Genomic DNA, 230,686 nt, shown 5'->3' on the forward strand with positions numbered 1-230,686 from the left:
GGTGGCTGCGTTGGTCACGCCGGGGCCGGTGATGACGAAGCACACACCAGGTTTGCCGCTGACCCGGGCATAGCCGTCGGCCATGAAACTGGCGCCCTGCTCATGGCGGGTCAAGACGTGGCGGATGCCGCTGCCGGGCAAGCCGCGATACAGCTCCAGGGTATGTACGCCGGGGATGCCGAACACAGTATCGACGCCGTAGTTGGCCAACAGGCGCACCAGGGCCTGGCCACCGGTCAATGTTTTGCTTTGCATTTTCATGTCCTCACTCCTGACCGAGGCGAATCAACGCATCGACCGCCGTCGTGCCATGGGCACCAACCAACAATGGGTTCACATCGAGTTCCAGCAGGTGTGCGGCGTTCTCGCAGGCGTAGTCGGCCACGGCGCGGATGGCGATCACCAAGGCGTCCAGGTCCGCAGACTCGCGACCACGGAAACCTTGCAGCAACGGCGCGCTGCGCAGGCTGAGCAAGGCGTTGCGAATCGCGCCGTCAGTGGTCGGCAGCAACAGGCTGCGACTGTCCTTGAGCAACTCCACCAGAATGCCGCCGGCACCGATCACCAGGGCGAGGCCGAAATCGTTTTCGCGCTTGATGCCGACAATCAGCTCAGCCAGTGGCGGTTTGGCCATGGGTTCGAGCAGCAGTTGATCGAAGGGTACGCCCGGGGCGTAAGCGGCGATGCTGCTGCGCATCTTCTCCAACGCAGCGCTCAATGCCGCGCCGTCCTTGAGGTTCAGCGCCACGGCGCCAGCCTCGGTCTTGTGTGGCAGTTGAGCGCTGACCGCTTTGAGTACCAGCGGATAGCCCAACGCTTCGGCGTCCTTCAGGGCCTTGTCCGGGGTGCTCAATACGCCGTTGGGCGTCGGCAAGCCAAAGGCTTTTAACGCCTGTTTGGAATCCCACTCATTGAGCAAACGCCCCTCGCCTTCCAGCGCATGCGGGCACAACGGCACCAGCGCCGATTCGCCCAGCGCCAACAAGGCCTGGCGGTTGCGCTGATAACCGGCGATGCGCCCCCACGCGGCCAACCCGTCTTCAACGCCCTGCAAGGCCGCGACGCCTTGGGCGTGCAGACGCTCACGGGCATGGGCCGGCAGCAACTCGGGGAAGGCCGAGGTGACAAAACCGGTCTTGCCGTGGCGTTGCAGTGCCGCGCAGTACAACTCCAGCAGCAGGTCGCATTCCTTGCGCTCGCCGGTGAACTCCGACGGGTAGTCGAGCACCAGCATCGCCGCGTCGGCTTCGGTGCGCAGCGCGCTGTCGAGCATGCGGTTCAAGGCTTCGCCGTCGCCCCAGATCGCCGTGGTGAAATCCAGCGGGTTGACCAGGTTGGCGTAGGTCGGCAGCACTTGCGCGAGTTCGCCGACCTGCCCTTGATCGAGTTTCGGCAGGCCCAGGTCGTTGCGTTCGGCGTAGTCGGCAATCAGCCCGGCATCGCCACCGGAACAGGCCAGCGCGATCAGGCTGTTGCCCGCCGGCAGGTTGCCGCAGGCGGCGGCCTTGAGGGTTTCGACAAAACTCACCGGGCCGCTGACGCGAATCACCCCGAGACGGTCGAACAATGCGTCATACAGCGCATCGGAGCCGGACAGCGAACTGGTGTGACTCAAGGCCAGTTCGGCACCGATCTGCGACACACCGGTTTTCAGGGCGATGATCGGGATGCCCTTCTCCAGCGCCTTGTGCGCGGCGCGGGCAAAACCCGGCACGTTCTTCAGGCCTTCCAGGTGCAGGCCGATGGCTGTGACGCGCGGCTCGTCGAGCAACACGTCCATCAGTTCAGCCACGCCCAGTTGCGCCTGATTGCCCACCGACGCCATGTAGGCCACCGGCAGCGAGCGGTCGCTCATGGACAGGTTGTAGGCGAAGTTGCCGCTCTGGGTCAGCACCGCCACGCCCTTCTCCACCGCTTTGCCGCCATGGGCCACCGGCCACAGCGCGGAACTGTGCAGGTAGTCGAGCAGGCCGTAGCAGTTGGGGCCGAGCAAGGCCATGTCGCCAGCGGCCTTGAGCAGTTGCTGTTGCAGGGCCTGGCCTTCGGCGCCGGTCTCGGCGAAGCCGGAGGCGTAGCAGATGGCCCCGCCCGCGCCGATGGCGGCCAGTTCGGCGACGCAGGTCAGCGTCAGTTCGCGGTTGGTGGCGATGAATACCGCGTCCGGGCCGCAAGGCAGCTCGGCAACGCTGCGCACGCACGGCACGCCCTCAAGGCTGTCGTGCTGCGGATTGACCAGCCACATTTGCCCTTGGTAGCCGCCTTCGGCACAGCGCTTGAGGGCGCGGGCCATGCTGCGGCCGCCGACGAACGCCACATGTTGCGGCGCGAGCATGCGTTTGAGGTTGTCACGAATGGTTTGGGACATGGGAATTCTCCGGGCCGATCAGCGCAGCAGCGGCCGCAGCAGCTCGCGGGAAATGATGTGGCGCTGGATTTCCGAAGTACCTTCCCAGATCCGTTCGATCCGCGCGTTGCGCCAGATGCGCTCCACCGGACCTTCGTCCATCAGGCCCATGCCGCCGAAGATCTGTACCGCCTCATCGGCAGTACGCCCGAGCACTTCACTGGCGAACAGCTTGGCCATGCCGGCCTCGCCATCGGTCATGGTGCCCTGGTCCATTTTCCAGGCGGTGTGCAGGGTCAGCAGTTCAGCTGCACGAATCTGTGTGGCCATGTCGGCCAATTTGAACGACACGCCCTGGTAGGTGCCGATCGGCTGGCCGAACTGCTTGCGATCCGCCGCCCATTGCAGCGACACGTCCAGTGCGCGCTGGGCCTGACCGACGCAGTTGGCCGCGACCATCACCCGGCCGGCGGTCAGCCAGGCGTTGGCCACCTCCCAACCCTTGCCGACTTCGCCCAGCACTTTGCTGGCCGGCACACGGCAGTCGTCGAAGAACATTTCAAAGGTGTGGTAACCACGGTTGCTCACGCACTTCGGTCCACGGCGAATGGTCATGCCCGGGGTGTTGCGGTCGACCAGGAACGAGGTCACGGCGTTACGCTTTTTGCCGTTGTGTTCATAGGTGTCGGTCACGGCGAAGACAATGGCGAAATCGGCATGGCCAGCGTGGCTGATGAAATGCTTGCTGCCGTTGAGAATGAAGTCGTCGCCTTCACGCACGGCGCGGGTCTTGATCGCATTGGCGTCGGAGCCGGCACCCGGCTCGGTCAGGGCGAAGCAATCGATTTTTTCGCCCTGGATGCTCGGCAACAGGTAGTCGTTGATCTGGTCGCCGGTGCAGGCCATGAGGATCTTCGACGGCCGCGCGACGAACACGTGCAGCGCCCAGGACACCTTGGACAGCTCACGTTCGATCAGCGCCTGGGACAGGTAGTCCAGGCCGCCACCGCCCACTTCTTCGGGCATGTTGAAGGCGTAGAAGCCGGCGGCAATCGCCTTGCCGCGAATCTGCGCCGCCAGTTCCGGGGAGACCTCGTCGGCGCGGTCGACTTGCTCTTCATAGGGCAGCAGTTCCTTCTCGACGAAGCTGCGTACCGAGTCCACCAACATTTCTTGTTCTTGGGTCAGTTGGAAATTCATGCTGCTACCTGTTGTTCGTGTTCTGGGAGATGGAGAGGAATCAACGACCGATGTAGCGTGCCGGGCGTTTTTCCATGGCGGCGCGCAGGGCTTCGGTGCCGTCTTCGCTGCGACCGCAGAGCAGGCCGGCGGCGAGTTCGGCTTGCAGTTGTTCGGCCAAGCTGCGCTCGGCGCCTTCGCGCATGAGTTTTTTGGTCTGGGCGAAGGCGAAGGTCGGGCCCGCGGCCAGGCGTGCGGCCAATTCGCTGGTGACCGTCAGCAGTTGATCGTCGGCGCAGACATCGCCAACCAGACCGGCGTCGAGGGCACGGTCAGCGCCCCACAATTCATCGAGGAACAGCAGGCGCTTGGCCTGTTCGCTGCCGATCAGACGCGGCAGGTGCCAACTGGCGCCGGCATCCGGCGAGTACGCCATGCTGGTGTAGCCGGCCTTGAAGCGTGCCGATTGCCCGGCGATGCGCAGGTCGCAGCACAGGGTCAGGTCCATCCCGGCGCCGACGGCGGTGCCGTTGATGGCGGCGATGGTGGGTTTTTCCAGGCTGTGCAGACGGGTCATCAAGGCGTGGGCGGTTTCGGTCCAGCCGTAGGTTTCCAGCGCGCCACGGGCTTCGGCGTCGGCCCATTCATCGAGGTCAGCGCCGGCGCAGAAGCTGCGGCCGCTGCCGGTAAGCACCACCACGCGCACCGCTGGATCGGCGTTGAAAGCGTCGAGCAAGCCGTGCAGGTTTTTCAGCGTCGGAATGTCCAGCGCATTGCGCTGGGCAGTGCGATTGAGGGTGATCCAGGCAACGCCTGCTTCGACCTGGCTGAGCAGCGACGATTGAGTGGTCATGGGAATCCTCGAATTATTGTGATTGGTCTGAGGTGATGCGATTTGAGGCCATACTAAACGAGTGTTCAGCAAGGCGGCAATCGGCTTGGAAATTGGCTGTAACAAGCCAAAAAACTTCGCAACAGATTGTTTTTATTGAATTATTTCAAGAATGGCGAGCAACGGCTGTTGGCGCTGTTACAACTTCGAACAACTGCCTACGCCCAGCACAAAACAACTGTAGGAGCGAGCCTGCTCGCGATGAGGGAATCACATTCAACATTTCTGTTGACTGATCCACCGCTATCGCGAGCAGGCTCGCTCCTACAGGGGAAACGGTTAGCTGGAGGTGTTATGCAGTCGGCAAGCTCGGCGCCAACACGCCCTGGCGCTTGCGATGAATCAGGAAGTACGCGCCATAGCACAGCGCAATGAATCCAAAACCCCAATACAGCGACGGACGCTGGGTTTCATCCAGGGCCAGGAATACGAACAGCGAGCAGCACAGCGCGATGCACATCAGCGGCAATACCGGAAACCACGGCGCGCGGTATTTCAGGTCGCTGAGTTTGCCGCCGTCACGCAAGTACGCCTTGCGGAACTTGTACTGAGCCAGCGCGATGACAATCCAGGTCACGGTGCCGGACATGCCGCTCACCGCCATCAGCACCATGAACAAGGTGTCGGCGGCGACGAAGCTGGTCATCAGCGACACCAGTGCGAAGCACAGGGTGATGCTCAAGGCGCGCAATGGCACGCCACGCTTGCTCAATGGCGACAGGCTTTTCGGCGCCATGCCGGTTTTCGACATCGCCCACAGGATGCGCGTCGAGGCATACAGGCCGGAGTTGCCCACCGACAGGATCGCGGTGAGGATCACGAAGTTCATCAGGTCGGCGGCGTAGGGAATGCCGACCATGTCGAACACCTGCACGAACGGGCTTTCCATCAGGCCGGCCTGCTGCCACGGCACGATGGCCGACAGCACGATGATCGCCAGCACGTAGAAAATCAGCACGCGGAACACCACGTTGCGTACGGCCCGGGGAATGCTTTTTTCCGGCTGATCGGTTTCACCGGCGGCCACGCCCATGATTTCGCAACCCTGGAATGCGTAGACCACGGTCATCATCACCGCGAACACGGCTGACAGGCCGTTGGGGAACAACGTATCGCCGATCAGGTTGGTCGCCATCGGTGCCGGTGCGCCACTGCTCAGGGGCATCACGCCGAAGATCACCAGCACGCCGACCACGATGAAACCGAGAATCGCCGCGACCTTGATCCCCGAGAACCAGTATTCGGCTTCACCAAAGGCGCGGGTTGCCATGGCATTGATAGCGAACAGCACCACCACGAACAGCGCCGACCAGTACCAGATCGGCACCGTCGGGAACCAGCGGGTCATCAGCATGCCGGCGGCGGTGAACTCCAAACCGACGGTGGTGGCCCAGCTCATCCAGTACACCCAGCCGATCATGAACCCGGTGGCCGGGCCAATGAATTTGGTGGCGTGGGTCTGGAACGAACCGGACACCGGCATCTGCACCGACAGTTCACCCAGGCAGACCATCACCAGGTACATCAGGAAACCGGCGAACAGGTAAGCCAGGATCGCCCCCACCGGGCCACCTTGATTGATGGTCACGCCGGAGCCCATGAACAGCCCGGTGCCGATGACGCCGCCCAGGGACAGCATGAAAATGTGCCGGCTCTTCAGGGCGCGGGTCAGCTGTATGCCTTTACGATCAGTATTTTCGTTCATGTCGACACCTCAGCAGTCAGTGAGGTGTGCAGCGCGCGACAGGACGTCACGGCGCAGGGAGGGATCAGCTTTACGGCAATTCATTATTATTATCTCCAATAAGCTTCGAAGACCGCGCTGCGGCGGTTGCGTCGATTATTGGAAAGCCATGTAAGTTCGCGTTGACCGTAAAGATCGAAGTTGTACAAAGTCGTAACAAACTTGTACGTCAGCTCTGCAACAGGCCTTCGAGGGTATCGAGCGAGTGCTGCAATTGCTCATCCAGCACCGGCCCCATGCGCTGGATCGCCGATTCATCGTTTGCCAGCGCCAAGGTCTCCAGCGCCCTCAACGTGCTGGCCAAGGCCCGAAAACCCAGGGAATCACAGCTACCGGCCAGGCGGTGAGCCAGTTGCGCGACCTCTGTGCAGTCGTCGGCGGCCATGGCTTCATGCAGCGCGTCGCGGTGTTGAAGGATCGAGTCACGCAGCACCGCCAGCAGGCCCTGGACCTTTTGCACGCCGAGCAGGCTGCGATGGGTCTGCAACAGCGGCCAGTCCATTGCCTCATCGCTCGGCAGCGACTCGGCCACAGGTGCATGCCCTTCCAGCACCTGGCGCAGGTTTTCCAGCTTCAAGGGCTTGGCCAGGACACCGTCCATCCCGGCCTCCAGATAACCGCGCAACAGTGCCGGTTGCACGCTGGCGGTCAGGGCGAAAATGCGCGTATGGCGGTTCGGCCCGTCGCTGTGGCGGATCTGCCGGCACAGCTCGACACCGCTGATGCCCGGCAGATGCACGTCCAGCAGCATCAGGTCGAACACCTGCGCCGCGCATTGTTGCAGCGCCTGATCCGCTTCTTCGGCCAGCCACACCCGGTGGCCGTCCCGTTGCAGCAATCCTTTGGCCACTTCGCGATTGAGTTCCACGTCTTCGACCACCAGGATGTTCAGTGCCGGCCCCGCCGCGCGAACCGGCGCGACTTCAACCACAGCACTGGCCGGCTGCAAGGACAGCTCGAACCAGAAGCAACTTCCGCGCCCCTCTTCACTGTCCACGCCGATGCAACCGCCCATCTGCTCCACCAGATGTTTGCAGATCGCCAACCCCAACCCCGTACCGCCAAAACGTTGCGCGACTTCTTCGCTGGCCTGGGTGAACCGCTCGAAAATCTTCGCCTGCATCAAAGGGGCAATGCCGATGCCGTCGTCCGTGACACTGACCCGCAGGCGCTGCCCGGTCTGTTCTCCGGTTTCGCTGAGCAGCGCCACCTCGACGCTGACTTCGCCGCCTTCGGTGAACTTGATCGCGTTGGCCAGCAGGTTGCTCAGCACCTGACGCAGGAACTGCTCGGCGCCGTGGTGATGCTCGGCAATCCGCTGATCGATGCGGCAACTGAGGATCGTGTCGTTGTTCAGCGCTCTCGGTTCCAACAGTGTCAGCACCTCATCGAGCAACTGGCGCAGCGAGAAATCCACCGGTTCGGGATGACTGACGCCCTCCTCCAGCTTGGCGAAATACAGCACTTCGTTGAGGATCGTCAGCAAGCCTTCGCCAGCCTTGTGCAAAGCATCCAGGCGTTTACCGTCCTGGGCATCCAGACGCGCGCCGCGCAGCAATTCGGCCATGCCGAGGATGCCATTGAGGGGCGTGCGCAGTTCGTGGCTCATGGTCGCCAGGAAGCGCGACTTGGCAAGGTTGGCCGCTTCCGCCTCGTCTTTGGCGCGCATCAGGCTGGCGGTGCGGCGCTCAACCATTTTCAGCAGCTCGTCACGGTTGTCCTGCAAGGCCAGGCGATCGGTTTCCCGGCGCTCGATGTCCCGCAGGATCGCCCGGCGCATGTCGTCCAGCGCATGGGCCACGGTGTCGATTTCGTCGCTGCCACGACGCTTGTCCAGGTGCAGGGGCTCGTGCCATTCACCGGCGGCGATGCGCCGGGCAAACTCGGCCATGACCTTCAAATGCCGGGTTACCAGTCGATAAAACAAGCCCGACAAGGCAACGGCCAGACCGCAGAGGAACACCGCCATCCACAACAGGCTGGTCAAACCGGTGGCGTAGAGACGCTGGTACACCGCCCCCAGATCCGTACTGACCTCCAGCTCGCCAAGGTTGCGCAACGGGCCGGAGGGCGGCTGATAGTCCAGGGCAAAGCGCTCGATGCGCAGCGGTCCCGTGGGGTGCGGATTACCCTGTACCAGGTCGAAATCGGCGCTGGTCAAGTGCACGCGCGCGACGTCGGAGAAGTCCACCAGCCCGCGCAACTGCACGTTCAGCTGTTCCTGGTTCAAGTCCCAGAGGCTGCGTTCCAGGCTGGCCAGGTAACCAGCGCGGATCAGCTCCATGCGCGACTCGATGTCGCGCATTTCCCGTCGATACTCGATGTACAGTTGCACGCTGCTGGCCAGCACGGTGAAGCACAGGCTGAACAACAGGATGAACAGCAACAGGCGCCGCAACAGTCCACCGGGACGGGCGCGAATCATTGCGCATCCGCCGGCAGGTTGATCATGTCGCGGTAGGTCACTTCGCTTTCGTTGAGCCAGCGCTCGATGTCACCGGTATCGACCATGCGCTGCAACTGCGCATTGATCTCGGGCATGCGAGCGGCCAACGGCGAGCGCCGTGACACGGCAACCCGCAGATAATCCACGCTCAAGGCTTTGGGCAAGGCAACGATGTCCTGGCCGCCGGGCAGGTTTTCCACGTACAGCTGGCCGGTGCGTCGCTCCTGGGTGATGAAATCGATGCGCCCGCGAATCAGCTTGCCGAAGTTCTGGTGGCTGTCGGAAACCCATTCGATATTGTTATTGCGCGCGACCATGCGATCGAACTCCACGCCGTAGCTCTCGCCGAACAACAGGCCGCCACGGTAACGGGCCAAGTCGTCCAGCTGTTCGAATTTCACCGGATGTTGGCGGTTGATGAACAACGCCACCTCTTCACGCAAGACCGGCACCGTCGAGAACAGCATGCTTTGCTCCCGCTGCGCAGTGCTGTAGGCCAGCACCACATCGACCCGGCCTTCGGCGGCGTCCAGCAGGCAGCGTTTCCAGTTGCCCAGCACCACCATCTCGACCTCGTAACCCAACTGGCCAAACAGGTTTTTCACCACGTTCGGCGCCAGGCCGCGCACCTGCTTGCCATCGCTCCAGGACACTGGCGGGTACACCGGGTAATCGCAATAGCGAACCTTGTCCGCCGCGACGGCATGGCCGGCCACCAGCAGCGCCAGCAGGCAAAGCCATCGCGCCATCAGCTTCAGGCCGCCACGCTGGCGGTGAACAGGTAACCGGCGCCGTGAATGGTGATGATCAACTGCGGTTCGGCCGGATCGTCATGCAACTTGCGGCGCAGGCGCCCGACCAGCACGTCGATGGAACGGTCGTTGGGCACCCATTCGCGGTTGCGGATCTGGTCCATCAACTGATCGCGGCTGAGAGTGTGGCCGCTGTTGCGCAGGAATACGCTGAGCAACTGGTATTCGCCGTGGGTCAGCAGGGTTTCGCTGCCGGACGGATCGATCAGGCGACGACGGTCGGTGTCCAGTGACCAGTCGGCGAACTGCTTGACCGGCTTGGCCACCGCGACCGCAGGCGCTGGCGTTTGCGCATGACGTACCCGGCGAATCAGGTTTTTCGCCCGGGACACCAGTTCCCGTGGATTGAGGGGTTTGATCACGTAGTCATCGGCGCCGCATTCGAGGCCGACGATGCGGTCGATTTCGTCGTTGCGCCCGGTGATCAGGATGATCCCGACTTCCGAACGCACCCGCAGCTCGCGGGTCAGGGTCAGGCCGTCCTTGCCCGGCAGGCGGATGTCGAGCATCACCAGGTCGACGCTCTGGCTGGCCAGGAAGGTTTCCGCCAGTTCCGCCGTGGCGGCGCAATGGACGTCGTAGCCTTCCTGGGACAGGTAGGCGTGCAGCAGATCGCGAATCAGCGGATCGTCATCGACGATCAATACCCGAGGAGTCATCGCTTGGTGTCCGGCATAGGCCCGAAGGCCAGTTTCTTATTAGAGTGTTTTCCTGCATCGGCGCCAGAGAGTATCGATTGCTGAACGACTGATCAACAGTCGCTCGTCTGCACGCAGAAACGCCGTCTTCCGCCGGCCTGCAAACCGTCGACCCAGGCCTCGCAAATCTGGATGCCCTGCTCCGGGGTGAAGGTGCCGGGGTTCAGCCCGGACTCCAGCCACAAGCCGTCGAGCAAGGCGCTGAGGCTGATGGCGGCCAGGTCGGCGTCGAAGTTTTCCCAGCCTTCCTCCCGGGCCAGTTCCGCCAGCACCTTGCGCAGGATGCCGCGATACTCGCCATAGGAATGATCGTGGGCCTGGTTGATGGCCTCGGCGGTTTTCACCGCGCCCCAGAACGCCAGCCACGCATCGATCAGTTGCGGATCGAGCAGTTCGGCGGAAAACGATCCGCGGAAAAACGCCGACAAACGCTCCCGGGCATTCGGCGCGGCTTGCTCCATGGCGTCGCGCAGCAAGGTCATGACCCGCCCGGTGATCGCCATGTAGGCCTCGGCCACCAGTTCGTCCTTGCCGGAATAGTGATGGCTGATCAGCCCCACCGAGACTCCGGCCTCGGCGGAAATCTTGCGGATTGACGCGCCCTGAAAGCCGTGACGTTTGAGGCACACCAGCGTCGCCTCGATCAGGTTGGCTTTGCGCAACTCCGGTTCCATGCGGGAAAAACGGGCTTCCTGATTCATGGGCGACACGCTCCTTGGTTCAATCGTTTAGGCCTGCGCGGGTAAACGCTGGGCTGAACGACTGTACAGCAAGAGCGGGCCATGTCTCTAGTCACTCGCCGGTCTGATAGACCGCGGCGGGCCCATCGCGAGCAGGCTCACTCCTACAGTATTTGGGTAGTTCACAGATTTTGCGTACACCCTCTTCTCCTGTAGGAGTGAGCCTGCTCGCGATGACGGTAGCCCAAACAACCGGGAGCCTGGATCAGCCCCGATACCCCGGCGCCACCCGCTCCAGCATCCGCAACAACGCCGCCCAGGCCAGTTGCATCGCATCCGGGTCACTCAGTTCCCCCTCCTCCAACGGTCGCCCCGGATCATTGAATTGCCGTTCGGTGTGCGCGCAGACCTCGTGCGACGGCAGCACAACTTCACCGGCGGCTTGGGCGGCCAACTGGATTTCACAGGCCTTTTCCAGGTAGTACATGCGCAGGAACGCCTGGCTCACGGTCTCGCCAACGGTGAGCAACCCATGGTTGCGCAGCATCAGTACCGATTTGTCGCCCAGGTCCGCCACCAGCCGTTGTTGCTCGCTCAGGTCCAGCGCCACGCCCTCGTAGTCGTGGTAGGCAACCCGGCCATAGAACTCCATGGAGATCTGGTTCACCGGCAATAGCCCGCACTTCAACGCCGCCACCGCGCACCCGGATTTGGTGTGGGTGTGCAGCACGCATTGCGCATCTTCACGGGCGCCGTGGATGGCGCTGTGGATCACGAAACCGGCCGGGTTGACCGGGTACGGCGACGGCTCCACGGCATGGCCATCGTGGTCGATCTTCACCAGATTGGACGCGGTGATTTCATCGAACATCAGCCCGTAAGGGTTGATCAGGAAGTGATGCTCCGGCCCCGGAATGCGCACCGAGATGTGGGTGAAGATCAAATCGGTCATGCGAAAGTGCGCAATCAAGCGGTAACAGGCCGCCAGTTCCTCACGCAGGCGCTGCTCGGTGGCGCTGCGTTCGGGTGCCAGGTGGGTGGCGATGTTGTTCATTCTTGTGGTTCTCCAGGCTGATCGGCTGGGGCAGACAGTAAGGCTGGTCGCTGCGAACGTCCAGCCGCCCCTTGCTTTAAAGTAAAATTATCTGTTGATTTTTTACTGAAGGTAAATTTCTATAGCACAATAATAACAACGCCGAAACTCGGCCTTTCGGCCTCAGCCTGCCAGGAGTACCCGCACCATGCCGACCTCGACACCTGCCTTCGCGCACCTGTTCGAACCCCTGGAGATCCGTGGCAAGCGCCTGAAGAATCGCATCATGTCCAGCGGACACGACACCTCGATGCCCACCGACAACCTGGTCAATGAACAATTGATCGCCTATCACCGAGCGCGTGCCGAAGGCGGTGCCGGACTGATCGTGCTGCAAGTGGCCGGCGTGCACGACAGTGCGCGCTACACCTCCCACGTGCTGATGGCCACCGACGATGCTTGCATCGAGGGCTACCGCAAACTGGCGCAAACCTGCCATGCCCACGGCACCGTGGTGTTGTCCCAGGTGTTCCATCCGGGGCGGGAAATCATGGAGTCCAGCGATGGCCTGCTGGCGGTGGCCTACTCCGCATCCTCGGTGCCCAACGAACGCTTCCGGGTGATGCCCCGCGCGCTGGACCAGGCCATGATCGACGAAATCGTCGCCGGTTACGCCGCTGCCGCCCGCCGCCTGCACCAGGCAGGCATCGACGGCGTTGAGGTCGTGGCCAGCCATGGTTACTTGCCGGCGCAATTCATCAATCCGCGGGTCAACCGGCGTACCGATGGCTACAACGGTGAGCTGGAACAGCGTTTGCGTTTTCTACGCGAAGTCATTGCCGCCGTGCGCGCGGCGACCGACGAGCAGTTCATCGTCGGCCTGCGCATCTCCGCCGACGAGCGCGACCCGGAAGGCCTGACCGAGGACGAATCCCTGGCCGCCGTGCAGTCACTGCAAGCGCAGCTCGATTACGTGCATATCGTCGCCGGCACTTCGGCGTCCCTGGGTGGCGCGGTGCATATCGTGCCGCCCATGGCGATCGAAGCGGCGTACCTGGCCAAAGAAGCCGGAACGTTCAAAGCCGGTTTGAACATTCCGCTGTTCGTCACCGGGCGCATCAACCAGCCTCAGGAAGCCGAGCTGATCCTGGCTCGCGGCCAGGCCGATGTGTGCGGCATGACCCGGGCACTGATCTGCGATCCGCAAATGCCCAACAAGACCGACACCGGCCGCGTCGAAGACGTGCGGGCGTGCATTGCCTGCAATCAGGCGTGCATTGGCCACTTCCACAAGGGCTTGCCGATTTCCTGCATCCAGCACCCGGAAACCGGGCGCGAACTGATCTTCGGTGAACGCCGACAAGCGCCACAGCGCAAACGCATCATGATCGCCGGCGGTGGTCCGGCCGGGATGAAAGCCGCCACCGTCGCGGCCCAGCGCGGGCATGAGGTGACGTTGTACGAAGCCAGTTCACAACTGGGCGGTCAGGTGTTGCTCGCGCAGTTGCTGCCACGGCGCAGCGAGTTCGGCGGTGCCAGCACCAACCTGCAGCGGGAAATGGAGCTGGCCGGCGTGCGCGTGGTGCGCAATACCCGAGTCGACCGGGCACTGGTGGAGCAGGAAAAACCGCACGTGGTGATCGTCGCTACCGGTGCCGAGCCCTACTGGCCGCCCTTTGAGCGCGGTGGTGAGTTGCAGGTGGTGGACGCCTGGCAAGTGCTGCGCGATGAGGTGCAGATCGGCCGTTCGGTGGTGGTGGTCGACTGGCGCTGCGACTGGATCGGACCCGGCATCGCCGAACGTCTGGTCCGCGCCGGGCACCAGGTGCAACTGGCGGTCAACGGCACCCATTGCGGGGAAAACCTGCCGCTGTACGTGCGCGATCAACTGGCCGGCGAACTGCATAAGCTGGGCGTGCCGATCACGCCGTATGCGCGGCTGTATGGCTGCGATGACAACACGGTGTACCTGCAGCACACCGCCAGTGGCGAACCGATGCTGATGGAAAACATCGATACGCTGGTGCTGTGCCAGGGCCATCAGCCGGTGGATACCCTGGGTGCGGAGTTGCAAGGGCTGGTGGAGTTTCGCAGGATCGGCGACTGCCTGGCGCCGCGTACCGCCGAAGAGGCGATTTATGAAGGCCTGAAAGTCGCGTGGGAGCTTTAAGGCTGTTTATACTCCGGGGCTTTAACGGCTCACACCGCCCCTGTAGGAGTGAGCCTGCTCGCGATAGCGTCAGTGCATTCAACATCAATGTTGGCTGACCCACCGCATCGCGAGCAGGCTCGCTCCTACAGGGGATGCGATCCTCTTCCCGGTTCGGAATTTTCCATGAGCAACAACAGCAAGACCCCGCCCGCATCAGGCCGCGCCGAACCGCATTTTCTCGGCACGCGCATTCGCGGCCTGCGCAAGCGCCGGGGCATGACCCTGGCGGAACTGGCGCAACAGAGCGAACTCACCGCCGGCTACATCAGCCAGCTGGAACGCAACCTCGCCTACCCGTCGATTCCGGCGCTGTTCAACATTGCCCGCAGCCTCGGCGTCACCATCCAGTGGTTCTTCGCCAGTGAAGCGGTCACCGCGCCCGAAGACGATGGTGTCGTGGTGCGCAAGAACAGCCGCCTGAACGTGCATTACGAAGACGGCATCGTCGACCAGTTGCTGACGCCGCAGGCCAACCGCCAACTGGAAATGCTCCACTCGCGTTTCCCGCCCGGCACCTACAGCCAACAGAGCTACAGCCACGACGGTGAAGAAGCCGGCTACTTGCTCTCGGGGAGTTTCGAGTTGTGGGTCGGCGAACGCCATTTCCAGCTCAATGAAGGCGACAGCTTCAGTTTTTCCAGCCAGGAACCGCACCGCTACGGCAACCCCGGCGATGTCGATGCAGTGGTGATCTGGGTGATTACACCGCCGACGTTCTAACGTCGGCGGCGACCGCTTGCCTGACTGGTACTCGCACGCTTGAGCGTGTCACTCGGCAGCTCGTTGAACAACGCGCGGTAGCTGCTGGAAAACCGCCCCAGATGCCAGAACGACCAATGCATCGCCACCTCGGCCACGGTGGTTTGAGTGGGCGTGCGGCTGAGCAGTTCGCGTCGGGCGCTATTAAGGCGGCGCAGGCGCAGCCACTGGGTCGGCGACATGCCGGTGTAGGTCTTGAACGCATGCTGCAACTGGCGCAGTGAAACCCCCGCGACCTGGGACAACTCCAGCAGATTGAGGTGTTCTTCCGGGGTGTCCGCGGCCCATTCCCCTACCCGCTTCATGATCGACCGCTCCCCGGCCCGACGCTGCAGGGACCCCTGGTCGAGGCCGACACAGGCGTTGTCGAGGATGAACAGGCAATCTTCCAGCAGTTGCTGGGTCAGCGCTTCGCGGCTCGGTGGATCGAAGGTCTGCGACAGCCGCGTCAGGGTCCCGCTGAGCCAACGGCAGAACAGCGCGTTCTGCTGGGAGTTGAGCGGTGCCATGAACAGCCCTTCGAGCCTGGAGATGTCGAGGCTGTGGCGCTTTACAAACTCCGGCCCGAACACCACGGCGATTTCCTGATAGTTCTCCGGGGTGATCCAGATGTTGCGGCTTTCGCCATTCAACACGTACAGCGCGTTGTCGCCGCGATCGAAACAGAACGACAACGAACCCTGGGGCGCGCTGAAATTCTGCTCGACCCGGGTGTTCATCGACTCTTCGTAAATCTCCACGCCCTGCAGATCCAGATAGCGCACCAAGCCCGCGAAATGCCCCGGCGACATCTGCTGGTATTGCTGCACCCAGCCCGGCGTGGCGCGGATTTGCTCGGCGACATCGGCGGTGTTGAACGCTTGGACCTGGAGGGAATTGGAACCTGTCATGGGGCGACCTTACGCACTCTTTTGGTGCGCTTTGTGCTGCTTAAAGTGGATAGATGGAACTGCAAGGCTCGCACAAGATAGTCGTCAACGCGCTACAGGGGAAGTGTCCGGCGGATGAAACCGGTCTCTCCTGGCGTTAATAAAACCAATAACGAGGTCTTTATGAATGTCCCTTTCGATCAGCTGTTCACTTGGCTGAAAGATCACAAGATTACCGAAGTCGAGTGCGTCGTCAGCGATCTGACCGGCATTGCACGCGGCAAAATTGCACCGACCAACAAGTTCCTGCATGAGCGAGGCATGCGCCTGCCGGAAAGTGTCCTTCTGCAAACGGTAACCGGGGACTTTGTCGACGACGACATCTACTACGACCTGCTCGACCCGGCCGATATCGACATGGTCTGCAAGCCGGACGCCGACGCCGTCTACGTGGTGCCATGGGCCATCGAGCCGACCGCCATCGTGATCCACGACACCTTCGACAAGTTCGGCAACCCGATCGAACTGTCGCCGCGCAACGTGCTGAAGAAAGTGCTGCAGTTGTACACCGACAAAGGCTGGCGGCCGATTGTCGCGCCGGAAATGGAGTTCTACCTGACCCAGCGCTGCGAAGACCCGGACCTGCCACTCAAGGCGCCGATGGGCCGTTCGGGCCGTGCCGAAAGCGGTCGTCAGTCGTTCTCCATCGACGCGGCCAACGAATTCGACCCGCTGTTCGAAGACGTCTACGACTGGTGCGAACTGCAAGGTCTGGACCTCGACACGCTGATCCACGAAGACGGCCCGGCGCAGATGGAAATCAACTTCCGTCACGGCAACGCCCTGGACCTGGCCGACCAGATCACCGTGTTCAAACGCACCATGCGTGAAGCGGCGCTCAAGCACAACGTGGCGGCAACCTTCATGGCCAAACCGGTCGGCGACGAGCCTGGCAGCGCCATGCACATTCACCAGAGCGTGGTGGACATCGCCACCGGCCAGCCGATCTTTGCCGATGCCGATGGCAACATGAGCGAGTTGTTCCTGCACCACATTGGCGGCCTGCAGAAGTACATCCCGAAAGTGCTGCCGATGTTCGCGCCGAACGTCAACTCGTTCCGCCGCTTCCTGCCGGACACCTCGGCACCGGTGAACGTCGAATGGGGCGAAGAAAACCGCACCGTCGGCCTGCGCGTACCGACCTCCAGCCCCGACGCCATGCGCGTCGAGAACCGTCTGCCGGGCGCCGACGCCAACCCGTACCTGGCCATCGCCGCCAGCCTGCTGTGTGGTTACCTGGGCATGGTCGAGCGTATCGAGCCGAGCGCTGCGGTACAGGGCCGCGCCTATGAGCGTCGCAACCTGCGCCTGCCGATCACCATCGAGGACGCCCTGACCCAGATGGAAGAGTGCGACACCATCAGCTGCTACCTGGGCAGCAAGTTCGTGCGGGGCTATGTCGCGGTCAAACGCGCCGAGCACGAGAACTTCAAACGGGTGATCAGTTCGTGGGAGCGTGAGTTCCTGATGCTCAGCGTCTGAAATCTTCGCTGCCCATAACGACCTCATCGCGAGCAGGCTCGCTCCTACAGGGGAATGCATGTAGGAGTGAGCCTGCTCGCGAAGACGGCCGCCAGAACACCAAAGAAACATCGGTATAACCCAATAATTCCAAGAGGTATCGACATGCGTCTTTTGAAATCCGTGGTCCCGGCCGCACTGGCGGTTCTGTTCAGTGCCGTTGCCCAGGCTCAGCCACAGGTCAGTGTCTACAACTGGACTGACTACATCGGCGAAACCACCCTCGTCGACTTCCAGGCCAAAACCGGGATCAAGGTGATCTACGACGTATTCGATTCCAACGAAACCCTGGAAGGCAAACTGCTTGCCGGTCGTACCGGGTATGACGTGGTGGTGCCGTCCAACCACTTCCTCGCCCGCCAGGTAAAGGCCGGCGCGTTCCTCAAGCTCGATCGCGAGCAACTGCCGAACTTCAAGAACCTCGACCCGAAACTGCTGGCGCTACTGGAGAAAAACGATCCGGGCAACTCGCACTCGGTGCCGTACCTGTGGGGAACCAACGGCATCGGCTATAACGTCGACAAGGTCAAGCAAGTGCTGGGCATCGATCACATCGACTCCTGGGCCGTGCTGTTCGAACCGGAAAACATCAAGAAGCTCAGCGCCTGCGGCGTGTCGATGATGGACTCGGCGGACGAAGTGTTCCCGGCGATGCTCAATTACATGGGCATGGACCCGCGCAGCGAAAGTGTCGAGGACTACAAAAAGGCCGAAGCCAAGCTGCTGCAGATCCGCCCCTACATCACTTACTTCCACTCCTCCAAGTACGTCTCGGACCTGGCCAACGGCGACATCTGCGTGGCGTTCGGTTACTCGGGCGACGTGTTTCAGGCCGCCAACCGCGCCAAGGAAGCCAAGAACGGCGTGAACATCGCCTACGCCATTCCCAAGGAAGGCGCCAACCTGTGGTTCGACCTGCTGGCCATCCCCGCCGACGCCAGCAACCCGAAAGAAGCCCACGCCTTCGTCAACTACCTGTTGGACCCGCAAGTGATTGCCAAGGTCAGCGCTTCGGTCGGCTACGCCAACCCGAACCCGGCCGCCAAGCAGTACATGGACCCTGAGCTGGTCAGCAACCCCGAGGTTTATCCGTCCCAGGAAGTCCTCGACAAACTCTACATCTCCACCACGCCGCCGCAGTCGATCATGCGCCTGATGACCCGTTCGTGGAGCAAAGTGAAGTCCAACAAATGAATCAGTACACCAAGGAACACACCCACTCCTATTACGCGGCGTCCGCCAAGGGCATGAGGCAGCGTCCCGCGCTGGCCTCGGACCTTACGGCCGATGTCTGCGTGGTCGGCGCGGGTTTCACCGGCATCAACACCGCCATCGAGCTGGCCCAGCGTGGGCTCTCGGTGGTCCTGCTGGAAGCCCGGCGAATTGGCTGGGGCGCCAGCGGGCGCAACGGTGGCCAGTTGATTCGTGGTATCGGCCATGACGTCAGTGGGTTCGCCAAGCACATCGGCGCCGATGGCGTGCAATACCTGGAACACGCCGGGAACGAGTCGGTGCAAGTCGTGGCCAATCGCATCCGCGAGCACGGCATCGATTGCGACCTGAGCTGGGGCTTTTGCGAACTGGCCAATACCCCGGCCCAGTTCAAAGCGTTCAAGGCCGAGCAGGCGGAACTGATCGACTCCGGTTATGCCTTTGAAACCCGACTGGTCGCGCCGCAGCAAATCCGCGAACAGGTGGTGAACTCCGGTGTGTATGCCGGTGGCCTGGTGGACATGGGCTCGGGGCATTTGCATCCGCTGAACCTGGTCCTTGGCGAGGCGCAAGTTGCCGAGTCCCTAGGGGTGCAAATTTTCGAGCAGAGCCCGGTGCTGGAGTTGATCCATGGCAGTACGGTGCAAGTGCGCTGTGCCGGTGGCACTGTGAATGCAGGCACGCTGGTGCTGGCTTGCAATGCCCATCTGGAAGAGCTCGAACCGAAGCTCAGTGGCAAGGTGCTCCCGGCAGGCAGCTACATCATCGCCACCGAACCGTTGTCGGAAGACGCCGCTGCAAAACTGATCCCGCACAACGTCGCGCTGTGCGACCAGAAGGTCGGCCTGGATTACTACCGGCTCTCGGCTGACCGGCGTTTGCTGTTCGGCGGTGCCTGCCATTACTCCGGGCGCGATCCTTCGGACATCAGCGCCTACATGCGTCCGCAAATGCTCAAGGTGTTCCCGCAACTGGCCGATGTGCGCATCGACTATCAGTGGGGCGGCAAGATCGGCATTTCGGCCAACCGCTTCCCCCAGGTCGGGCGCCTGAGCCAGCACCCGAACGTGTTCTACGCCCAGGGCTATTCCGGCCATGGCCTGAACGTGACCCACTGGTGCGCGAAGTTGTTGGGCGAAGCGATCCATGCTGGCCACAGCAAAGGCTTCGACGTGTTCAGTGCCGTGCCGCACATGACCTTCCCCGGCGGACGCGCCCTGCGTTCACCGTTGCTGGCCCTTGGCATGTTCTGGTATCGGATGCGGGAAGTGCTGGGTTGACCATCGGGCGCCTGAGACGAGTTGTCTCTCGCTTCAGGCATCCCGGCAGGTCAGGTGGGGTGGCGGCGACCTCAAGAGATCGCCGCGGCACCTCTATTGAGGCATCTGAATGTTAATGCCTTCCTTCTGCAGATCCTCCCGTACCGACTGGAATTTCTGGTACTTGGACAACTCGATCGGCCCGTCATAGCCCATGCTTTGCAGCTTGCGTGGCGGGTATTTGATGTAGGTCTGCATCAGCTTGTTGATCGCCTGGCTGATCGGCACCATGGTCCAGGTGCGCTCGGTGACGTTACTCATGAAGATGTCGTAGCGCTCCTGTGGATCTTGCAGCAAGTCAAAGACTTGCGGTACGACCGCCACGTACTTCGACTCCCCTTTCCAGCCCAGGTTGGTGTCCACGGCCAGGCCGCCGGTCGGCACACCGTTGTCGCCACGCAGGTTGAACACGGCCTTGTAGTTGCCTACGCGGGCGGCCCCCGGCGACAACTCGTTTTCGGTGAAGTAGAACCACTCTTTACGTGGGTCGGGACCAGTGCCGGTTATCACCGGGGTCATGTCGTAGCTGTCGAAATAGATCGGCTGACCTTCGCGATCCTTCTCCGGCAACTTGATACCGGCCACCGAGGCGAAGGTCGCCATCAAATCGAGCCCGCCGAGAATGTCGTGATTCTTGGCGTTCGGCTTGATTTTTCCGGGCCAGGTCATGATTGCAGGGACCCGGTTACCGCCCTCGCGCACGGTGCCCTTGGTACCACGGAACGGCGTGTAGCCGGCATCCGGATAAACATCCTGCCAGGCGCCGTTGTCGGTGGTGTAAACCACCAGCGTGTTCTTATCCAGGCCCAGCGCCTTGAGCTTGTCCATGATATGGCCGATGCGCGTATCCAGTTCGACCACCGAGTCGGCGTACTTGGACTTGGAGATCGACTTGTGAACGAACTCCGGTGCTGGCAGGTTCGGCTGGTGCACTTTCATGAAGTTGACGTTGATGAAGAACGGCTTGTCGGATTTGGCGGCAGTGTCGAGGAATTCCAGTGCGGCTTTTTCCACATAACCGTCAAAGTAGGGAATTCCGACTACACCGGGTTTGCCATCGATGACCGGCGTATCAACATACTGGCCGTTGATCTTGAACTCTTCGACGGCCTTTTCTCCCGCCTTGCCCGAGAGTGCGCCCTTGGTCACCTGGGCAAACATCGCACGGGTTTCCGGGTCCATGTCGGGGAACCATGTCGGGTCAGCGTAGGTGTAGGCATTGAGGTGATAGAGGCCGACGTATTTCATCACGTCATACCCCTGGGCATTGGGCAGCGCATAGTCGGCTTCACCCAGGTGCCACTTGCCGGTGAAGTAGGTCTCGTAACCGCCGGTCTTGAGCACCGAGGCCAGCGTCCACTCGGCGGCGGGCAAACCACCGCCCTGGCCCTGGAAGGCCACGGTGGTCATGCCGCTGCGATTGGGGATGCGCCCGGTCTGCATGGCGGCTCGCCCGGGCGTGCAGCTCGGTTGCGCGTAGAACGAGTAAAAAGTTGTGCCCTCAGCGGCCAGTTCGTCGATGCTGGGTGTCGGCATGCCGCGGCCGACGCCGCCACCATACGGACCCAGATCGCCGTAGCCGGTATCGTCGGACACGATGAACAGGATATTGGGCTTTTCTGTTTGTGCAGCCTGGGCCATACCGTTAAGCGCTATCAGTAATGAACCTGCAATGTAGAACCTTGAGCGATGCGAGAGTCTTTTCATGGCGACCTTCCTTTTTCGGGACGGATCCTTGTGGCCGGCACTTGTTTTCAAGTAATCCGTGACCGGACCCTGGTGAGTTACCCCCAAACCATGCCCTCTTGTTAGTTCCAGGTGTTCAACTGACCAGGCAATTGAATTCCTGTAGCTACTCAAGGCACCCGAGTCAGCCTAGTACGGTTATTTTAAAAACGCGCATTACAGGAAGTGGAATTCGAAGTCGTTCGTCGCTTGCTTCCCGTGAAATACCTGGGTCGAGTCATCCCCCGGCAGCGGATAGTGTTCAGGTTGCGACTTTCGATTTGCTCAATTGCGAGTCACTTCTATATTGAGGGGGTGCTCTGAACTTCCTGCCTTCTGTTGAGCTTGACCCATGGCAACTACTGATCAGCTGATCATCTGCGAGCACTGCGACAGCGTGTACCAAAAAGTAACGCTCGCCAAACATCAAAAAACCCTGTGTACGCGCTGTGGCGGCGTGCTTCAGCGCTATAACGGCCTCACGGTGGAACAGCGTCTTGCGTTGACCTTCACCGCGTTGATGCTCTGGATATTCGCCAATTTCTATCCGGTGATGAGCATCAGCCTCAAAGGCGTGAAGAACAGCGCAACGCTCTGGGACTCGGTGCTGGCCCTGAGCCTTGGGCCTATCACCTTCATCGCCATGGTGGCGGCAATCGCCATGATCATCGCGCCGATTTTCCAGTTAATGCTGCTGATCTGGGTACTGGGCTTCGCCCTCAGCGGGCGACGCTCGCCCGGATTCAAATTCTGCATGCGCTGGCTGGAAACCCTGAGGCCCTGGAGCATGCTCGAAGTCTGCCTGCTGGGTGCCATGGTCGCGGTGATCAAGCTCGCCGGACTGCTCGATGTGCTGCCCGGCATCGGGTTGTTCGCCCTGGCTGCGCTGAGCCTGATGATGATCCGCATCGCCGGGCGCGACATCCGCGAACTATGGGACCTTGTATGAGCACGCCTCCTTACGCCGACGAGCTCAACCTGTGCCTGTGCCACACCTGCGGGCTGGCCTGCGACATGACCTTCAAGCCCCACGAATGCGAGCGTTGCGGTGCGCCGCTGCACCGGCGCAAAACCAATTCGCTGACCCGCACCTGGGCCTTCATGATCGCGTCCCTGGTGTTCTACATCCCGGCCAACCTGTTGCCGGTAATGAACACCGAAATGGTCGGCCATGGCGCCGACAGCACGATCATGAGCGGCGTGCTGGAGTTCTGGGAAGCCGGGGCCTGGGACATCGCCCTGATCATTTTCATTGCCAGTATCGCGGTGCCGGGCATCAAGTTCGTGGCCATCACATTGCTGCTGGTCACCGTGCAACGCGACAGCGAGTGGGCACGTAAAGAACGGTCGACGCTGTACCGCTTCGTCGAGGTCATCGGTTACTGGTCGATGCTCGATGTGATCGTGGTCGCCCTGGTGGCCTCGCTGGTCAAGTTCCAGGCCCTGGCCGATATCGAACCGCGCCCGGGCATTCTGTTTTTTGGACTGGTGGTGGTGTTCACCATGCTGTCGGCAATGAGTTTCGATCCACGCATGATCTGGGATAAAGAACGGGAAAACCCACACAATGAGGAGGTCACGGATGAAGTCACAAGCCACTGACGGGCCGCAAGCCCCCGGGCCGGCGCCGATCAAGACCCGCCGCTTCAGCGTTTCGCTGGTCTGGATCGTCCCGATCGTAGCGGTGCTGGTGGGTATTTCGCTGGTGGTTCACAGCATTCTGCAGCAAGGTCCGACCATCATTATCACGTTCAAGACCGGGGACGGCCTGACCGCGAACAAGACCGAGGTCAAATACCGCAATGTCGTGATTGGTCATGTGTCCGATGTGGAGCTGGCCAATGACCAGAAGAGCGTCAACGCCACCATCAAGCTGGCCAAGCAGGCCGAAAGCTTTACCCGCGAAGATTCGCAGTTCTGGGTCGTGCGCCCGCGCATTGGCGCGGGCGGTGTATCCGGTATCGATACGTTGCTGTCGGGCGATTACATCGGTGCCGATATCGGCCAGGCCAACGGCCGGGCAAAGCACTTCACAGGGCTGGAGAACCCGCCGCCCATCACCTACGGCGAGCCGGGCAAGCGTTTCACCCTGTTCACCCAGGACCTGGGATCGCTGGATATCGGCTCGCCCGTCTACTACCGAAAGATCCCCGTAGGCCAGGTAGTGGCCTACGCGCTGGACCCGGATGGCAAGGGCGTGAACATAGAACTGTTCATCCATGCCCCCAATGACAAGTACGTCACCGAAAACACCCGTTTCTGGAACGCCAGCGGCATTGACGTGAACGTCGGCGCCAATGGTTTTGCGGTCAAGACCGAATCCTTGTCTGCTTTGCTCGTGGGCGGCATTGCCTTCCGCGCGCCCGACTACAGCCCCAACGATAAGCCTGCTGCCGCGGAGTACGCCTACGAACTGTTCGAAGACCAACAAACCGCCCTCGCCCCGCCAAACGGCAAGCCGCAGTACCTGGCCATGCGCTTCGACCAGGCACTGCGCGGGCTCAAGGTCGACGCCCCGGTGGAATTCCTCGGTGTTGAAATCGGCAAGGTGGTGGCGGTCAATCTGGATTACGACGAGAAAAAACGCTCCTTTCCAATCAACGTCGGTATCGTGATTTACCCGCAGCGCCTGGGCCAGGCCCACATCAAAATGCTCAAGGCGCTCAATCATGACCCTAATAACGAAGCCGCTGGCGTACGCTTGATCGGCACCTTCATCGAAAACGGCCTGCGTGCCCAGGCCCGCACCGGCAACTTCCTGACCGGCCAGTTGTACATTGCCCTGGACTTCTACCCCAAGGCCGACAAAGTCGCCTTCGATGCAAACGCACGCCCGGTCGTGATTCCGACCATTCCCGGCAGCCTCGAGCAATTGCAGGAAAAACTCGAATCCATGGTCGACAAGATCAACAAGCTGCCGATCGAGCGTATCGCCGGCAATCTCGATGGCAACCTCGTCGAACTGCGCAAAGGCATGATGCAATTTAATGGCAAAATCCTGCCTGGCGTGCAAACCACCCTGTCGGATGTCAGCAAGACCCTGGAAACCGCCAATTCGACCCTGCAATCGGCCAGTTCGACCTTGGCCGAGGATTCGCCGCAACGGGAAAAACTGGGGCAAACCCTGGATGAACTGGGACGCACGTCGAGATCCTTGCGTGATCTTTCGGATTACCTGGGACGGCATCCGGAGTCGCTGCTTCGCGGCCGTCCGAACAATGCCGCGCCCGTGGATCTGCAAGGGCCACCGCGCAATTGAACACAGGAGCAACACCCATGGCTTTACCGCTGAAGTTCACCCTGGTCACCGCGATGTTGCTGCTCGCCGCCTGCCGCAGCGATCCGATTCAATTCCATACCCTGACCCCGACCCAGCAGGGCAATCACTCAAGGACCACCATCGGGGTGATCCAGATCGAGACGATCAGTGTGCCGCCCCAGGTCGATCGTGCGCAGATCGTCATTCGCGAAGGCAACAGTGGCCTGGCGATCCTGGAAACCCAATGGTGGGGCGCCACCCTCGTGGACGAATTGCGCAGTGCGCTGGTCGATCAACTGAGCAACAGTCCTGTACAAGGTCGACATTCGGTGCGTATCGATGTGCAGCGTTTTGACTCGGTGCCCGGCCAGTACGCCTTGATGGACGTGGAATGGCGCCTTCGCAGTGCCAGCAGCGGCGACACGGCGCGGTTGATTTGCCGCAGCACATTGCAAACGCCCTCGGGCGCGAGCATCGATGACCTGGTGCTTGCCCAGCAAAACAACGTCAAACGCCTGGCCGCGCTGATCAGCCAGGCGGCCGTCAGACCACAGGCGAGTTGCCCTGCGCCCTGAACACCTTCGCCCCCGGATTAACGGCGACAAATTTGCCGTTGATCCGGCCCTTCTGTTTTTCGCTGTAATTCTCAGCAACAGAAAAAGATAACAATTCCCAGTTACCGACTAATACTAGAGGTACCCTCTCCTGCAATTTTTTCACATTCCTTTCACTGCTCTGACACTTGCAGAGATGTAGCTTTCGCTGCAGTTAATTCGCCGCACTTAGTCTCGGTGGATTTTTTTGTGCTGTTTCCGGCTTTGTCGACAGCACTTCCCTGGCGCTCCAATGGTGGAAAAACTTGGTCAACTCTGTCTCGCGTAAACCGTCTTCGCGCCTGTCCAGATCGGTCGTGGCCATTGGTGCACTGACCATCGCCGTGCTGGCCACAGGTTTTTTCCTGTGGCCCAAATCCCCGACCAACCTGGCCCAGGAGGACGCACAAGCCCGGGCTCGATTGCTGCAACACTGGAGTGCCGGCGAGATCGCGGTGCTGGTTCGTCATGCCGAACGTTGCGACCGTTCCAGCAACCCATGCCTGGGCCCGGCTGACGGCATTACCCGTGTCGGCAGTGAAGCGGCGGCCGGTGTTGGCCAGGGCCTGGCGCGCCTGGGCCTGGCACAGACCGATATCCTGACCAGCCCCGTTACACGCACGGTACAAACCGCGCATTACATGTTCAATAGCGACCCACGGACCCAGGAGTGGCTGGCGACCTGCGGCACGACTCTGCGTAACGATGTCGTGGCACACAAGGTGGCCCATCGCAACCTGGTGCTGGTGACCCACAGCGGTTGCATCGCTGACTTTGAAAAGCAGACCGGCCTCAAGCATTCGGCGAAGGACGCCGAGTACGGCAGCGCGTTGTTTGTCCAAATCGATGGCAATGGTCAATTGCAAGTACTCGGCATTGTGAATGCCGAAGACTGGAACACTCTGTTACAAGAAAAAAACTGAAGTCACTACCGATCGAGAACTTTGGTTCTAAGGTATTTCAAGCCGGACTGAATGAAACCTGAACAGAACAGCGAGAAGTCTGTTTGAACTTCTCGCCGTTCAATATCATTCCGGTTTTCTCTCTGACAAGTTGCATACCACTCTTCAAGCAGCCTTTCTCAGCGCAAGGTCGAGTCATGACGTCAAATCAGCCATTGCCAGATTTTGTTGGCCATTCTTCCCGCCTGCACGCCCCAACGGCGCCTGCCAACGAGCGCTGGATGCTGTTCGCCCTGGTACTGGCGTTCATCGTGTTCTACTTGCTGCCGCTGATGAGCCACGGCCTGTGGATTCCCGATGAAACCCGTTATGCCCAGATCAGCCAGGAAATGCTGCAGGGCGGGAACTGGGTCTCGCCGCACTTCATGGGCCTTCGTTACTTCGAGAAACCGATTGCCGGGTACTGGATGATTGCCATCGGCCAAGCGGTGTTTGGTGACAATCTGTTCGGGGTGCGCATCGCGTCAGCGCTGAGTACCGGGCTGAGCGTGTGGCTGACCTACCTGATTGCCCGCCGGTTCTGGGGCGACCCACGTAAAAGCTTCGCCTGCGCGCTGCTCTACATGAGCTTCGGGTTGATTGCCGGTCAGGCCGGGTACGCCAACCTCGATCCGCAGTTCACCCTCTGGGTCAACCTGAGCCTGGTTTCCCTGTGGTTTGCCATCGACAGCCGCACCACGCGTGCCCGCCTCGGTGCCTGGGCGGTCCTGGGCATCGCCTGCGGCATGGGCTTCATGACCAAGGGCTTTCTGGCCTGGCTGCTGCCGGCGGTGATCGCCCTGCCCTATATGGTCTGGCAGCGCCGCATTGGCGAGCTGTTGCGTTACGGGCCATTGGCTGTTGTGGTCGCCGCGGCCGTCTGCCTGCCCTGGGCGCTGGCCATCCATCATCAGGAACCGGATTTCTGGAATTTCTTCTTCTGGAACGAGCACGTACGCCGCTTTGCCGCCGACAATGCGCAACACGCCCGTCCGTGGTGGTTCTACTTGCCGATGCTGGTGGTTTGCGCCCTGCCCTGGACTGTGTTGTTGCCGACGACGTTCATCCAGGCCTGGAAAAACAAGCGCCAACCCGTCAGCGGTTTTCTCCTGCTCTGGTTGTTGCTGCCGCTGGCGATTTTCAGCATGAGCAGCGGCAAGCTGCCGACCTACATCATGCCTTGCCTGTTGCCCCTGGCGCTGCTGATGGGTCACGCGCTGACCGGTCTTTTGGAACAATCCAAATCACGGACAATTCGTTTCAACGGTTGGCTCAACGTCATCATTGCCACGACGGCCATGATTGCGTTGCTTTACCTGCAATTGAGCAAAGAGATTTTCGAAAATACCGAGATGTTCAGCCTGTCCCTGGCGTTCATCGTGCTGCTGGGCTGGATCATCGCCAACGCCCTGCAAATCCTGCGGCCATTGACGTTATGGGCGATGCCGGCCCTCGGCATCTGGCTGCTGGTGGCGCTGCTTCCTGCCGCTATGCCGAGCCAGATCGTCGACAGCAAGATGCCCGACCGGTTTATCTCCGAACACCTGGACAGCCTGAACCAGACCACCACGCTGCTGAGCAACGACCTGGGGGCGGCCTCGGCCCTGTCGTGGCTGACCAGGCGACCGGAAGTAACGCTCTACAACGTCATCGGCGAGATGAAGTACGGCCTTTCGGATCCAGCTGCGGCCTCGCGCAAAGTGACACAGCACGATGTCGGCCAATGGATGACCGAGGCGCGTAAGAAGGGCTCGGTCGGGGTGGTGATGAGGGTCAACAGCGTCGCCGAGATTCAGGAAGTCGAGGCGCTGCCCACCGACGGCAAACGCTATCAGCGCGGCGATATGCAGGTCCTGATCTTCCCGCCAATCCAGCCCTGACTGGCAGGACACAAAAAATCGCCGGCAAGGCATCCGCTATATCTCCCCCGGTTGGGCCGTTGACGACGAGCTGAACTGGGTGGACCAGTTCCTCGGCGCACCGGCAATCGCCGAGCTGTCCTTTCGCAACCCTGGTGAACCCAGCGGGGGCCAGCAGCAACTGGCACCGTCAGGTGCGTCGAAGACACGACAAAAGGCAGCCGGGGCAGCGCCATATTCAGATCGACGACATCGTTTTATGGACGAGTCGATCCACTGTGGGCACAGTGCTGCTAATCTGAATGAAAATTACATGTATTAACGGTTTTTTTGACGTTATTTTCTCATTTGGATCTCTACATTCCCTGCCATTCAAAACATGCAAATGATTCGCATTGGTTTACAAGCGTTTCAATGCGTATGACTTTCAAAAAAATGCACCAGGAGCAGCCCGCAGAATGATTCCCCACATCCCTTCGTTCTTGAAAAAAGCCCTGCTGGCCACCGCTTTGCTGAGCGCTGGTCAGATCTATGCCGCTGACTCCGTCGGCATCGTGGTGTACAACGCGCAACACGAAGGCCTGACCAAGGCCTGGGTCGAGGGTTTTACCCAGGAGACCGGTATTCCTGTCACCCTGCGCAACGGTGATGACACCGAGATGGGCAACCAGATCGTGCAGGAAGGCGCGGCTTCTCCGGCGGACGTGTTCCTGACCGAAAACTCCCCGGCCATGGTCCTGGTCGACAACGCCGGGCTGTTTACGCCAGTCGACAAAAACACTCTGGAACAGATTGACTCCGCCTACCGCCCGGCCCACGGCAAATGGGTCGGGATTGCCGCGCGCTCCACGGTATTTGTTTACAACCCAAGCAAACTGTCGGAATCCAATCTGCCGAAATCGATCATGGACCTGGCCGATCCAAGCTGGAAAGGACGCTGGGCCGCGTCGCCAGGCGGTGCTGACTTCCAGGCCATCGTCGCTGCCATCCTGGAACAAAAGGGTGAAGCCGCCACGCTGGAATGGCTGAAAGCGATGAAAACCAATTACGCCAACTACCGTGGCAACAGTTCGGTACTCAAAGCGGTGAATGCCGGGCAGATCGACAGCGGCGTGATCTACCACTATTACAGCCTGGTCGATCAGTCCAAGACCGGCGAAAACAGCAAGAACACTGCCCTGTACTATTTCAAGCACAAAGACCCGGGCGCTTTTGTTAGCATCTCCGGCGGCGGCGTCCTCGCTTCCAGCAAACACAAAGAACAAGCCCAGGCGTTCCTCAAATACATTACCGGCAAGGATGGCCAGGCTGTCCTGAAGAACGGCAAGTCGTTTGAGTACGCCGTGGGCAAGAACGCTGAATCCAACCCTAAACTGGTGCCTCTGAATCAACTCGATGCGCCGACTGTCGATGCTTCCAAGCTCGACAGCAAAAAAGCCGTAGAGCTGATGACACAGGCCGGACTGCTCTAAATTGATGCCAGAAACCCTGCCTGCGGAGGTCGCTGAGGCGACACCCGCACATTTGCGTCGACGATCCCGCGGAGTCTTTGCGGGACGTGGCGGTGTATGGGTGATCGGTTTGTCGGTGCTGGTTTCATTACTGGCACTGCTACCGATCGCTTACGTTATTGGCGTGTCCCTGCAGACAGGCTGGTCAACCGTTGTGGCCCTGGTGTTCCGCCCTCGTGTCGGTGAACTGCTGGTCAACACCGTGTTGCTGGTGCTGCTGACGATTCCCTTGTGCGTCGCACTGGGGGTGACGCTGGCGTGGCTCACGGAACGCACGAATCTGCCGGGGCGGCGCTGGTGGTCGTTGCTGGCCACCGCGCCGCTGGCGGTGCCTGCGTTCGTTCACAGCTACGCCTGGGTCAGCCTGGTGCCACCGATTCACGGCTTGTTTGCCGGTGTCCTGGTCTCGGTCATCGCCTACTTCCCCTTCCTGTATTTGCCGGTGGCGACCACTTTGCGTCGGCTCGATCCGGCCATCGAAGACGTCGCCGAATCCATGGGGCTCAAGCCCTGGAAAGTGTTTTTCCGTGTGGTATTGCCGCAATTGCGCCTGGCGATCTGCGGCGGCGCCTTGCTGGTCGGCCTGCACCTGCTGGCCGAATATGGCCTGTACGCGATGATCCGCTTTGACACCTTTACCACCGCGATCTTCGATCAGTTCAAATCGACCTTCAACGGTGCGGCTGCACACATGCTGGCCAGTGTGCTGGCGCTGTGTTGCCTCGCAATGCTGACGGCCGAATCCGCCGCACGGGGCTCCGCGCGTTACGCTCGGGTCGGTTCCGGAAGCGCCCGGGAGCAACGGGTCGTGTACCTGAAACCGGTATCCACCCTGTTCTCGCTGACGCTGCAAATCGTGACCTGCGCCCTGGCCCTGGGCGTACCCTTGATCACTCTGGGTAAATGGCTCATTGCCGGCGGTGTGGAAGTCTGGGACATGGCCGAATTGTTGCCCGCGCTGGAGCAAACCCTGTTGCTCGGCATCGCGGGCGCGGCGCTGACCACCTGCGCGGCGATCCCGATTGCCTGGCTGTCGATCCGTTACCCGGGCCGAATGCAACGGGTACTGGAAAGCTGCAACTACATCACCAGTTCCTTGCCGGGCATTATCGTGGCGCTGGCACTGGTGACCGTCACGATCCATTTTGCCCGGCCAATCTACCAGACCACCTTCACCGTCCTGCTGGCGTACCTGTTGATGTTCCTGCCCCGCGCCCTGGTGAGCCTGCGCGCAGGCATTGCCCAGGCCCCGGTGGAACTGGAAAACATTGCCCGCAGCCTTGGCCGCTCGCCGGCCCGGGCACTGTGGCTGATCACCTTGCGCCTGGCCGCACCGGGGGCAGCCGCCGGCGCGGCGCTGGTGTTCCTGGCGATCACCAACGAATTGACCGCCACCCTGCTGCTGGCCCCGAATGGTACGCGCACCCTGGCGACCGGATTCTGGGCCATGACCAGCGAAATCGATTACGCGGCCGCTGCGCCATACGCCGTATTGATGGTTGTGCTGTCGCTGCCGTTGACCGGACTTCTTTATCACCAATCGAAAAAAACGGCTGGCCGATGAACACTCTTGAATTGAATGCCCTCTACAAGTCCTATGGCGCCCATTGCGCCCTGGACAACGTCAGCCTGTCGGTGCCGAGCGGCAGTCGCACGGTCATTGTCGGCCCCTCAGGCTCGGGCAAGACCACATTGCTGCGGATGATCGCCGGCTTCGAGTTCCCCGATGCCGGGCGTCTTTCGCTCAATGGCCAGACCCTGGTCGACAGCACCCACGAAGTGCCGGCCCATCAACGCCTGATCGGCTACGTGCCACAGGACGGCGCACTGTTCCCGCACATGACCGTGGCGGCGAACATCGGCTTCGGCCTGGCGACCAAGGGCACTGAAAAACAGCAACGCGTCGCCGAACTGATGGACAGCGTGGCCCTGGACGCGAAGATGGCCGGGCGCTGGCCCCATGAATTGTCCGGCGGCCAGCAACAGCGCGTGGCCCTGGCCCGGGCGTTGGCGCAACAGCCACGACTGATGCTGCTGGACGAACCTTTTTCGGCGCTCGATACCGGATTGCGCGCGGCGATGCGCAAGATGGTTGCGCGACTGCTGGAAGACGCGGGCGTCACCACCATCCTGGTCACCCATGACCAGAGTGAAGCCCTGTCGTTCGCCGACCAGCTGGCGGTGATGCGTCATGGCCGACTGGTACAGTCGGGGCACCCGCTGGACCTTTACCGCTATCCCGAAGACGAACAGACTGCGCTGTTCCTGGGGGATGCCGTGGTCATGCCCGCACGCATCGAGGCCGGTTGGGCCCATTGCGACCTGGGGCGGATCCCGGTCAACAACCACCGCAACAACCGCTCGGCGCAGATCATGCTGCGACCCGAACAGCTGCAACTGGCAAGCGTCCACCCCAGCGACCCGGAAGCCAGCGGTTGCCGGGCCCTGGTCACCGATCGGGATTTCAGCGGCAACACCTGCACGCTGACGGTGGAGCTCCAGCCGTTGGCCCATAGCGAGCAACCGGGTCGATCCATGCTGGTGCGCAGTTCAGGCATGTATGCGCCACCGGCCGGTAGCTCGGTTCAGGTCTCGACCATCGGCCATGCCCATGTACTGAGCGAAATGTGATCGTTCACAGGTCGAATCGATCCACTGCCCGACGCCGCTCGTTGTCATCGCGTACATCGTAGTTGGCCGTGGTCTGGATGTTGCTGTGGTGCGCCAGCTTCTGCGCAATCGACAAGTCATGCTCTTCGATTACCCGGGTGATAAATGAACGCCGGAAGTCGTGGGGCATGATTTTCACCCCGACCTGCGCGCCCCGTTGCCGGGCGATGTAGTAAATCGCGTGTTTGGTGATGCGCTCACGGGTGATATGGCTGCCGCGGCGGATGCGGTTGAACAGGAACGTGTCGTCCGACTCCCCTTCCTTGAGCAGCGAGCGGCGCAGCTCAAGCCAGGCTTCAAGCTTGGCGAAGGCCCAGGCCGGGGCATACTTGATCAACTGCTTGTTGCCCTTGGCCGTCACCCGCAGGCTGCGCTCGGTGAAATCGACCTGGTTCAGCTCCAGGTTCACCGATTCGGACTTGCGCATTCCCGAACCGTACAAAATCCCGATGATCGCCGCATCCCGCAGACCTTGCGGCCGTGGATCGGCGGCGCAGACCGCCATCAGCTCCTGGATCAGCGTGCGCCTGAGATTGCGCCCCTGGGACAGCCGTGTACCGGCCATGCCCTTCACCGAACGCATCTTCAACAGGTGATCCTGAGAGATCAGGCTCATGCGCCACGCTTCGTTCATCACCCCGCGCACCGCGTTGACATAGAGCGAAGACGTGTTCGGCGCATAGCCGTCCGAACGCAAGGTGGCCACCAGCGCAATGACGTCCTCGGGCTGCAGGTTGTGCCAGGGGATTTCCTCGATATCGTGGTCTTCGAAGCCCAGGCGGTCGGCGGCATCCTGCAGCACATAACGCATGGTCAGTTGGCTGGATGGCGCCAGTCGCGCCAGATACAGGGTCAGCGGATTGGTGAGGGGTGAGCGTGAGTCAGTAACAGGTAAGTCAATCAAACGAAACGGCCTTGAATGTAAACAGTTCAATGAAACAACTAAGAAGTGAAATAACCATCAAATAAATGACAATACTTCTGTAGGACTTTTCCTAAAAAACGCGATAACCGGAAGAAGTCTGAACAGCGGCTTAATAGCCTTCAGATAAAACGATTCCCCAACCGTTTTTTCATGTTCCTTTCACAAAATCGGGCATAACCTTCTATAAACTCGGTGCTGCCCATACGGATGCCCAACCTGCCGGCCATCGCGAAAAAAGTCAACTGACGCAGTTTTTTGCTTCCATCCAGTAACTAGTTGATTTGATGCAGATTCTGATTTAGCGTCTATGATGATTTTTGGATCCCTTTTAGCCTCAAAGGCTATTTACGTTTTCAGCCCCTGAGGTGCCCATGAGTCAGGCGTTTCTCCCTTTCTCCCGTCCCAGTATCGGCGACGAAGAAATCGCAGCCGTAGAGCAAGTATTGCGCTCCGGATGGATCACTACCGGGCCGAAGAACCAGGCACTGGAAGAACACTTCGCCAACTACGTCGGTTGTCGACATGCCGTGGCACTTTCCTCGGCCACCGGCGGGATGCATATCACCCTGCTGGCCTTGGGTGTCGGTCCCGGCGATGAAGTCATTACCCCGTCGCAGACCTGGGTTTCCACTGCCAACATGATCACCCTGCTGGGTGCCACACCGGTGTTCGTCGACGTCGACCGCGACACGCTGATGACCGACGTGGCCTCTATCGAAGCCGCGATCACGCCGCGCACCAAAGCCATCATCCCGGTGCATTACGCCGGTGCGGCATTCGACCTCGATCCGCTCTACGCCCTGGCCGACAAACACGGCATTGCCGTGATCGAAGACGCCGCCCATGCCGCTGGCACGCTCTACAAAGGTCGCCATGTCGGTTCCAAAGGCACGGCGATCTTCTCGTTCCACGCGATCAAGAACATGACCTGCGCCGAAGGCGCCATGTTCGTCAGTGACGATGAAGCCCTGGCCTCGCGAGTACGCATGCTCAAGTTTCACGGGCTCGGGGTTGATGCCTACGATCGCCTGACCCACGGCCGCAAGCCCCAGGCCCAAGTGATCGAGCCAGGCTTCAAGTACAACCTGGCCGACATCAACGCGGCCATCGCGCTGGTGCAACTGGAACGCCTGGACGAGATCAACGCCAAGCGCACTCAACTGGCACAGACCTACTTGCAGCGCCTGGAAGGCTTGCCAGTGCAGCCGCTGGCCGTCCCCGCTTACTCGCAAAAGCACGCCTGGCACCTGTTCATCCTGCGTATCGATGCCGAGCGCTGCGGGCTGGATCGCGAAGCGTTCATGAAAGCCCTCCAGGAACAGAATGTCGGCACAGGTATTCACTTCATTGCAACGCACCTGCACACTTACTACCGCCAGCGTTACCCCAACCTGTACCTGCCCAACACCGAATGGAATTCGGCGCGGCTGTGTTCGATCCCGTTGTTCCCCGACATGACCACCGATGATGTCGAGCGTGTCGTCGGCGCCATTGAAAACTGCATGGACAGAAGCCTTTGAGACCTTACCCAATCAACTTCGTGTCGATCGTCATTCCGGTCTACAACGAACAGGAAAGCCTGCCCGAGTTGCTTCGCCGCACCGAAGCAGCGTGTCAGCAACTGACCCATCCCTACGAGATCGTTCTGGTCGACGACGGCAGCCGAGATGACTCCGCACAGATTCTGGAAGATGCCGCCTCCCGCGAAGGCAGCCCTGTGGTGGCGGTCATCCTCAACCGCAACTACGGCCAGCACGCAGCGATCATGGCCGGTTTCGAGCAGTGCAAGGGCGATGTCGTCATCACCCTCGATGCCGACCTGCAAAACCCGCCCGAAGAAATCCCGCGGCTGGTAGCGCAGGCCGAACTTGGCTATGACGTCGTCGCGACCGTGCGCAACAACCGCCAGGACTCGGCCTTGCGCCGCTGGCCATCGAAGCTGATCAACCTCGCCGTGCAACGTTCCACCGGTGTGGCCATGAGCGACTACGGCTGCATGCTGCGGGCCTACCGTCGCACCATTGTCGACGCCATGCTTGCCTGCCGTGAACGCAGCACCTTCATTCCGATCCTGGCCAACAGCTTTGCCCGCCACACCACGGAAATCCTCGTGACCCACGCCGAGCGTGAACACGGCGATTCCAAGTACAGCCCCATGCGCCTGATCAACCTGATGTTCGACCTGGTCACCTGCATGACCACCACGCCCCTGCGACTGCTGAGCATCGTCGGCGTCGGCATGGCGGCCCTGGGCATGCTGTTCGCCATAGCCTTGGTCCTGCTGCGCCTGGTGTTCGGCGCCGGCTGGGCCGGTGGCGGCACCTTCGTACTGTTCGCCGTGCTGTTCGTCTTTACCGGCGGGCAATTCATCGGCATGGGCCTGCTGGGTGAATACCTGGGCCGCATGTACAGCGACGTGCGCGCACGCCCGCGCTTCTTCATTGAAAAGGTGCTGCGTAGCCAGCCCGCCTCCCCAACTTCCGCTGTTACTGTCGACGGCCTAACTTCCACTTCTTCAGATCAGGTTCCTTCATGAGTGCAAAAGCTGTTGTCTTCGCCTATCACGATATTGGCTGCGCCGGCATCGAATCCCTGCTTTCCTCCGGTTTCGAGATCGCTGCGGTGTTCACCCACGCCGACGATCCGAAGGAGAACGCGTTCTACGGCTCCGTCGCGCAACTGTGCGCCCGCCACGGTATTGCCGTGCATGCACCGGAAGATGCCAACCATCCGCTGTGGATCGAGCGTATCGCCAAGCTCGACCCCGACTACATTTTCTCCTTCTACTACCGCAACCTGCTGAGCGAACCACTACTGGCCACGGCGCGTAAAGGCGCGTTCAACCTGCACGGCTCCCTGCTGCCACGCTACCGTGGTCGCGCACCGGCCAACTGGGTGCTGGTCAACGGCGAAACCGAAACCGGTGTGACCCTGCACCGCATGGTCAAGCGTGCCGACGCGGGTGCCATCGTCGCCCAGCAGAAAGTCGCGATCGAGCGTAACGACACGGCGCTGAGCCTGCACGGTAAATTGCGCACAGCGGCCTCTGACCTGCTGCGCGACACTTTGCCAGCGCTGCTGCAAGGCAAAGCCAGTGAAACACCGCAAGACGAATCCAAAGCCACGGTGTTCGGCCGTCGCACCCCGGCCGACGGCAAACTGGTCTGGGCCAAGCCGGCCGAAGAACTGTTCAACCTGGTCCGCGCGGTTACCCAGCCGTACCCGGGCGCCTTCTGCGCGGTGGGTGAGCACAAGCTGATTGTCTGGAGCGCCGAAATCGCCAAGGGCAACGAAGGCCTGGCGCCAGGCCGCGTCATCAGCGTCGACCCGCTGCGCATCGCCTGCGGTCAAGACTCGCTGATCATCAACGCCGGCCAGCGCAACGACAACGGTCTGTACCTGAGCGGCCCGCAACTGGCCAACGAACTCGGCCTGGTGGATGGTTCCGTGCTGCGCGGCGCCGAATCCGGTCGTGCCCCGCGTCGCACCCGCGTACTGATCCTCGGTGTCAACGGCTTCATCGGCAACCACTTGTCCGAGCGCCTGCTGCGCGACGACCGCTACGAAGTCTACGGCCTGGATATCGGTTCGGACGCCATCGAGCGCCTGCGCAGCCACCCGAATTTCCACTTCGTCGAAGGTGACATCAGCATCCACTCCGAGTGGATCGAGTACCACATCAAGAAGTGCGACGTGGTGCTGCCGCTGGTGGCCATCGCCACGCCAATCGAATACACCCGTAACCCGCTGCGTGTATTCGAACTGGACTTCGAAGAGAACCTGAAACTGGTTCGCTACTGCGTCAAGTACAACAAGCGCGTGATCTTCCCTTCGACCTCGGAAGTCTATGGCATGTGCCAGGACAATAATTTCGACGAAGACAACTCCAACCTGGTGGTCGGCCCGATCAACAAGCAGCGCTGGATCTACTCGGTTTCCAAGCAATTGCTGGACCGTGTGATCTGGGCTTACGGCCAGAAGGGTCTGAACTTCACCCTGTTCCGTCCATTCAACTGGATGGGCCCGCGCCTGGACCGTCTGGATTCGGCCCGTATCGGCAGCTCCCGTGCGATTACCCAGCTGATCCTGAACCTGGTGGAAGGTACGCCGATTCGCCTGTTCGACGGTGGCGAGCAAAAACGCTGCTTCACCGACATCGCCGACGGTGTGGAAGCACTGGCGCGAATCATCGACAACGACAACGATGTCTGCAACGGCCAGATCATCAACATCGGCAACCCGGAAAACGAGGCCAGCATCCGTCAGTTGGGCGAAGAGCTGCTGCGTCAGTTCGAAGCTCACCCGCTGCGCGCCAACTTCCCTCCGTTCGCCGGTTTCCGCGACATCGAGAGCAAGGCCTTCTACGGCACCGGCTACCAGGACGTGTCGCACCGCAAGCCAAGCATCGCCAACGCCAAGCGCCTGCTGGACTGGACGCCAACCGTTGAGATGAGCGAAACCATCGGCAACACCCTGGACTTCTTCCTTCGCGAGGCCATGCTCGAAATCGCGGACAAGCGCTGATGCAGGCGGGACTGCGGATCGATGTCGACACCTACCGGGGCACCCGTGAAGGGGTGCCCCGGCTGCTGGAAATCCTTGATGAGGCACAGGTCAAGGCGACGTTCTTCTTCAGTGTCGGGCCGGACAACATGGGGCGCCATTTGTGGCGCCTCATCCGTCCGCAGTTTCTCTGGAAAATGCTCCGTTCCAACGCAGCCGGCCTGTATGGCTGGGACATCCTGCTGGCCGGCACCGCATGGCCCGGAAAACCGATCGGCCGCGACCTGGGGCATTTGATGCGCCAGGCCCGGGATGCCGGGCATGAGGTGGGTTTGCACGCCTGGGATCACCATGGCTGGCAGGCCAATGCCGGGCGTTGGAGCGATGCACAACTGGTCGAACAGATACGCCGTGGCGTGGACACCCTCAGCGACATTCTCGGGGAAAAGATCACCTGCTCGGCGTCCGCCGGCTGGCGTGCCGACGAGCGTGTGATCGAAGCCAAGCAAGGGTTCGGCTTTCGCTACAACAGCGATTGTCGTGGCCAGAGCCTGTTCCAGCCGCAATTGGCCGATGGTCGCCTGGGCGCACCGCAAATCCCGGTGGACCTGCCGACCTTCGACGAAGTGGTCGGGCCGACCGTTGCAGCCAAGGATTTCAACACGTTCATCCTGGACCGGTTCACCCCGGAAAAACTCAATGTCTACACGATCCATGCCGAGGTGGAAGGGATTCTGATGGCCAACGATTTCCGTCAACTGCTGAGCAACGCACATCAGCGGGATATCCGTTTTAAACCCTTGGGCGACTTGTTGCCCCAGACCCCTGACAGCTTGCCGATCGGCCGCGTGGTACGCGGTGCGCTCGAAGGTCGCGAAGGCTGGCTGGGAGTGCAAGGCGCATGAGCAAACGCTGGGCTTTGCCGTTATTGCTGGCCTTGATGGCGCTGGCGTACCTGCTGCCGCTGGGCAGTCATGGCTTATGGATTCCCGACGAAACCCGCTACGCCCAGATCAGCCAGGGCATGCTCCTGAGCGGCAACTGGGTGTCGCCGCATTTCATGGACGTGCGCTATTTCGAAAAACCCGCGGCCGGCTACTGGATGATTGCCATCGGGCAGGCGCTGTTCGGCCAGAACCTCTTCGGAGTGCGCTTCGCCTCGGCACTGAGCACCGGTTTGAGCGTGCTGCTGTGCTACTTGGTCGCCCGCCGGATGTGGAACGAACCACGCAAAAGTTTCGCCTGCGCGCTGCTGTACATGAGCTTCACGGTCATTGCGGCTTCGGCGGGGTATGCCAACCTCGATCCGCAATTCACCTTCTGGGTCAGTCTGAGCCTGGTGGCGCTATGGTTCGCGCTCGACAGCACGAGCCGTGGGCAACGCCTGATCGCGTGGGCGGTGCTGGGTCTGGCTTGCGGCATGGGCTTCATGACCAAGGGCTTCCTGGCCTGGTTGCTGCCGGTGCTGATCGCCCTGCCCTGGATGATCTGGCAAAAACGCTGGCGTGAACTGCTGGTCTACGGCCCCGTAGCGGTGGTGGTCGCCATCGTCGTGAGCCTGCCGTGGGCACTGGCAGTGCACGCCCAGGAGCCCGACTATTGGCGGTTTTTCTTCTGGCACGAACACATTCGCCGTTTTGCCGGGGACGATGCCCAGCATGACGCACCATGGTGGTACTACCTGCCGTTGCTGGTGGCTTTCAGCATGCCGTGGGTTGCATTGTTGCCGCCCGCGCTCAAGCAAGCCTGGCAGACCCGACGCCAGTCCAATATCGCGTTCCTGCTGCTGTGGCTGTGGATGCCGTTGTTTTTCTTCAGCCTGAGCAAGGGCAAGTTGCCGGCCTACATCCTGCCGTGCCTGTTACCCCTGGCATTGTTGCTCGGCCATGCACTGGCTGACCGATTGAAGCTGGAGCAAGGTCGCGTCCCGGGCATCAACGGCCTGCTGAACCTGGTGGTGGGTGTAGTCATCCTGCTGGCCCTGGTTTATCTGCAACTGAAAAAGCCGATTTACGATCATGAACTGCACAACCTGGTGCTGGTGTTCATCGGCTTGATCGGCTGGATCATGGCCAACCTGCTGCAAGCCTTCCGCCCGTTGCAGTGCTGGGCCGCCCCGGCTTTTGGCAGTTTGTTGCTCGTCGGTTTGTTGCCTGCCGGACTGCCCAACTCCGTAGTCGCCAATAAGACGCCTGACCAATTCATCCTCGATCACGCCCAGGAGCTCGGCCAAAGTGCCAAGTTGTTGAGCAACGACCTGGGGGCCGCGTCGGCGTTGTCCTGGCGGGTGAAACGGCCGGAAGTGGCTTTTTTCAACACGATAGGCGAATTGAAATATGGCCTCGCCTATCCTGATTCGCTTAAGCAGCGCGTCAACACCGATCAGGTGCAACAGTGGATGCACGACGCCCGCCAGCAAGGCTCGGTCGGTGTGGTCATGCGGGTCAAGGGCGAAGAAGAGCTGCGCGAACTTGAACAGTTGCCCAAAGAGGGCAAGCGGTATGAACAAGGCAATCTGGTGATTTTGATTATCCCTCAGGCGACACCATGAGCCTGCTTTTGCTACTGGTGGCCTGTCTGCTGACCTGCCTGGGCCAGATCGCCCAGAAATATGCGGTAGAAAGCTGGCGCGGCCAACCTTCCGGGTGGACGGACAAACTGCGTTCGCCCTGGCTTTGGCTGGCCCTGGCTTCTCTAGGGCTGGGCCTGCTGGTGTGGTTGCTGGTGCTGCAACGCCTGGAAGTCGGGATTGCCTATCCGATGCTGAGCCTGAACTTCGTGCTGATCACTCTGGTGGCGCGTTTCGTGTTCCACGAAACCATCGACCGCCGCCACTGGTTGGGTGTGGCGTTGGTGATCGGCGGCGTGGCATTGCTGGGGCAACACGCATGAACCTGAGTCGCGGTATCACCTTCGCTCTGGGCAGCGTGTTGCTGGTCAGCGCCGCCCAACTGGGCATGCGCTGGAGCATGAGTCACCTGCCACAACCCGAACAATGGCTCAGCGCTCACATCGACCTGACAGCGATTGCCGTGGTGCTCCTGGCCATCTTCGCCTACGCCCTGTCGATGCTTTGCTGGCTCGTCGCCCTGCGGGACCTGCCCCTGGGCCGCGCCTACTCGTTGCTGAGTATCAGCTACGCGCTGGTGTACCTGCTGGCCGCCAGCCTGCCGCTGTTCAACGAAACGTTCAGCCTTTCAAAAAGCCTTGGCGTGGCATTTGTCATCCTCGGCGTCATCACCATCAATTCTCGACCTGCTCGTGCGCCCGAATCAAGGAGTGCCCCATGAAAATCAGTGTGTTTGGTAGCGGTTATGTTGGCCTGGTGCAGGCAGCGGTATTGGCGGAAGTCGGCCACGATGTGGTCTGCATGGACGTAGACGAGAAAAAGGTCGAACTGCTCAAGCAGGGCCACGTGAGTATCTTCGAACCCGGGCTGGCCAGTCTGGTACGCGAAGGCCTGGATGCCAAGCGGCTGCAGTTCACCAGCGACGAAAAATTCGCCGTTCAGCATGGTGAGGTGCTGTTCATCGCAGTGGGTACGCCGTCCCGGGAAGATGGATCGGCAGATCTGCGTTACGTCATGTCGGTGGGCGAGGCCGTGGCACGCCATCGCGAAAAACCGGCCATCCTGGTGGAAAAATCCACCGTGCCCGTCGGTACCGGCGACGCCCTGCGCGCGCACATGGACAAATACCTGGCCGAGGCCGGACGCGCGTTGCAGTTCGACATCGTCTCCAACCCGGAATTCTTGAAAGAAGGCTCGGCCGTCTCCGATTGCCGTCGCCCGGACCGTATCGTCGTGGGCTGCGAGCGCGAAGAAGTGCGTGAGGTCATGCGTGACCTGTACTCGCCCTTCAACCGCAACCATGAACGCATCATGTTCATGGACCTGCGCAGCGCCGAGCTGACCAAGTACGCTGCCAACTGCATGCTGGCGACCAAGATCAGCTTCATCAACCAGATCGCCGAACTGGCCGAACACCTGGGTGCCGATATCGAGTCGGTACGCCTGGGCATCGGCGCCGACTCCCGCATCGGTTACCACTTCATCTACCCCGGTTGCGGCTACGGTGGCTCGTGCTTCCCCAAGGACATGCGCGCCCTGATCCACAGCGCCGAAGAGGCCCATTGCTCCAGTGACCTGCTGCAAGCGGTGGAAGCCATCAACGAGCGGCAGAAACACAAGCTGTTCGAGCGCATCAACGCGTTCTACAAGGGCGACTTGCGTGGCAGGACCTTTGCCTTGTGGGGCCTGGCGTTCAAGCCAAACACCGACGACATGCGCGATGCGCCGAGCCGGGTGTTGCTCGAATCCTTGTGGGCCGCCGGGGCGAATGTCCGCGCGTTCGATCCGGAAGCCATGCAGGAAACCCAGAAGCTGTATCCCGATGAATCGAAACTGATGCTCATGGGTACGCCCGAGTCGGTCTTGTCCGGTGCCGATGCACTGATCATCTGCACCGAATGGCAACAGTTCAAGGCGCCGGACTTCGAACTGATCCAGCAGCGGCTCAACGCCCCGGTAATCTTCGACGGCCGCAACCTGTACGACGCGGACCGCCTGGCACGCATCGGTTTCACCTACTTCCCGATCGGCCGTGGCGAATCGCGCAAATTGCCGATTCCTTACCAGCAATGGTCAACCGAAGCCGTGGTCGCCTGAACCCCATGATCCATCACATCCGCCAACAGTCCCTCGCGCTGGGTCTGTTGGCGCTGTTGTTGTTCTGCGCCGGGATGTACCAGCAGTCGGCCATCGGCTTCGATTCGCGCTTCGTGCTGTTCGCCCAGGAGATGCTGCGTAACGGGCCGTCGTTTTTTCCGACGACCTACGGCCAGCCCTACGCAGACTACTCGGGACTTTCAACGCTATTCATCTGGCTGCTTTCACTGCCGTTCGGCCAGGTCACCAGCCTGACCGCATGGCTGCCGAGCGCCATCGCCGCAGCGGTCATAGTCACCTTGATGTACCGCCTGCTGGCACCCTACTCCACGCGTTGGGCGCTGTTGAGCATCGCCTTGATGCTGTTGACCAACACCTTCATCACGGAAACCCGCGCCGTTTCCCTCGACCTGATGCTGGCGGCCGTCGCGTTCAGCGTGTTCTACCTGGGCTATGCGGCCGATCACTTCGCGGCGCCGCGCCGCTGGGTTCTGATCTTTGCCTTGCTGATGCTGGGTTTCTGGATTCGTGGGCCAATCGGCCTGGTCATTCCTACGGGGATGCTGTGCAGCTATTTCCTGGTCAATTGCCAATGGCGACGGCTGATCGTCTTCGGATTGCTGGCAGCGATGCTGCTGGCGGTGTGCGTCGGGCTTTTGTTGTGGCTGGCGGACGTCAGTGGCGGCGCGGCCTTCTTGCAGGACGTGATTCGCATGCAGTTCATGGGGCGCATGGACGGCAGCGAAGGCTCCAACGAGGTGTTGTATTACTTCACCAGTTCGGTAGGCAACTACGCACTGGCCTGGCCACTGGCAGTGCTGGCGCTGGTGGCGGTCGCCGCTTCTGGCCGACAACAGTCAGGCCCGGCATTGCGTCTGACGCTGTACTGCGCAGTTGCTGGATTGATCGTGATGGTGGGCCTTTCCGTCCCGCAGGCGAAAAAGGCCCGTTACCTGCTGCCGATGCTGCCCATGGCGGCGATCATGGCGGCTTATCCGTTTTACGCCGTGCAAGGTCGACTGTTCGGTTGGCTGCGCGTCTTGATGCAAGGCTTATGGCTGCTGATTCCGGGGCTGCTGATCGTGACCTTGCTGGTGATACAGCGAAGATTCCCCGAAGACGTGGCCCATCTCACGTCGTTGTTCATCATTCTAGGCGCGCTGCAAGCGGTCGCCGTCGTAGCGCTCAGGCAGCCCCGCTGGCGCGCGCAGACTCTCGCCCTTTGCGCGGTCCTGGCGCTGTGGTCGGTATATATCCTGCAGTTCGAGCCGATCCAGCGACAGCTTTACGACACCCGGACCTTCAGCCACGAAGCGTTTGAACTCGTGCAAAAAGCCCCCGCACCACTGGTGATGCACGCGATGGGCAAGGATGCCAAAGCCATCAAGTTCATGGTCAACATCAATCAAGGCCTGCAACCGGAGTTCACCGATTCACCCCAGGAGCTTGAGGCCCTCAAGGGCCCGGCGTGGCTGATGATGGACCTGAACGTCTACAAGACTCTGCAAGGCACGGCTATAGGTGCATTGCCACCCGTGCTGAGCGGGCGGTTCGACAAGAATGATTTCGTGCTGCTGCACCTCGATTAAATCCCGTTGCAACGACCGAGTGTCCGACTGCTAGAGTAGCGCTCACGATCGGGCTGATGCCGGCCCGATCGAATAAGGATATTCGCGCCGTGACCCGCTACTCCCCCCTCATTCGCCGCCTGCTGATCTGCTCGCTGACCATCGTCGTCAGCCGCGCCATCACCAGCCCGTTGCTCACACTGTTCGTCAGCGACAAGCTTGGCCTCAACCAACAGGACGTTGGCTTGCTGCTGGGCATTGCGGTGTTCATCGCCACCCTGCTCTCCCTCTACGGCGGCTACATCATCGATCGCTTCGAAAAACGCCGGTTGCTGATTCTCTCGATGGCATCCAGCGCTGTCGGCCTGGTGTTGCTGACCTTTGCTGAAAACCTCTACCTGACCACGATCACCCTGATCGTCACCGAAACCGCCTCATCGCTGTTCCTGATCGGTTCGAAAGCGATCCTCAGCGACAACCTGGCGGTGGGCCAGCGCGCCAAGGCGTTTTCCCTGAGCTATACGCTGACCAACATTGGCTACGCCGTCGGGCCGATGCTCGGTGTGCTGATTGCCGGGGCCTTTGCCAGTGCACCCTTCCTGATCGCTGCGGCCATCGCTTTTTTCAGTATTTTCCTGATGACCGGGATCGCGAAGGACCCGGCGCGCTCGCCTGTCAGTGGCCAGGCGCAGAGTTTTCTCAAGACCCTGATCACCCTGAAAAACGACCGCACCCTGATCCTGTTCACCGGCGGTTGCCTGCTCAGCACCGTGGTGCACGGGCGATTTACCTTTTACCTGTCGCAGTACCTGCTGGTGACCAGCAATCCCCGGCACACCATGGAAATCATGGCCGCCCTGCTCGCCTGCAACGCCATCAGTGTGATCTTGCTGCAATACCAGATCGGGCGTTTTCTCAAGCGTGAGCAACTGCGCCAATGGATCGTTGCCGGCACTGGCCTGTTCATCCTCGGGCTGATCGGCTTCAGCCTGGCGGACAGCCTGGTGAGTTGGTGCGTGGCGATGTTCATCTTCACCCTCGGTGAAATCATCATTTACCCGGCCGAGTTTCTTTTCGTCGACACTCTGGCGCCGGAAGAACTGCGGGGCAGCTACTACGGCGCGCAAAACCTTGCTGCACTTGGCGGTGCGCTGAGCCCGGTGATTTGCGGCTTCATGTTGATGCACACCCCGGCGCCGACGATGTTTTATGCCTTGAGTACACTCGCGGCCCTGGGCGGTTTGCTGTGCTACACAAGCGGCCGACGGGGCAACTTAAAGCAAAATTAATGCACTGAAAGCTCATTAATATGAATTTGTCAGTAGCTGGATTGAACGGCACACTGTGCGCGTTCTTCCCCAACAGTTGGAACACCTTCAAGGGCTTTCTGGGTTCCCCAGTTAAGCCCTTTTTTTACCTCGATTTTTTCTGCCGGAGTTTTCTCGGAATGCTTGCTCGCTGGTTGCCCGCCGCCATCAACACCCGCCCCACCGAATGGAGCCGCGCCGCCATCGGCATGGCCTTGGGGACACTGATGAGCGTGTGGCTCTGTAGCCAGGTATTCGGCATCGAGGTGGCCCAGCACCTGATCGGCCCGCTGGGGGCATCGGCGGTGCTGTTGTTTGCGGTGTCATCGGGCGCGCTCGCCCAACCCTGGTCGATTCTCGGCGGTTACTTGAGCGCCGGGGTGATTGCCTTGCTGGTGGCCCATGTGTTGGGCCGAACCCTCGGTAGCGCTTGCCTGGCGGCGGGCATGGCGTTGATCCTGATGTGCTGGCTGCGATGCCTGCATCCACCGGCCGGTGCATTGGCCCTGACCCTGGTGCTGGCCGATCCGGCAACCATCGCCATGGACTGGAAAGCCATCGGACCGGTGATGCTCAGCGCGGCGACGATGCTGCTCTGCGCCCTGGCCTACAACAACCTGACCCGCGTTCGTTACCCCAAGAGTGCCAGCGAACCGGTGGCCAGGATTCATGCCGATCACCCGCCGGTCGACCGTCAGGCCATCACCGCCGAAGACCTGAAACTGGCGTTGGCCGACATGGAAGCGTTCTACGACGTCACGCCTGAAGACCTCGAACAGTTGATCCAGGCCAGCCAACTGCACGCCAAACGCCGCAGCGTGGGCGAGGTGCTCGCCCCACGACTGTAAGTCGCTGTTTTGGAGGTTCTTTTGCCGTGGCCGGGCGGTTCTGGCATCCTGCGCCTCCATTTTCTGACCCGGCCCGCCTTCTGGCACGCAAACCACCATGACCGCCTCCGAAAAAGCCCCCGCTCCACGCCACAGCGACCTGATCTACGGCCTCGATGACCGCCCGCATCTGACCGCCACCGTCTTCGCCGCCCTGCAACATGTGCTGGCAAGTTTCGTCGGCATCATCACCCCGACGCTGATCATGGGCAGCGCCCTGGGCCTGCAAAGCGAAATTCCCTACCTGATCAGCATGGCGCTGTTCGTCTCCGGCCTGGGCACCTTCGTGCAGGCGCGGCGCTTCGGTCCGGTGGGCTCTGGCCTGTTGTGCCTGCAAGGCACCAGTTTCTCGTTCATCAGTGTGATTCTCAGCGCCGGCTTCATGGTCAAGGCCCGGGGTGGCGGCACCGATGAAATTCTCTCAACCATCTTCGGCGTGTGCTTTTTCGCCGCATTCATTGAAGTGGTGTTGAGCCAGTTCATCGGCAAACTGCGCATGCTGATCACCCCGGTGGTGACCGGGACGATCATCACGCTGATGGGTTTGTCGCTGATCAAGGTGGCGATGACCGACATCGCCGGCGGCTTCGGCGCCCCGGATCTGGGGGCGGCCAGTCACTTGGCCCTGGCGGCGCTGGTGCTGGGCACCATCGTGGTGTTGAACCGGGTGGACGTACCGTTTCTGCGCCTGGGGGCGATTGTCATCGGCCTGACCCTGGGCTACGGGGTGGCATGGCTCCTGGGCCAGGTGGATTTCAACAGCCTGCCCGAAGTGCCGCTGATGAGCGTACCGGTACCCTTCAAGTACGGGTTCTCCTTCGATTGGGTGGCGTTCATTCCGGTGGCGGTGATTTTCCTCGTGTCGCCACTTGAGGCCGCCGGCGACCTCACGGCCAACTCGATGATCTCCCGGCAACCGGTCAAAGGCCCGGTGTACATTCGCCGGATCAAGTCCGGCCTGCTCGCCGATGGCCTCAACTCGGCCATGGCCGCGGTGTTCAACAGCATGCCGATGGTGACCTTCGCCCAGAACAACGGGGTGATCCAGCTCACCGGCGTGGCCAGCCGCTACGTGGCGTTTTTCATTGCCGGATTGCTGGTGGTGCTTGGCCTGTTCCCGATGATCGGCGCGGTACTGCAACTGATGCCGAAACCGGTGCTCGGTGGCGCCGAACTGGTGATGTTCGGCACCGTCGCCGTGGCCGGGATCAAGATTCTCGCCGAGGCCGGCCTGCATCGGCGCAACATGCTGATCGTGGCAATCTCCGTCGGCATGGGCCTGGGCGTGGCCGCCGTGCCGGAAGTCTTGCGTGAGCTGCCCAAGGCATTGCACAACATTTTCGAATCGCCCATCACCGTCGGCGCGCTGTGCGCTATCGTTCTTAATATCTTCCTGCCCGAGGAATTCATCGAACTGGAAGAGGACGAATTCGATCCGGAGGCCTCCGTGCTTCAGGTGATGCAGAACCCCGATGTGACCGCCAGGGATGAACCCGCAAAGCCTGCGATGGTCGCACAGTCGAACCACTAGACGGACTCAAGGGCTGAGCCGCTGGCGGTTCAGCCCTATTCAGATGAGAGCACGTCCATGCGCAGCCTCCACGCAGTCCTGATTTCCCTCCTGCTCTGCCTGAGCGCCTGTTCCTCGCTGCCCAATCGAGACCCGTTGAAAATCAACGTCGTGGGTGTCGAGCCCCTCCAAGGCGAAGGCATGGAAGTGCGCTTTGCCGTGAGAATCCGCGTGCAGAACCCCAATGACACCACCGTCACCTACAGCGGTGTTGCGCTGGACCTGGACATCAACGGCCAGCCCTTCGCCTCTGGCGTCACCGATGAGCGGGGTACGATCGGGCGTTTTTCCGACACCGTCGTCAGCGTGCCGGTCAGCGTTTCGGCGTTTTCGGTGATCCGCCAGACCTATGGCATCAGCCAGATGAAAACCCTCAACAACATGCCTTATGTCCTGCACGGCAAGCTATCGGGTGGGGTGTTCAACACGATGCGTTTCGTGGACAGTGGCACACTCAATCTGCCAGGGCCGATCACTGGCAGCCGTTAAACGCCTGGGAAGAAAGGGTCATTGCGCCGCTGAACTTACTCGGTGTCATTGAGAATCAGGCTGCGGTAATGCCCCGGATTTGACCCCGACCACTTGCGAAATGCCTTGTAGAACGAACTGACGTCAGCGAACCCCAGCCGCGTGGCGATTTCGCTGAAGCTGATCGCCGGCTCGGCCAGCCAGACAATCGCCAGTTCCTTGCGCACGCCGTCCTTGAGGCCTTGGTAGGTTTGCCCTTCTTCGGCCAGTCGGCGGCGCAAGGTTGAAGCCGACATGCACAGGCGTTGCGCCAGGGCTTCGGTTTCCGGCCAGTGTTCGGCCGGCAGGTGGCGCAGGTCGTGTTTGATCCGGCTGGCCAGGCTCTGCGGATCGCGGTACTTCACCAGAATGTTCGCCGGCGCACGGGCCAGGAATCGCTCGAGTTCTTCAGGGCTGCGCTTGATGGGCAGGTCCAGGCAATCGGCGGAGAAAATCATCCGCGTGCGTGGACGGTCGAAACGCAGGTTCTCGGAAAACATCACCTGATAGTCATCGCAGAAATCCGGCTTCGAACAGCGCAGTTCGATGGCCAGGATCGGAATTCGCCGTCCTGCCAGCCAGCAGGCAACACCGTGCACGATCATCCAGTAGGTGAAATAGGTGAAGGCCCGGCGCGGATCCTTGTCGTCCTCCAGCAGGACGATTTCCGCCAGGCTTTGCTGACGCACCAACTGCGCTGGCAGGTGTTCGAGGATCAACGACAGGAACCCCAGGCCGCCGGCCACTCCCGCCGCCACGTTGGGCTGGAGCATGGCGCTGCGACACAGGAACGCAAAGCTGCCGGATTTGAGTTTGCGTGGGTCCATGCCAAAGAACTCATCATCGCCGCGTCGTGCCAGCAACCGCCACAGGCGCGCATAAGCCGTGGCCGGAACACGGGCGTCGGTGCTGCCCAATAGCAGCGGGTCGATGCCGACCTTGCTCAACACCTCATCCGTGGCGGTTCCTGGCGCGCAGCTTTGCAACAGTGCTTCACGCACCAGTTGGATGGAGATGGTGTCTTTTTCCGACATGGATCGCGGCAAGCCCTGTTCTTGTTCGAGTGGGGGCATATTAGCTGAAACCACCCGCTCAACGCTGATCGAATAACCCTGTGGGAGCGAGCTTGCTCGCGATGGCTTTCCTGAGATCCACCGACTTTACAGAATGCGATAGAGCAGCCGCTCGATACGCACACGACTCACGCGCTTGAGGAACTTGGCCACGCCCGCCGGGTACTCGGCCAGGGTTTCCAGGTTCTGGAAGTGCTCGATGCGACGGGTGTGCTGAAAGATCTCTGCCAGCTCTTTGCGACGCGGCTCCAGCAGTTCGCCATGGGGATCATCGATCAACAAGGCGTTTTCCAGATCGAGTCGAAATGCCCGCGGGTTGAGGTTGTTGCCGGTCAGCAAGGTGTAACGCCGGTCGATCCACATGCCCTTGAGGTGATAGGTGTTGTCACCATCACGCCACAGGCGCAGGTTCAACTGCCCGCTGTCGATGTTGCGCTGATGACGCTTGGCAAACCGGCGCAAGCTGATTTCGTACAGGTACGGCAGCGCCGAAATGACCCGAAACGGTTCGCTCGGCGGAATGTAGAAGTCGTTGGCCGTCTTGTCGCCGACCACAATGTCGATCTTCACCCCACGGGCCAGCGCGCGGTTGATCTCGCGGATGATCGCCAGCGGCAGGTTGAAGTACGGGGTGCAAATGGTCAGTTGCTGCTGGGCGCTGGCGATCAGTTCGCAGATCACCCGGTTCAGCGGATTGTTCTTGCCTACGCCGAGCAGCGGGCTGACGGACAAACCGGTCCTGTCGGTGGTGCCCCGCGTGGTGTCGTACGCCGCGTGCTTGAGGCGGCTGCGCAGGTCACCGATGTCATTGCGCAGGCTGCGGGTGGTCGGCAGGTTCGGCAGGTCGAGGCGGTGCACCGCCTTGGACGCCACCAGGCCGTGCTGCACCAGGTGCTGCATCGAATCGGCCAGTTCACGATTGTGCAGCACGTGATAGCGGTCGTAACGGTACTTGTCGAACTTGTGCAGATAGACGTTGTTCAGGCTCGCGCCGCTGTAGATCACGCAGTCATCGATCACGAAGCCTTTAAGGTGCAACACACCGAACAGTTCGCGGGTTTGTACCGGGACGCCGTAGATCGGCACTTCGCTGGCATGGGTGCGGGTCATTTCCTGATACCAGGCGGAGTTGCCCGGTTGCTTGCCGGCACCGATCAGGCCGCGCTGGGCGCGCAGCCAGTCTACGACCACCACCACATCCAGTTCCGGACGCGCCAGTTTGGCCGCGTGCAAGGCATCGAGAATTTCCTGGCCGGCTTCATCCTGTTGCAGGTACAGCGCAACGATGTAAATGCGCCGGGTCGCGCTGGCGATTTTCTCCAGCAGGCAATGACGGAATTCTGCAGCGCCGGAGAGGACGCCAACGGCATCGGCCGCCAGCGGAAAACTGCGCAACTTGGGCAGCAGGGAGCGTTTGAAAAGCGACGGCATAGGGCTCGCAATGGGTCGAATCCGAAGAACCCGAGAGCTTACACCATGCAAAGGTTCGGGTCTTGTTACCGTCTGTAATGTCCCCTTCGCGAGCAGGCTCGCTCCCACAGGAGAATGCATTTAAATGTGGGAGCGAGCCTGCTCGCGAAGACCTTTTGTCAAACACCACAAAAACCGTTTGACCAAGGAGAACGCTCGTTCTACTGTTTGCCACATGAACGAAATCACCAGCAATGACACACGCGACATTATTCTGGGTGTCACCGAAAAGTTGATCTACAAAAGTGGCATAGCCGCCACTGGCATGGATCTTCTGGTGAAAACCGCCGGCGTCTCCAGAAAAAGCATCTACCGCTACTTCGCCAACAAGGACGAACTGGTGGTGGCGGCCCTGCAACGCCGCGACCAGCGCTGGATGGACTGGTACAGAGGCGCAGTCGGCCAGGCAGAAACCCCGGCCGAGCGACTGCTCAACCTGTTTACCGTACTCAAGTCGTGGTTCGCCTCCGATGGCTTCCGCGGCTGCGCCTTCATCAATACCAGCGGTGAAACCGGCGACCCGCAGGACCCGGTGCGCCTGGTCGCCAAAGAGCATAAACAGAAGCTGCTCGACTACGTGTGCGAGCTGTGTACCGAACATGGCGCCGAGGATCCGCAGCTGCTGGCCAGACAGCTGCTGATCCTGATCGACGGTGCCATTACCGTGGCGCTTGTAATGGGTGATCACAGTGCCGCCGATAATGCGCAATGCATGGCGCGAAAGTTATTGGACCTGTAGCAACTCAATCAAGCTCGACAGTTGTTTAAACATTAACTTGATACGGAGACTTGAAATGTCTAATGCCGAAGTTCGTCCGCCATTACCCCCTTTCACCCGTGAATCGGCCATTGAAAAAGTTCGCCTGGCCGAAGACGGCTGGAACTCCCGCGACCCCGAGCGTGTGTCCCTGGCCTATACCCTGGACACCCAATGGCGCAACCGCGCCGAGTTCGCCCACAACCGCGAAGAAGCCAAGGGTTTCCTGACCCGCAAATGGGCCAAGGAACTGGATTATCGGTTGATCAAGGAACTCTGGGCGTTCACCGGCAACCGCATTGCCGTGCGTTATGCCTATGAATGGCACGACGATTCGGGCAACTGGTTCCGCTCCTACGGCAACGAAAACTGGGAGTTCAACGAGGACGGCCTGATGGCCCACCGCTTCGCCAGCATCAACGACATGCCGATCAAGGAAAGCGAGCGCAAGTTCCACTGGCCGCTGGGGCGTCGGCCTGATGATCATCCGGGGCTGTCGGATCTGGGCCTGTAGTTTGAATTCGCACTAATCCCTGTGGGAGCGAGCTTGCTCGCGATGACGACGGCACATTCAACATTGATGTGGCTGACACACCGCCATCGCGAGCAAGCCCGCTCCCACAATGGTTTTGTGTTGTGCAGGTGGTTAAGATGCAGCCCTTCCCCGCAGCCTCTTTCTGCACCCGCCGAATAAGCCGATCCCATGCCTTTCGAACTCAGTGTTGACCTTTCCACCCTGGCCATCCTGGCCCTTGTCGCTTTTGTTGCCGGTTTCATCGACGCCATCGCTGGCGGAGGCGGCCTGTTGACCACCCCGGCCTTGCTGACCGCCGGCCTGCCGCCGCACCTGGTGCTGGGCACCAACAAGCTCAGTTCGACCTTCGGCTCGGCCATTGCCAGCTACACCTTCTATCGCCGCAAGCTGTTCCACCCCGAGCAATGGGTGCACGCCATCGTCGGCACCCTGGTCGGCGCGCTGACCGGTGCCGTGGTCGCCCATTACCTGCCAGCGGAATGGCTGAACAAAATGCTGCCGGTGATCGTTTTCGCTTGCGGTGTCTATCTATTGTTTGGCGGCACGCCGAAAGCGCCACTGGACAGCAACGCACCGATCAAGAAAAAGTGGCAGTCGACCCAAGGCTTCAGCCTCGGCTTCTATGACGGCGTGGCCGGTCCGGGCACGGGCGCGTTCTGGACCGTGAGCAGCCTGCTGCTCTACCCCATCGACCTGGTGAAAGCCAGCGGTGTGGCGCGCAGCATGAACTTTGTCAGCAACGTGGCGGCGCTGTCGATCTTCATCTTTTCCGGTCAGGTGGACTGGATCATCGGCCTGTGCATGGGCTCGTCGTTGATGGTCGGCGCCTTCTTCGGCGCCCGCACCGCCATCAGCGGCGGCGCGAAATTCATTCGTCCGGTGTTCATCACCGTGGTGCTGGGCCTGACCGTGCGCCTAGCCTGGCAGCACTGGTTCAGCGTGGCCTAAACGCCGGGCCACATAGACGTCGATCAGGTAACGGGCAATCGAGCGTGACGCCGGCAACGGCGGCAGCTCGTGCACGTTGAACCACTGGGCGTCCTCGATCTCGTCTTCCTGACAGACAATCTCGCCACCGGCATATTCGGCGTGAAAGCCGAGCATCATCGAGTGCGGGAACGGCCAGCACTGGCTACCCATGTACTGGATATTCCTGACCTCGATGCTCACCTCTTCACGAACCTCGCGAATCAGGCAGTCCTCGGCTGATTCACCCGGCTCGGCAAACCCCGCCAACGTGCTGTAGACACCGCTGACAAAACGCGGTGAGCGTGCCAACAGCACTTCATCACCTCGGGTCACCAGTACGATCATGCTCGGCGAAATCCGTGGATAGCTGCGCAGATCGCACGGCTGGCAATACATCGCCCGTTCGCGTGGCACCTGGGTCATGGCCTGACCGCAGTTACCGCAAAAACGGTGCTCGCGGGCCCAGGTGCCGATCTGTGCGGCGTAACCGAGCACTTTGTAGAGCGTGTGATCGCCTTCGAGCATGAACGCCCGCAGGCCTTTCCAGTTGCAACCCGGCACTTCGCTGTGACTGCGCAGCTCCAGCAGATAGACCGGCTCGCCATCGAGATGACCGATGCCATGTTCGGCAAGAATCGACAGGTCCTGACGTTTTAGCCATTCGCGAGCGAACAGTGCGCCATTGTCATCGAACAGAAAGCCTTCGGGGCTGCGCGCGATAGCCCAGCCGCCGGGTTGATCGGTGTCCAGTACTGCGGTGGTCCAGCGAGGAATCATGGTTAATCAATCCAGAAATTCGGGTTTCTGTTTGCTCATATGGGCGGCCATGGCCACGCGCAGATCGGTGGATTGCAGCATGGCGGCGTTCCAGGTGGCGATGTATTCGAGGCCGTCATCGATGCGATGGTCACGCATGTAGCTGATCATCTCCTTGGTGCCGGTGACGGCAATCGGCGACTTGCTGGCGATTGTGTAGGCAATGCCCATGACGCCGTCGAGCAGGCTGGCGTTGTCGCTGTAGACGCGATTGACCAGGCCCATGCTCCGCGCTTCGTCGGCGCCAAACGTGCGACCAGTGTAAGCCAGTTCACGCAGCATGCCGTCACCGATGATTCGCGGCAAGCGTTGCAGCGTGCCGACGTCGGCGGCCATGCCGATGTCGATTTCCTTGATCGAGAACTGTGCATCCTCGGCGGCATAACGCATGTCGCAGGCTGCAATCAGGTCGATGGCGCCCCCCAGGCAGTAACCCTGAATGGCCGCAAGCACCGGTTTTCGGCAGTTATCGACGGCATTGAACGACGCTTGCAGGGTGAGGATCTTGCGCCGCAACAGGCGCGCATTGCGGCCCACGTCCTTGCCCAGTTCATTGGCCACACCGGCCAGCATCATCAGGTCGATCCCCGAGGAGAAATGCTTGCCTGCGCCGCTGAGGACTGCCACGCGCACTTCATCCGTGTCGTCGATCCACTGGAAGATCTCGACGATCTCGCTCCAGAACGCCGCGTTCATCGAGTTGATCTTCTCCGGGCGGTTGATCTGCACATGGGCGATTTTATCGGCCAGTTCGACGTTGAACGCAGTGTACTGAGACATGCCAGTGATCCTTTAGCGGGCAAAAATGAGGCCCGAACTATAACAAGGCACCAAGGTGGGCAGTAAGGCAGCGGTTCGGCCAAATGCGGGACTCAATGATGCGCACCATAACAGTGCACACCTGATAAATCACGTCGCACATTTATGTGACTGCCCAGTGACTTTTTGAGGCCAAAACGCAAAAAAACATGCACTTCGTCGGGGCGTTTGCACCTCGATCAGGCACGTCCGTACCGCTACAAACCGATTGTCGAACAATTTTGCCATCTGCCCTTTACCGCTCTAAGTTCTGGCCTAGACTCATTTTCTCAAAGCGAAACCGGTCGGTCACAAAATGGAAAAATAGTCGAAACTTTTTCCAATCCCGATCGGTCCTCTGACAAGAAGGTGCGTTGCGACTGGTGCAATCTTTGCAACGGCTGATTCAACCCTTTTGCTTCGACGCATTGGGCAGCGCTTGCTCACTGATGCGCAGCGCGTTTGCGCCGGCCACGGGAATTGGCCATGGAACACCGTTTGCCAGACCTAAGAATTAGATCAACAACACGGGAGATTCATATGATCAGTACGGCTTTGGAAATACAGGGAGAGCGTGCTCATCAGGTCGGCGAATCGAGCGCCGTTACTGCCGCAAACACCCAACCCGTCAGCGTTCCAGGCACCAGGACCCTGACCCCGGCAGCCAACCAGAATCCGAACCGTAAAAAAGTCCTGTTCGTCACCTCGGAAATTGCCGACCTGGTGAAAACCGGTGGCCTGGGCGACGTTTCCGCAGCGCTGCCACGGGCCATGGCCCATCTGCACGATGTACGGGTGTTGATCCCCGGCTACCCGCAGGTGCTGCACAGCGAGAACCCGATTCATATCATCGGCGAGCTTGGCGGTCATGCTGCGCTGCCACCGTGCAAGATCGGGCGCATGGACATGCCCGATGGCCTGGTCATTTACGTACTGATCTGCCCCGAACTCTACGAGCGCGAAGGTTCGCCCTACGGCGCCAACAACGGCCGCGACTGGCCGGACAACCATATCCGTTTTGCCCGCCTGGGCCTGGCGGCTGCCGATATTGCCGCCAACCTCGCGCAGATCCACTGGTGCCCGGACCTGGTGCACGCCCACGACTGGCCCGCCGGACTGGCCCCCGCCTACATGCACTGGCGCGGGCAGCGCACGCCGACGCTGTTCACCATTCACAACCTGGCGTATCAAGGCGTGACCAGCCTGGGCTCGTGCCCCGAACTGGGCATTCCCCATCACGCGCTGCAACAGGAAGGCATGGAGTTCTACGGCAAGATGTCGTTCCTCAAGGCCGGCATGGCCTATTCGAGCCACATCACCACGGTCAGCGCGACCTACGCCCAGGAAATCACCACCCCGGATTTCGGCTGCGGTCTCGACGGTTTTCTTGCAGCCAAGACCCAGCAAGGCCTGCTCAGCGGCATTCCCAACGGCATCGATGAAAGCTGGGATGCAGCGACCGATCCGCACCTGTTCTGCCCGTTCAACATCGGCGACTGGGATGGCAAGGCCGTGAACGCCACCCATGTCCGCGAGCTGTTCGGCCTGGAAGACTCCGAAGGTCCCCTGTTTGCGGTGGTCTCGCGGCTGGTTTATCAGAAAGGCCTGGACCTCACCGAGGCGGTGTCCGAGTACATCGTCAAAAACGGCGGCCAGATCGCGATCATCGGCCGTGGCGAGCCGGAAGAAGAACAGTCCATGCGTGAACTGGCCCTGCGTTTCCCCGGGCAGATCGGCGTGCGCATCGGCTTCAACGAAACCGACGCCCGGCGCATGTTCGCCGGCAGCGACTTCCTGCTGATGCCTTCGCGTTACGAGCCATGCGGCTTGAGCCAGATGTACGCCCAGCGCTTCGGCTCGTTGCCGGTGGCCCGCAATACCGGCGGCCTGGCCGACACCATCGAAAACGGCTTGACCGGTTTCCTGTTCGATGAATCCACGGTGCAGAGCTACCAGGAAGCCCTGAGCCGCGCGTTCAAGGTGTTCGCCTTTCCCGACCTGCTGCACGCCATGCGCTGCCGGGCCATGGCGGCGCCATTCAACTGGTGCAAGGCGGTCGAACCCTACGCCGAGCTCTACGAACAGCTTGTGGCGAAAGCATTGGGGAAATCGAACAAACAGTAAGAGGCTTTCAAGATGCCGTTACGGACCCTTGAGACCTGGCCCCACGGCGCAATCATGCTGGACGCAGAGCACACGCGATTCGCGTTGTGGGCGCCAGATGCGTTCTACGTCAGTGTCGAACTGGAAAATGGACAGTCCTTGCCGTTGCTGCCCCAGGCCGACGGCTGGTTCGTGAGCAACATCCGATGCGCGGCGGGCACGCGTTACCGCTACAGCATCGACGGCGAACTGGAAGTGCCCGACCCGGCCTCCCGTGCTCAGGCCGGCGACATCGACCGGCACAGCGTGGTGGTCGATCCGCTGGCCTATGCGTGGCAACACAGCGCCTGGCTGGGGCGGCCGTGGAACGAGGCGGTGATCTACGAATTGCATGTCGGTGCGCTCGGCGGCTTCAGCGCCGTCGAGCAGCATCTGGCGCGGCTGGTCGAACTGGGTGTCACCGCCATCGAACTGATGCCCGTCGCGCAGTTTCCCGGCGAGCGTAATTGGGGTTATGACGGCGTCCTGCCCTACGCGCCACAGGCGTCATACGGCTCCCCCGAGCACCTCAAGCACTTGATCGACACCGCCCACGGCCACGGCCTGGCGGTAATTCTCGACGTGGTCTACAACCACTTCGGCCCGGACGGCAATTACCTGCATCGTTATGCCAAGGGCTTTTTTCGCGAAGACAAGCACACGCCGTGGGGCGCGGCCATCGACTTGCGCCGTCGCGAAGTGCGGGACTTCTTCATCGAAAACGCCTTGATGTGGCTGCTCGAATACCGCTTCGACGGTTTGCGCCTGGACGCGGTACACGCGATCGAAGACCCGGATTTCCTCCAGGAACTGGCGCGACGGGTGCGCCAGCAGACCGGACCGGCGCGGCATGTCTGGCTGATGGTGGAGAACGAACACAACCAGGCCAGCTTGCTTGAACAGGGTTACGACGCGCAGTGGAACGATGACGGCCACAACGCCCTGCATGTGTTGCTGACCGGCGAAACCGAGGCTTATTACGCCGATTACGCGCAAAACCCCACCGAACAACTGGCGCGCTGCCTGAGCCAGGGCTTCGTGTTCCAGGGCCATCTCAACCGCCATGGTGTGGCGCGGGGTGAACCCAGCGGGCATCTGCCGCCCAGTGCATTCATCCTGTTTTTGCAGAACCACGACCAGATCGGCAACCGGGCCTTCGGCGAGCGCCTGCATCAACTCGCCCACCCGCAAGCGCTGCGGGCCGCCACGGTGTTGCTGCTGTTGTCACCGATGATTCCGCTGCTGTTCATGGGCGACGAGTTTGCCGTCGAGCAACCCTTTCTGTTTTTCACCAGCCATCACGGTGAACTGGCTAAACAGGTTCGCGACGGCCGGCGCAACGAGTTCGCGGCGTTCAGCACCTTTACCGATCCGCTGCAGCGTGAATACATTCCGGACCCGAACGATCCGCAGACGTTTGCAGCGTCCCGCCCGGTCCTGCCATCGACCGGCCATTGCGAGATGTACGACCTGTATCGCCGACTGTTGCAGATCCGTCACCGGCACATCATCCCGCGCCTGCCGGGCGCCCAGGCACTGGGCACCGACGTGCTGGGCGAAGCCGCGATCAGTGCCTCCTGGCGCTTGGGCGATGGCAGCCAACTGCGCATTGACCTGAACCTCGGCGCCAGGCCCGTAGTCCACACCTCACAGACCGGTGCCATGCCCTTGTTCGAATACCCGCCACAGAATCCCGACCTGCCGGCCCCGAACACCCTTGCCCCGTATTGCGCGCTCGTCAGCCTCGCCGCCGCAGCCCCCTTTGCTACCTCGTTTGGAGAGCGTCCATGAGTGATGCGCAACTGGAAATCCTGGCCAGCCGTGCCGGCCTCGCCGTCGACTGGATCGACGCCAACGGCCGCCCGCAAAAAGTCGCGCCGTCCGTGTTGCGCAACGTGCTGACCGGCCTTGGCCACCCGGCCGGCGGCGCTCAGGAAATCGATGCCAGCCTGCTGGAATTGCAAGAGACGCAACAGACCCATCACTTGCCGCCATTGATCACCGCCGATGTCGGGAAGGGCCTGGACCTGGCGCGTTTTTTCGAGCCCGGGACCCCTTGCGAAATCCACCTCGAAGACGGTTCGCGGCTCAACCTGAAACTGGACGCCAACTCGGTGCTGCCAGGGCTGGTACCGGTCGGCTATCAACAGGTCAGCATCGACGGACAAAACTTCACCCTGGCCGTGGCCCCGGCTCGTTGCTACAGCGTGGCCGATGCCGTGAACAACCCCATCCCGCGTGCCTGGGGCCTGAGCGTGCAGTTATATGGATTGCGCCGCGCCGGCGATGGCGGCTTTGGTGACACCCAGGCGCTGGAGGACCTTGCCCGGGTGGCCGGCGAGCGTGGCGCCGAGGCACTGGCGATCAGCCCCTTGCACGCGATGTTTTCCAGTGACACTCAACGCTACAGCCCGTATTCGCCGTCCAGCCGTTTGTTTCTCAACAGCCTTTACTGCGCCCCCGGCACCATTCTTGGCGAGCGCGCGCTGCGTACCGCCATCGATGCAACCGGACTGGCCATTGAACTCCAGGCACTGGAAGAGCGTCCGCTGATTGACTGGCCGGCCGCCGCCGAAGCCAAGCATCGGCTGTTGCAGTCGCTGTACGAAGGTTTCGTCCAGGGCGAACACCCGTTGCACGAAGACTTCAGCAGCTTTCGTCACGCCGCCGGCGAAGCGCTGGAAAATCATTGTCGCTTCGAAGCCATCCAGGAGGCGCGCGCCGCCCGGGGTGAACACCTCGACTGGCGGCAGTGGCCCGAACCCTGGCGCAATCCGCGCAGCGCCGAACTGGCGGCATTCGCCGAAGAGAATGCCGGGCGCATCGGCTTCTTCGCCTTCTGTCAGTGGCTGATCACTCGCTGTCTGGAGCGCGCGCAAACCGCCGCCCGCGCCAGCGGCATGAGTATCGGCCTGATCGCCGACCTGGCCGTTGGCGCCGATGGCGGCGGCAGCCAGGCCTGGAGCCGTCAGGACGAACTGCTCGCCTCCCTCACCGTCGGTGCGCCGCCGGATATTCTCAACCGCACGGGCCAGGGCTGGGGGATTTCCGCGTTCTCCCCTGAAGGCCTGGTGCGCAATGGTTTCCGGGCCTTCATCGAAATGTTGCGGGCCAACTTCGCCCACTCCGGTGGCTTGCGCATCGATCACGTCATGGGCTTGCAACGTTTGTGGGTAATCCCCAATGGCTCGCCGCCGGCCGACGGCGCCTACCTGTACTACCCGGTGGACGATCTGCTGCGTTTGCTGACCCTGGAATCCCATCGTCACCAGGCCATCGTCCTCGGCGAAGACCTCGGCACCGTGCAGGATGGCCTGCGGGAAAAACTCATCGCCCGTTCGATACTCGGCATGCGGGTGTTGCTGTTCGAACAGGACAACACGCACTTCAAGCCAATCCTCGACTGGCCGGACAACGCCCTGGCCACCACCAGCACCCATGACCTGCCCACCCTCAACGGCTGGTGGCATGGTCGCGATATCGACTGGAACGCCCGGCTCGGCATGGTCGATGCCAGCGGTGAAATCGAATGGCGCCAGCACCGCGAACGCGAGCGTGAAGGCCTGCGCCGGGCGTTGAGCCAGGACCCGCAGAACTTTCGCGAAGAGTCCCACGAAACCGACCAGGTGCTCGATGCCAGCGTGCGCTTCCTCGGTCATACCCGGGCCCCCTTGGTGCTGCTGCCGCTGGAGGATGCCCTGGGTGTGGAACAACAGGCCAACCTGCCCGGCACCATCGACACCCACCCCAACTGGTCGCGGCGCTTGCCCGGTTACAGTGAAGCCCTGCTCGACGGAGCGGATGCCGCGCGACGCCTGGAATTGCTCGCCTGTGCGCGACTCCAGGCGGCCGAGCGTGATCGATGACCCAGGTGCCGCCCCGTCCACTGCGCGCCACCTTGCGCCTGCAATTTCACAAAGGCTTCACGCTGGAAGATGCGGTGCCACTGGTGCCGTATTTCGCCCGTCTCGGCATCAGCCATGTCTATGCCTCCCCGCTGCTTCGCGCCCGCGCCGGATCGATGCATGGCTACGACGTGGTGGACCCGACCAGGGTCAACCCGGAGCTGGGCGGTGAGGCGGCGCTGCGCAGCCTGGTCAGTGCCTTGCACGGGCACGACATGGGGCTGATCCTCGACGTCGTCTCCAACCACATGGCGGTCGGCGGCAGTGACAATCCCTGGTGGCTGGATTTGCTGGAGTGGGGACGCCTGAGCCCTTACGGCGAGTTTTTCGATATCCAGTGGCACTCTCCCGATCCGTTGATGGAAGGCCAGCTGCTCCTGCCGTTTCTGGGCAGCGACTACGGCGTCGCGTTGCAGGACGGCACCCTGCCCCTGCGGTTCGATGCCTGGCACGGCGCCTTCCATGTCGAGCACTACGACCACCGCTTTCCGATTTGCCCCAGCGATTACGGGGAACTGCTCAGGACCGATGCGCCGCTCGATACGCAACAGGCCGAGCAACTGAAAAGCCTGGCCGATCGCTTCAGCACCCTGAGCTACCAGACCGACGCCCACAGCCTGGCCCTACCGCTGAAAGCGGAACTTCGCGATCTGGTCAGCGATCCGGCCCTTGCCCAGGCCATTGAGCAGCACCTGAACAACTACGACTCACTGACCGACGAAGGCTTCCAGCGCCTGCACAACCTACTGGAGCGCCAGAGCTATCGTCTCGCCAGTTGGCGCACCGCCGCCGATGACATCAACTGGCGGCGCTTCTTCGATATCAATGAACTCGGCGGACTGCGGGTCGAACGTCCCGCCGTGTTCGAAGCCACCCACGCGAAGATCTTCCAACTGGTGGCTGAAGGGCTGATCGACGGATTGCGCATCGACCACATCGACGGCCTCGCCGACCCGCGAGGTTACTGCCGCAAGCTGCGCCGCCGGGTCGACAGCCTTTCGGCGGGCCGCCACTTGCCCATTTATGTGGAAAAGATCCTCGGCGAAGGCGAAACACTGCATCGCGACTGGTCGGTGGACGGCACCACCGGCTACGAGTTCATGAACCAGTTGTCACTGCTGCAACACGACCCACGGGGTGCGCAGACACTGGCCGAACTCTGGCACCGTCACAGCGAGCGGCCTGCCGACTTCGGCCAGGAAGCCCAACTGGCCCGCCAGCAAATCCTCAGCGGTTCCCTGGCCGGAGATTTCGAAAGCGTTGCCCAGGCCTTGCTGCAAGTGGCCCGGGACAACCTCATGACCCGCGACCTGACCCTCGGCGCCATTCGCCGGGCCTTGCAGGCATTGATCGTGCATTTCCCGGTGTACCGCACCTACATCAGCCCCCTTGGCCGCTCGGCCCAGGACGAGGTGTTTTTCCGCCAGGCCATGGACGGCGCCCGCCAAACCCTCGGCGAAGCGAACTGGCCGGTACTCGACTGCCTGGCCGGCTGGCTCGGCGGTGAACCCTGGCGGCAGCGTCCGGCCGGTCGCGAACGCAAACGCCTCAAGCACGCCTGCGTACGTTTCCAGCAACTGACCTCGCCAGCAGCGGCGAAAGCGGTGGAAGACACCGCGCTCTATCGTTCGGCCGTGCTGCTCTCGCGCAATGACGTTGGCTTCAATACCGAACAGTTCAGCGCACCGCCCGCCGACTTTCATCAGGCCTGCATCGAACGCCTCGAGACCTTCCCGGACAATCTGCTGGCCAGCGCCACCCACGACCACAAACGCGGCGAAGATTCACGGGCGCGGCTGGCGGTACTCAGCGAGCGCAGTAGCTGGCACGCCGACCAGATCGGCCTGTGGCGCGCCCTCGCCCGGCCCTTGCGCAACGACGATCAGATGCCATCGACGGGGGATGAATTGATTCTGTACCAGGCGATCCTCGGCAGTTGGCCGTTGGAGTTGTCTATCGATCATCCGCCGGCCCTCGAGGACTACGCACAACGCCTCTGGCAGTGGCAACACAAGGCCCTGCGCGAAGCCAAATTGCAAAGCAGCTGGAGCGCGCCAAATGACCCTTACGAGCAAGCGACAGAGGACTTCATCCAGCGCCTTTTGCTGAGCCCCGAAGGCGAGCTGTTGCGTACGGCCCTGGCCAAGGCGGCCCGCTCGATTGCCGCCCCCGGAGCACTCAACGGTTTGGCGCAAACCTTGCTGCGCATGACCGTGCCCGGCGTGCCGGACTTGTATCAGGGCAACGATTTCTGGGACTTCAGCCTGGTCGACCCGGACAACCGTCGCCCGGTGGAATACGCCAGCCGTCAGCAGGCATTGCAGCAAACGGTGAACCTGCCGGACTTGTTGCTGAACTGGCGTAACGGGCGCATCAAGCAAGCCTTGATTGCGCGCACCTTGAGCCTGCGCGCCGAGCATGCCGAGCTGTTTCGGCGTGGCACTTACCAGGCTCTGGAAGTGGTGGGCAGCGAGGCCCATCGAGTGCTGGGTTTTGTCCGTGAACAGGAGGGAAACCGCGCCATCGTGATTGTGCCGATACGTTGTGCCGAATTGCTGGAAAACGGTGCTGTACCACAGGTCCACGCGCCGCTGTGGGGCGATACCCGGATCAAACTGCCGTTCACCGTCCCTGACGAACATCTGGAGGGACTTTTTTCCGGCATCACAGTCACAAAACACAGAGAGCTGCTGATCAGCGCCGCGCTGGGGGATTTCCCGGTCAATCTCATTTTTCAAACTGCCCACACTTGAGTTCAGTTCAGGAGCATTACGATGAGTACCGACGATAAACGCATCCGCGAATTCGCCTATCAGATCTGGGAATCCGAAGGAAAACCCGAAGGCCAGGAAGCCCGCCATTGGGAGATGGCGTGCAAACTGGCGGAAGCCGAAGCCCTGGCCCCGAAAAAACCGGCCAAGGCAGCCACTAGCAAAACCCCGGTCAGCAAAACGGCCAATGGCAAGGCTGGCGATGCCAAGGTCGCCGCACCAAAAACCAAGGCCAAACCGGCGGCGGCTTCGAAGGTGATCCCGCCGGGGGAAAAGGCCGTCGAGAAAAAGCCCCGGGCGCCGCGAAAACCGCCAGCGGTTTGAATATGTCTTGAGGCCCCTTCGCGGGCAAGTCGGACCGCCGCACCGCCGCTCCCACAGTGTTTGGTGGTGTAACAGCAATCTGTGGCAACTCACAGGTCCCTGTGGGAGCGGGCTTGCCCGCGAAGAGGCCATCACTTCCAGCATTGATGTTGCCTGACACACCGTTTTCGTCGGAACGCCGCCCGGAGCAAGCTGGCTCCTACAGGTTGCCGCCGCTTAAAGGAATACCTATGACCAGTCCAAAGAAAGCCGCCGCGCCAACCCCTCGTGCCGAAACAACACGAATCCGCGAAGGCCTGCCCTTTCCGCTGGGGGCCACCTGGGATGGCCTGGGCGTCAACTTCGCCCTGTTTTCCGCCCACGCCACCAGGGTTGAACTGTGCCTGTTCGACGACGCCGGCGAAGTGGAACTCGAACGCATTGAACTGCCTGAGTACACCGACGAGATCTACCACGGCTACTTGCCCGACGCCCATCCCGGGTTGATCTACGGCTATCGCGTCTACGGTCCGTACGACCCGGCCAACGGCCATCGCTTCAATCCCAACAAACTGCTGATCGACCCCTACGCCAAACAACTGGTCGGCAAACTGAAATGGTCCGAAGCCCTGTTCGGCTACACCATCGGCCACCCCGACGCCGACCTCAGCTTCGATGAACGGGACAGCGCGCCCTTCGTGCCCAAATGCAAGGTTATCGACCCGGCGCACACCTGGGGCCACGATCATCGTGTCAGCGTGCCGTGGGACAAGACGATCATCTACGAAACCCACGTGCGCGGCTTCAGCATGCGTCACCCTGCCGTCCCCGAAAACCTGCGCGGCACCTTTGCCGGGTTGATGGTCGATGATGTGGTGGAGCACATCCGCAAACTCGGCGTGTCGACCGTGGAGCTGCTGCCGATCCACGCTTTCGTCAACGACCAGCATTTGCTGCACAAGGGCATGACCAATTATTGGGGCTACAACAGCATTGCGTTCTTCGCCCCCGACCCGCGTTACCTGGCCAGCGGCAAGATTGCCGAATTCAAGGAAATGGTCGCGCACCTGCACGAAGCCAATCTGGAGGTGATCCTCGACGTGGTCTACAACCACACCGCCGAGGGCAACGAGCAAGGCCCGACCCTGTCCATGCGCGGCATCGACAACGCGTCCTACTACCGCCTCAAGCCCGATGACAAGCGCTTCTATATCAACGATTCCGGCACTGGCAACACACTGGACCTGAGCCACCCGTGCGTGCTGCAAATGGTCACCGACTCCCTGCGCTACTGGGCCTCGGAAATGCACGTGGACGGCTTCCGCTTCGACCTGGCGACCATTCTGGGGCGTTATCACGACGGATTCGACGAACGCCACAGCTTCCTCGTGGCCTGCCGCCAGGACCCGGTGCTGCGCCAGGTCAAACTGATCGCCGAACCCTGGGACTGCGGCCCCGGCGGTTATCAGGTCGGCAACTTTCCGCCGGGCTGGGTCGAGTGGAACGACAAGTTTCGCGACACCGTGCGCGCCTTCTGGAAAGGCGACGACGGCCAACTGGCGGACTTTGCCAGCCGCCTGACCGCTTCGGGGGAGATGTTCAATCAACGTGGTCGGCGGCCTTACTCATCGGTCAATTTCGTCACCGCCCATGACGGTTTCACCCTCAACGACCTGGTGTCATACAACGACAAGCACAACGAAGCCAACGACGAAGACAATCAGGACGGCAGCAACAACAACCTGTCGTGGAACCACGGCGTCGAAGGCCCGACCGACGATCCCGAGATCAATGCGCTGCGCCATCGGCAGATGCGCAATTTCTTCGCCACCCTGCTGCTGGCCCAAGGCACGCCGATGCTGGTGGCCGGCGACGAGTTCGCCCGCACCCAGGACGGCAACAACAATGCGTACTGCCAGGACAGCGAGATCGGCTGGGTCAACTGGGACTTGAGCGAAGACGGCAAGGCCCTGCTCAAGTTCGTCAAACGCCTGATCAAGTTGCGCCTGACCTACCCAGTCCTGCGGCGAGGGCGTTTCCTGGTGGGTAATTACAACGAGGACATCGGCGTCAAGGACGTGACCTGGTTGGCGCCGGACGGCACGCAAATGACCACCAAGCATTGGCACGATGCGCACAATCGTTGCCTGGGCATGCTGCTCGATGGCCGCGCCCAGGAAACCGGCATTCGCCGCAAAGGCATCGACGCGACGTTGATGCTGGTGGTCAACGCGCATCACGACATCGTCAATTTCCGGCTGCCGGAAGTGCCTGACGGCGGTTTCTGGACGTGCATGATCGACACCAACCAGCCATCGATCCACGGCCAGGAACGCTTCGAGTTTGGCCACGAGTACTCGGTCACCGGCCGCTCATTGCTGCTGTTCGAGTTGCAGCATGAGGAAGAAGAGTAAAAAAACCTACAACCAGTTTTGGCCGCAACACCGCAGAGCGGAAAAATCATTCCGGGCAGGTTCGCGACGCGACGAATAGCGTTACATGAGCAATACTCGATTCGCGGCAATCCAGGGTTTGGCTTGTCGCACCGCTATCAACGAGCCCTCACGGGTCTGCCGGGCTTGTCCGATGCACGACTGAAGGCGACGCAGAACAAGGACGTATCCACCATGAAACCCGTTTCCCTGAGCGAAGCCAGTCTGCCATCACAGATCTGGAACAGCGCCCCGCAACTGGACAGCATTCCGGTCATCAGTACCCAGTCGCTTGTGCCCATCGGCGCACGCGCAGTGCTCATTGCCCCACACCCCGGCGATGAAGTCGTGACCTGCGGTGGCCTGCTGCAGTTGCTCAGCAATCTCGGCCACCCGCTGCAATTGATCTCGATCACCGACGGCAGCGCCAGCCATCCGGGCTCTCGGCAGTGGTCGGAAAAACGCCTCAGCGTATTTCGTCCCCAGGAAAGCGTCGAAGCCATTCGCCGGCTCGGTTTGCCGATGCACAGCCTGAAGTGGATTCGTGGCGGGTTTACCGACAACGCGCTGGTGGAGCACGAAGATCAGATCGCCCAATTCATCACGCGCTACCTGCGCCCCGGTGATGTGGTGTTCAGCACCTGGCGCGAGGACGGCAACGTCGACCACGACACCGTTGGCCGCGCCAGCGCCAGGGCGGCGGCCAATGTAGGGGCAACCTACAACGACGTACCGTTCTGGGCCTGGCACTGGCCGGCACGGGACCGGGAGCTGATTCCCTGGCACCGTGCCCGTAAGGTGCGCCTCGATACCTGGACCGTCGCCCGCAAGAGCCACGCCACCCATGCCTACGCCAGCCAACTGGACGGCGAACCGGCCATCGGCCTCGCGCCGTTGCTGCCCCGGCCGTTGCTGGAGCGTATCCGTTTGCCTTATGAAATCGTGTTGGTATGAAATCATCGATTATCGGTTCGGCTCAGCCCATCGGACTGAACTGACTGCCGTCACATCAGTCGCATACATAAGCAGCCCTGAGTCAGAGGAGTGCAAGTGGCCAGTCATTCAAAACGGCAGGCAGCCGAATCGACACCCTTGAACACGCCCCCGGCGATTCATCGGCTTCGCGTGCTGACGGTTAACACCAATAAGGGTTTTACCGCTCTCAACCGGCGCTTCATCCTTCCTGAATTGCGTGAAGCGGTGCGCAGTACGTCGGCAGACCTGGTGTTTCTGCAAGAAGTCGTCGGCGAGCACGATCGCCACTCCTCCCGCCACAACGATTGGCCACAAACCTCGCAATATGAATTCCTTGCCGACAGTATGTGGAGCGATTTCGCCTATGGGCGCAATGCCGTCTATCCCGACGGTCACCATGGCAATGCCCTGCTGTCGAAATACCCGATCCGCGAGTATCGAAACCTGGATGTTTCCATTACCGGCCCGGAACGCCGCGGCTTGCTGCACTGCGTGCTGGACGTGCCGGGGCATCGCGAAGTGCATGCGATCTGCGTTCACCTCAGCCTGCTGGAAAGTCATCGTCAGCTGCAGTTGCAGTTGCTCTGTCAGCTCCTCGAATCCTTGCCGGATGATGCGCCGGTGATCATTGCCGGCGACTTCAACGACTGGCAGATGCAGGGCAATGCCACCCTTGCCCGCCGCGACTACTTGCACGAAGCCTTCGAACGCCACCTTGGCCGTCCGGCCAAAACCTACCCCGCACGGTTTCCCTTGCTGCGCCTGGACCGCGTCTACCTGCGCAACGCCAGCAGCCACAAACCGCAAATACTGGGAAACAAGCCTTGGACGCACCTGTCTGACCATTTGCCGCTGGCGGTGGAAGTGCATCTCTGAACCACAGGTTTTTTTGACGATTCTTCGAACAAATAAGCACTTATGGGCACGTCATAAATCAATCACTTAAACCGTTACCACTTATCGGCGATCTTCTTGACTCGACCGTTGCGGTCTTCTTGACTTCACCTTACTACCCCCGGAATCAACACCAGGACCAGCCTCAGGCACCCGTAAAAACGGGCAGCCCGTGACGCCCCTAGTCCATTCGGCCGCCCCTCATTCGGGGTAGGAGAGACGCCAGAGCGAGATACCTCATGCGACCGCAAGGTAGATCTCCATGAACATTTCACTCACCCCACAAGAGATCAAAGTCACTTTTTGCACGGTGTCGAGTTCACTCCTGCTGTGTTCCTCCATGGAAATACTGGCCGCCAGCGATGAGCAGGAAACAACCCCGTGGTATCGCCAGGACATCCCGATACTGAGTTTGTCTACCGTCGCCGTAACCTATCCCGGTCAATTCAGTGCTCATCCCGATCTACGCAGCTCCAGCCTGACCACCGAAGACGCCGCACCCACGGCCTGGGACCAACTCTACGGCCAGCCTTCTCGCCAGGCACAAACCGATTATCTTTCCCAAAGTCTGGCCGTCCCCGGCACCAACGCACTCAAAGGCCCGGCGATCCTCACCCTGCAAAGCGCCAGCGGCCATACGCAAAGGGTCGGTCTAATCGGTAGCACGAATCAGTACCAGCTCAACAACCACGGTGCACCGATCACCCCGGCAATGGCCGATCCCGGCAGCGACAGGCTCAACCTCCAGGGGCAAAGCCTCGGCGCCTACTGGAGCCTGACCGGACCACAAGGCTGGTACGTCGACTTGACCGCCAGCGGTGGCCGGGTCAGCGGCTTCAGCCGCAATGAGAAAGGAGCCCGGCAAGCCACCGAGGGCCATGCGGTGACGCTGTCGGTGGAAGGTGGCTTCCCCATCGGCCTGGGCGACAACTGGGTGTTTGAGCCCCAGGCACAGTTGATCAATCAGCGCATCAGCCTTGACGCCCCGTATGCCGGATCCGGCAACGCCTCTTCAACTGACCTGAACTCGTGGAGTGGCCGGGTCGGTGCGCGCTTGCAAGGCAGTTACAATATCAGCGGCTTGCCAGTCGAACCTTATGTGCGGACCAACTTGTGGCACACGGTTTACACCGGCAACACCGTCACCCTCGACCAGGTCGACAAGATCAGCAGCAGCCGCAAATCCTCGACCGTCGAACTGGGTCTGGGCCTGGTGGCCCGGGTGACGCCGTCGGTGAGCCTGTACGTCAGCGCTGACTACAGCAGCGACGTGGACGACAATGACTTGAACGGGTTGATTGGCAGCCTGGGTATACGGATGCGTTGGTGAAGGAACATCGGTCAGGTTGGCCCCTTCGCGAGCAGGCTCGCTCCCACATCCATTCAGTGTGGGAGCGAGCCTGCTCGCGAAAGGCAGCACCGCCGACTTCGGATCAGCCTTGCGGCCTTAACATCAACACCGCCAACGGCGGCAGATTCAGCACCAGCGACAACGCCTGGCCATGGCTCGGCGTCTCCTCGGCAACCGCCCCGCCACTGTTGCCGTAGTTGGAACCGGCATAGATGGACGAGTCGCTGTTGAGCACCTCGTTCCACTGCCCGGCAAACGGCACCCCGACGCGATAAGCTTCCCGTGGCACTGGCGTAAAGTTGGCCACCACCAGCACCGGCTCGCCGTCCTTGCTCCAGCGCAACCACGCATAAACGCTATTGATCGCGTCATCGCCGATCAGCCATTGGAAACCCTGGGGCACATCGTCCTGCTCATGCAGCGCTGGCTCTTCGCGGTACAAGCGGTTGAGGTCGGTCACCAGTTTCTGCACGCCCTTGTGCTCGGGGTATTGCAACAGATACCAGTCCAGTTGCTGGTCATGGTTCCACTCGCGCCACTGGCCGAACTCGCAGCCCATGAACAACAGCTTCTTGCCCGGATGCGCCCACATGAAACTCAGGTAGGCCCGCAGGTTGGCGAATTTCTGCCAGCGGTCACCGGGCATCTTGTCGATCAGCGAGTGTTTGCCGTGTACCACTTCATCGTGGGAGATCGGCAGGATGAAGCGCTCGGACCACGCATACACCAGGCCGAAGCTCAGCTCGTTGTGGTGATGGGCGCGGTACACCGGGTCCTGCTGGATGTAATGCAGCGAATCGTGCATCCAGCCCATGTTCCATTTGTAGGCAAAGCCCAGGCCGCCCTGTTGCGTGCCCTGGCTGACGCCCGGCCATGCGGTGGATTCTTCGGCGATCACCAAGGCACCGGGTGCTTCGAGGGCGACCACGTCATTGAGGTGGCGCAGGAAGTCGATGGCTTCCAGATTCTCCCGCCCGCCATGGCGGTTCGGCACCCACTCGCCGGCCTTGCGCGAGTAGTCGCGGTACAGCATCGAGGCCACCGCATCGACCCGCAGGCCATCGACATGGAAATGCTTGAGCCAGTGCAGCGCCGACGCCAGCATGTAGCCGTGCACTTCGGTGCGCCCCAGGTTGTAGATCAGCGTGTCCCAGTCCTGATGGAAACCTTCCTGGGGGTTGCCGTACTCGTACAGCGCCGTGCCGTCGAACTGGGCCAGGCCGTGGGTATCGGTGGGGAAATGCGCCGGCACCCAATCGAGAATCACCCCGAGTTCGGCCTGGTGGCAGGCGTTGATGAACGCGGCGAACTGGTCCGGCGTGCCATAGCGCGCACTCGGCGCGAATTGCGACAGCAACTGATAGCCCCACGAACCGCCGAACGGATGCTCCATGATCGGCATCAGTTCGATGTGGGTGAAGCCCAGGTCTTTGACATAGGGAATCAGCCGCTCGGTCAATTCGGGCCAGGTGTACTGGCGGGCCACTTCACCCAAGTCGTCCAGCTCGCATTGCCACGAGCCGGCGTGCAATTCGTAGATCGACAACGGCGCCGTCACCCGATGGCGGTCACCCCGGGACATCATCCAGTCCTGGTCCTGCCAGTCGATGTTCAAGGGTGAGGCGACTTTCGAGGCGGTGTCCGGTGGCAGGCTGGTAGCCAGCGCCACGGGATCGGCCTTCAACGGCAGGATGCCGTGGGCGCCGAGAATCTCGTATTTGTAGGTGTCCCCGGCTTGCAGGCCCGGGATGAACAATTCCCAGACTCCGGTGGGATGACGCAGGCGCATCGGATGCCGGCGCCCGTCCCAGACGTTGAAATCACCGACCACCGACACTCGCCGGGCATTCGGTGCCCACACCGCGAAACGCACGCCGTCGACGCCGTCCACGGTTTTCAGTTGCGCCCCCAGGCACCCGCTGAGGTCGCGGTGATTGCCTTCGGCAAACAGGTACAAATCCATTTCGCCCAACAACGGGCCGAAGCTGTAAGGGTCTTCTGCGGTTTGCTCACCGCCGGCCCAACGGGTGCGTAGCAGGTACGCTTGTGCACGCTGGAAATGGCCGACGAACAAACCCGGGGTCTCCGTGGCTTCAAGATGACCCAGCTCTTCGCCGGAGTCCCTGGCCAGTACCTGCACACTCAGGGCGCCCGGCAGATACGCGCGAATGAATTGCCCGCCGGCACCATCAGCGTGGGGACCGAGAATGGCGAAAGGATCAATATGCTCGGCGCGCACCAATGCATCGATATCCCGCGCCCTGGGCAGCAGCGCTTCTTTGTGATGACCCTGTTCCTTGTTCGAGACACTCATGACTACTCTCCACCAAGATCGGAAAAGGGTTTAAGCCCACTCAATAATCCATATAAACCGTGCAACGGCACGGGCAACCAGGTGGGGCGATTTTCCGCCTCATAGGCCACTTCATACGCCGCCTTCTCCAGACCGAACAACGCCAGCGCGGCATCCTCGCCTTCGGGATCTTGCCATGCATGGGCAAGACTAGCTGCCGCCAGCCGATAAGCGTCGACAAATGCTTGCCGCGCCTCGCTCAAGTAGCGATCGGTGACCCGCAAGCGCGCGGCATCGGCCGTCGCTGTGTTGTCGACGCTTTGCACATTGATCGCCATCGCCGCCGCGTAATCGAAAGAGCGCAGCACGCCGCTCACATCCTTATAGGGGCTGTGTTTGCCCCGTCGTTCATGCAATGGCCGGGCCGGTTCGCCTTCGAAGTCGATCAGGTAGGCATCGCCCTTGATCACCAGCACCTGCCCCAGATGCAGGTCGCCGTGCACACGAATGCGCAAACCGCCCGCAGTCTTTTTGCCCAACGCTTGTACATGGCCGAGGATGGCTTTCCTGTTGTCCAGTAAACGGCCGACCAGGGTCTGGTCCGCCGGGTTCAGTTGATTCTTATGCTGCTTGAGCAAGTTCAGCGCGTGCTCGATTTGCGCCGCGACATCCCTGGCCGAGGCCAGCGCCTCTTTCTGCGTGGTGACCTGGGGCAAGAAGTCCGGGTTGGCACTCGGCGCCGCCAGCACCCGGTGCATTTCCCCCAGGCGCTGACCGAGCATAGCGGCGAAATCTTTCAGTTCGCCTAGCGCGTTGTAATGTTGTTCTTGCTCGGACACGGCGTCGGCCAGCTCATCGCGAAGCGCCCGTTCGAGGTTGTTCTGGGTCCATTCCCAAGCATCGCCCTGATTGCTCAGATAGCCTTGGGCGATCATCAGCAAATTGTCTTCACCCGCCCCGTCCCGGCGCACCACGGCCCCCAGCAATGGCGAAATATTGCTGAACCCGGCTGCGGTCAGGTACGCACTCATTTCCAGCTCAGGGTGCACACCGCAGGCGACCTTGCGGATCAGCTTCAGCACCAGGCTGTTGCCGATCACCACCGAGCTGTTGGACTGCTCGGCGGACAGGTAACGTACCGTCGACTCGGCATTGAGGCCGAGTTTTTCCAGCTCCGCGGTGGACTCGAAGCGAATGTCGCCGTCGCTGGAGGCTAATACGGTACCGGCCTGAATGCCCTGCAATACGGCATGCACAAAGGTGTCCAGGCTGAAGGCATCGGTGATCAGGCCGACCTGGCGTCCGCGCCGTACCCGCGACAATGCCAATTGCTGCGGCAACGGAGTACCGACCTGATCCTCCGAGATAAAGCCGAACGGCAACTGATAGCGGCTGCTCTGGCCAGCGCTGGTGACATTGATCTCGCTGAACAACACCGGGTGTTGCGGATCGCCGAACCGCACGCCATAGACCAGATCGACCTGTTCAATGGCGGCGTCCTTGCCGGCGAACCAGCGGCGGTTCTGCAGCCAGTTGGGCAGGATGCTTTGCTCCAGCGTGGTGCGTGACGGCGCTTCAAGCAGTTCTTCCATGCGTTTTTTCAGCACCAGCGTGGTGAAGTCCGGCAGACTCTGTGCGGGCTCCACGTGCCAGCTCGGCATCTGGTTTTCCGCGGCGAGGCCGAACCAGTAGAAGCCGAAAGGCGCCAGCGTCAGGAGGAAATTCAGCTGGCCGATGGGCGGGAACGCGTTACCCCCGAGCATTTCCACCGGCACCATGCCGACGTAGGACGACAGGTCCAGCTCGGCGGCCTGGGCACTGCGCGACACGTTGGCCACGCACAGAATGACTTCGTGCTTGCCGTCCACCCCGGTGAATTCGCGGGTGTAGGCCAGAATCCGCCGATTGCTCGGCGACAGCATCTTCAACGTACCGCGCCCGAAGGCCTTGGATTGCTTGCGCACGGCGAGCAGGCGCCGGGTCCAGTTGAGCAGCGAATGCGGGTCGCCGGCCTGGGTTTCGACGTTGACCGACAGGTAGCCATATTGCGGGTCCATGATCGGCGGCAGCACCAGGCTCGCCGGGTCGGCGCGGGAGAAACCGCCGTTGCGGTCGATGGACCATTGCATCGGCGTACGCACACCGTCGCGGTCGCCGAGGTAGATGTTGTCGCCCATGCCGATCTCATCGCCGTAGTACAGGGTTGGCGTGCCGGGCATGGACAGCAGCAGGCTGTTGAGCAGCTCGACCCGGCGGCGGTCGCGCTCCATCAGCGGCGCCAGACGTCGACGAATCCCCAGGTTGATCCGCGCGCGGCGGTCGGCGGCGTAGTAATTCCATAGGTAGTCGCGTTCCTTATCGGTGACCATCTCCAGGGTCAGCTCATCGTGGTTGCGCAGGAAGATTGCCCATTGGCAGTTGGCGGGTATATCCGGGGTTTGGCGCAGAATGTCGGTAATCGGGAAGCGATCTTCCTGGGCCAGCGCCATGTACATGCGCGGCATCAACGGGAAGTGAAAGGCCATGTGGCATTCGTCGCCGTTCAGGCCTTTCTTGTCGGTGTCGCCGAAGTACAACTGGGTGTCTTCCGGCCACTGATTGGCCTCGGCCAGCAGCATGCGGTCGGGGTAGTTGGCGTCGATTTCGGCGCGTATCTTTTTCAGGACGTCGTGGGTTTCCGGCAGGTTCTCGTTGTTGGTGCCGTCGCGCTCGATCAGGTAGGGAATAGCGTCCAGGCGCAAGCCGTCGATGCCCATGTCGAGCCAGTAACGCATCACCGACAGCACCGCTTTCATGACCTGCGGGTTATCGAAGTTCAGGTCCGGCTGGTGGGAGTAGAAACGGTGCCAGAAGTATTGGCCGGCGACCGGGTCCCAGGTCCAGTTGGACTTCTCTGTATCGAGGAAAATGATGCGGGTGCCGTCGTATTTCTGATCGTCATCGGACCACACGTAGAAGTCCCGTGCCGCCGATCCGGGTTTGGCCTTGCGCGCCCGCTGGAACCACGGGTGCTGGTCGGAGGTGTGGTTGATGACCAGCTCGGTGATCACCCGCAGGCCGCGTTTGTGCGCCTCGGCAATGAAACGCCTGGCATCGGCCATGGTGCCGTAGTCACTGTGTACGCCGCGGTACTCGGCGATGTCATAACCGTCGTCACGCCGTGGCGAGGGATAGAACGGCAATAGCCAGATGGTGTTGACGCCCAGGTCGGCGATGTAGTCGAGCTTGGCGATGAGGCCGGGAAAGTCGCCAATCCCGTCGTTGTTGGAGTCGAAATACGATTTGACGTGAACTTGATAGATCACCGCGTCCTTGTACCAGAGCGGGTCCTTGATGAACGTGGCTGCCTTGGGTTTCTTCGCCATGTGAAACTCCTGGTGAATTCATCTTGGCCACAGGCTGAGAATCCCCTGCGGTGTTCTCAAGAGGCGGTAATTCTCCAAATCCCGAACGGCTGATACGCCGGGTCGATCCGCATGAATTGCTGCTTGCCATGCCAGGTCCAGCGATGGCCATTCATCAAGTCTTCGCCCAGGGTGCTGGCGTAGTCCGGCAAGCCCATTTCCCACAACGGCAACTCGAAGTTCGCCTCCTGCACGTTGTGCGGATCGAGACTGACCGCCACCAGAATGAAATTACCTCCATCGGCGCTGCGCTTGCCGAAGTACAGAATGTTGTCGTTCCAGGCGTTGTAGACCTTCAGGCCCAGATGCGTGTGCAACGCCGGGTTCTGCCGACGGATACGGTTGAGTTGGGCGATCTCGGCAATGATGTTGCCCGGCGCATTGAAGTCCCTGGAGCGGATTTCGTACTTCTCGGAATCGAGGTATTCCTCCTTGCCTGGCACTGGTGCTGACTCGCACAACTCGAAACCTGAGTACATGCCCCACAGGCCCGAGCCCATGGTCGCCAGCACGGCGCGGATGAGAAACCCGGGGCGCCCGGATTCGTGGAGGAACGCCGGGTTGATGTCCGGTGTATTGACGAAAAAATTCGGCCGGTAGCATTCGCGCCACGGCGACTCGTTGAGTTCAGTGAAGTAGGTCGCCAGCTCGGCCTTGGTGTTGCGCCAGGTGAAATAGGTATAGCTCTGGGAATAACCGACTTTGCCAAGGCGCGCCATCATGGCTGGGGTGGTAAAGGCTTCGGCGAGGAAGATCACCTCGGGGTACAACGCCCGTACATCGGCGATCAACCATTGCCAGAACGGCAACGGCTTGGTGTGCGGGTTATCGACGCGAAAGATCTTCACGCCCTCTTCTACCCAGCCGACCACGATGTCCCGCAGTTCCACCCACAGGCTCGGAATCGCCTCAGGGGTATAGAAGTCGACGTTGACGATGTCCTGGTATTTCTTCGGTGGGTTCTCCGCGTATTTGATCGTGCCGTCCGGCCGCCAGTTGAACCAGCCCGGGTGTTGCTTGAGCCATGGATGGTCCTGGGAGCACTGGATGGCAAAATCCAGAGCGATTTCCAGGCCATGGGCCGCGGCGGCCGCCACCAGTCGGCGGAAGTCTTCGCGGGTGCCCAATTGCGAGTGAATCGCCTCGTGCCCGCCCTCCTCGCTGCCAATCGCATAGGGGCTGCCCGGATCATCGGGGCCCGCCGTCAGTGAGTTGTTCGGGCCCTTGCGGTAGCTGCGCCCGATCGGGTGGATCGGCGGGAAATACAGCACGTCGAAGCCCATGTCATGGATCATCGCCAGCCGCGAATGCACGTCATTGAAGGTGCCGTGGCGGGCCGGACTGTCGGTGATCGAACGCGGGAACAATTCATACCAACTGGCGAACTGCGCCAGCTCGCGCTCCACATCCACCGGGTACTCCGGGCTCAGACTCAGGTAGGCACGATGATCGACTTGGGCCATGAGGTCGGCGCTACGCGGGTGCAAAAACAGTGCAATCTGCTCGGTTTCAAGCAACCCTGACAGTTCATGGTGCAAGGCTACCAGTTGCTCGCTGAGTTGCCCTTCGCTGCGTTCGGCGGCTTGTTGCACATGAATCCGCCCTTCCTGCAATTCCAGGCTGACGGGCACCGCCGCCGCATGCTTCTTTTCCAGCTCATGGCAAAAACTGGCGAACTGATCGATCCAGGCTTCGATACAGAACAGATAAGGGCCCTGGCTGTCGACACGGAACTGCCCTTGCCAACCGTTGTTGCCCAGGTCGTTCATGCCCGCGCTTTGCCAGACGTCCTGGTCTTCGGCCCGCCAGCGCACACGAACCGCCAGCTTGTCATGCCCGTCGGCGAAGACTTTGGCCGTCACCACCACGTCCTGTCCCACCACGGCCTTGACCGCGAACTGTCCGCCTTCAAGGGTCGGCATGATGTTTTCAATGACGATACGCGGCAGCAACAACGCCTGCGACAGCGGCATGTGCGGGTTGTAGCTCAACTCAGTCGGTTTTTCAGCCGTCATCGAGCCTCTCTCCTTACGCCCCATGGACGCGCTTGTGTCTGGTCGCCACCCCGCCGGGCGATCCGCCCCGGGATGCACTCACTTAGGTTCCGAGCGACAGCCGCCGGGAAAGTTTCATCGACAGTTACCGGAATCAAGTCCTACGCGCTGCGGTCAACCAACCAGTCCACCTACTTAAGCACGACTCACGCCATGTGCCACCGCAGGCTTGAACAATGAACAATCCATTCCCTGCACGACCCAGCCGCCAAGGGAAGAACCGCCAACGACAATGCCTCCGGTGATTGTGAATCCGCAATGAAGACAGTTGATCGTTCCCGCGTCGAAAGCAGGGACGATTATGAAAAATGAATGACTCTTCCCAAGAACGCGTAGTACCGATCCTAAAGCAGCAATCCTGCCCGTCCGACACTTTACGAAACTTACACCCTCCGCCTTATATAGCCATCACTCCGTCAGCCTTGAGCGTGGCCAGCCATGAAAACGATTTTTCCCAGCGTCAACGAATTCGCAGACCGAGCTGGCGCACAGCACCACGCGCTCTACCGTGAACGACCAATCGACGGCTGGCCTTCCTTTGAAAATATTCAACTACGAACTTCTTTGCTTCGAAGCCGAACGCAACCCCTCAAAACAATCAACCAGAAGCTCAATCATCAGGGATCTGGAGAATCATCTGCTGCACGGTGAAATTGACTACAGCCAGCACGAACTCTCGGAAACAAAGAGCAACGAGCCGGAATCAGGCTGTGAAACAACCTCCGCGGACAGGGTGAATACCTGACAGGCAGGCGCGGTGGATGGACGCCGGCATTTGAAAGCCACCGACAGTGGTTCGGTGATTTGACCGGGATTGATCCGCACTTGCCGCCGCTGTTTTGGAAAGGCCCATGGGCCCGGCAGCGGCGGCTGCTTCAAGTTGTCGCAGGCTGAGCAAACACAGCCATCTGATCCGCTTTTTAATGCAATACCTGAGTCTGTTATGCAAACAGATCGCCGCTCATAGTGCTCATGCCTGATGGAGGCTGATGAGCGAAAGACCATGAGCGAGAGAATCCCCGTCCGAACCGTAGAAACATTCGAGCCTTCGCGTCCAAAGATGAAGGTCAAAGCCAGCGACAACCAGATCCACACCCGCAGCTTCACCGGGCTGTTCCGCAACCTGCGCATCAGCGGCGCCGGTTTTCTGTTTGTGCTGTTTTTCGGCACCGTGTGGTTGAACTGGGGCGGCCGCCAGGCGGTGCTCTGGGACCTGTCCGAAAGCAAGTTCCATATCTTCGGCGCGACCTTCTGGCCGCAGGATTTCATCCTGCTCTCGGCGTTGTTGATCATTGCCGCGTTCGGTCTGTTTGCGATCACCGTGTTCGCGGGACGGGTCTGGTGCGGCTACACCTGCCCACAAAGTTCGTGGACCTGGATCTTCATGTGGTGCGAGAAGATCACCGAAGGCGAACGCAACCAGCGGATCAAGTTGCAAGCCGCGCCGTGGGGCCTGAACAAGCTGATGCGTCGCTCGGCCAAGCACACCTTATGGCTGGCCATCAGCCTGATGACCGGCCTGACGTTCGTCGGCTACTTCACGCCGATCCGGCCATTGGCCGAAGAGCTGCTGACCTTCCAGATGAGTGGCGTCAGCCTGTTCTGGGTGCTGTTTTTTACCGGTGCCACGTACATCAATGCCGGTTGGCTGCGTGAAGCGGTGTGCATGCACATGTGCCCCTACGCGCGGTTCCAGAGCGTGATGTTCGACAAGGACACCCTGACCATTTCCTACGACGTGGCCCGAGGCGAAAACCGTGGCCCGCGCAAACGCGAGGTCAAACCCGTCGAGGTCGGTTTGGGCGACTGCATCGATTGCCAACTGTGCGTACAGGTCTGCCCGACCGGCATCGACATTCGCGATGGCCTGCAGATGGAATGCATCGGTTGCGCCGCCTGCATCGACGCCTGCGATTCGATCATGGACAAAATGGGCTACGCCCCAGGATTGATCAGCTACACGTCCGAGCATCAGTTGCAGGGTGGCAAGACACACCTGTTGCGTCCGCGCCTTATCGGCTACACCGCCGTGCTGCTGGTAATGATCGCAGCCCTGGTGATGGCGCTGGTGGAACGGCCGATGGTGTCCCTCGACGTCAGCAAGGACCGGGGCCTGTTCCGCGAGAACAGCCAGGGGCAGATCGAAAACATCTACAGTCTGAAGGTGATCAACAAAACCCAGCAGCGTCAGGACTATCAATTGAGCCTGGTGGATGCCGATGATTTCCAGTTGCAGGGCAGGACCGAATTCAGCCTGGCGCCGGGCGAGATTGTCGATGTGCCGGTGTCGGTGGCGATGCTCACGGAGCGTCCAGCCAGCAGTTCGCAGAGCATCGGTTTCAAGGTGGCCGACAGCGATGAGCCCGGCGTCTACAGCGTAGCGAAGAGCCGGTTTGTTGCGCCGATGAATCGCTGAGCCTTTAAGATGCTGACCTTTGTGAGTTGTGGTCCCCCTCACCACAATTAATCGAACCGACTCCATTGCGGGACACCGATGAAACGCTACGAAAAATTCGCCGACGACATCGCAGAACTGATCCGCTCCGGCGTCCTGGGTCCCGGCCAGCGGGTGCCGTCGGTGCGCTATGCCAGCCAGACCTACGGCGTCAGCCCGTCCACGGTGTTCCAGGCCTACTACCTGCTGGAACGTCGTGGACTGATCCGCGCACGTCCGCGCTCTGGCTATTTCGTCAACGCCCATGCACCCCGACCGTTTTCCGAGCCGGTGATCAGCAATGAGGTCAACGAGTCCACGGAAGTCGACGTCAGCGAACTGGTGTTCTCGGTGCTCGACTCGATCAAGGATCCGAACACCGTGCCCTTCGGCTCGGCGTTCCCCAGCCCGATGCTGTTTCCCCTGCAACGCTTGTCCCGTTCCCTGGCCAGCGCCAGCCGCGAGATGGACCCTCGCATGGTGGTCACCGACATGTCGCCGGGTAACCCGCAACTGCGTCGGCAAATCGCCCTGCGTTACATGGTCGGCGGGCTGATGTTGCCCATGGAAGAGTTGCTGATCACCAACGGTGCCCTGGAGGCCCTCAACCTGTGTCTGCAGGCGGTGACGGAGCCTGGCGATCTGGTGGCCATCGAAGCCCCGGCGTTCTACGCCTGCCTGCAAGTGCTCGAACGCCTGAAACTCAAGGCCGTGGAAATTCCCGTGCACCCGCGAGACGGCATCGACCTCGGCGTGCTCGAACAAACCCTGGAGCGCCATCCGATCAAGGCCTGCTGGTGCATGACCAGTTTCCAGAATCCCATGGGCGCGACCCTGCCCGAGGCCAAGAAACAGCAGCTTGTGGAATTGTTGCGGCGCCATCAGGTGCCGCTAATCGAGGACGATGTCTACGCCGAACTCTATTACGGCCAACAAGCACCGAAACCGGCCAAGGCCTTTGATACCGAAGGCCTGGTGATGCACTGCGGCTCGTTCGCCAAGAGCCTGGCCCCCGGCTACCGCATCGGCTGGGTCGCCGCCGGGCGTTACGCACAGAAAATCGAACGGCTGAAACTCATGACTTCGCTGTGCGCCTCGATGCCGGCCCAGGCCGCCATCGCCGATTACCTGCAACACGGTGGTTACGACCGGCACCTGCGCAAGTTGCGTCACGCGCTGGAAGATCAGCAAAGCGCCATGCTCGCCGCCATCGCCCGGTATTTCCCGGCGCAAACGCGGGTCAGCCAACCGGCGGGCGGGTACTTTCTGTGGCTGGAATTACCGGAGCAGATGGATTCGTTGAAGTTGTTCCAGATGGCATTGGCGCAAGGCATCAGCATTGCACCGGGGCCGATCTTTTCACCGACCCAGCGCTTCAGAAATTGCATTCGGCTGAATTACGGCAGCCCGTGGACCGAGGATTCGGAGAAGGCGATGGAGACGTTGGGGCGGATTGTGCGGTCGTTCTGATGGTTGGATGTTGCCTGCACTATCGCCTTCGCGAGCAAGCCCGCTCCCACAAGGGTTTATTGGTGTACACAATATCTGTGAACACTGGAGATCCACTGTGGGAGCGAGCTTGCTCGCGATGAGGCCAGCGCAAACAACACCTGTCTCAGGAGTTAACGCCCACCACCAAGATCAACAAAAGTCCCGGTCGCATAAGAAGCCTTGTCCGACAGCAACCAGACAATCGCCTCCGCCACTTCATCCGGGCGCCCGCCCCGAGCCATCGGAATCGCCGATTCCAGCTTGCTGACCCGATCCGGATCGCCGCTCAAGGCATGGAAATCGGTATAGATGAAGCCGGGGCGCACGGCGTTGACGCGAATCCCCTCACCCGCCACTTCCTTGGACAGGCCGATGGTGAAGGTGTCCAGCGCACCCTTGGAGGCCGCGTAGTCGACGTACTCGTTGGGTGATCCCAAGCGCGAGGCGACCGATGATACGTTGACGATGCTGCCGCCCTGCCCGCCGTGCCTGGGCGACATGCGCAAGATCGCGTGCTTGGCACAGAGGATCGGCGCCAGGACGTTGGTTTTCATGATTTTGAGAATGCGGAACTCGGACATTTCATCGACCCGGGACTTCTGCCCGACGGTGCCGGCGTTGTTCACCAGTGCGGTGACCCGGCCCAGTTCACTGTCGACCCGATGGAACAGCGCGATGACTTCGTCTTCGATGCTGACATCGGCCCGTACCGCAATGGCTTGCGCTCCCAGGGCGCGGACTTGCTCCAGCACGGCGAGTGCAGACTGTTCGTCCGCCTGATAGTTGATGCAGATCCGATAGCCCTGCGCGGCGGCCAACAGAGCGGTGGCGGCACCAATGCCGCGGCTACCGCCGGTGATGACGATGACTTTGTCCATGCGAGCTTTCCCCCAATCAAAGCTTAAGCGGTCGGGGGCAAGAATAACCGCCATTGACGGTTTTTGCATGGCTTCACATCAGCTGTCATGTCATCGACATCTCGAACTCTGTACTGGCTTTCAACTGCTCGACCAATTGCTCCCCGCGATGGATTTCCACCATGAACCCTGCGGCGGGCAGAGGATGCCCCAGCAGGTAACCCTGCAACGAATCGCAGCCGAGTTGAGTCAGGAAGTCCTGCTGCACTCCCGTCTCCACACCTTCGGCGACAATGCGCAGCCCCAGCGCCTGGCCAAGGGCGACGATGGCCGAAACGATGGCCGCGTCGTCGCTGTCGTGCTCCAGGTCCCGGACAAAACCACGGTCGATCTTAAGCTCGTTGGCCGGCAGGCGCTTGAGGTACATCAAACTCGAATAGCCAGTGCCAAAATCGTCAATGGACAGGTCGACGCCCATTTCCGACAGTTCCTGCAGCACCGTCATGCTCGCGTCGGCATCGCTCATGGCGGTGGTTTCGGTGATTTCCAGGGTCAGGCTGTTGGCCGGAAGATGGTGCGTCGCCAGCGCCTTGGCAACGCTCTGGACCAGCCCGGCATGGCAAAACTGAATGGCCGACAGGTTCACCGCGATGCGCCACTCGGTGTAGCCCAGCACGTACCACTCGCGCATCTGGCGGCACGCTTCGTTGAGCACCCACTCGCCGATCGGAATGATCAGTCCGGTCTTTTCCGCCATTTCGATGAATTTATCCGGCAACAGCATCCCTTGCGTCGGGTGCTCCCAGCGCAACAAAGCCTCGGCGCCCACTGGCCGGCCATTGGCGGCGTCGAACTTGGGCTGGTAATGCAGGCTGAATTCCTGCTGTTCCACGGCATTGCGCAGGTCCTGCAGCAATTGCAGCTGTTTGCGGGCGTTGCTGTTCATCGAGGCATCGAAAAAGCTGTAGCCGTTTTTACCCGCGCCCTTGGCGTGATACATCGCCGCGTCGGCGTTCATCAGCAATTCGTGGGCGGACTGCCCGTTACCCGGGTAGAGCGCGATGCCGACACTGGCGGAAATGTGCAAATCATGTTCGGCAACCCGGAACGCGCGCGCGATCAACCCGACCTGACGGGCCGCGAGGTTCAAGGCGTCGTTCTGTTCGCTCAATTGCACCAGCAACACGAACTCATCGCCGCCGATCCGCGCCAGGGTGTCCTGGCTGCGCAATTCTTCGCGCAGGCGCACGGCCACTTCGCGCAACAGCAGATCACCCATGTGGTGGCCGAAGGCATCGTTGACCGGTTTGAAGCCGTCCAGGTCGATGAACATCAGGGCAAAGCACCCCCCCTGTTCCCGGACCCGCGACATGGCCTGATCGATTCGATCGGCGAGCAACGTCCGGTTCGGCAACCCGGTGAGGGTGTCGTGCAGGGCCAGTTGGGTCAGCTCACGGTTGGCCTCAGTCAGCGACCGGGCCAGGTTCGCGGTACGAGCCTCCAGGCGTGCATCGAGGATCGAGGTCAGCAAGGCGATGCTCAGCACCGCCAACGTGGTGATCAGCACCAGGTTGTCCAGGCCATTGCCGCTCAATCCATTGACCGCTGCGCCACAAAAACTGCCGTCGGCAAAGCGTGCGGCGGCCATCCCGGTGTAGTGCATACCGACGATAGCGATGCCCATGATCACCGCGGCACCGCCACGAATCAGACGGACATAAGGCGTGTGCCGGCGTAGATGGAAAGCGATCCACAATGCCGCGCCCGAAGCACCGACAGCGATCAGCAGCGAGGCGCCGAACAGAGTCGGGTCGTAGTCGATGCCCGGCTGCATGCGCATGGCGGCCATGCCGGTGTAGTGCATCGCGCTGATGCCGGCGCCCATGACCAACGCGCCAAAGGCCAGCTGCCAGGCCGGCAATTGCGGCTGGCTGACCAGCCACAGCGCAAAACCGCTGGAGAGCACGCCGATCAGCAGCGACAACAGGGTGATGGCGCCGTCGTACCCCAGGCCGATCGGCAACTTGAACGCGAGCATGCCGATAAAGTGCATCGACCAGATGCCGATGCCCATGGCAACGGCCCCGCCCGCGGTCCACAAATGCACGGCGCGGCCTTTGGCGGTGGCAATGCGTCCGGTAAGGTCGAGTGCGGTGTATGAGGCGAGAATCGCTACACAGAGCGAAATGATGACCAGAGTAGGGGAATAGCTGCCGATGAGCATGGAGACTTCTCGCGAACGCCCCCCTTATTGGTATTGATTCTCGCTGGGGGGCAAATGCGGCGATTGTACTGATTCCAAATGAGAACGCACTCACAAAATGAGCAAAGGGCCATCAGTCCGATGAAACGCTTGTTTTAAGGTTTTACATTAACTGGCCTCATGGCCTGAAAATGCCGAGCTAAAGCCTTTGTGGGAGTTGTTACACCGCCAATTGTGGCGAGGGGGCTTGCCCCCGCTCGAACGCGAAGCGGTCGCAAAAAAGGCGACCATGATCATTCTGCAGGAATGTGGGTGCCAGAATTCAGGGCCGCTTCGCGACCCAACGGGGGCAAGCCCCCTCGCCACAAGCAAGCTCCCTCGCCACAGTTGCCGCTGTGTTCCTCTGATCCGGGTTACTGGCTATCACTCACCTCAAGCTGCCCATCCCAGCCACCCCCCAACGCGGCAATCAACTGCACGCTGGCTAATAATCGGCTTTGCAGCAGGTCCAGATTACTGCGCTCATTGCTCAGCGCCGCCGCCTGAGTCACCACCACATCGATGTACGCAATCAAGCCGGCCTTGTACTGGTTCTGGGTCAGGCGCAACGATTCCCGGGCGGCGTCCAGTGCCTGTTGGCGCACAACGGCTTCGTCCTGAAGCACCTTGAGCTGTACCAGGAAGTTTTCCACCTCGCGGAAACCGTCCAGCACGGTCTGGCGGTACTTGGCCACCGTTTCGTCATAGGCCGCTTCACTGCGGTCGACTTCCGCCGAGCGCTGGCCGCCGTCGAACAAGGTCATGGCCAATTGCGGTCCGACCGACCAGAAGCGGTTCGGCAGGCTGATCCAGTTGGAATAGGTGCTGCTGCTGTAGCCGCCGTTCATGTTCAATGTCAGGTCGGGGTAATAGGCGGCCTTGGCCACACCAATGTTGGCGTTGGCGGCCATCACCGAGCGCTCGGCGGAAGCAATGTCCGGGCGACGCTCCAGCAACTGCGAAGGCAGCGCCGGCGGCACTTGCGGCAACTGCGGGATGTCCTGGCTTTCCGCCAGGCTGAACTCAGCCGGCGGCAGGCCGATCAGCACGGCGATGGCGTTCTCGAACTGGGCGCGTTGCCAGATCAGGTCGACCATATCGGCTTCGGTGCCTTTGAGCTGTGTCTGGGCCTGGGCCACTGCGTCCTTGCCCGATACGCCTGCGCGGTACTGGTTCTCGGTCATCTTCAACGAACGCTGATAAGCCTCGACCGTGTCCTGGAGCAAGCGCTTCTGGCCATCGATCACTCGCAGTTGCAGGTAATTCTGCACCAGCTCCGACTGTTGACTCAGGCGCATGGCCGCCAAGTCGGCAAAGCTTGCCTGGGCGTTGGCGGTGTCGGCTTCGAGGCCTCGGCGCAGCTTGCCCCACACGTCCGCTTCCCAACTGACGCCCGCCTGGGCCGAATACGTGTCGCGAATACCGCTGGACGAACTGCTCAGGCTGGAGTTGCTGCTGCCGGTGCCCTGGCTAGAACGGTTCTTGCTGACGTTCAGGTCCACCGTCGGGAAAAACGCCCCCCGTGCGCTGCGCACCAAGGCCTGGGCCTGGCGGTACTGCGCTTCGGACTGGGCGACGGTCTGGTTGGCGCTGTTGAGTTTTTCGATCAGGTCGTTGAGCTGCCGGTCGCCATACAACTCCCACCACGCGCCGCGCGCCAGGGCATCGCTGGGGTTGGCCTGACGCCAGCCCTCTGCCGCCTTGTACTGCGCAGGTTCGGCGGTTTGCGGGCGCTGGTAATCCGGGCCGACGGCGCAGGCACTGAGCATCGCCACGCACAGTGACAGGCTCAACAGGCGCGAGCCTCGGGCCATGAGCAGCGGTGCAGCCAGGTTGAAAAGCGAACGGTCAGTCATAGCGGAGTTTCCAGAGCAGCATCGGTACGCACCCCACGCCATTTATTGAAGCGATGGCGCAGTTTGTCGAGATAGAGGTAAACCACCGGGGTGGTGTAAAGCGTCAGCACCTGGCTGAAGATCAGCCCGCCGATGATGGTCAGGCCCAGCGGCTGGCGCATTTCCGCCCCTTCGGCGCGGCTCAGCAGCAACGGCAAGGCACCGAGGATCGCCGCCAGGGTGGTCATCAGGATAGGTCGCAAACGTTGCAGGCAGGCGCTGCGAATCGATTCCAGCGGGGCCATGCCCTGGTTTCGTTCCAGCTGCAACGCCAGGTCAATCATCAGAATCGCGTTTTTCTTCACCACGCCGATCAGCAGAAACAGTCCCAGCAACGAAATCAGGCTGAATTCGCCGCCCAGCGCATAGATCGACAGCAACGCGCCGACCCCGGCCGACGGCAAGGTCGAGAGAATCGTCAGCGGGTGAATGTAGCTTTCATACAACACACCCAAGACCAGATACACCGCCACCAGCGCCCCCAGAATCATCCACGGCTGACTTTTCTGAGTCGCCGCGAAAGCGTCGGCTGTGCCGGCCATTTTCGCGATCACGTCTTCCGGCAGGCCAACCTTGGCAATCGCCCGCTCGATGGCGGCACCGCCCTGCTCCACGGTCACGCCTTCAGCCATGTCGAAGGCAATGCTTTCCGAAGCAAACTGGCCTTCGTGGCTGACCCGGTCATTTTCCAGGCTGTTTTCGTAATGGGCGATGGTCGACAGCGGGATCCGCGCGCCGTCAGCGGTGATCACCTGGACCTGCTTGAGGGTGATCGGGTCCTGGGCGTACTTCGGATTGACCTCCATCACCACCTGATACTGGTTGAGGCTGTCGTAGATGGTCGATATCTGCCGCTGGCTGTAGGCGTTGTTCAGCACCGCCGTGACCATGTCCATGTCGACCCCCAGGCGCTTGGCCTGGTCACGGTCGACGATCAGGGTCACTTGCCGGGCGCCGCGGCCTTCCCGCGCATCGATCGCCGTCAGCTCCGGCAAGGCCTTGAGCGCGGTGACGACTTTCGGATACCACTCGCGCAATGCCCCCAGATCCCCGCTCTGCAGGATGTACGAGTACTGCGAGGTGGTCTGCTCACGACCGCCACCAAATTGCAGGTCCTGGTCCGCCATGAGCATCAGTTGTGCCCCGGGCACCTTGGGCATTTCCTTGCGCAGTCGTTCGATGACTTTCTGCGCGGAAATGCTCCGTTCCTTGATCGGCTTGAGGCGCACCAGCATGAAGGCGTTGTTGGTGCCGTTGTTGCCGCCAATGAACCCGGCGACGCTTTCTACCGCTTCATCCTTCAACACAGCCCGGCGGAAAATCTCCATCTTCGGCTGCATCACACTGAAGGACAGGCCGTCGTCACCGCGCACGAAACCGATCAGCTGACCGGTATCCTGCTGCGGTAAAAATGTTTTAGGAACAATCACATATAGCGCAATGTTAACGCCAATTGTCACGAACAGACTGAGCAGGGTCAGGCGCTTGTGACGCAGCACCCAGTCGAGACTGGTGGCGTATTTGCCGACCATCCAGTCGTTGGTCCGCCGACTCCAGCGTTGCAGGCGGTTCTCCTGCCCCGGCGTGTGCGGCTTGAGCCAGCGGGCGCAGAGCATCGGGGTCAGAGTCAACGACACTACCAGCGAGACCACGATGGCTGCCGCCAGGGTGATGGAGAATTCGCGGAACAGGCTTTCAATGATCCCGCCCATGAACAGGATCGACAGGAACACCGCCACCAGCGATACGTTCATCGACAGCAAGGTAAAACCGACTTCCTGGGCACCCAGGTACGCGGCACGCATCGGCCGCACGCCTTCGTCGATGTGCCGGGAAATGTTCTCCAGCACCACAATGGCATCGTCCACCACCAGCCCGGTGGCCAGGATCAGCGCCATCAGCGACAGGTTGTTCAGCGAAAAGCCGTAGAGGTACATCACGGCAAAGGTGCCGACCAGCGACACCGGCACCGCCAGGGTCGGGATCAGCGAAGCGCGGAAGTTACCGAGGAACAGGAACACCACCAGGATCACCAGCGCCACGGCGATCAGCAGGGTCATTTCCGCTTCGTGCAACGTGGCCTTGATCACCGGCGAGCGGTCCATGGCCAGGTTCAGCTTGACGCTGGCCGGCAGCACCGCCTGCAACGCCGGCAACTGGGCCTTGATCTCGTTGACCGTCTCGATGATGTTGGCGCCGGCCTGCCGGTTGATCACCAGCAGTACCGCCGCGTCGTCGTTGAAGAAACCGCTGTTGTAGCGGTCCTCGACGCCATCGCTGACCTTGGCCACATCCTTCAGGCGCAGGGCCGCGCCGCCGTTGTAGTGGATGATCAGCGACTCGTAGTCCTTGGCTTTTTCCAGCTGGTCGTTGGCCTGGACCTGCCACAGCCGTTGATCGTCTTCCACCGAGCCCTTGGGCCGACGTACGTTGGCATTGGCGATGGTGTTGCGCACATCGTCCAGGGCCACGCCGTACTGGTTCAGCGACTGCGGTTCGAGCTCGATACGTACCGCCGGCAGCGAGCTGCCGCCGATCTGCACCTCGCCAACGCCCTGCACCTGGGACAGGCTCTGAGACAGGATCGTCGAGGCCAGGTCATAGAGCTGGCCTTTTTCCAGCACATCCGACGTCAGCGACAGCACCATGATCGGCGCCTGGGACGGGTTGACCTTCTTGTAGGTCGGCATGCTGCGCATCCCGCTCGGCAGCAGGGTGCGCGAGGCGTTGATGGCCGCCTGCACTTCCCGCGCCGCGCCGTTGATGTCGCGGTCCAGGTCGAATTGCAGGATTACCCGGGTCGAACCCTGGCTGGAGCGGCTGCTCATGGTGTTGACCCCGGCAATGCTGCCGAAGGAGCGTTCCAGAGGCGTGGCCACGGTCGACGCCATCACCTCGGGGCTGGCCCCTGGCAGGCTGGCCTGGACCACGATCACCGGAAAGTCCATTTGCGGCAGCGGCGACACCGGCAGCAAACCGAAGCTGACGCCGCCCAGCAGCATGATCGCCAGGCTCAGCAGCATGGTCGCGACCGGGCGCTTGATGAAAGGTCCGGAAAGGTTCATGGCTGCTCTACCGCTTCCACGGACTCAGGCTTGCGCCCCCAGCGCCGACCGAGACGGTCGAAATACAGGTAAATCACAGGCGTAGTGAACAACGTCAGAATCTGACTCAGCAACAGGCCGCCGACCATCACCAGACCCAGCGGTTGGCGCAGTTCTGCGCCGGAACCGGTGGCCAGCATCAACGGCACGGCACCGAACAGCGCGGCCAGGGTGGTCATCAGGATTGGCCGGAAACGCAGCAAGGCGGCCTGATAGATCGCCGTTTGCGGGTCCATGCCCTGGTTGCGCTCGGCATCGAGGGCGAAGTCGATCATCATGATCGCGTTCTTCTTCACGATGCCGATCAGCAGAATGATGCCGATGATCGCGATCATGCCCAGGTCGTTGCCGCTGAGGATCAACGCCAGCAAGGCGCCCACCGCCGCCGAGGGCAGGGTCGAGAGAATGGTAATCGGGTGGATGTAGCTCTCGTAGAGCACGCCCAGCACGATGTACATGGTCACCACCGCCGCCAGGATCAGCAGCAAGGTGCTCGACAGCGAGGCCTGGAAAGCCTCCGCCGCGCCCTGGAACTGGGTCTGCACGCCAATCGGCATGCCTATGTCCTTCTGCACCTGCTCGATGATCTCGACCGCATGCCCCAGCGCCACGCCGGGCGCCAGGTTGAAGGACATCATCACCGCCGGGAACTGGCCGATGTGGGTGATGGCCAGTTGCGCCTGGCGCTCTTCGATGCGCGCCAGGCTGGACAGGCGCACCTGCCCGCCATCGGTGGTCTTGACGTGAATCTGCTCCAGCGCCTGCGGGCCGATCTTCTCGCCGGACTGCGATTGCAGCACCACGCGGTACTGACTGGCCTGGGTGTAGATCGTGGAAATCTGCCGCTGACCGAAGGCGTCGTACAGCGCATCGGTGATGTTCGACACCGATACACCAACCCGCGACGCCGCATCGCGGTCGATCACCAGGTAGACCTGCAAGCCCTTGTCCTGCAAATCGCTGGCGACGTCGGTCAATTCCGGCCGGTCGGCCAGGGCCTCCACCAAACGCCCGCTCCACAGGCTCAGCAACTCGGAGTCTGGCGATGACATGCTGAACTGGTACTGCGTGCGGCTGACCCGGTCTTCGATGGTCAGGTCCTGCACCGGCTGCATGAACAGGCGGATGCCGACCAGCTTGTCCAGCTCCGGTTGCAGGCGGGCAATCACTTGCGTGGCGCTCAGGTCGCGGTCGTGGTGTGACTTGAGGTTGATCAGCAACCGACCGCTGTTGAGGGTCGAGTTGTCGCCATCCACGCCAATGTAGGAGGACAGGCTCTCGACCGCCGGGTCGGCCAGGATCACCTTGGCCAGTTCCTGCTGGCGCTCGCTCATGGCGGCGAAGGAAATCGATTGCGGCGCTTCGGAAATGCCCTGGATGACGCCGGTGTCCTGCACCGGGAAGAAGCCCTTGGGCACCACCATGTACAGGAATACCGTCAGCGCCAACGTGCCAATGGCCACCATCAGGGTCAGCGGCTGGTGCTTGAGCACCCACTGCAACTTGCGTCCGTAGGCAGCGATCATCCAGTCGATGAACGCACCGCTGGCACGGTAGAAACGGCCCTGCTCTGCTTCCTTGGGTTCACGCTTGAGCAACCGCGCGCACATCATCGGCGTCAGGGTCAGGGAAACCACCAGGGAAATCAGGATCGCCACTGCCAGGGTGATGGCGAACTCGCGGAACAAGCGCCCGACCACGTCCGCCATGAACAGCAGCGGGATCAGCACGGCGATCAGCGACAACGTCAGGGAGATCAGGGTGAAACCGATCTGTTTGGCGCCTTTGAGCGCGGCGTTCAGCGGGCTGTCGCCTTCTTCGATGAATCGGGAAATGTTCTCCAGCATGACGATCGCATCGTCCACCACGAAACCGGTGGCGATGGTCAGGGCCATCAGGGTCAGGTTGTTGACCGAGAAGCCTGCCAGGTACATCACGCCGAACGTACCGATCAGCGACAGCGGCACGGCCACCGACGGAATGATCGTGGCACTGGCGCGACGCAGGAACAGGAAGGTGACCATGACCACCAGGGCGATCGCGATCAGCAATTCATGCTGCACGTCCTTGACCGAGGCGCGGATGGTCTGGGTGCGGTCGGTCAGCACTATCACGTCGAGGCCGGCCGGCAGGTTGTCGGTGATGCTCGGCAGCAGGGCCTTGATCCGGTCCACTACCTCGATCACGTTGGCGCCGGGCTGACGCTGGATGTTCAGCAGCACGGCCTGGTTCTCGTTGGCCCACGCAGCCAGTCGCTCATTCTCGGCGCCGTCGACGATTTCCGCCACGTCCTTGAGTCGCAGCGGTGCGCCATTGGCGTAGGCCAGGATCAGGTTGGCGTAGTCCTTGGGCGACGTCAGTTGATCGTTTGCATCGAGCATCGAGACCCGGGTCGGGCCGTCGAAGTTGCCCTTGGGCTGGTTGACGTTGGACGCTCCGATCAGAGTGCGCACATCCGACAGGTTCAGGCCATTGGCGGCCAGGGCCTCGGGGTTGACCTTGATCCGCACGGCCTGACGCTGGCCGCCGGCAATGCTGACCATGCCGACGCCGCTGATCTGGGCGATTTTCTGCGCCATGCGCGTATCGACCAGATCGTTGAGCTTGGGCAGCAGCATGGTCTTGGAGGTGATGGCCAAGGTCAGCACCGGCGTATCGGCCGGGTTGACCTTGTTGTACACCGGCGGTGCCGGCAGGTCCTTGGGCAACAGGTTGGTCGCGGCGTTGATCGCCGCCTGCACTTGTTGCTCAGCCACGTCCATGTTGATGTCGAGGCTGAAACGCAGGGTCAGCACCGACGCCCCGCCGGAACTGGTAGAGGCCATTTGCGTCAGGCCGGGCATTTGCCCGAATTGCCGCTCAAGCGGCGCGGTCACCGCGCTGGTCATGACATCCGGGCTGGCGCCGGGGTACAGGGTCATGACGCGAATGGTCGGGTAATCGACCTGGGGCAATGCCGACACCGGCAGCAGCCGATAGGCGATGACGCCGGCCAGGATAATGGCCAGCATGCTCAGCGTGGTGGCTACCGGGCGAAGGATGAACAGCCGCGAGAGATTCATGCGCCGCCCTTTTTCTCCTTGTCGGTGGTCGCAGGCTCAGCCGCATTGACCGCCGACTTGCCTTGCAGGTGTTCGGTTGGCGTGGTCGGCACGTCCTGGCTGTCATTGACCACCTCCACGTCGCTGCCTTCCTTCAGGCGGTCAGTGCCTTCCAGCACGACCCGGTCGCCCGCCGACAGGCCTTCTGTGATCACTGTGTTCACGCCGTCACTGGCGCCGACTTTCAACTGACGGATCTTGACTTTCTTGTCACCGTCCATGGCATAGGCAAACGTGCCGTTGGTGCCGAACTGGATCGCGGCGGAAGGCGCCAGTACGACGTCTTTGAGGGTGTCGGCCAGCAGGCGCACATTGACGAACTGGTTGGGAAACAGTGACTGATCGCGGTTCTCGAAACGGGCCTTGAATTTCAGGGTGCCGGTGGTGACGTCGATCTGGTTGTCCAGGCTCTGCAATACGCCAGTGGCTTGCAGTTTGGTATCGCCACGATCCCAGGCTTCAGCCGGCAGTTTGGCCCCGCTGCGATAACGGGCCAGCACGGTGTCGAGGCTGTTTTCCGGGAGGGTGAAGGCCACGCTGATGGGCTGGGTCTGGGTGATGATCGCCAATGCGGTGGTGTCATTGGCCGCTACCAGGTTGCCGACGTCCAGTTGACGCAGGCCGACGCGTCCGGTGATCGGTGCGCGGATCCGGGTGAATTCGAGGTTAAGTTTGGCGTCGTTGACCGCCGCCTGATTGGTCTTGACCGTGCCCTGGAATTGACCGACCAGCGCTTCGGCGGTGTCCAGGGTCTGCTTGGCAATACTGTCTTCACGGTACAGGCCGCGATAGCGCTCGACGTCGACCTGGGCGTTTTTCAGCTGCGCCTGATTCTGCAGCAAGGTGCCCTCGGCCTGAAGCAAGGCATTCTGGTAAGGGCGCGGGTCGATGTCGGCCAGCAGGTCGCCGGCCTTGACCATCTGCCCTTCTTCGAAATAGATCTTGACCAGCTCACCGCCGACGCGACTGCGCACATTGATGGTGTTCAGCGCCGTGACCGTGCCCAGCGCCTTGAAATACAGCGGGAAATCCCCCTTGACCGCGGGCGCCACTCGCACCGGTACCGGCCCGGACGCGCCACCGAATCCAGGGCGCATCCCGCCTGACCTGCCGGTATGCCCGGCGACGGCTTTCTGCCCCGCAGCCTCTTTGGGTGCAGCGCTGCCGGGCCAGAATTTCCAGCACAGGCCAGCGATGACCAACAGGACAAGCAGGCCGAACAGCCAGCGACGAGGACTACGGGAAGCGGAGGATTGCATTGAGTGATCAACCATTGGGCGCGTGGGCTTTTTTACATGAGGCTGAACGATAAGCACTGGCGGGTTTTAAGCAAAGCGCCTTTACCGGCAATTTACCTTTGGCTTACGTAGCAGGAGTTTTGTGTAAGACACTGAAGCACAAATGAAAACGGCCTGGACAGAGCCAGGCCGTTAACAATTGTAATGGAGCTAACTTACTTGAGAACGGCCAGTGCCGCTTCATAGTTCGGCTCGTCAGCGATTTCGCCAACCAGCTCGCTGTGCAGCACGTTGTCGTTTTCGTCCAGAACCACCACGGCACGGGCGGTCAGGCCTTTGAGCGGGCCGTCGGCAATGGCAACGCCGTAGTTCTGGATGAACTCGGCGCCACGCAGGGTCGACAGGTTCTGTACGTTTTCCAGACCTTCGGCGCCGCAGAAACGGGCTTGGGCGAATGGCAGGTCAGCGGAGATGCACAGCACAACGGTGTTGGCCACGTCGCTGGCCTGGGCGTTGAACTTGCGCACCGAGGTGGCGCAGGTCGGGGTATCAACGCTTGGGAAGATGTTCAGCACTTTGCGCTTGCCGGCAAAGTCTTTCAGGGTGACGTCGGACAGATTGCCGGCAACCAGGGAAAAGGCTGGCGCCTTGGAACCGGCTTGTGGCAGTTGGCCGTTGACTTGAACCGGGTTGCCTTTAAGGGTGACTTGAGCCATGAACGGAGTCCTTCTGAACGTTGTGGTGGAGAATTTTGACGAGGCCGAAGTTAACCATGAAATTGTCCTACGACCTATGGCCAAACATAAATTGTCATGTAACAGGGCACAAAACTGGATACAACCTACAAATTTGTGGGAGCGAGCCTGCTCGCGAAAGCGAAATATCATTCAACATCGCTAGTGTCTGATCTGACGCCATCGCGAGCAGGCTCGCTCCTACAGGGTTCGTGTGTGAGCCGAACAAGTCGGCAAAAGTACAGAGTACGCCCTCACCCGCCGCTAACCGATGTTCATGACGAAAGGCACGCGACACGTCATCGACGAAAACTTTTGTTAACACTCTGTCGAATTGCTCCACCGTCGTTCGACTATAAATCGAGCCACTCAACTGCAACGGAGACGAGACCATGCGATTCATGATCATCATCAAGGCCAGCCAGGATTCCGAAGCCGGCGTCATGCCCAGCCAGGAACTGTTGACGGCCATGGGCAACTACAACGAAGAACTGGTCAAGGCCGGTATCATGCTCGCGGGCGAAGGCTTGCACCCGAGCAGCAAAGGCGCACGGGTAAAGTTTTCCGGTGACAGACACACGGTGATCGACGGCCCCTTCATCGAAACCAAGGAGCTGATCGCCGGTTTCTGGTTGTGGAAAGTGAAGTCCAAGGAAGAAGCCATCGAATGGGTCAAACGCTGCCCCAACCCGATGCCGGGCACCGAGGCCGAGATCGAGATTCGTCAGGTGTTTGAAGCCGAAGATTTTGGTGCCGAGTTCACGCCGGAACTGCGCGAGCAGGAAGAGCGGGTTTGGGAGCAAGCGAAGAAGAACTGAGGTTGACTGAACCGGCTATCGCTTCAGTTTCCTGTGGGAGCAAGCCTGCTCGCGAAGTGGTCGTCACATTCAACACCAATATTGACTGACAGACCGCCTTCGCGAGCAGGCTCGCTCCTACATTGGCTAGATAGCCACTTAACTTGTTCGGGCAAGCCCTTGATCCGTATTAACTTTCTAGTACACGAAATTAACGAGAAACCGCACACAAAACCAAAGAATTAATCCATTCAACTGGATAACCCGTGGTTAACTGCTAACTTAATCCGACGAGTCCTACAGGCTTGATCGGAAAGGGATTACGCAGTTATGGCTGAACATAAGGGGCCGTAGGCCCAGTCAGCCACCAGGGAACCGGGGGATTAATGTCTAAGAATTTGGGGAAGTACGCCTTTGTATGGGTGACTTCACTCGCGCCTGCTTTTTGTGCTCTCGCGGATAACGCCGAGACCGCCAACAAAAGCAACAACCCGCTGAACCTGGCACCAGGTGTCAACCTGCAGGATTACTACACCCCCAAGCTGTTCGATACCAACGCTCACACCAACGATGCGCTGCTGCGCGGCGCCCTTCCGATGGCAGCCAATGACGTCATAGGTGTCCCGCAGTTGCTGCGCGTCACGCTCCCCGTCAGCACCCGTCCCGATCCGCACAACGGCTACAGCACCGGCATCGGCGACCTGAATGTGTTCGATATTTTCCTGCTCAAGACCGAAGGCGTGCAGTTGGGCGTCGGCCCGCAAATCACTGCGCCGACCGCCGGGCAGGATGAGTTGGGAACCGGCAAATGGCAGGCTGGACTGTCCGCCATCGCCATCGACTCCTCGCCACGCGGACTGCTCGGCGCACTGGTGCAGTATCAGAGTTCATTCGCCGGTGATCACGACCGTCCTCACGTGGAATCCGCCACCTTCCAGCCGTTCATCATCCACAACCTGGAAAAAGGCTGGTACCTGCGTTCCACAGGCACCTGGACGTTCGACCTGAAGAACAACACCCATTACATCCCACTCGGTTTGGGTGGCGGCAAAGCCTGGAAATCCGGGTCCAATATCCTCAACGCCTTTATCGAGCCGCAGTGGACCGTCGACCGCAAAGGCGACGGCTTGCCACAGTTCACGCTGTACGCCGGGATCAACGTCACCTTCGGTAAATAAGGACTTATATATGCACGGTGCAATTCGCACAGCCGGTTTCAGCCTGATGGCCCTGTTCGCCAGTTGCGGCGTGGGCGCCCAGGAACTTGATACCCGCATCGGCAAAATTGCCATGGACGGCGAACTGCCGGCCCATGAGTCGATTGCCAGGCTTTATGCCGAACTGGACTTCCAGCAGGCCACACAGAGTTATCTGTGGGCCTTGCCACTGGTGTCCTATGCGCAATGGCAGGAAGAGTTTCGCGACAAACTGGGCGCCCACAGCGGCGACCTGATGGTGCTCAACAGTTACGAAGACAAGCTTGGGGTGATCACGGCCAACGCCACCACGCCGTACATCCTCGGGTTTGTCGATCTCAACGAAACCGGGCCGCTGGTGATTGAACTACCACCTGGCCCGACTGCCGGTGGCGTAGGCGATTTCTGGCAGCGGGCGATCATCGACATGGGCCAGACCGGTCCGGACAAAGGCAAGGGCGGCAAGTACCTGGTATTGCCACCGGGTGCCGAGCTGCCGGCGGATGCCCATAAATACTACCTGGCCAAATCCGAAACCATGAACGTGCTGGTGGGCTTTCGCGTGCTGGACCCAGACCCGGCCAAGGGCAAGGCGCTGGTCGAGCAGTTCAAGATGTACCCGTATGCGAAGCGAGCGGAACCTGCCAAAACCAGACTGCTGTCTCCCGGTGGTAAAGCCTGGTCCGGTACCCAGCCTCGTGGCCTGGCGTACTGGGAGCGTTTGCACCAGATCATCCAGAAAGAACCGGTCAATGAACGCGACCGTTTCTACATGGCCATGCTGGCCAGCCTGGGCATCGAGAAGGACAAGCCGTTCAACCCCAACGACAAGCAACGCGCGGCCCTGGAACAGGGTGCGCAGGTCGGTGAACTGATCGCCAAGGCCAACACCTTCGCCAAGCGTTTCCCCAATGCCCGATTCTGGCCGGACCGGCAATGGGACAGCGTGCTGAACATCGCCGATCCGTCCCAGCGCGTGGCCTATTACGACCAGTTGTGGGAACGCAGCGCCTGGTTCTACGAGGCGGTGACCAACACCAAAGGCATGGTCTCGAAAACCCCGGGGCTGGGCCAGACCTACCTCGGCGCCTACACCGACAACAAGGGCAACTGGCTCGACGGCGGCAAAAGCTATCGCCTGCACGTCGGCGCCAACCCGCCTGCCAGGCAGTTCTGGTCGATGACCGTATACGACATCGACAGCCGCTGCCTGATCGATAACCCGCAGCGCAAGGCCGACCTGTCATCCCGTCAGGACTTGAAGAAAAACGCCGACGGCTCGGTGGACCTGTACTTCGGCCCGACCGCGCCAAAAGGTTTCGAAGACAACTGGGTGCAAACCCTGCCGGGCAAACACTGGTTCAGCTATTTCCGCCTGTATGCGCCGACAGAAGCCTATTTCGACAAGAGCTGGAAACTCGACGACATCACGGCTGTGCAATGACGCCGGAAGTTCAATAAGGGATGTATATGAATCACCGCATTTTGTTCACCGGCCTTGCACTGACCCTCAGCACCAGCGCCTGGGCCGACTTCACCGCCACCCCGGAGGAAGCCCGGGCCATCGCCAGGGAAGCCTACCTGTACGGCTTTCCGGTAGTAGAGATGTACAAGACGCTCTATACCCAGGCCGTGGACAAGAAGAGCCCGAACTTCAAGGCTCCGTTCAACCAGATCGGCAACACCGCCAAGGCCTTCACCGCCAGGGACACTGCGTTTGTCACGCCGAACGCCGACACGCCCTACTCCTTCGTCTGGATGGATTTGCGCGCCGAGCCACTGGTACTGACCCTGCCGCCCATCGAAGAGCATCGTTACTACTCGGTGCAACTGATCGATGCCTATACGCAGAACTTTGCCTACCTGGGCACCCGCAGCACCGGCAACAACGGCGGGCATTTCATGATCGCCGGGCCCAACTGGCAGGGCCAGCAACCGCTGAACATCGACCGCTTGCTGCGCAGTGAAAGCAACATCGCCTACGCGCTGTATCGCACACAACTGTTCGATGAGAAAGATCTGGCCAAGGTCAAGCAGATCCAGAAGGGCTACAAGGTTGAACCCCTGAGTCATTACGACAAACATAAGGCGCCGACGGCCGCACCGAAGATCGACTGGCCAAAACCCACGCCGACCATGAGCGAAACCCCGGACCTGTTCCGCTACCTGAATTTCATGCTGGCGTTCGCCCCGGCCCAGGACGTGGAAAAGGAACTGTTGGCACGCTTCGCCAAGATCGGTATCGAGGCAGGCAAGCCTTTCAACGTGAATACACTCAGCGCCGAGCAGCGCAAGGCGCTTGAAGACGGCATCAGCGACGCCAAGGCCGGGTTTGCCGAGTTCAAGAAAACCAAAGTCGATACCCACGAGGTCACCAGCGGTGATTTCTTCGGCACCCGCGATCACCTCAAGGGCAACTACCTGTACCGCTATGCCGGCGCCAACATGGGGATCTTCGGCAATTCCGCCGAAGAGGCGAACTACATCGGTTATTTCGTCGACAAGGACGGCAAACCGGTCGATGCCTCGAAAAATGACTACACCCTGCATTTCGACAAGGGTGCCCTGCCCCCGGCCGATGCGTTCTGGTCCCTGACCATGTACGACGGCAAGAACAAACTGCTGGTAGCCAACCCGCTCAATCGCTACCTGATCAACTCGCGCATGCTGCCTGACCTCAAGCTCGATGCCGATGGCGGCCTGACGCTGTACGTGCAGCACAAGGCGCCAGCCAAAGACCTGCAAAGCAATTGGCTGCCGGCACCGAACGGACCCTTCTACGGGATATTGCGCCTGTATTTGCCAAAACCGGAAGTCAGCAACGGCGAATGGAAAATGCCGCTGTTGAACCCCGTCAATCAAAAACAATAAGTGGAGTCAGTCATGATCAGGCCTTTCGTAGTGCGCCCCCTGTTATTGGCGCTGTGCATGGTCAGCGGCAGCCCGTTGGTACTGGCGGCTGAAGGTGGTGTCGGACGGCCGATTACCGGCCAGCAAGTGTTCTCCAATGCCGGGGTCGTGCCGCCGGAGCCCGGCTGGGTCATGTCCCTGACCAGCATCTGGTACGACGGCGATCTCAAGGGCAACGCCCAAATTCCGTTGGTGGGTGCCGCCAGTACCGCGCTGGACATGAAGGTTTCTTACACCATGGCCAACTTCACCCATGTCTGGGACACCGGCAAGGGTCGCTGGAACTATGCATCGGCCGTCGGCGTTCCGGTGCAGTACACCGACATCTCGGCCAACATCACCGGGCCCCGCGGCCGAACGCTGGGCTCCTCGGACACCGGCACCCAGTTCGCCGACATGCTGGTGACGCCGATTGCCGCCGGCTATCACTTCGACGAACTCAACCACATTGCGTTCTCGCTGCCGATCTACGTGCCCACCGGCGCCTACAACGACGATCGCCTGGCCAACCCCGGGCAGAACAACTACACCTTCATGCCGACCGTGGCCTTCACTCATCTGGACGGCAAGGGCGGCGAATTCACGCTGTCGAGCGGCCTGGAGTTCTACACCGAGAACGACGCCACCGATTATCGCAACGGCAACATCTACACCCTCGATGCGTTGTGGACCCACGGCTTTGGCAACGGTTGGAACGCCGGTATCGCCGCCGGTTACATCCAGCAGATCACCGATGACTCGGGGTCCGGCGCCGACAGCGGCTTCCGCGGACGTTCCGTGGGTGCCGGCCCGACAGTGGGCTGGACCGGCAAGTTCGCCGACGCCCAGGCCAACTTCAATGCGCGCTGGGTGCCGGAGTTCGACACCAAGAACCGCCCTGAAGGTAATGGCATCAGCGTCAACATGACCCTGGCGTTTTTCTAGGAGACCCCATGAGCACACTCGACGACCTCAATGCCCTGCAAGCCAGCATCGCCGAAGCGGTGCTCGGCCAGGACCAGGTGATCCGGCAGATGCTCGTCGGTTTGCTGGCCAACGGACATTTGCTCCTCGAAAGCCTGCCCGGCCTGGCCAAGACCCGCACGGTCAAGTCACTGGCCAGACACCTGGACGCGAAGATGAGCCGCATCCAGTTCACCCCGGACTTGCTGCCGTCGGACATCACCGGCGCCGAGGTGCTGCATCAGGTCGAAGGCAAGAACGAAATGCGCTTCCAGCCAGGTCCCCTGTTCGGCAACCTGATCCTCGCCGACGAAATCAACCGTGCGCCGGCCAAGGTCCAGGCGGCGTTGCTCGAAGCCATGGAAGAGCGCCAGATCACCGTGGCCGGCAACAGCCATGCGCTGCCGGACCTGTTCATCGTGGTCGCTACCCAGAACCCGATCGAACAGGAAGGCACCTATCCGCTGCCGGAAGCGCAGATGGACCGCTTCCTGATGAAAGTGCTGCTCGATTACCCGAGCGCGGAAAACGAAAGCCAGGTGCTGCGTCTGCTGCGCGAAGAAGAACAGGCCCTCGGCGCCAAGACCGCTGCCGTGCAGGGCTTCTCCCTGTCTCAGGACGTGGTATTCGCCGCGCGCCGTGAAGTCAGTGCCGTGCACGTCTCCCCGGCCATCGACCGCTACCTGATCGACCTGATCAACGCCACTCGCCACCCGGCCGATTACGACGCCGACCTCGGGCGCTGGATCAGCATCGGCGCCAGCCCCCGCGGCGGCATTGGCCTGGACCGTTGTGCCCGGGCCGACGCCTGGTTGCAGGGCCAGGATTTCGTTTCTCCGGACAACGTCCGCGCCGTGGTGCACCCGGTGCTGCGCCATCGCCTGCAACTGAGCTACGACGCAGTGGCCGATGGCGTCAGCGCCGATCAAGTGCTCGACCGCCTGCTCGATAAAGTGGCGATTCCTGCCTGATGTCCATGAACAGCGCCGACGGCCTGGTGTATGTCTCTCTGGCGCAGTTGATGGCCTTGGAGTTCAAGGCCCGTGACCTGAGTTTTCTGGCGCGTCAGCCCCAGGGCAGCATCCTGGCCGGCAACCACGCTTCGCGTTTGCGTGGTCGGGGCCTGAACTTCGATGAACTGCGGCGCTATCAGCCGGGAGACGACTTGCGTCACCTCGACTGGCGCGCGTCCCTGCGCACCGGCAAACCGGTGGTACGGACTTTCACCGAAGAGCGCGACCGCCCGGCGTTGATCCTCGTTGATCAGCGCATGTCGATGTTCTTTGGCTCGCAACGCAGCTTCAAATCCGCCATCGCCGCCGAACTCGGCGCCCTGGCGGCGTGGATGGTGTTCAACGCTGGCGACCGCGTCGGTGGACTGGTCTTCAACGATCAACGCATCGACAGCATCGCCCCGCTGCGCAGCCGCAAACGGATCGAAGCGCTGTGCAGCCGCATCGCCCAGCAGAACCAGGCACTCAATGCCGCCAACCCGGACGCCGAAGGCGAAGACCAGCTCGACAAGGTCCTGCAGCACTGCCTGGCCGTGGCCGGTCACGATCACCTGATCTGTATCGTCAGCGACTTCGCCGGGGCCGGCGAACGCACCTTGCAACTGATGCGACAACTGGCGGCCCATAACGATGTGATTGCCATGCAGGTCTACGACCCGCTGGCGCTGAACCTGCCGAAAAACGGACGCGTGCTGGTCACCCAAGGCCAATTGCAGGTGGAGCTGGCGGTGGATCGGCAACAGGTGCATCAGCCGCTCGGGGATTTCCTCAGTGGACGGCTCAAGGACGTCGCGACCTTGCTGCGCCGCAGCCAGGTGCCGTTGATGATGTTCAGCACGGCTACAGAAGCCCACGAACAACTGCGTGCCGAACTGGGCAAGTTTGCCGGAGGGCGCCGATGAACCCCGCTATCCCGAGCATCGACCAACTCAAGGAAATGGCACTGCCAGCACCGGTCAGTTATGCACCGCAAACCTGGGGTTGGTGGGCGTTGCTCGCACTGTTGATCGTTACGCTGCTGGTGCTGGGTGCGCGGCGATACTGGCAATGGCGGCGCGATCGCTATCGGCGCGAGGCGTTGGTACGGCTGGAGGAGTTGCAGCAGCGCAGTAATGACCTGAGCGCGTTGCGCGAGCTTCCCGAATTGCTCAAGCGGGTCGCGATCTCTATGCCGAACGCGAAACCTGTGGGATCTCCTGCGGCGTTGGGGAAAGAGGACTGGCAGGTGTTTTTGCAGCGGCACAGTAAACAGCCCCTACCCGCCGACTTCAGCCAACAACTCTCGCTACTGGCCTACGCCCCCGACGCCGCATTGCGGGCCATGCCCACTGAACAGCGCCAACAGCTGTTCAGCACCTGCAAAACCTGGGTGGAGCGTCATCATGTGGCAGCTTGATTACCCCTGGCTGTTGATCCTGCTGCCGCTGCCGTGGTTCGGCTATCGCTACCTGCCCGATTACCGTGAGGCGCGCAGCGCCGTGCGTGTACCGTTTTTTGCGGCGATGAGCCGTGCTGTCGGCCAGACACCGAGCCAGGCTGGCACCCGCAGCAACCGCTGGCAATTGCTCCTGAACCTGCTGGTCTGGACGCTGCTGCTGGTGGCGGCGAGCCGGCCGGTGCTGGTGGAAAAACCCATCGAACGCCAGCAGCCGGTGCGCGACCTGATGCTGGCCATCGACATTTCCCAGTCGATGGAAACCACCGATTTCACCGACGCCAATGGCCAGAAAATCAATCGCCTGGCCGCGGTCAAGGAAGTGGTGCACGGGTTCATCGACAAACGTAAAGACGATCGAATCGGACTGATTGTGTTCGGCACCGGTGCCTATCCGCAGGCGCCGTTGACCCTCGACCACGCCAGCCTGTCACTGCTGCTGGACGACACCGGCATCGGCATGGCCGGCCCCAACACGGCCATCGGCGACGCCATCGGCCTGAGCCTGAAACTGCTGGACCAGGCCCACGAGCAGGAAAAAGTGCTGATCCTGCTCACCGACGGCAACGACACCAGCAGCGCCATCACCCCGGATCACGCGGCCGCCATGGCCGCGGCCAAAGGCGTGGTGATTCACACCATCGGCATCGGCGACCCGAATGCCGAGGGCGAAGCCAAGGTCAACCTGCAAGGCTTGCAGGACATTGCCCACGCCACGGGCGGACGCTTCTTCCGCGCCGAAGACCGCAACGCCCTGGATCAGGTCTACAGCACCCTCGACAAACTCACCCCGCATCAGGTGAAAACCCTCAGCCACCAGCCCAAACGCGATCTGTTCTGGTGGCCGCTGGGCGCTGCCATTGCCCTATTGGCGATTTATCACCTGGGCGCCCTGCTGCTTCCACGGCTGATGCTTGCCCGTCAACGGCAGGAGGCCTGACATGGACATCAACCTCAGCGACTTCCATTTCCTGCGCCCCCTGTGGCTGTTGCTCGCGGTGTTCGGCGCCTTGCTGCCACTGCTGTGGCGGCGCAACCAGGACCTGCAACGACGCCTGCGCAGCAACATCGCCGCGCACCTGCTGCCGCATCTGCTGATCACCCCACAAGACCGGCAACGCCTGCGTCCGGTGCATCTGGTGTGTGCGCTGCTGGTAATGGGCGCCATCGCCGCCGCAGGACCGACCTGGGAACAGGATCGGCCGGACTTTCTGGAAAACCGTGCGCCGCTGATCATCGCCGTCGACCTGTCGCCCTCCATGGACGCCAGCGACGTTCCCCCCAGTCGCCTGGAAGCGGTCAAGCACAAGCTCCACGACTTGATCCAGCGCCGCGCCGGTTCGCGCAATGCCCTGATTGCCTACGCTGGCAGCGCGCATCTAGTGTTGCCCGCCACCGACGATCCGGCGCTGCTCGATACATTCATTCAGGCCCTGAGCACCGACCTGATCAACAAACCGGGGAAAAACGTCAGCGCGGTCATCGATCAGGCCAAGCGCCTGCTCGCCGCCGAGAAAACACCCGGCACCCTGCTGCTGATCACCGATGGCGCCGACACCTCGGCACTGGCCGGGCTAGGCAAGCAACTGGCGGACAGTGCGCTGCAAGTGCTGATACTGGCGGCTGGCAGCACCGACGGCGGGATCATCCGCGATGCCAGCGGCCAGCCACGCACCGACAGCAACGGTCGCCCGCAAATGGGCAGCTTCGATCAGGACGCCCTCAAGCAGCTTGCCTCAGCGCTGGATGCGCCGCTGGGCAGCCTGACCCTCAACGATGACGATCTGGACTGGATCGAACTGCACGCCGAGCAGCACTTCCAGGCAGCCAGTGACGAACAGCGTGAACTGCACTGGAAGGACGCCGGTTACTGGCTGTGCTGGCCGCTGTTGCTGATCGCCTTCTTCAGCGTACGCAAGGGCTGGAGCCTGAACTGGATGGCCGGCCTACTGCTGGCGGTGGGCCTGGGCCTGCAACCGGCGCCGGCACAGGCCAACGCGCTGACCGATGCTTTCTTCACCCGCGACCAGCAAGGTCGCTGGGCCTTCGAACATGAGCACTACCCTCAGGCCGCGGCGCTGTTTGTCGATCCGTACTGGAAAGGCGTGGCCGCCTACAACTCGGCCGATTTCGACCTGGCACTGGCCAGCTTCGCGCGGCTCGATACACCGCAGGCGTATTTCTACCTGGGCAACATCTACGTGCGTCGATTCAAGTTCGATCAGGCCATCGCTACGTATAACCAGGCGCTGAAGTTGCAACCGCAGTTCCCGCAAGCCACGGCCAATCTGGCCCTGGCCATTGCCTTGCAGAAAGACACCGAAAGCGCCGAGAAAAACACGCCAGAGGTCAAACCCGACGAAATCAAGATGGACAAGGCGCCGGGTAAAGGTCAAAGCAAAAAGGTGGAAACCCAGCAAGCGGCCTCGGATGAGCAATGGCTGCAGAACCTCACCACATCGCCGGCGAAATTCCTCAAGCAGAAATTCAGCTTGCAGGATCAGGCGGGGGCTAAACCATGATCAGCCTGAAAGTCCGAGTCGCCGCCATCGTGGGCAAGCCCGCTCCCACAACACTCGGCGCCCTGCTCATCGGTCTGATCAGCCTCAATACATTCGCCGCCGACCCTCAGCTGAAAGTCCAGGCCAGCCTGCAACCCGCCGACCCCGTCATGGTCGGCAGCCTGGTCGAGTTGCAACTCGATGTCTTCACCGACACCTGGTTCACCAGCGCCCCCACCCTGCCCGACCTGAAACTGCCCGGCGCATTGGTGATGCCACCGGACGGCCATGCCGAGCACATCAACCAGACCTTCGACGGCCAATCCTTCAGCGGCATGCGCTACAGCTACCTGATCACCCCGAACCTGGCCCAGGGCTTCGACATTCCGGCACTGAGGGTACAAGCCACACCGGGTCAGGCCAGCCACGCACTCAGCGCCCAGAGCCAGCCTTTGCATTTCAACGCCGCGCAACCTCCGGGGTTCAAGCCCGGTGAGGCGGTGCTGGTAGCCCAAGGGCTGCGGTTTACCCAGAAGACCATCCATTCGGCCACGCCGCTGAAGGTCGGCGACAGCATCACCCGGGAGCTGACCTTGCAGGCCGACGGTGCCCTGGCCATGTCACTGCCGACACCGACGCTGGACGACATCAAGGGCCTGAGCCGCTACCCGAAAGCACCGCAAATCCGCAATCTGGATGACGGTCGCGGCAACTTCAATGGCGGCCAGCGCATCGACAGCGTGACCTACCGGATCGACCAGGAAGGTAACTACTCCCTGCCCTCCGTCGAACTGAAATGGTGGGATGCCGGCACCCAGCAAACCCGCACGGCCACGGTGCCTGCCGTGACCTTCGACGCGGCCGCCAACAGCGCCTACAAGCCGGTGTTTTCAATCACCGAGGACCTGAAGAAGCTCGGCCAGCAGAATCGCCTGCACCTTTCCGGGCACTGGTTCGGACTATTGGCACTGGTATTGGCGGTGGTGGCACTCGGCTGGTTCAGTCGCCCGCTCGTACACCGCACGCACCTCAACTGGCAAGCCCGACGCCGCGCCCGGCACGCCGCCTGGCTCGAGTCCGCCGACTACGCGTGGCGGCAGATCCCGGCACAAATCGAAGGCAAACCGGCGCAACTCAGTGCCCTGTACCTGTGGACCCGGCGCAGCCGCCACGGCCTGAAACTGACCGGTCTCGGCCCGCGCCTGCAAACCTTCCTGCGCGCCTGTTATGGCCGCGATCCGGACAAAGAACAGGCGCTGCGCCAAATCGGGGAATCCTTGTCTACGCTGCATAGTCAGGCCGAGCGCAACAGAGAATCAGTCTCTTCTGCACTGCATCCGCTCAACCCCGTTCACGAGAAGGATTTCCCATGACGAATTCGATATCGCTACGCCATCATCGCGGATTCAGTTTCCTGCTGACCCTGGCCTTGAGCCTGCCGCTGCTGGTGCAGGCTGCCGAACCGCTGCCCTCGTGGAACGACGGGCCGTCGAAAAAGCAGATCATCGAATTCGTGCAGACGGTCACCGATCAAAGCAGCAAAGACTTCGTCAAGCCCGAGGAGCGCATTGCCGTGTTCGACAACGACGGCACCTTGTGGAGCGAGCAGCCGATGTACTTCGAGTTGCTGTTCGCCCTGGAGGAAGTCAAACGCACCGCTCCGCAGCACCCTGAATGGAAAACCACCCAGCCGTTCCAGGCAGTGCTGGAAAACGATCACAAGGCCCTGGCCGCCACCGGCATGGAGGGCCTGCTGAAGATTTTCGCCGCTACCCACACCGGCATGACCACCGAAGCCTTCGATGACTACGCCAAGACCTGGCTGAGCCAGGCCCGCCATCCGAAAACCGGCAAGCCGTACACCGAAATGATCTTCCAGCCGATGCTGGAAATGCTCGACTACCTGCGCGGCAAGGACTTCAAGACCTACATCGTCTCCGGCGGCGACACCGGGTTCATGCGCGCCTTCGCCGAGAAGGTCTACGGCATCCCGCCTGAGCAGGTTATCGGCACCACATTCGTCACAACGTTTGACTACAAGGATGGCAAGGCATCGATCCTGCGCACGCCGAAACTGGCCCACAACGACGATGGCCCGGGCAAACCGGTCAGCATCGACGCGGTGATCGGTCGTCGGCCAATCCTCGCCTTCGGCAACTCCGACGGCGACTTGCAAATGCTTCAGTGGACCGCCGCCGGTCCTGGCAAACGCTTCATGGGCCTGGTGCATCACACCGACGCCAAACGCGAATGGGCTTACGACCGGCAATCGCAGATCGGTCGCCTGGACAAGGCCCTGGACGAAGCACACAAACGTGGCTGGACAGTCGTCGACATGGCGTCCGAGTGGCGTCGGATCTACCCGTTCGATGCCGCCACACCCGAGCAAGTGCAATAAAAAGACGTAACGCAGGACCGCAATAAACGTTTGTCGCAGTACGCGACGCAAGTGAGCATAAGGAGCCAGTCAGATGACTCGCATACGTAAGTGGATACCGAAACTCGCCCTGGTGGCGACTACGGTCATGGCGTTTTCGGCAACCGCCGGGGCCGCTGAAAAACCCAACATTCTCGTGATCTTCGGCGACGATATCGGCCAGACCAACATCAGCGCCTATTCCATGGGCGTGGTCGGCTACAAGACTCCGAACATCGACCGCATCGCCAAAGAAGGCATGATGTTCACCGACTACTATGCGGAGAACAGCTGCACGGCCGGACGGTCATCGTTTATCACTGGCCAGACACCATTGCGCACCGGCTTGTCGAAAGTCGGCATCCCGGGTGCTCCGGTGGGCTTGCAAAAGCGTGACATCACCATTGCCCAGGCGCTGAAGTCCCAGGGCTATGCGACCGGCCAGTTCGGCAAAAACCACTTGGGCGACAAGGATGAATACCTGCCGACCAACCACGGTTTCGACGAGTTTTTCGGCAACCTGTACCACCTCAACGCTGAAGAAGAACCCGAGCGCCCTTACTGGCCCAAGGACGACGCTGCCTTCGTCAAGGCCAACACCCCGCGTGGCGTGATCCACAGCTTCGCCGACGGCAAGATCGAAGACACCGGCCCGCTGAACACCAAGCGCATGGAGACCATCGACGACGAAACCACCGCCGCCGCGCAGGCGTTCATCGAGAAACAGGCCAAGGCGGACAAACCGTTCTTCGTCTGGATGAACACCACCCGCATGCACTTGTTCACCCACGTGCGCGAGTCGATGAAGGGCCAGAGCGGCATGCCCGGCAACGATTACGCCGATGGCATGATCGAGCACGACGGTGACGTCGGCAAACTGCTGAAAACCCTCGACGACCTGAAAATTACCGACAACACGATCGTCGTCTACACCACCGACAACGGCCCGAACCAGTTCTCCTGGCCGGACGCGGCAACCACGCCGTTCCGTAACGAGAAGAACTCCAACTGGGAAGGTGCCTACCGGGTTCCGGCGATGATTCGCTGGCCTGGCAAGATCAAGCCGGGGGAAGTCTCGAACGAGATGTTCTCGGGCCTGGACTGGTTCCCGACCTTGCTTGCGGCGGCAGGTGATGCCGAGGTGAAGGAAAAACTGCTCAAGGGCTGGGCTCCAACGTCTGGCGGCAACAATTTCAAGGTTCACCTGGACGGCTACAACCAAATGCCTTACCTGACCGGCCAACAGCCTAAAGGCGAGCGTAAGGAGTTCTACTACTTCAACGACGACGGCATGCTGGTTTCCATGCGTTTCGACAACTGGAAAGCGGTGTTCTGCGAGCAGCGTGCACCGGGTGGTTTCAAGGTCTGGAGCGAACCGTTCGTATGCCTGCGCGTACCGAAGATCTTCAACCTGCGCATGGACCCGTATGAACGTGCCGACGTGGTTTCCGATCAGTATTACGATTGGCAAACCAAGAACGTCTACCTGGCTGCGGTTGCCGTGGGCAAGTCGGCGGCATTCCTGCAAACCTTCATCGACTATCCACCTAGCCAGAGACCGGCCAGCTTCAGCATCGACCAGATCCGTGCTGCGGTAGACGCCAAAATCGCTGAAAAAATGAAAGCTGCACAGTAAGACCGCTGGACCGCCGCTCGCCTTCATTGGCGAGCGGACTTATTCATGGCGAACACTGGACTCTGTGGCGAGGGGGCTTGTCGGAATGCCCCCTCGCCACAATAGGTTTGTAAGGTTTGAAATTATCTGACTGACTCAGACCCAGCAGTCATTGTTTTTACGTACCGGAACAAGGCAATCCGCAATGACCTCACGTGTCGCCAGCAAGTCGTCGGCCATACCTACCCAACAAGTCGCCTCACCGGCGCTGTTGATCCCCGCCCTGTTGCTGTTTGTCTCCGGCGCCGCCGCGCTGGTGTACCAGGTGCTGTGGATCAAGCAGCTGTCGCTGGTCGTTGGCGTCGAGGTCTATGCCATCACCACCGGGATCAGCGCGTTCTTTGCCGGGCTGGCCTTGGGTGGCTTGCTGTTCGGGCGCTGGGCGGATCGGATGCAACAACCGGTTGTGCTGTACGCCGGGCTGGAAGTGCTGGTGGCGATACTCGGTGTCGGCGCGACGTTCGCCATGAGCCTGGCGGCCAGCCCGTTTGCCTGGCTGGAAGAACAGGTCGGATTGCTGGCCTGGGTGCTACCGTTCGCGCTGGTGGGGATTCCCGCGCTGTTGATGGGCGGCACCCTGCCGGTGCTGGTTCGCTCCCTGGCCACTGACCCGCAACACTTGGGCAAGGCCGGCGGGCAACTGTATGCGGCGAACACCGCCGGGGCCATCGCCGGCACTCTGCTCGCCGCGTTCGTGCTGATTGCCACCCTCGGCGTGCGCGGCAGCGCGCTGGCTGCCGCCATGCTCAACCTGCTGGCCGCCGCAGGGGCCTTGTGGTTCCAGCGCCAGCGCGTGGCACCCATCGATGCCCCGGTGAAACATCACACCGACAAAGCCCCCGACCGCCTGGCCCTGTGGCTGTATTCCATCGCCGGCGGTGTGGCCCTGGGCTACGAAGTGGTGTGGTCGCAATCGATCGTGCAATTCATGAGCACCCGCACCTACGCCTTTGCCGTGGTGCTGGCGACCTACCTCACCGGGTTGTTCCTGGGCAGCATGCTGCTGGCACGTCGGGTCGATCGTCTGCGCGATCCCTGGGGGGTATTCGGTTTGCTGATCGCCGCAGCCGGTGCCATTGCCTTGCTGGAAGTGGCGTTGCTCGGACGCTGGCTGGTGCTTGCACAAACCCTGGCGGAAAGCTGGGTATTGTCACTGGGCGGCAGTGAACTGGCGGGCATGAGCACACGGTTTGCCGTGGCCGCCTTGAGCATCGTGTTTGTACCGACCCTGTTGCTGGGGGCGGCGTTCCCGTTGGCCCTGCGCTTGAGCGTCGGCGGCGAACAGGTGGGGCGCAACGTCGGCGAAGTCGTCGCGTTCAATACCCTTGGCGGGATTGTCGGCGTGATGCTCTGTGGCTTTGTCCTGATCCCGATGCTGGGTCTGGTGCGGACCCTGGGTCTGCTGGCAATGATTGCCGCCGGTATCGCGTACCTCGCCGTGGGCAAGGGCCATGGCGTGAAGAAAGGCCGGCGCCAGGCGGTGGTTGCCATCGGCCTGGTGTCCCTGGCACTCGCCGTGTTCACGCCGGTCAACAAGCTCGCCAGCCTGCTGCCGGGTGCGCGCAACGGCACGCTGACGTTCTACGAAGAAGGCCGTGGCGGCACCGTCGCCGTGGTCACCCAGGGCAAGGGCGAAAGAGCATTCCAGCGTTTGTACATCCAGGGCGTGTCCAATACCGGCGACGCCATGCCGTCCCTGCGCTACATGCGGATCCAGGCGCTGCTGCCCCTGTTGATCCACAACGGTGAGCCTCGCTCGGCCCTCGTGATCGGTTTCGGTACCGGCATCACCGCGGGCGCCCTGACCCGCTACCCCGGCCTGGAGCATCGCGTGGTCGCCGAACTGCTGCCTTCGGTGGTCAAGGCGGCCCCCTTGTTCAAGGGCAACTTCAACGCCGCGGCCGATCCGGGTGTCGATGTGCGCTTGCGTGACGGTCGCCAGGAACTGCTGCGCAATCCGCAGCGCTACGACCTGATCACCCTCGAACCGCCACCGCCCTCCGCTGCCGGCGTGGTCAACCTGTATTCCCGGGACTTCTACCAACTGGCCGCCAGCCGTTTGCACAAACAAGGCCTGGTCGCCCAATGGCTGCCGCTGCCGACGCAGAACATCGACGACTCGCGCTCATTGGTGCGCAGCTTCCTCGACGTGTTCCCGTACGCGACCCTGTGGACCAGTGAATTCCACGAGATGCTGCTGGTAGGCTCGATGGAGCCGATTGAACTGGATGCGGCGAAGATCAACGCGCGCTTCCAGCAAGACAGCGTTCGCAGCACCTTGCAGGATGTCGGTGTCGGTTCGGCCGCCGCGTTGCTCGCCACCTGGGTGACTGACCGTGCGGGGCTTGAACGCTTCGCTGGCGATGCGCAACCGGTGACGGACGACCAGCCGAAGATCGAATACGCGCCCTGGGTTCGCTCGAAAGAGATCAGCCGCGTGTTGCCTGCCCTGCTCGACTTGCACCAGCCGCCAGCCGTGTTGAACGCCGACGCCGGGTTCATCGAACGCATGAACACCCAGCAACAACGCCTGATGCAGTTCTATCGGGCAAGCTTGCATGCCTACGACGGAAACCGTGACGCCTGGGCCCGGGATATGCGCGAGGTGATGCGCGGGGATTCCGGGAATCCGTATTACCGGTGGTTTGTCGGGGAGTGATTGGGTGCCGGATAGATCGCCTTCGCGGGCAAGCCCGCTCCCACAAGGTGTTGTGTCGTACTCAATTGCTGTGAACAACACCAAGCCCTGTGGGAGCGGGCTTGCCCGCGAAGGGGCCATCCGCTTCACAGCATCTGCCATTTGACAGACGCCGACCATCCGACAAAGCTGCATCAAGCTTCATCGCGCGCCGCAAGGCAAACGCACCTGGACCATGGAAGTCGTAATGCCGAAACATAAAAATAAAGCTGCAACCCCAAACCCTGATTCGCAACCGACCCTGATCAACCGCTACCTGTTCCCTGTCACCATCGGCATCCTGCTGCTGGCCGTGGCGGGCATCGGCTGGTTTTTGCTGGGCAGCACACCGACGACGCCCAAGCCAGTCCCCGTCAGCGCCCCTGCCGTGCAACCGGCCAAACCGCAACAGGTCGCTGTCGCGCCTGCGAAAATGGTCGATGAGCAACAATGCCAGGGCTGCCACGGCGAGCAGGTCAAGGACTGGCAAGGCTCCCATCACCAACTGGCGATGCAGCAAGCCAACGCGGACACCCTGCTCGGCGACTTCAACAACGTCACCTTCAAGGCCGAGAAAGAGACCACGGTGTTCTCGCGCAAAGGCGACGAATTCTGGGTCAACACGCCCGGAATCGATGGCAAGAACGCCGATTTCAAGGTCGCCTACACCTTTGGCATCGCCCCCTTGCAGCAATACCTGATCGAGGTCGGCGAAGGCCGCTTGCAGGCCCTCGCCGTGGCCTGGGATACCGAGAAGCACCGCTGGTTTCACCTCTATCCGGGCCAGGGCGTGACCTTCAAGAACCCGCTGCACTGGAGCAAGCCGAGCCAGAACGCCAACTTCATGTGCGTCGAGTGCCACACCACCGGTTACAAGCGCAATTTCGATGCGGCGAAAAACACCTTTGACAGTCACTGGAACAGCCTCGGTGTCGGCTGCCAGGCCTGCCATGGTCCGGCGTCCAATCACCTGGAGTGGACCGCGAAGAAAACCGACCTGATCCATGCCGGCTTTGCCGTCGACCTCAAGGACAAGAACGCCACCGTCGAAATCGAAACCTGCGCCCGCTGCCACTCGCGCCGCGCGCCCCTGGACGATGGCTACACGGTCGGCAAGCGGCTGATGGACGACTACCTGCCGAGCGTCCTGACCCGCGAACTGTACGCGCTGGACGGCAAGATCAAGGATGAAGTGTTCGAACACGGCTCCTTTGCCCAGAGCAAAATGTTCGACAAGGGCGTGCGTTGCAGCAACTGCCACAACCCCCATAGCACTCAGTTGAAGGCCCCCGGTAACGGCGTTTGCCTGCAATGCCACAACACCGCCGGCAAAACCACTGTGGAAGGTGTCGACGGTAAAGGCCTGCAAGCGAAAAACTACGATTCCGTCGAACACACTCGCCACACCATGGGCCAACCGGGCTCGCAGTGCGTGGATTGCCACATGCCCGGCAAGTTCTACATGGGCAACGACTTCCGCCATGACCACAGCTTCAGCATCCCCAACCCCGAGCGGGCGAAAAAACTGGGGACGCCTGACGCCTGCCTGACCTGCCACCAGGGCAAGGCCGGCGACAAGGTCACCGAGCAGTTCAAGCTGTGGAACACCGCCAACGCCAGCGCGGTACAAGCCCCGCGCTACGACGAAAGCCTGTGGCTGATTCGCAACGGTCAGGCCGGCGCCGCCGAGGCCTTGTTCGAGCAATTGCAACGCAGCAACCTGCCGGCGATTCAACGGGCGACGCTGCTGGCCGAACTGCCGGCGTACCCAAGCGAACAGGCATTGAAACTGGCCACCAAGGACCTGGGCAACCCGGCGCCGCAGGTCCGCGAGAGCGCGGTACGAGCGGTCAGTGCGTTCCTGCCGCCAGCGGAGCGTGCGCCATTGCTCACGCCATTGCTGAGCGACCCGGTGCGGGCCGTGCGCATCGCCGTCGCCCGGGACTTGCTCAGCGTGGCACGCAATGGTCTGGGTAGCGCCCAGGACAACTGGAATGCCGCCATCGCCGAATACGAGGCGGTGCAAAAGAACCTGGCCGAGCGCGCCGAGGCCAACCTGAACCTGGCCATGCTCTATCAGGCCGATGGCCGCAGCGCAGAAGTCGAAGCTTTGCTGCGTACCTCCCTGCAGCGCGATCCGGACTTCTACCCGGCGCTGGTCACCCTGGTGCAATGGCTGGAGGCCAACGGTCGCCGTCAGGAAGCCCATGCCCTGCTGGCGCAAAGCCTCAAGGACCACCCCGACTCGGGCCTGCTGCAACACACCCAAGGCCTGGCACTGATTCGTGCGGGCCAGGCCGCCCAAGCCATGCCGTACCTGCGCAAGGCTGCGCAACTGGAGCCACAGAGCGGACAGTTCGGTTATGTGCTGGCGGTGGCCCTGCATGACAGCGGCAAGATTGACCAGGCGTGCGCAGAGCTGGAACGGCTATTGAAAGAACAGCCAGCCAACCGCAATGCCCGCTTGTCGTTGATCCAGTACTACCTGGACAACGGCCAGGAGCCCAAGGCGCAAGTGCTGTTGCAGGGCTGGAAGAAAATGAACATGGGGGATCCGGCGTTGAAATGATCGGGGCTGAACCGGACGCCCCTTCACGGTCAATCCTGCTCGCACAGGGTTAGCGTCGTCGACAGAATCTGTGTACGACGCTAACCCTGTGCGAGCGGGCGTGCCCGCGATGACGGCCGTGTGAGCAACGCCCATCCCAGGCATGCCCCTTCCCCGTTTGCCCTGTATCGGTCAGCAAACAATGCGAACCCCTTATATTCTTGGTGATATCACTACGCCACTAGTGATATGGTTCGCGGCGCTTGAAAAACCTCTCCCCCATTACATTTCGAGGCGACATGAAGCACGCCTCGGCCAATGACGGCAATGACCGGTCGCAAGGATCAACCATGGAAGCTCTCCGCAAGCTGTTCACCGTTACAGCCCTGACCACAGCACTCCTGACTTCGGGCTGTGCAAGCATCGTCGGTGACAGCAAATACCCGGTGAACGTATCGAGCACGCCTAGCGGCGCCAACTTCACCATTACCAACAAAGCCGGTGTCGTCGTACATAACGGCTCCACGCCCAACACCGTGACACTGCCTTCCGGTCGTGGTTACTTCAAGGGCGAGACCTACACCGTCACCTTCAAAAAAGAAGGATATGCCGATAGCAGCACCACGCTGGAAACCAGCATGAGCGGCTGGTACTGGGGCAACATCCTGCTTGGCGGGTTGATCGGCATGCTGGTAGTCGATCCACTGACCGGCGCAATGTACAAACTTCCTGAAGGCGCCGCGGGTAACCTCGGCAGTCCGGTGGCCGGCGAAGCACCAAAAAACCTGACACTGCTGGAAATCGATCAGCTGTCGCCAATCGAGCGCGCGACGCTGGTTCGCATCAACTGACAGCACCCGGCGCATTCCGCCGTTCGGGATGCGCCCTTTTGCTGGTCAGCTAGCCTCTGCGACGAAACAACGGCCGCGGCTCAATCACCGAACGCCCGTACAACACGCTCATCCCCGCCAATCCCTTCAATGCATCTTCTGCGGATTTGTCTTCACGCACGGCAAAGCTGTCGAAACCGCATTGGCGCATGTGGCTGAGTTGATCGCGCAAAACATCGCCGATGGCGCGCAACTCGCCGGCCCAGCCCAATCGCGTGCGCAGCAGATACGCCTGACTGTACCCGCGGCCATCGCGAAAGCTCGGAAAATCCAGGGCGATCAAAGGCAGTTGGGCAAACCATGGCTGAAGGCTTTCCACTTCATCGTCCGGCCCCAGCCACACGCCGCTTTGCGACGGGTTTTCCAGCCAGCGGCTCAGCGGCAGAATCGCGGCACCCACGGGCAGCGGTGCTTGCGGGTCGCGCACGAGCTTCCACGGATCATCCGCGACAATCCGCGCCATGCCCTCTTCCAACCGCAACAGATTGTTCATGCCGACACCTCCAGCACTTTCGCATATACCGCCTCCTTGAACGGCTCTAGCCCGATCCGTTGGAAAGCGTCGACGAACAGTTCTTCGCTCTCGCGATAACGCACGAAGGTGTCGATGATGCGCTCGATCACCTCGGGCACTTCGGCGGCGCTGAAGGACGGGCCAATGACCTTGCCCAACGCGCTGTGCTTGCCCTGGGCGCCGCCGAGGGTGATCTGGTACCACTCGGCACCGTTCTTATCGACCCCCAGAATGCCGATGTTGCCGATGTGATGGTGACCGCAGGCATTCATGCAGCCGGAGATATTGAGGCTGATGTCGCCCAGGTCGTGCAGGTAGTCGAGGTCTTCGAAGCGTGCGGCAATAGCCTTGGCGATGGGGATCGACTTGGCATTGGCCAGCGCGCAGAAGTCGCCACCGGGGCAGGCGATGATGTCGGTGAGCAATCCGGCGTTGGCACTGCCCAGATTGTGTCCGCAGGCCAGGCGCCACAGGGTGAACAGATCGGCCTTGGACACGTCAGGAAGGACGATATTCTGCTCATGGGCAATGCGGATTTCACCGAAGCCGAAGCGTTCGGACCACTCGGCCACCGCCTCCATCTGTCCGGTAGTGACATCGCCCGGTGGCGCAGCGCTGCCGGGCTTGGTCGACAACACCACGCTGGCATAGCCCGATATTTTGTGCGGCTGCACGTTACGCTGCACCCAACGAGCGAACGCCGGGTTTTCGGCCAGGTGCGTGCCGAAATCGAGATGGGTGTCGGACAGATCACGATATGGCGGTGCGACGAACGCACTGGCCACACGCTCGAACTCGTCAAGGGTCAGTTGCGCCGGGCCGTCCTTGAGGAACTGCCACTCTTGCTCCACTTCCCGGGCAAAGGCCTCGATGCCCAAGGCTTTGACCAGAATCTTGATTCGCGCCTTGTACTTGTTGTCCCGCCGGCCATGGCGGTTATACACCCGCAGCACCGCCTCTACGTAAGACAGCAGGTGCTGCCACGGCAAGCCTTCGCGGATCTGCAAGCCGAGGATCGGCGTGCGCCCCAGGCCGCCGCCCACCATGACTCGCAGGAGCATGTGTCCTTCGGAGCCTGGGTAAAGATAAAGGCCGATGTCATGCATCATGATCGCCGCGCGGTCCTGCTCGGCCGAGCAGATGGCGATCTTGAACTTGCGCGGCAGGAACAGGAATTCCGGGTTGATGGTCGACCACTGCCGCAGAATTTCCGCCAACGGTCGCGGGTCAATCATTTCGTCGGCCGCAACCCCGGCAAAGGCTTCGGTGGTGATGTTGCGCACGCAGTTGCCGGAGGTCTGGATCGCATGCATTTCCACCTCGGCCAGGCGTTCGAGGATGTCCGGCACCTGAGCCAGTTCGATCCAGTTGAACTGCATGTTCTGCCGGGTGGTGAAATGGCCGTAGCCGCGATCGTAATCCCGGGCGATGCTCGCCAACGTACGCATCTGCCGGGCACTCAGCGTGCCGTAGGGAATCGCCACCCGCAGCATGTAGGCGTGCTTTTGCATGTACAGGCCGTTCTGCAGGCGCAACGGCAGGAACTCTTCTTCGTTCAGCTCACCGGCCATGAAGCGCTCGACCTGATCGCGAAACTGCGCAACCCGTTCGAGCACCAGTGCCCGATCGTAATCATCGTATTGATACATAGCTACCTCATCAGGATTGCGGGGCATCGGGCTCTGTGGCTCGTTCACAAGAGCGACTATGCGCCAGCGGTGCAGCGTGTTACAGATTCACCTGAATCGTTAAAAACCGTATCAGAGCGCGCAAGATCGCCGCAGCATTGCAACTTATCTGATCCGCATAAATGAAATATTCCTGAGCCTGTTTTGTTTTCGCCACGGTTTTTACAGTGCACGTCATTGCAACCGTGGAAGCATCGATCATGAGCACAACAACTATCGGACAGGCCTATAACTACAAGGTCGTCCGCCAATTCATCGTGGCAACCGTGATCTGGGGCGTCGTGGGAATGGCGATGGGCGTGTGGATCGCCTCGCAACTGGTGTGGCCGCAGATGAACCTGGACCTGCCGTGGACCACCTTCGGCCGCTTGCGCCCGCTGCACACCAGCCTGGTGATTTTCGGTTTCGCCGGCAGCGCGCAATTCGCCGCCAGCTATTACGCGGTGCAGCGTACCTGCCAGGTGCGGCTGTTCTCGGACACACTCGCCGGCTTCACGTTCTGGGGCTGGCAGTCGGTGATTGTGGTGATGCTGATCACCCTGCCGCTGGGCTACACCACCACCAAGGAATACGCCGAAATCGAATTCACCGGCGCGGTGTGGATGACCGTGGTCTGGGTTGCATACGCCGTGGTGTTCTTCACTACCGTAGTGCAACGCAAGACCAGACACATCTACGTCGGCAACTGGTTCTTCGGTGCATTCATCGTAGTCATCGCCATGCTGCACGTGGTCAATCACCTGTCGATTCCAGTCGGCTGGTTCAAGTCCTATCCGGTGTACTCCGGGGCCACCGACGCCATGGTGCAATGGTGGTACGGGCACAACGCCGTGGGCTTTTTCCTGACCACCGGTTTCCTCGGGATGATGTATTACTTCGTGCCGAAACAGGTGGGCCGGCCGGTGTATTCCTATCGCCTGTCAATTGTGCACTTCTGGGCGCTGATCACCCTGTACATCTGGGCCGGCCCGCACCACTTGCACTACACCGCGCTGCCGGACTGGGCGCAGTCGCTGGGCATGGCCATGTCGCTGATCCTGCTGGCGCCGAGTTGGGGCGGGATGATCAACGGTATGATGACCCTGTCCGGTGCCTGGCATAAGTTGCGCACCGACCCGATCCTGCGTTTCCTGGTGCTGTCCCTGGCCTTCTACGGCATGTCGACCTTCGAAGGGCCGATGATGGCGATCAAGACCGTCAACGCCCTCTCCCACTATACCGACTGGACCATCGGCCACGTGCACGCCGGGGCGCTGGGCTGGGTGGCGATGATTACCTTCGGTGCGACCTATCACATGGTGCCGAAGGTATTCGGACGCGATCAGATGCACAGCACGCCGCTGATCAACCTGCACTTTTGGCTGGCGACCATCGGCACCGTGCTGTACATCGCCTCGATGTGGGTCAACGGCATCACCCAGGGTCTGATGTGGCGCGCGATCAACGATGACGGCACGCTGACCTACTCCTTCGTCGAAGCCTTGCAGGCCAGCCATCCGGGATTCGTCGTGCGCTTTGCCGGCGGGGTGTTCTTCCTCAGCGGCATGCTGCTGATGGCCTACAACGTGTGGCGCACGGTGCAGGTAACGGACGTGGCGATGGCCGAACGCGAGGCGCGGTTAGCCTGATGATTGAAGTCATATTGAACATTCTGGGTGTGGCATTTTTGTGGTTCGCCATCGAGTATTGTCTGCACCACCAGACCGCCGAGAGCCTGGACGATGCGAGCCTGATCCCGTTTGCGGATGACCCGGAAGTGGCGCGACGGGTGGAATTGGCGACCGGGAAAACCGTTAGAACACTGCCGCCGGAAGAGGCGAATCCGGATTGGGGAACCCTCGATATTTGATGTAGCACCGATGACTGTGGGAGCAAGCTCGCTCCCACAGGGTTGTATGTCGAGATTTCAGGTACGCTCCCGGGGAATCAGGCTTTGCAGTTGTTGCGCCAGGAAGTTTGCATCGAACTCAAAAGTGTCCGGGTCTTTCAAGCCATTGGTCTTGCGCCACTGCCAGCTAGTGGATGGCGGCAGGCACACCAGTGACACGCTGCCATAACGTGCTGCTGTAAAGCCCATCACCGACACGGAAATCTGCCCGCCGACACCCATCACCTCCGGCACGAACTCCACCGGTTTGCCAGCGATCAGGATGCTGAGCTTTTCGGTCTTGAATGGAGAGGTCTCCACCGGAACACTCGGCCCCAACGCGACATACACTTCGCGGTTCACTTCGAGCAGGTTAGGCGCCTTGACCGGTTCCAGCCACTGCTGGATTTGATCGAACAGTCCAGCGATGCGCGCTACCCATTGTGCCGATTGCGACTCGAACAGCTGTTTCTTGTGCGCTTCGCTTTCTGCGTAGTGACGAAGCATCTCGCCCAGTTGCTGTACGTCGTCCATTGCGGTGGTCCTTTGGTTGAAGCAGTACTGCGGAGTTTCAGAATGGCAGATGCGCGTTGCCAGCGTACGACTAAAAGCGCGAACGGTACTGGCTGGGGGTCAGAGAGATGCATTCGACATTTTCTGAGAGATCGAAATGCGGATCCACGGGACACTCGCCTGATCACAGCACCCTGCCCTTGGGCGGGCGACGCAGGCGCGCCATGCTCAAGGTGTCCACCAATACGCCGTCACGCACGGCGTAATCACGGAACAGGCCCTCGGTTTCGAAGCCGAACTTGCGGTACAGGGCAATGGCCGCTTCGTTGTCGGCATACACCGACAGCTCGATGCGCTGCAGATTCATCCAGTTGTCGGCGATATCCAGCGCCGTCGCAAGCAACTTCGAGCCCACGCCCTTACCCTGCCACGCCACCGCAACGCCCATGCCGAAACTGCCGGCATGGCTGCGACGAATGCGTGAGAACTGCTCCAGGCCAATATTGCCGACGACCGTGCCTTGATGCAGGGCCACCACTTTCACCAGGCGTTCGTTATCCAGCGCCAGGCGATTTCGCCAGAGTTCGGTGGACTGAAACGGCATTTGCAGGGTTTGACGGGCGATTGCGGGATCGTTGTACAGCGCCGTAATGCCTTCGATGTGGGATTCGTTGAAGCGTTCGAGGGTGATAACGGGTTCGGTGGCTGGCATGGGTGAATCATCCTTGAAGCAGACATGGCCGTTCACTCTATAACGCTACCTTCCAGTGTGGCGAGAACCACATTTTGATCGCGCTCAGCTTTCGAACCATTCCCGGCGCTCGCTGAAGGTGTTTTCAATCAACTCGACGATCATCCGTACCTGCACGTCGTCCCCGGAATGGGCGTTGACCGCCATCCACACCTGACGCCGCATTGGCTGTTCAAACAGCCCCGGCAAGGCAATCAGCCCACGGTCGAAATGGCTCATGTAGTGCGGCAACAGGCCGATGCAGGCACTGCAACGGATCATCTCCAGCATCAGTTCCTTGGATTGCAGTTGCACCGCCCCGGCCAAGCGCTGGTCCACCAGTGCATTCCATGGCCGGAAGCTCTCAACCTGACAGTCCTGCCGCCATTGCACCAGGAGAAAATCGGCCAGTTCGTCCAGGCATTCCGGCCTGGAAGCAACCCGCGAGTAGCGCTTGGCAATATGCGGCAGGTATTCCAGCTGCGCCAGACGCCGGGGTTCTGTGGTGACAAAGCTCGGCCCCGGTAACGGCGATCCGCTCTCGCCCAGCCACACCACCACGTCGGCGCTGACCGCCTGCAATGCCAATTCGCTGTCGAGGGTCATGATGTCCAGGCGCACGCTGGCGTTGCGCCGCAGCAATGCAACCATGTCACGTCCGAGAATGTCATGCAGGATCGAATCCGCCACGGCCAGGCGAATCAACGGCTGCTGGATCACCGGAAAATTGCGCTCATGGGCCAGGGCGATCAATTGGGCGTGCAAGCGCAAGCCGTCGCGGCTGAGGCTGAAACCATTGTCAGAATGGTTGAACAGCGAACACTGGAGTTGCGTTTCAAGCAGTACCAGTTGCCTGCGCAGGCGGGTGGCCTTGATGTTGAGACTGCGGGCGGCCTGCATGAAGCAACCGCAACGGACGCTGACGGTGAAACACAGCGCCAGTTCGGGGTCGATAGCCGCCGCCAACTGGCGCCAGGACGCGTTTTTATCGAAAGCGACACGATACTCCGCAGCCCCCTGGTGGGTGCTGGCTTCCATGAATGACATTGAGGACTCCCTGTCGATCTGACACTGACAGGTGCATCCTGCGGATCGTTCATGAAGCTGCTGTGACAATGACTCAGGCGCTGGGTGTCTGCCGGAAGCTCACGGCCAGGCGATTCCAGCTGTTGATGGTGGTGACGGCGATGGTCAGGTCGACCATTTCGCTTTCACTGAACTGCTCCCGGGTTTGGGTGTAGACATCGTCCGGCACATGGCTTTCGGAGAGCAACGTGACCGCCTCGGTCCAGGCCAGCGCGGCTCTTTCCCGGGGATTGAAGAAGTTGCTGTCGCGCCAGACCACAATGGAATACAGACGCCGGTCGCTTTCGCCCAGGCGCCGTGCATCCACCGAGTGCATGTCGGTGCAAAAGGCGCAGCCATTGAGCTGCGAAGCACGAATCTTGATCAGGTGCAGCAGGCCCTGCTCGATGCTCAGGCTGCTGGTCAGGGCCTCCATGGCGATCATGGCTTTCATCGCCTTGGGGGACGCGCTGTAGTAATCCAGACGGGGGTTCATGGATCGATCTCGTGCAACCGTTAGGTGAACTTCACGGTAGTCGCTGGCGTGCAGGCATGACAGATCCAATCGGGCGATTTCCCCGGGGACCACCGCCACCAGACCAATCGACGGTTTTTCCACTGCACAACTTCTGTACCACGAGCGGATAAGGGTAATCTTGCGCGACGCACACGCGCCTCAACAACCCCGGAGCCTCGCCGGTATGGAACTACATGTTGTCATCAACGGCCGCAAGGACCTGGCCGGCCAGCTGTACAACCAACTGCGCAGCGCCATCGAGTCCGGTCGCCTGACCGCCGGAACGCAACTGCCGCCCAGCCGCTTGCTGGCCGAACAACTGGGTATTTCGCGCAAGACCATTTCCGACACCTACGCCCAGCTGACCTACGAAAACTTCCTCACCGGGGTGGTCGGCAAAGGTACCTACGTCAACGCGCGCTCGTCGAAGGTGCAGCGTAAACAGAGCCATACCGAGCTGGGCGGCTTCGAGGTGATCGAGTCCTGGCGCAACCTTCCGGTGTTTCTGCGTCATCCGACCCTGGAAGGCTCGCTGCGCTACGACTTCATTGGTGGCGCCACCAGCAAGGGCCAGTTTCCCCAGGATGACTGGCGGCGCTGCACCTCCCATGCACTGCGCCAGATTTCCAGTTCCAAGGGCTTATACAGCTTGCCCGAGGGCTTGCCGGCGCTGCGTAACGCCATTGCGCAGCACATCGCGTTCTCCCGCGGGGTCAATTGTCAGGATGAGGATGTGGTGGTGTGCAACGGCGCGCAACAGGCGCTGGACCTGATTGCCCGGGTGCTGATCAGCCCGGGCAGCCTGGTCGCCATGGAGGACCCCGGCTACCCGCCGGCGCGACTGCTGTTCGGCAGCCACGGCGCCACGGTGATTGGCGTGCCAGTGGACGCCGAAGGCATTGTGGTGGACCAGATTCCTCGCGGCACTCGCCTGATCTATGTCACCCCGTCGCACCAGTTCCCGCTGGGCATGCCCATGAGCCAGGCGCGCCGGGAAGCGCTGCTGGCCAAGGCCCATGAGCTGGGTGCGATCATCATCGAGGACGACTACGACAGCGAGTTCCGCTATGAAGGCCGCCCCACCGATTCCCTGCAGAGCATGGATGAACGGGGGATCGTCGCCTACGTCGGGACGTTCTCCAAAACCCTGTTGCCGGAACTGCGGCTCGGCTATGGGATCCTGCCGCCAGCGATCCTCGAGGCCGTGGTACGCGCCAAACAGCTCACCGACCTGCACACTTCGACCCTGCCACAATGGGCGCTGGCCAAGTTCATCGCCGAAGGCTGCCTGCTCAAGCACATCCGGCGCTGCCATACGGTCTATGCCGGGCGCCGCGAACGGATCCTGATGCGGATGGCGGGCGATCTTTCGCCCTGGCTGGAGGCGGTGCCGTCCACCGCCGGATTCCACATGGTGGTGATGTGCAAAGTGCCGATGGATATTCCATTGGTGATCGAACTGGCGAAAAAAGTCGAAGTCGGGCTCTATGCCATCGACAGCTTTTTCTATCAGCAAGCGCCAAAGGCCGGGCTTTTCTTCGGTTTTGGCGCCATCGAAACCCTCGACATCGACATCGCCCTGGACCGTTTGCGCGACATCCTGCAGCAGGTGGCCTGACGGATTGGCCTGCGGTTTTATCTGGCAATTGGCTATTGGCGGTCCCGGGGGCCGGGCCTATCCTGCATAGGCGTTATCCCTCAATGAGCAGGATTCGTCCGACCTGATTCAGGAGTGTGAGCAATGTCCCATGAAGTGATCAATACCGTACAGGTGCAGGCCGCCGCCGGCCGCTCGGATGAACTGGGTAAGCAACTGCAGAAGATTGTCGAAACCCTGCGTGAACTTCCTGGCTGTGAATCCTATATGGTCGACCGCTGCCCCGAGGACACCAATCGCTGGACCGTCAGCGCCCACTGGCAATCGGAAGCGGCCATGCGATCGCATTTCAACTGCCCGGAAGTCCAGGGCTTTATCAGCCTGATCGATAGCCAGTTGGCCAATGCCGTGGACTTCAACAGTTTTCCGATCGTTTAACCATTTCCTGTGGCGAGGGAGCTTGCTCCCTCACCATCTTTTTTTCTCCATTGGCCCTTCTGCAATTGGTCCCCTCGCCTTCCAGAATATTGGCTGTTTAACCTCTACTGCTTGCGGACTACTGTTGTTTTCGACAACTAACCCACCGCAGGTAAAGAACCATGAACGTGTTGCGTTTCTGTGCTGCCCCCCTCGCTGCCCTGGCCCTGACTGTGTCGACATCGGCCTTTGCCCATGATCCTTCGGAAAAGGTCACCGTTTTGCAGGACGAAATGCTGAAGAACATCCCTGGCCAAAAAGCGATGATGATCGAAGTCGACTACCAACCCGGTCAGTCTTCCATCGCCCACAAACACGACGGCACCACCATGGCCTATGTCCTTTCCGGAGAAATCACCTCCCAGGTGAAGGGCCAGCCAGCGAAAACCTACAAGCCCGGAGAGTTCTGGTATGAGCCGGCGGGTTCGGAGCACATGGTGTCGAAAAACGCCAGCGCGACCCAGCCGGCAAAGTTGCTGGTGTTCATGGTATTGGCCCCCGACCAGAAGGTGTTGATCCCACTGGAACACTGATGGCTGAACGTACAGCTATAAATAAAAAGGCTCAAATCGCGAATTCGGGCCTTTTTATTTCCTCACGCAATTAACCGAAGACGTTTAAACCAAACAAAACTATTGGTCGCCTGACAAGTGCGGACATTGGCTATTTAAATAAATCATCCAGGGTTTAGTCTTGAGTCTCCGTCGGCACATCGCCGGCAACTTCAACTTTCGACCAAGTTGTTTCACTGGAGAAACACCATGAAACTTGCGCTTGTCAGTACGTTGACGATGACCGCTCTCCTGGCTGGCTGTTCGATTCCTACCGCACCTACCGCGGTGTCTTCACTGGACGGAGTCTTCACCGAACCGGTGGGCCGCAGCAACGCGACCCGCATCCCCAACGGCAGCCAGGTGTCGCTGGGCGTCGTGTACAGCCGCAACACCCAGGCCAACCGTGCCTATCTTCAGGACTACCAGGCCAACGCCGGCACCGGTTTCGGCCAGAGCCTGCTGGTACAACCGATTCACGATGCCTATGTCGCCACCTCGAAACCCGACCTGGCGGTGGACTGGGTCAAGGCCTCGCTGCAACGCCAGTTTGGTTCAGTGACGGTTTACCCGGACATGCAAAGCCTCAAGGCCGCGAAACCGGATGTGGTGGCCATCGTCGACAGCCGCAGCCAATTGATCACCTCACGCAGTTCGGATGTCGAGTCCAAAGTCAGCGCGGACTTCTATGATCGCAACTTCAACTACATCGGGACTGCACAAGGTCATGACGGCAAAGCGCTGAGTCCGGTATGGGCCGACTACAAGCGCAGCGAAGAGATCGTTGCCGATATCAACGAGCAACAGAATGTGCAGGTACGGGCATTGCAGAAGTTTGACCAGTCGCTCAACAGTATGATGACCCACCCGACAAACAACCTTTCGTCAACCGAAACCGCAACAAACCGCAAGACCTTCTGAGCGCACATTTATGGTGATCAGCCTTGTTCTTCAAACGACGGGGCTGACCACATCAATGTAATTGCAGGTTCACGAAATAGCGCTGCGAAAACACACGAAACAATTAACTACAGCGCGATCGATCTGACTGGCGATATTCTGGGCGTCCACCTAGGGAATGCAACACATTAAATAAAGGACTATTTATGAATACAGGTGAAAAACGCTCATTTATCGCACGCCTTACTTGCGGTGGCAGCCCCATTACTTTTCTTCAGGAATTCAAGCCACACAAGCTTTTCAATAGAGAACCGATACTGAAACAAATCCTTACAGCTCAAAGCGACTATCGTCCACCCGTATTCGTTCTTGACCCATCCACTAACAAAATGGTTCGCGTTGCGTATTCCATCCGAACCAAAAACACCGTGGTTGTACATTTCGAGTGCTACGACGACTATTACAATATGAAAATAGTCAGCAACCCTTATTATCAACAATACATCAGCAGAAACGACGAGGGTTGTCTGCTTGCCCTTCCGCCCGCTGGAGCGAACACCGCGTCATTCAACTTGCTGGATGCTGATCACAACATCATCACCCTCGATGACTTGAGTTCTGACACTGCAACTGTTTACTTGAAGGCTCGCCATGCGGGAATAATCAGGAAACAAATAAACGGGGGCACGGACAGCTACACCCACCGCTACTCTACTTTTACTGACCGTGCAGGAGACATTGTGAAATTCCAGTTAAATATCCTCGAGAGGCATACAGTCTCACCGAGACTCTCGACACCTTATCCTTGATGTATCGACGTGTATTCAAACCAATCGCTACCTCTTGAACAAAAAAAAGCCCCGCATCTTTCAATGCGGGGCTTTTTCATTCAACGCCTGATCAGGCAGCTGGTTCCAGCTCGACGGCGACAGCGGCAGGCACTACCGATTGACCGCTCAACGCCAGGTCAAGCAGTTCGCGGTTGGCCACCGCGTACATGGCGTAGTCAGTGCCGCTGGCGGCACGGATTTCCACCAGCATGGCACGCCAGCGCTCGATCATGCTTTCGTTCTGCGCCATCCACAGGGAGAGCCGTGCTTCCACGTCCTGGGTGCCGTCGCCCTGTTGCAGGACCGAGATGGTGATCGCGCGTTGCTGCCAGTCGACGTCATCGCGGAACGCTTCACGGGCCAGGGCCTGCCAGTTGTTTTCAACCGGCAGAGCGCTGATCTGTTGCATGTACCAGGTGATGTCCAGCGCGCTGCCCACGGCGAAGTACGCCTTGGCCACGTCCGCAGGGTCCTGACCAGTCACGTCGGAGGCCTCGATGATCGGCAACAGGGTGTACAGGTGCGAGGTGCCAGCCACCATGCGCGCCAGCAGCTCCGGAACACCGGCTGCGACGTATGCCTGGTAACGGGCCTGCCAGTTTTCGCGGATCTCGCCACTGAGCAGCTCGTCGAGCTTGAGGCCCAACTCCTTCAGATGCGGACCGAAGTGCGCGACGTCACGGGCAGCGTTCTGCTCGTTGCGACGGGCACGCAGGAACCAGCGCGTAGCGCGACGCCCCAGACGCATCAGCTCATCCATCAGCTCCAGTTGCACGTCGGCGGAGACCTGGTAGTCCAGGTTCTCGATCTGACGGAACCAGTGCGGGAGATGGAAAATGTCACGCACGATCACATAAGCGCCGGCTACGTTCGCCGGGCTCATGCCGGTCGACTCTTTGAGTCGCTGAACGAAAGTGATGCCCATGTGGTTGACCAGATCGTTGGCGATCTGGGTGCTGACGATTTCGCGCTTCAGACGGTGACGACGCATGGCCGCGGAGAACTTGCTCACCAGCGTTGGCGGGAAAGCGGTTTCCATGTCGCGGGTCAGGTAGTCGTCGTCCGGCACCAGGGAGCCCAGCAGTTGCTCCTTGAGGTCGATCTTGCTGTACGAGATCAGCACCGACAGCTCGGCACGGGTCAGGCCATGGCCTGCCGCGATGCGCTCGTTGATTGCATCTTCGGCCGGCAGGAACTCGATGGCGCGATCCAGCTTGCCACGGCCTTCCAGGTCGTTCATCAGGCGCTTGTATTCGGCAATCCGCGGCAAGGCGCGACGGGCTGCCAGGGACAGGGCCTGAGTCTGCTTGTAGTTGTTGCCCAGCACCAGACCACCGACTTCGTCGGTCATGCTCGCCAGCAACTGGTTACGTTGCTTGTCAGTCATGTCGCCGGCCTGAACCACTTCGTTCAGCAGGATCTTGATGTTCACTTCGTGGTCGGAACAGTCAACGCCGCCGGCGTTGTCGATGAAGTCGGTGTTGGAACCACCGCCATTGAGACCGAACTCGACGCGACCCAGTTGGGTCATGCCCAGGTTACCGCCCTCGCCCACGACTTTGCAGCGCAGTTCGTTGCCGTTCACGCGCAGTGCATCGTTGGCCTTGTCGCCGACATCGGCGTGGCTTTCAGTGCTGGCCTTGACGTAAGTACCGATACCGCCGTTCCACAGCAGATCCACCGGTGCCTTGAGCAAGGCGTTCAGCAGTTCGGTCGGGGTCAGCTTGTCGGCCGAGATGTCGAAGCGTTCCTGCATTTGCGGGGAAATCGCAATGCTTTTCGCGCTACGGGAGAAGATGCCGCCACCTTCGGACATCAGGCTGGTGTCGTAGTCCGACCAGGCTGAACGCGGCAGGTCGAACAGGCGCTGACGCTCGGCGAAGCTCGACGCCGGCTCAGGGTTCGGGTCGATGAAGATGTGCAGGTGGTTGAACGCTGCGACCAGTTGCAGCTTGTCGGACATCAGCAAGCCGTTACCGAACACGTCACCGGCCATGTCGCCGACACCCACCACAGTGATGTTGTCTTCCTGGACATTGATGCCGCGCTCGCGGAAGTGGCGCTGTACGCCGACCCACGCGCCCTTGGCGGTGATGCCCATCTTCTTGTGGTCGTAACCGGCCGAACCACCGGACGCAAACGCGTCACCCAGCCAGAAGCCGTACTCGATGGCGATGCCGTTGGCGATGTCGGAGAAGGTTGCAGTGCCCTTGTCCGCGGCCACTACCAGGTACGGGTCATCGTGGTCATGACGCACGACGTTGGCCGGTGGCACCAGGGCGCCGTCTTTCAGGTTGTCGGTGATGTCCAACAGGCCCGAAATGAAGATGCGGTAGCAAGCGATGCCCTCGGCCGCGATCTCGTCACGACTGCCGCCCAGTGGCAGGCGGCGCGGCAGGAAACCGCCCTTCGCACCCACCGGCACGATCACCGAGTTCTTCACTTGCTGGGCTTTTACCAGGCCCAGGACTTCGGTACGGAAGTCTTCTTCACGGTCGGACCAGCGCAGGCCGCCACGAGCCACGTTGCCGAAACGCAGGTGCACACCTTCGACGCGCGGCGAGTAAACGAAGATTTCGAACTTCGGTACCGGCTTCGGCAGTTCAGGGATCAAGTGCGGGTTGAACTTGAAGCTGAAGTACGACTTGTTATGGCCGTTGGCGTCGGTCTGGTAGAAGTTGGTGCGCAGGGTGGCCTTGATCAGGTCCAGGTAGCGACGCAGGATGCGGTCTTCGTTCAGTACCTGGACGTCGTCCAGGGCGCTGAGGATCGCGTGTTCCAGGCGTTGCTGCATGTCGTCCAGATCGTCGCCGGTCAGCTTGCGCGCCAGGTAGAAGCGAGTCTTGAACAACCGGGTCAACTCGCGAGCGATGTCGGTGTGGTTGTTCAGGGTGCTGGCGATGTAGCCCAGATCGAAGCCCAGACGAATCTGCTTCATGTAGCGGGCGTAGGCACGCAGCAGTGCAACGTCGCGCCATGGCAGACCGGCGGTCAGTACCAGACGGTTGAACGCGTCGTTCTCGGCTTCGCCACGCACGATGTGGACAAAGGCGTCCTGCAGCGTGTCGTTGAGTTGCTGGATGTCGAGCTCCAGGCCTTCGGCAGCGGTGAACGCGAAATCGTGAATCCAGAACTCGCGGCCACTGTTGTGGCGCAGGCGATACGGGAACTCACCCAGCACACGCAGGCCGAGGTTTTCCAGGATCGGCAGGACGTCGGACAGCGCCAGCGGGGTGTCAGCGTGGTACAGCTTGCAATGCAGCATGCGCTGGCCGGACACCTGGCCCAGCGGCTGATAGAAGCTCATCACCAGCGGATTTTTTTCGTTGAGGCTCAGCAGGTGCTGCATGTCGACCACAGCCGAGTGGGCTGCGAAACGCTCGCGGTAACCAGCCGGGAAGCCTTTCGGGAAATCGGCCAGCACGTTGGTGCCGTGGGCTTCACCGAAGCTTTCAACGGTCAGCGCGGCGTAGTCGTCCTGCCAGCTGCGGCAGGCCTGCACCACTTCTTTTTCCAGCAGCAGCGGGTCGATGTCGAGGCGGTTTTTCGGATCGACGCGCAGGATCAGCTGCACGCGGGCCAGCACGGACTCGGAGAAGAAGGTCCAGAACTCGCAGTCCGAGGCTTTCAGGCGATCCATCAGCACTTGCTGGATCTTCTGGCGCACTTCGGTGGAATAGATGTCACGCGGCACGTAGGCCAGGCAGTAGCAGAAACGGCCGTACGGGTCTTTGCGCAGGAACACGCGAATCTTGTTGCGTTCCTGGATCTGCACGATCGACATCACGGTGCTGAACAGCTCGTCCACCGGGGTCTGGAACAGATCGTCGCGCGGCAGCACTTCGAGCACCTGTGCCAGTTCCTTGCCCAAGTGAGCCTTGGCCTGGAAGCCTGAACGGTGTTCGATTTCCTCGACCTTGCGGCGGATGTACGGGATCACCCGCACGCTCTCGCCATACACCGACGAGGTGTACAGGCCCATGAAACGGCATTCCTTGACGACCTTGCCGTCGGCGTCAACTTCACGGATCGACACGAAATCCGGGTAAGCCGGACGGTGGACACGGCTTGGGTGCGAAGCCTTGGCAAACGACAGCAGGGTCGGTTCGCGCAGGTAGTTCACGGCATAGTCTTCGATGCGCAGGTCATCGTAGGTCAGGCCGGCACGCAGCAGTTTGGTCAGGCCGAGGAAGGAGTCCTTGTCGTAGACGATATGGCCGCCATCGGCTTCATCGCTGACCACGAACTCTTCATAACCGAGGAAGGTGAAGTGGTTGCCCACCAGCCATTCCAGGAAGCTCTTGATTTCGCTCTTCTCGTCGCCATCGACGGCGAACTGGCTGTTGTCCAGCTTGGTCAGGATTTCCTGGACCTTGGCCTTCATCGGCTCGAAATCGCCGACGGCCACACGGACTTCACCGAGCACCTGCTCCAGCTCTTTGCTCAGCACATTGAGCTCGGCGGTGTTGGCGCAGCGGTCGATTTCCAGGTACATCAGCGACTCTTGCAGAATGTCGTCGCCCTGGGAGCCTTTAGGCAGGATTTCCAGCAACTCGCCCTTGCTGCCACGACGAACGCTCAGCACGGTGGTTTGCAGGGTATGGATGCTATAGCCGCGGCGGTTCAGCTCGGTACGCACCGAGTCCACCAGGAAAGGCAAGTCGTGGTGCAGCACTTCGACCGCGGTGTGGGTCGACTGCCAGCCGTGGCGTTCGTAATCGGGGTTGTAGACGCGCACTTGCGGCTGCGCGTGATCAAAGCGCTCAAGCAAGCGCCATGCAGAAAGGGTGCAGCCAGCGAGGTCGGACAACCGACGCTGGGTCAGCTCGTCAAGGGAAATGATGCCGAAGAATTGTTCAGCGAACAGCGCCACTTGTGGCAGTGCCTGTTCACTGATGTGCTGCGCCAGTGCCGCTTGCAGTTGGTGCTGGAAGTCGGCTTTGCTGGCTGCGGTGAAGAACGCCATCTGTGGTACTCCGCTTGGGCTTGTTATTGATGGAAGCGTCGCGTGCAAAACCCCTGTTCGGGGCTACCCGTCACCCCGTTCCTGATTCTCGGGCAGAGGAAACAGGGTGACAGGTGGGTGAAGCTGGACGGGACACTCGGGTCACATTCACCTTCCGTGAATGGGCATCTGCAAAAACGACTGGACTGCGTGCAGCGCAATGTCTTTACGGGTGCTCATCCGTTGCGCAGCTTAACCAGTGCGGCAAGGCCCGTGCTTGCGATGCTGCGACATATTCGGTCAACGGTACGCAGTTCAAGGCATGCGCATCGAACAACACTAGCATTCGCACAGGAAAATGACGGTTTTCCATCCGTTTTTACGGCACATCCGTACCAGAAATGACCAGCAAGATCGATACAGTTCTCGGGCTAGCGAGCTTTTTGCGTCCCTTTGCATCACTTTTGCCAGACAACCTGACGCGTACTGGTTTCCTCCATTGTTCAAATCATTCAGCTCGGACATCACGAATGAGTTTTGAAGGTTGAAAACTGACGGGGTCGTAGGAAGCACTGAGAAATTTAGATCGCAGTGATTCAGGTCTCTTTGTAATGCTGAAATAGGCTGTACGAGTAGACGTTTCACCAACTTTTAATTTCTCAATCCGAGATGTCACCCCTCCCCCTAAAAACCTCCCTTTATATGCTTTTACGGGGAGACCTGAAAAATCAGAAAACAGTTGACCGAATGGTGCACTCGACGGATTCAGCGAATGTATAAACTCACTCCCTGAATGGCAGGTTAACAAGCGAGCACTATCAAACGATTCAAATTGGAGACCTGAATTCTTTATATATTCAGAAAGGCTTTTGGGGCCTAAGAAGGTACCTTTTTCCCTGAGAACCCCTCCTGACGATGTCCCATGCCCAAAGATATTCAGCCTGGAACCGCCTTTGTATTCATCTACAAAAACAGCCAATCCCTCGGAAATCCTTGTAAGATTTTTTACCGGCTTAACATAATCACCGTATATAAATGATAGATACCGGGCTTTAATTTTAGAGGCTACAGTCGCGAGCACTGAGAAAAAGTGCCCCGTAGGATCGATCCGATTAACCGGATCTCCTGCGCAATACGCATACGCATTCAACCCGCCTTTTTCAAACGGACTTAAATAATCTGGTCCGATGAATCGCATCAGCACCGGGCTAAACGCCCGATAACCATTTCCCAATAAATAATGCCCGGTCATTGGATCAGGTCGCTGACCGTTAAAACCCAACACATTAGTCATACCCTCTTCGAAGGGGTGATGACCGTAAGCCGTGTAAGCGATGGCCCGATGAAGGTCCGCGTCGAGCACACTCAACACCGAGCGCGAAAGATCTGTGGCCAGCAACGTGCTACTGACTCTGCCCCCCCTATGCTGTTGTTGCGCAAGCAATTGACCCTCCTGCTGAACGATTGAAATATACTCCTCGCCTTGAGTCTCGGTGACCAAATGGTTTTCGCAGTAGAAACACTGACGTCCAACACTATTCAACCGGTTATGGCCGACCAGTCGATCCAGAGCATCGTATAGATAACGGATGAGAGGGATTGGCTGCTGATTAGACATGGGTACTCCGAAAAGTCGGGATCAGGGACCCTATAACTGTCAGTCGCTTTACCGAGAACAACAACTAGCAGAACTGCTAGGTTCAATACACTCCAGCAAAAAACGCCCGACACTGACAAAATCTCCCATTGCCTGCCAACACCGCGCTAAGCGCCAGGAATTCCCCCATGCAAATGACAACCGCCCTCTTGATCGTCAACCCTTGCGACGACGAAGAAGACAACATGGCCATGCTCTGCTGCCACAGCGAGCAGGGCGAAATGTTCCTGATGAGCCGCTACCCGGATGAAGACGAGCTGGAAATCACTCTCGACGGCGAACCTTCGACCCTGGATGGCGTGAAAGTGACCCTGAGCCCTTCCCTGCTGAAGATCGAAATTGCGGCGGCGGATGCCGATGCGCTGAATGGGGATGATGTGCTGGAGATCACTTTTGATCCGGACATGGTGGATCTGGCCGAAGTGGAAGAAACCTTGCAGAACATTCTGAAAGGCACTGGCACCTTTATCAGCCAGATTTGAGATGGTTGATCGGCCCTCATCGCGAGCAGGCTCACTCCTACAATTGATCGTCGTACCCCGTCAATGTAGGAGCGAGCCTGCTCGCGATGGGGCCAGCAAAGCTACCCAATCACACCCCCGCTATAAAAAACCGCCAATTGCCCCAATCATTTCCCGCACTTTGCGCAAAATGCCGTTAGTCGGCGCCCCCCGCGATGGATTAAAGTAACGCCCCCAGCCTTGGCGTATTTCGAACGTCCTCGGCCACCCTTTTGCAGGAACAGTCATCGATGGAACATCGTGAAGCGCTGCTGGCGCTGCGAACCTTTCTTTCAACGCAGATTCTCGGCCAGGAAAAACTCATCGAGCGGTTGCTCATCGCCCTGCTCGCCGACGGCCACATGCTGGTCGAGGGGGCTCCTGGCCTGGCCAAGACCAAGGCCATCAAAGAACTTGCCGAAGGCATCGAGGCCCAGTTCCACCGCATCCAGTTCACCCCCGACCTGTTGCCGGCCGACATTACCGGTACGGAAATCTACCGCCCGGAAACCGGCAGTTTCGTGTTCCAGCAAGGTCCGATCTTCCACAACCTGGTACTGGCGGACGAAATCAACCGCGCCCCGGCCAAGGTCCAGTCGGCCTTGCTCGAAGCCATGGGCGAGCGACAAGTCAGTGTCGGGCGCAGCACCTATGAGCTGTCGCCGCTGTTCCTGGTGATGGCCACGCAAAACCCCATCGAGCAGGAAGGTACCTATCCGCTGCCGGAAGCCCAACTCGACCGGTTCCTGATGCACGTGAAAATCGGCTTTCCCGATGCCACCGTTGAGCGCCGGATTCTGCAGCAAGCCCGTGGAGAAGCCCTGAACGGTGAAACGAAGCCTGAGCGTCGGGTGACTCAACAGACGATATTTGTCGCACGCAAGGAAATCCTCGGTCTGTACATGGCCGACGCCGTGGAGGAATACCTGGTGCAACTGGTCATGGCCACCCGCACCCCGGCCAAGTTCGATCCGGAGATGGCCGAGTGGATCGCCTACGGCGCCAGCCCGCGTGGCTCGATTGCCTTGGACCGCTGCGCCCGCGCCCACGCCTGGCTGGCCGGGCGTGATTTCGTCAGCCCGGAAGATATCCAGGCCGTGCTGTTCGACGTGCTGCGCCATCGCATCATTCTTTCCTTTGAAGCCGAAGCCGCTGGCATCGATCAGGACCGTGTGGTCCAGCGGATTCTCGACGTCGTAGCCGTCGCTTGACCCTGATGAACGCCAGCCTGCCGCCCGAACCGGGCATCCGTGTCAGCCTCGCCGACCTGATCGAGATGCGCCATCGCGTGCGCGAAGTACAGCTGTTTTCCACGCCGAGCCAACGCAGCCCGCTGATCGGCCTGCACCATTCCAAATTGCGCGGGCGTGGCGTCGACTTCGATCAGGTGCGGGTCTATCAGGCCGGCGACGATGTGCGCACCATTGACTGGCGTGTCACCGCGCGCACCCAGGAGCCTCACACCAAGCTGTTCCACGAAGAACGTGAGCGGCCGATTTTCATCATGGTCGAACAAAGCCGCCGGCTGTTTTTCGGCTCGGGCCTGATGTTCAAGTCGGTGCTCGCCGCCCAGGCCGCGAGCCTGATCGGTTGGGCAGCCCTGGGGCACAACGACCGGGTCGGCGGCCTGGTGTATGGCGACAATGTGCACTACGAAATCAAGCCTCGGCGCAGCAAGCAAAGCCTGCTGCAGTTACTCAACCGGCTGGTGCGGGTCAACCAGTCGCTGACCACCGAAGGCGAGCCGGACCGCGACGCCTTTGGCATTGCCTTGCGCCGAGCGCGGGAAGTGTCACGTCCGGGCAGCCTTGTCATTGTGATTTGCGATGAACGCGCGCTATCGGAAAGCGCCGAGCAACAGTTGAGCCTGTTGTCGCGCCATTGCGACCTGTTGCTGCTGCCGGTGTCCGATCCGCTGGATCATGCCCTGCCCGCTGCTGGCCTTTTACGTTTCGCCGAGCGTGGAGCGAAATTGGAACTCGATACGCTGAATTTCGACCTGCGCCAGGCTTACCGGGCCCAGGCCGAGGCACGCATCGCGCGCTGGGAGTTGCTCGCGCAGAAACTGCGGGTGCTGATGATGCCGTTGAGCACCCAGAGCGAGATGGTAGAGCAATTGCGCGAATACCTGAACCCACAGAAACCGGGGAAAGGTCGATGAGCGGCATTGATCAACTGCAACCACTGATATCTCCGCCACCGGTGGAATTCTGGCCTCCGGCACCGGGCTGGTGGTTGCTGGTTCTGTTGGTGCCACTGATCGGTTTGGGCCTGTGGAAGCTGCGGCGCTTCATTCCACGCAAACGCCCCGTGGTACGTGCGGAACAGCCGCTTGACCCGGTGCGACTGGCCGCACTGGCCGAATTGGCAATGATGCCCAAACCCTACGACGGCGCGCCGGCCGGTGCCTGGCTGCAGCAACTCAACGGCTTGCTCAAGCGCCTGTGCCGCAACCATTACCCCTACAGCCAGAGCCATACCCTCAACGGTCGCAAGTGGCTGGCGTTCCTCGACAACCGCTGTCCGGCCGCCGGGCTGACCCGCTGGATGGTGCTGGTCGAAGGCGCCTACAAACCCGAATGCAAACTCGACGACAAGGCCATCGCCGGCCTGACCCAGGCCGTCGACACATGGATTCGCAAGCATGTTTGAGTTCGCCTGGCCGTGGATTTTTGCCCTTCTGCCGCTGCCGTGGCTGATGCGCATCGTATTGCCGGTGGCCGACAGTGGTGAACCGGCACTCAAGGTCAGTTTCCTCAGCGATCTGGAAGGCCTCGCCGGGCGTCGCGCCCGGGCCAACCTGCCGGCATGGCGCCAGCAGGCACCCTTCATACTGCTATGGCTGTTGCTGCTGGTCGCGGCGGCGCGCCCGCAGTGGCTCGGCGAACCCTTGCCGATTGCCGCCAGTGGCCGCGACTTGCTGGTGGCGGTGGACGTTTCCGGCTCCATGGACTTCCCTGACATGCAGTGGCAGGACGAAGATGTCAGCCGGCTGGCGTTGGTCCAGCACCTGCTCGGCGATTTCCTCGAAAGCCGCGAAGGTGACCGGGTCGGCCTGATCCTGTTCGGTAGCCAGGCCTACCTGCAAGCCCCGCTGACCTTCGACCGCCACACCGTGCGCGTCTGGCTCGACGAAGCGCGCATCGGTATTGCCGGCAAAAACACCGCCATCGGCGATGCCATCGGCCTGGCCCTCAAGCGCCTGCGCTTGCGTCCGGCAACAAGCCGCGTGCTGATTCTGGTCACCGACGGCGCCAACAATGGCGGTGAGATCGACCCGCTCACCGCTGCACGGCTGGCGGCCAAGGAAGGCGTGAAAATCTACCCGATCGGCATCGGCGCCGATCCGGAGCAAAGTGGCACGGTCGGCTTTCTCGGCCTCAATCCGAGCCTGGACCTCGACGAACCGGCCCTCAAAGCCATCGCCGAAGCCACCGGCGGCCAATATTTCCGCGCCCACGATGGCAAGGAACTGCAATCGATCAAGGACACCCTTGACCAACTGGAGCCCGTGGCCCAGCAACCGACGCAGGCCCGCCCGGTCCAAGCGCTGTACCACTGGCCACTGGCCCTGGCGCTGTGGTTGAGCATGCTGCTGCTGGCCCCCGTACTCTGGCCGGACAACCCGTTGCAGCGTCTGTTTACCAAGGATCTGTTTTTGCAAACGCAATTGCTGCCCGACTGGCGCCAGCGCCTCAAACGCCTGCGTCTGCGGAGACGCCGATGAGCGCGCTGTGGCCTTACTGGTTCCGCCCCTGGTGGCTGTTGTTGCTGCCGGTGCTTGGCTGGCTGCTCTGGCAACTCTGGCACCGCAAGAAGCGCGCCGGGCGCTGGCAGATGATCCTGCCTCCAGCCTTTCATACGGCACTGCTCAGCGGTGGCAGTGGTCGCGACAGTAAATTGCCCTGGATCGCCCTCGGCCTCGCTTGGCTGTTGACCGTGCTCGCCCTGCTGGGACCGAGCTGGCAGCGTGTCGAGCAGACCAGTCAAAAGCCCGCCGACCCGCTGGTGGTGATACTTGAGCTGACCCCGGAAATGCTCGCCACCGACGTCACGCCCAACCGACTGGAACAGGCACGACGCAAGCTGCTTGATCTGCTGCAGATTCGCAGCGACGCGCAAACCGCCATCGTCGTCTACGCCGGCAGTGCCCACACGCTGGTACCGCTATCAGATGATCTTTCCACCAGCCGCAATCTGTTGGATGCACTGAAACCGTCGTTGATGCCAGAGGCCGGTCACCGCGCCGATCTGGCGGTGCTCAAGGCCCTGGTGTTGCTCGAACAGGCTGCTTTGGGCGACGGCCGGATCCTGCTGATTGGTTCGTCCCTGACCGACCAGGAGCGGCTTGGCATTCGTCGCGCGCTGAGCGGCAAATCGACTCAATTCCTGATGCTCGGCATCGGCACCGCCGAAGGCTCGCCCATCACCCAGGAAGATGGCAGCTTCCTCAAGGATGAACAAGGCGCCATTCTCGTGCCGCGCCTCGACGAGCCTGGTTTGAAAAGTTTTGCCAACGACCTGGATGGCCACTATCGCCAGGCGCGCCTGGACGATAGCGACCTGCACGCCCTTGGCCTGCTCGACGGTCCACGCAACTTGCGCAACGACGGTCAGACCTTGCGCCTGGACACCTGGGCCGATCAGGGTTACTGGCTGCTGCTGCCACTGTTACTGCTCGCGGCCTGCGCGGGACGTCGCGGTTGGCTGCTATGCCTGCCGCTGCTATTGGCGCTGCCTCAACCGAGCTACGCCTTCGACCTCGCAGACCTATGGCTGCGCCCTGATCAACAAGGCGTGCATTTACTCAAGCAGAAGCGCCCTGCGGAGGCCTCCCGACGCTTCGAAAACCACCAGTGGCAAGGCGTGGCGCTCTATGAGGCCGGCGACTACGCAGGCGCCGCCGAGCGGTTTGCCGAAGGCGACGACGCCCACGCCCACTACAATCGAGGCAATGCCCTGGCAAAAAGCGGTGAGCTGGAGGCAGCCCTGGACGCTTACGAACAGGCTCTGGAACGTCAACCGGATTTGCGTCCGGCACTGACCAACAAAGCGCTGGTCGAACGTCTGCTCAAGGAGAAAAATACGCCACCCGCTCCCGAGCCAGACGAAGCCGACAACGCCCGGCCCGAAACCGAATCCCAGGAGCCACCGCCCGGTGCCGCCGCCCAGCCCTCGAGCAGCGGCGAACCGAAAACCGAAGGGCAACCGCCTCGCCCGGGTGAGGAACAATCGCCCACCACACGGCCGAAACCGGGGACCAACGAGGTACCAGGCAGCGAACTGGGTGACGAACAACACACCACACCGCCCTTGCGCCCGGCCACCGACAGCATCGAAGGTGAACAGCGCCAGGCACTGGAGCAGTGGCTGCGGCAGATCCCGGATGACCCCGGTGAACTGCTCAGGCGCAAATTCTGGTACGAACAGCAACAACATCAGGATCAGGAAGAAACTCGATGACCCGCTTCACCGTATTATTGCTCGCGCTGCTGCATGGCCTGTTGTTCTGCACGGTTCAGGCACAGGCAGCAGAACTGGTCGCCAGTGTTGATCGCAGTCGCCTGAGCTCGGGCGAGACGGTCGAGCTCACCCTGGAATCCAGCGATGTCACTCAGTTCGGCAAACCTGACCTGACAGCGCTGGAGCCCTTGTTCGAAGTGCGCGGCACACGCCAGGTCAACCAGTTGAACACCCTGAGCGGTGAAAACCAGGCCACCACCCGCTGGATCGTCACCCTTCTGCCCCGGCAAAACGGCAGCGTGGTGATTCCGTCACTGCAACTGGGCGAACTGCAGAGCCAGCCGATCACCCTGCAAGTGGTCGAGAGCGAAACACCGGACAACCCGAACAAGCGGGCTGCAGTGTTCATTGATGCCAGCCTCGATCAAACCAGCGTGTACGTACAGGCTCAGGCGGTCCTGACCCTGCGCATCTACCATTCGGTGTCGCTGTACGACGACAGCAGCCTGCCACCCTTGCAGATACCTGACGCACGCATCGAACAATTGGGCGACTCACGCACCTACGAAAAGGACATCGACGGCCTGCGCCATGGCGTGATCGAAATGCGCTACGCGATCTACCCGCAACACAGCGGCGAACTGATCATTCCGGCGCAGGTCTTCAACGCCGCGCTGGTCGACCCGCAACCCGTACAGGACGCCGCCCAGGGGCCGAAAGCCGGCAAGCTGATGCGCGTCACCTCGGCCGAACTGCTGTTGACGGTCAAGGCCAAGCCCATCACTTATCCAGCCGATGCCCCCTGGCTGCCTGCACGCAGCCTGACCCTGAGCGAAAGCTGGAACCCGGAGCCGGATCACTCCCAGGTCGGCGATTCACTGACCCGCAGCCTGACGGTGAACGCCGAAGGCTTGTCCAGCACTCAACTGCCACCGCTGCCCGGCACCGATGTCGGCGGCCTGCGTCGCTACCCGGATCAACCGGTACTCGGTAACCAGAACAGCGAACGCGGCCTGGTCGGCAGCCGTGAAGACCGCGAAGCCCTGGTGCCGACACGGACCGGCGCCATCGAATTGCCTACTGTCGACGTGATCTGGTGGAACACCTTCGAGGACCATCTGGAACACAGCAGCCTGCCCGCTCGCACGCTGCACGTGGCGGCCAATCCGAGCCTGGTGGTCGACACCCCGTCCGGCGCACCGATCGATGCCAATGCCGATAGCGAAGCACTCTGGCGCTGGAAGATCAGCACCCTGATCCTCGCCTGCACCACCCTGCTCGGCTTCGGCCTCTGGTGGCGTGGCCGCTGGCAACCGGCGGTGGCGCGTGTCGCTCAAACCGGCCCCAGCCCGCGCACCGTGCTCGACGACCTCAAGCGCGCCTGCCAGGCCAACGACTCCCACGCCACCCGCCAGGCCCTCGACGCCTGGGCCCGCCAGCAGCCGGAGACCCTGGCCGACATGGCCGCCCGCTTCGTGCCACTGTCCAACGCTCTCGACGGCCTGAACGGCGCGCTGTACAGCGAAACCGGCCAGCACTGGCAAGGTGACGAGTTGTGGCGCGCGATCAAGGCGATCCCGATGGCCGAACGGGTCCAGGACCCGGTTGGTGACAGTGGGCTGCCGCCGCTTTATCCCAAATAAACACCGATCTTTGTGGCGAGGGGGCTTGCCCCCGTTGGGCCGCGAAGCGGTCCCCTAATTCCTTCAGACATACCGAGCTGTCAGGATTTACGGCCGCTTCGCAACCGAACGGGGGCAAGCCCCCTCGCCACAGGCAAGCTCCCTCGCCACAAAACATTCCATCGCGCGATCGGCCATTTAAACCAGTAAACTCTCTCCCCTTTCGCCGCCTTCATTTTTCCCGCGGCCATTACCTATTTCGTAGCGGAGTCCGCCTTGCGCTTGTTTCACACCTCCGACTGGCACCTCGGGCAGAACCTGCACGGCCAGGATCGCGATTTCGAACACGGCTGTTTTCTCGACTGGCTGTTGCGCCAGTTGAAACTGGATCAACCGGATGTGCTGTTGATCGCCGGCGATATCTTCGACACGGTCAATCCGCCGGTCAAAGCCCAGGAACGCCTCTACGACTTCATCGTCAGCGCCCACGAACAGCAGCCGTTGCTGACCATCGTGATGATCGCCGGCAACCACGATTCCGGCTCGCGGATCGAACTGCCCGCGCCCTTGATGCGCCGTTTGCGCACCCATGCCCTCGGTCGTGTGTTGTGGCTGGATGACGGGCAACTGGATGCCGAGCGCCTGTTGCTGCCCTTGCCGGATGCCAGTGGTGAAATCGCCGGCTGGTGCCTGGCGCTGCCATTCCTGCGCCCGGCGGAAGTCACCGGCGCGCACTTGGGTGACAACTACTTGCGCGGGATTGGTCAGGTGCACGAGTGGCTGATCGAAGCGGCCAACGCCAAGCGCCAGCCGGGCCAGGCGCTGATCGCCATCAGCCACGCACACATGGCCGGCGGTTCGGTGTCGGAAGACTCCGAGCGCAGCCTGATCATCGGCAACGCCGAAGCCCTGCCCGCCAGCCTGTTCGGGCCGAGCATCAGCTACGTCGCCCTCGGCCACTTGCACAAACCGCAGAAGGTCAACGGCGAGGAACGCATACGCTACAGCGGCTCGCCGATTCCGCTGTCGTTCTCCGAGATCAGCTATCAGCACCAGATTCTCGACATCAAGCTCGACGGCGAGACCCTGGTCAGCGTCGAGCCGAAACTGATCCCCCGCGCGGTCAACCTGCAACGCATCGGCCCGGCGCCATTGAGCGAGATCCTGCTGCAACTGGCGGACCTGCCGAACATCGACCTGTTGGCCGACATCCAGCGCCAGCCATGGCTGGAGGTACGGGTGCGCCTCGACGAACCGCAGCCCGACCTGCGCAATCAAGTGGAAACCGCCCTGCAAGGCAAGGCCGTGCGCCTGGTGCGCATCGCCGCCGAGTATGCCGGCAACGGCGGCCGTGACGGAGCCGACGAAGGCAGCACGCTGATCGAACTGGACCAGCTCACGCCTCAGGAACTGTTCAGCCGCGCCTGGCAGGACAACTACGGCAGCGAGGTCGACGAGCAGACCCTCAAGGACTTTGCCGAGCTGTTGCAGGATGTGCAGATGGAGAGCGAACAGCCATGAAAATCCTCGCGATCCGCCTGAAAAACCTCGCCTCGCTGGCCGGGCCGTTTGAAATCGACTTCACCGCGGAACCCCTGGCCAGTGCCGGACTGTTCGCCATCACCGGGCCCACCGGCGCCGGCAAAAGCACCTTGCTCGATGCCCTGTGCCTGGCGCTGTTTGGCGCCGTACCGCGCCTGAACAACACCGGCCGCGACGCCAAGGTGCCCGACGCCGACGGCGAAATCGCTACCGGCGACCCGCGTACCCTGCTGCGTCGCGGCACGGGTGAAGGCTATGCGGAAGTGGATTTCGTCGGTGTCGACGGTCGCCGTTACCGCGCCCGCTGGGAAGCCAATCGCGCCCGGGACAAGGCCGCCGGCAAGCTGCAGGCCAGTCGCCAGAGCTTGCGTGACATCGATCAGGATCAATTGCTCGCCAGCCAGAAAGGCGAATACAAGACTCAGCTCGAAGCCGCGCTGGGGCTGAATTTCGAACAGTTCACCCGCGCGGTGATGTTGGCGCAAAGCGAGTTCAGCGCATTCCTCAAGGCCGATGACAACGACCGCAGCGAACTGCTGGAAAAACTCACCGACACGGCGCTCTACACCCGCCTCGGTCGTCGCGCCTTCGACAAGACCAAAGAGGCTCGCGAGGCGCACAAGCTGCTGCAGGATCAGGCCAGCGGTGTGACGCCGCTGTCACCCGAAGCCCGCGCGGAACTGGATGAGCGCTTCAACCAGGCGCAGCAGCAACTCAAGACCCAACAAGCGCAGCTCAAACAGCTTGAACTGCAGGACACCTGGCTCAAGGACCTGCGTCGCTTGCAGGACGAACATCTGGCCGCCAGCGAACAACTGCAATCGGCACAGACCCACTGGGAGGCCTTGGCCAGTGAGCGCTTGAGGCTCACCCGCCTCGAACAGCTGGCCCCACAACGGCACCAGTTCGCTCGTAAGGCCGAGGTCGATGCGCTGCTGACACCCCTGGCGGCGCAAATTGCCTTGCACACGCAGCAGCATGGCGAACTCGGTGAGCGTCAGACGCAGCTTGAGCAACAGCTCGGCAGCGCCCGGATCGCCTTGAGCGAAACCCAACAACGGCAAGCCGACAGCACGCCGTTGCTGCGTCAGGCCTTCGAAGCACAAAGCACCCTCGCCCGCCTGGCCAAGGACACCGCCCTCAGCGCCGAAGCCAGGCAACAGGCGCAACAGGCCTGCACCCAGGGCCAGGGCACGATTCAGACCTTGCTCGATCAGCAAGCCCGTGGCGCCGGGGACTTACAGCGCATCGCCAGCGGGCTGGAGCAAAGCACGCATCTGGCACCGTTAAGCGATGCCTGGAATGCCTACCGTGATCGCCTGCAACAGTTGATGTTGATCGGCAACCGGTTGAATCAGGGCCAGGCCGAACTGGCCAGCCTCGAACAAAACGCCGCGAACACTGAACAAGCGCTCACCGCGCAGAAGCAACAACTTGAAGTGCTGTTCAAGGAGGCCGGCGCCGAACCGGATGCCGTCGCCGAGCAGATCGGCATCCTGGGCAGCCTGTTGCAGGACAACCGCAAGCAACTGCGCGCCGTCGAAGACCTTGCACGCCTGTGGGCCAGCCAGCAGGACCTGGACAAGCGCAGCGCCGAGCTGCAACAACGCCAGCTCACCGCGCAGCAGGAACGTGAACGTTTGACCCAGGACGGGGTCAAGGCCAAGGCTGATCTGAGCGTTGCCGAACAGACCCTCAACGTCACGCGCGAACTGCTGGAGCGTCAGCGTCTGGCGCGCAGTGCCAGTGTCGAAGAGCTGCGTGCGCAGTTGCAGGACGATCAGCCTTGCCCGGTCTGCGGCAGTAACGAGCATCCCTATCATCAGCCGGAAGCCCTGCTGCAGAGCCTCGGTCGCTTTGATGAAAGCGAACAGGCCAACGCGCAGAAGGCCGTCGACCTGCTCAAGGAAAAACTCACTGATCTGCGTGCCGAGGTCGGCGGGCTGATCGCCCAGCAAAAGGAACTGCTGCAACAGCAAGAGCAACTGGCAACCCAGCAAAAGGCCCTCGCCCCAAGTCTGGAAGCGCATCCGCTGGCGACCCAACTGCTGAACCAGGATGCCGCCAAACGCGATGCCTGGCTCATCCAACAAAACAGCCAGCTTAACCAGAGCATCAGCCAGGACGAGCAACGGCAGAGCGCGCTGCTCACCCTGCAACAGGATGCCGCGCGCCTGACCCAGCAACTGCGCCATGCTGAAACCGCGCACCAGCAAGCGGCCCAGCACCTGAGCAATCAACAGCGCGAACTGGGCAACGACCGCCAGCGCCTGGACGAAGAACTCAGCGCATTCGCCAACCTGCTGCCGGCCGAAACCCTGCAAGCACTGCGCGTCGAACCGGCCGCGACCTTCATGCAGCTCGACCGGCAGATCGCCGAACGCCTGGCGCAACTCGAGCAACAAAAGGAAGAACTGGCCGAGCAGCAACAGCGCCAGCAAAACCTGGAGAAAGAACAGGATCGCCAGCACAGCCGCGTGCAGCAATTGCACGCCGCCAAACAGCAGTTCACTGGACTGGCCGAGCAGCAACAGGCGAGCCAGCACACGCTCGGGCAATTACTCGGCGAACACAGCAGCGCCGAGCATTGGCAGCAGCAACTGGAACAGGCCGTGGAACAGGCGCGCAGCGCCGAAACCAGCACCGCGCAGTCGCTGCAAAGCGTCCTCACGCAGTCTGTGCAACTCGCCGCCGAGCTCAAGGCACAGCAGGAACGCCTGCACGCACTGGAAGGCGAAGAACGTGAGCTCGCCGGCAAGATCGGCGACTGGCGTGCCCGTCATCCCGAACTGGACGACGGTGGCCTCGAAGTCCTGCTGCGCGTCGACGACACTCAGGTCAGCGAACTGCGCCAGCGCTTGCAGCACAGCGAAAAAGCCATCGAACAGGCCAGCGTCCTGGTGCAGGAGCGCAACAAACACCTGCTCAATCATCAGGCTCAACAAAACGGCAACCTCGATGCCGAGCAGTTAGCCAGTGCGCTGATCGACCTGCAAAACCTCGCCGCCACCAGCGAGCAACACTGCGCCGAACTGCGCGCCGAACAGGCCGAGGACCAGCGCCGACAAAACGCCAATCAGGCCCTGGCGCAGCAGATTGCCGATGCCTATAGCGAGTACCAACGCTGGGCACGCCTGAATGCGTTGATCGGCTCCGCTACCGGCGACACCTTCCGCAAGATCGCCCAGGCCTACAACCTCGACCTGCTGGTGCATCACGCCAACGTGCAACTGCGCCAACTGGTGCGCCGCTATCGCCTCAAGCGCGGCGGCAGCATGCTCGGCTTGCTGGTGATGGACACCGAAATGGGCGACGAACTGCGTTCGGTGCATTCGCTGTCCGGTGGCGAGACCTTCCTGGTCTCGCTGGCGCTGGCCCTCGGCCTGGCGTCGATGGCATCGAGCACATTGAAAATCGAGTCGTTGTTCATCGACGAAGGCTTCGGCAGCCTCGATCCGGAATCCCTGCAACTGGCCATGGACGCACTCGACGGATTGCAGGCCCAGGGCCGCAAGGTCGCGGTGATTTCCCACGTACAGGAAATGCATGAACGGATTCCGGTGCAGATTCAGGTCCAGCGCCAGGGCAACGGCCTGAGCACCCTGGAGGTGAAATGAACACCCTGTATTCCTTCCGCCGCTGCCCGTACGCCATGCGCGCACGCATGGCCCTGCGCTACTCGGGCGTGGCCGTGGACATTGTCGAAGTCAGCCTGAAGGCCAAGCCCGCCGAAATGCTCGCGCTATCGGGCAAAGGCACGGTGCCGGTGCTGAGCGCCGATGGCCGGGTGATCGACGAAAGCCTGGACATCATGCGCTGGGCCCTGGCACAGAACGATCCGCAGGACTGGTTGCTCAAGGACGATCCTGTGGCAGCGGCGCAAATCGCCCCGTTGATCGAACACAACGATCTGGTGTTCAAGGTGCACTTGAATCGCTACAAGTACGCCGAGCGTTATCCCGAGCAACCGATGGAGGTTTATCGCGGTGAAGGCGAGGTGTTTTTGCAAAGGCTGGAGGCGTTGCTGGAGGGACGCGACTACTTGCTCGCCAGCCATCCAAGCCTGGCCGATGTGGCGCTGATGCCCTTCGTGCGCCAGTTCGCCCATGTAAACCGCGAATGGTTTGCGCAGACGCCGTATCGGCGGTTGCAGGGCTGGTTGCAGCGTTTTTTGGAGTCGGACTTGTTTACGGGCGTGATGCGCAAGTAAGAACACCGTCACTGTGGCGAGGGAGCTTGCTCCCGCTGGGCTGCGAAGCGGCCCCAAATCCTGTGCACTCAACTCTTCAGGTAAACCACATCAACCGGTTGACGACTGCTGCGCAGCCGAGCGGGAGCAAGCTCCCTCGCCACAGAAGAACCCGTTAGCTGTGGGTTTACGCCAACACCTCACACATCCCGATCGCCGAGCAATCCACCTGGAACGGCCCGAAAACCACGCCTTCATTCCTGATCGGCGGATTGCCGGCCAGCATGCCTTGGGCATTGGCGTTTTCGATGCTGCGGGCAATGTTGTGATTGGCTTCGATGGCCCGTGCCACCGAGCCCGCCGAGCCCTGGCCGATTCCCAACAGGGAGGATCCGTTGGTCATGAACGCCAGGAAGGCGATGACCCAGAGTCTGTGCCCTTTCATGCGCCGATGACTCCCGCGAGTTCCGCCTGATCAACTCGCGCGTTTTGCCCACTGTGTTCAAACTGGATGCCGGGATGAGCGACCTGGATCGGTGCTTCGAAGGTGACTTGCGACTGGGCTGAAAGGCTGACCAGCAGCACCATGGCAAGGTAAAGACCGATCGCTACATAGGCTCCGTGTTTGGCAGAAGTGAGAATTGCGCTGGCCATGATGTTCTCCGCAGGCATGTTTCAATGCCCACAGAATCGATCAAAAAAGCCTGGGTAACCACTCAGGGTTATCCATAGTGACCATCAACTTCATTGATCATTAAGCCAGACTATTTCAGTCTTCAATAAAACTTATCAAACGCTCGCGCGCAGCCTCCGGCTCACCCGGAACAGGGTCGGCTGCCGACAGAATGGGGGTGGAATAGAGAAACAGAAGAACCAATGCCAGACGCGTCACCATGCTGCCGATCCTTGCCGTGAGGAGGGGTCAAAAAATCAGCGTCAATTTAAACGTATGGCCATGTGATATCAAGCGCGACATTGATGGCAAAATGATGCTGTCGCAAAAGCGTTATGCAGGAGCGACATCACTCTGATCATTTTCAACACCCGTGTTTCAACATCAGGGTCTTCGATCATCAGTGACTTCGCTCCTGCATAAAGGCAGGGGTTGGCGTTCAGGCCTGGGTTTTGTGATCCAGCGCGGCGTAGAAGTTGGCGCTCTGTTGCAGGTACTTCTGGGTGTAGCTCTGGGTGTGGGCTTTTTTGTCGCTGATTTCAACGTTGGCACTGGCTGGCAGCGCAACAGTGGCAGAAATGGCGGAAGCGGCAATGACAGAGAAGATGTTGAAGTTCATGGCGGTATTCCTCGGATTCAGTTGGCTTGCTTGCCCGGTGGGGCCGTGAAGCAAACTTAACCCTCGAGGGTTCGTGCCTTGAAATGCTTTGTAGCAGTACCAGATATCAGCGTCATTAATAAAAGCAGGCAGGCCCTATCAACCGGGGCCTGCGGCTTATTGACGCAGCAAAAACCTGAGGTCGCTCGGGGCGTCCATCGGCAGTTTTTGCACGGTCTTGCCCAGCAGACCGGTCCTGGCGTCGCGTTCGACGACGACAATCTGGTTGCTTTTCTGGTTGGCGATCAACAGGAACTTGCCGCTCGGGTCGAGGCTGAATTCCCGTGGATGATCGCCCTCCACCGCTCGCCGTTGCAGCTCATTGAGGTGGCTGCTCGCCGGATCGATGGCAAACACCAACAGTTGATTGGCCGTGCCACGGTTGCTGACGTAGAGGAACTTGCCGTCAGCCGAGGCATGCAACGCCGCCGCAGCCTTGTCCGAGACCGGTTGCCCAGCCGCCAGATCGACCATCTGCGTCTGTTCGAGTTGGCCGTCGTGGTAATCGAACACCGCCACTTGCGCGCTCATTTCCATGGTCAGCCAAGCGTGTTTGCCATCGGCGCTGAACAGCAGGTGGCGCGGCCCGCTGCCCGGCGGCAGTTGCACGAACGCCGGGGTGGCCGGGGTCAACGGCAGTTCTGGATTGGCCTTGGGGTCGAAGCGGTAGGCAAACACCTTGTCGGCGCCCAGGTCATTGACGAACACGTACTTGCCGTCCGGCGACGGGATGGTCGAATGCACGTGGGCCGAGGCCTGGCGCTCGGGATTGACCCGGCTCGCCGGGTGGCTGCTCATCTGTACCACCGGTTTGAGCTTGCCATCGGCCGCCACCGGCAATACCGCGAGGGTGCCGCCCGGGTCTTCGGCCACCGAATAATTGCTGACAAACAAATGGCTGCCATCGGTGCTGAGACTGGAATGGGTCGGCTCGTTGCCCAGGCTTTGCACCTGGCTGACCAGGCTCAGCGCATGGGTCTTGGGATCGATCGCGAAACTGCTGACGCGACCTACCGGATCGGCCTGGCCCGGGCCGTTTTCGTTGACCACGAACAGGTGTCGCTGATCCTTCGACAGGGTCAGCCACGACGGGTTTTCGCTCTTGATCACTTGCAGGGGGCTGGCATCGATCTGCCCGGTGCGGCTGTCGAAAGCCAGGCGATAGATGCCTTGGCTTTGACCGGCGGTGTAGGAGCCCACCAGCAGTTGATAGTCATCGGCGGATGCGACCTGGACGCCCATGGCGCCGATGCTGCCGGCCATCAACAGTGGCCAGAGGTTACGCATCGTCCTGGTCGTCATCTTCGTTGTCACCGCTGACGACATCGCCCAGGCACACCAAACGGTGTTCACCCGAGTCACCGGTGATCAACCAGCTTTGCAGCATGGTGTCGAAGGTTGCAGCCTGGATCTGCGCCGGGGTGAACTCCCAGTGTTTGGCCGCACGGCCATCCATGCATTCAACGTGCAGGTTATCAAACTCGTCGAGGGCGAATTCGAAGGCATGCAGCCCGTCGATTTCGACCATTCCGCAGTGTTCGAGGGCATTGAGCAAGGTGTCGGTTGGGGCAGTCATGGCAATCAGTCTTTAAATGAGAAAAACGCAATGATAGCTCATTGTGTCCCGATCCAATGTAGGACCGAGCCTGCTCGCGATAGCGGTATTCCTGTCGATGTAGATGTTGACGGGTAGTCCGCATTCGCGAGCAGGCTCGCTCCCACAGGGATTGTGCTTGTCTGCTACAGCGCCTCGCGGGACGACTGCCCATCCACCAGTCGCTGGATGCGCAGCGGATTGCCGTTCTTCAGCGCATCCGGCAGCAGGCTGTCCGGGTAGTTCTGGAAGCACACCGGGCGCAGGAAACGATCGATGGCCAGTGTGCCCACCGACGTACCGCGCGCATCGGACGTTGCCGGGTAAGGCCCGCCGTGGACCATCGAATCGCAGACTTCCACACCGGTCGGATAGCCATTGAGCAGGATGCGTCCGACCTTCTGTTCCAGCAACGCCGTCAGCCCGACGAACTGCTCGAAGTCTTCCGGCTCGCCAATGACGGTGGCGGTCAGCTGACCGTGCAGGCCGTTCAAGGCTGCCATCAGTTGCGCAGGATCTGCCACTTCAACCACCACCGTGGTCGGGCCGAACACTTCCTCTTGCAACACTTCATCGCCATCGAGCAGCAGGCTGACATCGGCCTTGAACAACTGTGGCTGTGCCTGCTTGCCCTGCTGCGGATTGCCGGCCAGATGCTCAACCCCCGGATGCGCGAGGAGCTTTTGCACGCCCTGGCCATAGCTGCTCAGGGTTCCGGCATTGAGCATGGTTTGCGCCGGCTGATCACCCATCATCCCGGCCACTTGCTGCACAAAGGCACTGAATGACGCTGAGCGAATGCCAATCACCAGGCCCGGATTGGTGCAGAACTGGCCGCAGCCCTGAACCACCGATGCCGTGAGGTCCCGGGCGACCGTGTCGGCCCGCGCCTGCAACGCCTGGGGCAACACGATCACCGGGTTGATGCTGGACATCTCGGCGAACACCGGAATCGGTTGCGCACGGGCTGCCGCCATGTCGCACAAGGCACGACCGCCCTTGAGCGAACCGGTGAAACCCACGGCCTGAATCGCCGGATGCTTGACCAGCGCCTCGCCGACGCCACCACCGTAGATCATGTTGAATACCCCGGCCGGCATCCCGGTTTTCTCGGCGGCGCGAATGATCGCATCCGCCACCCATTCAGCCGTGGTCATGTGACCGCTGTGGGCCTTGAACACCACCGGGCACCCGGCGGCCAGCGCCGAAGCGGTATCGCCGCCGGCGGTGGAGAACGCCAGCGGAAAGTTGCTGGCACCGAACACCGCCACAGGTCCGAGGCCGATACGGTATTGACGCAGGTCCGGACGCGGCAACGGTTGACGCTCCGGCAATGCCCGGTCGATTCGCGCACCGTAGAAATCCCCGCGACGCAGGACTTTGGCAAACAGGCGCATCTGGCCGCTAGTACGTCCACGCTCGCCTTGAATCCGCCCCGCCGGCAACGCCGTTTCGCGGCAGACCACAGCGACAAAATCATCACCGAGGGCATCCAGTTCATCGGCAATGGCCTCGAGAAACTGCGCCCGCCGCTCCGCACTCAAGCTGCGGAAGGCCGGATACGCGGCCGCCGCCGCGTTGGCCGCCGCATCGACTTCCTGCAGGGTCGCCTGATAAAAATCGTCGGGCAAGGCCTCGCCCGTCGTCGCATCGACACTCTGCAACTTGACGCTGCCGGCGGCGCTGCGTTGGCCGCCGATGTAGTTGTGTCCAAGAATCCGGGTCATGGGTAACTCCTCAAAGTGTGCCGACGGTGCCGGGTTCGAAAGCCGCTGCGACGGGTGCGATGCCGTTGATCAATGGCGCGCCGAATTCAGCCTGGGTGATCTCGAACACGTCACCCGGTTGCGTGCGAATACCGTCGGCAAAGGACAGGGTCGCCGTGCCGAAGAAGTGAATGTGCACGTCCCCCGGGCGCAGGAACTGGCTGTACTTGAAATGATGGAATTCGAGGTTGGCGAGGCTGTGGCACATGTTCGCCTCGCCACTGAGAAACTCGTTCTGCCACAGCACTTCGCCGTCGCGCAGGATGCGGCTGGTGCCCGCCAGATGCTGCGGCAGTTCGCCGACCCGCAGCTCCGGACCATAGCTGCAGCTGCGCAGTTTCGAGTGGGCCAGGTACAGGTAGTTCTTGCGCTCCATGACGTGGTCGGAGAACTCGTTGCCCACGGCAAAACCCAGGCGATACGGCTTGCCGTCGTGACCGATCACGTACAGGCCGGCGATCTCCGGCTCTTCACCGGCATCTTCGGCAAACGGCGGCAGGGGAAACGGCTGGCCGGGCCGGACGACGATGCTGCCATCGCCTTTATAGAACCATTCCGGCTGCACACCGGCTTCATCTGCCACCGGTTTACCGCCCTCCACACCCCACTTGAAGATGCGCATGGTGTCGGTCATCGCGGTTTCGTCGCCACTTTGCTGGTGCATCTTGTCCCGGGCCGACGCACTGCCCAGATGGGTCAGGCCCGTGCCGCTGACCAGCATGTGCGCCGGGTCCGCGTGGTCCAGCGGCGGCAGGATGCGTCGCTGCGTAAGCAGTTCGGTATAGTCGTGGCTGATGCCCAGCCCCAGGCTTTGTACCTGTTGCTCAAGGCTTGCGCCCGCCTCGATCGCCGCCAATGCCAGATCGCGAACGGTGCGCGCATCCTGCACTTCACGGACCAGCCCTGCCTCGACCACACCGACACGGCGTTCGCCGTTACTCAATTCGAACTGAACCAAACGCATGAATTTTCTCCTATTCCTTCAAAACACCGCAGATCCCTGTAGGAGTGAGCCTGCTCGCGATAGCGATGTATCAGTCACCGACAACATTGGATGTGCCGACGCTATCGCGAGCAGGCTCACTCCTACATTGGATTAGCGTGCACTTGCTGCAAATTGATCGGCTGGCAGGACGTGTTTGCGTTCCAGCAGGCGATAGACGACGCCAGTCAGAATCAGCCCGAACACCATCACCCCCGACAGGAAGTACAGGCCCGAAGCCAGATTGCCGGTGTATTCCTTGAGTGCACCGATCACGAATGGGCCAAGGTAGCCGCCGAGGTTGCCCACCGAGTTGATCAAGGCGATCCCCGCCGCCGCACTGGCGCCGGCGAAGAAGCGGCCCGGCAAGGTCCAGAACACCGCCGTGCAAGAGAACAATGCGAACGCCACCAGGCACAGCGCCGCCAGTTGCAGCACCGGCACCGACAGCCAGGCGCTGAGGAACAGGCCAATCGCACCCAGCACGTAAAGCACGGCGAGGTGGCCATAGCGGTCGTTCAAGCGGTCGGAACTGCGCGGAATGATCAGCAGGCCGATGATCCCGAAGATGTACGGCACCGCGGAAACGAAACCGGTCACCAGGTCGCTGCCACCGAACTGCTTGATCAGGGTCGGCAGCCACAAGCCCAGGCCATAGATACTCAGGGTTACCGGCAGGTAGAACAGCGCCAGCAGCAGGACACGCTTGTCCTTGAGGGCGTGCAACGGGTTGCCGTGACGGGTCTGGCCGTAGGCATCCAGATCCTTTTTCAGCTCTCCGCTCAGCCAGTCCTTTTCCGCCTGGTCCATCCACTTCACTTGCTGCGGGCCGTCCGGCAGGTAGCGCAGCACCGGCCATGTCAGCAGGATCGCCGGGCAGCCAATGACGATGAACAGCCACTGCCAGCCGTGCAGGCCCAACACGCCGTCCATGCCCAGCAAGCCACCGGACACCGGGCCGGTGATCATCATTGCGATGGGTTGCGACAGGATGAACAACCCGAGGATCTTGCCGCGATGGCGCACCGGGAACCATTGGGTGATGTAGTACAGAACGCCCGGGAAGAACCCGGCTTCGGCGGCGCCGAGCAGAAAGCGCATCACATAGAAGCTGTTCGGCCCCTGGACGAACGCCATGCCGATGGTGATGGCGCCCCAGGTGATCATGATCCGCGCGAACCAGCGGCGTGCGCCGAAGCGGTCGAGCATCAGGTTGCTGGGGATTTCCAGCAGGAAGTAGCCGATGAAGAACAGCCCGGCGCCAAGACCGTAGGCGGCATCGCCCAGGCCGATGTCGGCGCCCATGTGCAATTTGGCGAAGCCCACCGCGGAGCGGTCCACATAGGCGATCAGGTACAGCAGGATCAGGAAGGGAATCAGTTTCAGCGTGATGCGACGGATAAGCCGCAGTTCCTGGCTCATGAGATCGGTCTCCGATTGTTGTTGTTATAGAACCTCGGGGGACGCCTCTCGCGAAAAATTCGCCAGGGCCATTCCTCCGTTTGAGCGGACTATATAGTAATACTATTTACTCAACAACACTTCCAAAGCGCTCAATTTACGCCTATGTTACGCCTCACCTCGAACAATATAGTCATACAATAAGAGAACCGATCATGTCTGATAAGAAACCCACCCTGCGCTCCGCCCAATGGTTTGGCACGGCTGACAAGAACGGCTTCATGTACCGCAGCTGGATGAAGAATCAGGGCATCGCCGACCACCAGTTCCATGGCAAGCCGATCATCGGCATCTGCAACACCTGGTCGGAACTGACCCCGTGCAACGCGCATTTCCGCCAGATTGCCGAGCATGTCAAACGCGGGGTGATCGAGGCCGGCGGTTTTCCGGTGGAGTTTCCGGTGTTCTCCAACGGCGAATCGAACCTGCGCCCTACCGCCATGCTCACCCGCAACCTGGCGAGCATGGACGTCGAAGAAGCCATTCGCGGTAACCCGATTGACGGCGTGGTGCTGCTGACCGGTTGCGACAAAACCACCCCGGCCTTGCTGATGGGCGCCGCCAGTTGCGACGTGCCGGCCATCGTCGTCACCGGCGGGCCGATGCTCAACGGCAAGCACAAGGGCAAGGACATCGGCTCCGGCACGGTGGTCTGGCAGCTCAGCGAACAGGTCAAGGCCGGCACCATCAGCATCGACGATTTCCTCGCGGCCGAGGGCGGCATGTCCCGCTCGGCCGGCACCTGCAACACCATGGGCACCGCCTCGACCATGGCCTGCATGGCCGAAGCACTGGGCACTTCCCTGCCCCACAACGCGGCGATCCCGGCCGTGGATGCACGCCGCTATGTGCTGGCGCACATGTCCGGCATGCGTGCCGTGGAGATGGTGCGTGAAGACTTGAAGCTGTCGAAGATCCTGACCAAGGAAGCCTTCGAAAACGCCATTCGCGTCAATGCCGCTATCGGCGGTTCGACCAACGCCGTGATCCACCTGAAAGCCATCGCCGGGCGCATTGGCGTCGAGTTGGACCTGGATGACTGGACCCGTATCGGTCGCGGCATGCCGACCATCGTCGACCTGCAACCGTCCGGGCGCTTCCTGATGGAAGAGTTCTATTACGCCGGTGGCTTGCCGGCCGTGCTGCGTCGCCTCGGTGAAGCCAACCTGATCCCGAACCCGAATGCCTTGACCGTCAACGGCAAGTCCATCGGCGAGAACACCAGGGACGCGCCGATCTATGGCGAGGACGAAGTGATCCGCACCCTCGACAACCCGATCCGCGCCGACGGCGGCATCTGTGTATTGCGCGGCAACCTGGCACCGCTGGGCGCCGTGCTCAAGCCGTCCGCCGCCACGCCCGAACTGATGCAGCATCGCGGCCGCGCGGTGGTGTTCGAGAACTTCGACATGTACAAGGCGCGGATCAACGACCCGGAACTGGACGTGGATGCCGACTCGATCCTGGTGATGAAGAACTGCGGGCCGAAGGGTTATCCGGGCATGGCCGAAGTGGGCAACATGGGCCTGCCGGCCAAGCTGCTGGCCCAGGGTGTGACCGACATGGTGCGTATTTCCGATGCGCGCATGAGTGGCACCGCGTACGGCACGGTTGTCCTGCACGTCGCCCCGGAAGCCGCTGCCGGCGGACCGCTGGCCGCAGTGAAAGAAGGCGACTGGATCGAACTCGATTGCGCCAGCGGCCGTTTGCACCTGGATATTCCGGACGCCGAACTGGCCGCGCGCATGGCTGACCTGCAACCGCCGCAGAACCTGATCGTCGGTGGGTATCGCCAGCTGTACATCGACCATGTGCTGCAAGCCGACCAGGGTTGCGACTTCGACTTCCTGGTCGGTTGCCGCGGGGCTGAAGTGCCGCGTCACTCGCACTGACACTGCATACTCCACGAGGGAGCTTGCTCCCGTTGGGCTGCGAAGCAGCCCTAATGAAGGTTATCGCAATTGGTCAGTCAGACCGCGCGAACCGAATTGCGTCTGCTACGCAGCCGAGCGGGAGCAAGCTCCCTCGCCACAAAATACTCACTGATTTTGAGGCCTGATGCATCCCGCCGCGCCTGCTATCATGCGCGACACCTATTCGCACAGGACCGCGTCGCTCCCCATGGATTACCGCAAACCCTCCGACCGCAAAAGCATGCACTCGCGCATCGTCCAGGAACTGGGCATGCAGATCGTCTCGGGACGTTTCCTGCCGGACGACAAACTGCCCGCCGAAGCGCTGTTGTGCGAAGAATATGCGGTCAGCCGGCCGGTGCTGCGTGAAGCCACCCGGGTCTTGGTCGCCAAGGGCCTGGTGTATTCCCGCCCACGGGTCGGCACCGTGGTCAAGCCGCGCAAGGACTGGCACATGCTCGATCCGGACGTGCTGCACTGGTTGATGCAGAGTAGTCCGCAGAATCAGTTCTTTGACCTGCTGACCAGCGTACGCAGCATCATCGAACCGGCCGCTGCCGCCCTCGCCGCGCAATTCGCCACGGAGGCGGACATTGCCTCCATCGGTGAGGCCTACCAGCGCATGGAAGCCGCGCCGACGCCAGAGGCTCTGTTGCAGCCAGACCTGGACTTCCACAGTCGCATCGCCGATGCCACGCACAACGACCTGCTGGCCAACCTGTGCAACATGCTCTCGGTGGCCATTGCCGAAGCCTTGAAGCATTCCAACCAGCGGCCAAACCTGCATGAACTGGCGCTGCCCCGGCACAAGGCAATCCTGACCGCCATCGAAAACCGCGATGCCCTCGGCGCGCGGCATGCGACGCTGGTGCAACTGGACGATGCCCGCAGCGCGCTGAATGTCGTACTTGGCTCCGAGCTTCCCTGAGAGATATTTCGGCCGGTCACCAGGCAACACACTATTCGAGTACTCCGGTGGTAGCCGGATACCGCACTCGCCCGCGACAAACTCGCCATTCTGGCAGCGAAACGACACTTCTTTCGCTACAGAACGGTATCCGAAATGCAGAATCAATCCACCGTCCCGCCGGACGAGACTCAGGAACAACCCACACGCCCCGCTACCAGCGACGCTCCCACTCAAGCAGTCGCCCGTCGATTCGCCAGCCGACCGACGTTGCGCCAGGTCGCCGGACAAATGCTTCACGCCAGTATCCTGGAGCACTACCCGCCTCTGGCCCTGGATCTGGATGTCACCCGGCTCGCCATTCCCAACCGGACGGGAGGATGGGACCTCAAGCTATTGATCGACGTGGCCCTGGACTACCTGGGCAACAACACATCGCTGAATCTCACGGCAGAAATTGACGGACGCGTACACTTCCTCACCAACCGCGCGCCTTCGCGTCTGACCTACGAAGCGCAAGGGCCAAAGCGTCCCGACATGGGCGTTATCCAGGAAAAAATCCAGTCATTGGCGTTGACCCTGGGCACCCGGTTTCAGGATGCCTTGACGGCCTACTGGAACCAGGCGCCCGACACCAGGGTCAGCCATTGGCAATGGCTGGGTGACCTGCTGGCAAGCGGTCTGAACAGTGCGGCGAGCCTTCTTCCCGCCGCTCAACAAGATGACAGGGCCGCACTTTACGAACTGGCTCGATATCCCGACCGTCGTGAGCGCCTGGCCATCCCCCACCCTGACGGTTTTGTGCATGCCTATTGCCTGGAAACCTGTTTGATACGCAACGGCGAAAGCACGTCCTTCACCTCGCCGGACCTGCTCGTGGTGCAAGAAAGCAGGGTCTTTTTGTACCGTGTTTCAGGTCGTCTGGAGTCGTACCCGAGCATGGAGGCGTTCAATCAGGCATGGGGCCGTGAGGTGGAGCGCCAGTTCATCGCCGACAAAGTCGTCATCAAGCGTTCCGAGCCCGATGGCAATATCTTCGATACACAGGCCGCGCTGCTGCTGGAGCGCCAGTTGGAGAACCTGGACGCCATCCGGCTTCCCGCCGACCAGGGGGTTCGCGCACTGGAAGAACGCTTCGCGGCCAGTACCGACCCGACCCCTTACTTCAGCCATGCTCCGGCACCTGGCCAGCAATCTGTCGAAAAAATACGCGCGACCCTGCCCCAATGGCTCAAGGACGCCAGCGACAGCGAGCGTACCGAATATCGTCAATTGCTGGTCGAGCAGGCGCAGTTGCAACGACAGACAGGCGGCAAGTCCTTCCTCGACGGCATCGAAAACCTGCATGATTTCACCAACAACGCCTTGCGTGACCAGATGCGACTGGACCATCCAGATTCCGATTGCGAACCTGGCGATCTGCTGCTCGATTTTCATGTGGCGGCCGGTGATCTGGGCAGCGGTTTCATCACCCGCGTCCCCATGACGCTGACTGAACTGGCCATCCACAACCTCAGCGCCACGCCCTCGGGCAGCATGACCATCACGGACAAGACCGGCAAAGCCGTCCCGTCCTGGCTGAGCGCCGACTACATCCTGGGTGAAAAAGGTCTGTTCAGCAGCACCGAAGGGCTGATCAGCCGGGTGAACATCGGCGAACGTTACCCGCATACCCTCAAAACCCTGCTGCTCGAAGACAACAGCGAATCGCAACGTCGCGAAATCCGGTTTGGCCAGGCGCTCAAAGCACACCTGCCGCTTCAGGCGCTGGAACACACGATCCGCGGCGAGCACGGACTGAGCTTCGAGGGATACCGATATGTAAAGGCCGTCTTGCACCCCCATGCACCCGAGCGCGTCGTCGATGGTCAGGACATCGTCGTCCGCGCGCTTGCCTTTACCCGCAAGGCCGGCGCGACCGCCGATGTCGTCGACAACATGTTCATCATTGAGCCGCGCGACACCGACATCGGCCCGCACATCCTGTATCGGCCCGTGTACCAGGACGCCTTGCAGCAATTCTCCAGCCGTGAAGCATTGCTCAACGCCGTTGCACAAGTCGGCCCCCTGCAAGACAGTGTACTGAGTTGGCTGCCGGACAGGGCCCGGCCGATCTACAGCAATGACGGATTCAACAGCCCCCACATCCTTCGTTTCGGCCCGGGAGACGAAACCGTCCGTTGGGAAAAACCGGAGCCCGCACAGTTGGCTCAGGGCTCCAGCACCGATGAAGAACCTGGTTCGCTGGTACAGGCGCAGGCCACCGGGAATCTGATGCAGTACCTCTACGCCAGCAACGCACGGGCGCTCATTGACCTGGCTGACAGAGAGTCGGTTTCCAACGCTGAAAACCGCTGGGCCATCGTGCGCGAGGGCGGCTGGTTGCTGTTCAACGCCTTGCTCCTGCCAGTGCTTCGTGGCCCGGCGATGCTGGCCGGCTGGATGCTGCAGCTGGCCGTAGCCCTGAAAAGCGATGTGACGGCGCTGCATAGCAATGACCCGACCACCAGGGAACTGGCCTGGGTCGATCTGCTGCTCAATGTCGGTTTGATCCTGTTGCATGTATCGTCCCGACCCCATCCGCCCGGGCTTTCGACACCAGCACCCCGGCCGGCAGAGCCGCCAGCGCGCCTCGCCCGCCTGCGTCGTCCCCCCCAGGATGTCGCTCCTGCGACCGCCGTCATCGAGCAAGGTGTGGTCGGCTTGCCCGCAGAACCGCCGGCCTCTGACCACACCCGGATCGATTTCATTCACTCCACCGCCAGGGATTCCTCAAGCCAGCGCCTGTTGAATGCATTGCTCGAGCTCAAGGTCGCCTGGCCCGTCCAGGTGCCCGCCCCCGTTGAAATCGGCATGTTCAAGGGGCTGTACCGTATCGACCATCAATGGCATGCCTCGCTGGGCGGATTGTTGTTCAAGGTCAGTATCGTTCCAGGGTTCGGCGACGTTTACATCATTCACCCCGAAAAGCCGCTCCATCCCGGCTTCAAGCTCAAGACCGACGGACAAGGCAGATGGTCGCTGGACACGGGCCTGAAGCTGCAGGGCGGTGGTCCCAAGAATCGACTCAAAGCCAAACTGGCGGAATTAGACAAGAAACGTGAGCAAGCCACCGTCGAGGTCAACCGAATCGGTGGCACCGTATCGACGCTGGCAAGACAGGCAAAGGAAATGGACCGGCAACTGGAAGCCGCAAGAATCGCGTACGACAGCGCCGACAACGAACTGCAAACCGCCCGCATACGGCTTCGCGCATCGCCCGAGGATCAGGCCCTCCAGGGCGACCATCGGCTCAAGGCCATTGATCGATCCCGCAGCCGACTGGATTTCCAGGTATTGCAGGAAAGAGATCAGGTCATTGTCGATCAGTTGATCCAGGCCCGTCGCGATTTGATCCAGGCCTATCGACAACTCAAGGACGTTGACGTGCGCTTCGAATACGAGGCAAAAGCGATCGGCGAGTACACCGCGATCCTGTCCTCCTACGGACTGAGGATCTATCGGCTGGCGACCCTCTACCTGGCCAGCTTCGTTTCCGAGCAAGGCGAGTCGCTGATCGAGTTGCAACACAACAGCAATGACATCGAAACCGCCCAGCGCATGTACGACCTTCTGGAAAACCTTTTTGCCGCCTCCGAGCGACATACCCAGGCAATCATCACGCAGGATGGGGTTCTGACAGAGCTTGCGCAGGACTTCAAGACCGGGCCGGCACAACGCCTGAAATACCTCAAAAGCCATCCTGACCGAAGGTTTTCCAACCGAGTCACCGCCTTCCTCGAGTCGCTCGACGTACTCAATATCTTGAGCATCGACACCACCGTCGAGGCGAAAACCCCGCAGGAGCAGTACTTTCTCAAGGTTCATGAAGACCGTCTGGGCGCCATGTCAGCGCTCGAAGACTCCCATCTGGAGCTGCTGAGCACGGATGGCTTTACCTCCCAGGAGCGCAAGGACGTCCTGATCAACCTGATCAGGCACTACAAAAGACGCCTGCAGATCAACACTTCACTGCTGGAGCTTGAGTCGCCGTTGATCCGACCCCGCTATATGGCGCTGCTGATGGAGCGTCTGGAGATCGTACGGGACAATGCCGAGAGCGAACTGGCCGATCTGCTGCGCGAGGACGAATTTCTGCCGGTATTGCCCGCCCCCCTCAAACCCGTCAAAGCACCGTCGAAGACCAAACGGGTGTTCAAGTCACGGGATAACGGCGCCCTGGTGGGAGAGCTGGAACCGGCGAGCACTGGCATGCCGTTTCCGACAATCGTCACCCGAAACCCGGTCACCCTCCAGGTCAGTGGACGGTTCATGGAGCACCCCAATGAGGGGTGGGTCGAAATTGTCGAAGCCGCGCCGGTGCGGCCTGTGCACGCCGCGCAACCGCGTACTGTTGCCGCGCTACGCACGGAGGGGCAGCGACTGATCGACGAAATCCCCGCCATTGAGCGTTCAATCGAATTTCAGAAAAGAAAGCTCAGTGATCCGCAACGGCGGGATGAACTCAACCCCCGCGACTGGAGCGATATGCTGGAACACCAGGCCGAACGGATCGAAACGCTGGCCAGCGAACTGGAGCACGCCCAGCCAGGCAATCCGCAAATCAGCAACGAGCTTGAATCATTGCGCAACACCGCCAGCGAAACCCGGCTCAAAGGCCAGCAACATTGCATCGAGGGATACAAGGCCCAACGACCCCGACAGGAAAGCATCGAGTACCTTCGCGATCGCCAGGCGGTGGACATCGGGCTGGTACAGGCACTCAAGCGGACGGCCGCCAAAGACTATCTGACGGAATTCGCCATTCGGGAGAAAAACTCGGAGACGGTGCTGTGGTACGCGCATTTCCACTACGCCCAGGCGAACAGCGCGCCCTCGACCTACACCATCGCCCACCTCAAACGCCCCGAACATCGCTTCATGACCCTCAAGGATCTGATTGCCCAAGCCGGGCCGGACAACAAGGTGATCATCCGCGACCTCTACAGCCCCATTACCCCACCACGGGATCAAAGGCTGTTCCTGGACCTGCTGCCTGTTCGTTAGTCGAGTCGACAGCTGCGAATTACGCCGCCAGAAACGTCGAAAGCCGCGCCTTTTCAGGTCGCGGCTTTCGGTGTCAGAGCAACGAAACGGTCAGTGGGCGAACAACGAGTTGCCCTTCTGCCCCGCCAGTTTCTCCGGTTTGATCAGGAACCGCGCCAGTGCCGGCAACAGCCACAGCGCACCGAACATGTTCCACAGCAGCATGAAGGTCAGCATCAGGCCCATGTCGGCCTGGAACTTGATGGCCGAGAAGATCCAGGTGCACACGCCGATGGCCAGGCACAGTCCGGTGAACAACACCGCCTTGCCGGTGGACTTCAGCGTCTGGTAGTACGCCTCTTGCAGCGGCAGCCCGGCACGCAGGAAGCTTTCCAAGCGGCTGTAGATGTAGATGCCGTAGTCCACGCCGATACCCACCCCGAGCGCAACGACCGGCAGGGTCGCGACCTTCACGCCGATGCCCATGAAGGCCATCAGGGCATTGCCGAGTACCGAGGTCAGCACCAGCGGCAGCACGATGCACAAGGTCGCCGCCCACGAACGGAAGGTGATCAAGCACATGACCGCCACACAGATGTACACCAGGATCAGGATGGTCAGTTCGGACTTCTTGATCACCTCGTTGGTGGCTGCCTCGATCCCGGCGTTACCGGCAGCGAGGATGAACTCCAGGCCTTCCTTGTTGTTTTCCTTGGCGAATTCCTGCACCGCATGCACCGCGCGATCCAGGGTCTCGGCCTTGTGATCGTTGAGGAACACCAGCACCGGCGCCAGGGAGCAGCTGTTGTTGTACAGGCCGTCAGCGCGGGCAATAGAGTTGTTCAGCACGTCAGGGTTACGCGACAGGGTTTCCCATTTCAGGTTGCCCTCGTTCATGCCCTTGATCATTTGCTTGGACACGGTCACCAGGGAAATCGCCGACTGCACGCCCTCGGTGTTCTGCATCTTCCACATCAGCTCGTCGATCGGCGCCATGGCTTCGTAGCGCGAGCAGCCTTCGGACTTGGTCTTGACCATCACCACCAATACGTCGGAGCTGGTGGAGTAGTTGTTGATGATGAAGTTGTTGTCCTTGTTGTAGCGCGAGTCCGGACGCAGCTCCGGGGCACCCTGGTCGAGGTCGCCGATTTTCAGGTTCTGGCTGTACCACAGGCCGCCGCCAAAGGCGATCAGCGCCAGCAGAACGGAAACCGGGGCCACTTTCGCACTGGCGAAGTTCGACAGCAGGCGCCAGAACGGGTGTTCGCGCACCGCATCTTTCTTGCTGCGGTCGACGGCACGCTTGCTGATGCCGACATAGGAAATCGCCACCGGCAGCAGGATCAGGTTGGTGAACACGATCACCGCCACGCCGATGGACGCGCCGATGGCCAGCTCACGGATCACACCGATATCGATGATCAGCAGCGTGATGAAACCCACCGCATCCGCGAGGATCGCGATCATCCCCGGCAGGAACAATTGACGGAAGGTGCGACGCGCTGCCGTCAGGGCGTTGTCCGCCTCGCTCGATTGCAGGGCGATCCCGTTGATCTTTTGCACGCCGTGGGAAATACCGATGGCGAAGATCAGGAACGGCACCAGCATCGAATAGGGGTCGAGCCCGAAGCCGAAGAAGTGCATCAGGCCCAGTTGCCAGACCACCGCCACCAGCGTCGTGCTCAACACGGCGACGGTACTGCGCAGGCAGTTGGTGAACCACAGCAGGAGGATCAGGGTGATGACGAAGGCGATGCCGAAGAACATCACCACCATCACCAGGCCATCGATCAGGTCACCGACTTTCTTGGCGAAACCGACGATGTGGATCTTCACGTTCGGGTTCTGCGCTTCGAACTTGGTGCGGATCTTGTCCTCAAGCTCGTGGGAGAACTGGCGATAGTCCAGCGCCAGCAGCTTGCCCTGGTCCTGCGGGTCCGGGTAGGACTCCAGCAACGGAATGTCGACGATGCTCGACTTGAAGTCGTTGGACACCAACCGCCCGACCTGACCGGACTTGAGTACGTTGTTGCGCAGCAAGTCGAGGCTGGCCTGGGAGCCGTTGTAGCTCTGCGGAATCACTTCGCCGCCGGCGAAGCCCTCTTCGGTCACTTCGGTCCAGCGAACGCTCGGGCTCCACAGCGACTTGAGGCCGGAACGGTCGACACCGGAGATGTAGAACACCTCGTCGTTGATCTGACGCAGGGTCTCCATGTACTCCTTGGAGAAGATGTCGCCATCGGTGGCTTCCACCGAGATCCGCACGGTGTTGCCCAGGTTCGCTAGATCGTTGCGGTGCTCCATCATCTTCTGGATGAAGGGGTGCTCCAGCGGGATCATTTTTTCGAAGCTGGTGGACGGACGGATCAGCGTCGCCTGCCAGAACAGGAAAATACTGACCAGCAGACAGATCGTGATCACTGCCGGGCGGTTGTTGAAGATCAGGCGCTCGAGGAACGTCGCCTTGTCCTGGTGATGAGTACTCAAGGAAGTCATAGCTCCGCCTTCTTATTATTAACCCGGCTCATTTGCCCGACTCGGTGCCGTTCGGCGAAGTGACGCGAACGCCGCCCTGCCCGGCCAGAACCAGATTGCCATTGCCTGCCGCCGTCACTGCCGAGACCGAAATACGGTCCGGACGGTTGACCACCTTGAAGGTTTCGCCATTGTCGCTGCTGCGAATCACCGAGCCGCCGTTGCCGACGATCACGATGGAACCGTCATCGAGCAGCGTGCCGCCGGACAGCCCGAACTCCAGGTCGCCACGTTCAGCCTTGAGCTCGACCTGGTCCCAGGTGGTGCCGAAATCCGTGGAACGGTAAAGGTTGCCGCGCAGTCCGTAGGCCAGCAGCGTATTGGGCTGCGCCGTGCCGATCACGCCGAACAGCGAGCCTTCGTACGGACCTTCGAGCTTCTCCCAGGTCTGGCCCCAGTCCGCGGAGCGGAACATGCTGCCCTGCTCGCCGACGATGAACAGCCCGGCGTCCTTGACCGCGGCAATCGCGTTCAGGTGGTACTGGTCTTCGTTGTCCAGGCGGTCGCTGGCGTCTTCCCAATGCTTGCCACCGTCGGTGGTTTCCATCAGCGAGCCGTAAGCGCCCACGGCAAAGCCGCTGTCGACGTCCTTGAACCAGACATCGAGCAGCGGCGATTCGCGTTTCAGATCTTCGAATTGCTTGGTCCAGGTCGCGCCGCCGTCCTCGCTGGCGAGGATCTGCGCGTCATGGCCGACGGCCCAGCCGTGCTTGTCGTCGACGAAAAACACCGACGTCAGCAGGGCCCGGGTCGGGACCTTGGCCTGGGCCCAGGTAGCGCCCTGGTCATCGGAGTACAGGATGTGCCCACGATCCCCGACCGCCACCAGGCGCTTGCCGGCGTGGACGACATCGAGCATCAGGCTTTTGGCAGCCTTGGCAGATTCAATGGAATAAACAACGTCGGATGCTGGCGCCGACGCGGCCAGCGCAGGCGCCGACAGCATGGCAGAGCCCAACAGCGAGAGCGCTGTGGCCAGCAACGCGAATTTGCGTAGTGCCGGCGGGCGGCAGATACCCACACCCATGACAGGCTCACTCATAAACCTTCCCCCATTATTATTGTTAGGTCGTTCAACCTTTCTGGGCGCCGCAAGGGTGCGTGTCTGGACCGGCTGTTTCAGAGCATAGTCCTGAAACCCGCAATCCAGAGCCCCTTCGGAAGCTGGCCTATCCTATCGGTGTTTTTTAATGTCTGACAATCGACGCCACGTTATGTTTTGTTAACCGGGGGGGATGGGGGGGTGTTCTGAATGGTTGGGTATCAGGTGGGGTGATTGCGGGTATGGTGGTTGTGTTCGGTGTTCGGTGTTCAGTGTTCATATCCGTTACTGCGGTAACGGCTGCTTATCCAATCGGTGTACATATCCATTGCTGCGGTAACGGCTACTGACGGTTTCGCTCTTACAGCGACTCACTTTTCCAAACGCCGAAAAGTAAGCAAAAGGCTTTGCCCCGACGTACGGCACCTCGCCAAGGCTCGGTGTTCCCTCGCTACGGTGTCCATCAGGGGGCATCGCCTCCGGTCTGCTTCGCGACGACCTCCTCTCGATGTGTTCGACTTCGTCGAACGGCGCTACGCGCCTAACCCCCTGATGAACACCTACGCTCGGCCTGCCGAAGGGGCAAAAGATCAAAAGCCAGATCAAGATCAAAAACCAAAGCCAAAGCCAAAGCCAAAGCCAAAGCCAAAGCAGATAGGGGTTTCTGAAAAATTGGGTACAACCAGATGGGACTCAGTTGGCTGTCAGGCCGCCATCGTCGGAACGCCGCCCGGACCAAGCCTGCTCCCACAGAAGAGCAAAGGCAGAGCAGCCCACACCACCACGTCGCTCCTCACCACTCAACAGGAGCGAGGGGCCGTACGTTCGGGGCGAGACCTTTTGGTTCCTTTTGGGGCGTTTGCCAAAAGGGACTCGCTGTAAGAGCGAAACCGCCAGCCGCCGCTCCCGCAGAAACGGATATGTACTCAATCAACCAAGAACCAGGTCGGCCCGAAGGCCGCCAAGGTCAACAGCAGACTCAAGCCAAACTCTTGCTGACCACTTCAAACACATCACTGGACAACTGCCCCGAAGCCCGAATCCGCTCCAGCTCCCCCTTCATCAAAACCTGACGAGCACTGTCGTACTTGCGCCAGCGAGTCAAAGGCGCCAACTGGCGAGAAGCAATCTGCGGATTGAAGCCATTCAACTCGATCACCAGATCCGCCAGGAAGCGATACCCCGAACCGTCAGCAGCATGGAAGTTGATCAGGTTCTGCCCGGCAAACGCACCGACCAACGCCCGCACCTTGTTCGGGTTCTTGATGTTGAACGCCGGGTGCTGCATCAACGCCCTGGTCCGTGCCAGGCCACCGGGCAACACGCTGCCGGCCTGGACGCTGAACCACTGATCCATGACCAACGGATTGTCCTTGAAGTGTTCGGCGAAACTGGCCAGCGCCTTGGCCTTCTCGGCGTCGAACGGTGAATTGACCAACACGGCAAGTGCGGTCAGGCGCTCGGTCATGTTGTCGCACGCGTCGAACTGCTCCAGAGTCGCAGCCACAACTTCCGGCTTGCCGCTGAGCATCAGGTACGACAGCGCGATGTTCTGCAAGGCACGACGGGCAAAGTGCTCGGCTTCGGCCATGTACGGCGTCTGCTTCGACAATTCGCGATTGGCCTGATAACGCTGCCACAGGCCTTCGAACAACGCGTCAGCCAGTTGCTTGCGGGCAAACTCGCGAGCCGTGTGAATCGCTTCGACGTCCGCCACTTCGCTGATCTCGGTCAGGTATGCCTCGCTTGGCAGCGACAGCATTTCGGCGACCATGGCCTGATCCAGCGACTCATCCGAGAGCACCGTGCGCAGCGCCGACACCAGACGCTGATCGAGTACCAGCGCTTCGCCTTTCTGCTGCTGAGCGATCAGCTCTTGCAGCACCTGCACCGACAGTTGCTGACCGGCATCCCAGCGGTTGAAGCCGTCGCTGTCGTGCTGCATCAGGAACATCAACTGATCGCGGTTGTACGGGAAGCTCAGTTTCACCGGTGCCGAGAAGCCGCGCAGCAACGATGGCAGCGGTTGTTCGGCGATGTCGACGAAGGTGAAAGTCTGCTCGGCTTCGGTCACGGAAATGACCCGCGAGGTGCCTTGCGCGGTGGCTTCACCGGACAGACGCAGGGTAATCGCCACGCCTTTGGAATCCAGCAGGCCCAGTTCGACCGGGATCACGAACGGCAGTTTTTCAACCTTGTCCGGGGTTTCCGGGCAGCTCTGGCGGAAGGTCAGGCTGTAGGTTTTCGCCGCGGCGTCGTAGGACTCAGTTACCGCCAGACGCGGTGTACCGGCCTGGCTGTACCAGCGCTTGAACTGGGTCAGGTCAACGCCATTGGCGTCTTCCATGGCCTTGATGAAGTCATCGCAGGTCACGGCCTGGCCGTCGTGGCGTTCGAAGTACAGGTCGCTGCCTTTGCGGAAGCCTTCGGCGCCGAGCAGGGTGTGGATCATGCCGACCACTTCCGAGCCCTTTTCGTACACGGTCAGGGTGTAGAAGTTGGAAATCTCGATGAAGCTGTCCGGGCGCACGGCGTGGGCCATGGGCCCGGCGTCTTCGGCGAACTGGTGGGTGCGCAGGTACGCCACGTCCTGGATGCGCTTGACCGTGGCCGAGTTCATGTCCGAGGAGAAACCGGCATCGCGGAACACGGTGAAGCCTTCCTTGAGCGACAACTGGAACCAGTCGCGGCAGGTCACGCGGTTGCCCGACCAGTTGTGGAAGTATTCGTGGGCGACGATCGCCTCGACCCGCTGGTGCGCGGCGTCGGTGGCGGTTTCCGCCTTGGCCAGCACGGCGCTGGAGTTGAAGATGTTGAGGCCCTTGTTCTCCATGGCGCCCATGTTGAAGTCATTCACGGCGACGATCATGAAGATGTCCAGGTCGTACTCGCGACCGTAGACCTCTTCATCCCAACGCATGGACTTCTTCAGGCTGTTCATCGCGTGCTGGCACTTGTCGATGTTTTCCGGCTCGACGTAAATGCGCAGCGCCACGGTGCGCTCGCTCAGGGTGGTGAAGCTGTCTTCGACGCACCACAGGTCGCCGGCCACCAGCGCAAACAGGTACGCCGGTTTCTTGAACGGGTCTTCCCAGGTCGCCCAGTGCCGGCCTTCTTCACCGGGACCGGAAGCGATCGGGTTGCCGTTGGACAGCAGCACCGGATAGCTGTGTTGTTCGGCGACGACCGTGGTGGTGAAGGTGCTCATCACGTCCGGGCGGTCGAGGTAATAGGTGATCTTGCGAAAGCCTTCGGCCTCGCACTGGGTGCAGAACATCGTGCCGGACTTGTACAGGCCTTCCAGCGCGGTGTTGGTTTCCGGGTGGATCCGGACGCTGGTATCGACCGTGAAGGTGGTGCTGGTCGGGTGCAGGGTCAGGTGATTCTCGGTCAGCTGATACTGCGCCTCGGAAAGCGCCTGGTCGGCCAGGGTGACCGACAGCAGTTCCAGCTGCTGGCCATCCAGCACCAGCGGCGGCAGGCCCGGGCCACGCTCGGGATTGCGGCGCATCACCAGTTGCGCATGGACCAGGCTGTGGTCCTCGTACAACTCGAAGGTCAGGTGCGTTTCGTCGATCAGGTACTCGGGCGCCTGATAGTCCTTGAGGTAGATCATCTTCGGTTGTTCGGTGCGCATGCTGGAGTCCTTACTGATGCACGGCGAGCTGGTAGGCCGTGTATTTACGAATATTGATCACGCCGGTGTCGAAGATCAGGTATTGGCCCTTGACCCCCATCAGCGTGCCTTCGGCAATCGGGTTCTTGTCCAGGTTGAAGCTGACGATCTTCGCTGGGTACTGCTCGACCGGGTAGCGGATTTCCAGCGGTTCGACGTCGGTCACCGGCTGGATCGCCTGCAAGCCAAATCGCTGCTGCAACCCCAGCAAGCCTTCAGCGCAGCTGTCGAACAGCTGATCGCGGACTTCGGCCAGGTTCACCACCGCCGCATCGCCCTTGAGCAAAGCACGCCAGTTGGTCTTGTCGGCCACCTGGCTGCGGAACAGATCCTCGACGAAACCGGACTGCTGGCGGGTCAAGACGCGCATGATCGGCAAGGCCTGGCTCGCCCCTTGGTCGAGCCAGCGGGTCGGCAACTGGGTGGCGCGGGTAATCCCGACTTTCACCCCCGACGAATTGGCCAGGTACACCACGTGGTCGGTCATGCAGAACTTCTCGCCCCACTCAGGCTCCCGGCAAGTACCGGCCTCGAAGTGGCAGCGCTCCGGGCTCATGATGCACACGTCGCACTGGGCCAGCTTGGTCATGCACGGGTAGCAGTAGCCCTGGCTGAAACTGGTCTTGGTCTTGCGTCCGCAATGGGTGCAGTGGATCGCCCCCAGGTATTCCAGGCGCACCGTGGTACCGATCAACGGATTGACCGGGATCTCGGTTTCGCCCAGACGAAATGCGTATTGCACGTTCGGCCCGTCCAGGCGCGCCGACATTTTGCTGATTGCACCGCGGCCAATCTCGATCAATGGATGGCATCCGACTTGAACAGGATATTGGGCACTTGAATCGACTTGGAGCTGCATTCCTGCGGGCCCATGTAGCCCGTGCGCTGGTCCTCGGGCAGGTTCTGGACTTCCCAGGCGATCATCGCCTGCAGCGACAGCTCGCGTTGTTCGGCGGTGAGTTTGCCACCGTCGGACCATTTGCCGATTTCTACGGCCAGTTTCAGGCTCTCGTAGATATCGTGGGTGATGTTCTTGATCATTTCGTTAAAAGAGGACATTGGGTCTCCGTCTCTTTATTGCATGTTCTGAATTAGGCGGCCAGTTTACGGCGGTTATACAAACCGCCCAACAAACCGGTGAAGCATCCGATGAGTAACCCGCTGACGTGGGCCGCGTTGGCGATTTCGCCGAAGCCGATCATCGAGACCAGCCCGGACAGGCACAGCAGCAACCACACCAGCATCATCACCAGCACACCACGGGGCAGGCGATAGGCCGGGTTCGGCGCCAGCAGCTGGAAGATCCAGCAATGCCCGAGCAGGCCGTACAGTACGCCGGACAAACCACCGAACAAGGTCGGGCCGCTGAAGAAATACTGGGCGAAGTTGGACACCAGGCTGAACAGCAAGGTCAGGCCGATCAGGTTGATACTGCCCTGGCGCGACTCGATGCGCCGCCCCAGCTCCCAGTACCACATGCCGTTCATCGCCAGGTGCAGGATGCCGAAGTGGATCAGCATCGGCGTGACCAGGCGCCACCACTGCCCCGCCGCCAGGCTGTCGGCCAGTGGCGTGAAGTGGAGGTACTCGCCGACCACGCGGAATTCAAGGAAGGTCAGCCAGCGCATCGTTTCAAGGTTGTCGCCCAGCATGGTCACCGCGCCGACGATCATGCTAAGCAGCAATACCAGCGCGGTGGCCCTGGCGTACTTCAACTGCTCGACGAACCCCGGACGCGTGACGGTCTGTGCCAGCGGAATGTCCAGCTGCTGATCGGGGTCACCCGCCGGAAAACGTTCGTACAACGCACGCACGTCTTCACTGATGTTGTCCGGCACCCACAACACCTGCTCGCCAGCTTCCTCGCTGACCCGGTGGGGCACTTGCATGCGCTTGAGCAAGGTGACGAACCCGCTCAAGTCCACCGCCAGGGGCAGTCGCAATACCGCTACAGCACTCATTGCAGCACCTCCGGCCGCTCGACATCGACCCAGACGAATTTTTGCGGATCCAGGCGGGTTTCCTGATCCAGTCGGTAGGCAACCAGTTTGCCGTACAGCACCGCGCTGTAATCCAGGCAGGCCAGGTTCGGCCGGATCGGTGCCGGCTTGCCGCTGCGCCAGTAATGGCCGACGAACAACAGCGGCTCATCGATGCCATAGCGCAGCAAACTGTTCTTTTCGGTGGACGTCAGCGGCGTCCGGGCCACGGGTTCCGGCAGTGCATCCGGCTGGAACACGATGTCGCCGTAGGTTTTCGGATCGTCTTCCCAGAACTTGGTCCGGAAGAACGAACGTACCAGGCCGTCGCCGCTGGTCATCGTCAGGCCATGGGGCAAGCGCATGTCTGTGCCACGCAGTAGCCGGTCGAATACGGTGCAGGCAAAAGAGCCCGACTCCGCCGAGGCCTGGAGAAAATGCTCGTCGATGCAGCCGTTGGGGAACAGCGCGCGCAGCGGTTCGATCAGTCCGGCATCCCAGCAGGCGTGGACCACGCGAAAACGCCCGGCATCGACGAACAATGGCAATTTGTAGAACCATTGCTGGAAGTCCTGCCAGTCGCCCGGATGGTGTTCGAACTGGGTCAGGGTTTCGTGCAGCAGGCGGGCATGGCGCGGGGTGTGTTCGCGCACGAACTGCTTGCCGCTGCCCGGCAGCGCCGGCGTGCTCCAGCCCAGCGCATTGAACTCGTGGTTGCCCATGATGCACAGCGCCTGACCGGCCTCGACCATATCGTGGACGATATGCAGCGCCTCGCGAATCCGCGGGCCGCGGTCGATGATATCGCCGACGAACACCGCCATGCGCGAGGCATGCCGCCAGACGCCATCCTGCTTGTGATAACCGAGTCGGTCGAGCAAGTGCTCCAGGGTCAGAGCGCAACCGTGCACGTCACCGATCAGGTCGTAGCTACGCGCGGGATCGAGCATCAGTCGCCTCCACCCCCCAACTTGCTGCCCCAGCCGAGCTTGGTCCGGCAGACCTCATAGTAGTTGTGGTCCAGCGGGTGAATCAGCCGCAGTTTCTGGGCTTTCTTGCTGACGGTAATGGTGTCGCCCGGCGCGCAGGTGAAATGGTTCTGCCCGTCGCACGAGACTTGCGGGTAAATCTGCATATCCTTGGACACGACGATCTTCAGCTCACTGTTGCCATCGACCACGATGGGTCTACCCGACAAGGTATGGGGGTACATCGGCACAATCACAATAGCGTCGAGCTTGGGATGCATGATCGGCCCGCCGGCGGACAACGCGTAGGCGGTGGATCCGGTCGGCGTGGCGACGATCAGGCCGTCGGCCTTCTGGCTGCAGACGAACTGGCCGTCGATGTACAGCTCGAATTCGATCATTCGCGTGGATTTGCCGGGGTGCAGCACCACATCGTTCAGTGCATCGCCCTGGCCGATGGCCTCGCCGTGGCGACGGACTTCGGCCTGCAACAGGAAGCGGTTTTCCACCAGATAGTGGCCATCCAGCACTTCGGCGACCTTGGTTTCCAGCTCGTCGGGACGGATGTCGGTGAGGAAACCCAGGCTGCCGCGGTTGATGCCGAGCACCGGAATATTATGTTTGGCCAGTGCCCGGGCGGCACCGAGCAGGCTGCCGTCACCACCGACCACGATGACCATGTCGCAGACTTCGCCGAGCATCTTGCGCGACGAGGTTTGCAAGCCATGCCCTGGCAGCACTTCGGCGATGGTGTCTTCGAGGATCACGTGCAGGTGACGATCGAGCAGAAACCGTTTCAGTCGGCGGACGGTATCCAGCACCTGGGAACTGCCCAGGCGACCGATGATGCCGATATTGCGAAATTGCTCCATGGGGCTCCTGCGGGAATCTGCGTGGCGGCGAAATACCCGATTATGGGCGAAAGCCGCCCGTAGACAAAATCCTTTCAGCTTCAAGGGTGTGCCCGGGTTTCGGGCTATGCTCGCAAGATGATGCTATTTCCCGATTTGCTCCACCTGCCCCATCAGTTACGCCATCCCGAAGTGCGTGACCTTGCGTGGGTCATCCTCGCGCCGCCAATGCTAGGCGATACCCCGTGGCCGCAGCGTCACCCGCTGGCCGGTAGCGACTGGGTGCAGGCACCGGATCGGCTGGAGCACTGGCTGCGGCAGCTTGATCGGGACAGTTATGGCCTGCTGCATTGGCTGGCCCAGGCCCGGACCCGGCGCCTGGGTTTGTACTACGAACGCCTCTGGCAGTTCGCCGTGCAACATGCACCCGGCATTGAACTGATTGCCGCCAACCTGCCGATTCGCCGCGAAGGACACACCCTGGGTGAACTGGACATGCTGCTACGCGACCGCGACGGCGTGCATCACCTGGAATTGGCGATCAAGCTCTACCTCGGCCCGCAATCCGGTGACGGACACGACACCGCTCAGTGGCTGGGTCCGGGCTGCCACGACCGGCTCGACCGCAAACTGGCGCACCTGAGCCAGCATCAATTGCCGATTTCCGCGCGCCCCGAGAGCCGTGAAGTACTGGCGGCGCTGGATATTCAGGCGTTCAGCGCGCATTTGTGGCTGGGCGGGTACCTGCTGTATCCGTGGCCCGGTCAGGCAGCCCCGCCATCGGGTGCCCATCCGCAGCATTTGCGCGGTCGCTGGTTGCATCAAAAGGATTGGCCGGCGTTGTTGGCCCAGAGCCCGCCCGGTCGCTGGCAACCCCTGCCCCGCCACGCCTGGCTGGCGCCAGCGCATTATTCGGCGGAGCACACCTGGAACCCTGAGCAGATGCAAGCCTGGCTCGATGAACTGGACCCGCTGGCGCCCGCACAACTGCTGGTGCGTCTGGTGGAAAATGCCACGGGTGACTGGGAAGAGGCAGAACGGTTGTTTCTGGTGGCGGACCTTTGGCCGAATGTACCGGGACAGGGTTGAGTCTTGTATTGCCTGATCCGCCCCCTTCGCGAGCAGACTCGCGAAGGGGCCAACCCGGCCTGAACAGATAACCACCCAGCGTTTCGCAGAACAAAACACTGGCCAATGACTATCAAACTTTCTTGTGCTGTTCGACCCATTGCCCATAGGCATTGATGAATTTTTGCAGGAACGGCTTGACCGACTCGGACAACTTGCCCGCCTCGTCGAACGCCGAACCGGCGTTCCCCAGATAGGCCTCCGGTTGCTGCATCACTGGCACATTGAGAAACACCATGGATTGACGCAGGTTGTGGTTTGCACCAAACCCGCCGACGGCCCCCGGCGAAACGCTGATAATGGCCCCCGGTTTACCGCTCCAGGCACTTTTGCCGTATGGACGCGACCCCACGTCAATCGCATTTTTCAACGGCGCCGGCACCGAGCGGTTGTATTCCGGGGTCACGAACAACACCGCGTCGGATGAGCTCACCTGTTGTCGGAAAGTGCTGTAGGCTGCCGGCGGTGAAGCGCCATCGATGTCTTCGTTATAGAGCGGCAGATCGCCGATTTCGACGATGTTGAGCTTGAGATTGGCCGGCGCCAACTCTATCAGGGCCCGTGCGACCTTGCGGTTGATCGATTCCTTTCTCAAGCTGCCGACCACGACGGCGATCGTATAGACGTTGCTCATAAGAGTTTCTCGACTGTCCGATATGAAGAGCTTGTAGTTATAGATGACGATTCAAGCAGTGGGCGACCGAAAACACCGCCCCTGACTATTTTTTTCCCGTAGGAAAACTTACCTCGCCCAAGCACGGTCTACAGTGCCGCAAATTGAGTGATTTATCTCCAGAGGTTCTAAGCAGATGGCAGCAGTACTCGTCGGTCAGTTCCATGCAAGAGACGCGGAAGGCCGTATTTATTCGGTGCACGAGTTCCAGGACTCCACCCCGGCGGTAGACGGTTCAAGCCCTGTCACCACCTACAAACTGGCCATTGGCGACCGTGTCAACAAGGTCGACGACAATGAATTCATGCTGGTGCAAACCGGCGTGACCATTACCCGCGAACCGCAAACCGCCAGCGTTTCATAACCCGTCGTTATGAGCAGAAGTCATATGCACGGACTTGGGGTAGGATTCAGCCACTGACTCCTCCACCTGCTGAACATGGACTTCACGCATGCGCTTACGCCATATCGAAGTGATCCAGGCGCTCTTGCAGACCGGTCACCTGGGCACCGCCGCCGAATGGCTGCAGTTGCCGGTGGCCGAAGTCGAGCGTTTGCTGCGCGACGCAGAGGATCAGTTGGGTTTCATGCTGTTCGCCAGCGTGCGCGGGCGATTGCAGGCCACCCGCGAAGCGCGGGAACTGCAGGTGGAAATTGCCCGGGTCTACGATGCGCTCGAACCGGTGCAGCGCCTGGCCAACAGCCTCCGGCAATACCTGGCGCCGCCGCTGCGCATCATCTGCACCCCGCCTCTGGCCAACCAACTGTTGCCACACAGCATCGCGGCCCTGCGCCGACGCCTGCCCGATGCGCCTTGCACACTGCTGAGCCAGCCGACCCGCGACATCGTCAGAAGCCTGCTGCTGCGTGAAAGCGATCTGGGCCTGAGCCTGCACGACCCCGATCACGCCGACCTCGATTGCCAGATAATTGCCCAGGGCAAACTCCAGTTGCTCGCCCCCCATGGCTGGCTGCAACCGAAACAGAAATACATTTCACTGCAGGATCTGGCCGGCCAATCGATGATAGGCCTGGAGGGGCAAGACCCGCTGAGCCCGGCACTGGAAAACAAACTGCACGGCTTGCGCCCTGCCCCGGTGATCCAGACCCGGGTCCAGACGCATCAGATGATGCGCAGCATGGTCGAGGCCGGCGAAGGCCTGGCCATCGTCGACCCCTTCACCGCCCTCGGCGCCAAAGCCTCGGGACTGGACGCCTGCCCGCTGGCCCCAGCCGTCCCGATCAGTCTCTACGCCCTGACACTGAAGAACGCCGAACCTTCACCAGCCGTTCAGACCTTGTTGGCCATCATCACGGAACAAGCCGCGGCGATGCTGACGAACTGAACGGGTTTTCCAGCGGGTTTTCGAACAGTCGATACCAGAACAGCGCCACTTCGGCGGTGTTCGGATCGATGCCGCGATAGCGCAGGTGGTCGATCCCGCCAATCACGTAACCGCAGCGTTCATAGAGCCGGCAGGCCGCCAGGTTGTTGTTCTGGGTTTCGAGCATGATGCCCGGGAGTTTTTTCTTGCGGCTCCAGAACTGCGCCACATCCAGCAGGGCCTTGGCCACGCCATGCCGCCGGGCCGGTGCGTGCACCGCCAGTTCGTCGATATGGGCAAAGCCGTTCCAGTTGGTACTGACCACCAGGTGCCCCACGGGCTGGTCATCCAGATACGCCATGAAAATCGCGCTGTCGGCGCCATCGCGAAAGCTGCTGAATTCTTCGGGGTCGATGCCGTAGCACTTGCGATAAGGCGTGATCGGGGTGACCGGCCACTGTGCCACCGGCTTGCCTATTTCGGCCGCACCGTAGGCCGCGACTTCAAAACTGAAATCACTGCCCCAGATGTAGGCGGCAAAACCCTCGTCGGCAACCCGTACCGACAACCCTGGGAAATTCGGATTTATAACCGGCTGCATACTGGGAAAGGTCCTCATTCCTTGATGCAATCGACGGTGTAGCACCGCCCACTGCCCTGATCTTCGTGTTGCAATCCGTGCACATCAGCAACGAACCCCGGAAAACTGCTATCGAACGTGCGGGCAAACGCCAGGTAATCGATGATCGAGCGGGTCGACTCGGTAAAACGCTCGCCCGGCATGATCAGCGGAATGCCGGGCGGGTACGGCACCAGCATCACCGCGGCGATCCGCCCGTCCAGCGCATCGATCGACACGGCTTCGACTTCACCCCGCACCAATTGATCATAGGCGTCCGCCGGCTTCATCGCGACTTCCGGCAGTACGGTGTACATACGTTTGAGGTGCCTGGCGGTGGCATTGCTGCGATAACAGGCATGCAACTGATCGCACAGATCCCGCAGGCCCATGCCCTGATAGCGCGCGACATTCTCTTGCGCCACGCAGGGCAGGCAACTGGCCAGGCTGACGTTGGCGTCATAGCTGCGCTTGAACTCCAGCAGTTCGGTGAGCAGCGTGCTCCACTTGCCCTTGGTGATGCCCATGGAGAACAACACCAGGAACGAATACAGCCCGGTTTTCTCGACCACCAGGCCGCGCTCCCAGAGGAACTTGCTGACCACCGCCGCCGGAATCCCGCGCTCGCTGAGGGCGCCACCGGCGGTCAATCCCGGCATTACCAACGTGACCTTGATCGGGTCGAGCAACACATAATCGTCGGTCACGCCGCCAAAGCCGTGCCAGTCGGCATCGGGTTGCAGCAACCAGTCCTCGGTGACGACCCGCTCGATGCCTTGCGCCGTCGGCGGTTGCCAGATCGAGAACCACCAGTCATCGGCGGCAATGTGCTGGCGCAAGTTGGCCAGCGCCCGGCGAAAACTCAGGGCTTCGTCGAACATTTCCTGCAACAGCGAACGCCCGGCCGGCCCTTCCATCATCGCCGACGCCACATCCAGCGAGGCGATGATGCCGTACTGCGGCGAGGTCGAGATGTGCATCATGAACGCTTCGTTGAAGCGATCCCGGTCCAGCTGCCGCGCACCGCCATCGCGCACGTGAATCATCGACGCCTGGCTGAAGGCCGCCAGCAACTTGTGGGTCGAATGGGTGGTGAACACCAACGGGCTGTCTTCATCACGGGAGGTGCCCATGCCGTAGCGCCCGGCAAAGAACTCATGAAACGCCGCATAGGCGTACCAGGCCTCATCGAAGTGCAACACCTCAACGCTATTGCCCAGTTGCTGCCTGATCAGCTCGGCGTTGTAGCAGAGGCCGTCATAGGTCGAATTGGTCACCACCGCGAGCTTGACCTTCGGTGAACGACCCTTGGTCAGCGGACTGGCGTCGATCTTGGCCTGGATCGATTCGCGGCTGAACTCACTCAGTGGAATCGGGCCGATGATCCCCAGTTCATTACGCTCCGGACACAGGTACAGCGGGATCGCGCCGGTCATGATGATCGAGTGCAGCACCGACTTGTGGCAATTGCGGTCCACCAGCACCAGGTCATCGCGGGCGACCACCGAGTGCCAGACAATCTTGTTGGCCGTGGAGGTGCCATTGATCACGAAAAAGGTGTGATCGGCGCCGAAATTGCGTGCCGCGCGAGCCTCGGCTTCAGCCAGGGGGCCGGTGTGATCAAGCAAGGAACCGAGCTCGGGCACCGACACCGAAAGATCCGAGCGCAGGGTGTTTTCCCCGAAAAACTGGTGAAACGCCTGCCCGACCGGGCTTTTGTGATACGCCACACCACCGCCGTGACCCGGAGTGTGCCAGGAGTAGTTGGAGTCCGCCGTGTGTTGCACCAATGCCTTGAAAAACGGTGGCAGCAGGCCATCTAGGTATTTGCGTGCGGCGCGGGCCACCTGCCGGGCGAGAAAGGGCACGGTGTCTTCGAACAGATAAAGAATGCCGCGCAACTGATTGAGCTCGGCCATGGCGTCGGCGGGCGCGTTTTCCAGGGTCACTTTTTCGCCCAGGGCGAAGATCGGCAGATCCGGCGCGCGGACCCGCGCCAGACCGATCAGTTCGGCCATGTTTTGCAACAAATGGGAATGAGTGCTGGCGTCTTCAGAGGCAATCAACATGCAGGACAGGCCGTGGTAAGTCGACGCCACCAGACGCCCTTCGGTGTAATCCACCGCCGAAACGACGCTGAACCCCTCCTGCTCCAGCTCCCGGGCAATACCCCGCACACGGTCGCCGGCAACACTGTCGGTCTTGATGTCGCGATGGACAATCAGGACCGGAAATTTCAAGTCTTTGTACATGAGGCTCAGTGTCCTGAGGCGGCAGACCAGAGCCTGCCAATCACCTCAGGGTAGAGTGTTGCAGAGGATGTGGCGAGCGGGATGCACCAACTTGTGGCGACAGGGGAGTTTCCCTGTGGCGAGGGAGCTTGCTCCCGCTGGAGCGCGAAGCGGTCCCATCATTCGTTCAGATAAACCGCAGAGGATGTATTTACGACTGCTTCGCAGCCGAGCGGGAGCAAGCTCCCTCGCCACAAAAAGCATTCATTGGAATGAGGAACTACGCCTGCGCTTCCGCCTCAGCCAACTGCACCCACAACGCCGGGGCACCCGCGGACTTGCCGATGATTTCCAGGCGCGCCGCATGGCGGGCCAGGTCGTCTTCGCTGGCGCGGATGATGCGCGTCGGCTGGCGGTCCGCCGGCAAACGGCGAATCTCGGTGGCCGAGTTATCCGCCCCTTCCCCCGAGCCATTGCCATCGGATGCGTTGCCGGCCAGGGACAGGCTGGTCTGCCCCCCGGTCATGGTCAGGTAGACGTCGGCGAGAATCTCGGAGTCGAGCAAGGCACCGTGCAGTTCACGGCCGGAGTTGTCGACGCCATAGCGTTTGCACAGGGCGTCGAGGCTGTTGCGCTGCCCCGGGTGACGTTCCCTGGCCATCATCAGGGTGTCGAGGATCGAGCAGTGCTGCGTGATGTCTGCGCGGTCCTGCTGGCCCATCAGGGCGAATTCGTTGTTGATGAAGCCAACGTCGAACGCCGCGTTATGGATGATCAGCTGCGCGCCCTTGATGAACTCGAAGAACTCTTCGGCCACCTCGGCAAAACGCGGCTTGCCCACGAGGAATTCGTTGGTGATGCCGTGGACACCGATGGCGCCCTCGTCACTTTCGCGATCGGGTTGCAGGTAAACGTGAAAGTGCCGGCCCGTCAGGCGTCGGCCGATCAACTCGACACAACCGATTTCGATAATCCGGTGGCCGTCGGTCACCGGCATGCCGGTGGTTTCGGTGTCGAGTACAACGGATCTGGTGGCCATCAGTGCTCAGCTCTCAATCGGTCAATCGTGCAAAAGCGCGAATCTTAACATGCTCACCGTACGGGAGGTTGATCAGCCCTGTTTGTACCCACGCACTTCATCCACGCCACGGTTGGCCAACTGGTCGGCCCGTTCGTTGCCGTGATGGCCAATGTGTCCGCGCACCCATTTCCAGGTGACTTTGTGGCGGTTGACCTGCTCGTCAAGCAGCTTCCACAGGTCAGCGTTTTTCACCGGTTCCTTCGCCGCGGTTTTCCAGCCGCGCTTCTTCCAGTTGTCCATCCACTCGTTGATGCCTTTCATCACGTACTGGGAGTCGGTCACCAGCAGCACCTCGCAAGGTCGCTTGAGTTCTTCCAGGCCACGGATCGCGCCCATCAGTTCCATGCGATTGTTGGTGGTATTGGCTTCGCCGCCCCACAGTTCCTTTTCGACGCCCTTGCACACCAGCAGTGCGCCCCAGCCGCCGGGGCCAGGGTTGCCTTTGCAGGCGCCGTCGGTGAACAGTTCTACGCTATCGCTCATGCCAATCTATCCAGAAAATGCGCTGGCCCGCCGATCGCTGACCGACGACGCCCGAAGCCGGGGCAAGCCCGGCCGCAAATGAAAAGTGTGTATTACGGTTCGATGTTGCGCCGGTTGACCTTGGCCATCGGCAACGGGATCAGCTTGCCCATCGGTTCGCGCCGCTCCTGACGGACCGGTCGCAGGCCCACCACGATCTTGCGCGCCACCAATAAATAGAAGCCGCCGCCCGACAGTTGCCAGTCACCGGCCTTGCGCTCCCAACCGGCCAGGCGGGTCTGCCACGCCGGCGACGCAAGCGGCGGACGATAGCACCCGAAGCGACGTTTCTCCAGCGCGAAGCCCAGCAGGTTCAGCCAGTCAGCGACCCGTGACGGCGAAATGCAGCGCGCCTTGCGCAGCGCATCCTGGGCAAATACATGCCGCAGACCCCAACTGCTCCAGGGATTGATGCCGATGATCAGCAAGTGCCCGCCGGGGCGTACGCTGCTGGCCGCCTCGCGAAGCAGGCCGTGGGGCGACAGGCAGAAATCCAGGCCATGCTGCAGCACCACCACATCGGTGGCATGTTCGCTCAGCGGCCAGGCCTGCTCCTCACAAACGATCTCGACCCCCGGCAACGGCGCGCCAAGGCGCACATTGCGTTGCACCTGGGGGGCCGCCGGCGGAGTCTGGGCCGAGGGACCGTAATGCACCAGATAGCCACCAAAGAACCGCCCGAGCTCGTCTTCGAGCATGCGACGCTCTTCGTCCAGCAGAAATTGCCCGAGGGGACCGGCCAGCCACTCGCGGGCCGCGCTGATCAACGCCAGCCAGTCAGGATCGGCTTGTGCGAACGCTTTATCAGTCATTGCATTCTCCAACGCGCCAGGAAGTTCTAAGATGCGCCAATGTTTTCCGCTTGGCGAATCCGACGATGATACAGATCACTGCCCTGCCCGCCTTCACCGACAACTACATCTGGTTGTTACAAGACCACGGCAGCAAGCGCTGCGCGGTCGTCGACCCGGGCGATGCCGCCCCCGTGCAAGCCTGGCTCACGGCCAATCCGGGCTGGGTACTGAGTGATATTTTGATCACTCATCACCATCATGACCACGTCGGCGGCGTCGAACAGCTGAAAAAGGCGACGGACGCGAAAGTCTATGGTCCGGCCAGCGAAACGATCCCGGCGCGGGACGTTGCGCTCAAGGACAACGACAAGGTCAGTGTGCTCGGCTGGGATTTCGATGTCCTCGCGATCCCTGGCCACACCCTGGGGCATATCGCCTATTACCATCACGGCTTGCTGTTCTGCGGCGACACCCTGTTTGCCGCCGGTTGCGGACGCTTGTTCGAAGGCACGCCACAGCAAATGTACAGCTCGCTGACACGCCTCGCCGGGTTGCCGGATGACACGCTGGTGTACTGCACCCACGAGTACACCCTCAGCAATCTGAAGTTTGCGGCGGCCGTCGAGCCGAACAACCCGGACACCGCCGAGCGCCTGGCCAAAGTCACCCGCCAACGGGAATCCGGGATCATGACGTTGCCGTCGACACTGGCGCTGGAAAAGCTCACAAACCCGTTTTTGCGCTCCGGTGAAACATCCGTTAAAGAAAAAGCGGACGAACGGACCGGCACCGATAACTCGGCGCCCGATATGGTTTTTGCTGCGCTTCGAGCGTGGAAAGACAGGTTCTAAAGGGGCTTCTCAAGATTGCAACAATTCTGAAAGGTTGACCGCGCAGGGTACGCTTTCTAGAATCGCCCGACATTTTTGCCCGGAACTTACTTCCAGCCAATGTCGTCACCTATTCGCAAAGCCATCAGTTCAGACGCATTGACCCGCTTGGCTCAAGCCATAGCGGTGGCTGTGTCCGCCACCCTGGCGGGCTGTTCCAGCCATGCGCCGCAGACCGATGCGGCGCACACGCAGAACATCGCCGCGCGCGCCAAGCAGAAGCCAATCTGGCTCAGCGAAAAACCCAGCCCGCAAATTCCCCAGGACGTCTGGGAGCGCATGCGCCAGGGCTTCCAGCTGCAGGACGGGCTGGGCGTCAACCCGCGCATCGAGCAACAGCGCCTGTGGTTCGCCAGCAATCCATCTTTCCTCGAAAACGCCGGCGAACGTGGCAGCCTCTACATTCACTACATCGTCGAGCGCCTTGAAGAACGCAACATGCCGCTGGAACTGGCCCTGCTGCCAGTGATTGAAAGCGCCTACAACCCGATGGCCTATTCCCGGGCCGACGCGGTGGGTCTTTGGCAGTTCATCCCGTCCACCGGGCGTTATTTCAACCTGCGTCAAACCCGTTTCTATGATGGCCGTCGCGATATCACCGCGTCGACCACCGCCGCGCTTGATTACCTGACCCGCCTGCACGACATGTTCAACGGCGACTGGATGCTGGCCCTGGCGGCCTACAACGCCGGCGAAGGCACCGTCAGCCGGGCCATCGAGCGCAACGAACGCCTCGGCCTGCCGACCGACTACTGGAACCTGCCGCTGCCCTCCGAAACCCAGGCCTACGTGCCGAAGTTGCTGGCACTGTCGCAAGTGGTGATGGCGCCGGAAGCCTACGGCGTGAACCTCAACCCGATCGCCAACGAACCCTACTTCCAGGTCGTCGAAATCAACCAGCGCATGGACCTGTCCAAGGTTGCTGAAGTCGCCAACATCGACGAAGACGAACTGTTTCAGCTCAACCCGGCTTTCAAGCAACGCACCACCATCGACGGCCCGCAACATCTGCTGGTCCCGACCTCCAAGGCGCAATTGCTGACCAGCAGCCTGCAAACCATGCGTCCTGAAGAACTGATCAGCAAGAAATCGCTCAAGCCGGTCTTCGAAGGTGCCGACGACACCCAGGTCGCCAGCGTCAAGCGTTCCTACCGGGTCAAGCGGGGTGACAACCTCGGCTCCATCGCCAAGGCCAACAACGTCGACGTGCAGGACCTGCAACGCTGGAACAAACTGAACGGCAAGAACCTCAAGCCCGGCCAGACCCTGGTCATGCAGGACACCAGCAAGCGCAGCTCCGGGCGCGTCAACACCGTGATTGCAGCCAACACCAAGAAGCAACAGACCACGTACAAGGTCCAGCAAGGCGACTCGCTGTACATCGTGGCCAAGCGCTTCAACGTAGAGATGCAGCATCTCAAGCGCTGGAACCCGCGTGTCGGCCAGGCGCTCAAGCCTGGCCAGATGTTGACGGTGGCCAATCCGCATTAAAAACAGCCCCTGACTTCAGGGGCTTTTTTATGTCTTCACAGTTTTTGTGGGCTGCTCCTACAGGGTTTGTGACCTGGCCGAGATTGCGCATTAACCCCCCGTCTTTTTCCTGTCCATACAAGCTGTTACTGTACGATCCACAAAGCCCAAGCCGCCCGGACCGGATCCCCTATTTGAAGCGTCCCCTCCTCTTCCTGATCAGCCTGGCCTTGAGCTCCACCGCAAGCGCGATGATCATCGAAAGCCATGGTTATGCGCAGTTCGGCACGCTCAAGTACCCGGCCCGATTTACCCACTTCGACTGGGTCAACCCGCAAGCGCCCAAGGGCGGTACGTTGCGGGTCATGGCGTTTGGCACCTTCGATACGCTCAACCCCTACACCTTCAAGGGCACCAGCCCGGTCACCACACCGAGTTTCCTGCAATACGGCATCAACGAGCTGAACGAACCGCTGATGATCGGCACGGGGCAGTACGCACCTTCGGGTGACGAGCCCGCGTCCAGTTATGGCCTGATCGCCCAGTCGGTGGAGTACAACGAGAACCGCAGCTGGGTGGTGTTCAACCTGCGCCCCGAAGCACGCTTCCATGACGGCACGCCGATCACCGCCTACGACGTCGCGTTCTCCTATCGCGTGCTGCTCAAGGAAGGCCATCCGCTGTATCGCACCAGCCTTCAGGAAGTGTCGCGGGTCGACATCCTCAGCCCGCAACGCATCCGTTTCGTGTTCAAGCGTGCCGGCAATCCGCTGCTGATCCTGCGCCTGGGTGAAATGCCGGTGCTGGCACAGCACTACTGGAAAGGCCGCGACTTCAAGGCCACCACTTTCGAGCCGCCGCTGGGCAGCGGGCCGTATCGCATTACCTCGGCCACACCAGGACGACAGATCGTCTTCGAACGGGTCAAGGATTACTGGGGCAAGGACCTGGCGGTCAATCGCGGCAAGTACAACTTCGACCGCATGGAAGTCGAGTTCTACCGCGACAGCGACGTGGCGTTCGAGGCGTTCAAGGCCGGCGAATTCGATATCTACATCGAGCATCAGGCAAAGAACTGGGACACCGGCTACAACTTCCCCGCCATACGCCGCGGCGAGGTGATCAAGGCGCAGATTCCCCATCGGATCCCGACCCAGACCCAAGGCCTGTTCATGAACAGCCGCCGCCCGGCGTTCTCGGACGCCAGGGTCCGCGAAGCGCTGGGGCTGATGTTCAACTTCGAGTGGACCAACCGCACGCTGTTCGGCGGCGCCTACCAACGCGCCATGAGTTACTACCCCAACAGCGAGTTCTCGGCCAGCGGTTTGCCGGTCGGGCATGAATGGCTGTTACTCAAGCCCTATCGCGAGCAACTGCCGGCCAAACTCTTTACCGAACCGTTCAGCCTGCCGCAGACCGATGGCCGCGGCATCCCCCGGGAGACCTTGCGCAAAGCCCTCGGCCTGCTTGCTGAGGCTGGCTGGAAGCTCAATGGCCAGCGCCTGCAAAACGCCGCCGGACAGCCCTTGCGCCTGGAGCTGCTGCTGGTCAACCCGAACCTGGAACGCATCCTCCAGCCTTACGTCGAGACCTTGGCCAGCATCGGCATCGATGCGCGGCTGCGCACGGTCGATCGCGCGCAATACAAGCAGCGCCTCGACCAGTTCGACTTCGACATGATTCTGATGACCCTCAACCAGACGCTCAGCCCAGGCCTGGAACAATGGCAGTACTTTCACTCCAGCCAGGCCGGGGTCAAGGGCAGCAAGAACTACGCCGGCATTGCCAACCCGGTAGTCGACCACTTGCTCGACCAGTTGCTGGCCGCCCAGACCCGCGATGAGCAGGTCGCCGCCGGCAAGGCCCTCGACCGCGTGCTGCTGTGGCAGCACTACATCGTTCCCAACTGGTACCTCAATAATCACCGTCTGGCGTACCGCAACCGGCTCGCCTTCGTCACCACGCCGCCCTACACTCTGGGCCTGAACGCGTGGTGGCTGAAATCTTCGGAGAAAGATCAATGAAACCCATCCGTGCCCTGCTCCTGCAGGCCAGCGGTCTGCTGTTCGCCGGGCTGGCCTGCGCCGCCCCGCAACATGCCGTGACCCTGTACAACGAACCGCCGAAATACCCGGCCGACTTCAAACACTTCGACTACGTCAATCCGGACGCGCCCAAGGGCGGGATTTTCCGTCAGGCCGGTTTCGGCGGATTCGACAGCCTCAACCCCTTCATCAGCAAAGGCGTGCCGGCGGACGATATCGGCATGATCTACGACACCCTGGCCAAGCAAGGTCTGGACGAACCGTTCACCGAGTACGGCTTGATCGCCCGACTGATCGAGAAAGCCCCGGACAACGCCTGGGTGCGCTTCTACCTGCGCCCCGAAGCACGCTTCCATGACGGCCATCCGATTCGCGCCGAGGACGTGGTATTCAGCTTCCAGATGCTGACCAAGGACGGCGCGCCGATGTACCGCGGCTACTACAACGACGTGGCCGAAGCGATCGCCGAAGACCCGCTGACCGTGCTGTTCAAGTTCAAGCACACCAACAACCGCGAACTGCCGCTGATCCTCGGCCAGTTGCCGGTGCTGCCCAAGCATTGGTGGGCCGACCGCGACTTCAACAAGGGCAACCTGGAAATCCCGCTGGGCAGTGGCCCGTACAAGGTCAGCGAAGTGAAGGCCGGACGCTCGGTGCGTTACGAGCGGGTCAAGGATTACTGGGGCAAGGACCTGCCGGTCAATCGCGGCTTCTACAACTTCGACGTGATGACCACCGATTACTACCGCGACAACACCGTCGCCCTGGAAGCGCTCAAGGCCGGACAGTTCGACTACTGGCTGGAAATGACCGCGAAGAACTGGGCCAATGCCTACAACACTCCGGCAGTCACCGAAGGTCGACTGGTCAAGGAACAGATTCCCAACGGCAACCCCACCGGCATGCAAGGCTTCGTGTTCAATATGCGCCGCCCGGTGTTCCAGGATGTGCGTGTGCGCCAGGCCTTGTCGCTGTTGCTGGATTTCGAATGGACCAACAAGCAACTCTTCAACGGCGCCTACGCGCGCACCCGCAGTTATTTCGAGAACTCGGAAATGGCCGCCACCGGCGCGCCTGACGCCGATCAGGTGGCGATCCTCGAACCGTTCCGCAGCAAGCTGCCGCCGCAGGTGTTCAACGAAGCGTTCCAGAACCCGACCACCGACGGCAGCGGCATGATCCGCGCCCAGCAACGGCAAGCCTATCAACTGTTGCAGGAGGCCGGCTGGCGCATCGTCGATGACAAGATGGTCGACACCACCGGCAAGCCGGTGGTCATCGAGTTCCTGTTGGCCCAGACCGAATTCGAACGGGTGCTGCTGCCGTTCAAGCGCAACCTGAGCGACCTGGGTATCGATCTGGTGATCCGGCGGGTCGACGTCTCGCAGTACATCAACCGTGTGCGCTCCCGGGACTTCGACATGATCGTCGGCAGCTTCCCGCAGTCCAACTCGCCGGGGAACGAACAGCGGGAATTCTGGATGTCGGCCGCCGCCGACAAACCCGGCAGCCGCAACTCCATGGGGCTGAAAGATCCGGTGGTCGATCAACTGGTCGAGCAACTGATCAACGCCGATTCGCGCAACAGCCTGGTGGCCCACGCCCGCGCGCTGGACCGGGTGCTGCAATGGGGCTATTACGTAATACCCAACTGGCACATCAAGACCTGGCGCGTGGCCTACTGGAACCACATTGGCCATCCCAAGGTCTCGCCCAAGTACGACATCGGCACGGCCACCTGGTGGGTCAAGCCCGACATCAAGCCGGCGATAGAAGTCGAAACCACACTGCAGGCCGATCCTGCGGGCACGGAGTAATCAGATGCTGGCGTACATTTTTCGGCGACTGTTGCTGATCATTCCGACTCTGTTCGGCATCCTGCTGATCAACTTCGTGATCATCCAGGCCGCCCCGGGCGGACCGGTGGAACAGATGATCGCCAAGCTCGAAGGCTTCGAAGGCGCTACCAGCCGCATCGCCGGCGGCGGTGCCGAAGTCTCGGTGGCAGGCTCGGCCTATCGCGGCGCCCAGGGCCTGGACCCGGCACTAATCAAAGAAATCGAGCACATGTACGGCTTCGACAAATCGGCGCCGGAACGCTTGTGGATCATGGTCAAGAACTATGCGTCCCTGGATTTCGGCGACAGCTTCTTCCGCGACGCCAAGGTCATCGACCTGATCAAGGAAAAGATGCCGGTCTCAATCTCCCTCGGACTATGGAGCACGCTGATCATGTACCTGGTGTCGATCCCGCTGGGGATCGCCAAGGCCAAGCGGCACGGCAGCCACTTCGACGTCTGGACCAGTTCGGCGATCATCGTCGGCTACGCGATCCCGGCGTTCCTGTTCGCCATCCTGTTGATCGTGGTGTTCGCCGGCGGCAGTTACCTGGACTGGTTCCCCTTGCGCGGTCTGACTTCGAACAACTTCGATGAACTGAGCATGGGCGGCAAGATCCTCGACTACTTCTGGCACCTGGCGCTGCCAGTGACCGCGCTGGTGATCGGCAACTTCGCGACCATGACCCTGCTGACCAAGAACAGCTTCCTCGACGAGATCAACAAGCAGTACGTGATCACCGCACGGGCCAAAGGCCTGACCAACCACCGCGTGCTGTACGGTCATGTGTTCCGCAACGCCATGCTGCTGGTGATCGCCGGTTTCCCCTCGGCCCTCATCGGCATCTTCTTCACCGGCTCGTTGTTGGTGGAGGTGATCTTTTCCCTCGACGGCCTCGGCCTGATGAGTTTCGAGGCGGCAATCAACCGCGATTACCCGGTGGTGTTCGGCACGCTGTTCATCTTCACCCTGCTCGGACTGGTGGTGAAACTGATCGGCGACCTGACCTACACCTTTGTCGATCCGCGCATCGACTTCGAAAGCCGGGAGCATTGAGATGAACCTGTCCCCTCTCAATCGCCGACGCTTCGAACTGTTCAAGGCCAACAAGCGTGGCTGGTGGTCGCTGTGGCTGTTCCTGATCCTGTTTGGCGCCAGCCTGGGCGCCGAGCTGATCGCCAACGACAAGCCGCTGGTGGTGCACTACGACAACAACTGGTACTTCCCGGCGCTCAAGCGCTACCCGGAAACCACCTTCGGCGGCGAATTTCCGCTGGAGGCGAACTACAAGAGCCCGTACATCCGCGAACTGCTCAAGGCCAAGGACGCCTGGGTGCTGTGGGCGCCGATCCCCTACAGCTACCAGAGCATCAACTACGACCTGAAAGTCCCGGCCCCGGCCCCGCCCTCGGCGGACAACCTGCTGGGCACCGACGATCAGGGCCGTGATGTGCTGGCCCGGGTGATCTACGGGTTCCGCATTTCGGTGCTGTTCGCCCTGACCCTGACCGTGCTCAGCTCGATCATCGGCGTGATCGCCGGGGCCTTGCAGGGCTTCTACGGGGGCTGGGTGGACCTGGCCGGGCAGCGCTTCCTGGAGATCTGGTCCGGGCTGCCGGTGCTGTACCTGCTGATCATCCTTGCCAGTTTCGTGCAGCCCAACTTCTGGTGGTTGTTGGGGATCATGCTGCTGTTCTCGTGGATGAGCCTGGTCGACGTGGTACGCGCCGAGTTCCTGCGCGGGCGCAATCTGGAATACGTACGCGCCGCCCGCGCCCTGGGCATGCAGAACGGTGCGATCATGTTCCGCCACATCCTGCCCAACGCGATGGTCTCGACCATGACCTTCATGCCGTTCATCCTCACCGGCGCCATCGGTACGCTGACAGCCCTGGACTTCCTCGGCTTCGGTTTGCCGGCGGGTAGCCCGTCCCTGGGTGAACTGGTGGCCCAGGGCAAATCCAACCTGCAGGCGCCGTGGCTGGGCATCAGCGCCTTTGCCGTGCTGGCCTTGATGTTGAGTTTGCTGGTGTTCATCGGCGAGTCCGCTCGCGATGCCTTCGACCCGAGGAAGTGAAATGAATCAGAACAATCTGATCGAAGTGCGCGACCTGTCCGTCGATTTTGTCGTCGGCAATCGCTGCCAGCTGGCGGTCGAAGGTGTCAGCTTCGACATCAAGCGCGGTGAAACCCTGGCTTTGGTCGGCGAGAGCGGTTCCGGTAAATCGGTAACAGCACATTCGATCCTGCGCCTGCTGCCCTACCCGCTCGCGCGGCATCCGTCCGGCACCATCATGTATTCCGGGCAGAACCTGCTGGACCTGAAGGAAAAAACCATCCGCCACATTCGCGGCAACCGGATTGCAATGATCTTCCAGGAGCCGATGACCTCGCTCAATCCCCTGCACTCGATCGAGAAACAGATCAACGAGGTGCTGGGCATCCACAAGGGCCTGACCGGCAAGGTCGCGACCAAGCGCACCCTGGAGCTGCTGGAGATGGTCGGCATCCCCGAGCCGCACAAGCGCCTCAAGGCCCTGCCCCACGAATTGTCCGGCGGCCAGCGCCAGCGGGTGATGATCGCCATGGCCCTGGCCAACGAGCCGGAACTGCTGATCGCCGACGAGCCGACCACCGCGCTGGACGTGACCGTCCAGCTGAAAATCCTCGAATTGCTCAAGGAACTGCAAGCCCGATTGGGCATGGCACTGCTGCTGATCAGCCACGATTTGAACCTTGTTCGAAGAATTGCGCATCGCGTATGTGTCATGCGGCAAGGTTGCATCGTCGAACAGGCATCGTGCGAAGAATTGTTCCGCGCGCCGCAGCATCCGTACACTCGGGAACTGCTGGCAGCGGAGCCCGATGGCAAGCCTGCAAGCAACGTGATCGGCCCGCCCTTGCTGGCGGTCGAGGACCTGAAAGTCTGGTTTCCGATCAAGAAAGGCCTGCTCAAGCGCACGGTGGATTACGTCAAGGCGGTCGACGGCATCAATTTCAGCCTGCCCCAGGGTCAGACCCTGGGGATCGTGGGTGAAAGCGGTTCCGGCAAATCGACCCTGGGCCTGGCGATTTTGCGGTTGATCGCCAGCAAAGGCGCCATTCGCTTTGAAGACCAGCAGCTAGACTGCCTGACGCAGCAACAGGTACGGCCGCTGCGGCGGGAGATGCAAGTGGTGTTTCAGGACCCGTTCGGCAGCCTGAGCCCGCGGATGTGCGTAAGCCAGATCGTTGGCGAGGGCCTGCGGATCCACAAGATGGGCACCGCGGCAGAACAGGAACAAGCGATTATTGCGGCACTCAAGGAGGTAGGTCTGGATCCGGAAACCCGGCACCGCTACCCCCACGAATTTTCCGGCGGGCAACGGCAGAGAATCGCCATTGCCCGGGCATTGGTGTTAAAACCGGCGTTGATTTTGCTGGACGAGCCGACTTCGGCCCTCGACCGCACAGTACAACGCCAGGTAGTGGAGCTTTTGCGTTCACTGCAAAGCAAGTACAACCTGACGTATCTGTTTATCAGCCATGACCTGGCTGTGGTGAAAGCGCTGAGCCACCAGTTGATGGTGGTCAAGCATGGCCAAGTGGTCGAACAGGGAGACGCGCAAAGCATTTTTGCCGCCCCCCAACATCCGTATACACAGCAGTTGCTGGAAGCCGCTTTTCTGGCTCCGGCCACTGCGCAATAACCTGAAAGAGGAGCAACACATGGGTTTTCTCGCCGGTAAGCGCGTACTGATCGTCGGTGTCGCCAGCAAGCTGTCCATCGCATCCGGCATCGCTGCCGCCATGCATCGCGAGGGCGCTGAGCTTGCCTTCACTTATCAGAACGACAAACTCAAGGGTCGTGTCGAAGAGTTCGCACAAGGCTGGGGTTCGAGCCCTGAGCTGTGCTTCCCGTGCGACGTGGCCAGCGATGAAGAAATCGCCAAGGTCTTCGAAGCGTTGAGCAAGAAGTGGGACGGCCTGGACTGCATCGTGCACTCCGTCGGCTTCGCCCCGGGCGACCAACTGGACGGCGACTTCACCGAAGCCACCACCCGTGAAGGTTTCCGCATCTCCCACGACATCAGCGCCTACAGCTTCGTGGCCCTGGCCAAGGCCGGCCGCGAAATGATGAAAGGCCGCAACGGCAGCCTGCTGACCCTGTCGTACCTGGGCGCCGAGCGCACCATGCCGAACTACAACGTCATGGGCATGGCCAAGGCTTCCCTGGAAGCCGGCGTACGTTACCTGGCCGGCTCCCTGGGCCCGGACGGCACCCGCGTAAACTGCGTATCGGCAGGTCCCATCCGCACCCTCGCCGCTTCCGGCATCAAGAACTTCCGCAAGATGCTGGCCGCCAACGAAGCGCAAACCCCGCTGCGCCGCAACGTCACCATCGACGAAGTCGGCAACGCCGGCGCCTTCCTGTGCTCGGACCTGGCGTCCGGCATCAGCGGTGAAATCATGTACGTGGACGGTGGTTTCAACACCACGGCCATGGGCAGCATCGAAGAGTAATCTTCGGTCAGGCTGACCATCTCATTAAACCCGCCTGTTTTGGCGGGTTTTTTATGCACGGTCCTTTATGGGAGCAACGATCCGCTGGGCTGTTATTCGTGGAAAAACAGTATTACCCATTAAACTTCCTACCGCTGTTTGGTGCTGAAGATCCACTTCGTACATTGGAGGCCGATTTCTTCAATTGTTGTATTCTTCTTATGTTGGATGCTGAGTTTGCAAGTACGGCCACACTTAAGCTAGAAACGGAACCAGAGGGAATTTCAGAATCAGCATTCAAAGAATCTATCTTGGGAGCAGCACGGCGTGGTAAAGACCTGGCGGCCACTGCAGCCATCGGTGGTGGTGACGATGGTGGTGACGGTGCAGAACCATCTATAAAAATAAGGCGTTCATGATATTCTCGCGGAATAACGAGATACCTATCTTCTTTGAGGATAGCTCCTATTGCTTGCTCAGGCCTCCATCGCATTTGTACAGGAGTCATCATTCGATCCATTAGATCATCAGGTACAAGTACGCCGAAAGGCTGTACCGATTCCTTAGACCGGTCAGTTGGGTAATGATACGGGTCATCATTCACTTTAATAGCCTTTACACGACTACCCTCAGTCCCAAGTTTTGTTACAGTCTTTGAATCCCCCATGAAGTAACCGAGCTGCCTATAAGATGTGTTGTTATGCTCATATGTTGCACCTCGTAAAAGTTTAAGTGGGAGTATCAGAGCATGCCCTGTCGGATCAGTCCGCCCAATCGGATCCCCCTCACAATATGCATAAGCATTCAATCCCCCCTTACCAAACGGACTCCAACTGTCCGGATTATTAAACCGCATCAACACCGGATTGAACGCCCTGTATCCATTTCCCAGCAAATAATGCCCGGTCACGGGATTCGCCCGCTCACCGTTGAAACCCAACAAACTACTCATGCCGCTTTCGGCTCGATGGTGGCCATAGGGTGAGTAAGCGATGGGCTGCGGTAGATTGTCTTTCTGGAGCGTTTGCAAGACTGAACGTTGTTGATCAGTGGCCAGTAGCGCGACGTCGATTGAGTCGCCCTGGCGCTGTTGTTGCCCAAGAACCTGATCACCAGACTGGAAAATGGTCTTGCGTAATGCCCCCTGTATCTCGGTGGCAAGACGGCTTTGGCAGTAAAACCGCTGATGCGCCGGGGCATTCGGTTGGGCGTGACTGGTCAGGCGATCCAGAGGATCGTAGTGATATTCGCAGAGTAGTGACCGCAGTTGAGTCAACATAGGATTGATCCATTCTTTGAGTATGGATAAATCACTATCTGCCCTGTTTCGTCTATTGGGTACTAGCAGAACTGATAGGTTGAGACGGATAAGTGGGCGCAGGCACAGCGGTGAAAACATGTACGTGGGCGGTGGTTTCAGCACCACAGGCATGGACTGTATCGAAGAGTAATCGTCGGATTTTTTATGCCTGCAATTTCCCGGACAAACACCATCCCCTGTGGGAGCGAGCCTGCTCGCGATTGCGGTGTATCAGCCAGAAGATATGTTGAATGAGATTGCCTCATCGCGAGCAAGCTCGCTCCCACAGGGTCAGTGTTGAGTCAGACAGCTGGCAAACAACTGCTGAATCGGCTGCATCCGTTGGCTGTAGCGCTGCAACAGCACAATCTCCCGATAGAAAGTCAGTTCACCCAGCGGGATGATCCGCACCCCGGCCCCATGCTCAAGCCACAACCCGGCCTCCGGCAGCAGGGAAACCCCCAAGCCGCACTCGACCATTTTCACGATAGCCTCCAGTTCATCCAGCTCCAGCGCCACCTGCACCTCGATCTGCCGTTCCCGCAGAAACCGCGTCACCAGCCGCCCGCCGAACGAATTGCGGTCGTAGCGCACGTGTGGGTGCTCGGCGAGCAGTTGCAGCGGATCATCGCCGTCCAGGTCCGCCGGTACGATCAGCACGAAGGGCTCCCGGCGAATCACCTGCGCGGACAATTCCTTGGGCAACTCAAACGGCGGCTTGATCAGGATCGCCAGGTCCACTTCTCCCGTGTCCACCTGGCTCAGCAGGTTCAGTGACACCCCGGGCACCAGCTTGGGCTCCAGCAAGGGCGCCTGTTGGCGCAAGCGCACCAGCGCCTGGGGCAGCAGCCCGGTCTGGGCGGTGGCCACTGCGCCGATTTTCAGTTCGCCACGGTACTCACTGACATCGTCACTGACGGCCATGCGGCTGAAGGTCTCGAGCATTTCCCTGGCCATCGGCAACGCACGCTGCCCCGCCGCATTGAGCAGCGCCTGACGCCCGGTGCGGTCGAACAGACGAATGCCGAGGGCCTGTTCCAGATTGCGAATCTGCGCACTGACCGCCGATTGCGTCAGGCCAATGTGCATGCCGGCCGCGGCGAAGGTTCCGTAACGCGCCACGGCGATAAAGGTTTTCAGTTCTCGCAGCATGGCGACCTCGATTGATCGAAATAATTTGAGCTCGATGCAAAAAATATCGTCTTTCAATCAAAAATCACAGGGCTAAACTCGACACATTCCCACCCACACCGAGGTTCGCCTGATGCAACTGTCCCCTTTTCACCTGGCCATTCCGGTCTACGACTTGCCGGCCGCCCGACATTTCTATGGTTCAGTGTTTGGCCTGGAAGAAGGTCGTTCCAGCGACCATTGGGTGGATTTCAATTTCTTCGGCCATCAACTGGTGATTCACCTGGCACCGAAAAAACCTGCACAAGAAGCCGCGCACACCAATGCCGTGGATGGTCACGATGTGCCGGTGCCGCATTTTGGCGTGGTGCTCGGGATGGCCGAGTGGGAAGCGTTGGCCGAGCGATTGAAGTCACTGGGGACGCGCTTCGTGATTGAGCCGGGGATTCGCTTTCAGGGGCTGGCGGGTGAACAGGCGACGATGTTTCTGTTTGATCCTTGCGGGAATGCGCTGGAGTTCAAGGCGTTCAAGGACATTGGGCAGTTGTTTGCCAAATAGGTGGTGTCTGTCAGGACGCTTTCGTCGGATCGCCGCCCGGAGCAGGCTCGCTCCCACAGTGGATTTGTGGCGTTCACAAAACCTGTAGGAGCGAGCCTGCTCGCGAAGAGGCCCGCCAACACAACACCGCCCTAACGGCTCATCACAAGCTCGGCCTCCTCCAGCAGTTCCTCGATTGAGTCATGAACAATGGAGTCATACTCGACCTGGGTAACACTGAACCGAATGTCATAACTGCAATGCGCCGCAGCGTTGCGCTCATCGAGTATCTCATTGAGCCGTGCCTTGATCGCCGCAATCTCCACCACGCTGGAACCAGTCAGCAGCGCCACGAACCGGTCGCCTTCGAGTCGGCCGACCACATCGTTTTCACGAAAGCCGATCCGCAGGACATCGGCGAACGTCTTGAGCGCATCGTCACCCTTGGCCCGGCCATACAGATAGCAGATGAGTTTGAATTCATCGAGGCTGAAGTACAGCAGCGTCGCCGGGGTCTCCAGTTGCCGGCAGGCGTCCAGCCCGAGTTGGGCCAGTGCGGTGAAGCCGTGGCGATTGGACAGCAGCGTCAGCTCGTCCATGCTCGCCATCTGCACACCTGCCAGCTCTTGCTCGGCCTGGCGAGACAGTTCGCGCAGACGTTCACGTTCCTGCTGTGGCGTAAGCAATGGGTTGGCTGATCGGCCCGATTTGCCTGTTTTGCCTGAGATCAACATCGTTCACTCCTTTGGCAGGTATGCACGTTAGAGTCGCCCGTACCCACATTGACTCCCTGTAAGCGTGCCGCTGGTCAGCTACCCGCCATCGGGCACGGTCCTCCCGCATCGGCCCAGCGCTTGAACTGGGTGACGAAGACATCGTGGGGTACCGGCACCGGCGCGCGATTGCCGCCAGGGTTCCAGCCCCACAGCACCAGCTTGTCGTCGCTGACGTGCTTGATCAGTGCGGCAAAATCCCGATCGCCGTTGCTGGAGCGATCCTTGATCATCGCGCACAGCCGGTCGGCGGGCAGGCCGATCCAGGCCATCCGGTGCGCGGCCGGTGGCAAACTCCAGTGCGGCGCACCCGGTGGCGCGTGGGGGCCGTAACTGGCAGGCGGATTGCTTTGCCCATGGCAGGTAGCACAGGGCAGCCCCGCCGAGCCCTTGCCGTCCATGCCCCGCACGACATTCATGGCGTGGGGTACGCCGGCATCGAATTGCAGCGGCGAATCCCCGGGAATGTGGCAGTTCTGGCAACGAGGGCTCTGGAAGACCTTCTGCACAGTGTCGAACGCCTGCAAGGCCTCGCGGTCATCGGCGAACACGTGGGATGCGTAGGCGACGAGAAGGACCAGGATCACCGCCCCAAGCAACCAGTGATGTCGTTTCATTTCACACCCCCGATAGCTGCAAGGGCAGCTCCCGCAGGCGCTGCCCGGTCAAGGCAAACACCGCGTTGGCCACCGCCGGCGCCATGGGTGGCACACCGGCCTCGCCGATACCACCGGGTTTGTCGCTGCTGGGCACGATATGCACTTCGACCACCGGCATTTCGTTGAGCCGCAGCACCCGATAGTCGTGGTAGTTGGACTGCACCACCTGCCCGTCCTTGAGCGTCAGCTTGCTGTGCAAGGCGAAGCTGAGGCCAAAGGTGATGCACGACTCCATCTGCGCGGCGATGCTCTGTGGATTGACCGCGATGCCGCAGTCCACAGCGCACACCACCCGATGCACACGAATGGCGAGGTTGTCCTGGGACACCTCGGCCACCTGGGCCACGTAGCTGCCGAACGACTCATGCACCGCCACACCCAACGCATGGCCGTCCGGCAGTGGCGCCGTCCAGTTGGCCTTCTCCACCGCGAGGTTCAGCACACCGAGGTGGCGCGGATGATCCTTGAGCAAGGTGCGCCGATATTCCACCGGATCCTTGCCGGCCGCCGTGGCCAGCTCATCGATCAGCGATTCCATGACAAACGCAGTGTGGGTGTGCCCCACCGAACGCAGCCACAACACGCTGATGCCGGTTTTCGGTGAGTGCAGTTCGATCTGGTGATTGGCCAGTCCTTCGAAGTAAGGGCTGTCGGCCACGCCTTCGACGGACGTCTTGTCGATGCCGTCCTTGACCATGCTCGCTTCGAGCGAGGTCCCGGCCATGATCGACTGCCCGACCATCACATGTTTCCAGGCCAGCGGCAGGCCGTCGGCGCCCAGCCCGATCCGCGCATGGTGCAGGAACGCCGAGCGGTAATAGCCGCCGCGGATGTCGTCTTCCCGCGCCCACACGGTTTTCACCGGTGCACCGGCGGCCTTGGCGACATACACCGCTTCGCTGACGAAGTCCGACGTCGGATTGGCCCGGCGCCCGAAGCCGCCGCCGAGAAACTCAGTATGGATCACCACCTGTTCCGGTTTGAGCCCGGTGATTTTCCCGGCGACCATTTGGTCCAGGGTCTGAAACTGAGTGCCGGTCCAGATTTCGCACTTGTCCTGGGTGATGCTCACCGTGCAGTTCAGCGGCTCCATCGGCGCATGGGCCAGGTAAGGCACACTGTATTCAGCATCGATCTTCTTGACCGCTTTCGCCAGCGCAGCCTGGGTATCGCCCGCCTGACCGGCGTTCAGGCCGGGGGTGGTGGCGAGCTTGCGGAAGTTTTCCAGCAACGTCTGGCTATTGAGTCCGGCGTTCGGCCCCGGATTCCACTCGATTTTCAGTGCATCGCGCCCCATCTTCGCCGCCCAGAAATGATCGGCAATCACCGCGATGCCGGTCGGCACTTGCACCACTTTGTGCACGCCCGGAATCGCCAGCGCTTCGGCGCCTTCAAAGGATTTGACGCTACCGCCGAAGGTCGGCGAACGGGCGACCATCGCGGTCATCAGCCCGTCAAACTGCACGTCCATGCCGAATTTCGCACGGCCAGTGATTTTCTCCGGCGTGTCCAGACGCTTGGTGGGTTTGCCGATCAGCCGCCAGTCCTTTGCGTCCTTGAGTGTGATCGAAGCCGGGTCTGGCCGTGGCAATTGCCCGGCATCATCGGCCAACTCGCCATAGGTGGCACGGTGTTCACCGGCAATGACCACCCCCGATTCGGTATGAATCTCGGAGGGCGCGACGTTGAAACGCTTGGCCGCCGCGTCGATCAACATCAGGCGCGCCGCTGCGCCGGCCTGGCGATAGCGGTCGAACTCCATCCAGGTCGAGGTCGAGCCGCCGGTGATCTGCATCCCGCCAAAGCCTGGCAGGCCGTAATCGGTGGCCGAAGCAGGGGAATGCTCGACGCGGATTTTCGTCCAGTCAGCGTCCAGTTCTTCGGCAATCAGCATGGTCAGGCCGGTCCAGATGCCCTGGCCCATTTCCGAGTGGCCGAGCAACACGGTGACGCTGTTGTCGTTGCCAATGCGCAGGAAGGCATTGGGTGCAAACACGTTGCCCTGGTTCTCCGCGCCCATGGCGAAACGGTGGGCACCGGGCATGGCAAACGCCACCACCAATCCACCACCCAGCACGGCACTGCCCTTGAGAAAACCACGGCGCGATAACGCGTTGATGCTGTTCATGGCCACCTCAACCCAGCTCGGCAGCGCGTTTGACCGCTGCGCGGATCCGCGGGTAAGTGCCGCAACGGCAGATGTTGCCGGACAGCGCCTGATCGATGTCGCTGTCGGTCGGTTGCGGAATTTTCGCCAGCAAGGCCGCCGCCGACATGATCTGCCCGGACTGGCAGTAGCCACACTGGACCACGTCGAGTTCCGCCCATGCCTGTTGGACCGGGTGCGAACCGTCTGCGGAAAGGCCTTCGATGGTGAGTATCTTCTGTCCATCAGCCACGGCCGTGGCCGGTGTGATGCACGAGCGCAGCGGTGCGCCATCGACGTGCACGGTGCAGGCCCCGCATTGGGCGATGCCACAGCCGAACTTGGTGCCGGTGAGGTGGGCGACATCGCGCAAGACCCAGAGCAGCGGCATGTCGGCGGGGACATCCAGCTCCTGATCCTGGCCATTGATGTTCAGGGTGAGCATGGCGCGGTTCCTCAGACTCAGGGTGATCTGAAGGGGCGTCGCTGCGGCCTTGTAAACCTGCGCGCGCCTCGGGCTATCCCTTCAGCTAAGCGCAAATTTGCCGACAGGCCGGGGCGCATCGACCACCGGTCATGAAAAAGCCGCCTCGAAGGGCGGCCCTGAAGGTCTTCGCTAGAGCCTCGGCCCCAATAAAATGCCGGTGTAGCGCCAGACAAAAACACCGAAAGCGCTACACCACAGCAACGCCGACAGCGCCAGACCCTGACCGGAAAACGGCACCAGCCACACTCGACACACACCCGCCAGTAGCAACAGGGCAAACCCCGCAACAACCGCCTTTGACGGCTGCAACAAGCGCCCGGTATGCCCCAGGCTGACCCGGGCGATCATCGCCAGAACCAACCCGCCGATACCGCCGACGGCCAGTGAATGGGTGGCCAGGCTTTGCTGCGGCATCCAGCCCAGGTGCCACAGCGCCATGGCCAGCGTCGCCACCGCGAGCCAGGCGTAGGCCAGGTACAGCGACCACAGCAGCGGCACCCGCCACAGGCCACGATCATGCCAGCGCCACAATCGCAGCAGATGCAAAACGCTGATCAACGCAAACATTAGCGCCAGCCAAACCCGTGGGGCGTCATTCAATCCGGCGGCAAAAGACACCGCCGCCAGCATGGCGCTGATCAGCAACACCTTTCCCGGCAACGGATGGGCCGCAGGCGTTGCGGGCCGGTTCAAGCCGCGCAGGATAAAGAACGGAATCACCCGCCCGCCGATCACGCTCATCAGCGCGCCCACCAGCCACAAGGCAGCCAGCACGCCATGGCGTTGCAGATTGGCGTCATCAACGGCGAACCCGAGCAACGTCAACGCCTGACACCCGGCCAGCAGCATCACCATCAACAGAATCGGATAATTCTCGCGCTTGCCCGCAGCCAGCAGATCGCCCCCCAACGCCCACGCCAGCAACGGCAGAAACGGAACCTGCAAGGCCAGCAACAAGGGCGCCGGTATCGGCAGGAACCAGGCCAGCCGTGCCAGTAGCCACACCAGCACCAGACCGATCAGCGGCCAGCCCTTGAGCCCCGACCGACCGGTCCAGTTGGGCACCGCCGTCAGCAGGAACCCGGCAATGATGGCCGTGGCAAATCCGAAAGGCATTTCATGTCGATGCCAGGCGAGCATGCCGCCCACCGGTTGCGCACCCGGCAAGCGGCCGTACAGCCACAAGGCCCAGATCGCGATGGCGAGGGCCGCGAACCCGGCCCCGGCCAGAAAGAAGGGTCGAAAGCCCAGGCTGAAGAGCGGTGCAGCCACCAGTTTGCGCATCAAGCCACCACTCGGGCCGGGAATTGGCTCAGGCGATACTGCGAAAGCAGACGCATGACATAGCCGATTTTCAACAGGGTCGGACCGAGAATGGTCAGGGCGTGCATGGTCACCAGCACGGTGATCGCCAGATGGCCGTCGTAGAGATAGGCACCGTAAATGCCGGCCAGCAGCATCGCCAGCCCCGCGCCGAGCACACGGCTCGACCATTGAAGAACGTTCTGAGGGTTGCTGAAGATGTCGAACATTGTGCGTACTCCTGAAGGCGTTCAGTTGTACGTTTACCTCTTCAAGTCCCGTGCCAGGTTTTTACCCCTTTAGATCCAAGCGCTTGCGCATATACGAGTCATAAAGACACACCACAAAAATAGTCTGTTTGACTCTATATAAAGTCATTTTGACTACAGCGACGCTACCCTGCGGCAATTTTCTCGATCTACGGTACGGCCAGACGACCAGAGGCTGACTACGCTGAAAGTCCGGAACATGCGTTACCTGCAGAGGAGCTGGCACCATGCTACGCGTACAAAAACTCACGCCCTGCCTGTGGTTCGACGATCAGGCCGAAGAGGCGGCGAAATTCTATTGTTCGATCTTCGACCACTCGAAAATCACTGCCATCACTCATTACGGCCACGCCGGATTCGAGTTCCACGGCCGGCCCGAGGGTTCGGTCATGACCGTCAGCTTCGAACTCGACGGACAGAGTTTCACCGGCCTCAACGGCGGACCGCTGTTCACGTTCAGCGAGGCAGTTTCGTTTCAGGTCAATTGCCTGAGCCAGGAAGAAGTCGATCATTACTGGGGCAACCTGTCGGCCGGTGGCGTGCCCGAGGCCCAGCAATGCGGTTGGCTCAAGGACAAGTTCGGGCTGTCGTGGCAGATCGTCCCCGTCGCGATGATGGACATGATCAAGGACCCCGACACGAAGAAATCCCAACGGGCCATGCAGGCGATGATGCAGATGAAAAAACTCGATATTGCCGTACTGCAACGAGCCTTTGACGGCGAGAGCTAATACACTCGGGCGCTGACCTGCCGAGGAGTGAGCATGAAGCACGCCGTTGCCAAGAACGCCGACAAGGCCCCGCGCTTCTGGCGCGATGATGCCCTGCCCTTCATCGAAGCCCGCTCCATCGCCGACGGGCGCGAAGTCTGCTACACCCGGCACGCCCACGAGCACTTTTCCATCGGGGCGATCACCGCCGGGCGCAGCACTTATCTGCATGAGCAGTCGGCGTTCGAGGTCGACGTCGGCACGGTGGTGCTGATGAACCCCGGTGACGTCCACGCCTGCAACCCGATCGAAGACCAACCCTGGTCGTATTTGATGCTGTACGTCGATACGCCGTGGCTGACCGATTTGCAGCATCAACTCGGCTTCAGCGATGACGCGGCGTTTCGCCGTTTTTCCCTGACCCACACCCGGGACGCCCAGCTGTTTGCCGGCCTCGCGGGCTTGTATGAGGTGTTGGTCGATCCACAGCAAGACGTGCTGCGCAAACACAGCGTGGCCGTGGAGTTCTTTACCGATGTGCAGCTACGACTCAACCCGGCCGACCCGCCGCTGCGTGAACCCAACTTCAAGCTGGAGCGCGCGGCCGACTACATCCGCGACCACTGCACGCAAACCCTCAGGCTCGAAGACATTTGCGAAGCGGCGCAACTGTCGCCGTCCTACCTGATCCGCGCCTTCAAACAGCATTACGGCATGACGCCCCACGCATTCCTGGTGAACCGGCGCATCCAGTTCGCCCAGGATCAATTGCGCAACGGCAAGCTGATCGCGGATGTGGCACTGGAAGCAGGGTTCGCCGATCAGGCGCATTTTCAACGGGCGTTCAAACAGCATTTGGCGGCAACACCGGGGCAGTATCGGGGGTGAGCCTGTGGTTTTGGCTGAATCGGTGGTTTGGATAGATCTGTGGCGAGGGAGCTTGCTCCCGCCCGGCGGCGAAGCCGTCGCAAAACCTGCATGCAAGATTTGCCTGAAGGAAAGCGGGGGCCGCTTCGCAGCCCAGCGGGAGCAAGCTCCCTCGCCACAAAAGCTGTAACTTCACCACAAAACCTGGTGACTGCCGTTAGGGCAACAACAAGTACACCGCACTCACCACCAGCAACAACGCCATGGCGCGATTGAACAGGCGCATACCCGCCGGGTTGTTCAGAAAACCGCGCAAAAACGTCCCGGCATACGCCCAACATCCGACCGACGCATAGCAGATCACCAGATAAATCGCGGCGAACTGCCAGACCAGGCGCGCCTCGCCATCGGCGACAAACGCGCCCATGCCGGCCACACAGGCCAGCCAGGCCTTCGGATTGAGCCATTGCATGATGGCGCCATACAGCATCGACGGCGCCTTGGCCGATTCACTGGCCTGCACCTGCCCATTGTCGGCCGCCAGCTTGAAGGCCATGTACAACAGAAAGGCCACCCCCGCCCATTGCACCACCTGGGTCAGCGCTGGCCACCGTTGCAACAACTCATGCAGGCCCAGCCCCATCAGCACCAAAAGCAGGACAAATCCCAGGGTGGCCCCAGCCACATGACGCTGGCTGGCCCGGAAACCAAACCGTGCGCCGGAGCTCAACGCCACGATATTGACTGGCCCCGGCGTGATGGAAGCGACCAGCGCAAACGCCGCCATGGAGATCATCAGACTCATTGCACACCTTCTTCCATCGAATTGAACAAGGCCCTCAAGGTAAAGAGCCGAGCGATTCGCGTATTGAAGAAAACTGCCCTGCAGCGCTACGAGTAATAGCCGACGACGTTTTTAACCTTACCCAGGGCAACCCGCAGCGAATCCATGTCCACGGAGCCCAGCGCCAGGCGTATCGCGTGCGGCACATGGGCCGAAACCGCAAAGGGTTCGGCCGGCGACACCGACACCTGCTCGCGCATCAATGCCATGGCGATCTGGTCGGCCCGGGCGTCTTCCGCCAACGGCAGCCAGATGAAATAGGAGTTCGGGTGACTGATGGTCCTGAGCCCCGCCAGTACCTCGCGGGCCAAAGCTTGCCGGGCCCGGGCGTCCGCGCGTTTTTGCTCCTCCAGTTGGCTGACGGTGCCGTCGTCGAGCCAGGCCGTGACGATGGCGGTCATCACGCCCGGGGTGTTCCAGGTGGTCGCCATGATCGTGCGCTCGCAGGCGGCGACCCATTGCGCGGGTGCGGCGATGAAGCCAACACGCAGCCCGGTGGCGATATTCTTCGACAGACCGGACACGTACACCGTCCTCTCCGGCGCCAGCTCGGCCAGCGGTGGCGGTACGTTTTCGGCCAGGAACGCGTAGGCGGCGTCCTCGATGATCGTCAGGTCATGCCGGCGCGCAATCGCCACCAACTGCTCGCGCTGATCGAGGTCCATCACCCAGCCCAAAGGGTTGTGCAAGGTCGGCATCGAGTAGACGGCCCGTACCGAACGGCTGCGGCAGAGCTTATCCAGGGCGGGCAGATCAGGCCCGGTATCCGTGACCGGAATCGGCAATATTTCCAGATGCAGGGTTTCGGCCAGCGTCTTGAAACCGGGATAGGTCAACGCATCGGCGGCGATCACATCGCCGGGCTTGAGCAGCGTCATCATCGCCACCGCCAGGCCATGCTGGGCACCGCTGACGATCAATACCTGTTCGGCCGGCACGTTCAGCCCGCGGTCAAGCAGATGACGCGCGACCGAGGCCCGCTCGTGCAGGCGTCCCGCGTGGGGCTGATAGCGCAGGAGCGATTCCAGGTCGCCGGACAAGGCCAGCTGACGCAAGGCCGTGCGCAACAGGTCGGCCTGACCGGGCAAGGACGGGTAGTTGAAATTCAGGTCGATCATCCCCGCCGCCACCACGTGCTGCGAGATGCCCTGCCCCGGCGGCAACGAGGTTTCCCTGACAAAGGTCCCGCGTCCGGTTTCGCCGCTGACCAGGCCCATGCCCTCCAGCTCGGCATACACCCGGCTGGCGGTGACCAGTGCCAGACCGTGCTCGGTGGCCAGTTGCCGGTGAGTCGGCAGGCGCGTGCCGGGCGGCAAACGACCGGAGCGGATGTCGGCGGCAAAGGCATCCACCAGGGTCTTGTAACGGGATCGAGGCATGTCGAGATGTATCCATGACAATTTTTTGATTGTATCGATAGTCGCTCATAGGATGAGTTTCGTGCAATCAGACAATGAGCGTGAGCCAAATGGAACGGACCTCGAACCTGCAACACCGGACGCTGGAAAACAGCACCAGCGGTTGGATCAACGGCCTGATCGGCGTGGTGATCTTCAGCGGCTCGCTGCCGGCGACGCGGGTGGCGGTGCTGGAGTTTGACCCGGTGTTCCTGACCGTCGCGCGCGCAACCATCGCGGCGGTCCTGGCGCTGTGCCTGCTGTGGTTATTCAAGGAAAAACGCCCGGCGCGCCAGCAACTGATACCGCTGATGATCGTAGCCCTGGGCGTGGTCATCGGCTTTCCCCTGTTGACCGCGCTGGCGCTGCAATACGTGACGTCCGCGCACTCCATCGTCTTCGTCGGCCTGTTGCCCCTGGCGACGGCGGTGTTCGGCGTCCTGCGCGGCGGCGAGCGGCCACGGGCGGCGTTCTGGATTTTCTCGGTGTTGGGCAGCCTGCTGGTGGTCGGCTTTGCCCTGTCCCAAGGGCTGACCGCCTCCCCCCAAGGCGACATCCTGATGCTGCTGGCCATCCTCGCCTGCGGCCTGGGTTATGCCGAAGGCGCGAAACTATCGCGCACGCTGGGTGGCTGGCAGGTGATCAGCTGGGCGCTGGTGCTGTCGCTGCCGGTCGTGGCGGCGCTCAGCTGGATGCGCATGCCGGCGTCGTTCACCGGCATCACCACGCCGGCGTGGTTCAGCCTGGCTTACGTCTCACTGTTCAGCATGCTGATCGGTTTCGTGTTCTGGTATCGCGGCCTGGCCCAAGGGGGCATCGCCGCCGTCGGGCAATTGCAACTGCTTCAGCCGTTTTTCGGGCTGACCCTGGCCGCCACCCTGCTGCATGAACATGTCAGCGTAGGCATGCTGGGTGTCACCGTCGCCGTGATCCTCTGCGTGGCCGGGGCGAAAAAGTTCGCCAGATAGCCCCGTGTACGGTGGTTTGCGCCCATGACTGTATGGGTCTGGCCAAGGGTGAGCCGTGATAAAAATAGCGCTCTTGCTACAGGAGCCCACCATGGACCTCGCCACCCTCACCCTGTTTCTGCCAGCCTGCTTTGCCCTCAACATGGCACCCGGCCCCAACAACCTGCTGTCGGTCAGCAATTCGACCCGCTATGGCTACCGCACCGCGTGTGTGGCCGGCATCGGCCGGTTGCTGGCGTTCGCCGGGATGATTGCCCTGGCCTCGGCGGGACTGGCGGTGGTGTTGCAAACCTCTGAGCTGCTGTTCTACGCGATCAAGATCCTCGGCGCGGCCTACCTGTTCTACCTCGCCTGGCAATTGTGGCGCGCCGATGCGGGTGTCGAAAACCTTGTCACCACTGCCCCCCTGGGCACGCTGGCGTTGGCCCGGCAGGAGTTTCTGGTCGCGGCCGGCAACCCCAAGGCCATCCTGATCTTCACCGCGTTCCTGCCACAGTTCGTCGACTCGACCCACGCCATCGGGCCGCAGTTCGTGGTGTTGGGCGCGCTGTTTCTGGTGCTGGAATGGATCGCCATCGGCGCCTACGCCTACATGGGCCTGCACATGCGCCGCTGGTTCGCCAGGCCGTCGGGCAAGCGGATGTTCAACCGTTGCTGTGCAGGTTTACTGTCAGCAGCGGCTTCGGTACTGCTGATGGCCAGACGCGCTTGATCCTACGGATCATTGTGAAAATCGGAAATTCGCTGTCGATTTTCCGGTGGAGGCCATCCATAACGCGATCTATGCTGCGCCCATGAACCTACAAAAAACGCTGCTTCCGCCCCGTGCCGAGATGGTTCGCGCCATGCTCGAGCGAGACACCTCCTACGAGGGGGTGTTCTTCACGGCGGTCAAGACCACAGGCATCTTCTGCCGCCCCGGTTGCACCGCCCGCAGCCCGAAGCCGGAAAATGTCGAGTTCTTTGCCAACGCCGAACAATGCCTGGCGGCGGGCTATCGCGCCTGTCTGCGCTGCAAACCACTGGACACCGCCGCCAGCGCGCCGGACTGGGTGCAGACACTCTTCAGATCGGTAGACGCCGACCCGGAGCAGCGCTGGACCGACGCCCAACTACTGGCCCAAGGTATCGAACCACTGAAACTGCGTCGCTGGTTCAAGCAGCATTTCGGCATGACCTTCCACGCCTGGCTGCGCGCCCGACGCCTGGGCATGGCGCTGAACGGGATCAGACAGGGCGACTCCATCGACGACGTCGCCTTCGATTCCGGCTACGAATCCCTGAGCGGTTTTCGCGATGCCTTTCAGAAATCCTTTCACATCACCCCGGGCCGCGCGGCCAACAGCGAGCCGCTGTTGTTCACGCGCCTGACCACGCCGCTGGGGCCGATGATCGCCATGGCCGAACGGCGTGGGCTGGTGCTGCTGGAGTTTCTCGACCAGGCCTCGCTGAACCCTGCGGTCGAAGCGCTGCAAAACCGTTTCGGTTATGCCGTGGCGCCGGGGCACAACGCGCATTTGCAGCAGATCGAAGCGCAATTGTCCGCGTACTTCGCCGGCACGCTCACTGAATTCAGCGTGGCCTTGCACATGCCCGGCAGCGAGTTCTCCCGCCGGGTCTGGGCCGAACTGGCGAAAATCCCCTACGGCCGGACCACCACCTACGGCGCCATCGCGGCGAGCCTGGGCAAGCCCGGTGCCAGCCGGGCGGTGGGCCTGGCCAACGGGCATAACCGCTTATCGATTGTCGTGCCCTGCCACCGGGTGATCGGCGCCGACGGCTCGTTGACCGGCTACGCTGGAGGCCAGCCGCGCAAGGCGTTTCTGCTCAGGCTGGAAAACGCCGCGGTGCAGCTCACGGAGCAGCTGGCATTCTGATCCCCCCACAGTTTTTTCATAAGGAAGGAAACTCGATGGACAGGCTCGACAATCAACTGCACCAACTGCATCAAGAAGGTTTGCTGATCCTCACCAACGTCGCCGATGCCGCCGGGGCGCGGCTGGTGGAGCAACTGGGTAACAAGGCCGTGGCCACCAGCAGCGCGGCGGTGGCCTGGGTGCATGGCTATCCGGACGGCAACACCCTGCCCCTTGAGCGTCTGGTTTCGACGGTCGAGTCGATTGCCCGGGTCATTTCGGTGCCGCTGACCGTGGATATCGAAGCCGGTTATTCCGATGACCTGGAACGGGTGGCCCTGGTGGTTGATGCGGTAATCGCCGCCGGCGCTGTCGGGATCAACATCGAAGACGGTTCCTCGCCGCCGGAGTTGCTGGTACGCAAGATTGAGATCGCGCGCCAGGTGGCCGATCGACGCAACGTGAACCTGTTTATCAATGCGCGCACCGATGTTTATCTGCGGGGTCTGGTGCCCGCCGAAGATCGCGTCGCCGAAACCCTCAAGCGCGCTGCGCTGTATCAGGCGGCCGGTGCCAATGGCCTGTTTGCCGCCGGCGTTACCGCGGAGTACGAGATCAAGGCGCTGTGCCAGGGCACCTCCCTGCCACTGAATGTGCTGGGGTTCCCGGGCCTGCCATCCCCCGAAGCGCTTGAGGCACTCGGTGTACGCCGCCTGACTGCGGGTTCGGGCATCGCCGAGTTCCTCTACGGCGCCATGGCCGGCATCGCCAAAAGCTTTCTGCAAACCGGCCGGTTCGATAGCCACGACCTGAAGGCGTTGACCTATGGCGAAGTGAACGCCCTGTTGAAACCGTCCGGGAAAGCCTGAGCCCATGGCCGACGACTATCGGGCGGCCAGTGCCTTCCTGGCCGCCATCGATGACAACTGGCGCCGCCACATCGACGCCATCGGCCCGTGCCTGCACCAACCCCATGCGGCCCGTGATCCGTATGAGTCGCTGGTGCGGGCGATTGCCTATCAACAACTGCACGCCAAGGCCGGCGATGCGATTGTCGGCCGGTTGCTGGCGCTGTTCGGTTCGGATTCGTTTCCCCGGCCTGAACAGATCGTCGCCACGGATTTCGACCGACTGCGCAGTTGCGGGTTTTCCGCGAGCAAGATCGCGACCATCCAGGGCATCGCGCAAGCCTCGCTGGACGGCGTAGTGCCGGATTACGCCACGGCGCTGGCCATGGACGATGAAGCGCTGATCGAACGCCTGATCACTTTGCGCGGCGTGGGTCGCTGGACCGTGGAGATGCTGCTGATCTACAGCCTGGAACGCCCGGATATCCTGCCGGCCGATGATTTTGGCGTGCGTGAGGGTTATCGACGGCTCAAGGGGCTGGAGGTGCAGCCGACGCGCAAGCAGATGATCGAGATTGGGTTGGCGTGGAGCCCTTACCGGACGGTGGCCTCCTGGTATTTGTGGCGGGTGCCCAACCGGTAGACCGCGTTATCGTTCATCGCAGGCAAGCCAGCTCCCACAGGTCTTATGTCGAACACAAAACCTGTGGGAGCGGGCTTGCCCGCGAAGGCTTCAGCCCAGCCAATACATCACCCGAAGCTAGTTACAACCCCGACTTCAACCGACTGAACGCCCTGATCAACGCCCGGTTGAACACCTTGCCGTTGTCGTTCTTGCTGTACAGCGAAGCCCTGACCGCAGCCGTCGGATACGTCCCCGGATCATTTCGAATCGCCGGGTCGACCAGGCCGTCCGCCGCCGTGATCGCATTGGCGTAATGGATGGTGTCGGTGATCGGCGCGATCACTTCCGGAGTCATCAGGTAATCCATCAACGCCAGGCCAGCCTTCGGGTGCGGCGCGTCCTTGGGAATGACCATGGCGTCGAACCAGATCAACGTGCCCTCCTTCGGAATCCGGTACTTGAGCGAATACGGCTTGCCCGCCGCCTCGGCCTGGCCCGCGGCGATGGCCACGTTGCCGTTCCACGACATCGCCACGCAGGTGTTGCCGTTGGCCAGGTCGCTGATGTTCAGGTCGTTGTCGAAGTAGCGAATGTACGGACGAATCTTCGCCAGTTGCTGCTCGGCCAGCTTCAGGTCATCGAGGCTCTGGCGGTTGATGTCCAGGCCCATGTACTTCATGACCGCCGCAAACACTTCATTAGGATCGTTGAGCAGGCTGACCCCGCAATCGGCAAATTTCGCGACCACGGCCGGGTTGAACAGCATCGCCCAACTGTCGGTCGGCGCGTCGGGCAGGCGCTGTTTGACGGCCTGCTCCTGATAACCCACGCCCGTGGTGCCCCAGGCGTAGATCCCGGCGTAGCGGTTGCCCGGATCGAACACCGCCATGTGCTGGCGGAACTCCTCGCCGACCCCGGCGAAATGCGGCAGTTGCTGCTTGGTTCGGTGGTCAGGAGCTGCCCTGGCCGTCGCTCTGGATGCCGCCCAGTTCGGCGATCAACGGGGCGCGATAGTGATCGAAGCGTTCGATTTCGAGGATCTTGCTGGCGACCTGGTCGTCCTTGTCCTACGGGTAGTACAGGCCGCCGCAGGCGTGGAATTCGAAGTCGACGCCGCACACTTCGCTGCTCTGGTCATTGACCACGAAGCACGGCCCGCTGTCGCGGAACCAGGTGTCATTGCAGGTCATTTCCACCACGCGCACTTGCGGCGGTGACGATCTGCACCCAGACTTTTTGTGCCGGCTTGGCACCGTTGCGCCAGACGTCGGTGCGCTCCGGCCAGCCGAGCCGGCAACCGGACTTGGCTTCGAATTCGCCGGGCAGACGGAAACCGTCCTGTTTGGGAGTGGTGTCGAGCAAGCGGGCCATGGTCAAACCTCTTCAACGGGGATTGGAATGACCACAGGCTAAGGGCGTTGGCGACCATTGCCACAAAACCGGCGTCGAAATCAGAGCCGACTGGGTAATTACCAGCCATTTCGATGTGCCGTCCGGCCATGAAGCCGGTTTGAAATTACACAGTGGTCCAGATCGTCCAACCGCCGTTTTTTCTGTCAATGACTTCCTCGCCATCGGGCTGATGGGCGCGGCGCGAGCTTGCAACTTGGTCACGGGAAGTGATTTGGCCGTAGTTGGTTTCAACGACACGGCGCTTGCCGCGCAACTTCCCATCCCTGGTTGTTCGCACCAGTTCCGACTTCAAACAGAATTAACAAGCAGTCCGTTTAGAGGCACTGCGCCAGGCAGTTCATGACCCGGTGCCGCAACTGGCCAGCGCAAATAGATAGCAGGTGCGCGAACGTGCTGTCGGTACCAAGACAGGAAAGAAAGGGGGAGATTGACGCAGGATCGATCCCAACACTTAAGCGCCGGGACAGAAGCTACGCAGCATGCTCATGGCGCGATACGTCAGAGCTGGCAAGCGATATCACGCCGGGGGCTGGTACATGCTGAGCAAACAGTAACGGACGAGTGCGTCCTGAACGCTCTGCTTGCCTCCCAAAACCAGACTTACGGCAATAGCCTGATCCGCCTCGAAAATCTCGTAGAGGACGCGGTAGCCTTCTGTGTTGAGTTCACGGTATTGCATGACACCCAGCTCGCTCAGTTGAGGACTTACGGGGTAACCATAGGGTGCGGACAAGAGCTTGTCCCCGATGTCGTCAATGACGGAGTAAACCCGCTTTTCGGCGGATTGAAGACCGTTAAAGGCGGCCAGATATTCGATCTGGTCTTCGATGCATTGTTGAGCGATTTCGGTGAAGCGGACTGTGAACTTATTCATTGAATCTCCTGTTTTTATTTGTGGGCAAATCTCCTGCTCAAACGGGCTTTCAGTTCATCAGTCGAACAGTGTTTACCTTGGGCATACTCGCGCGAACTGATTGCGAGCATTTTCACCAGGGCGATTGCTTCGTCACGGCGCTTACGCTCAACGTAAGACTCCACAACATAGGCAGGAACACCGTTTTGTGTGACGACCATTGGCTCATCAAGAGGCAGGTCAGATGCGTGTTTTTTCAAAAAGCTGATCGTTTCGACTCTCATGAGTGGAAACCTCCATCCTGGGGACGCCGGATATACCGCGCCTACATGAAACAGATCTGGACGAAACCCCACCCAGAACCTTTAGACGGCACACAAAGTGACCGTCTGCGACCATCGTACACCAAATTCAGACCAAATCAAGACCTAAAACGAACTTTATTATTTATTTTTTGTCAATTTATTTTTTTATAATCCGACTTTCGGTGAAAAATGACTACTGCAAAGTCGCCCTACGACCTATTTGGGTAGCCCCGTTGCCGAGACAGCAGCGCTTCAACAAGACTCCAGTCGAATGCAGTCTTGTTGCTGCCCATCACCTTCCCTTTTGGACCATGACATACACCCGCACCCGGCGCATGTTGAATCCTCAACCGGAGGACGACGCGATTCTGGTGCCGGTCGAATAGCCCTGACGGTCTAGGCTGTCCAGGGTAAGTTCAGGACAGCCGGAGGCTCCCATGCAACTCGAAGGTTCCTGCCATTGCGGCGCGGTGTCGTTCAGTTTGACCTGCGCCCACCCCTACCCTTACCAGCGCTGTTACTGCTCGATCTGCCGCAAGACCCAGGGCGGTGGTGGCTATGCGATCAACCTCGGTGGCGATGCCGCCAGCCTCAAGGTTCGCGGACGCAAACACATCGCGATTTACCATGCGCGACTCAAGGAAGACGGCGACAAACGCGCCCACAGCAGCACCGCCGAACGGCATTTCTGCTCGGTCTGCGGCTCGGGTCTGTGGTTGTTCAGTCCAGAGTGGCCGGAGTTGATTCACCCGTTCGCCTCGGCCATCGATACCCCGCTGCCGGTGCCGCCAGAGCATACGCACCTGATGCTGGGTTCGAAGGCGACGTGGGTTGAGGTCCAGGCGCAACCAAGGGATAAACAGTTCGATGTGTACCCCGAAGAGTCCATCGCCCAATGGCATGAACGGTTGGGTTTGAGCCGTCCATGACTGGGTATTGCGGGATTACGCCGCTTCCGGCACACCGCTGTGAAACCGGAACTCCACGTCCGGCGACTCGATCAGTTCCTGCTCGGCGGCGCGGACCCTGTCGATCACATGGGCGATGTCCTTGGCGTCGCCGTACTGGTAGGCCAGTTTCAGGTAACCCTGGAAATGCCGGGCCTCGCTCTTGAGCAGACCGAAGTAGAACTTGCCCAGTTCTTCGTCCAGATGCGGCACCAGCGCCTCGAAACGCTCGCAACTGCGGGCCTCGATGAACGCGCCCACCACCAGGGTGTCCACCAGCTTCACCGGCTCGTGACTGCGTACCACCTTGCGCAGCCCCGACGCATAGCGCCCGGCGGACAGCTGGCGCAGCTCGATCTTGCGTCGTTTCATCAGGCGCATGACCTGTTCGTGGTGCACCAGCTCTTCCCGGGCCAGGCGCGACATCATGTTGATCAGATCGACGTGGGAGTGATACTTGGCGATCAGGCTCAACGCGGTGCTGGCAGCCTTGAATTCGCAGTTCTTGTGGTCGATCAGCAGGGTTTCCTGATCGGCCAGCGCGGCCTGGATCCAGCCGTCGGGGGTGCGGCAGCCAAGGAACTCGTGAATTTCGGGAAGGATCATGGGGCTCACGGAAAAATAGGTTCAAAACGAAGGGCGCCGATTATACCGGCCTGCCCGCAGACCACCAGTCGCCAACCGTTGATATGCATCAAGTCCCCGAATTGCAGACAGCAACTATAGTTGTGCAACGCCGTGCTTTTTTATTTTCAGGAGATACCGCACATGCAAGCCGTTCGCAGCATTCTGGTGGTCATCGAACCCTCACCGGATGAGAGCCTGGCCCTGGCCCGCGCCAAATTGATCGCCTGCAAGACCCAGGCGCACTTGCACCTGCTGGTCTGTGACAAGAAGCATGATCACTCCGAACACCTCAGGGCGCTCAAGGAAGAGCTGCTGGAAATCGGCTACAGCGTCACCACCGAGCAGGCGTGGCGCGACACCCTGCATGACACTATCGTCGACGTTCAGCAGGCCGAAGGCTGCGGGCTGGTGGTCAAGCAGCACTTTCCCGACAGCGCGTTGAAAAAGGCCCTGTTGACCCCGGATGACTGGAAGCTGCTGCGCAGCTGTCCGGCGCCTGTGCTGCTGGTCAAGACCTCCGGTTCCTGGCAAGACAAAGTGATCCTGGCGGCCATCGACGTGGGCAACGCCGACGACGAACATCGCCACCTGCACAACACCATCATCGATCATGGCTATGACATCGCCGGCCTGGCCAAGGCCCACCTGCATGTGATCTGCGCCCACCCGTCGCCCATGCTGTCGGCGGCCGACCCGACGTTTCAACTCAGCGAAACCATCCAGGCGCGCTATCGCGAACAGTGCAAGGCGTTCCAGGCGGAGTTCGACATCGACGATGATCACCTGCACATCGAGGAAGGCCCGGCGGACGTGTTGATTCCGTTCATGGTGCACAGGCTGCAGGCGGCAGTGACGGTGATCGGTACCGTGGCACGTAGCGGGTTGTCAGGGGCGTTGATCGGCAATACGGCGGAAGTGGTGCTCGATTCGGTCGAGAGCGACGTGCTGGTGCTCAAGCCGATGGAAGTGGCGGATCATCTTGAGGAGATTGCCGACAAGCATTGAAGCCGAACATGCTTTTGTGGCGAGGGGGCTTGTCGGACCGCCGCACCGCCCCGTTCGGCTGCGAAGCAGTCGCAATACTTGGTGGCACGGTGGGTCAGTAAGAATGTTAGGGGCCGCTTCGCGACCCAACGGGGGCAAGCCCCCTCGCCACATATCAGCGGCTCAGCCGCCAAAGGCATCTTTCAGGAACCCCGGCACAATGTAGCGCTGGTAATGGGCTTCGGAGAGCAGGAAAAACTCCCGATCAATGGCATCGCGCAATTCCGGCAGGTTCCACTCGCGAAACTCCGGCAGCAACACCATCCCGTAGGCTTCCAGGTTGTTGATCACCCGTGCCCCCCTGGCAATCAGCTGGTAGGCCCAGCAATATTCCGACTGATGGGGCACGAAGCGGATCTTGCGCTGCTCCAGCTGCATTCGGAGCAGTGCCGGATCGAAAATTTCCACCTTGGCGGCCATCACCTGCGACAGCAACTGCTCAAGACGCAGCCATACCGCGCGCTTTTCTTCCTCGTTGTAACCGTTCCAGTGGATCACTTCGTGGTGGAAACGCTTGCAGCCACGGCACACCAAGTCACCGTAAACAGTGGAGCAGAGGCCGACGCAGGGTGTCTTGATGGTCTGATTGGGCATAGATAGGCAAAACGCGAAAAAGCAGAACAGGCCGGCATGTTAGCCCTTTGTCGGCCATTGATCACCCCTCAAAGTTCAGCGCCCATGGAGAATCGGGCTCTGCTGAGCGTCACCACCAAAGTCCAATAAACACTGACTTACCTTTAATTTTTTTTTGCCGTAGAATCAGCCTGCCTTTTTAGGCGCCAATGTCCGTTAGAAGCTGTTTTCAAAGCGTCACGAGCACAGTCGTTCCTTCAGAGCGGTGTTGGCGAGGGGTTTTTCCAGCGGGGAAAAGCCCAACGCCAACCCTCATCAGCTCCCGTTCTGCAGGCGTAAAACTTTGAAAGCAGCTTCTGTAAGGAATTGTCGGTAATTCTGGCTAAGTGGCTCAAAACGCCATGCAGCGCATGAGTACGGCAATTTCGGGATGAGCGTCCCGGACACCCATTTGGGACCACTGATGAGGGTAATAACTGTGCTTGAAGCCTACCGCAAACATATCGAAGAGCGCGCAGCACTGGGTATCGTTCCCCAGCCGCTAAACGCCGAACAAACTGCAGGCCTGGTCGAGCTGCTGAAAAATCCCCCGGCTGGCGAAGAAGCATTCCTCGTTGACCTGATCACCAATCGCGTTCCGCCTGGAGTGGACGAAGCAGCCTATGTAAAGGCCGGCTTCCTGTCCGCCATCGCCAAAGGCGAAGCCAAATCCCCCCTGATCGACAAGAAGCGCGCTGTTGAACTGCTCGGCACCATGCAGGGCGGCTACAACATCGTGACTCTGGTTAACCTGCTGGACGACGCCGAACTGGCTCCAGTAGCTGCCAAAGAACTCAAGCACACCCTGCTGATGTTCGACGCCTTCCACGACGTCGCTGAAAAAGCCAAGAACGGTAACGTTCACGCCCAAGGCGTGCTGCAATCCTGGGCTGACGGCGAGTGGTTCGTGAAGCGCCCGACCCTGGCCGACAAGATCAGCCTGCGCGTGTTCAAGGTCACCGGCGAAACCAACACCGACGACCTGTCCCCTGCCCCTGATGCCTGGTCCCGTCCAGACATCCCGCTGCACGCCCTGGCCATGCTGAAAATGGCTCGCGACGGCATCGTGCCTGACGCACAAGGCGTCACCGGTCCGATGAAGCAGATCGAAGAAATGCGCAACGCCGGCTTCCCTATCGCCTACGTCGGTGACGTGGTCGGTACCGGTTCTTCGCGTAAATCGGCCACCAACTCCGTACTGTGGTTCTTCGGCGACGACGTTCCTTATGTACCGAACAAGCGTGCCGGCGGTTTCTGCTTCGGCAGCAAGATCGCTCCGATCTTCTACAACACCATGGAAGATGCCGGCGCACTGCCAATCGAATTCGACGTTTCCAACATGCACATGGGCGACGTGATCGACCTGTACCCGCATGCTGGCAAAGTCTGCAAGCACGGCACCGACGAAGTCCTGACCACCTTCGAAATGAAGACTCCGGTCCTGTTGGACGAAGTTCGTGCTGGCGGCCGTATTCCGCTGATCATCGGCCGTGGCCTGACCGAGAAGGCTCGCACCGAGCTGGGTCTGCCACCTTCGACCCTGTTCAAGAAGCCTGAAGCACCGGCTGAAAGCACCAAGGGTTTCACCCTGGCGCAGAAAATGGTCGGCAAGGCTTGCGGCGTAACCGGCGTTCGTCCGGGCACCTACTGCGAACCGAAGATGACCACCGTGGGTTCCCAGGACACCACCGGTCCCATGACCCGTGACGAACTGAAAGACCTGGCGTGCCTGGGCTTCTCGACCGATCTGGTGATGCAGTCTTTCTGCCACACCGCGGCTTATCCAAAGCCGATCGACGTGACCACCCACCACACCCTGCCTGACTTCATCATGACCCGCGGCGGCGTTTCCCTGCGTCCGGGCGACGGCATCATCCACTCGTGGCTGAACCGCATGCTGCTGCCAGACACCGTCGGTACCGGTGGTGACTCCCACACCCGTTTCCCGATCGGCATCTCGTTCCCGGCCGGTTCCGGTCTGGTTGCGTTCGCCGCAGCCACCGGCGTCATGCCGCTGGACATGCCTGAGTCGATCCTGGTTCGCTTCAAAGGCGAACTGCAGCCAGGCGTCACCCTGCGTGACCTGGTTCACGCCATTCCTTACTACGCGATCCAGGCTGGCCTGCTGACCGTAGAGAAGAAAGGCAAGAAGAACGCCTTCTCCGGTCGCATCCTGGAGATCGAAGGTCTGCCTAAGCTGACCGTAGAGCAAGCGTTCGAACTGTCTGACGCCTCGGCTGAACGTTCGGCTGCCGGTTGCACCATCCAGCTGTCCAAAGAGTCGATTGCCGAATACCTGCAGTCCAACATCACTCTGCTGCGCTGGATGATCGGCGAAGGCTACGGCGATGCACGTACTCTGGAACGTCGCGCTCAAGCAATGGAAGCCTGGCTGGCCAACCCTGAGCTGCTGCAAGCGGACAAAGACGCTGAATACGCTGAAATCATCGAGATCGACCTGGCCGACATCAAAGAGCCTGTGCTCTGCGCGCCGAACGATCCGGACGACGCTCGCCTGCTCTCCAGCGTTGCTGGCGAGAAGATCGACGAAGTGTTCATCGGTTCGTGCATGACCAACATCGGTCACTTCCGCGCTGCCGGCAAGTTGCTGGAACAGGTCAAGGGTCAGCTGCCAACCCGTCTGTGGCTGTCGCCGCCGACCAAGATGGACGCTCACCAGCTGACCGAAGAAGGCTACTACGGCATCTACGGCAAGGCCGGCGCTCGTATGGAAATGCCGGGCTGCTCGCTGTGCATGGGTAACCAGGCACGTGTAGAGCCGAACTCGACTGTCGTGTCGACTTCGACCCGTAACTTCCCGAACCGTCTGGGTGACGGCGCGAACGTCTACCTGGCTTCGGCTGAACTGGCGTCCGTGGCTTCCATCCTGGGTCGCCTGCCGACCGTCGAGGAGTACATGGAATACGCTGGCAAGATCGACAGCATGGCGGCCGATGTCTACCGCTACCTGTCCTTCGACCAGATCGCCGAGTTCCGTGAAGCTGCTGCGAACGCCAACATCCCGGTCGTTCAAGCCTAACGTTGCAACGCAATGAAAAACGCCGCCCATCGTGAGATGAGCGGCGTTTTTTTATGCCTGAAAATTCGCCAGTGAAGTGTGAGCTTTTTGTGGCGAGGGGGCTTGCCCCCGTTCGGCTGCGTAGCAGTCGTAAATTCGGTAAACACTGTTTAGTCATGGAAATACTGGGGCCGCTGCGCGACCCAACGGGGGCAAGCCCCCTCGCCACAAAAGCTCTCCCACAGGTTATGCGTTCAGCTTGTGGGCCTGCTGCACCGCACCATCCACACTCAACCCACTCAGCACCACCCCGCTAACCTCCACCTGCGGCAACGCCGCCAACGCCGCTTGTGCGTCGTCCTTCAGACGCGCCAGAATCAGGCGTTTGCCCTCCTGATGCACCCGCGCGAAAAACTCCTGCAACGCCTCGATGCTGGTGCCATCCAGATCTGGTGATTCCTCAAGACTGAGAATCACCGAATGAACCGGCGTTTGCGAATGCCGGATCAGACGCAAGGCACCGCCAAGAATCCGTTCGACGTTGGCAAAGAACAACGCTTCCCCCGGTCGCACAATCAACACGCCCGGCACGGCTTGTGCCGTTGGGTGGCGTTGCAGGTCGACAAAGTCGTGACTGCCATCGATGCGCCCCAGGATCTGGATATCCGCCGCCGACATCTGTTTGAGCATCAGCAACACACTGATCGCCACCGCCACCAGCAAGCCGTCCAGCACCCCCAGCACCAACACCGCAGCCACGGCGCAGATCACCAGCAAGCGGTCACGGCGCCAGATGAAATAGCGTCCCAGCGGCTGCAGGCTCAAGCCGCGCCCCAGGGCATGGATGACGATGGCGGCGAGGATCGGTTCCGGGGTCAGGGCGATGTAAGGCAGCACCGTCAGGACAATGACCAGCACCACCAGTGCCGCCACGATACCGGCCAGGCGCGAAGTGGCACCCGCCGCCTCGTTGGCCGAGGTCGCCGAATACCCCGCTCCCGCTGGCATGCCGTGGAACAGGCCGGACAGCAGGTTGGAAGCCCCCAGCGCCAGCAGATCGCGGTTCGAGTTGACCCGATCGCGATGTTTTAGAGCAAAAGAACTGATCGAGCCATAGGACTCCGCATACAGAATCATCACCATGGCGAACGCCAATTCCCCCAGACGCAGCCAGTCGGCAAACGGCAGTACCGGCAACTTCGGCACCTCCAGGCTCAGGTCAATCACGCCGATCAGCTTTACGCCATGGGCCGGCAGGTCCAGCCACTGCCCCGCCGCAATGCCGATCACCACCACCAACAAACCACCGGGCAGGCGCCGAAACCGCGCAAACAGCCATAACAAGGCCAATGCCACGGCGCCGACCGCCGCTGCAGCCCAGTTCCATTGCGGCAGTTGTTCCAGTAATTGCGGCAGGAAGCCCACCAGGTTGGCCTCGGTCAAATGCACGCCGACCACACTGGCGACCTGTTTGAGAATGATGGTCAGCGCCAGGCCAAAAGCAAAACCGCGCAGCACCGGCTTGGCGATGAACGAGGTCACGCTGCCGAGCTTGAACAACCCCGCCAGCAAGAAAAACGCCCCGGTCACCAGCACCAGGCCGAAGGCCAGGGTCGAGCGAAGCCCGGGATCGCCATTGGCCAGGGTGGCGGTCGCGGCGGCCAGTACGGCGGCGGCGGATGAAGTGGCCGAGACAATCGCAAAGCGGCTGGTGCCGAACAAGCCATAACACAGCAATCCGGCGAACAAGGCGATCACCCCGGCCTGGGGCGCCAGGGCGGCGATGCTTGAATAGGCGACCGCTTCGGGCAGCAACAGGCCGGCAATCGACAAACCTGCCAACAGGTCCTGCCAGCGGTTGGGTTGCTCGGTGGGGTTAGCGTTTGGGGCGCTCGACAATCCAGTGTCTCCAGGCGAAAAAAAACCGCTGCACGTATCACGTGCAGCGGCCACTGTAGCTGTCAATCCGGCACTGCGCGAGCAGGCCGGTAGATCACGCGGTCAGCGAGTAGATCAACGCCGTGATCGCCACCAGGCCCACCGCCGTCACGAAGACGTTGGAGGCCTGACCGCGATAGCGTGCCATCGCCGGCACCTTGCGGATGGCGTACATCGGCATCAGGAACAGAATCGCCGCGATCACCGGGCCACCGAGGGTTTCGATCATGCCGAGGATGCTCGGGTTCAGCGTAGCGACGATCCAGCACACCACCAGCATGAAGGCGGCGGTCATGCGGTCCAGGGCCTTGGCGGACGGACGCTTGCCGCTCTTGACGATCAGGCCCTTGAGGCCTTCGCTGGCGCCGATGTAGTGCCCCAGGAACGACTTGGAAATGGCCACGAAGGCAATCAACGGCGCCGCGAAGGCGATGGTCGGATTGCTGAAGTGGTTGGCCAGGTACGACAGGATCGACAGGTTCTGCGCCTTGGCTTCAGCCAGTTGCGCTGGCGACAGGGTCAGCACGCAACTGAAGACGAAGAACAGCACCATCACCACCATCAGCAGGTGGGCGCGGGACAGGATCTGCGAGCTGCGCTCCTCGGCGTGCTCACCGTAGCGACGCTTCTGGTCAACGGCAAACGCCGAGATGATCGGCGAGTGGTTGAACGAGAACACCATCACCGGAATCGCCAGCCACAGGGTATGCAGCAGCGCCGACGGTGCCGGCACGCTGCTGGCGGTGGCGAGGATGCCGCCGTTCCAGTGGGGAACCAGGTAAACCGCCAGGAACAGCAGCGCGACGATGAACGGGTAGACCATCAGGCTCATGGCCTTGACGATCAATTGCTCACCGCAACGCACCACCGCCAGCAGGCCGAGGATCAGCACCAGCGACAGCACGGCGCGCGGTGGCGGCGTGATGTGCAGTTGATGCTCCATGAAGCTGCCGACCGTGTTGGTCAGGGCCACGCTGTAGATCAGCAGGATCGGGAAAATCGCGAAGAAGTACAGCAAGGTGATCAGCGCGCCGGCCTTGATGCCGAAATGCTCCTCCACCACTTCAGTGATGTCGGCGCCTTCACGACCGGACAGCACGAAACGGGTCAGCCCACGGTGTGCGTAGAACGTCATCGGGAACGCCAGCAGCGCCAGGACCAGCAACGGCCAGAAACCGCCCAGGCCTGCGTTGATCGGCAAAAACAGGGTTCCCGCACCAATCGCCGTGCCAAACAGGCCCAGCATCCAGGTGGTGTCCTGGCGATTCCAGCTCGAAAGCGTCGCGGGTGTCGCTTCTACATAGCGTTCGTTAACGCTATTGGCCTGATCATTCATCCGGTGGGATCTCCACATTCCGGTCACTTGCCACCCGGCCAGGACGCGTCGGAATACCCGACAGGCGGCGTCCGGCCGAAACAGGGGCGGCATTCTGGGGGATTAGTGAGCAGAAGCAAAGACTTAGGTGAGGAACGGTGGTACCAGTTCGCCGACAAAATCACCTGTAGGAGCTGGCTTGCCAGCGAAGGCGTCCGAAAAATCGGCGCATGGCTCAAGACCGCCTTCGCCGGCAAGCCGGCTCCTACAAGGGAATGCGGCGATGTCGGCACTTGCACTTGATCGCCTGAGTGCAATCCGCGCTTGATAAAGGTCTACCATCATGTATTTTTAATCGACCTGCATTCCTTCTGGAGTCTTCCCATGCCACTGGTTCGCGTCGACATCAAAAAACATCAGGACCCCACCCACGTCAAACGCATCGGCCAACTGATCTACGCCGCCATGCACAGCACCATCGGTGTGCCGCAGAACGATAATTTCCAGATACTCGCCGAACACGATGCGCAGCATTTCATCTTTGATTCCGGTTATCTGGGCATCAACCGTTCGGACCAGTTGGTGGTGATCCAGATCACCATGAGCGAAGGACGAACCGTCGAGCAGAAAAAACTCCTCTACAAAACCATCGCCGAAAGCCTTAATGCAGAGCTGGCGGTGCGCCTGGAGGACGTTTTCATTAATCTGGTGGAAGTGAAAAAAGAGAACTGGTCGTTCGGCAACGGGATTGCCCAATACGCCCTCTGATATTCAACCTGCAAACCGAGAATGACCCATGCCCCGAGTTTCCCGCAAACAAGCCGACCTCAACCGCGAGACCATCGTCGAAGCCGCCACCCGGCTGTTTCGCGAACGCGGCTTGCACGGGATCAGTGTGGTTGATGTGATGGCCGCCGCCGGCCTGACCCACGGCGGTTTCTACGGGCACTTCGAATCCAGGGAAGCCCTGGCGCAAGAGGCCAGCGGCCGGGCTTTCGAGCAGGCCGCACAACGCTGGCTAGGACGGGTGGCCGAGCATGACAGCAAGGACGCCGCCCGCCGCGCCGTGGTCGAAACCTACCTGTCCAACGAAAGCCGGGACAATCCAGGCGACAGCTGCCCGGTGGTGGCCTTTGCCGGGGACATGTGCCATGAGGCCGCCGAGAGCGGATTGCGCCAGACCTATCTGCTGGGCCTGAACAACCTGCTCGATTCCCTCGGCTCGCTGCTGGACGCAGAGGACGAAGCCGGCAAACGACAGCAGGCGCTGGTGCAGTATTCGCTGATGTTCGGGGCGTTGATGCTGTCCCGGGCCACCCGTGGCGACCCGCTGTCGGATGAAATTCTCGAAGCTGCCCGGGCCGCCCTCACGCCATCGAAATAAATCGCCCGCCCCCACGCAATAAAAAGATCGCAGGCTTTGCCAGCTCCTACACTCAGCGCAGTGCCCGCCATGGCGCAGGAGCTGCCACGGGCTGCGATCGCTGGTGGTTGCCAAGCCATCCTGAAATCAGCAATCTCAAGTGACGTTCGAGCCGATTTTTCGATGCCCACAGGGAGGCAAAAATGCCTGTAACCGTTCTGGTACTGGTTGAAACCATCAATGATTACCTGCCTATCCTTGAACATCAGGGTTTTCACCTGATCCTGGCCCCGACGCCCGCCGAGCGCGCCGAAGCCATCGCCCGCCACACCGGGCAGATCGACGCCGTCCTCACCCGTGGCCCGTTGGGGCTGTATGCCGATGAAATCGCCGCCCTGCCCAACCTCAAGATCATCTGCGTGATCGGCGCTGGCCATGAACACGTCGACCTGCAGGCCGCCGCGAACCGGGGCATCACCGTCACCAATGGTGCCGGGGTCAACGCCTCGTCCGTCGCCGACCATGCCATGGCGCTGCTGCTGTCGCTGGTGCGCGACATCCCCCGCTGTGATGCCGCCGTACGGCGGGGCGAGTGGCCAAAGATCATGCGCCCGTCCCTGGCCGGCAAACGCTTGGGCATCCTCGGCCTCGGCGCGGTCGGCATGGCCATCGCCAAACGCGCCAGCGCCGGTTTCGACATGGACATTTGCTACCACAGTCGCCAGCATCGTAGTGATGTGTCCTACACCTTCTGCTCGACCCCGGCCGAACTGGCGCGGGCCTCGGACTTCCTGATCGTTGCCACGCCCGGCGGCGTGGGCACCCGGCAACTGATCAATCGCCCGGTGCTCGACGCGTTGGGCCCCAACGGGTTTATCGTCAACATCGCCCGGGCCAGCGTGATTGCCACTGCCGACCTGATCAGCGCCCTGGAGCAGCGCCGGATCGCCGGTGCCGCGCTGGACGTGTTCGACGCCGAACCCAAGGTGCCGGATGCACTCAAGACCCTGAACAACGTGATCCTCACCCCCCATGTCGCCGGGTTGTCCCCGGAAGCCACCCAGGGCACCGTCGAACTGGTGGGCAAGAACCTCGTGGCGTTTTTCTCCGGCCAACCGGTGCTCACGCCGATTGCCTTGCCCGCGCCGATCACGCCCTACCCGGTCACCGATTAAAGGACGCCCAACAGCGTCCACAGGCGACGGGATTCGGCATCGGCCGAGATCAGTTCACCCAACAGTTCACTCAGCGGTTTGTTGCCCCACTCCACCCCCCTGCGAATCAAATAAGGGACGGGGCTGTGGGGTTCGGTGCGTGTCAGGTACTCGGCAATCAACAGTAATTGCCGGTAGGCCTCGTCGCGACTCGCCGGCTCGCGAAACACCTGAGGTGTGGATGGCGTCGGCGCCAGCCCGGCCGATTCTGACGCCGCCAGGGATGGCGGCTCGACCGGCGCCTCGGTCAACGGTCGTGGCTGCATGGCGATGAACTCCTGGACCAGTGTCAATAACGCTTCGATCACATCCTGCAAACCCCTGAAGCCCGGTGCCTGGGCGCCGAGGTAAGCATCACTCCAGGCTCGCAGCCGTTGCAGATGTTGCAGGCTCGCCAGCAGGTTGTCCTGGCGGCGTAGCCAGTGGGACGGAGGTGTGGACCGGATCAGCTCGGTGAGTTTTTGCTGTTCGCCCCTTGCTGTTTCCGCCGCTGTTTTTGCCGCTTTGCTGTCATTGACCAGTACCTGTTGCAACTGTAATCGCCGCCACGCGTCCAGACAGTAACCTTCGAATTCACCCTGATGCGGATCGATCAGCGCCACCCGTGTCAGCAACACTTCGCTGTAGCGCCGCACCAGCCACTCCAGGGGAATGACCCGCCATGACTGGTCACCGTCTTCGGCCCGGGGATGAAGCTGCTCGGGGTAGCGCTCGCATAAGCCCGCGACCAGCGCGAGACTGCCCGGCAAGCCGTCCAGGCCGTCCCGATGCAACCAGGCCTCACCGAGCCAGGCGCATACCATCAAATCCTTGCTGCGCTCGAGTAGCAACGTGGTCGTCAGCTTTTCCAGCTCTGGCCATTGCGCCCGTTTGATCGACGACTGCCAGACTCCCGTTGGCAGGCTGGTGTCGTCCTCCCGACGCAGTTCGCGGGCCAGGTCGAACTCACGCTCGTAACGCAAATCCTCGCCGCAGGGTGCCTGTTCGCTGATCGGTTCGAGCAGCCGGGCAATCAGTTCCGGCAACGGTGGTGAAATCAGGTTCACAAGCCCTCCTCCTCAGTCATGACCGTCGCAGACGCAGTCGCCCTGGTTTGCATGAACGGTGAACGCGGGGCCCGGGTGGGCAGCGGTGGAATGGACAGTGGCAATTTCGAGCCCTGGCTCATTAACGACACACGCACAAACATCAGCGTCTGCTCGGCGGTGCTGGTCTGTGCGGTGACCGGCAGGCGCAATGTCAGCGGAAAATCGGTGAAGTCCATGTTCGGCTGGCGCTGCACCGACTGGTGCGAACGCATCAAGCGCAGCAACGACCACGGGCCGCCGTACTCCCAACCGGCTTCGAAATCACGCACCATCAGATTGGGCTGCAACGGATCATTGGCCGGACGTTGCGAGCCGTTCCTGGCCCAGCGCAAGGTCAGCCGGACCGGTTGGCCGACCATCCAGCGCAGGTTCGGCTGTGGCTCGCCGGGGTAACTGATTTGCTGATTACCGGCATTCAAACCCCAGGCAATCACTTGATCGGCGCCACGCTCCTCCTCGCGATCGGTGCGCCAGCGCACGTCCATTTCAACGCCGAGGATGCCGCTCTTGTCCCGCACGAACAGCGGACCCAGCCAGGTGCTGGCCAGCTTCAAGCGATTGAGGAAATCCTCGGCGGCCAGACGCTCCGGCGTCTGGCTCAGTTGCAACCCGGCCTGCGCCACGGGCAGTCGTTTGTCGATCAAGTCGAGGAAGTGCTGAACCCGGGCCGGGTCGGCGTCGGTGGCCTGCACGCCATTGGCGAACGGGAAGCGCTCGGCCAGGTATTGATTGAAATAGTTGGCCAGGTCGTTCCAGGCCGCCGCTGCTTGTTGCTGCTGCAAGAACTGACAGCGTTGCATCGCGCTCTGTTGCAGATCCAGGGCCCGCAGGGCCAAGGTCCCGCGCCCACCGGACAAGCTGGCCGTCTGCAGAATCCGGGCGCAGGACGTGGCGTCCATTTCAATGAAATCGCGGCTCACCAACTGCTCGATCTGGGCCGGCGAACTGGCGGGGTTCTGGTCCTTGTACTTGAGCAGTTCATCGTTGAGCGCGCTGAATTGCATGACACGCTCGTAATCCAGCGCCGAGAGATTCTGTTGCTGGGTCTTCAGCCACTCCAGCGCCGAGGTACGCCGCTCGGTGATGCCGAGCATGGTGTTGAATTGCTGCTTGAGGCTCAGCTTCAAATCCTGCACATCAAGGGCGCCAAACAGTTGCAGCCCGAGGTTTTTCGAGCCGTCCCACTGACTGATCTCACTGCGCCCGCTGAACAACGGCTGCGCGGTTATCTCCTCCAGACCGCTGACCACCTGGGCCATGGCGCGACGGTTCAACGCGTTTTGCACACGCACGGCCAGATCGTTGCGATGGACCTCGGCGAAGGCTTTTTGCAAAGCCACAGCCTGTGGCGCCAGCACGTTGAATACATCGTCGCCACGGGGTCGGTCATTCTGGTCCTTGAGACTCAACCACATGGCCTTGGCCGCCGCCCCCTCTGCCGCCTGAAGCACCGCATCGCGATACGCCGGTGGAATGCGTGGCAGCTCTTCGGCGGCATAACTCTTGTAGCTGGCAAAATAGTTCAGCGCCGTACCGAGATCATCGCCATCGACGTTCTGCCCCTGAACGGCAGCGCTAGCCTGATCCGCGCGCAGGGCGATGGCCACGAAATCCCGTTTGAACAGGGCCTGAACTGCGTTGTTCAACTGGTTTACGTGCACTTGCAAGCTCAGTTGCCCGCTGCCTTGCTGAACCAGCAAGTTGCCCCGCGCCCCCGCCTGGGCGATCCACTGATCACGAAAGCTTTGCTGCAACCTGGAGGCTTGCTGGTCCAGCTGTTGCTCGACCTGCGGGCCGAGCAGGCTGCTCTGGCGCACCTTGTCCATCATCTCGCGATAACCCGGCACCAGGTCCTGGCCCTTGCCGCGACTCCAGGCCGAGTTGGTCAGCCCGATCAGCGCTTGCAGGTCGTCGATCAGCGCGCGCAAGTCTTCGAGCTCCGCCAGGGAATTGCCGCTGCCGGCCTCCAGCCGTTCAAGATGCAGCTTGAGATAACCGGCCTGACGGACGAAGTTGTCGGCCAGAAAGTACTGGTCAAGCCAACGCTCCATCAGCCCGGAAAAATTCTCCTCGATGAGCGCACGCTCCATGGCCAGGTCCAGGGGCTTCAAGTCACCGCCATTGGCATCGAGCAACACCCGGTTGTAAAAACCTGCACGGTGCAACGTGCCGGCATTGAGGTTCAGGGACAGTGCGTTATTGCTCAGCAACGCCAGGTCTTCGAGCGGCGCCTTGGGGTTGTTCAGCGCTTGGTTGAACCATTGATTCTGTTGCTCAAGCCGTACCGCGCGCTCCACCAGATCCTTGGCCTTGACGTAATTTTGCCATTGGGCCGGGTCTTCGCTTTCGACGTTGCCACGTCGCTCGGTGTTGCGAATGGTCTTGAGTTGCACCAGTTCTGCCTTCAGCAAGTCGTGCAGCGGTTCCAGCATATGACTCTGGGCCGTCAGGCGCAGTTGATCCTCCAGTTGCCTGTCCAGCGACGAGAACCAGGAGGTGGGAAACACCACCGAAGTGAAGCTCCAGCGCGGAGCCTTTTCCAGGACCCGCCAGAACCCCTGGACGTTGCGCCGGGTCGACTCCAGCCGATGGGACTCATCGGTGACTGCAACGTAATTTTTCTGTGCGCCTTGCAACAGGCGCGACAGTTCATGAGCATCCTTGACCGAGTCCTGCCAGACCCAAAGCATACTTGCGGCCCAGACCACGCCGACCGCCAGGGCCACCACTCCGGTGAGTCGCTGCCAGCGCTGACGCAGGCGCAGCAAGCGGGGCACCACCTGAGCCAGACCGCGTTCGGCAACCACCCGGCTTTGCCACAGTTGCCGGGCAAACGCACTCTGCTGCAACCCGTTGTCATAGGCCGAGAACCCGTCGGCAGCGTCTTGCGAAGGCTGGTTGGCGGTGAAGTACACCCCGCGAAAACGTGGCGCCTCGCCTTGGGCATTGCCTTGAAATACCGGTTCGAGCACGGTTTGCAGGTGGTGCCTCAAGGCCTCGAATTGTTCCGGCAATCCAAACAGCTCGCCTTTGAGATGGCCGGACAACGCACCGATTTCAATGATCGATTCCGACAGGGCCCGATTCACCTGGTCCAGCGCCTGATCGCTCCATTGCGTCTGCCAGACCGCCTCGGAGCCAAAGGGTGAAGACCAGCCCAATGTGCGTTCGCGGACTTCGTCGGGGAGCGCCGAGATCAGCTCCTGAAAACCCGGCAGCTCTTCCATGCCGGTAATCACCACGTACACCGGCAGGCTCAGGCCAAACCGCTGCAACAGATCGATGAAGCGCCGGCGCGCCGCCAGACCGAGGTTCGCGGCCTGCTCGGCATTGCCCAGGCGGCTGACCGGCACGGTCCAGATCACCCCGTCCAGTGGCCGTTTGCTGCGCAGGCGCAGGATCAACCCCAACAAGCGCCACCAGCCGCCGCGTTGAAGACTCATGCCTTCATCGGGCAAAAACAGCGCCTGAGGCACCACCAGCACCGCGCCTTCGGGGTCCGACCACCAGCGCCCGAACCAGGCCGGTTTATCCGTCGGTTGCAAGCGCCACTGGCTGCACAACTGGGTGCCCTGGGTTTCGTCGCCGAGCATCAGCAACCATGGAATCTGGTAACGGTCCTGAGCGCCCTGCTCCTGTTCCATATGGCGCACTGCGTTATAAAAACTGCGGATCGCCGCCCCGCTCTGGGTGCGCAACCACCATACCGCCACCGCGATGACCGCCAGCACCACCAACAGGACGAAGACCAGCCCCACGATCCCCAGCGTGCTCATGCGTCTTGCTCCGAGGTGGCCACCGGATCGGTGCTCTGCAACACCGGGTCGAGTTCCTGGCGAATGTCACGCCAGAAGAACTGCCCCAGCCCGGTCAGAATCATGACCATGGCGAGAATGACCAGGCCAAGGCGAAAGCCATCGGGCAACGACTGCCGCACCGGAAACTGCACCGCAGGCACCGTCGAAGGCTGCGCGAGCCGGGCGCTGACATCGGCATACTCCGCGTCGTGCTGCCAGGCAAACGTGAACAGCGCCAGGCGCAATTTTTCATGCTGGACCTGACTCTGCTCGCCGCGCAGCCGTCCTTCAAACCCCAACACCAGGCATTGCAAATAGACATTGGCCAAATCGCGGGTGGCGGGAATCTGCTCGTCCAGCAACGTCTTGATCGCCGCCGGCAGTTTCTCACCGGCCTGGCGGCTGGCGTACATCCGCGACTCCAAGGGTTTTTCTTGCCAGGCGGACTGGCCCGGCCACGGCGTGAACAACAGCGTTTCATCGATCAAGGCGACAAAGGCATAGACCAGCGCCTTGACCTGATCGGTCGCTGCCTCGCCAACCCGGGCGAAAGCCGTGCGCCACAGACGCTGGGAAATTTGCGTCGACAGGTCGACCACCGCCTCCACCAGCGCATCGTCATCGCTGTCCCTGGGCAGCTGACTCCACTCCCGGGACCATTGCAACCAGGCTTCGCGAAATGCGCTGCTCAACGGTGCTTCGCGCAAGCCCCGTGTACCCGCCCCGGCATGCCCCTCGAACATACGACGCCCCTTCCGTGATCAGGCACTTTCACCGGCCTGTGCCACAAACAACACCACTTGCCATGGGCTGCTCGCCGGCTTGGCGGCCGGCGCGACAATCAGCAACGGCAATTGCCCGTCGAACCATTGACCCTCGGCCGTCACCACAAACAACCGCGTGTCGTCGCCGACGCTGTAGGCCACTTGCTCGTTACGGCTCATCGCCTCATGGGGCAAACCGCTCATGCGCTGGCGACTGAGCAAGGGCACATGCGGCGCCGAGGCAATGATCGCGGCGCTCAGCCATTCACCGGCCGCCTGTTCGCTGCTGCCGTTGGGCATGCGCAAACCGATGACCAGGCGCTGGCTCGGTTGGTCGTCCGGCAGTTGAATCGAGAAGCTCTGTTCGCTGCGTTCGAACAGCAGGCTGCGATAGCCGGCGCGGATCAATTCGAGGGTTCTTTCGAGCCAGTCCAGGACCGGTTCATAGCCGCGCTGCAGCTCGAGAAAATCCAGGGGGGCGAACGGTGGAACCCCGGCCAAAGGGTCCAGCGCGGACCAGGCACCGGCCAGGCCGAGCAACAAACCGTGCAAGGCCTGCGGGGTCGCCAGGCGGCTGTTCAGCGTACCCTCGACCTCCGGCAGACGCGCCCAGAGCGCCGTCAGTTGTCGACGGATTTCCAGCGCATCGTCCTGATTGCCGGCCTGTTGTGCCTGGCGCAGGCGGCCGGCCAGGAACATGCATTTCTCCCGCGTCCTGGCACACAGCCCGGCCACCCGGCGACCCAACGGCGACTCGGGCAGCAGGCACGGCGTGGGCGGTGTGTAGGGCAGCGAAAGGAAACCACCGCCCTCCTTGCGGATTTTCAGCAGTGGCAAACAGATGGAGTCGGCCTTGTTCAGTTGCGTGCACAACCGCGGATTCGGACGCCACACCGTGATCGACTCGGGGTACTCACCGCTGGTCAAATCCGGCAGCGCATCGCCGATCACCGATTGCAGCCGGCCCTTGAGCGGCAGCAATTGCCCGGCACGCCATAACGGGCTGACGGCCAGGTACACCGTGACCGTGGCGTTTTCCGAAGCGTTGACCGCGTCGCTGACATCGAGCTCCAGCGCCGGCCCGACACCCACTTGCAGATTGATGGGCAAACCGTCCGGCAGCGTCGCTTGCAGATCGAGCAACCGCACCAGCCCGGCACTCAATGCGCCGGGGTCAAACTCGACCCGATTCACGCCCCAGAAACATGGATTGCAGGCCTGGGCAAAATGCGCCACCAACGCCTCGGCTCGCAGCCCTTGCAACTGAAAATGCTGGGGCAGCAATTGCATGCCCTCGTGCCAGCAAACCGCGTCAGGTAACAGGCTCATACGACTCCCTTCGACGTCAACGTCGCCGCGCAAACCAGCGGCCTGGCAATGTCTTCACTGCGGAGTATTGCTGACCAGCGTCATCTCGCGACTGTCGAACTTGAGCCAGGCATCGCTCTGGTCATCGAGCCGTAACCGGTGTGCTCCGGGAGTGTTATAGCTGGCGAAGACCAAAAGTCCAGTTGCCCGCTTGCCCCCCAGCGGGAAGGGTTGTTTGTCGATGAACTGGCCGGGCACCAGCTCCAGCCCCCAAACGGTCATCAGCTGCCGGTAGTCGCGCTGGTATTGATCGCGCTCGGCGAACCACTGTCGCGCCGTGATGCCCGACAACTGCTTGAGCAGATCCGGATCATTGACGGCGATAAAATCCACGGCAATCGGCGTGTCGTCGTTGGCCTTCGGCGCGACGTCCAGGGTCAGGTTATCGAGGTCCACCCGAGGCCCGAAAAACGAGCACCCGGCGAGGGTCAGGAACAGGGCGAACGCAAAAAAACGTGCACACAAAATGAATTTTCCTTTTCTCGAGTCGGTCCAAAATTGTTTTCGCTTGCATTTTTATAGACCTGTTCTAGCGTCTTGGATAGTTCGGCCCCCCATGCCGAATGTGCAAGGTTTGTCAAAGGAACGACAGGTCCATCTGCCACCCTTTCTAACCTACGGTCCAGCAAGGGAAAGCGATGAGCGGGCCTCCCGATGCATTGCGCCCGCTCATGCATCGGAGTCAGCCAACATG

The 230,686-nt window shown here is 61.0% G+C and carries 183 protein-coding genes and 3 pseudogenes (2 of these 186 only partly in view); 105 read left to right on the forward strand and 81 right to left on the reverse strand.

The annotated features are described in order from the left end of the window. From VC35_RS00330 to VC35_RS00375, 10 genes are all read right to left on the reverse strand, one after another. Positions 1-255: the start of a 5-guanidino-2-oxopentanoate decarboxylase gene (locus VC35_RS00330; protein WP_046037424.1), read on the reverse strand. It extends 1,353 nt beyond the left edge of the window; only the first 255 of its 1,608 coding nucleotides appear in the window; the start codon lies at positions 253-255; its stop codon lies beyond the left edge, outside the window. A 10-nt stretch (positions 256-265) separates the two neighbouring features. Then, entirely contained in the window at positions 266-2,365 is a 2,100-nt protein-coding gene (locus VC35_RS00335; RefSeq protein WP_046037059.1) for an acetate--CoA ligase family protein, read from the reverse strand. 18 nt (positions 2,366-2,383) lie between these two features. Next, complete coding sequence (locus VC35_RS00340) at positions 2,384-3,544, reverse strand: acyl-CoA dehydrogenase family protein (protein WP_046037060.1); 1,161 nt, start codon at positions 3,542-3,544, stop codon at positions 2,384-2,386. A gap of 40 nt (positions 3,545-3,584) precedes the next feature. After that, a complete protein-coding gene (locus tag VC35_RS00345; protein WP_046037062.1) occupies positions 3,585-4,376 on the reverse strand; it encodes an enoyl-CoA hydratase/isomerase family protein in 792 nt (263 codons plus the stop codon). Between the two features lie 331 nt (positions 4,377-4,707). Next, on the reverse strand, positions 4,708-6,120 hold the full coding sequence (locus tag VC35_RS00350; RefSeq protein WP_046037064.1) for an amino acid permease: 1,413 nt from the start codon (positions 6,118-6,120) through the stop codon (positions 4,708-4,710). 208 nt (positions 6,121-6,328) lie between these two features. After that, positions 6,329-8,584, reverse strand: coding sequence for a hybrid sensor histidine kinase/response regulator (locus VC35_RS00355; protein WP_046037065.1), 2,256 nt, complete (start codon positions 8,582-8,584; stop codon positions 6,329-6,331). Further along, complete coding sequence (locus VC35_RS00360) at positions 8,581-9,354, reverse strand: substrate-binding periplasmic protein (RefSeq protein WP_046037066.1); 774 nt, start codon at positions 9,352-9,354, stop codon at positions 8,581-8,583. The genes VC35_RS00355 and VC35_RS00360 overlap by 4 nt, the downstream gene beginning before the upstream one ends. 5 nt (positions 9,355-9,359) lie before the next feature. Further along, positions 9,360-10,076: a response regulator gene (locus VC35_RS00365; RefSeq protein WP_046037067.1), complete on the reverse strand. Its 717-nt coding sequence runs from the start codon at positions 10,074-10,076 to the stop codon at positions 9,360-9,362. A gap of 92 nt (positions 10,077-10,168) precedes the next feature. Further along, positions 10,169-10,816, reverse strand: a complete 648-nt coding sequence (locus VC35_RS00370) for a TetR family transcriptional regulator C-terminal domain-containing protein (RefSeq protein WP_046037068.1) — start codon at positions 10,814-10,816, stop codon at positions 10,169-10,171. Between the two features lie 244 nt (positions 10,817-11,060). Continuing rightward, positions 11,061-11,849 carry a class II aldolase/adducin family protein gene (locus VC35_RS00375; RefSeq protein WP_046037069.1) on the reverse strand — a complete coding sequence of 263 codons (789 nt, stop codon included), beginning with the start codon at positions 11,847-11,849 and terminating at the stop codon, positions 11,061-11,063. Between the two features lie 187 nt (positions 11,850-12,036). On the opposite strand from VC35_RS00375, the gene VC35_RS00380 reads away from it, so the two are divergent. Both VC35_RS00380 and VC35_RS00385 read left to right on the forward strand, forming a co-directional pair. Next, positions 12,037-13,998 carry an oxidoreductase gene (locus VC35_RS00380; protein ID WP_046037070.1) on the forward strand — a complete coding sequence of 654 codons (1,962 nt, stop codon included), beginning with the start codon at positions 12,037-12,039 and terminating at the stop codon, positions 13,996-13,998. A gap of 165 nt (positions 13,999-14,163) precedes the next feature. Then, complete coding sequence (locus VC35_RS00385; RefSeq protein WP_046037071.1) at positions 14,164-14,760, forward strand: cupin domain-containing protein; 597 nt, start codon at positions 14,164-14,166, stop codon at positions 14,758-14,760. Here VC35_RS00385 and VC35_RS00390 read toward each other — a convergent pair. Further along, positions 14,757-15,689, reverse strand: a complete 933-nt coding sequence (locus VC35_RS00390; protein ID WP_046037072.1) for a helix-turn-helix domain-containing protein — start codon at positions 15,687-15,689, stop codon at positions 14,757-14,759. The genes VC35_RS00385 and VC35_RS00390 overlap by 4 nt on opposite strands. Positions 15,690-15,851: 162 nt before the next feature. Between VC35_RS00390 and VC35_RS00395 the strand changes: the two genes are divergently transcribed. The 3 genes from VC35_RS00395 to VC35_RS00405 all read left to right on the forward strand — a co-directional run bounded on the left by VC35_RS00395 (position 15,852) and on the right by VC35_RS00405 (position 19,741). Beyond that, positions 15,852-17,210, forward strand: a complete 1,359-nt coding sequence (locus tag VC35_RS00395) for a glutamine synthetase family protein (protein WP_046037073.1) — start codon at positions 15,852-15,854, stop codon at positions 17,208-17,210. A gap of 144 nt (positions 17,211-17,354) precedes the next feature. Beyond that, positions 17,355-18,443, forward strand: coding sequence for a polyamine ABC transporter substrate-binding protein (locus tag VC35_RS00400; protein WP_046037074.1), 1,089 nt, complete (start codon positions 17,355-17,357; stop codon positions 18,441-18,443). After that, positions 18,440-19,741, forward strand: a complete 1,302-nt coding sequence (locus tag VC35_RS00405; RefSeq protein ID WP_046037075.1) for an NAD(P)/FAD-dependent oxidoreductase — start codon at positions 18,440-18,442, stop codon at positions 19,739-19,741. Before VC35_RS00400 ends, VC35_RS00405 begins: the two co-directional genes overlap by 4 nt. A 93-nt stretch (positions 19,742-19,834) precedes the next feature. Here VC35_RS00405 and VC35_RS00410 read toward each other — a convergent pair whose 3' ends face one another. Continuing rightward, positions 19,835-21,487 carry an arylsulfatase gene (locus VC35_RS00410; RefSeq protein ID WP_046037076.1) on the reverse strand — a complete coding sequence of 551 codons (1,653 nt, stop codon included), beginning with the start codon at positions 21,485-21,487 and terminating at the stop codon, positions 19,835-19,837. Positions 21,488-21,857: 370 nt separating this feature from the next. On the opposite strand from VC35_RS00410, the gene VC35_RS00415 reads away from it, so the two are divergent. The 9 genes from VC35_RS00415 to VC35_RS00455 all read left to right on the forward strand — a co-directional run bounded on the left by VC35_RS00415 (position 21,858) and on the right by VC35_RS00455 (position 32,299). Beyond that, entirely contained in the window at positions 21,858-22,454 is a 597-nt protein-coding gene (locus VC35_RS00415) for a paraquat-inducible protein A (protein ID WP_046037077.1), read from the forward strand. Further along, a complete protein-coding gene (locus tag VC35_RS00420; protein WP_046037079.1) occupies positions 22,451-23,107 on the forward strand; it encodes a paraquat-inducible protein A in 657 nt (218 codons plus the stop codon). The genes VC35_RS00415 and VC35_RS00420 overlap by 4 nt, the downstream gene beginning before the upstream one ends. Further along, positions 23,088-24,764, forward strand: a complete 1,677-nt coding sequence (locus tag VC35_RS00425) for a PqiB family protein (RefSeq protein ID WP_046037080.1) — start codon at positions 23,088-23,090, stop codon at positions 24,762-24,764. Before VC35_RS00420 ends, VC35_RS00425 begins: the two co-directional genes overlap by 20 nt. Before the next feature lie 17 nt (positions 24,765-24,781). After that, positions 24,782-25,339, forward strand: a complete 558-nt coding sequence (locus tag VC35_RS00430) for a PqiC family protein (RefSeq protein WP_046037081.1) — start codon at positions 24,782-24,784, stop codon at positions 25,337-25,339. Between the two features lie 284 nt (positions 25,340-25,623). Then, positions 25,624-26,280, forward strand: coding sequence for a lipopolysaccharide core heptose(II)-phosphate phosphatase PmrG (gene pmrG / locus VC35_RS00435; RefSeq protein ID WP_046037082.1), 657 nt, complete (start codon positions 25,624-25,626; stop codon positions 26,278-26,280). Between the two features lie 176 nt (positions 26,281-26,456). Continuing rightward, positions 26,457-28,178, forward strand: a complete 1,722-nt coding sequence (gene arnT / locus VC35_RS00440; RefSeq protein ID WP_046037083.1) for a lipid IV(A) 4-amino-4-deoxy-L-arabinosyltransferase — start codon at positions 26,457-26,459, stop codon at positions 28,176-28,178. A gap of 437 nt (positions 28,179-28,615) precedes the next feature. Beyond that, entirely contained in the window at positions 28,616-29,629 is a 1,014-nt protein-coding gene (locus VC35_RS00445; RefSeq protein ID WP_046037084.1) for an iron ABC transporter substrate-binding protein, read from the forward strand. A gap of 4 nt (positions 29,630-29,633) precedes the next feature. After that, positions 29,634-31,232, forward strand: a complete 1,599-nt coding sequence (locus tag VC35_RS00450; RefSeq protein ID WP_046037425.1) for an ABC transporter permease — start codon at positions 29,634-29,636, stop codon at positions 31,230-31,232. Further along, complete coding sequence (locus VC35_RS00455) at positions 31,229-32,299, forward strand: ABC transporter ATP-binding protein (RefSeq protein ID WP_046037085.1); 1,071 nt, start codon at positions 31,229-31,231, stop codon at positions 32,297-32,299. The genes VC35_RS00450 and VC35_RS00455 overlap by 4 nt, the downstream gene beginning before the upstream one ends. A 4-nt stretch (positions 32,300-32,303) precedes the next feature. On the opposite strand, the gene VC35_RS00460 is transcribed toward VC35_RS00455, so the two are convergent. Continuing rightward, entirely contained in the window at positions 32,304-33,242 is a 939-nt protein-coding gene (locus tag VC35_RS00460) for a site-specific integrase (RefSeq protein ID WP_046037086.1), read from the reverse strand. A gap of 392 nt (positions 33,243-33,634) precedes the next feature. Between VC35_RS00460 and arnB the strand changes: the two genes are divergently transcribed. The 13 genes from arnB (at position 33,635) to VC35_RS00525 (ending at position 48,253) form a co-directional block, all read left to right on the forward strand. Next, the gene (gene arnB / locus VC35_RS00465; RefSeq protein WP_046037087.1) at positions 33,635-34,783 is read left to right on the forward strand and encodes a UDP-4-amino-4-deoxy-L-arabinose aminotransferase; all 1,149 of its coding nucleotides are present in this window, start codon (positions 33,635-33,637) and stop codon (positions 34,781-34,783) included. Further along, complete coding sequence (arnC, locus tag VC35_RS00470) at positions 34,780-35,799, forward strand: undecaprenyl-phosphate 4-deoxy-4-formamido-L-arabinose transferase (protein ID WP_046037088.1); 1,020 nt, start codon at positions 34,780-34,782, stop codon at positions 35,797-35,799. The genes arnB and arnC overlap by 4 nt, the downstream gene beginning before the upstream one ends. Continuing rightward, positions 35,796-37,787, forward strand: coding sequence for a bifunctional UDP-4-amino-4-deoxy-L-arabinose formyltransferase/UDP-glucuronic acid oxidase ArnA (gene arnA, locus VC35_RS00475; RefSeq protein WP_046037089.1), 1,992 nt, complete (start codon positions 35,796-35,798; stop codon positions 37,785-37,787). The genes arnC and arnA overlap by 4 nt, the downstream gene beginning before the upstream one ends. Further along, positions 37,787-38,671 carry a 4-deoxy-4-formamido-L-arabinose-phosphoundecaprenol deformylase gene (gene arnD, locus VC35_RS00480; RefSeq protein ID WP_046037090.1) on the forward strand — a complete coding sequence of 295 codons (885 nt, stop codon included), beginning with the start codon at positions 37,787-37,789 and terminating at the stop codon, positions 38,669-38,671. Before arnA ends, arnD begins: the two co-directional genes overlap by 1 nt. Then, positions 38,668-40,317, forward strand: coding sequence for a lipid IV(A) 4-amino-4-deoxy-L-arabinosyltransferase (arnT, locus tag VC35_RS00485; protein ID WP_046037091.1), 1,650 nt, complete (start codon positions 38,668-38,670; stop codon positions 40,315-40,317). Before arnD ends, arnT (VC35_RS00485) begins: the two co-directional genes overlap by 4 nt. Next, positions 40,314-40,658 carry a 4-amino-4-deoxy-L-arabinose-phosphoundecaprenol flippase subunit ArnE gene (gene arnE / locus VC35_RS00490; RefSeq protein ID WP_046037092.1) on the forward strand — a complete coding sequence of 115 codons (345 nt, stop codon included), beginning with the start codon at positions 40,314-40,316 and terminating at the stop codon, positions 40,656-40,658. The genes arnT (VC35_RS00485) and arnE overlap by 4 nt, the downstream gene beginning before the upstream one ends. Next, positions 40,655-41,056, forward strand: a complete 402-nt coding sequence (gene arnF / locus VC35_RS00495) for a 4-amino-4-deoxy-L-arabinose-phosphoundecaprenol flippase subunit ArnF (RefSeq protein WP_046037093.1) — start codon at positions 40,655-40,657, stop codon at positions 41,054-41,056. Before arnE ends, arnF begins: the two co-directional genes overlap by 4 nt. Then, a complete protein-coding gene (locus VC35_RS00500; RefSeq protein WP_046037094.1) occupies positions 41,053-42,432 on the forward strand; it encodes a UDP-glucose dehydrogenase family protein in 1,380 nt (459 codons plus the stop codon). Before arnF ends, VC35_RS00500 begins: the two co-directional genes overlap by 4 nt. Before the next feature lie 5 nt (positions 42,433-42,437). Continuing rightward, positions 42,438-44,021 carry an ArnT family glycosyltransferase gene (locus VC35_RS00505; RefSeq protein WP_185754720.1) on the forward strand — a complete coding sequence of 528 codons (1,584 nt, stop codon included), beginning with the start codon at positions 42,438-42,440 and terminating at the stop codon, positions 44,019-44,021. Positions 44,022-44,077: 56 nt separating this feature from the next. Further along, positions 44,078-45,289 carry an MFS transporter gene (locus tag VC35_RS00510; protein ID WP_046037097.1) on the forward strand — a complete coding sequence of 404 codons (1,212 nt, stop codon included), beginning with the start codon at positions 44,078-44,080 and terminating at the stop codon, positions 45,287-45,289. A 158-nt stretch (positions 45,290-45,447) separates the two neighbouring features. Continuing rightward, on the forward strand, positions 45,448-46,155 hold the full coding sequence (locus VC35_RS00515) for an HPP family protein (protein WP_046037099.1): 708 nt from the start codon (positions 45,448-45,450) through the stop codon (positions 46,153-46,155). Between the two features lie 97 nt (positions 46,156-46,252). Next, entirely contained in the window at positions 46,253-47,725 is a 1,473-nt protein-coding gene (locus VC35_RS00520) for a nucleobase:cation symporter-2 family protein (RefSeq protein WP_046037100.1), read from the forward strand. A 57-nt stretch (positions 47,726-47,782) separates the two neighbouring features. Next, positions 47,783-48,253, forward strand: coding sequence for an LEA/WHy family protein (locus tag VC35_RS00525; protein WP_046037101.1), 471 nt, complete (start codon positions 47,783-47,785; stop codon positions 48,251-48,253). A 35-nt stretch (positions 48,254-48,288) separates the two neighbouring features. Here the strand turns inward: VC35_RS00525 and VC35_RS00530 are convergent, their stop codons facing one another. Together VC35_RS00530 and pssA are read right to left on the reverse strand one after the other, a co-directional pair. After that, positions 48,289-49,305 (reverse strand): AraC family transcriptional regulator, encoded by a 1,017-nt coding sequence (locus VC35_RS00530; protein WP_046037102.1) that lies wholly within the window; start codon positions 49,303-49,305, stop codon positions 48,289-48,291. A gap of 126 nt (positions 49,306-49,431) precedes the next feature. Continuing rightward, complete coding sequence (gene pssA, locus VC35_RS00535) at positions 49,432-50,775, reverse strand: CDP-diacylglycerol--serine O-phosphatidyltransferase (protein ID WP_046037103.1); 1,344 nt, start codon at positions 50,773-50,775, stop codon at positions 49,432-49,434. A gap of 214 nt (positions 50,776-50,989) precedes the next feature. Here pssA and VC35_RS00540 point away from each other — a divergent pair, with 214 nt between their 5' ends. The 3 genes from VC35_RS00540 to VC35_RS00550 all read left to right on the forward strand — a co-directional run bounded on the left by VC35_RS00540 (position 50,990) and on the right by VC35_RS00550 (position 53,054). Next, positions 50,990-51,553 carry a TetR/AcrR family transcriptional regulator gene (locus VC35_RS00540; protein WP_046037104.1) on the forward strand — a complete coding sequence of 188 codons (564 nt, stop codon included), beginning with the start codon at positions 50,990-50,992 and terminating at the stop codon, positions 51,551-51,553. 55 nt (positions 51,554-51,608) lie between these two features. Then, on the forward strand, positions 51,609-52,085 hold the full coding sequence (locus VC35_RS00545; protein ID WP_046037105.1) for a nuclear transport factor 2 family protein: 477 nt from the start codon (positions 51,609-51,611) through the stop codon (positions 52,083-52,085). Positions 52,086-52,274: 189 nt separating this feature from the next. Then, on the forward strand, positions 52,275-53,054 hold the full coding sequence (locus VC35_RS00550; protein WP_046037106.1) for a TSUP family transporter: 780 nt from the start codon (positions 52,275-52,277) through the stop codon (positions 53,052-53,054). Here VC35_RS00550 and nudC read toward each other — a convergent pair. Both nudC and VC35_RS00560 read right to left on the reverse strand, forming a co-directional pair. Further along, entirely contained in the window at positions 53,022-53,852 is an 831-nt protein-coding gene (gene nudC, locus VC35_RS00555; RefSeq protein ID WP_046037107.1) for an NAD(+) diphosphatase, read from the reverse strand. The two genes, VC35_RS00550 and nudC, sit on opposite strands and share 33 nt — an antisense overlap. A 6-nt stretch (positions 53,853-53,858) precedes the next feature. Further along, complete coding sequence (locus VC35_RS00560; protein ID WP_046037108.1) at positions 53,859-54,671, reverse strand: crotonase/enoyl-CoA hydratase family protein; 813 nt, start codon at positions 54,669-54,671, stop codon at positions 53,859-53,861. 558 nt (positions 54,672-55,229) lie between these two features. On the opposite strand from VC35_RS00560, the gene glgA reads away from it, so the two are divergent. The 9 genes from glgA to VC35_RS00605 all read left to right on the forward strand — a co-directional run bounded on the left by glgA (position 55,230) and on the right by VC35_RS00605 (position 69,441). Further along, positions 55,230-56,813, forward strand: coding sequence for a glycogen synthase GlgA (gene glgA, locus VC35_RS00565; RefSeq protein ID WP_046037109.1), 1,584 nt, complete (start codon positions 55,230-55,232; stop codon positions 56,811-56,813). Positions 56,814-56,825: 12 nt separating this feature from the next. After that, complete coding sequence (gene treZ, locus VC35_RS00570; RefSeq protein WP_046037110.1) at positions 56,826-58,622, forward strand: malto-oligosyltrehalose trehalohydrolase; 1,797 nt, start codon at positions 56,826-56,828, stop codon at positions 58,620-58,622. After that, the gene (gene malQ / locus VC35_RS00575) at positions 58,619-60,697 is read left to right on the forward strand and encodes a 4-alpha-glucanotransferase (protein WP_046037111.1); all 2,079 of its coding nucleotides are present in this window, start codon (positions 58,619-58,621) and stop codon (positions 60,695-60,697) included. Before treZ ends, malQ begins: the two co-directional genes overlap by 4 nt. Beyond that, the gene (locus VC35_RS00580; RefSeq protein WP_046037112.1) at positions 60,694-63,489 is read left to right on the forward strand and encodes a malto-oligosyltrehalose synthase; all 2,796 of its coding nucleotides are present in this window, start codon (positions 60,694-60,696) and stop codon (positions 63,487-63,489) included. The genes malQ and VC35_RS00580 overlap by 4 nt, the downstream gene beginning before the upstream one ends. A 21-nt stretch (positions 63,490-63,510) precedes the next feature. Then, positions 63,511-63,831, forward strand: coding sequence for a DUF2934 domain-containing protein (locus tag VC35_RS00585; RefSeq protein ID WP_046037113.1), 321 nt, complete (start codon positions 63,511-63,513; stop codon positions 63,829-63,831). A gap of 230 nt (positions 63,832-64,061) precedes the next feature. Continuing rightward, positions 64,062-66,224, forward strand: a complete 2,163-nt coding sequence (glgX, locus tag VC35_RS00590) for a glycogen debranching protein GlgX (protein WP_046037115.1) — start codon at positions 64,062-64,064, stop codon at positions 66,222-66,224. Positions 66,225-66,437: 213 nt separating this feature from the next. Next, on the forward strand, positions 66,438-67,196 hold the full coding sequence (locus VC35_RS00595; RefSeq protein WP_046037117.1) for a PIG-L deacetylase family protein: 759 nt from the start codon (positions 66,438-66,440) through the stop codon (positions 67,194-67,196). Positions 67,197-67,292: 96 nt separating this feature from the next. After that, entirely contained in the window at positions 67,293-68,093 is an 801-nt protein-coding gene (locus tag VC35_RS00600) for an endonuclease/exonuclease/phosphatase family protein (protein WP_046037118.1), read from the forward strand. A 280-nt stretch (positions 68,094-68,373) separates the two neighbouring features. Continuing rightward, positions 68,374-69,441 carry an autotransporter domain-containing protein gene (locus VC35_RS00605; protein ID WP_046037120.1) on the forward strand — a complete coding sequence of 356 codons (1,068 nt, stop codon included), beginning with the start codon at positions 68,374-68,376 and terminating at the stop codon, positions 69,439-69,441. Between the two features lie 103 nt (positions 69,442-69,544). On the opposite strand, the gene glgB is transcribed toward VC35_RS00605, so the two are convergent. The 3 genes from glgB to VC35_RS00620 are packed head-to-tail and all read right to left on the reverse strand — an operon-like array spanning position 69,545 to position 77,174. Continuing rightward, the gene (gene glgB / locus VC35_RS00610; protein ID WP_046037121.1) at positions 69,545-71,776 is read right to left on the reverse strand and encodes a 1,4-alpha-glucan branching protein GlgB; all 2,232 of its coding nucleotides are present in this window, start codon (positions 71,774-71,776) and stop codon (positions 69,545-69,547) included. A 2-nt stretch (positions 71,777-71,778) separates the two neighbouring features. Next, complete coding sequence (gene treS / locus VC35_RS00615) at positions 71,779-75,120, reverse strand: maltose alpha-D-glucosyltransferase (RefSeq protein ID WP_046037122.1); 3,342 nt, start codon at positions 75,118-75,120, stop codon at positions 71,779-71,781. Positions 75,121-75,176: 56 nt separating this feature from the next. Then, on the reverse strand, positions 75,177-77,174 hold the full coding sequence (locus VC35_RS00620; RefSeq protein ID WP_046037124.1) for an alpha-1,4-glucan--maltose-1-phosphate maltosyltransferase: 1,998 nt from the start codon (positions 77,172-77,174) through the stop codon (positions 75,177-75,179). 547 nt (positions 77,175-77,721) lie between these two features. On the opposite strand from VC35_RS00620, the gene VC35_RS29395 reads away from it, so the two are divergent. From VC35_RS29395 to mapR, 3 genes are all read left to right on the forward strand, one after another. Continuing rightward, a complete protein-coding gene (locus VC35_RS29395; protein ID WP_185754722.1) occupies positions 77,722-77,958 on the forward strand; it encodes a hypothetical protein in 237 nt (78 codons plus the stop codon). A gap of 258 nt (positions 77,959-78,216) precedes the next feature. Then, positions 78,217-79,629: a cytochrome c oxidase accessory protein CcoG gene (gene ccoG, locus VC35_RS00625; RefSeq protein WP_046037126.1), complete on the forward strand. Its 1,413-nt coding sequence runs from the start codon at positions 78,217-78,219 to the stop codon at positions 79,627-79,629. A 78-nt stretch (positions 79,630-79,707) separates the two neighbouring features. Further along, positions 79,708-81,117: a GntR family transcriptional regulator MpaR gene (gene mapR, locus VC35_RS00630; RefSeq protein WP_046037127.1), complete on the forward strand. Its 1,410-nt coding sequence runs from the start codon at positions 79,708-79,710 to the stop codon at positions 81,115-81,117. Between the two features lie 152 nt (positions 81,118-81,269). On the opposite strand, the gene VC35_RS00635 is transcribed toward mapR, so the two are convergent. From VC35_RS00635 to tpx, 7 genes are all read right to left on the reverse strand, one after another. Beyond that, positions 81,270-82,016, reverse strand: a complete 747-nt coding sequence (locus tag VC35_RS00635; RefSeq protein ID WP_046037129.1) for an SDR family oxidoreductase — start codon at positions 82,014-82,016, stop codon at positions 81,270-81,272. Positions 82,017-82,101: 85 nt separating this feature from the next. Next, the gene (locus VC35_RS00640; protein WP_046037130.1) at positions 82,102-84,219 is read right to left on the reverse strand and encodes a putative bifunctional diguanylate cyclase/phosphodiesterase; all 2,118 of its coding nucleotides are present in this window, start codon (positions 84,217-84,219) and stop codon (positions 82,102-82,104) included. A gap of 392 nt (positions 84,220-84,611) precedes the next feature. Then, positions 84,612-86,093, reverse strand: a complete 1,482-nt coding sequence (locus VC35_RS00645) for an efflux transporter outer membrane subunit (RefSeq protein WP_046037131.1) — start codon at positions 86,091-86,093, stop codon at positions 84,612-84,614. Further along, on the reverse strand, positions 86,090-89,197 hold the full coding sequence (locus tag VC35_RS00650) for an efflux RND transporter permease subunit (protein WP_046037132.1): 3,108 nt from the start codon (positions 89,195-89,197) through the stop codon (positions 86,090-86,092). Before VC35_RS00650 ends, VC35_RS00645 begins: the two co-directional genes overlap by 4 nt. After that, positions 89,194-92,298 carry an MdtB/MuxB family multidrug efflux RND transporter permease subunit gene (locus VC35_RS00655; protein WP_046037133.1) on the reverse strand — a complete coding sequence of 1,035 codons (3,105 nt, stop codon included), beginning with the start codon at positions 92,296-92,298 and terminating at the stop codon, positions 89,194-89,196. The genes VC35_RS00650 and VC35_RS00655 overlap by 4 nt, the downstream gene beginning before the upstream one ends. Next, positions 92,295-93,611, reverse strand: coding sequence for an MdtA/MuxA family multidrug efflux RND transporter periplasmic adaptor subunit (locus VC35_RS00660; protein WP_046037134.1), 1,317 nt, complete (start codon positions 93,609-93,611; stop codon positions 92,295-92,297). The genes VC35_RS00655 and VC35_RS00660 overlap by 4 nt, the downstream gene beginning before the upstream one ends. A gap of 179 nt (positions 93,612-93,790) precedes the next feature. Then, positions 93,791-94,291 (reverse strand): thiol peroxidase, encoded by a 501-nt coding sequence (gene tpx, locus VC35_RS00665; RefSeq protein ID WP_007974363.1) that lies wholly within the window; start codon positions 94,289-94,291, stop codon positions 93,791-93,793. A 410-nt stretch (positions 94,292-94,701) separates the two neighbouring features. Between tpx and VC35_RS00670 the strand changes: the two genes are divergently transcribed. The 16 genes from VC35_RS00670 (at position 94,702) to VC35_RS00745 (ending at position 115,270) form a co-directional block, all read left to right on the forward strand. After that, positions 94,702-95,127, forward strand: coding sequence for a YciI family protein (locus VC35_RS00670; RefSeq protein WP_046037136.1), 426 nt, complete (start codon positions 94,702-94,704; stop codon positions 95,125-95,127). Between the two features lie 365 nt (positions 95,128-95,492). Beyond that, positions 95,493-96,284 carry a hypothetical protein gene (locus VC35_RS00675; RefSeq protein WP_046037137.1) on the forward strand — a complete coding sequence of 264 codons (792 nt, stop codon included), beginning with the start codon at positions 95,493-95,495 and terminating at the stop codon, positions 96,282-96,284. Positions 96,285-96,294: 10 nt separating this feature from the next. Further along, complete coding sequence (locus VC35_RS00680; RefSeq protein WP_080925223.1) at positions 96,295-97,746, forward strand: DUF1254 domain-containing protein; 1,452 nt, start codon at positions 96,295-96,297, stop codon at positions 97,744-97,746. Positions 97,747-97,772: 26 nt separating this feature from the next. Then, positions 97,773-99,173, forward strand: coding sequence for a DUF1254 domain-containing protein (locus VC35_RS00685; RefSeq protein ID WP_046037428.1), 1,401 nt, complete (start codon positions 97,773-97,775; stop codon positions 99,171-99,173). Between the two features lie 12 nt (positions 99,174-99,185). Then, entirely contained in the window at positions 99,186-100,136 is a 951-nt protein-coding gene (locus VC35_RS00690; protein ID WP_046037139.1) for a SphA family protein, read from the forward strand. Between the two features lie 8 nt (positions 100,137-100,144). Then, positions 100,145-101,125 (forward strand): AAA family ATPase, encoded by a 981-nt coding sequence (locus tag VC35_RS00695; protein WP_046037140.1) that lies wholly within the window; start codon positions 100,145-100,147, stop codon positions 101,123-101,125. Continuing rightward, on the forward strand, positions 101,125-102,069 hold the full coding sequence (locus VC35_RS00700) for a DUF58 domain-containing protein (RefSeq protein WP_404942341.1): 945 nt from the start codon (positions 101,125-101,127) through the stop codon (positions 102,067-102,069). The genes VC35_RS00695 and VC35_RS00700 overlap by 1 nt, the downstream gene beginning before the upstream one ends. Next, on the forward strand, positions 102,066-102,563 hold the full coding sequence (locus VC35_RS00705) for a DUF4381 domain-containing protein (RefSeq protein ID WP_046037143.1): 498 nt from the start codon (positions 102,066-102,068) through the stop codon (positions 102,561-102,563). Before VC35_RS00700 ends, VC35_RS00705 begins: the two co-directional genes overlap by 4 nt. Beyond that, entirely contained in the window at positions 102,550-103,542 is a 993-nt protein-coding gene (locus tag VC35_RS00710; RefSeq protein ID WP_046037144.1) for a vWA domain-containing protein, read from the forward strand. Before VC35_RS00705 ends, VC35_RS00710 begins: the two co-directional genes overlap by 14 nt. 1 nt (position 103,543) lies before the next feature. Continuing rightward, a complete protein-coding gene (locus VC35_RS00715) occupies positions 103,544-105,124 on the forward strand; it encodes a VWA domain-containing protein (protein WP_046037145.1) in 1,581 nt (526 codons plus the stop codon). Beyond that, a complete protein-coding gene (locus VC35_RS00720; protein ID WP_046037146.1) occupies positions 105,121-106,476 on the forward strand; it encodes a BatD family protein in 1,356 nt (451 codons plus the stop codon). The genes VC35_RS00715 and VC35_RS00720 overlap by 4 nt, the downstream gene beginning before the upstream one ends. Continuing rightward, positions 106,473-107,501 (forward strand): HAD family hydrolase, encoded by a 1,029-nt coding sequence (locus VC35_RS00725; RefSeq protein WP_046037147.1) that lies wholly within the window; start codon positions 106,473-106,475, stop codon positions 107,499-107,501. The genes VC35_RS00720 and VC35_RS00725 overlap by 4 nt, the downstream gene beginning before the upstream one ends. A 73-nt stretch (positions 107,502-107,574) precedes the next feature. Further along, the gene (locus VC35_RS00730) at positions 107,575-109,155 is read left to right on the forward strand and encodes an arylsulfatase (protein ID WP_046037148.1); all 1,581 of its coding nucleotides are present in this window, start codon (positions 107,575-107,577) and stop codon (positions 109,153-109,155) included. A 184-nt stretch (positions 109,156-109,339) separates the two neighbouring features. Continuing rightward, positions 109,340-111,853: a fused MFS/spermidine synthase gene (locus VC35_RS00735; RefSeq protein ID WP_046037149.1), complete on the forward strand. Its 2,514-nt coding sequence runs from the start codon at positions 109,340-109,342 to the stop codon at positions 111,851-111,853. A gap of 226 nt (positions 111,854-112,079) precedes the next feature. Next, positions 112,080-114,440, forward strand: a complete 2,361-nt coding sequence (locus tag VC35_RS00740; protein WP_046037150.1) for a tetratricopeptide repeat protein — start codon at positions 112,080-112,082, stop codon at positions 114,438-114,440. A gap of 329 nt (positions 114,441-114,769) precedes the next feature. Next, entirely contained in the window at positions 114,770-115,270 is a 501-nt protein-coding gene (locus VC35_RS00745; RefSeq protein WP_046037151.1) for a peptidase associated/transthyretin-like domain-containing protein, read from the forward strand. Positions 115,271-115,319: 49 nt separating this feature from the next. Here the strand turns inward: VC35_RS00745 and VC35_RS00750 are convergent, their stop codons facing one another. Both VC35_RS00750 and VC35_RS00755 read right to left on the reverse strand, forming a co-directional pair. After that, on the reverse strand, positions 115,320-115,802 hold the full coding sequence (locus VC35_RS00750) for a DUF934 domain-containing protein (protein WP_046037152.1): 483 nt from the start codon (positions 115,800-115,802) through the stop codon (positions 115,320-115,322). Beyond that, positions 115,799-117,472 carry a nitrite/sulfite reductase gene (locus VC35_RS00755; RefSeq protein WP_046037153.1) on the reverse strand — a complete coding sequence of 558 codons (1,674 nt, stop codon included), beginning with the start codon at positions 117,470-117,472 and terminating at the stop codon, positions 115,799-115,801. Before VC35_RS00755 ends, VC35_RS00750 begins: the two co-directional genes overlap by 4 nt. 239 nt (positions 117,473-117,711) lie before the next feature. On the opposite strand from VC35_RS00755, the gene ccoN reads away from it, so the two are divergent. Further along, positions 117,712-119,139 (forward strand): cytochrome-c oxidase, cbb3-type subunit I, encoded by a 1,428-nt coding sequence (ccoN, locus tag VC35_RS00760; RefSeq protein ID WP_046037154.1) that lies wholly within the window; start codon positions 117,712-117,714, stop codon positions 119,137-119,139. Next, positions 119,139-119,360: a hypothetical protein gene (locus VC35_RS00765; protein ID WP_046037155.1), complete on the forward strand. Its 222-nt coding sequence runs from the start codon at positions 119,139-119,141 to the stop codon at positions 119,358-119,360. Before ccoN ends, VC35_RS00765 begins: the two co-directional genes overlap by 1 nt. Positions 119,361-119,417: 57 nt before the next feature. On the opposite strand, the gene VC35_RS00770 is transcribed toward VC35_RS00765, so the two are convergent. The 4 genes from VC35_RS00770 to VC35_RS00785 form a co-directional block, all read right to left on the reverse strand. Then, on the reverse strand, positions 119,418-119,912 hold the full coding sequence (locus VC35_RS00770) for a hypothetical protein (protein ID WP_046037156.1): 495 nt from the start codon (positions 119,910-119,912) through the stop codon (positions 119,418-119,420). Between the two features lie 163 nt (positions 119,913-120,075). Further along, positions 120,076-120,603, reverse strand: a complete 528-nt coding sequence (locus tag VC35_RS00775; protein WP_046037157.1) for a GNAT family N-acetyltransferase — start codon at positions 120,601-120,603, stop codon at positions 120,076-120,078. An 84-nt stretch (positions 120,604-120,687) separates the two neighbouring features. Then, a complete protein-coding gene (locus VC35_RS00780; RefSeq protein ID WP_046037158.1) occupies positions 120,688-121,668 on the reverse strand; it encodes a LysR family transcriptional regulator in 981 nt (326 codons plus the stop codon). A 73-nt stretch (positions 121,669-121,741) separates the two neighbouring features. Next, positions 121,742-122,182 carry a carboxymuconolactone decarboxylase family protein gene (locus VC35_RS00785; protein ID WP_046037159.1) on the reverse strand — a complete coding sequence of 147 codons (441 nt, stop codon included), beginning with the start codon at positions 122,180-122,182 and terminating at the stop codon, positions 121,742-121,744. A 205-nt stretch (positions 122,183-122,387) separates the two neighbouring features. Here VC35_RS00785 and pdxR point away from each other — a divergent pair, with 205 nt between their 5' ends. From pdxR to VC35_RS00810, 5 genes are all read left to right on the forward strand, one after another. After that, the gene (gene pdxR / locus VC35_RS00790) at positions 122,388-123,821 is read left to right on the forward strand and encodes a MocR-like pyridoxine biosynthesis transcription factor PdxR (protein ID WP_046037160.1); all 1,434 of its coding nucleotides are present in this window, start codon (positions 122,388-122,390) and stop codon (positions 123,819-123,821) included. A gap of 123 nt (positions 123,822-123,944) precedes the next feature. Next, positions 123,945-124,238 carry a putative quinol monooxygenase gene (locus tag VC35_RS00795; protein WP_046037161.1) on the forward strand — a complete coding sequence of 98 codons (294 nt, stop codon included), beginning with the start codon at positions 123,945-123,947 and terminating at the stop codon, positions 124,236-124,238. Between the two features lie 161 nt (positions 124,239-124,399). Beyond that, on the forward strand, positions 124,400-124,810 hold the full coding sequence (locus VC35_RS00800) for a cupin domain-containing protein (protein WP_046037162.1): 411 nt from the start codon (positions 124,400-124,402) through the stop codon (positions 124,808-124,810). A 228-nt stretch (positions 124,811-125,038) separates the two neighbouring features. Beyond that, positions 125,039-125,749 (forward strand): hypothetical protein, encoded by a 711-nt coding sequence (locus VC35_RS00805; RefSeq protein ID WP_046037163.1) that lies wholly within the window; start codon positions 125,039-125,041, stop codon positions 125,747-125,749. Positions 125,750-125,934: 185 nt separating this feature from the next. Beyond that, positions 125,935-126,537, forward strand: coding sequence for a hypothetical protein (locus tag VC35_RS00810; RefSeq protein ID WP_046037164.1), 603 nt, complete (start codon positions 125,935-125,937; stop codon positions 126,535-126,537). 91 nt (positions 126,538-126,628) lie between these two features. Here VC35_RS00810 and VC35_RS00815 read toward each other — a convergent pair whose 3' ends face one another. Together VC35_RS00815 and VC35_RS28470 are read right to left on the reverse strand one after the other, a co-directional pair. Continuing rightward, on the reverse strand, positions 126,629-131,524 hold the full coding sequence (locus VC35_RS00815) for an NAD-glutamate dehydrogenase (RefSeq protein WP_046037165.1): 4,896 nt from the start codon (positions 131,522-131,524) through the stop codon (positions 126,629-126,631). A 487-nt stretch (positions 131,525-132,011) separates the two neighbouring features. Further along, positions 132,012-133,121: an RHS repeat-associated core domain-containing protein gene (locus tag VC35_RS28470; protein ID WP_080925224.1), complete on the reverse strand. Its 1,110-nt coding sequence runs from the start codon at positions 133,119-133,121 to the stop codon at positions 132,012-132,014. 167 nt (positions 133,122-133,288) lie between these two features. Here VC35_RS28470 and VC35_RS00820 point away from each other — a divergent pair, with 167 nt between their 5' ends. The 10 genes from VC35_RS00820 to VC35_RS00865 all read left to right on the forward strand — a co-directional run bounded on the left by VC35_RS00820 (position 133,289) and on the right by VC35_RS00865 (position 146,497). Next, positions 133,289-133,642, forward strand: a complete 354-nt coding sequence (locus VC35_RS00820) for a hypothetical protein (RefSeq protein ID WP_046037166.1) — start codon at positions 133,289-133,291, stop codon at positions 133,640-133,642. Between the two features lie 269 nt (positions 133,643-133,911). Further along, positions 133,912-134,871 (forward strand): AAA family ATPase, encoded by a 960-nt coding sequence (locus VC35_RS00825; RefSeq protein ID WP_046037167.1) that lies wholly within the window; start codon positions 133,912-133,914, stop codon positions 134,869-134,871. Between the two features lie 5 nt (positions 134,872-134,876). Beyond that, positions 134,877-135,821: a DUF58 domain-containing protein gene (locus VC35_RS00830; RefSeq protein ID WP_046037168.1), complete on the forward strand. Its 945-nt coding sequence runs from the start codon at positions 134,877-134,879 to the stop codon at positions 135,819-135,821. Continuing rightward, on the forward strand, positions 135,818-136,312 hold the full coding sequence (locus VC35_RS00835) for a DUF4381 domain-containing protein (RefSeq protein WP_046037169.1): 495 nt from the start codon (positions 135,818-135,820) through the stop codon (positions 136,310-136,312). The genes VC35_RS00830 and VC35_RS00835 overlap by 4 nt, the downstream gene beginning before the upstream one ends. Beyond that, on the forward strand, positions 136,305-137,387 hold the full coding sequence (locus tag VC35_RS00840) for a vWA domain-containing protein (protein WP_046037170.1): 1,083 nt from the start codon (positions 136,305-136,307) through the stop codon (positions 137,385-137,387). The genes VC35_RS00835 and VC35_RS00840 overlap by 8 nt, the downstream gene beginning before the upstream one ends. Next, the gene (locus tag VC35_RS00845; protein WP_046037171.1) at positions 137,384-139,123 is read left to right on the forward strand and encodes a tetratricopeptide repeat protein; all 1,740 of its coding nucleotides are present in this window, start codon (positions 137,384-137,386) and stop codon (positions 139,121-139,123) included. The genes VC35_RS00840 and VC35_RS00845 overlap by 4 nt, the downstream gene beginning before the upstream one ends. Next, positions 139,120-140,766 carry a BatD family protein gene (locus VC35_RS00850; RefSeq protein WP_046037172.1) on the forward strand — a complete coding sequence of 549 codons (1,647 nt, stop codon included), beginning with the start codon at positions 139,120-139,122 and terminating at the stop codon, positions 140,764-140,766. Before VC35_RS00845 ends, VC35_RS00850 begins: the two co-directional genes overlap by 4 nt. 255 nt (positions 140,767-141,021) lie before the next feature. Beyond that, the gene (locus tag VC35_RS00855; RefSeq protein WP_046037173.1) at positions 141,022-142,266 is read left to right on the forward strand and encodes an exonuclease SbcCD subunit D C-terminal domain-containing protein; all 1,245 of its coding nucleotides are present in this window, start codon (positions 141,022-141,024) and stop codon (positions 142,264-142,266) included. Continuing rightward, positions 142,263-145,904: an AAA family ATPase gene (locus VC35_RS00860; RefSeq protein WP_046037174.1), complete on the forward strand. Its 3,642-nt coding sequence runs from the start codon at positions 142,263-142,265 to the stop codon at positions 145,902-145,904. The genes VC35_RS00855 and VC35_RS00860 overlap by 4 nt, the downstream gene beginning before the upstream one ends. After that, on the forward strand, positions 145,901-146,497 hold the full coding sequence (locus VC35_RS00865) for a glutathione S-transferase (protein WP_046037175.1): 597 nt from the start codon (positions 145,901-145,903) through the stop codon (positions 146,495-146,497). Before VC35_RS00860 ends, VC35_RS00865 begins: the two co-directional genes overlap by 4 nt. Before the next feature lie 166 nt (positions 146,498-146,663). Here VC35_RS00865 and VC35_RS00870 read toward each other — a convergent pair whose 3' ends face one another. From VC35_RS00870 to VC35_RS00905, 9 genes are all read right to left on the reverse strand, one after another. Then, positions 146,664-146,921: a hypothetical protein gene (locus VC35_RS00870; RefSeq protein ID WP_046037176.1), complete on the reverse strand. Its 258-nt coding sequence runs from the start codon at positions 146,919-146,921 to the stop codon at positions 146,664-146,666. Further along, positions 146,918-147,130: a hypothetical protein gene (locus VC35_RS00875; RefSeq protein WP_046037430.1), complete on the reverse strand. Its 213-nt coding sequence runs from the start codon at positions 147,128-147,130 to the stop codon at positions 146,918-146,920. The genes VC35_RS00870 and VC35_RS00875 overlap by 4 nt, the downstream gene beginning before the upstream one ends. Positions 147,131-147,245: 115 nt before the next feature. After that, entirely contained in the window at positions 147,246-147,371 is a 126-nt protein-coding gene (locus VC35_RS29815; RefSeq protein WP_259674415.1) for a hypothetical protein, read from the reverse strand. A gap of 217 nt (positions 147,372-147,588) precedes the next feature. Then, a complete protein-coding gene (locus VC35_RS00880; protein WP_007979950.1) occupies positions 147,589-147,768 on the reverse strand; it encodes a hypothetical protein in 180 nt (59 codons plus the stop codon). Between the two features lie 156 nt (positions 147,769-147,924). Beyond that, positions 147,925-149,094: a lactonase family protein gene (locus VC35_RS00885; protein WP_046037177.1), complete on the reverse strand. Its 1,170-nt coding sequence runs from the start codon at positions 149,092-149,094 to the stop codon at positions 147,925-147,927. Beyond that, entirely contained in the window at positions 149,087-149,383 is a 297-nt protein-coding gene (locus VC35_RS00890) for a DUF5629 family protein (protein WP_046037178.1), read from the reverse strand. The genes VC35_RS00885 and VC35_RS00890 overlap by 8 nt, the downstream gene beginning before the upstream one ends. A gap of 164 nt (positions 149,384-149,547) precedes the next feature. Further along, the gene (locus VC35_RS00895) at positions 149,548-151,128 is read right to left on the reverse strand and encodes an aldehyde dehydrogenase (NADP(+)) (protein WP_046037179.1); all 1,581 of its coding nucleotides are present in this window, start codon (positions 151,126-151,128) and stop codon (positions 149,548-149,550) included. Positions 151,129-151,138: 10 nt separating this feature from the next. Continuing rightward, positions 151,139-152,131, reverse strand: a complete 993-nt coding sequence (araD1, locus tag VC35_RS00900) for an AraD1 family protein (RefSeq protein ID WP_046037180.1) — start codon at positions 152,129-152,131, stop codon at positions 151,139-151,141. 132 nt (positions 152,132-152,263) lie between these two features. Then, a complete protein-coding gene (locus tag VC35_RS00905) occupies positions 152,264-153,571 on the reverse strand; it encodes an MFS transporter (RefSeq protein ID WP_046037181.1) in 1,308 nt (435 codons plus the stop codon). Between the two features lie 194 nt (positions 153,572-153,765). Between VC35_RS00905 and VC35_RS00910 the strand changes: the two genes are divergently transcribed. The 3 genes from VC35_RS00910 to VC35_RS00920 all read left to right on the forward strand — a co-directional run bounded on the left by VC35_RS00910 (position 153,766) and on the right by VC35_RS00920 (position 161,476). Continuing rightward, the gene (locus VC35_RS00910; protein WP_046037182.1) at positions 153,766-155,502 is read left to right on the forward strand and encodes an IlvD/Edd family dehydratase; all 1,737 of its coding nucleotides are present in this window, start codon (positions 153,766-153,768) and stop codon (positions 155,500-155,502) included. Between the two features lie 229 nt (positions 155,503-155,731). Further along, the gene (locus VC35_RS00915) at positions 155,732-156,451 is read left to right on the forward strand and encodes a FadR/GntR family transcriptional regulator (protein WP_046037183.1); all 720 of its coding nucleotides are present in this window, start codon (positions 155,732-155,734) and stop codon (positions 156,449-156,451) included. 135 nt (positions 156,452-156,586) lie between these two features. Then, positions 156,587-161,476 (forward strand): dermonecrotic toxin domain-containing protein, encoded by a 4,890-nt coding sequence (locus tag VC35_RS00920; RefSeq protein ID WP_185754723.1) that lies wholly within the window; start codon positions 156,587-156,589, stop codon positions 161,474-161,476. Positions 161,477-161,566: 90 nt separating this feature from the next. Here the strand turns inward: VC35_RS00920 and VC35_RS00925 are convergent, their stop codons facing one another. The 8 genes from VC35_RS00925 to VC35_RS00960 form a co-directional block, all read right to left on the reverse strand. Further along, the gene (locus VC35_RS00925) at positions 161,567-163,951 is read right to left on the reverse strand and encodes an efflux RND transporter permease subunit (protein ID WP_046037185.1); all 2,385 of its coding nucleotides are present in this window, start codon (positions 163,949-163,951) and stop codon (positions 161,567-161,569) included. A 28-nt stretch (positions 163,952-163,979) separates the two neighbouring features. Continuing rightward, entirely contained in the window at positions 163,980-165,032 is a 1,053-nt protein-coding gene (locus VC35_RS00930; RefSeq protein ID WP_046037186.1) for a WD40/YVTN/BNR-like repeat-containing protein, read from the reverse strand. Between the two features lie 979 nt (positions 165,033-166,011). Continuing rightward, complete coding sequence (gene pepN, locus VC35_RS00935; protein WP_046037187.1) at positions 166,012-168,669, reverse strand: aminopeptidase N; 2,658 nt, start codon at positions 168,667-168,669, stop codon at positions 166,012-166,014. Positions 168,670-168,679: 10 nt separating this feature from the next. After that, the gene (locus VC35_RS00940) at positions 168,680-169,510 is read right to left on the reverse strand and encodes a DUF2797 domain-containing protein (RefSeq protein ID WP_046037188.1); all 831 of its coding nucleotides are present in this window, start codon (positions 169,508-169,510) and stop codon (positions 168,680-168,682) included. Then, positions 169,507-169,767, reverse strand: a complete 261-nt coding sequence (locus VC35_RS00945; protein ID WP_046037189.1) for a YeaC family protein — start codon at positions 169,765-169,767, stop codon at positions 169,507-169,509. The genes VC35_RS00940 and VC35_RS00945 overlap by 4 nt, the downstream gene beginning before the upstream one ends. A gap of 32 nt (positions 169,768-169,799) precedes the next feature. Then, positions 169,800-170,669, reverse strand: a complete 870-nt coding sequence (locus VC35_RS00950; protein WP_046037190.1) for a rhomboid family intramembrane serine protease — start codon at positions 170,667-170,669, stop codon at positions 169,800-169,802. Continuing rightward, complete coding sequence (locus VC35_RS00955; RefSeq protein WP_046037191.1) at positions 170,666-171,637, reverse strand: metallophosphoesterase; 972 nt, start codon at positions 171,635-171,637, stop codon at positions 170,666-170,668. Before VC35_RS00955 ends, VC35_RS00950 begins: the two co-directional genes overlap by 4 nt. Beyond that, positions 171,637-172,527, reverse strand: a complete 891-nt coding sequence (locus tag VC35_RS00960; protein WP_008016128.1) for an NAD(+) kinase — start codon at positions 172,525-172,527, stop codon at positions 171,637-171,639. The genes VC35_RS00955 and VC35_RS00960 overlap by 1 nt, the downstream gene beginning before the upstream one ends. A 117-nt stretch (positions 172,528-172,644) precedes the next feature. Here VC35_RS00960 and VC35_RS00965 point away from each other — a divergent pair, with 117 nt between their 5' ends. Next, entirely contained in the window at positions 172,645-173,595 is a 951-nt protein-coding gene (locus VC35_RS00965; protein WP_046037193.1) for a DUF1853 family protein, read from the forward strand. Between the two features lie 112 nt (positions 173,596-173,707). On the opposite strand, the gene VC35_RS00970 is transcribed toward VC35_RS00965, so the two are convergent. Then, the gene (locus VC35_RS00970; protein ID WP_046037194.1) at positions 173,708-174,268 is read right to left on the reverse strand and encodes an NADPH-dependent FMN reductase; all 561 of its coding nucleotides are present in this window, start codon (positions 174,266-174,268) and stop codon (positions 173,708-173,710) included. Positions 174,269-174,443: 175 nt separating this feature from the next. Between VC35_RS00970 and VC35_RS00975 the strand changes: the two genes are divergently transcribed. Both VC35_RS00975 and VC35_RS00980 read left to right on the forward strand, forming a co-directional pair. Continuing rightward, on the forward strand, positions 174,444-174,671 hold the full coding sequence (locus VC35_RS00975) for a hypothetical protein (RefSeq protein ID WP_046037196.1): 228 nt from the start codon (positions 174,444-174,446) through the stop codon (positions 174,669-174,671). An 88-nt stretch (positions 174,672-174,759) separates the two neighbouring features. Further along, on the forward strand, positions 174,760-175,653 hold the full coding sequence (locus VC35_RS00980; RefSeq protein ID WP_046037197.1) for a LysR family transcriptional regulator: 894 nt from the start codon (positions 174,760-174,762) through the stop codon (positions 175,651-175,653). Here the strand turns inward: VC35_RS00980 and VC35_RS00985 are convergent. The 5 genes from VC35_RS00985 to VC35_RS01005 form a co-directional block, all read right to left on the reverse strand. After that, complete coding sequence (locus VC35_RS00985) at positions 175,619-176,233, reverse strand: GNAT family N-acetyltransferase (RefSeq protein WP_046037198.1); 615 nt, start codon at positions 176,231-176,233, stop codon at positions 175,619-175,621. The genes VC35_RS00980 and VC35_RS00985 overlap by 35 nt on opposite strands. Before the next feature lie 14 nt (positions 176,234-176,247). Next, positions 176,248-178,503 (reverse strand): Orn/Lys/Arg family decarboxylase, encoded by a 2,256-nt coding sequence (locus VC35_RS00990; protein WP_046037199.1) that lies wholly within the window; start codon positions 178,501-178,503, stop codon positions 176,248-176,250. A gap of 259 nt (positions 178,504-178,762) precedes the next feature. Next, positions 178,763-179,521 (reverse strand): DNA polymerase III subunit epsilon, encoded by a 759-nt coding sequence (gene dnaQ, locus VC35_RS00995; RefSeq protein WP_046037200.1) that lies wholly within the window; start codon positions 179,519-179,521, stop codon positions 178,763-178,765. A 72-nt stretch (positions 179,522-179,593) separates the two neighbouring features. Next, positions 179,594-180,046: a ribonuclease HI gene (rnhA, locus tag VC35_RS01000; protein ID WP_007979123.1), complete on the reverse strand. Its 453-nt coding sequence runs from the start codon at positions 180,044-180,046 to the stop codon at positions 179,594-179,596. 92 nt (positions 180,047-180,138) lie between these two features. Continuing rightward, positions 180,139-180,897, reverse strand: a complete 759-nt coding sequence (locus VC35_RS01005; protein ID WP_046037204.1) for a methyltransferase domain-containing protein — start codon at positions 180,895-180,897, stop codon at positions 180,139-180,141. 65 nt (positions 180,898-180,962) lie between these two features. On the opposite strand from VC35_RS01005, the gene gloB reads away from it, so the two are divergent. The 8 genes from gloB (at position 180,963) to fabI (ending at position 191,626) form a co-directional block, all read left to right on the forward strand. Beyond that, positions 180,963-181,730: a hydroxyacylglutathione hydrolase gene (gene gloB, locus VC35_RS01010; protein ID WP_046037205.1), complete on the forward strand. Its 768-nt coding sequence runs from the start codon at positions 180,963-180,965 to the stop codon at positions 181,728-181,730. A 99-nt stretch (positions 181,731-181,829) separates the two neighbouring features. Continuing rightward, positions 181,830-183,260 (forward strand): LysM peptidoglycan-binding domain-containing protein, encoded by a 1,431-nt coding sequence (locus tag VC35_RS01015; RefSeq protein ID WP_046037206.1) that lies wholly within the window; start codon positions 181,830-181,832, stop codon positions 183,258-183,260. A 230-nt stretch (positions 183,261-183,490) separates the two neighbouring features. Beyond that, entirely contained in the window at positions 183,491-185,263 is a 1,773-nt protein-coding gene (locus VC35_RS01020; protein ID WP_185754728.1) for an extracellular solute-binding protein, read from the forward strand. Continuing rightward, a complete protein-coding gene (locus VC35_RS01025; RefSeq protein ID WP_046037208.1) occupies positions 185,260-187,101 on the forward strand; it encodes an extracellular solute-binding protein in 1,842 nt (613 codons plus the stop codon). The genes VC35_RS01020 and VC35_RS01025 overlap by 4 nt, the downstream gene beginning before the upstream one ends. Positions 187,102-187,105: 4 nt before the next feature. Further along, on the forward strand, positions 187,106-188,179 hold the full coding sequence (locus VC35_RS01030) for a microcin C ABC transporter permease YejB (protein WP_008051869.1): 1,074 nt from the start codon (positions 187,106-187,108) through the stop codon (positions 188,177-188,179). Between the two features lies 1 nt (position 188,180). Next, positions 188,181-189,200, forward strand: a complete 1,020-nt coding sequence (locus VC35_RS01035; RefSeq protein WP_046037209.1) for an ABC transporter permease — start codon at positions 188,181-188,183, stop codon at positions 189,198-189,200. A gap of 1 nt (position 189,201) precedes the next feature. Continuing rightward, positions 189,202-190,812, forward strand: a complete 1,611-nt coding sequence (locus VC35_RS01040) for an ABC transporter ATP-binding protein (RefSeq protein WP_046037210.1) — start codon at positions 189,202-189,204, stop codon at positions 190,810-190,812. 19 nt (positions 190,813-190,831) lie between these two features. Then, positions 190,832-191,626 (forward strand): enoyl-ACP reductase FabI, encoded by a 795-nt coding sequence (fabI, locus tag VC35_RS01045; protein ID WP_046037212.1) that lies wholly within the window; start codon positions 190,832-190,834, stop codon positions 191,624-191,626. Between the two features lie 112 nt (positions 191,627-191,738). Here fabI and VC35_RS28490 read toward each other — a convergent pair whose 3' ends face one another. Both VC35_RS28490 and VC35_RS01050 read right to left on the reverse strand, forming a co-directional pair. Then, positions 191,739-192,884, reverse strand: a complete 1,146-nt coding sequence (locus tag VC35_RS28490; RefSeq protein WP_080925226.1) for an RHS repeat-associated core domain-containing protein — start codon at positions 192,882-192,884, stop codon at positions 191,739-191,741. Between the two features lie 312 nt (positions 192,885-193,196). Then, positions 193,197-194,057 (reverse strand): LysR family transcriptional regulator, encoded by an 861-nt coding sequence (locus tag VC35_RS01050; protein WP_046037213.1) that lies wholly within the window; start codon positions 194,055-194,057, stop codon positions 193,197-193,199. 112 nt (positions 194,058-194,169) lie between these two features. On the opposite strand from VC35_RS01050, the gene VC35_RS01055 reads away from it, so the two are divergent. Then, positions 194,170-194,595: a VOC family protein gene (locus VC35_RS01055; RefSeq protein ID WP_046037214.1), complete on the forward strand. Its 426-nt coding sequence runs from the start codon at positions 194,170-194,172 to the stop codon at positions 194,593-194,595. Between the two features lie 131 nt (positions 194,596-194,726). Here VC35_RS01055 and VC35_RS01060 read toward each other — a convergent pair whose 3' ends face one another. From VC35_RS01060 to VC35_RS01085, 6 genes are all read right to left on the reverse strand, one after another. Continuing rightward, a complete protein-coding gene (locus VC35_RS01060) occupies positions 194,727-195,308 on the reverse strand; it encodes a GGDEF domain-containing protein (protein WP_046037216.1) in 582 nt (193 codons plus the stop codon). A gap of 74 nt (positions 195,309-195,382) precedes the next feature. Next, the gene (locus VC35_RS01065) at positions 195,383-195,964 is read right to left on the reverse strand and encodes a hypothetical protein (protein WP_046037217.1); all 582 of its coding nucleotides are present in this window, start codon (positions 195,962-195,964) and stop codon (positions 195,383-195,385) included. A gap of 1 nt (position 195,965) precedes the next feature. Further along, the gene (locus VC35_RS01070; RefSeq protein WP_046037218.1) at positions 195,966-198,134 is read right to left on the reverse strand and encodes a xanthine dehydrogenase family protein molybdopterin-binding subunit; all 2,169 of its coding nucleotides are present in this window, start codon (positions 198,132-198,134) and stop codon (positions 195,966-195,968) included. 7 nt (positions 198,135-198,141) lie between these two features. Further along, positions 198,142-198,597, reverse strand: coding sequence for a (2Fe-2S)-binding protein (locus tag VC35_RS01075; RefSeq protein ID WP_046037219.1), 456 nt, complete (start codon positions 198,595-198,597; stop codon positions 198,142-198,144). 171 nt (positions 198,598-198,768) lie between these two features. Then, entirely contained in the window at positions 198,769-199,923 is a 1,155-nt protein-coding gene (locus VC35_RS01080; protein WP_046037220.1) for an NnrS family protein, read from the reverse strand. Beyond that, entirely contained in the window at positions 199,923-200,171 is a 249-nt protein-coding gene (locus VC35_RS01085) for a hypothetical protein (RefSeq protein ID WP_046037222.1), read from the reverse strand. Before VC35_RS01085 ends, VC35_RS01080 begins: the two co-directional genes overlap by 1 nt. A gap of 266 nt (positions 200,172-200,437) precedes the next feature. On the opposite strand from VC35_RS01085, the gene VC35_RS01090 reads away from it, so the two are divergent. Both VC35_RS01090 and VC35_RS01095 read left to right on the forward strand, forming a co-directional pair. Continuing rightward, positions 200,438-200,941: a VOC family protein gene (locus tag VC35_RS01090; RefSeq protein ID WP_046037223.1), complete on the forward strand. Its 504-nt coding sequence runs from the start codon at positions 200,438-200,440 to the stop codon at positions 200,939-200,941. A 33-nt stretch (positions 200,942-200,974) separates the two neighbouring features. Beyond that, positions 200,975-201,808, forward strand: a complete 834-nt coding sequence (locus VC35_RS01095) for an AraC family transcriptional regulator (RefSeq protein ID WP_046037224.1) — start codon at positions 200,975-200,977, stop codon at positions 201,806-201,808. A 196-nt stretch (positions 201,809-202,004) separates the two neighbouring features. On the opposite strand, the gene VC35_RS01100 is transcribed toward VC35_RS01095, so the two are convergent. Together VC35_RS01100 and VC35_RS01105 are read right to left on the reverse strand one after the other, a co-directional pair. After that, positions 202,005-202,592, reverse strand: a complete 588-nt coding sequence (locus VC35_RS01100) for a LysE family translocator (protein ID WP_046037225.1) — start codon at positions 202,590-202,592, stop codon at positions 202,005-202,007. Positions 202,593-202,678: 86 nt separating this feature from the next. Further along, entirely contained in the window at positions 202,679-204,010 is a 1,332-nt protein-coding gene (locus VC35_RS01105; protein ID WP_046037226.1) for an aminotransferase-like domain-containing protein, read from the reverse strand. An 89-nt stretch (positions 204,011-204,099) separates the two neighbouring features. Between VC35_RS01105 and VC35_RS01110 the strand changes: the two genes are divergently transcribed. From VC35_RS01110 to VC35_RS01130, 5 genes are all read left to right on the forward strand, one after another. Continuing rightward, complete coding sequence (locus tag VC35_RS01110; protein WP_046037227.1) at positions 204,100-204,996, forward strand: DMT family transporter; 897 nt, start codon at positions 204,100-204,102, stop codon at positions 204,994-204,996. A gap of 91 nt (positions 204,997-205,087) precedes the next feature. After that, entirely contained in the window at positions 205,088-205,708 is a 621-nt protein-coding gene (locus VC35_RS01115; protein WP_046037229.1) for a LysE family translocator, read from the forward strand. An 82-nt stretch (positions 205,709-205,790) separates the two neighbouring features. Continuing rightward, a complete protein-coding gene (locus VC35_RS01120; protein ID WP_046037230.1) occupies positions 205,791-206,873 on the forward strand; it encodes a bifunctional transcriptional activator/DNA repair enzyme AdaA in 1,083 nt (360 codons plus the stop codon). Positions 206,874-206,908: 35 nt separating this feature from the next. Continuing rightward, positions 206,909-207,721 (forward strand): isocitrate lyase/PEP mutase family protein, encoded by an 813-nt coding sequence (locus VC35_RS01125; RefSeq protein WP_046037231.1) that lies wholly within the window; start codon positions 206,909-206,911, stop codon positions 207,719-207,721. Positions 207,722-207,725: 4 nt separating this feature from the next. Next, the gene (locus VC35_RS01130; RefSeq protein WP_046037232.1) at positions 207,726-208,343 is read left to right on the forward strand and encodes a DNA-3-methyladenine glycosylase family protein; all 618 of its coding nucleotides are present in this window, start codon (positions 207,726-207,728) and stop codon (positions 208,341-208,343) included. Positions 208,344-208,464: 121 nt separating this feature from the next. On the opposite strand, the pseudogene VC35_RS01135 reads toward VC35_RS01130, so the two are convergent. Together VC35_RS01135 and VC35_RS01140 are read right to left on the reverse strand one after the other, a co-directional pair. After that, positions 208,465-209,265, reverse strand: a pseudogene (locus VC35_RS01135) (extracellular solute-binding protein); the annotation flags it as partial. Positions 209,266-209,281: 16 nt separating this feature from the next. Next, a pseudogene (locus tag VC35_RS01140) lies at positions 209,282-209,696 on the reverse strand (agmatine deiminase family protein); the annotation flags it as partial. Positions 209,697-209,751: 55 nt separating this feature from the next. On the opposite strand from VC35_RS01140, the pseudogene VC35_RS30255 reads away from it, so the two are divergent. Next, positions 209,752-210,081, forward strand: a pseudogene (locus VC35_RS30255) (substrate-binding domain-containing protein); the annotation flags it as partial. A 174-nt stretch (positions 210,082-210,255) separates the two neighbouring features. Here VC35_RS30255 and VC35_RS01145 read toward each other — a convergent pair. Next, positions 210,256-210,612, reverse strand: coding sequence for a type II toxin-antitoxin system RelE/ParE family toxin (locus tag VC35_RS01145; RefSeq protein ID WP_046037233.1), 357 nt, complete (start codon positions 210,610-210,612; stop codon positions 210,256-210,258). Between the two features lie 14 nt (positions 210,613-210,626). Then, a complete protein-coding gene (locus tag VC35_RS01150; RefSeq protein WP_046037234.1) occupies positions 210,627-210,875 on the reverse strand; it encodes a type II toxin-antitoxin system Phd/YefM family antitoxin in 249 nt (82 codons plus the stop codon). Positions 210,876-211,333: 458 nt separating this feature from the next. On the opposite strand from VC35_RS01150, the gene VC35_RS01155 reads away from it, so the two are divergent. After that, positions 211,334-211,825: a GFA family protein gene (locus VC35_RS01155; protein ID WP_046037236.1), complete on the forward strand. Its 492-nt coding sequence runs from the start codon at positions 211,334-211,336 to the stop codon at positions 211,823-211,825. Between the two features lie 15 nt (positions 211,826-211,840). On the opposite strand, the gene VC35_RS01160 is transcribed toward VC35_RS01155, so the two are convergent. Continuing rightward, positions 211,841-212,449, reverse strand: a complete 609-nt coding sequence (locus tag VC35_RS01160; protein ID WP_046037237.1) for a MiaE family protein — start codon at positions 212,447-212,449, stop codon at positions 211,841-211,843. Between the two features lie 162 nt (positions 212,450-212,611). On the opposite strand from VC35_RS01160, the gene VC35_RS01165 reads away from it, so the two are divergent. After that, complete coding sequence (locus VC35_RS01165) at positions 212,612-213,475, forward strand: universal stress protein (RefSeq protein ID WP_046037238.1); 864 nt, start codon at positions 212,612-212,614, stop codon at positions 213,473-213,475. 162 nt (positions 213,476-213,637) lie between these two features. Here VC35_RS01165 and VC35_RS01170 read toward each other — a convergent pair whose 3' ends face one another. Continuing rightward, entirely contained in the window at positions 213,638-214,108 is a 471-nt protein-coding gene (locus tag VC35_RS01170) for a DUF1289 domain-containing protein (protein ID WP_046037239.1), read from the reverse strand. A gap of 457 nt (positions 214,109-214,565) precedes the next feature. Here VC35_RS01170 and acnB point away from each other — a divergent pair, with 457 nt between their 5' ends. Beyond that, positions 214,566-217,166, forward strand: coding sequence for a bifunctional aconitate hydratase 2/2-methylisocitrate dehydratase (gene acnB / locus VC35_RS01175; protein ID WP_046037240.1), 2,601 nt, complete (start codon positions 214,566-214,568; stop codon positions 217,164-217,166). A gap of 225 nt (positions 217,167-217,391) precedes the next feature. Here the strand turns inward: acnB and VC35_RS01180 are convergent, their stop codons facing one another. Both VC35_RS01180 and VC35_RS01185 read right to left on the reverse strand, forming a co-directional pair. Beyond that, entirely contained in the window at positions 217,392-219,044 is a 1,653-nt protein-coding gene (locus VC35_RS01180; protein ID WP_046037241.1) for a SulP family inorganic anion transporter, read from the reverse strand. 94 nt (positions 219,045-219,138) lie between these two features. Then, positions 219,139-220,419, reverse strand: coding sequence for a serine/threonine transporter (locus VC35_RS01185; protein ID WP_046037242.1), 1,281 nt, complete (start codon positions 220,417-220,419; stop codon positions 219,139-219,141). Positions 220,420-220,782: 363 nt separating this feature from the next. Between VC35_RS01185 and VC35_RS01190 the strand changes: the two genes are divergently transcribed. The 3 genes from VC35_RS01190 to VC35_RS01200 all read left to right on the forward strand — a co-directional run bounded on the left by VC35_RS01190 (position 220,783) and on the right by VC35_RS01200 (position 222,936). Beyond that, entirely contained in the window at positions 220,783-221,166 is a 384-nt protein-coding gene (locus VC35_RS01190) for a tautomerase family protein (protein ID WP_046037243.1), read from the forward strand. A 28-nt stretch (positions 221,167-221,194) separates the two neighbouring features. Beyond that, entirely contained in the window at positions 221,195-221,782 is a 588-nt protein-coding gene (locus VC35_RS01195; RefSeq protein WP_046037244.1) for a TetR/AcrR family transcriptional regulator, read from the forward strand. Between the two features lie 182 nt (positions 221,783-221,964). Next, on the forward strand, positions 221,965-222,936 hold the full coding sequence (locus VC35_RS01200; protein ID WP_046037245.1) for a 2-hydroxyacid dehydrogenase: 972 nt from the start codon (positions 221,965-221,967) through the stop codon (positions 222,934-222,936). Here VC35_RS01200 and tssA read toward each other — a convergent pair. The 5 genes from tssA to VC35_RS01225 are packed head-to-tail and all read right to left on the reverse strand — an operon-like array spanning position 222,933 to position 230,457. Next, on the reverse strand, positions 222,933-224,021 hold the full coding sequence (tssA, locus tag VC35_RS01205; protein ID WP_046037246.1) for a type VI secretion system protein TssA: 1,089 nt from the start codon (positions 224,019-224,021) through the stop codon (positions 222,933-222,935). The genes VC35_RS01200 and tssA overlap by 4 nt on opposite strands. Further along, positions 224,018-227,839 carry a type VI secretion system protein gene (locus VC35_RS01210; protein WP_046037247.1) on the reverse strand — a complete coding sequence of 1,274 codons (3,822 nt, stop codon included), beginning with the start codon at positions 227,837-227,839 and terminating at the stop codon, positions 224,018-224,020. The genes tssA and VC35_RS01210 overlap by 4 nt, the downstream gene beginning before the upstream one ends. Further along, complete coding sequence (locus tag VC35_RS01215) at positions 227,836-228,603, reverse strand: DotU family type IV/VI secretion system protein (protein WP_046037248.1); 768 nt, start codon at positions 228,601-228,603, stop codon at positions 227,836-227,838. Before VC35_RS01215 ends, VC35_RS01210 begins: the two co-directional genes overlap by 4 nt. Positions 228,604-228,621: 18 nt before the next feature. Next, positions 228,622-229,953, reverse strand: coding sequence for a type VI secretion system baseplate subunit TssK (gene tssK, locus VC35_RS01220; protein WP_046037249.1), 1,332 nt, complete (start codon positions 229,951-229,953; stop codon positions 228,622-228,624). Positions 229,954-230,007: 54 nt separating this feature from the next. Then, complete coding sequence (locus VC35_RS01225; protein WP_008046672.1) at positions 230,008-230,457, reverse strand: hypothetical protein; 450 nt, start codon at positions 230,455-230,457, stop codon at positions 230,008-230,010. Positions 230,458-230,683: 226 nt separating this feature from the next. On the opposite strand from VC35_RS01225, the gene tssB reads away from it, so the two are divergent. Beyond that, positions 230,684-230,686, forward strand: partial view of a type VI secretion system contractile sheath small subunit gene (tssB, locus tag VC35_RS01230; protein WP_046037250.1) — the 5' end (the start) only. 540 nt of this gene lie beyond the right edge of the window; only the first 3 of its 543 coding nucleotides appear in the window; it begins with the start codon at positions 230,684-230,686; its stop codon lies off the right edge, out of view.

Source organism: Pseudomonas fluorescens (assembly GCF_000967965.1).
In the GTDB taxonomy this organism is placed as follows: Bacteria; Pseudomonadota; Gammaproteobacteria; order Pseudomonadales; family Pseudomonadaceae; genus Aquipseudomonas; species Aquipseudomonas grandcourensis.

Coding starts and splice junctions, on each gene's coding strand:
- VC35_RS00845 (WP_046037171.1), top strand. CDS start 137,384: ATGAGCGCGCTGTGGCCTTACTGGTTCCGCCCCTGGTGGCTGTTGTTG.
- VC35_RS00405 (WP_046037075.1), top strand. CDS start 18,440: ATGAATCAGTACACCAAGGAACACACCCACTCCTATTACGCGGCGTCC.
- tpx (WP_007974363.1), bottom strand. CDS start 94,291: ATGGCTCAAGTCACCCTTAAAGGCAACCCGGTTCAAGTCAACGGCCAA.
- VC35_RS00345 (WP_046037062.1), bottom strand. CDS start 4,376: ATGACCACTCAATCGTCGCTGCTCAGCCAGGTCGAAGCAGGCGTTGCC.
- VC35_RS00985 (WP_046037198.1), bottom strand. CDS start 176,233: ATGCAGCCGGTTATAAATCCGAATTTCCCAGGGTTGTCGGTACGGGTT.
- arnA (WP_046037089.1), top strand. CDS start 35,796: ATGAGTGCAAAAGCTGTTGTCTTCGCCTATCACGATATTGGCTGCGCC.
- VC35_RS00410 (WP_046037076.1), bottom strand. CDS start 21,487: ATGAAAAGACTCTCGCATCGCTCAAGGTTCTACATTGCAGGTTCATTA.
- VC35_RS00710 (WP_046037144.1), top strand. CDS start 102,550: ATGTGGCAGCTTGATTACCCCTGGCTGTTGATCCTGCTGCCGCTGCCG.
- VC35_RS00870 (WP_046037176.1), bottom strand. CDS start 146,921: ATGAAAGGGCACAGACTCTGGGTCATCGCCTTCCTGGCGTTCATGACC.
- arnT (WP_046037083.1), top strand. CDS start 26,457: ATGACGTCAAATCAGCCATTGCCAGATTTTGTTGGCCATTCTTCCCGC.
- VC35_RS01060 (WP_046037216.1), bottom strand. CDS start 195,308: ATGTTGATCTCAGGCAAAACAGGCAAATCGGGCCGATCAGCCAACCCA.
- malQ (WP_046037111.1), top strand. CDS start 58,619: ATGAGTGATGCGCAACTGGAAATCCTGGCCAGCCGTGCCGGCCTCGCC.
- VC35_RS00765 (WP_046037155.1), top strand. CDS start 119,139: ATGATTGAAGTCATATTGAACATTCTGGGTGTGGCATTTTTGTGGTTC.
- VC35_RS00530 (WP_046037102.1), bottom strand. CDS start 49,305: ATGTCGGAAAAAGACACCATCTCCATCCAACTGGTGCGTGAAGCACTG.
- VC35_RS00895 (WP_046037179.1), bottom strand. CDS start 151,128: ATGACCCGGATTCTTGGACACAACTACATCGGCGGCCAACGCAGCGCC.
- VC35_RS00960 (WP_008016128.1), bottom strand. CDS start 172,527: ATGGAGCAATTTCGCAATATCGGCATCATCGGTCGCCTGGGCAGTTCC.
- VC35_RS01110 (WP_046037227.1), top strand. CDS start 204,100: ATGGAACGGACCTCGAACCTGCAACACCGGACGCTGGAAAACAGCACC.
- VC35_RS00455 (WP_046037085.1), top strand. CDS start 31,229: ATGAACACTCTTGAATTGAATGCCCTCTACAAGTCCTATGGCGCCCAT.
- VC35_RS00755 (WP_046037153.1), bottom strand. CDS start 117,472: ATGTATCAATACGATGATTACGATCGGGCACTGGTGCTCGAACGGGTT.
- VC35_RS00965 (WP_046037193.1), top strand. CDS start 172,645: ATGATGCTATTTCCCGATTTGCTCCACCTGCCCCATCAGTTACGCCAT.
- VC35_RS01050 (WP_046037213.1), bottom strand. CDS start 194,057: ATGCTGCGAGAACTGAAAACCTTTATCGCCGTGGCGCGTTACGGAACC.
- VC35_RS00675 (WP_046037137.1), top strand. CDS start 95,493: ATGTCTAAGAATTTGGGGAAGTACGCCTTTGTATGGGTGACTTCACTC.
- VC35_RS01125 (WP_046037231.1), top strand. CDS start 206,909: ATGGACAGGCTCGACAATCAACTGCACCAACTGCATCAAGAAGGTTTG.
- VC35_RS00525 (WP_046037101.1), top strand. CDS start 47,783: ATGCGCAGCCTCCACGCAGTCCTGATTTCCCTCCTGCTCTGCCTGAGC.
- VC35_RS00430 (WP_046037081.1), top strand. CDS start 24,782: ATGGCTTTACCGCTGAAGTTCACCCTGGTCACCGCGATGTTGCTGCTC.
- VC35_RS00725 (WP_046037147.1), top strand. CDS start 106,473: ATGACGAATTCGATATCGCTACGCCATCATCGCGGATTCAGTTTCCTG.
- VC35_RS00810 (WP_046037164.1), top strand. CDS start 125,935: ATGAATACAGGTGAAAAACGCTCATTTATCGCACGCCTTACTTGCGGT.
- VC35_RS00860 (WP_046037174.1), top strand. CDS start 142,263: ATGAAAATCCTCGCGATCCGCCTGAAAAACCTCGCCTCGCTGGCCGGG.
- VC35_RS00560 (WP_046037108.1), bottom strand. CDS start 54,671: ATGTCTCAGTACACTGCGTTCAACGTCGAACTGGCCGATAAAATCGCC.
- nudC (WP_046037107.1), bottom strand. CDS start 53,852: ATGATTCCTCGCTGGACCACCGCAGTACTGGACACCGATCAACCCGGC.
- VC35_RS00645 (WP_046037131.1), bottom strand. CDS start 86,093: ATGACTGACCGTTCGCTTTTCAACCTGGCTGCACCGCTGCTCATGGCC.
- arnF (WP_046037093.1), top strand. CDS start 40,655: ATGAACCTGAGTCGCGGTATCACCTTCGCTCTGGGCAGCGTGTTGCTG.
- VC35_RS00980 (WP_046037197.1), top strand. CDS start 174,760: ATGCGCTTACGCCATATCGAAGTGATCCAGGCGCTCTTGCAGACCGGT.
- VC35_RS00830 (WP_046037168.1), top strand. CDS start 134,877: ATGAACGCCAGCCTGCCGCCCGAACCGGGCATCCGTGTCAGCCTCGCC.
- VC35_RS01065 (WP_046037217.1), bottom strand. CDS start 195,964: ATGAAACGACATCACTGGTTGCTTGGGGCGGTGATCCTGGTCCTTCTC.
- VC35_RS00400 (WP_046037074.1), top strand. CDS start 17,355: ATGCGTCTTTTGAAATCCGTGGTCCCGGCCGCACTGGCGGTTCTGTTC.
- VC35_RS00370 (WP_046037068.1), bottom strand. CDS start 10,816: ATGAATCAGGAAGCCCGTTTTTCCCGCATGGAACCGGAGTTGCGCAAA.
- VC35_RS00865 (WP_046037175.1), top strand. CDS start 145,901: ATGAACACCCTGTATTCCTTCCGCCGCTGCCCGTACGCCATGCGCGCA.
- VC35_RS00795 (WP_046037161.1), top strand. CDS start 123,945: ATGTCCCATGAAGTGATCAATACCGTACAGGTGCAGGCCGCCGCCGGC.
- VC35_RS01155 (WP_046037236.1), top strand. CDS start 211,334: ATGCAACTCGAAGGTTCCTGCCATTGCGGCGCGGTGTCGTTCAGTTTG.
- VC35_RS00925 (WP_046037185.1), bottom strand. CDS start 163,951: ATGACTTCCTTGAGTACTCATCACCAGGACAAGGCGACGTTCCTCGAG.
- tssK (WP_046037249.1), bottom strand. CDS start 229,953: ATGAGCCTGTTACCTGACGCGGTTTGCTGGCACGAGGGCATGCAATTG.
- VC35_RS00905 (WP_046037181.1), bottom strand. CDS start 153,571: ATGAGCCAGGAACTGCGGCTTATCCGTCGCATCACGCTGAAACTGATT.
- VC35_RS00385 (WP_046037071.1), top strand. CDS start 14,164: ATGAGCAACAACAGCAAGACCCCGCCCGCATCAGGCCGCGCCGAACCG.
- pssA (WP_046037103.1), bottom strand. CDS start 50,775: ATGCCGTCGCTTTTCAAACGCTCCCTGCTGCCCAAGTTGCGCAGTTTT.
- VC35_RS00510 (WP_046037097.1), top strand. CDS start 44,078: ATGCCGGCCCGATCGAATAAGGATATTCGCGCCGTGACCCGCTACTCC.
- gloB (WP_046037205.1), top strand. CDS start 180,963: ATGATACAGATCACTGCCCTGCCCGCCTTCACCGACAACTACATCTGG.
- VC35_RS00740 (WP_046037150.1), top strand. CDS start 112,080: ATGCCGAAACATAAAAATAAAGCTGCAACCCCAAACCCTGATTCGCAA.
- VC35_RS00605 (WP_046037120.1), top strand. CDS start 68,374: ATGAACATTTCACTCACCCCACAAGAGATCAAAGTCACTTTTTGCACG.
- VC35_RS00920 (WP_185754723.1), top strand. CDS start 156,587: ATGCAGAATCAATCCACCGTCCCGCCGGACGAGACTCAGGAACAACCC.
- VC35_RS00945 (WP_046037189.1), bottom strand. CDS start 169,767: ATGTCCTCTTTTAACGAAATGATCAAGAACATCACCCACGATATCTAC.
- VC35_RS01145 (WP_046037233.1), bottom strand. CDS start 210,612: ATGAATAAGTTCACAGTCCGCTTCACCGAAATCGCTCAACAATGCATC.
- arnT (WP_046037091.1), top strand. CDS start 38,668: ATGAGCAAACGCTGGGCTTTGCCGTTATTGCTGGCCTTGATGGCGCTG.
- VC35_RS01200 (WP_046037245.1), top strand. CDS start 221,965: ATGCCTGTAACCGTTCTGGTACTGGTTGAAACCATCAATGATTACCTG.
- ccoN (WP_046037154.1), top strand. CDS start 117,712: ATGAGCACAACAACTATCGGACAGGCCTATAACTACAAGGTCGTCCGC.
- VC35_RS00450 (WP_046037425.1), top strand. CDS start 29,634: ATGCCAGAAACCCTGCCTGCGGAGGTCGCTGAGGCGACACCCGCACAT.
- VC35_RS00770 (WP_046037156.1), bottom strand. CDS start 119,912: ATGGACGACGTACAGCAACTGGGCGAGATGCTTCGTCACTACGCAGAA.
- VC35_RS00500 (WP_046037094.1), top strand. CDS start 41,053: ATGAAAATCAGTGTGTTTGGTAGCGGTTATGTTGGCCTGGTGCAGGCA.
- VC35_RS00505 (WP_185754720.1), top strand. CDS start 42,438: ATGATCCATCACATCCGCCAACAGTCCCTCGCGCTGGGTCTGTTGGCG.
- VC35_RS00445 (WP_046037084.1), top strand. CDS start 28,616: ATGATTCCCCACATCCCTTCGTTCTTGAAAAAAGCCCTGCTGGCCACC.
- VC35_RS00395 (WP_046037073.1), top strand. CDS start 15,852: ATGAATGTCCCTTTCGATCAGCTGTTCACTTGGCTGAAAGATCACAAG.
- VC35_RS00545 (WP_046037105.1), top strand. CDS start 51,609: ATGTCTAATGCCGAAGTTCGTCCGCCATTACCCCCTTTCACCCGTGAA.
- VC35_RS00520 (WP_046037100.1), top strand. CDS start 46,253: ATGACCGCCTCCGAAAAAGCCCCCGCTCCACGCCACAGCGACCTGATC.
- VC35_RS00730 (WP_046037148.1), top strand. CDS start 107,575: ATGACTCGCATACGTAAGTGGATACCGAAACTCGCCCTGGTGGCGACT.
- VC35_RS00635 (WP_046037129.1), bottom strand. CDS start 82,016: ATGGACAAAGTCATCGTCATCACCGGCGGTAGCCGCGGCATTGGTGCC.
- VC35_RS00930 (WP_046037186.1), bottom strand. CDS start 165,032: ATGAGTGAGCCTGTCATGGGTGTGGGTATCTGCCGCCCGCCGGCACTA.
- VC35_RS00950 (WP_046037190.1), bottom strand. CDS start 170,669: ATGAGTGCTGTAGCGGTATTGCGACTGCCCCTGGCGGTGGACTTGAGC.
- VC35_RS01015 (WP_046037206.1), top strand. CDS start 181,830: ATGTCGTCACCTATTCGCAAAGCCATCAGTTCAGACGCATTGACCCGC.
- arnB (WP_046037087.1), top strand. CDS start 33,635: ATGAGTCAGGCGTTTCTCCCTTTCTCCCGTCCCAGTATCGGCGACGAA.
- treS (WP_046037122.1), bottom strand. CDS start 75,120: ATGGCGAAGAAACCCAAGGCAGCCACGTTCATCAAGGACCCGCTCTGG.
- VC35_RS00890 (WP_046037178.1), bottom strand. CDS start 149,383: ATGACTGCCCCAACCGACACCTTGCTCAATGCCCTCGAACACTGCGGA.
- VC35_RS01190 (WP_046037243.1), top strand. CDS start 220,783: ATGCCACTGGTTCGCGTCGACATCAAAAAACATCAGGACCCCACCCAC.
- ccoG (WP_046037126.1), top strand. CDS start 78,217: ATGAGCGAGAGAATCCCCGTCCGAACCGTAGAAACATTCGAGCCTTCG.
- VC35_RS00540 (WP_046037104.1), top strand. CDS start 50,990: ATGAACGAAATCACCAGCAATGACACACGCGACATTATTCTGGGTGTC.
- VC35_RS00375 (WP_046037069.1), bottom strand. CDS start 11,849: ATGAACAACATCGCCACCCACCTGGCACCCGAACGCAGCGCCACCGAG.
- glgA (WP_046037109.1), top strand. CDS start 55,230: ATGATCAGTACGGCTTTGGAAATACAGGGAGAGCGTGCTCATCAGGTC.
- VC35_RS01075 (WP_046037219.1), bottom strand. CDS start 198,597: ATGCTCACCCTGAACATCAATGGCCAGGATCAGGAGCTGGATGTCCCC.
- VC35_RS01070 (WP_046037218.1), bottom strand. CDS start 198,134: ATGAACAGCATCAACGCGTTATCGCGCCGTGGTTTTCTCAAGGGCAGT.
- VC35_RS00780 (WP_046037158.1), bottom strand. CDS start 121,668: ATGTCATTCATGGAAGCCAGCACCCACCAGGGGGCTGCGGAGTATCGT.
- VC35_RS01030 (WP_008051869.1), top strand. CDS start 187,106: ATGCTGGCGTACATTTTTCGGCGACTGTTGCTGATCATTCCGACTCTG.
- VC35_RS01170 (WP_046037239.1), bottom strand. CDS start 214,108: ATGCCCAATCAGACCATCAAGACACCCTGCGTCGGCCTCTGCTCCACT.
- VC35_RS00820 (WP_046037166.1), top strand. CDS start 133,289: ATGCAAATGACAACCGCCCTCTTGATCGTCAACCCTTGCGACGACGAA.
- VC35_RS01020 (WP_185754728.1), top strand. CDS start 183,491: ATGATCATCGAAAGCCATGGTTATGCGCAGTTCGGCACGCTCAAGTAC.
- VC35_RS00680 (WP_080925223.1), top strand. CDS start 96,295: ATGCACGGTGCAATTCGCACAGCCGGTTTCAGCCTGATGGCCCTGTTC.
- VC35_RS01005 (WP_046037204.1), bottom strand. CDS start 180,897: ATGACTGATAAAGCGTTCGCACAAGCCGATCCTGACTGGCTGGCGTTG.
- VC35_RS00620 (WP_046037124.1), bottom strand. CDS start 77,174: ATGACGGCTGAAAAACCGACTGAGTTGAGCTACAACCCGCACATGCCG.
- VC35_RS28490 (WP_080925226.1), bottom strand. CDS start 192,884: ATGTTGACTCAACTGCGGTCACTACTCTGCGAATATCACTACGATCCT.
- VC35_RS00335 (WP_046037059.1), bottom strand. CDS start 2,365: ATGTCCCAAACCATTCGTGACAACCTCAAACGCATGCTCGCGCCGCAA.
- VC35_RS01085 (WP_046037222.1), bottom strand. CDS start 200,171: ATGTTCGACATCTTCAGCAACCCTCAGAACGTTCTTCAATGGTCGAGC.
- VC35_RS01215 (WP_046037248.1), bottom strand. CDS start 228,603: ATGTTCGAGGGGCATGCCGGGGCGGGTACACGGGGCTTGCGCGAAGCA.
- arnD (WP_046037090.1), top strand. CDS start 37,787: ATGCAGGCGGGACTGCGGATCGATGTCGACACCTACCGGGGCACCCGT.
- VC35_RS01195 (WP_046037244.1), top strand. CDS start 221,195: ATGCCCCGAGTTTCCCGCAAACAAGCCGACCTCAACCGCGAGACCATC.
- VC35_RS00655 (WP_046037133.1), bottom strand. CDS start 92,298: ATGAATCTCTCGCGGCTGTTCATCCTTCGCCCGGTAGCCACCACGCTG.
- VC35_RS00390 (WP_046037072.1), bottom strand. CDS start 15,689: ATGACAGGTTCCAATTCCCTCCAGGTCCAAGCGTTCAACACCGCCGAT.
- glgB (WP_046037121.1), bottom strand. CDS start 71,776: ATGAGTGTCTCGAACAAGGAACAGGGTCATCACAAAGAAGCGCTGCTG.
- VC35_RS00350 (WP_046037064.1), bottom strand. CDS start 6,120: ATGAACGAAAATACTGATCGTAAAGGCATACAGCTGACCCGCGCCCTG.
- VC35_RS00515 (WP_046037099.1), top strand. CDS start 45,448: ATGCTTGCTCGCTGGTTGCCCGCCGCCATCAACACCCGCCCCACCGAA.
- mapR (WP_046037127.1), top strand. CDS start 79,708: ATGAAACGCTACGAAAAATTCGCCGACGACATCGCAGAACTGATCCGC.
- VC35_RS00580 (WP_046037112.1), top strand. CDS start 60,694: ATGACCCAGGTGCCGCCCCGTCCACTGCGCGCCACCTTGCGCCTGCAA.
- VC35_RS01165 (WP_046037238.1), top strand. CDS start 212,612: ATGCAAGCCGTTCGCAGCATTCTGGTGGTCATCGAACCCTCACCGGAT.
- VC35_RS00815 (WP_046037165.1), bottom strand. CDS start 131,524: ATGGCGTTCTTCACCGCAGCCAGCAAAGCCGACTTCCAGCACCAACTG.
- VC35_RS00695 (WP_046037140.1), top strand. CDS start 100,145: ATGAGCACACTCGACGACCTCAATGCCCTGCAAGCCAGCATCGCCGAA.
- VC35_RS00775 (WP_046037157.1), bottom strand. CDS start 120,603: ATGCCAGCCACCGAACCCGTTATCACCCTCGAACGCTTCAACGAATCC.
- VC35_RS00690 (WP_046037139.1), top strand. CDS start 99,186: ATGATCAGGCCTTTCGTAGTGCGCCCCCTGTTATTGGCGCTGTGCATG.
- VC35_RS00915 (WP_046037183.1), top strand. CDS start 155,732: ATGGATTACCGCAAACCCTCCGACCGCAAAAGCATGCACTCGCGCATC.
- VC35_RS00585 (WP_046037113.1), top strand. CDS start 63,511: ATGAGTACCGACGATAAACGCATCCGCGAATTCGCCTATCAGATCTGG.
- VC35_RS00360 (WP_046037066.1), bottom strand. CDS start 9,354: ATGGCGCGATGGCTTTGCCTGCTGGCGCTGCTGGTGGCCGGCCATGCC.
- VC35_RS01105 (WP_046037226.1), bottom strand. CDS start 204,010: ATGCCTCGATCCCGTTACAAGACCCTGGTGGATGCCTTTGCCGCCGAC.
- VC35_RS00365 (WP_046037067.1), bottom strand. CDS start 10,076: ATGACTCCTCGGGTATTGATCGTCGATGACGATCCGCTGATTCGCGAT.
- VC35_RS00970 (WP_046037194.1), bottom strand. CDS start 174,268: ATGAGCAACGTCTATACGATCGCCGTCGTGGTCGGCAGCTTGAGAAAG.
- VC35_RS00990 (WP_046037199.1), bottom strand. CDS start 178,503: ATGTACAAAGACTTGAAATTTCCGGTCCTGATTGTCCATCGCGACATC.
- VC35_RS29815 (WP_259674415.1), bottom strand. CDS start 147,371: ATGGTGACGCGTCTGGCATTGGTTCTTCTGTTTCTCTATTCCACCCCC.
- VC35_RS00640 (WP_046037130.1), bottom strand. CDS start 84,219: ATGCTCATCGGCAGCTATTCCCCTACTCTGGTCATCATTTCGCTCTGT.
- VC35_RS00550 (WP_046037106.1), top strand. CDS start 52,275: ATGCCTTTCGAACTCAGTGTTGACCTTTCCACCCTGGCCATCCTGGCC.
- VC35_RS00885 (WP_046037177.1), bottom strand. CDS start 149,094: ATGCGTAACCTCTGGCCACTGTTGATGGCCGGCAGCATCGGCGCCATG.
- VC35_RS00355 (WP_046037065.1), bottom strand. CDS start 8,584: ATGATTCGCGCCCGTCCCGGTGGACTGTTGCGGCGCCTGTTGCTGTTC.
- VC35_RS00685 (WP_046037428.1), top strand. CDS start 97,773: ATGAATCACCGCATTTTGTTCACCGGCCTTGCACTGACCCTCAGCACC.
- VC35_RS00705 (WP_046037143.1), top strand. CDS start 102,066: ATGAACCCCGCTATCCCGAGCATCGACCAACTCAAGGAAATGGCACTG.
- VC35_RS00700 (WP_404942341.1), top strand. CDS start 101,125: ATGTCCATGAACAGCGCCGACGGCCTGGTGTATGTCTCTCTGGCGCAG.
- rnhA (WP_007979123.1), bottom strand. CDS start 180,046: ATGAGCGATAGCGTAGAACTGTTCACCGACGGCGCCTGCAAAGGCAAC.
- treZ (WP_046037110.1), top strand. CDS start 56,826: ATGCCGTTACGGACCCTTGAGACCTGGCCCCACGGCGCAATCATGCTG.
- VC35_RS01100 (WP_046037225.1), bottom strand. CDS start 202,592: ATGAGTCTGATGATCTCCATGGCGGCGTTTGCGCTGGTCGCTTCCATC.
- pdxR (WP_046037160.1), top strand. CDS start 122,388: ATGGAACTACATGTTGTCATCAACGGCCGCAAGGACCTGGCCGGCCAG.
- glgX (WP_046037115.1), top strand. CDS start 64,062: ATGACCAGTCCAAAGAAAGCCGCCGCGCCAACCCCTCGTGCCGAAACA.
- VC35_RS01150 (WP_046037234.1), bottom strand. CDS start 210,875: ATGAGAGTCGAAACGATCAGCTTTTTGAAAAAACACGCATCTGACCTG.
- VC35_RS01035 (WP_046037209.1), top strand. CDS start 188,181: ATGAACCTGTCCCCTCTCAATCGCCGACGCTTCGAACTGTTCAAGGCC.
- VC35_RS00910 (WP_046037182.1), top strand. CDS start 153,766: ATGTCTGATAAGAAACCCACCCTGCGCTCCGCCCAATGGTTTGGCACG.
- VC35_RS00955 (WP_046037191.1), bottom strand. CDS start 171,637: ATGCTCGATCCCGCGCGTAGCTACGACCTGATCGGTGACGTGCACGGT.
- VC35_RS00825 (WP_046037167.1), top strand. CDS start 133,912: ATGGAACATCGTGAAGCGCTGCTGGCGCTGCGAACCTTTCTTTCAACG.
- VC35_RS28470 (WP_080925224.1), bottom strand. CDS start 133,121: ATGTCTAATCAGCAGCCAATCCCTCTCATCCGTTATCTATACGATGCT.
- VC35_RS01090 (WP_046037223.1), top strand. CDS start 200,438: ATGCTACGCGTACAAAAACTCACGCCCTGCCTGTGGTTCGACGATCAG.
- VC35_RS00975 (WP_046037196.1), top strand. CDS start 174,444: ATGGCAGCAGTACTCGTCGGTCAGTTCCATGCAAGAGACGCGGAAGGC.
- VC35_RS00875 (WP_046037430.1), bottom strand. CDS start 147,130: ATGGCCAGCGCAATTCTCACTTCTGCCAAACACGGAGCCTATGTAGCG.
- VC35_RS01160 (WP_046037237.1), bottom strand. CDS start 212,449: ATGATCCTTCCCGAAATTCACGAGTTCCTTGGCTGCCGCACCCCCGAC.
- VC35_RS01115 (WP_046037229.1), top strand. CDS start 205,088: ATGGACCTCGCCACCCTCACCCTGTTTCTGCCAGCCTGCTTTGCCCTC.
- VC35_RS00715 (WP_046037145.1), top strand. CDS start 103,544: ATGGACATCAACCTCAGCGACTTCCATTTCCTGCGCCCCCTGTGGCTG.
- VC35_RS00850 (WP_046037172.1), top strand. CDS start 139,120: ATGACCCGCTTCACCGTATTATTGCTCGCGCTGCTGCATGGCCTGTTG.
- VC35_RS01080 (WP_046037220.1), bottom strand. CDS start 199,923: ATGCGCAAACTGGTGGCTGCACCGCTCTTCAGCCTGGGCTTTCGACCC.
- VC35_RS00840 (WP_046037170.1), top strand. CDS start 136,305: ATGTTTGAGTTCGCCTGGCCGTGGATTTTTGCCCTTCTGCCGCTGCCG.
- VC35_RS01040 (WP_046037210.1), top strand. CDS start 189,202: ATGAATCAGAACAATCTGATCGAAGTGCGCGACCTGTCCGTCGATTTT.
- VC35_RS01055 (WP_046037214.1), top strand. CDS start 194,170: ATGCAACTGTCCCCTTTTCACCTGGCCATTCCGGTCTACGACTTGCCG.
- VC35_RS01130 (WP_046037232.1), top strand. CDS start 207,726: ATGGCCGACGACTATCGGGCGGCCAGTGCCTTCCTGGCCGCCATCGAT.
- araD1 (WP_046037180.1), bottom strand. CDS start 152,131: ATGCGTTTGGTTCAGTTCGAATTGAGTAACGGCGAACGCCGTGTCGGT.
- VC35_RS01025 (WP_046037208.1), top strand. CDS start 185,260: ATGAAACCCATCCGTGCCCTGCTCCTGCAGGCCAGCGGTCTGCTGTTC.
- VC35_RS00785 (WP_046037159.1), bottom strand. CDS start 122,182: ATGAACCCCCGTCTGGATTACTACAGCGCGTCCCCCAAGGCGATGAAA.
- dnaQ (WP_046037200.1), bottom strand. CDS start 179,521: ATGGCCACCAGATCCGTTGTACTCGACACCGAAACCACCGGCATGCCG.
- VC35_RS00425 (WP_046037080.1), top strand. CDS start 23,088: ATGAAGTCACAAGCCACTGACGGGCCGCAAGCCCCCGGGCCGGCGCCG.
- VC35_RS00340 (WP_046037060.1), bottom strand. CDS start 3,544: ATGAATTTCCAACTGACCCAAGAACAAGAAATGTTGGTGGACTCGGTA.
- VC35_RS00415 (WP_046037077.1), top strand. CDS start 21,858: ATGGCAACTACTGATCAGCTGATCATCTGCGAGCACTGCGACAGCGTG.
- VC35_RS00660 (WP_046037134.1), bottom strand. CDS start 93,611: ATGGTTGATCACTCAATGCAATCCTCCGCTTCCCGTAGTCCTCGTCGC.
- VC35_RS00880 (WP_007979950.1), bottom strand. CDS start 147,768: ATGAACTTCAACATCTTCTCTGTCATTGCCGCTTCCGCCATTTCTGCC.
- arnE (WP_046037092.1), top strand. CDS start 40,314: ATGAGCCTGCTTTTGCTACTGGTGGCCTGTCTGCTGACCTGCCTGGGC.
- VC35_RS00805 (WP_046037163.1), top strand. CDS start 125,039: ATGAAACTTGCGCTTGTCAGTACGTTGACGATGACCGCTCTCCTGGCT.
- VC35_RS01120 (WP_046037230.1), top strand. CDS start 205,791: ATGAACCTACAAAAAACGCTGCTTCCGCCCCGTGCCGAGATGGTTCGC.
- VC35_RS00595 (WP_046037117.1), top strand. CDS start 66,438: ATGAAACCCGTTTCCCTGAGCGAAGCCAGTCTGCCATCACAGATCTGG.
- VC35_RS00650 (WP_046037132.1), bottom strand. CDS start 89,197: ATGAACCTTTCCGGACCTTTCATCAAGCGCCCGGTCGCGACCATGCTG.
- VC35_RS00800 (WP_046037162.1), top strand. CDS start 124,400: ATGAACGTGTTGCGTTTCTGTGCTGCCCCCCTCGCTGCCCTGGCCCTG.
- VC35_RS00670 (WP_046037136.1), top strand. CDS start 94,702: ATGCGATTCATGATCATCATCAAGGCCAGCCAGGATTCCGAAGCCGGC.
- VC35_RS00420 (WP_046037079.1), top strand. CDS start 22,451: ATGAGCACGCCTCCTTACGCCGACGAGCTCAACCTGTGCCTGTGCCAC.
- VC35_RS00735 (WP_046037149.1), top strand. CDS start 109,340: ATGACCTCACGTGTCGCCAGCAAGTCGTCGGCCATACCTACCCAACAA.
- pepN (WP_046037187.1), bottom strand. CDS start 168,669: ATGCGCACCGAACAACCGAAGATGATCTACCTCAAGGACTATCAGGCG.
- VC35_RS00750 (WP_046037152.1), bottom strand. CDS start 115,802: ATGAACAATCTGTTGCGGTTGGAAGAGGGCATGGCGCGGATTGTCGCG.
- VC35_RS00720 (WP_046037146.1), top strand. CDS start 105,121: ATGATCAGCCTGAAAGTCCGAGTCGCCGCCATCGTGGGCAAGCCCGCT.
- VC35_RS01210 (WP_046037247.1), bottom strand. CDS start 227,839: ATGAGCACGCTGGGGATCGTGGGGCTGGTCTTCGTCCTGTTGGTGGTG.
- VC35_RS00380 (WP_046037070.1), top strand. CDS start 12,037: ATGCCGACCTCGACACCTGCCTTCGCGCACCTGTTCGAACCCCTGGAG.
- VC35_RS01095 (WP_046037224.1), top strand. CDS start 200,975: ATGAAGCACGCCGTTGCCAAGAACGCCGACAAGGCCCCGCGCTTCTGG.
- VC35_RS01185 (WP_046037242.1), bottom strand. CDS start 220,419: ATGAATGATCAGGCCAATAGCGTTAACGAACGCTATGTAGAAGCGACA.
- VC35_RS00745 (WP_046037151.1), top strand. CDS start 114,770: ATGGAAGCTCTCCGCAAGCTGTTCACCGTTACAGCCCTGACCACAGCA.
- VC35_RS00835 (WP_046037169.1), top strand. CDS start 135,818: ATGAGCGGCATTGATCAACTGCAACCACTGATATCTCCGCCACCGGTG.
- fabI (WP_046037212.1), top strand. CDS start 190,832: ATGGGTTTTCTCGCCGGTAAGCGCGTACTGATCGTCGGTGTCGCCAGC.